The following is a 230,686-nucleotide window of genomic DNA, read 5'->3' as shown; positions in this document are numbered from 1 at the left end:
ACCACCCAGGGTCTGATCAGCCACCCAGCTATCCTGGGTGTAACTCATCTTCATGGTGGTATCGGGCGTAGTCAGGTAGTACGGCAACTTGATAAAGCCGGTATACAAAGAGCCGACGCCAGCAGGCAACGCACCGCCAGTCAGAACGTTGAGGTCAATGGCGGTTGCTGCGGACATGCCATTATCGCGAGCCTTTGGAGTACTCAACAGGCCAGCGCCTTCCAGTTCCGCCGAATTGGCAACGGCACTGCCGGCATCAATGCCCAGGCCAACCTGAGCCTGAACCAGGGCTGCACGGGGTGCCGCCATGGCAAGCAAAGGCGCCTGGGGATCCGTGGTCGTAAAGGTGTAGGAAATGGCGATGCTATCCTTTGCCTGCTCGGCACTGAGAGCGCCACCGGAAAGCGTTTGCAGAACACCAGAAGCGATGGTTTCCCAGCCGGCAATGGCATTACGCACCGGCTGCAGAGCAGGGGTTACGGCTGGTGTCGTTTCCCCAAGCGTGTCGTAGCTGCTGGACGGGGTGATAGGATCACCGGCACTGTCCAGCACGCCATTGGTGACAAATACCAGATACTTGGTCTTGGCCTGCAGGGGTTCCTGAGGAATCACGCGCAACACATTGTTGGTGCCGCCATCCAGGGACACCACCTCAGCACTGGCAGCAGGCCAGTTAGCGGGGGCCTGAACACCGACGATATTGGCGGGATCCAGCGCATCATTGCCGCCAGTATCCAGCGGGATCAGAAACACATTCGGCGAAGCACATTGCGCCATTGCCTGAGCAAGAGTCGTGCAAATGCTGGCCGGATCAATGCTGCCACCGGCAAAGCCGATGTCAAAATAAGCGTTGGTAGAAAAGCCGTCCAGGCTATTAATTGCCGCCTCTACCGGATTGGTAGGAGCGCCCACGTCAGCCGTACCGTCGCTACTGGCCGCTGCAGCAAAGAGGATATCCGTATTCAACGGCAGATCGGAGGTCAAAGGATCGAAACGGGGGTATGTTCCGATTTGAAGTGCGCCCTCACTCTGATCGGGAACGGTATCACTGCCGCCACCACAGGCCGCCAGTGCCAGGGCCACTGCCGCAGGCAGTACTTTCTTGTAGATATGCATGGGTTCTCCCAAACCATTTGTTATCTTTTTTATTTCTGACTGTGCCGCAATCTCCCATAACCCAGCCAGAAAGACATCGTCCGCGTGCACCGAGTCTGCGTCGGCTAAGCTACACAACGGAGTTGTCACCTAGGAAGAATACAGTATGTTACGAAGAGCACCAACGGTCTTTGGCGGGAAAAGATGAGCGTTAGTCCGACAGGCGGTATCCGGGCGACGACCAGCCAGTCACCACCCGTGAGGAAGGGACAGCAGGGCTATTGCAGCCGATCAGGGGCTCGCAAGGTCACCGGCTGCTCTTCCGCTGCCTCATCCCCGCTCTTGCACTGCTGCTCCATGTAGCCTGTGCGCTCCTCCTCCGGCAGGTTGCGGGCCTCCCAGGCGATAACCGCCTGCAGACAGGTTTCGCGCTGCTCACGGGTCAACGGCCGACCATCCGCCCATTTGCCGGTTTCAATAGCGCGCCGCATATTGTCGCAGACCTCCGGGGTCATGGCGGCGATCAGGTCGTCAAAGCTCTGGTAGGTCATATCGGTAACTCATTTTAAAACGGCAGCATGCCAAACGTCTGGCGCACATCCTGGGTGGTCGTCGCGGCTGTAGGAGCTTGCTCGCAGGCGAAAACGGTTCGGCTGCAAGCAGCAGCCTCCTACAGACACACCATCAACTGCTGTCACCGGGGCGAGTACTCCAACCCAGCTTGGAACGACAGGCCTGGTAGAAATCATGACCAGGCGGATGGATCAGGTGCAACCGGTGAGGTTTCTTGCGAATGGCGATTACATCATCCACCTGCAGGCGAATCCCGGCGGTGCCATCGCAGCTGACCAGCGGGCGGACCTTTTCGGTAGTGATATGAATCTTGATCTCGCTGTCACCGGCCACCACCAGCGGACGGCTGGTAAGGGTATGGGGATTGAGCGGCACCATTACCATGGCATCCAGTTTCGGGTGCATGATGGGGCCGCCACCTGACAGCGCATAGGCGGTGGAGCCGGTGGGGGTAGAGATGATCAGGCCGTCAGACCGCTGGCCATAGACGAAGTGGCCATCAATCATCAGCTCAAAATCGATCATATGTACGCTGTCACCGGACAGCAGCACCACGTCATTCAGGGCACATCCCTCACCTACCACGGTCTTGCCGCGACGAACTTCCAGATCTAGGAGGAAGCGCTTTTCGGTGGTGTACTCCCCGTCCAACACCTGCCCTACCCGGCTTTCGATTTCTGACGGCAGGATGTCAGTGAGAAAGCCCAGATGACCACGGTTGACGCCCAGCACCGGCACATCAAAACGGGACAAGGTACGGGCTGCGCCCAGCAGGCTGCCATCACCACCGACTACAATGACCAGGTCGCAGGCTTCGCCCATCTGCGCAGCAGAGGCTGCCTGTAAGCCCATTTCCGGGAGGCTGCCGGAAATGTTCTTGTCGAGAATAACGGTACAGTCCCGCCCGTTGAGAAAGTGGATCAACTGGCGCAGGGAATACAACGCCTGCTCACTTTCAGAGCGGGCGATCAGGCCAATATTGCGGAATTTGTTGCTAAAGCTCTCTTGCGCCACACTAATCCTGGGCAGCCGCAGCTGCATCCGGTGGAGGGCTTGCCCGCCATCCGGTGAGCAATTACCCCTGTGTCAGGTACTCGCTCAGGTTAGCAGCATTGGCATTCAGGCCGCCATCCAGAACGATTACGTCCAAGCCGGCGTTTTTTAACAGAAAAGCCGCCGTGGCGCTACGTCGACCTGTATCACAATAGGCAATGTAGGTCTTGCTCGGGTCCAGCAGGCGGGATTTCAGACGCAACACGTTCAGCGGCATATTGGTAGCACCCACCAGGTGCTCCTGGTCGAATTCATCGCTGGTGCGCACATCCAGCCACCAGGCGCCCTTTTCTGCCGCGTCCAGTACATCCTCAGCGGGCATGGTGTTGATGATCGGCTCGCGCAGCAGGGCATCAAAGTCCTGGCGCTCCAGCTTCATCAACACCCCATCGGTAGCCATGGACACAGTGGCATTACGGGGCTTGCCGGAAAGCAGCGCCTCTTCGCCGAACCACTGCCCTTCTTCCAGCATGGCGACGGGGGTCGGTGCACTATCCCCCATGCTGATGGCCACCTCACAGACACCCTCTTTGAGGATATAACAGCAATCTGCTGCCTCCCCCTGACGAATGATCACTTCCCCCTGCTTGTGACGATGGGCTTTCAGGCGACGGAAGATTTCCAGAATATTGGTGGGCGGGACCCGGTGAAACAACTTGGATTTGAGCAACCGAATCATCCACTCACGATCATTCTGGTAAGCGGAATTGGCGTTGATGTCGAGGATCACGTAACCCGCTGACTGATCCCAGGAAAGAATGGTATCCAGCCGAAAACTGTCAAACCGGACCACACTGACCTCGGTCAGCGCCCTCGCCGTACTCCGGCGCGGCTGGGCATGCTCCAGCGGATGCCAGGATGCGGTATCTCCGGCACTGACAGTACGGGTTTTGCCAGCTTCATCGGTAAGCTCTACCTTACCGCTGAGCAGATAGATGGTGGTGTTGTCCTTGTCACCAAGCGAAAAAAGGGCATCTCCTGACGAATAACGGCACACCTCCTGCTGATCCAGGAGCCAGTCCAGCTGGTCTCCAGACAGCGCATTCACTGGCACAAAGGTCTGCAAAAGGCTTTTATCAATGGATTCCTGTGCCATAACTGCCGCTCCCGGTGTTCTTATTGTGACAACAACATCATACTTTCAGCGTAGACAATGCAAAAAACCTACCATTTTTCAGGAAAATGGCACTGACTCACATTCCGGCTTCAGCGAAAACGCAAAACGTTATCGATGGCGGAGTCGTTGCGACAGTTCGGGCAACGGTTGGCATTGCAATCCGATACCCCTGGCTTGAACTGGTTAGGCACTTCCACCCGGATCACACGTTTGCCACAGGCCTGCTGCTCAGAGCCTATTGGCACCTGGCATACAGGGTTTTCGTAATGCGCCAGCCAGGCCCGGTAATGGTCTTCAGTCACCAGACACTTACGCGCCGCGAATGCCACCGGGTTTTCCATATAGTTGCCAATCTGGTCAGCGGAAATTGAGATATGCCCCGCGCCGGGATGAAAGGCGATAAAGCTGAGACCCAGATTTTCCAGTTTCTCAAGCACCTTCTGTGCACCGGTGTTGGCCTCTTTAACCCGATTGCGCTTGAGCTCACCCAGCTCTTCCTTGAGCTGACTGATCAAATCATCGCGGGTCAGCACGTCCATTTCCTTGGCATGAATCTGCTCGGATAGCTTCGCCCGCTCCTCCTCGATACGCTGCTCCAGGGCCAGCTTGTACTGTTCGGTCAGCACCTCCAGTTCGCTGCCCTGGGTCTTACTTTGATGGCTCTGCTCTTCCAGACTCTGAGACAGTGACAGGACCTGGGCCTTGAGAGAATCGTTCTGCTCACGAAGGGCCACATTCTGGGATTTAAGCGATTTAAACTGCCCCAGCACCTTTTCCAGTTGGGCATTGAGGATTTCTTCTTTCTGCTGAGCAGCGTAACGGAGTTTGCCCACCTCTTCGGACTGGGAGTTCTCAAGCGTCTGTACCCGCAAACGCAGCTCCTTGATGATACGAGCAAGCCGAACCCTCTCCTCATCAGCCTCTTTCTTGTTCTGACTGTCTTCAGGGGCAATGGTGGGAGCCTTGGCTTCTGCACCGATGACTGGCGGCGCGGCGGCCGGGCTGGAATCCAGCTCGTCATCAATCTCCAGGCCCAATTTAGGACCACGCTCACGAATGGTGTCGCGAATGGCGATAAAGTCGTTGGCTCCGGGCTTCATACCCGGATCCCACATCTGATCCTGGTGCCAGGCCACCGGACACTGGCTGCGGCAGGCCAGGCGGATCGGCCCGGCCCCCATATCCGGCCCCTGCCCCGCATGCTCCGCAAGATGGCGCAGCGGTACATTCCAGGTGGTGTCGGCCATGCCGTCTTCGTCAAAATCGATGGTAAAAAGGACTAGCGAGCGAACCCGCAACTGGCCATTGACCAGACAGTAGGCGCCACGGACTTCCTTGTCGGCAAATTCAGGGACACCCACCATGCCATCCAGGATCGCCTCAAAATCCGCGTACAGCATGCTTTTGGTAATGCCCCGATGATCAAAAAACAGAATCGCTTCGGACGTCACGGAGGATAGAGGCATGTGTCCTTCCTTCCCTTGAGAATTATTGTAGTTGACCACTGACTCGCCACAACATCACTCTCTGCAAAATCCAGAAAACACAGTAGCGACGGCGAAGTCAGGGTGCTGCCAATTATAGTCAGCCCCTAATAAAAGAGTGTGACCTGAATGGCAGTAAAAAAAAAGCATACGAGAATGCGCCCATCACTATGCCGCAAAGCACCTGACGAAGACCAATAACGGCATCACGTTGCCGGAATAATATGTATTAAAGAGGGGGGATCAACCGCGAAGGCTTAACGAATAGGGATGGGGCAGGCAAACCGAAGAGGGGGTGATACGGAGAGGAATCAGAGCTCCTCTCCGTCGTCCACCCAGCTGTCTTCTTCCTGCCACTCTTCCAGGCATTCCAGCAGCTGTTTCTCTTCCAGTCGCTCTTCCAGATAGTCTTCCATTTGCTTGTCCTCCTTGTCTTTTCAGTGTTTTGGACCTGAAATTAGACAAGGTTTAGGTGACAAGTTCATGAAATAGAACGCTTCACGCCCGATGCTAGACGCCAAATGCAATAAAACTGAGCAAGGCACAACGAGACACAATACATCAGGCGCCCAACAAAGGATGACGGGGAAACAGAAACAAAAAAGGCCCCCATCAATGGGAGCCTTTAATGCTGAATAGTGGCGGAGCGGACGGGACTCGAACCCGCGACCCCCGGCGTGACAGGCCGGTATTCTAACCAACTGAACTACCGCTCCACTTTTCCTTTCGGAACTCTTCACTCTTAAAACTTGGTGGGTGGTGACGGGATCGAACCGCCGACCCTCTGCTTGTAAGGCAGATGCTCTCCCAGCTGAGCTAACCACCCGCATCGCGTTGCGAAGTGGGCGCCATTTTAGGGATTGCGCCCGGGGTGTCAACGGCTTTTTTTCAGAAAAAGGTCCGTTTGCCTAGAAAATGGGCGGAACGGCTAAATCTTGGGCAGAACAGAGGGGATCGGGAGCAAGTTACAAGTTTCAAGGAGCAAAGCGCGAGCATGAATAAGAGCCAATCCCAGGGCTTACGAGCCGCGCCGTAAGGGCACGGGGACGCGAGCACGGCCCCTCAAAACGGAAAAGCCCAACCCGCGCCTTGCAACTTTGAACTTGCAACTCTATTCCGCCTCCAGCGCCTCAATATGCGCCTTGGCCTCCTCCAGGGTAAATTTCCCCGGCACCGGCTGTCCGTTCGGTTTGGCAATCAGATAATGGTGCACATCCAGCGCCCAGGTCTGCCGGTTCAGCTCACCTTCCTCGATGATGGAGTAGCCACTCTGACCCCAGCTGATGGCATTGCCGATCATGCCTCACCCACCACACGACGCACGATAATGTCAGCCAGATCATCCAGCGTCAGGGAACCAGCCCGGTCGAACCAGTTGGGCGCCCAACCCGTCATGCCGGTAAGCAGACGGCGGATAATGAAAGGGTCATCCCGAAAAACCCCTTGCTCATGCAGGGCATTGAGTGCATCCAGCCAGAGTTGCTCATAAATGGCGCGCAACTCCAGCGCCTTGCGCTGTTTGTCTTCACTCAGGCACCGCCACTCTGTCACCAGCACGGTCATGGCCTCGGCGGTATCGCCAACAATGGATTGCAACTCCGCCCGCACCAAGGCCCGCAACTGCCCTTGCGGCGAGCTTTCTGCCGCCACGGCCCGACGCAGGCGATCCGTATTGAACTGGATCACCTCTTCCATCACCGCGTAGAGAATATCTTCCTTGCTCTTGAAATGATGGAAGATAGAGCCGCTCTGGATACCCACGGAAGCAGCGATATCCCGCACCGTGGTGCGATCAAAGCCCTTATCCCGAAACAGGTGGGCAGCCGCGCTGAGCAAACGCCCGCGGGGAGAATCATCGATTCCATTAATTGCCAGTGACTCAGCCATTGGTATCCTCTTTTTTGTATCCCCGCATTATCCCGATTCCGGGCTGCAAGCTGCAAGCCAGGGAGTGCGCAGCCTTCCATTAGCCTGTACAGGCTTTTTGCCTGCAGCTTGAAACTGACTCTTGCCAAACCAAGCGCTTGCTTGGTAGCTTACGAGACCACGCTTATACACGCAAATGGAGCCACCATGACCGAGCCCGTTCGCATCGGCTGTGCCGCCGGATTTTGGGGCGACACCAACAGCGCCGCTTTCCAGTTGGTCAAGCAGGCCGAGATCGATTATCTGGTGTTCGACTATCTGGCCGAGGTCACCCTGTCGATCATGGCCGGGGCCCGCATGAAGGACCCCAGCGCCGGTTACGCCCACGACTTCGTCAATAATGTCATGGCACCGCTGGCCAAGGACATCAAAGCAAAGAACATCAAGGTGGTCAGTAATGCCGGTGGGGTAAACCCCCGCGCCTGTCGCGAGGCCCTGGAAAAGGTGTTCGAGGCCGCCGGGATCGAAATGAAAATCGCTCTGGTAGAAGGCGACGACCTGAACCCGCGCCGCAACGACTTTGCCGATGTGACGGAAATGGATACCGGCGCTCCCCTGCCCCCCATGACAGTCACCATGAATGCCTACCTGGGCGCCCTGCCCATCAAGGCGGCCCTGGATGCTGGCGCCGATATCGTGCTCACCGGCCGCATCGCAGATTCCGCCGTAGTACTGGGCCCTCTCATGCATGAATTCGGCTGGGCTGAAGACGACTACGACAAACTGGCTCAGGGCTCCCTCGCCGGCCATGTAATCGAGTGCGGCGCCCAGTGCACCGGCGGCAACTTCACCGACTGGCGTGATGTGCCTGACTTCCACAACATGGGCTTCCCCATTGCCGAATGCTTTGACGACGGCCACTTCATCATTACCAAGCCGGACAACACCGGCGGCCTGGTGACCACCGCCACCGTTGGCGAACAGATCGTCTATGAAATCGGCGATCCCCGTGCCTACATGCTGCCCGATGTAGTCTGCGACTTTACCCGGGTTCAGCTGGAACAGGTGGGCGACAACCGGGTCAGTGTCAGCGGAGCCAAAGGCCTGCCGCCCACCGACAGCTATAAAGTCTCCGCCACCTACCCGGACGGCAACCGTATCACCGCCTCCTTCCTGATGGGCGGCATCGACGCCCCGCAGAAAGGCCAGGTGGTAGCCGACGCCATCCTGAAAAAGGTGGACGGCCTGTTCAAGCAACTGGGCATGGCCCCCATGCGCGAGACCAGCGTGGAAATCCTCGGCAGCGAAGCCACCTATGGGGCCCAGGCCCGCCGCAGCGACACCCGCGAAGTGGTGGTCAAGATCGGCGCGCTGCACGATGACAAGAAAGCCCTGGGTTTGTTTGCCAGAGAAATAGCCCAGGCCGCCACCGGCATGGCTCCGGGACTGTCCGGCCTGGTAGGCGGACGCCCCAAGCCGTTCCCGCGCATTCGACTGTTCTCCACCCTGGTCAGCAAGAACACGATTCCAGTGACTGTGGACCTGGACGGCAACACCATACCGGTGAACATTCCTGCCGGAAGCGCCTTTAACCCCGACGCTCTGCCAGATGACAGCCGTGGCGATACCGCTACCGGCGAAGTCGCCGTGCCACTGATCAAGCTGGCCTGGGCTCGCAGCGGCGACAAGGGCAACCATGCCAATATCGGCGTCATCGCCCGCCAGCCGGAATACCTGCCCTACATCAATACAGCCCTCACGGAAGACGCCGTGGCCCTGTATATGCAGCACGTACTCGACCCGGACACCGGCAGCGTCAGCCGATGGTCAATGCCGGGCATGAATGCCTACAACTTCCTGCTGAAAAATGCCCTGGGCGGTGGCGGCATCGCCTCTCTTCGCATAGATCCGCAGGGTAAGGCGTTTGCGCAGCAGTTGCTGGATATGCCCATCCTCGTCAGCCAGGCCATCGCTGACGAAGTTGGTGCATGATTTTGATTTTAGCGTCGGACGTCGGACGTCCGACGCTTTAAACCAATTAGATAAGGGAATCCCATGTCATACCGTTCCGTTTTCAAGCCCGAGCTGTTTGCCGGCCAGAACATCATCGTCACCGGCGGCGGTTCCGGCATCGGTCGCTGCACCGCCCATGAACTGGCTTCCCTGGGTGCCCGTGTGGTGCTGGTTGGTCGCAAGCAGGAAAAACTGGATGCCGTGGCGGCGGAAATCGAGGAAGACGGCGGCCAGGCCATCGGCTTCGCCTGCGACATCCGTGACGAAGAAGTGGTCAAGGCCACCGTTGCCGAGATCTACAAGGCCGTCGAGGTGGTTCACGGCCTGGTCAATAACGCCGGCGGCCAATTCCCCTCGCCACTGGCGCTGATCAGCCAGAAAGGCTGGGAAACCGTGGTGCGCACCAACCTCACCGGCGGCTTTCTGATGGCCCGGGAAGTGTTCACCCAGGGCATGAACCGTAATGGCGGCGCCATCGTCAACATTGTCGCCGACATGTGGGGCGGCATGCCCGGCATGGGTCACTCCGGCGCCGCCCGGGCCGGCATGGTCAACTTCACCCAGACCGCCGCCTACGAATGGGGCAGCTGCGGGGTTCGCGTCAACGCCGTGGCACCGGGCTGGATCATGTCCAGCGGCATGGACACCTATCCGGAAGGCTTCAAGCAGACCCTGAAAACCCTGCGTGCCGCCGTACCGCTCAAGCGCATGGGCAACGAATCCGAAGTATCCGGGGCCATCTGCTTCCTGCTCAGCGATGCCGCCGCCTTTATCAGTGGCGACACCCTGCGCATCGACGGCGCTGCCAGCCAGGGCAACGTGGCGATCTTCCCACTGCCCGACCACGACAAGAGCGAGCCGTTTGACGGCTTCCACCGTGCCACCACCCCCGATGTCTTCAAGGACCTGTAATGTCAGTCATTGAATCCGCACTGGACCCGAACAGCGAGGAATACCGGCAGAACCGCGAGGCCCTGCTGGCGGCAGTGGAAGAATTCCGCGCCATTGAGCAAGCCGTGGTGGATACCGCCGAAGGCAAACGCGCCAAGTTCGAGAAACGCGGCCAGCTGCTGCCCCACGAGCGTATTTCCCGGCTGCTGGACACCGGCTCGCCGTTCCTGAGCCTGATGAACCTGGCCGGCTACAAGATGCACGACGACAAGGACGGCACCGAAGCCGGCGGCAGCACCATTGCCGGCATCGGCTATGTGTCCGGTGTCCGTTGCCTGGTGACCGCCTCCAATTCCGCCATCAAGGGCGGCACCATCTCCCCCTCCGGCCTGCACAAGACCCTGCGCCTGCAACGCATCGCCATGGAGAACAAGCTGCCCGTGGTCAGCCTGGTGGAGTCCGGCGGCGCCAACTTGAACTATGCGGCAGAAGTGTTCGTGGACGGCGCCCGCACCTTTGCCAATCAGGCACGCCTGTCCGCCGCCGGCATCCCGCAGATCACCGTGGTGCATGGCAACGCCACCGCCGGTGGCGCCTATCAGCCGGGCCTGTCCGACTATGTGGTGGTCGTGCGTGAGCGCGCCAAGATGTTCCTGGCCGGCCCACCGCTGCTGAAGGCCGCCACCGGCGAAATCGCCACCGATGAAGAACTGGGTGGCGCGGAAATGCACAGCGGCACCGCTGGCACCGCCGAATACCTGGCAGAAAACGACGCCGACGGCATCCGTCAGGCCCGGGACCTGGTCAAGCTGCTGGGCTGGCGCCGGGCCGCACCGGATAGCGACGACTTTGAGCCCCCCCGCTATGACGCCGAAGAACTGCTCGGCGTGGTGCCCGCCGACGCCAAGAAACCCTACGATGTGCGCGAGATCATCGCCCGCATCGCCGACGGCTCCGACTTCCTGGATTTCAAGAACGACTGGGACAGCGCCACCGTGTGCGGCTGGAGCACCATCGAAGGCAAGCCCGTGGGCATCATCGGCAACAATGGTCCGATCACCCCCCGTGGCGCCGCCAAAGCCGCCCAGTTCATCCAGCTCTGCGACCAGACACGCCGCCCTCTACTGTTCCTTCACAACACCACCGGCTTCATGGTGGGGACCGATGCGGAACAGAACGGTGTCATCAAGCACGGCTCGAAAATGCTGCAGGCCGTGGCCAACGCTCGAGTGCCGAAGATTTCCATCGTGGTCGGTGGCTCCTACGGTGCCGGCAACTATGCCATGTGCGGCCGCGGCCTGGACCCGCGCTTCATCTTTGCCTGGCCCAACTCCAAGGTCGCCGTAATGGGTGGCCAGCAGGCCGGCATGGTGCTGCGCATCGTGGCCGAGGCCAAGCAGCGCGCCAACGGCATTGAGCCTGACGAGAAGGTACTCGACATGCTTCAGCAGACCACCGCCCAGAAACTCGACAGCCAGTCCACCGCCCTCTACGGCACGGCCCGGCTGTGGGACGACGGCATCATTGACCCCCGCGACACACGCCGTGTGGTGGCCTATGCACTGGACATTTGCGCCGATGCCCAACACCGCGAGCTGCACCCGAATGCGTTTGGGGTGGCAAGGCTTTAACGCAGTTACAAGTTGCAAGAGACAAGTTTCAAGGCGCGAGAAATGCCTTGCCAAACATCAATGCCATGCCCGCGTCCTTGCGCGGAGTCAAAACAGTAAGGGGCCGCACCACGCTGCTCCGCGTTGCAACTTTCAACTTGAAACTTGCGACTCAACAAACAATCGAACAAGACAGGGAGCTCCCATGCTTTTCACTCAAGAACACGAAGAACTGCGCCGCACAGTCCGCAACTTTGTCGAGAAAGAACTGAACCCCCACGTCAAAGAATGGGAAGAAGCCGGTCGCTTCCCCATCCATGAGGTGTTCAAGAAGATGGGCGATCTGGGCCTGCTCGGGGTCACCAAGCCGGCAGAGTTCGGCGGCATGGGTCTGGACTATTCCTACGGCATGGTCATGGCCGAGGAAATGGGCCGCACCCACTGCGGCGGCGTCCCCCTCTCCACCGGGGTACAGACCGATATGGCCACCCCGGCCCTGGCCCGTTTCGGCTCCGACGAGCTGCGCCAGAATTACTTGGCCCCGGCCATTGCCGGTGACATGGTGGCCTCCATCGCCGTGTCCGAGCCCCATGCCGGTTCCGATGTGGCTGCCATCAAGACCACCGCCACCAAGGACGGCGACGACTACGTGATCAACGGCACCAAGATGTGGATCACCAACTCACCCAGCGCCGACTGGTTCTGCCTGCTTGCCCAGACGTCCGAGGGCAAACCGCACATGAACAAGTCACTGATCATCGTGCCCAAGGATGCCGGCGGCATCACCGTGGACAAGCCCCTGCACAAGCTGGGCATGCGCTCCTCGGAAACCGCCCAGGTGTTCTTCGACAACGTACGTGTTCCCCAGCGCAACCTGATCGGCCAGGAAGGCATGGGCTTCATGATGCAGATGATCCAGTTCCAGGAGGAACGTCTGTTCGCCGCCGCCAACAGCCTGATGGGCATGCAGCATGTGATCGACGAGACCATTGCCTATGCCAAGGACCGCCAAGTATTCGGCATGCCGTTGATCGACAACCAGACCGTGCACTTCCGCCTGGCCGAACTGCAGACCGAAGTGGAATCCCTGCGCGCCCTCACCTACCGGGCCTGCGAGATGTACATCAACGGCAAGGATGTGCTGCAACTGGCCTCCATGGCCAAGCTGAAAGTGGGCCGCCTCAGCCGGGAAGTGGCTGACAGCTGCCTGCAGTACTGGGGCGGCAACGGTTTCATGTGGGACAACCCGGCTGGTCAGCTTTACCGGGATGGTCGCCTCGGCTCCATCGGTGGTGGCGCCGACGAAATCATGCTGGGCATTATCTGCAAGACCATGGACATCCTGCCGGGCAAGAAACGATAAGAGTTGCAAGAAACAAGTTTCAAGTTGCAAAGCGCGGACAAGGCTAAAGAAAACTGCATCGTCTTGCCCGCGCACAACCATTGCGGCGCGGCTAAAGCCTAGATCGTGTGGCACGCGCATCTTATTCGCGTTGCAACTTTCAACTTGAAACTTGCGACTGGTCATTCAAGCGAGAAAAGTCATGACGCTACCACAAACCGAAACGATAACGCTGAACCAGGACGGCCCGGTTCTGCACATCACCCTGAACCGCCCCGACAGCCGTAACGCCATGAGCCTGACCATGGTCAACGAGCTGATGGCCGTGTTCGAAGCGGTGAAGGATGATGCCGATGTCCGCGCCATCGTACTGCGCGGTGCCGGTGGTCACTTCTGTGCCGGCGGCGACATCAAGGATATGGCCGGTGCCCGCCAGCAGGCCGCCAGCGGCGACAGTGACGCCTTCCAGAAACTCAATCGCCGTTTCGGGGAAATGATCACCGCCGCCAACCACCAGCCCCAGGTGCTGATTACCGTGCTGGAGGGTGCTGTCTTGGGGGGCGGCTTTGGTCTGGCCTGCATTTCCGATGTGGCGCTTGCCCACACCGGCGCCACTTTCGGCCTGCCGGAAACCGGCCTGGGCGTGATTCCCGCCCAGATCGCCCCCTTTGTGGTGGAGCGCATCGGCCTGACCCAGGCCCGGCGGCTGGCCCTCACCGGCGTCCGCTTCCAGGGCGAAGAAGCCCGGCGGCTGGGTATCGTCCATGAAGTGGCCGCCGATGCGGACAGCCTGGACGCCCTGCTGGAAGACACCCTGAAAGCGGTTCGCAAATGCGCGCCCCATGCCAACCGGGTGACCAAACAACTGGTGCTGAACGTGGGCCATGAACCCATGGAGGCCCTGCTGGACCAGGCGGCAAAGGATTTCGCCGCCGCCGTGAACAGCGAAGAAGGCCAGGAAGGCACCATGGCGTTCGTACAAAAACGCCCGGCGAAATGGAATCAATAAAAGAGTTGCAAGAGGCAAGTTTCAAGTTGCAAAGCGCGCCCAAGATTAGAGAAAGACAACATCGTCTTAGCCGCGCACAACCATTGCGGCGCGGCTCAAGACCAGATCGTGTGGCAGCGCACCTTATTCGCGTTGCAACTTTCAACTTGAAACTTGCAACTCAACCAAGGAACCACAATGAGCTTTGAAAAAATCCTGATTGCCAACCGTGGCGAGATTGCTTGCCGGGTCATCGCCACCGCCCAGTCCCTGGGCTACCGGACCGTGGCGGTCTACTCCGAACCGGATGCCGGTGCCCGTCACGTGCAACTGGCTGACGAAGCCGTCTGTGTAGGCCCGGCACTGGCCAGCGCCTCCTACCTGAACGTGGATGCCCTGCTGGATGCCTGTCGCAAGACTGGCGCCGACGCAGTGCACCCGGGCTATGGCTTCCTGTCGGAAAATGCCGGGTTTTCCAAGGCCTGCAAGGATGCCGGCATCACCTTTATCGGCCCCGATGAAGATGCCATTCACCTGATGGGCTCCAAGCGCCTGTCCAAGATCGCCATGATCGAAGCCGGCGTGCCCTGCATTCCCGGCTACGAAGGCGAAGACCAGAGCGACGCCACTCTGCTTAAGGAAGCAGAACGCATCGGCCTGCCGCTGATGATCAAGGCGAGTGCCGGTGGTGGCGGCCGCGGCATGCGCGTGGTCACCGATGCCAGCGAGATTCCCGCCCAGCTGAAAAGCGCCCGCCAGGAAGCCAAAAGTGCCTTCGGCAGCGACGAGCTGATCCTGGAGCGCGCCGTGATGCAGCCACGCCATGTGGAAATCCAGGTGTTCGGCGACCGCCACGGCAATGTGATCCACCTGGGTGAACGCGACTGTTCGGTACAGCGCCGCCACCAGAAGGTAGTGGAAGAAGCCCCCTCCCCGGCCGTGAACGAGGCCCTGCGCCAACAGATGGGCGAAGCGGCGGTCAATGCGGCCAAGGCCTGCAACTATGTTGGGGCTGGCACGGTGGAATTCCTGCTGGCGCCGGAGGGGGATTTCTTCTTCCTGGAAATGAACACCCGCCTGCAGGTGGAGCATCCGGTTACCGAACTGGTCACCGGCCTGGACCTGGTGGCCTGGCAGATCAAGGTCGCCCGGGGTGAACCCCTGCCACTGAGCCAGGAGCAAGTCACGCTCACCGGCCATGCCATGGAAGTGCGCCTGTACGCGGAAGATCCGGCCCAGAACTACATGCCGCAGACCGGCCCGGTACTGTGCTGGCAGCCGGCCAGCGGCGATGGCGTACGCATCGACCACGGACTGGTGGAGGGCTATGAGGTAGGCAGTCACTATGACCCCATGCTGGCCAAGATCATTGCCGTGGGCGACAGCCGCGAAGACGCCCGGCGGCGCCTGATCCGCGCTGTGGAAGACACCGTGCTGATGGGGGTCCGTGACAACCGGGCCTTCCTGGCCGCCATCCTGCGCCATCCGGTATTTGCCGGGGGCGAAGCCACCACGGCCTTTATCGGTCAGGACTTTGCCGACGACGCCAGCATGGCCGGCGAGACCCCGCCCAGCCAGCTGTGGGCTCTGGCCGCCCTGCTCCGCTGTGAGGTGGAAACACCAACAGCCGAGCTGCGCGGCTGGCACTCCAGCACCTTGGGAGCCCAACCAGTCCAGCTCCGCTGTGGCGAACACGAGCAGACCGTGTATATCCGCTATCAGGATAACCATGCCGAACTGCTCGTCGGCGAGGATAACCACCGTATCGCACCTCTCGGCCCAGGCCTGGCCAGTATCGACGGCATTCGCCAAAGCTACCGGATGTACCAGGATGGCAAGCAAAGTTGGCTCCAATGCCAAGGCCACAGCGTCTGTTTCGAGGATGCTACCCACAGTGCAGCAGGCAGCAGCGACCAGGCCGGCTCCGGCCAGATCCGCGCGCCCATGGACGGGGCTGTGATCGAAGTCTGCGCGAAAGCCGGAGACCCGGTAAAACGGGGCCAGGTGCTGGTGATCATGGAAGCCATGAAGATGGAACACAGCCTCAAGGCCGACTGCGATGGCACCGTGGAATCCGCGGATCTCGCCGTCGGCAGCCAGGTGAAACGCCAACAGCTGCTGGTCAGCATCAAGGCTGAGGACTCAAAGTCATAATCCATCAATGACATTTTTCAAACGGAGAGGGACACTCCACTGTGATTCAATACTTTGCATCGGGCAGATAGGGCCAAAACGGACCGCCGCAATCTGTCCAGGCACTGCCACCGGGCAGGGCTCTTGCCCTGCCCTGGTGCTACGGTTAAGGTAAGCGCCCGCTTGCCAATACTGGGTTCCCGGCTGAACAGCCTTCGGATAACCGCTTACACGCCATGATCAATATTACTGGCCTGTATCGACTGATCCTGTGGTGTTCTGTGCCTGGACCTTCCAAGAACACAGACTAATGGAGATCCTATGAGCAACGCCGACATCATCACGTTGCCCAAGCTTCTGTCCAAGGTTCCCGAGGTGGTCAGCAATCTGCCAGGCCTGATCAAGGGCTCGCGGATGGCCAAGATCACTGACACGACCAAGCCTCTGGGCCTGGGTGTGGCCCTCGAGCGAGCCACCGGCATGAACCCCAACGGTGCCGCACTGATCTACGAGGACACCGAGCTTACCTACAAGCAGTTCAATGCCTGGGCCAACCGGCTGGCAGATTATCTGGCCTCCATCGGCCTGAAGAAAGGCGACACTATCGCCGTCAACATTGAGAACCGTCCGGAACTGCTCGTCACTGTCGCTGCCTGCGCCAAAATGGGCGTCTGTGCTGCGCTGATCAATACCTCCCAACGAGGCAAGGTACTGGTCCATTCTTTCAATCTGGTGAAACCCAAGGCAGCCATTATTGGCGAGGAATTGGTAGAAGCCGTGGAAGAGATCCGTGGCGACCTGGATCTGAAAGACAACTTCTTCTTCTTCGCCGACCAGGACACCCTGGAAAACCCGGGTGACGCCCCCGCCAGCTACAAGAATCTGGCCAGCGAAATCAAGGACTGTTCCAGCGAAAACCCGGCCTCCAGCAAGCAGACCTTCCTGCGCGATCCGCTGTTCTATATCTACACCTCCGGCACCACCGGCCTGCCCAAGGCCGTTGTGTTCAACCACGGGCGCTGGGAAAAGGCCTACGGTGGCTTCGGCTATTCTGCGGTGCGTCTGAACAAGGACGACCGCCTTTACACCACCCTGCCTTTCTACCACGCAACTGGCATGGTCATCTGCTGGGCGTCAGTGCTGGCCCCCGCCGGCACCCTGGTACTGGCACGCAAGTTCTCCGCCAGCGGTTTCTGGGAAGATATCCGCCGTCACGGCTGTACCGCGTTCGGTTATGTAGGCGAACTGTGTCGCTACCTGCACGAGCAACCGGAAAAGCCCAACGACCAGGACAACAAGGTCCACACTATTGTTGGCAACGGCCTGCGCCCGAGCATCTGGAAAGAGTTCAAAGACCGTTTCGGTATTGACCGCGTGGTCGAGCTGTATGCCTCCTCAGAGGGCAATGTGGCCTTCACCAATGTGTTCAACTTCGACAACACCGTGGGTTTCTCTCCGGTCAGTTATGCCATCGTCAAATACGACAAGGAACGGGACGAGCCGGTACGCGACAGTAACGGCAATATGATCAAGGTGGGTAAAGGCGAATCCGGCCTGATGCTCGGCGAGATCACCGACAAGACCCCGTTCGACGGCTACACCGATCCGGAAAAGACCGAGAAGTCCATCTTCCGTGACGTCTTCAAAAAGGGCGATGCCTGGTTCAACACCGGCGACATGATGCGTGATATCGGCTTCCGCCACGCGCAATTCGTGGATCGTCTGGGTGACACCTTCCGCTGGAAAGGCGAAAACGTCTCCACCACCGAAGTGGAACAGATTCTGGATGGCTATGACGGCATTCAGGAGTCCGTGGTCTATGGAGTGGAAATCCCCAATACCAATGGCCGGGCTGGCATGGCACAGGTTCGTCTGACCTGCCACCACAGTGAGTTCGACTTCCAGGGGCTGTGTGCCTATCTGAAGCGCGAGCTGCCCCATTACGCCATTCCCGTGTTCCTGCGTATCAACGAGCAGGCCATGGAAACCACAGGCACCTTCAAGCACCAGAAAAACAAGCTGAAAGAGCAGAAGTATGATCTGAGCCAGCAGGACAATGCGGTCTACGTATTGCTCCCCAAGGCCGACTGCTATCAGCAGCTGGACAAGGCAACCCAGGAAAGCATCGACAACGGCGAGCACCGTTTCTGATTATTCCAGGCTTGTCCTGACAAGAAGGGTGCCCTCGGGCACCCTTTTTTTTGCTTCATCGCCGAGTAGCGGGAACGGAAGCGACCCGCTCCAGGGCAAGGAACCAGCCGACTTGCCCGGGATCCCCCTGCCTGCTGCCCTTGATGTCCTTACCATCGCCACTGATTGCGCAGGGTGCACTGAGCCTGCACCGATCGGGCGCCTGATGGTGCAGCAGTTCGACTTAGGCTCAGCGGCCTCCTGCATCCAGGAAGTCGCAGGTGCTAGCGGCCATTTGGAAACTCATCCAGGCCTTGAGGAAGCGGAATCACGTGCAAGCACATTATTCTCTTCGCTACGCTGCCCGGGCAGAGTAATTTGCCTGTGGTAGACATCTCGCAGCACGAGCACCTCCCCATAACCAGCCGCGTTGAACAGCTCCCTCTGTAAACGCACAGCAGCTACTATCCTTCCACACCCCAACAACTATCCCCATGCTCTGTGGACAACTCTGTGCAGGACCTCAGGAAAACACGCTGCATCCCTTTATTGTCAGGCCTTCCGGCTGTTTGCATGTTTTTCCACCAGGACAGGGATTGACACTTTCAGCAACTCGTAACGGGGCATTGCACAACTGTCGGAGGTTACTCACAAAACCTGTGGATAGAATTGTGGAAAAGCTGAGAAGAACCGTCTGCAGGCCCCGGCAAAAGGCTTTCCCCTCTCAATGGTGGATAATTACACAGATAGCAAATCTTATTATTATCAGCAGTTTAGCGATGCTTTTTTGGCCACCACAAGTGACAGCTGGATGACAACTCATTGCGGCAACCCTGGAACAGCCTTGTGTAAAAACGCCATCTGCTTGTCAGAAACAGGCCGTTCAGGCAATCGATCCTTACCACACATCGACTTAGCCACATCCACAATATTCTTTTCCACAGAAGCTGTGGATAAACCTGTGCATAGCCGGTACACAACCGCTCTATCTCACCGGTTTTTCACGGCTATTGACGACATGCCTATTTTTTGAACAATCAATAAAGTTATTTAATTTCAATTGGTTACGCTGTTTTTTATGGACTATTAATGGATTTGTCATATTTTATTGCAGAAAAAGCCCATTGACAGAAGCCTGTGAACAAAACTGGGGCACAGGGACGTTACCAAGGGTGACAGAGTGGCACATTCGTTCCGAGTAATCAGGCTCGCACAACACCGGCATCCTGGCGGCGCAAACCTCATTCCCACAATACCGACAGCCACAGCTCTCACGCAGACCCTGTACGGGTCCCGAATAACGCGCTTCGCCATCGCCCGTGCGCTTATTGCGGACATAAAAAAAACGGGTACCAAGGGGGTACCCGTTAAAAGACACCACTAAGGGGTTAGCGGTGTGCGCTACAACACTGTTTGGACGCCTCAGCTCTTCTTGCGGCTGCGGCGTTTTGAAGCCCCGGATTCAGAGGAGGCATCTACATCTTCCTCCGCCTTGCTCAGTGCGCTGGTCAGCTCCTGAACACGTTGCTCCAGCTCTTCGACTTCCCGCTTATTGGGGAGTCCCAGACGGGACAACGCCTTGTTCAGGCGATCATCAAAGGCTTTTTCCATCTTTTCCATGGTTTCGCCGGTATGGTGGCGAACCCGTTCCTTGATCTCTTCCACCCGGGACTCGGTCTTGTCCTTGGTGTGGCGCTCCACTTCACGGCCGGCTTCAACCAGGGCATCAAAAAAACCACTGCCCTCTTCCTCGGCTCTTGCGAACGCGCCCAGTCCGGCAAGCCAGATCTGGTGGGTGTACTTGCGAATATCTCTAGAAGCACCACTCAGGGCCTTCAACGGGCTAGCATTCCGCCCTTCTTTCTCATTCTCGTTATCGGACATGATCCAAACTCCCGAAGGCAATTCCACGCGCGAGTGCAGCGAAAAGCAGCATGCAGCAACCTCAGCACTTGGGGTGAATTATAGGGGGGTAGTAAAGCAGGTTCGCACAGCTTTGTCTGACAATTATTCAATCAAAGATTATGTGATCAATTTCTCATCAGAGCGGGCAATTATTCACCCAGGTCGTCATCATCCGGTCGCCGATTGCCGATCAGCCCCATGCCTCGAGCCAGATCCCGGGCGCTGTTGCGAATCACTTCCCGGGAGCGACCAGTAAGCAAATCCACAATACGCTTTCTCAGGCGTTCTTCCAGCTGGTTGGCGCCCTCTTCAAGACGACGATCCACTTTGCGTTCAATCTTCGGCCCCAGGTAAAAGTGGCCAATGAGCCCCTGCAGGATCAGGGTCAGTAGAGAGGACGCTCCAGCCGCCGCAAACAGCAGCCACCCCAGGGTGGCAATATCTATCTGCAGCGTTTCCATCAGGCCGCTCCGAACATGAACAGTAGCTGTCCGACCCCGGCCATAGCACCGAGGAAGCCGCCCACCACGATCAGAATCCACTCATCTTCCTGGAAAGCTGGCCGCAGGAGGTCCTGAAACTCTTCCGAGCTGAGGGCCTGCATACGTTCAGCCATGAGCTTCTCGACAATCAGGCCCCGTTCCTTATTAAAACCCTGGTCTTCAAACGGCTCTACGGCCAGATCCACCGCTTTATCTTCCACTGCCTTCTTGAGGTCCGCATAACCTTCCGGCCCCACCGTCAGCTGGGCAGCGGTACGCACCACACCACCATTGAGCAGCGGCTTGAGATGGCGCTTTATCAGTGCCTTGGTGCGATCTCCACGGGGGCCATTGACCACCTGGTACATGATATTGCGCAGGGTGATCACTTCATCCGTAGCCAGACGGGCAAAGGATTCGGCCACATCCTTCTGTCGCTTAAGGAACAGACCCTGAATGCGGAAAGGGCCGATTTTTACCGGATTGAGCGGTCGAAAAATCAGGTTCAGCGCCAGCCAGTTAGTGGCGATACCGACGATAAACCCAAAGAACGGCAACACCCAGTTTTCCGGTACAAAAATGAACACTGGCACCTGAATCAGGCCGAACAGGAAACCGAAGTAGAAACCGGAATTGGTAATGAAACGAAATTCAGGATCACCCACTTCCTGGAACATCTGCACCATGAGCGCTTTGTCTTCACTCATCTGGGTGATGACCATGTGCTTCATGTCCACCAGGCTGTCCAGATTGCGGCTGATGTCATCAACCACATTGTCCATGACCGCTGGAATTGCCCGGCGTGCGCGGGCGTAGACACGCTTTCGCACCAACAGGGGCAGATTCTCCCAGAGCACAGCATTGCGCTCGGTCATCACCTCATCGGTGTACTCTTCAATACGTAGCTGGATGGTGCGGGTGAGGTGGGCGGATATCTTTTCCGGCTCCATCTCGCGAAAGAACTCGTCCAGACTGCCCAGTTTTGAAAGGGCCTTGTCGACCACTATACCTGCCATCTTTTCGACCTTGGAAGGGATGATCCCCTGCCAGCCGAAAACAGGCCGAATACCAATGAATTCCAGCGGATAGAACGTCATTTTGACGGCCATCCAGTTGGTGATCCACCCCACGGCACCGGCGATGAAAGGTATACTGACGTACTTCCAGAAGTGCTTTGTCTGACAATTATTCAATCAAAGATTATGTGATCAATTTCTCATCAGAGCGGGCAATTATTCACCCAGGTCGTCATCATCCGGTCGCCGATTGCCGATCAGCCCCATGCCTCGAGCCAGATCCCGGGCGCTGTTGCGAATCACTTCCCGGGAGCGACCAGTAAGCAAATCCACAATACGCTTTCTCAGGCGTTCTTCCAGCTGGTTGGCGCCCTCTTCAAGACGACGATCCACTTTGCGTTCAATCTTCGGCCCCAGGTAAAAGTGGCCAATGAGCCCCTGCAGGATCAGGGTCAGTAGAGAGGACGCTCCAGCCGCCGCAAACAGCAGCCACCCCAGGGTGGCAATATCTATCTGCAGCGTTTCCATCAGGCCGCTCCGAACATGAACAGTAGCTGTCCGACCCCGGCCATAGCACCGAGGAAGCCGCCCACCACGATCAGAATCCACTCATCTTCCTGGAAAGCTGGCCGCAGGAGGTCCTGAAACTCTTCCGAGCTGAGGGCCTGCATACGTTCAGCCATGAGCTTCTCGACAATCAGGCCCCGTTCCTTATTAAAACCCTGGTCTTCAAACGGCTCTACGGCCAGATCCACCGCTTTATCTTCCACTGCCTTCTTGAGGTCCGCATAACCTTCCGGCCCCACCGTCAGCTGGGCAGCGGTACGCACCACACCACCATTGAGCAGCGGCTTGAGATGGCGCTTTATCAGTGCCTTGGTGCGATCTCCACGGGGGCCATTGACCACCTGGTACATGATATTGCGCAGGGTGATCACTTCATCCGTAGCCAGACGGGCAAAGGATTCGGCCACATCCTTCTGTCGCTTAAGGAACAGACCCTGAATGCGGAAAGGGCCGATTTTTACCGGATTGAGCGGTCGAAAAATCAGGTTCAGCGCCAGCCAGTTAGTGGCGATACCGACGATAAACCCAAAGAACGGCAACACCCAGTTTTCCGGTACAAAAATGAACACTGGCACCTGAATCAGGCCGAACAGGAAACCGAAGTAGAAACCGGAATTGGTAATGAAACGAAATTCAGGATCACCCACTTCCTGGAACATCTGCACCATGAGCGCTTTGTCTTCACTCATCTGGGTGATGACCATGTGCTTCATGTCCACCAGGCTGTCCAGATTGCGGCTGATGTCATCAACCACATTGTCCATGACCGCTGGAATTGCCCGGCGTGCGCGGGCGTAGACACGCTTTCGCACCAACAGGGGCAGATTCTCCCAGAGCACAGCATTGCGCTCGGTCATCACCTCATCGGTGTACTCTTCAATACGTAGCTGGATGGTGCGGGTGAGGTGGGCGGATATCTTTTCCGGCTCCATCTCGCGAAAGAACTCGTCCAGACTGCCCAGTTTTGAAAGGGCCTTGTCGACCACTATACCTGCCATCTTTTCGACCTTGGAAGGGATGATCCCCTGCCAGCCGAAAACAGGCCGAATACCAATGAATTCCAGCGGATAGAACGTCATTTTGACGGCCATCCAGTTGGTGATCCACCCCACGGCACCGGCGATGAAAGGTATACTGACGTACTTCCAGAAGTCCGGGTACGAAAGCAATGATTCCAGCATTGAAAAACAACTCCCCTCCAAGGGCTTATGCACTGTAACGCGACAGTGCCAAGACAAACATATCCCGCTTTCGCCAATCCCGGTCTAAAAAGCCAATGTCGTTTGAAGGCAGCAACCTATCATGGGAGGTGCCCTTTATTATAAAAGTCCCTAGTATAGGTAGCTGGCACTCTAAATATAAGCAAGATAACGTAATTTTTGGCAACAAATCGGGACCGGAAACGACAACACGGCCCCATTTCAGGACAGGATTTTCCGTCATTTATGCCTCAGACCGGTAGTTTTCCCCAGCTGATTGTGCTCGGTGGTTTGGAGAGCGCACTCAATCAGGCGCTCACAGGCAACCAGCCCGGCCGCGACAGGTTAGCCGCCCTGCACGGCACTGTCGTGCGGATTCGTGCTGAGCGCCCGCTCTGGGTTCTCTATGTGCTGATCTATGAAGATGGCGTGGAGCTGCTGACCGACTACGAAGGCAACGTGGATATCCGTGTCCGGGGCCCTCTGGGAGCCATGGTGCACTGGCTGTTTGCCAGCGAGCCACTGACTGACCACGAGTCACTGCGTGTCACCGGCAGCGAACGGCAAATCGCCCAGCTCACCGAGCTGGTAGAGAATTTCAGCCTGTGGCCGCTGGTTCGCAACTGGCTCGACGACCATGTCCGGCTCAAGGAGCTGCTCGACCTGCTGCGCCGTGAAGACCCGGTGTGGCTGGAGAAGCTGGCCACCTTGCCTCAGCAGGTCGGAGAACTGGCAGAACAGGTGGCTCGTCAGCAATTGATTCAGGAAGACATCCTTGAGGAGCTGCGTCACCTGCGCGGAGAATTGCGACGAGCCCGCAAACTGGACCAGTTCTTCACCCTCACCGGTACCCTGCTTATTCTGCTGTCGCTATTGAAAGCCTCCACCCTGTGGGAAACCACCTGGCAAGCATTGCAGCAGGATGTGCTTTCCCTTGCCATGCTCAGCCTCGGTATTGCCTTCCTGCTTGCGCGACTGCTGCCAACCAGGGACAGGCTGTAGCGCCGAGCGCCCCTCTCTGCAGGAGCGGCGCTCGAGCCGCGAACCGAGCGTAGCGAGGGTATAGAGATCAATCTATCCGCCATCTTTCTGAACCCGTCGAGCTCAGTTATTCCTGATCGTCCCGCGGTCGAGTTCCGAGGAAGGCTCCACCCTTTTCCTATCCCACAAGTGTAGCTTGTAGCTTATTTATTCTTTCTGGGTGCGCCAAAAATCTGCCCCAGACGCTCACCGACCAGCTCCGCGCTGGAACGGGCCAGGCTGCGGCTGGCACCTTCAAGCACTTCCCGGGTATCCAGATTGCGGACACCGTCCACAAGACCGCGGCGCACTCCTTCTTCCACCCGTGACGAAAGCACCTGAGCCGCCTTTTCTACCTGCTCATCCAGCTCTTTTTGCATACTGTCACGCAACCGGGGCTGGAAGTAGAAGTGCCCCCACAGCGCCACCACAGCCAGAGTCATGGCCGAGCTCAGCACGGCCGTTGCAATTACCCAGATCATGGACATGTTTTCACTTCCTCGTTACTTGTCCGCTCTAATTGGCTGATAAACAAACATTTTCGGTAACAGAGCCAGACATTGTTGTTAAATAAAGTATGCGCCCGATGCCCACCCCGTGGGAAATCATTACAGTGAAATACACGGGAAAGGATGCCCACAGTTAAGAGCTGATTCACGCTCCCAAGAAAGGAACTTCATCTTAATGTGTGGCTCCGAGGTACCCAATGACTGCCGTGACAACCATCAGCCGTGCAAGCAGCCATAGCCAGCAAATGATTGACCAGGCGATGTCTCTCTGCCGGCGACATCAGCAGCCTCTCAGCGTCCTCGCAGTCCAGTTCCAGGAGCTACAATCCATTAAAGCCGATATCGGCGCCCAACGAATTGAACGCCTTCTTGCCAACGTGCTGCATCAATTGCATGCCATCAAGCGTTGTGAAGACGGGCTCTTGAGCTACCAGTCAGGGCAGTCTTTGTTCATGATCTTGCCTGTCACCCCCGTGGACGGCGCCCTGGCAATGGCGCAACGGCTGCAACAGTGGCTCAGCAGCCAGGAATTCGAGCTCGATGAGTTCTGCATTTCCATGCCAGCACGCATTGGCGTGCACTGTGTCAGCGCGCGGGAAGAAGAAGGTGTGGTGCAGTTGCTGAACCGCGCCTTCAATACTCTGAAAGACACTAAAGACACCGCTGCAATATCATTGACCGAACCGGCGCGCAAACAACTGGACGCCCTGCAATGCAGCCCCAGGACACACGACCGGCTGTCCCGGGAACTGCTCGAGCTGGCCAATGGCACAAATCAGGCCTCGCTCATGGAGGAGTATTGTCCCCTGCCCTGTCAGTGCTGGATGAGCAACTGCGGCTAAAGCTGGTAGATCAGTTGCTGGAAGTCTCAACTCAGGCTCGGGCGATGTGAGCATTACGGCACGCTGCGATTACCCCCGTATCAGTAATGTCTCAGAAAACCCTCTACCCCGCTGTGGTGAAATCTGATTTCCAGCAGAACACCCCGCCCGAAGTCAGGGCTTGCGGGCAATAAGTACTGCCCGCCGCGGAGCAGGGTAGCCTTCCCGGGTCAGCGTCGGGTCATCCGCGTCCAGAAAATCCGGTAACGACTGGAACCGCATCCAGTCAGTGGCCCGCTGCTCCTCCACCGTTGTATTGCTTTCATCCACACAGCGAATATCCACAAATCCGCAGCGCTGCAGCCAGCGTTCGAGCATGGCCACGGAGGGCAGAAAGAACACATTGCGCATGGCCGCATAGCGGTCTTCAGGCATCAGCATGGTCTGGGCGTCGCCTTCCACCACCAGGGTTTCCAGCACCAGCTCTCCCCCTTCGCTCAGCACCGCTTTCAGTTCCAGCAGGTGATCCAGCGGGGAGCGGCGGTGGTAGAGCACGCCCATGGAGAACACCGTATCGAAATTCTCTGTCTGTGCCGGCAGCTCTTCCATGCGCAGCGGTAGAAACCAGACCGGGGTGGCGGGCGCAAAGCGGCGCACGGCCAGGTACTGCACCAGAAACAGGATGGTCGGATCAATACCCACCACCTGCTCAGCACCGGCAGCCGCCATACGCCAGCAGTGGTAGCCACTGCCACAGCCCACATCCAGCACCCTACGCCCGGTCAAGGGAGACAAATGCGGCGCGACGCGCTGCCATTTCCAGTCGGAATGCCACTCGGTATCAATGTGCACACCGAAGAAATCGAAGGGCCCCTTTCGCCAGGGAATCAGGCCCTCCAGGGCCGCTTTCACGTCTAGCCGGTCGACGTCACCGGGCTTGCCGATGCGCAGGGTGTCCGACGCAAAATCACAGTCTGCCGGCCCTTCGGGTAATGCGGTAAGCGCCGCCAGCCAGCGAGGCAAATCACCATGGGGCTTGTCCAGCAGCCGCTCACGGCACAGCGCCATCAACGCATCCCGCTCGGGCTGGGCATAGAGTTCCCGCAACGCGGTTTCGCACTGCTGCAGATAGTCTTTCAACATCAGCGTACCGCCAGCAAAGAGATGAAATTGAAGCAGCGGAACCAGACATGAATTTCCCGATAACCGGCCTGGCGCAGGCGTGCCTCATGATCGGCCAGGGTTTCCGGTATCAGCACGTTCTCCAGTGCAGTTCGCTTCTGGCTGATCTCCAGATCCGAATAGCCGTTGTTGCGCTTGAAGGCATGATGCAGCTCGGTCTGCAGGGTATTCTCCCCATCGTCCGCAAAGCGGATTTTTTCCGACAGCACCAGAATGCCGCCGGGCACGGTGGCGTCAGCAAGGCGCTGAATCAGGGCATCGCGTTTGTCCGGGGCAATAAACTGCAAAGTGAAATTGAGCACCGCCATGGAGCACACCTCAAAGTCCATGCTCGCCACATCCCCTTCCAGCAGAGTGACACGCTCGCTTTGTCCAGTTTCCTCAATGAGGGTATGGGCTTGGCGGATCATGGCCGCGGAATTGTCCACGGCAATCAGCCGGTTGCCCTGGCCGGCGGTCAAAGCCGCCATGGCCGTGGTTGCGGCGCCCAGTGAACAGCCCAGATCATAGAGGCAGGTATCCGGCTGGGCGTAACGAGCCGCCAGCACCCCGATCATGTCAATAATGGTGGGATAGCCCGGCACTGAACGGCGAATCATGTCCGGGAAGACACGCACTACGGTGTCATCGAACGAGAAACGGGTCACCTGCTGGTGGGCAGTGGCGTAAATGCGGTCCTGCTGATCAGACATAGGGGTTCCGGTATCACAATGCGGGGCGAATTATAGCGGGTGATACCGGCGGGTAGAAATGGGGACGACGGCTGACGGCCGGCAGCGAGAGCCAGCCGTCCATTGTTTTGCTTACTTAAGGCTGACGCGCAGGTTGGGGTTGAAGTCTTCGTCTGCCAGATCGCTCAAATACCCCTGCACAAAATCCTGAACGTCGCTATCACCCTGCTCGCCAAGGCGCCTGAGTGCTTCTTTCAGTGGCAAGGTCTGCCCATGGAGAGCCACCCGGGAGGCGGTCAGATTCAGGCCCAGGTCAATCACGGCGTACTCCAGATTCTCTGCCTGGCGAGTCAGCACCATCTTTTCCAGCACGCTACTACCATCCTGACAGGATAATGAGAGCACTTGCTCACCGGAGGTCAGCGCCAGCTCATCGCTTTCAATCAGATCATCGACCAGTGCACCGAAAGCGCTCTCCTGGCTCGCCGCCAGGCACAACCGCTCGCTCATACCGGTACTGATTTGTGCATGAACCGGCAGCACCATGGCAGCAAACAGGACAAAAGACAGATAACGCATGAAGGATCCCTCTATCCCAAAACCCGAGAACACAATTGTCGGAGTCGAATTATACGAATTAAACATTATACAATCTAACAATAATCATACATAAAGATGGCGAAAAAATGACGAAATGCAATATTTCTCCTTCATACGGCAGTCATCAATCCTTCCTAGACTCCTAACCTCAAACAGGCATAACTATTGCTTAGGCTTTCAAGCAAGATCACTAGCGCGACTGGAGATATCTATATGACCGCTTTTCGCAAGCATGGCCCCGTCAGTGCCCTGACCGGCGGCGCCTTATGTCTGATTCTCTGTGGATTGGCTCTTGCCCTGCATGATGTGCAGTGGCAACTGATAAGCATGGCCAGCTTTCACTTCGGCGTGGCTCTGACGGCCATCGGCCTGTGCGTTCATGGTTGGCAACACCACAGGGCATGGCGCCTGGAGTTGCTGGTGCTTGTCATACTGGGGTTACTACTGGCGCTGGCACCCTTGATGCCTCTCCCCTTCCAGGATTTTCTCGAGTACCTTATGCCCTGATCTTCAGGTACTGAGAAATGGCATCACGCATAGCGGTGAGCGAAAGCGGCTTGATAAGTTGCCCGTTCATGCCTGAACGTGTTACCCGCCCTCCCAGCTCAGAAACCGCGTGGGCACTCAACGCCAGGATCTGGCAAGGGGGCCATTGTTCACGCTCCTCACTATCACGCATTCGCCCGGCACTGGTAAATCCATCCATCACGGGCATATCCAGATCCATCAGCACCAGGTCATAGCCACCCGCCGCCTCCCGGAACATCTCCAGCGCACGGGCACCATCCTCGGCAATATCAATCCGGCTGATGCCAAGTCGCTCCAGATACCCCTTGGTGACCATCTGATTGACCGGGTTGTCTTCGACTACCAGCACACGCAATGCTGCAACAGCCTCCTCCCCTTCAACCTGGGAGATGATGGGAATACTGCTGGGCGCCTGCCTGCCCAGCAACTGTTTAAGTTCGTTCACAGTGAGTACCGAGCGACGCAACAATTGCACCTGCTGGGGCAACCAGTCAGGGGCCTCACTGCGCATCCCGGTCAGTAACAGAATCTGCAGCGGCACCTGACTGATCCGCACCAATTGCACGGTTTCCTCTAGCAACTCCCGGTCTGGCATACCATTGATCAACAGCACACTGGCTCCTTCCAGCGAGCCCAGTGAGGCCAACTGCGAGCTATTGCTGACCCGGTGCACCGCTTTGAACCGCGGATCGGCTTGCATCCAGTCAGCCAGATTCCCTTGCACATCCCACAGCCAAGCCGGTGGCGCCTCCTGCTCCACAGTGGGGACTTCTTCACTGTCCGCCGACATCTGAATACTGAAACTGAACCGGGCGCCCTTGCCAGGAGCACTTTCCACATGGATATCTCCCCATCAGCGCCACCAGCTCCCGGCTGATGGACAGCCCCAGGCCCGTGCCACCGAAACGTTTAGCCGTATCCGCCGAGGCCTGGGCAAAATGCTGAACTTGGTGACCATCTGATTGACCGGGTTGTCTTCGACTACCAGCACACGCAATGCTGCAACAGCCTCCTCCCCTTCAACCTGGGAGATGATGGGAATACTGCTGGGCGCCTGCCTGCCCAGCAACTGTTTAAGTTCGTTCACAGTGAGTACCGAGCGACGCAACAATTGCACCTGCTGGGGCAACCAGTCAGGGGCCTCACTGCGCATCCCGGTCAGTAACAGAATCTGCAGCGGCACCTGACTGATCCGCACCAATTGCACGGTTTCCTCTAGCAACTCCCGGTCTGGCATACCATTGATCAACAGCACACTGGCTCCTTCCAGCGAGCCCAGTGAGGCCAACTGCGAGCTATTGCTGACCCGGTGCACCGCTTTGAACCGCGGATCGGCTTGCATCCAGTCAGCCAGATTCCCTTGCACATCCCACAGCCAAGCCGGTGGCGCCTCCTGCTCCACAGTGGGGACTTCTTCACTGTCCGCCGACATCTGAATACTGAAACTGAACCGGGCGCCCTTGCCAGGAGCACTTTCCACATGGATATCTCCCCCCATCAGCGCCACCAGCTCCCGGCTGATGGACAGCCCCAGGCCCGTGCCACCGAAACGTTTAGCCGTATCCGCCGAGGCCTGGGCAAAATGCTGAAACAATCTCGCCTGCTCTTCCTGACTCAAACCGATACCGGTGTCGGTCACGGCAAAGCTGAAGAGGGGCAGTTCATTGCTGACCTGACGGTAGGAAAGAGACAGCACCACCCTGCCATTGCGGGTGAATTTGACCGCATTGCCCAACAGATTGATCAACACCTGACGCAGCCGGGTTGGATCACCCACCAACCGTGAAGGGGTATTGCTGTCCATGTCGAGCAGCACCAGAGTGCCGTTATCACTGGCAGGCAAGTTGAACATCTGTGCGCATTCAGCCATCAGCAGAGGCAGGTCAAATACCTCCTCCACCAGCTGCAATTTACCGGCCTCAATCTTGGCGAAATCCAGTACATCGTTGATTAGCGCGGTCAGTGTGCGCCCGGCACTGTCGATCAGGCTGATATATTCCTGCTGCCGTGGGCTGGGATCGGTTTCACGTAACAGCTCCGCCAAACCGATCACGCCATTGAGAGGTGTGCGGATTTCATGGCTCATTCGAGCCAGGAACTGGCCTTTGGCCAGGCTTTCAGCCCGGGCGCTGATGGCGCGGGAATTAGAGCGATAGACCAGCAGTGCCAACCCCAGCACCAGGGCATACAGCAACAGTACCGCCAACATCAGAAAAATGGTGCCTCGCAGCTTTTCCTGGCGAGTATGGTCCACTAGCTGAACCGACAGCTCTACCAGGCTTTCTGACAATCCTTCCAGGGATTGCATGGCATTGCGACTGCGATCATAGGCCTGCTCCCAGCTTACCTGGATCCGGGGCGCCAGAATCAGCTCCTGCTCGGACCACAGCAGAAACCGCTGCAGTTCGTTCTTGACCAATCGCCATTGCTGTTGCAACTCAATGGCACCGGTTCTTGCAGACAGCGCCTTGATCTCGCTGTCGATAATTGAAAGTTGCTGCTGAAGCCGCTGCCAGGCATTTTCAAGCCGGCGAGCATCATTGTCCCCCAGGTAGCCCCCGCGCTGGCTGACATAAAGCGCCAGAGCACGGATCAAGCCAATGTCGTTCTGCGCCTGCCGAAACGACCCCAGGGTCAAGGACAGCACTTCATTGGGTTCCAGGCCCTCCCCCACTGACATATCCGAAGCAATCAGCACCGAGGAAAGGGCATTGGCCAGACGTTGGGCGATGCGATTGACGTTATCGTAAGGACCCGCCACATCTTCCAGGGGAATCCCGGTTTTCACCGTCAGTCCAGACCAGGTTTCACTCAGCAGCCCCGCCTGATCATTAAGGCCGGGAATATCCCGCTCGCGCACCCTTTCCAGAAAGGCCTGCAACCGACTGTCGGCCCGCGCCTCACTGAGTCCAAAGCGGGACACGATCTCCGGATGCTGGGTATGGATCATCACTGGTGCCAGGTCACGCATGTCATCCAGGGGCGAGAATGCAACAAGGCCACTTTCGAAGAGCCTGAGATCACCCTGCATGGTCTTGTAACCTGCCAGCAGGTCCAGGCGGTGCTGAATAATCAGGAAAGATGCAATGACAAAGGGAACAGTAATAATGGCAAACAGCAGTGCCATAGCAACGCCGGTGCGCATACCGTTATGTGATGGTTTTTCCATCCGCCTTTCCCTATAAAGGGTATTCTCACGGGGTATCTTGTATTGTGCCACCAGAAAGTCGCCGTCACATCAGGGAAACCCGGAACACCTTGCCTCATGAAACCGACAATGAATGTAAAAGTTTGCTATCTCTTGCCGCTGATCGCCTTGTTGGGCCTGATTTCCTGCAGCACGCAGCCCAGTAACGACACGCCCCCTGCTGCCCAGAAGCTGCGCAAGATAAACACAGGGATCAGCAGCGAACAAAGCCGACCGGTAGCCCCAAGCGCGCAGGCAATAGATCTGTCCAGCTTCCAGGTTCCCCAGCAACTGGCCGGGCTGAATCTGGAGGGAGAAATCAGCTCCGAACGGGGTCGCACCCTGCACTATCGGAGCGACGATAAAAAAGAACAGCTATCACTGACAGTCACCGGTCTGCCCGCTGGCTGGGATAACATGCCCGCAGAGCGTGCCGTTGCCAGTTATTACGGCGAGCTACGACAAAGGCGGGTAAACCAGGCTCTGCAAGACAGCGCAAACGCCCTAACCATTGTCAGCGAAACCCTGCTGGATCTGGAGGGCCACCCCTCCGCCCAGGCACAAATGCGCTGGGTGGAGAAGGGACGCCCAATCCAGAACCAGTCCCTGCTGGTCACGCTGATTGATGGCGTCTATATCCGTATCAAGAATGCCAGCTACCAGCAAAACACCCTCTGGCTGTTACAGCACAGCAAGCGGGCGCTGGCCGAGTTCAAGGCGGCACAGAAAGACAGCGACAAGCCTCAAGCTACAAGCTACAACGCGGATAAACGCCAGGCAGAACAATTACTCTCTGCCCGCGATTCTGGACTGGATGAGGTCCTGTCTTTTTTGAATACGACAAGCCACGCCGAAACTCTGGACGCGACGCCAGTGTTGCAACACAGACAAACCAGGATTCGCGTTGTAGCTTGTAACTTGTAGCTTGCGGTCTGCAACCATGACAAACCCAACCTTCTCACCCATCCAGCCAGCCACCGTTGACTGGCATGAGAGCACCCCGGTAGCAGTGGACTTTGACGACCCCTATTTCTCCCGTCAGGACGGCATGGCGGAAAGTGATTACGTCTTTGTGCAGGGCAACCGGTTGCCGGAGCGCTTTCGCGCACTGCCCGCCGGTGGTAATTTCGTTATCGGTGAAACAGGCTTTGGTACTGGCCTGAATTGCCTGCTGGCCGCCCAGCAGTTTCTGGAACACGCCCCAAACCTTGCCCGTCTGCACCTGGTCTCAGTGGAAAAGCATCTATTGCGAAAGGCAGATCTGGCCAAGGCCCTGGCCCATTTGTCAGCGAAACCCTGCTGGATCTGGAGGGCCACCCCTCCGCCCAGGCACAAATGCGCTGGGTGGAGAAGGGACGCCCAATCCAGAACCAGTCCCTGCTGGTCACGCTGATTGATGGCGTCTATATCCGTATCAAGAATGCCAGCTACCAGCAAAACACCCTCTGGCTGTTACAGCACAGCAAGCGGGCGCTGGCCGAGTTCAAGGCGGCACAGAAAGACAGCGACAAGCCTCAAGCTACAAGCTACAACGCGGATAAACGCCAGGCAGAACAATTACTCTCTGCCCGCGATTCTGGACTGGATGAGGTCCTGTCTTTTTTGAATACGACAAGCCACGCCGAAACTCTGGACGCGACGCCAGTGTTGCAACACAGACAAACCAGGATTCGCGTTGTAGCTTGTAACTTGTAGCTTGCGGTCTGCAACCATGACAAACCCAACCTTCTCACCCATCCAGCCAGCCACCGTTGACTGGCATGAGAGCACCCCGGTAGCAGTGGACTTTGACGACCCCTATTTCTCCCGTCAGGACGGCATGGCGGAAAGTGATTACGTCTTTGTGCAGGGCAACCGGTTGCCGGAGCGCTTTCGCGCACTGCCCGCCGGTGGTAATTTCGTTATCGGTGAAACAGGCTTTGGTACTGGCCTGAATTGCCTGCTGGCCGCCCAGCAGTTTCTGGAACACGCCCCAAACCTTGCCCGTCTGCACCTGGTCTCCGTGGAAAAGCATCTATTGCGAAAGGCAGATCTGGCCAAGGCCCTGGCCTACTGGCCTGCCCTGAGCTCTCTGGCGGAAAGGCTACTGGCAGAGTACCCGGCTCCGGCTCCCGGCTTCCACCGCCTCCAGCTGCACCCCCGTGTACAGCTGACTCTGCTCCAGGGCGACGCCCTATCCCTGTGGCCCCAGTTCCACCACCCGGTGGATGCCTGGTTTCTGGACGGCTTTGCCCCAGCCCGCAACCCGGACATGTGGCACCCGGATCTGTTCGCCCAGCTGGCCAGACTGAGTCGGCCCGGCACCACCCTGGCCACCTTTACCGCCGCCGGCTTTGTCCGCCGCGGGCTCGCGGAGGCCGGCTTTGCCATGCACAAACGCGACGGCTTCGGTCACAAGCGGCACATGCTGGTTGGCCAGATCGACGGCGGGGAAATCCGGCCCGCCATGGCTGCGGGACATATCCTGGTGGTTGGTGCCGGGCTGGCCGGCGCCACCACGGCCAGGGCCCTGGCCGAGCGGGGCTGCCGGGTGACCGTGGTGGATCCAGACGGCACCGCCAGCCATGCATCCGGCAACCTGGCCGGGGTGGTCTACAGCACTCCCAGTGCCCACCTCACTCCCCAGAACCGTTTCTATCAGCAAAGCTACGGGCATGCCTTGCGCTGGCTGCGTCGCTTCAAGTTTCCCGCACAGCCTCAAGACGGCAATCTCAACGGCGTGATCCAGCACTACGTGGACGAGCGCCAGCAAGACAAACTGGAGCAGGCCATGGCAACCGGCGCCTGGCCACCGGAACTGCTCCAGCCCTACGGCGACAACGCGGTGCAACTGCTTGGCGGCGGCTACCTGCGCCCGGCCCGCTGGTGCCAGCTTCTGCTGGACCACCCAGCCATCAGCCAATTGCCCGCCCGGGTAACATCCATTGAAGAAGGCGCTCCGGCCCAGGTGACCCTGCAGGACGGCGAAATGCTCAGCGCCGACGCGGTTGTCCTGTGTACCGCCGGCCAGAGCCAGTCCCTGCCCGGTCTCGGCTGGTTGCCGCTCAAACACATCCGCGGTCAGGTGAGCTATTGTCAGGCCACGGAAGCCTCCCGGCGCTGGCAGCAGGCACAATGTCACGGCGGTTACCTGACCCCGGCCCTGGACGGCCTGCACTGCGTCGGGGCCACCTTCAAGCTCCATGAAGATCACCGCCACGCCACCGACAGCGACGATGCGGAAAATCTGGCTCAGTTGAAGCACTATCTCCCCAACTTCTGGCAGGAGCTGGGTGGTGAGGATATTCAGATCGTCGACCGGCGGGTGGCATTCCGGTGCCAGAGCATCGACTTCCTGCCCCTGTGCGGCCCGCTGCCCGTCGCCACCGACATTCCTCACCGTCCGGCACAAGGGCTCTATCTGAATGTAGCCCACGGCAGCCGCGGCATTACCGGTACCCCCTTGTGTGCGGAGCTGATCGCCGACATGATCTGTGGCCAGCCTATGCCAACGGACCAGGAAATGATTGACGCCCTGGCCCCGGCCCGGTTTATTGTCCGCAAACGCAAAAAACAACCTGAGTGGATGCCATGACATTAGTCAGCTTGCCGATTACCGCCCTCTACGCCGCCCTCAGCGGCTTCCTGATCATCGCCCTGGCCGCCAACGTGGTGCGTCTTCGTCTGGCCAAGAAAGTCTCTCTGGGTGATGGTGGCCACAAGGACGTAAGTCGGGCCATCCGGGCTCACGGTAACACTATCGAATACATCCCCCTGGCACTGATCCTCATGGCCCTGCTGGAAATCAACGGCGGCGGCAGTACCGCCCTGCACATTTACGGCATCCTGCTGGTAGGCGGCCGTGCCCTCTACAGCTACGGCATGCTGATCCCCCGCAGCAGCGCCAACCTGGCTCGCCAGCTGGGCGTGGTGACCTCCTGGCTGGTGATACTGGGTGCCAGTATTCAGCTGCTGGTGATGTAAACACCCTTAAATGTAGGAGCGTCGCTAGCGGCGCGATCACCAAGCCAGGATCAAAAGCATTTTCACCACAGAGGGCACAGAGATCACCGAGAAAACCTGTTTTACCTCTGTGTGCTCTGTGCCCTCTGTGGTAAATGCCTTTTCCTTCGACGTTTGGTGATCGCGCCGCCAGCGACGCTCCTACGGATCGATCTCATTACCACAATGGAGCCTTATGCCCATCATCGTCCCCTGGAAGGACCTGCCCCCGGAAACCCTCACCAACCTGATCGAGGAATTCGTTACCCGTGACGGCACCGATTACGGCAATCAGGAAATCCCCACCGCCACCAAGGTGGAGCAGGTCCGCAATCAGCTGAAGAGAGAGGACGCGTTTGTGGTATTCGATGAGGTGACGGAGAGCGTGTCGGTGATGGGGAAGGAACAGGCGGAAGAGGCAATGAATAGTTAATAATGAATAATTAATAACGTCGCGAGACGGGTTTTCAGGTTTTGAAACGCAGAGGCCGCGTACAGAGTTTGGGCGCGGCCTCATTGCATTATGACTACGGCAATCACTGCTCGCGCAGCTATTAATTATTCATTATTAACTATTAATTACCTACGAAATCGCCCCCTCCCGCGCCCACTCACACCGCACTCTCAACGGCGCTTCGGAAGGTTCGTGGCACACTTCCGCGCTGTCCCAGACAAAGGTATGAAAGCCGGACAGCTCGGTTTCCAGGTGCACCACCGCATTTACCCAGTACATGTTCTTGAGCAGGGATTCGAACTTGGCAATCCAGTGTTCCCACTCGTACTCCACCGCCCGATAGGACATGCCGAAATGGATCACCTGGGTCTGGAAGGTACCGCCCATCAGGTCATCGCCAGGTACCGAGAACATTTCCCGGCACAAAAAGGGCCATTCATCGGCCTGGGGAAGCTGGCGGACGGCCCGGCGGTTATGGAAACAGTGGGTCTTGCGCTCCTGCAAAGTGCCGAACGGCAGATGTTTGATACACCCATAAACGATGGACTCGTTATCCAAGCTGCCCCCTTACTGCATCGGTAATCTGACCCGCACTTTAGCAAAGCCATCCGGTTTTGTGAGTGCTAAATCGTTGAAATCGGTCAAATTGCTTTACTGAACGCGAATCAGCAAAGGGGAAACACCGCCCATCGCATAAGTAACGAGATGCAGATCACATTTTACTGAACACATGGCAGTATCGCTTTCAATTAGGGCCTGAGGCGCAATTGGGGATGTCCAGGCTTGCTTAGCTCACTTGCTTACCAGCTTAAAGGAACGACAACCATGAATATGAAATCCTTTGTACCGGCTATCTTCTCCAGCACTCTCCTTGCCTCTGGCCTGGCCATGGCTGCCACCGATGGCAGCATGGGCGCCGGCGCTGGCGCGTCTTCCACCGGCAGCGCTGTCATCACTTTGAATGTGCCGGACCTGATCAAGATCAGCGACATGAATGACATGACTATCAACCAGGGTAATGGGTTTACCACCAGCGACAATGTCTGCGTGTACCGTAACCTGGCTGGCGGCTATGGCGTTGTGGCGCAGAGCAGCAATGACGCCAACGGTGCCGGTACTGCTGGTGATTTCACTCTCAGCGACGGTGGCACCAGTGTGGTCAATTATTCCGTGACCTGGGACGGGACTCCGCTTACCGAAGACACCGCCGTAACCAGTCTGACCAGCAGCAACACCACCGAAGCCAACTGCCAGACCTCTGGCCCCAATGTAGCCCTGGGCGTCAGCGCTACCGAAAACCAGGTGGGCGAAGCCACCTCCGCTACCGATCACACCGACACCCTTACCGTGATCATCACCGCGGAATAAGCATCATACAGATGGGCCGGACAATCCCGGCCCATCTGCTATAGTGCTCACTTTCCCGATAACGAGAGTCCTATGTGGTTGCGTATTATCGCAAGCAGCTTGCTGGTTTGGTTAACGGCAAATGCTCAGGCCCACATCCGCACCGATCCAAATGCCTTTACCACCACCCATACCTGGAACGGGGGCGATCTGAATCACAGCTTTGCGCTGTGCGTCAGCTCCGTGCAGGAACCCAGCCCGCAGGGTAATACCCCGATTAATTACGCCGTCGAAGCCCAGGGCCCATTTGAGCTGGTGTCCGGCGCAGACAGCATCCCGGTCACGCTGGCCTGGGGCGACCTGGTCAATGGCCAGGAAATCACCTTGCAACCGAATCTCTCCACCGCTGAAGTTTTCACTGGTGCAGTACGCCAATGCCCAGGCGGTAATAACGCCAGCCTGAAAGTGCATGCCAACGGCACAGATATCCAGTCGGTCCCGCCTGGCGTCTACAGCAGTCAATTCAATTTCACTGCCGCCAATTCCGGCAGGGGCAAGTCGCCCGCCAACTTCACCGTCAGCGTGGAAATCACCATTCCCAACTCCATTCAGGTAACCCAGATTGATGACATTGCCCTGGGCACCTTTGATGGCAGCAACAACATCTCACGCTCCGACACGCTGTGCGTCTATCAGGCCAACGGTGGCCAGTACGCCGTCACCCTCACCGGCAGCGGCACCGGCGGCGCCTTTGAGCTGATTTCTGCTGGCAGTAGTGTCCCCTACTCGGTGAGCTGGAACGACGGCAACGGCCCCCAGAGCGCCACCGCTGGCATCCCGCTGGCCGGCATGGGCAACAGCCGCAGCGGCGACCCACAATGCAACGGTGGCGCCAGCAACAACGCCACCGTCAGCGTGGACGTACTCGCCAACGACATGAGCGCCGCCACCGCCTCCGGTGTCCACAGCGGGGTGCTGACGATCATGGTTGAAATGCAGTGAACAGTTAACAGTGAATAGTGAACAGCTTCGCGGGACCGGCTTGTTGGTTCTGAAAGCAAAGAGGCCGCGCCCAAACTCTGGACGCGGCCTCTTTGCTTTCAACACACAACCAATTTTCACGCGCAGCTGTTCACTGTTAACTATTCACTGTTAACTGAACAAACCACCGCCCCCAACCTCGCCACCCCATACCGGATCTCCACTAAGCCAGGCTGCAGGTTGCAGCGACCGTTGGCGGTTTCCACATAGAGGCTGTCCATGCTGGATTCGGGGAGTTCCAGCTGGAAGTAGCCGTCTTCGTCGGTGAATACCAGGTTATCGAAACCCGGGCCCTGGATGCGGGCACGGGAGAGGATATTCCCATCCGCATCCTGCAGACGACCAATAGCCACCATCACTCTTTGCAGCTCCCAGGCCAGCATCGCCACATTGCCCGGGTACAGCACCACGTCCCGGGGTGTGCTGTCCAGATTCACAAAGTCAGTGCCGCGATCTCGCAAAGCGATCTTGTGTACCTGGTAGGCAGGCAGCGTCAGTGTCGCCGAGCTGCCGCCTTTCACCACCATCTCCGGGTTACCGTTGACCAGCACATCGAATAGCGCGCCCTCAGCACCGTTGAGCTTCAGCAACACCGCCGAATCATTCAGTTGCTCACCACCCAACGCGGCGCCATCACCTATCACCAGACTGGTGTCATAACGCACACTGGTCAGGGTATCGCGGCCACCCCGGTCGGAATCATTGAAGGCCACATCGGCACGGCCACGCCCGTGGCGGGAGCCGTATTCACTGTTGAGCAGAACGGATTGGCGACCCGGATCAAAGTTCACCCCCGCCCCCAGCGTCAGGTCCGCATCAAAACGATCCCGGTCATTCCAGGCGCTGGCCCAGGCGGCGTTAACCCCGTCCTCGGTACCCGGAGCATCGTCCTGAACCCAGCCAAGGTTGGCCTGATGCTGCCAGTCCGGGCGGGTCATCAACCAATTGGCGCCGAGCAGTATCTGGTTGTCGCCGTTATTGCGCGTCAGGCTGGCAGACAGGTTGATCACCTGACCGCCTCCCACCCGGAACGTATGCAGGTAGGCCGCCGAGCTGATGGTTTGTTCGCTGGCACGGCCAAGTCGCTGACGGCGATGGGAGAATACCAACTGCCCACGCCCCGCTGGCACCCATAACTCAGCACTGTCACGTCGCACGGAGCGGGGCAACAATCGATATTCCCGCGCATCAAAATCAACGTCAAAAACGGTCGGATCGTCGGTCCAGACCCGTTGGCTGTCGAACTGGAAACGCCAGTCCCGGTAGCGGGCATTACCGCGCAACGTAAAACCGCCACCGCCTTCGCTTTCTACAAAAGTGCTGGCAAACAGCTGTGAATAACGGGAAAACCAGTCGCCACTCACTTCCAGCAGGGCCTGCTCGCCGGTAGCCGCCATGGCCACCCCTCCACCCCAGGTATCCGCAAAGCGCTGACGCAAGCCGGTCATCAACAGGGCGGTCTGCCTGTCTTCCGGCAGAACCTGGTCGCGGGCAAAGGCGGTGGCCTGCCCGACCTGGGCAAACCACAGTTTTTCGCCCTGCGGCGCCAGCCGGCGGCTTTTCACAAAAAACTGCTCTTCCACCCGGGTATTGCCGTTGGCATCGGTGATACGCAGTTCCAGTGTGTAGGCCCCGGTAGGCAGGCGGGCAGTATCCAGACGGCGACGCCCGGATTCCAGAAACTGGCTACCGTAAAGGCGGCCATCCTTGTACACCTCAATGCGGCTGCGAGACGACAGGAACACTTCCACCGAGGTGGCAAAGGCGGAGTCGAGATCCTGGCGACGCACCAACGAGCGGGACACACCGACCCCGGCGATCGGCTGCCGGTCAATCACCGTCAGCATGTCGCTGTTAGGCTGAAACAGGCCAACAGTGAGTTGGTGATCCGGGTAGTTACGTTGCCAGCCCAGTTCATCAATGGATAGGGACTGCTCATCGGTACTGACCCAGTTGGCAAAGCCATACTGGGCGCCTCGGCCTACCAGGCTGCGACCGAACAAACTGGTATTGTTCTCCCCTTCAGCGCTACCTGCATGGCTGAAACTGAGATTCTGCACCCCACCCCACCGGCTTTCCGTGGGTTCAGGCAGATAACGTGGCGCCAGCGCTTCCGGCGCTTCCAGATACTTGGGGTGGATAAACAGGTCCGCCCGAAAGCGCTGTTCGTCAAAAATCACGCCGGCAACTTTCGGCTCGATAAGGCCACATTCCTGCTGATGTTCACTGACACAGACCTTGTCGCCGTGAGGGTCCAACGGCGTGGACAGCACCGCCAGCAACCAGGGCTCCGGTTTTACCTGGGGCATAGCGCCGATCAGCGCATCCGGTTCCAGAAAGGTAATTTCTTCGGGAGAGTAGCGAGCAGGGGTAGACAGCACCAGACGATCGCCGAAGTACACATCCACCAGGGTTTCCTGGGGCTCCATCAATGCTTCGAACCCCGGTGGCACGGCGTAATCCTGAGCCATGAGCTGCCCGGCCGGCAAAGAAGCCAGCAGGACAATCAACCCGGCCTGCCAGCGCGATCCCATGGCGGCCGTTCCGATCAGGGGTAACGCTGCTGCCGGGTCTCACCGGCAGTGGTGAGATTGAAACGCACCGGCGCATCCATGGGTAATGCCAGGGTAACGCTGTTACCCGGGTAAAGGCGGCGCCCCTGTACCGGCTCACAGGGTCGGGTAGATGGGCTTGGCGGGCACTGCTCCCCCTCATGCAACAGCACATTCACATTGCCCTTGTTGCTCAGTGTCAGGGACTTGCCGTCGCGCTGCCCTTCCAGTGACACTCCGGTTTGCGAAGGCGCCACAAACACCAGCAACTGGTAGCCCACCAGTACCCGCACGCCAGTGCTATCCATCTGCTCCGGCGGGGCCACCGGTCTCAGATCTACCCGGTAGACCTTCTCCATATCACCATGGCCTTCCAGGTTCACCAGTCGCACCCGGCGACTCCCCCCCGGTGGCACCATCAGGCGCCGCGGCGTGGCAATCAGGGGGGCCGATTCCGGATCCTTCACCGGCAATCGCTGCTCACTGTCGGTACCCGGATCACTCACGGTGAGAATGCCCACATCCACAAACAGGGGCTCTTCTCCTGGGTTACCGATGACCACATCCTGACGCGGTGATTTATCCGCGGGAAAATGAACAATGGCCTTGTCCACCTGCATGGCATACGCCGCCATGACCCCGCTTGCCCATAGCAGCAGACCGAATACAAAACGCAAAGTGTGTTCCCCTTGATGTCTCAGGTCCCCAAAGACCTGCTTTTGTGCTTCTTGTCACATTTTTACAGCGAACCACATTCAAACCGACCGGATTCCGATAAGACCGGACAAACGGCAGTTTAGCGGTAAAGGCAGCTGCAAGCCTCAAGCTTCAAGCGGCAACGCGAGCCCGACTTTCTGCTAAACGAATCACCACAGAGTTGCGGCGGAGGGTTTTGATTTAGCTTCTAGCTTCTAGCTTCTAGCTCACAGCTCGTAGCTAGAAGCTGCTCTTCTACCGCCCGCAGCTGTTCATCTGCTGCTGATAACGGTTAGCCATATCGGCAGTGCGGCGGGCGGCACCTTTCATCCACTTGTTATTTTTCCAGGTGCCGCGGGCATAACCGCCGTGGCCGGCATAATAGTTGAGATACAGGTTGTAGGTATCGTTCCGGGCGACGCCATTTTTCTTGTGGCTCTGGTAGTGGTACCAGCCCACAAACCGCACTGCATCCTTGAAATCATCACGGTCAGCGCCGTGGCGACCAGTATCATCCTGGTACCACTGCCAGGTGGAATCCAGCGCCTGGGGGTAACCGTAGGCGGAAGAAGGCCGCTTCCAGGGAATAAAGCCCAGCAGCTTGGTGCGGGGCGGTTTGGCCCGGGCATTGAAGCCGGATTCCTTGTAGATCGTGGCCATCAGTACCGGTACCGGCACGCCGTATTCCTTTTCCGTGTTCTTGGCGTACTTGTACCAGTTGTTGAACCAGCCCCCCCGCTGATCAAACACCGCACAGACATTGTCTGTCTGGGTCGGTGTGCCGGCGCAACCGCCCAGAAGCAGTGCCGCCAATAGCAGGGTAAGACCGATTCTCATAATGCTCCCGGATCAATGCCGTGTTGTTCGAATACGGACAGTAGCGCGGCCTCATCGCAGACCTCAACCCCCAGGGACTCGGCCTTGGCCAGCTTGGAACCCGCTGCAGCGCCGGCCACTACCATAGATGTATTCTTCGACACCGACCCGGACACTTTGGCTCCCAACTGCTGCAGGCCATGCTTTGCCTGGTCACGGGTAAACTGTTCCAGGGTGCCGGTGAGCACCCAGGTCTGCCCTTCCAGCGGGCGGCTTTCCGCCTGGGCCGGTGCGCGGGCGGCAAGCTCGGCCACCATGGCTTCAGCTTCCTGCAAACGGGCCTGCCAGCCGTTTTCCGCCAGCGCCTTGCTCAACTGCGTCATCACTCCGGAACGCACGCCCTTGGGCTCCGCGCCGACCCCTTCTGCAGCACCGGCGCTCAGCTCGGCAACCGTGCGATAATGGCTGCCCAGGGTTTCCAGTGACTTGTCACCGATACCCTCAAGGTTCATGCCCAGCCGCTTGGCGGATTTCAGCAGATGCGCCAGGGTCAGGCTGTGCACAAAGGCTGCTGAGGGTTCACCACTGGACTGCGGATTCACCCCGGCAGCCAGCAGCCCATCAATCACCGCCTCGTTATCGGCTTCGGCAAAGAAGGCGCCAATGGCCTTGGCCACTTCCATGCCCACATCCGGTACCGCCAGCAGCAATAACAGCGGCGCCCGGCGAATCGTGTCCAGATCGCCAAAACAATCCGCCAGGTTTTTGGCCGTTTCCTCACCAATCTGCAAGATCCCCAGGGAAAACAGGAAACGCCCCAGGGCGACAGTCTTGGAGTTTTCCAGCGCGGCGATCAGGTTATCGGCGGATTTCTCGCCCATGCGCTCAAGGCCAGCCACCTGCTCCGCCTTGAGCCGGTAAAGATCCGCCACGGTGGCAATCAGCTCCTGGTCCACCAGAGCATCCACCAACTTGTCGCCCAGGCCATCGATATCCATGGCCCGGCGCGAGGCAAAGTGCTTGATGGCCTCACGCTGCTGGGCGCCACAGATCAGGCCGCCGGTGCAGCGGGCCACCACCTGGTCATCGCCACGCAGAATCTCGCTGCCGCACACAGGGCAGTTCGACGGTAGGGAAATATCCTTCGCATCCGCCGGACGCCGTTCCGGCAACGCTCTGACCACCTTGGGAATCACATCCCCGGCCCGGTACACCACCACGGTATCGCCGATGCGGATATCCAGCCGCTGGATTTCATCAATATTGTGCAGCGTGGCATTGCTCACGGTAACACCGCCCACCTGCACCGGTTCCAACCGCGCCACCGGCGTCAGGGCACCAGTGCGCCCCACCTGCCAGTCCACGCCGTTGAGCACGGTGAGTTCTTCCTGGGCAGGGAACTTGTGAGCGATGGCCCAGCGTGGCGCCCGGCTGACAAAGCCCAGATCCCGTTGCCAATCAAAGCGATTGACCTTGTAGACCACGCCGTCGATGTCGTAATCGAGCCGGTCACGCTTTTCCAGAATGCCACGGTAGAAATCCAGCAGTGCATCCACCCCGGCACACAGCCGCACCTCCGGATTGACCCGCAGGCCCCAGCCGCGCAGGGCATCGAGCATGTCAGCGTGGGTGGCCGGTTCGGGCACTCCTTCCAGTTGCGCCATGGAATAGGCATAGAACTCCAGCGGCCGGCTGGCGGTGATGCGCGAATCCAGCTGGCGCAGACTGCCGGCGGCGGCGTTGCGTGGATTGGCAAATATCTTCTGCCCGGCTTCAGGCCGCCGGTGCAGCGGGCCACCACCTGGTCATCGCCACGCAGAATCTCGCTGCCGCACACAGGGCAGTTCGACGGTAGGGAAATATCCTTCGCATCCGCCGGACGCCGTTCCGGCAACGCTCTGACCACCTTGGGAATCACATCCCCGGCCCGGTACACCACCACGGTATCGCCGATGCGGATATCCAGCCGCTGGATTTCATCAATATTGTGCAGCGTGGCATTGCTCACGGTAACACCGCCCACCTGCACCGGTTCCAACCGCGCCACCGGCGTCAGGGCACCAGTGCGCCCCACCTGCCAGTCCACGCCGTTGAGCACGGTGAGTTCTTCCTGGGCAGGGAACTTGTGAGCGATGGCCCAGCGTGGCGCCCGGCTGACAAAGCCCAGATCCCGTTGCCAATCAAAGCGATTGACCTTGTAGACCACGCCGTCGATGTCGTAATCGAGCCGGTCACGCTTTTCCAGAATGCCACGGTAGAAATCCAGCAGTGCATCCACCCCGGCACACAGCCGCACCTCCGGATTGACCCGCAGGCCCCAGCCGCGCAGGGCATCGAGCATGTCAGCGTGGGTGGCCGGTTCGGGCACTCCTTCCAGTTGCGCCATGGAATAGGCATAGAACTCCAGCGGCCGGCTGGCGGTGATGCGCGAATCCAGCTGGCGCAGACTGCCGGCGGCGGCGTTGCGTGGATTGGCAAATATCTTCTGCCCGGCTTCTTCCTGACGAGCATTGAGCGCAGCAAAGCCAGCATGGGGCATCACCACTTCGCCACGTACTTCCAGCCGTGCCGGCACCTTGTCGCCGCGCAGCTTGAGAGGCACTGAACGGATGGTGCGAGCATTGGTGGTGATGTTCTCGCCGGTCTGGCCATCACCGCGGGTTGCCGCCCGCACCAGCTCCCCGTTCAGGTACAACAGGGAAATCGCCAGCCCGTCCAGTTTGGGTTCGGCCACATAATCCACGGTATCGGACACATCCAGGCGCTCGCGCACCCGATTGTCAAAGGCGCGCAGCTCATCATCGTCGAAGGCATTATCCAGGCTGAGCATGGGCACTTCGTGCTGCACCTGATCAAACGCGTCCAGCGGCACATCCCCCACCCGCTGGGTGGGCGAATCCGCTGACACCAGCGACGGGTGCTCCGCCTCCAGCGCCTGCAATTCACGATAAATACGATCGTACTCCGCATCCGGTACCGCCGGATCATCAAGCACGTAATAGCGATAGGACCAGTCGTTGAGCTGGTCGCGCAGGTGTTGGGCTTTCTGGAAGATGTCTTGGGAAGGCTGGCTCACGGGACGGTGTATTCCTGTTTCTTATCTTTTTGGAGGCTGCTTGCAGGCGCGAACCGGCGCTGTATCGGTGTTGTCTTCTTTAACCGCTTCGCGCCTCGAGCGGCGCTCCTACGGTGCCATATTAAACGTAGGGTGCACTGAGCCTAAGCGAACTGCACCGTTAGGCCTATGCATGGTGCAGTTCGCTTAGGCTCAGTGCACCCTAGGCTCCAGCCCGCAACGATGCGGCTTTCCTCGCAGCTAGCAGCTCGAAGCTAGTAGCTGCTTTTTACGCACTAGGCACCCGCTGGCGACGCTCGAATTCCTGCACTCGCTGGCGCAAATGTTCCATGGTCTGCGGGGTCAGCACGCTGTGCTGTTCGTCTTTCAGGTCACCGTCAAGCTCGCTGGCCAGGCGGCGGCAGATGGAGAGCATCTTGTCCAGCGCGCCCAGGGCGTCAGTGGGCCCCGGCAGTTTCAGGAAGAAGGTCACACCGGCAAAGGTCTTTTCTTCCATGGTGTCCAGGTCGAAGGTGCCCGGCTCCACCGCATTGGCCATGGAAAACTGCAACTCGTCACGGCCGTCCAGATTCACGTGGCGATGGAAGATGTTCATCTGTCCATAGCGCAGGCCGGATTCCAGCAGCAGCCGCAGCAGGTCGTTACCGGCAAAGGGCGCGCCACGGTGAGCGATCAGGTGTACCACGATCACTTCCATTACCGGCTGGGGCTCGCGATGGCGTTCCAGCTTTCTTTCCGGCTGACGCTCAACCGGTTTCTTCTCCACTGGCCGCTGTTCCACCACCGGCTTCGGCGGCTCGCGGGGCGGTTCCGGTTGGGGCTCCGGCTCCCGGTATTGCGGGGCCGGGGTCTCATCCACTGGCTCCGGCTGCCGATCGCCTTCAAACAGGCTCTGCTGTTCGGCAGTGGCAGGCTCGTTAACAACCTCGTCCGGCTCCATCATGGTGGGCGGCGCTTCTGATTGCTGCTGCGAGTCCATTTCCATGGCCCGGCGCACCACGCGGGCGGTGCCGATCAGCTCCGGGTTGTAATCGCTTTTCTCGGCGTCTTCTTCCTGGGCATCCCGGTAACGCGGGTCGATACGCATACGCAGCCGCCCCTGCCGTTCCCTGATCATACGACGGACACCGTCCGCCAGGATCAGCAGAATCAGAATAACCAGAATGCCAATCAGTGTTTCCAGATTCAGGCCCATTGCCTCATCTTCCTTGCTTGCGCTGAAGTGCCACCATTACGGACAGCACCGGATTGCCTTACATAGCCGCCATTTCGGCAGCTTCTTCCACATCGACCGACACCAGACGGGATACACCAGGCTCATGCATGGTGACCCCCATCAGGGTAGCAGCCATCTCCATCGCAATCTTGTTATGAGTAATGTAGATGAATTGTACTTTTGCGGACATTTCCGACACCAGGTTACAGAAACGCCCCACGTTCGCATCGTCCAGCGGCGCGTCCACCTCATCGAGCAGACAGAACGGCGCCGGGTTGAGCTGGAAGATACTGAATACCAGGGACAGAGCAGTCAAAGCCTTCTCACCCCCTGACAACAGGTGAATGGTGCTGTTCCGCTTGCCCGGAGGCCGCGCCATGATGGTGACGCCGGTATCCAGCAGGTCGTCGCCGGTGAGCTCCAGGTAGGCGTGACCGCCGCCGAACACCTTGGGAAACAATTCCTGCAGGCCACGGTTGATACGGTCGAAGTATTCCTTGAAGCGCGCCCGGGTTTCCCGGTCGATCTTGCGAATGGCGTTTTCCAGGGTGTTGAGCGCGTCTTCCAGGTCCGCGTTCTGGCTGTCCAGGTAGTTCTTGCGCTCGGACTGCTGCTGGTATTCGTCGATGGCCGCCAGGTTGATCTGGCCCAGCCGTGAAATGCGCTGGCCGATCATGTCCATTTCCCGGGCCCACTCCTGCTCGTTGGCTTCCTCGGGCAGGTTTTCCAGCACCGTATCCAGATCAAAGTTGTGCTCGCCCAGCTGCTCGGCCACGGTCTGGCGGCGGGTGGTCAGGTCCTGCCACTGCATCCGCTTCTGGTCCATGGTGCTGCGAATTTCCTGGGCCTGGCGTTCAAACTGACCGCGCTGGCCTTCCAGGTTGCGCATCTCGTGGTCCACCGCTTCCAGTTCCCGGCGGGCCTCGGTGAGCTTGTGTTCCGCTTCCAGGCGCACTTCCAGTTTTTCTTCCAGCTGCATCTGCAGCTCGGTGCCCGGCTCGTCGCCCTCGTTGGTCTGCTCTTCCAGCAGCGCCTTGCGCTCGGCCAGGGCCTGCACCTGGGATTCCAGACGGCTCAGGTTCTGGCGCAGGGAATCCGCCTGGGTGCGGGCGCCCTGCACTTCCATGGCCAGATGGTGGGACTGGTCGCGGTCGTGGCGGGCCTTCTGGCGCGCCTCGTCCAGGCGCAGGCGCAGCTCGTCGCGACGGGACAGCAATGCCTCGCGCTGGCCGCTGTCAGCCTCCATGGCGTCCAGCGCCTCCGCCAGCACCGCCCGGGCCTCTTTCATCTGCTCCTGTTCCTGGGCGTGCTGCTCGTTCGCTTCTTCCAGCTCGCGGCCCAGGCGCTCACGGCGCATGGTGATCTGTTCCAGGCGCACCTGACGGGCACTAACCTGGGCATTGATCTCACCCAGCTCCCGGTTGATACGGCTGGCCTGACGCTGCACCTCTTCGCGCTCTTCTTCCAACTCACCAATCTGCTCGCGGGTGCTTTCCAGTTGTTCTTTCAGGTCGTCCACGGTGGCCTGCAGGGTCTCAATCTCACCCTCCAGCTGATCCAGCTCGCGGCGACGTTCGAGCACACCGGCTTCCTGATCTTCCTCTTTGGCCACCTTCAGCCAGTCCGGGCCCAGCCAGATGCCATCGCGAGTCACCACGGATTCGTAAGCGTCCAGTTGACCACGCAGGGCCAGGGCCGCATTCAGGTCATCGGCCACGTAAACACCGGCCAGCAGGCCTTCCGGCACCTGCCCCTGCACATGGTCACGAAGCAGTTTGCCCTTGCTGCCTGAGCCCTTCAACGAAGCCGGGCTGAACAGGGCCAGGCGACCGTGGGACAGATCACCCAGCCAGTCGCTGACCTGATCGAATCCGCTGATGGCCACCGCCTGAATGCTGTCGCCCAGCACCGCCTCCAGGGCCTTTTCCCAGCCCTCGTCCACCTGCACCTGATCGGCCAGGCGCGGCTCAGCGTCGAGTTCGTGGCGGTTCAGCCAGTCGCTCACCGCGCCGTCGTCGCCCATGGCGGCCTTCTGCAGGGCCTCCAGCGAGGTGCGGCGGCCCTTCAGGGTCTGCAGCTTCTCGCGGGCTTCGTCCAACTGACGGCCACGGTCGCCGTTTTCCCGGCGCATGCGGTTGATGTCTTCCTGCAAGGATTCGCTGCGCAGTTCGTTTTCTTCTGACTGGCCGCGATATTGCTCTACCTGCTCTTCCAGCTGGCGCATTTCCTGGGCCAACGGGCCGGAATCCAGAGATTCCTGTTCTTTCCTGAGGCGCTCGATGCGCTCTTTCAGGCGGTCCTGGGATTTCTCCAGGTGCTGAATACGGGATTGTTCCACCTCGGCCTGGCGGCGGGATTCCCCGGACTTGCCGTTGAACTCTTCCCATTCCTGCTGCCAGTTCTGCATGGTCTCTTCAGCCAGCGCCAGGGCCTCGGCGGAGGCTTCCTGCTGTTCGCTGATCAGCGCCAGCTCCGGCTCGCGCTCGGCCAGGATGGCATCCAGTTCCGCCACCTTCTCGCTGTCCACCCTCAGGTGCTCATCGGATTCCTGCCAGCTGGCCTTGATCTGGTCCAGCTCTTCATAGAGCTGCTGCTTGCGTTCACGCTGGTGCTGAATGCTTTGTTCCAGCCGGGCCACTTCCGCGCCCAAGGCGTAGAAGTGCTGCTGCACCTGGTTGAAGTGTTCCTGCACCTCGTGGTGCTTCTCGCGCAGGCGCTCCACTTCCGCATCCACATGGCGCTGCTCGGCCACCTTGGCTTCCATGGACACATCCAGCTCGCCGATCACAAAGTCGAGCTGCTTGACCTGACTATCCAGGCCTTTCGGGCGCCCTGCACTTCCATGGCCAGATGGTGGGACTGGTCGCGGTCGTGGCGGGCCTTCTGGCGCGCCTCGTCCAGGCGCAGGCGCAGCTCGTCGCGACGGGACAGCAATGCCTCGCGCTGGCCGCTGTCAGCCTCCATGGCGTCCAGCGCCTCCGCCAGCACCGCCCGGGCCTCTTTCCTCTGCTCCTGTTCCTGGGCGTGCTGCTCGTTCGCTTCTTCCAGCTCGCGGCCCAGGCGCTCACGGCGCATGGTGATCTGTTCCAGGCGCACCTGACGGGCACTAACCTGGGCATTGATCTCACCCAGCTCCCGGTTGATACGGCTGGCCTGACGCTGCACCTCTTCGCGCTCTTCTTCCAACTCACCAATCTGCTCGCGGGTGCTTTCCAGTTGTTCTTTCAGGTCGTCCACGGTGGCCTGCAGGGTCTCAATCTCACCCTCCAGCTGATCCAGCTCGCGGCGACGTTCGAGCACACCGGCTTCCTGATCTTCCTCTTTGGCCACCTTCAGCCAGTCCGGGCCCAGCCAGATGCCATCGCGAGTCACCACGGATTCGTAAGCGTCCAGTTGACCACGCAGGGCCAGGGCCGCATTCAGGTCATCGGCCACGTAAACACCGGCCAGCAGGCCTTCCGGCACCTGCCCCTGCACAGGGTCACGAAGCAGTTTGCCCTTGCTGCCTGAGCCCTTCAACGAAGCCGGGCTGAACAGGGCCAGGCGACCGTGGGACAGATCACCCAGCCAGTCGCTGACCTGATCGAATCCGCTGATGGCCACCGCCTGAATGCTGTCGCCCAGCACCGCCTCCAGGGCCTTTTCCCAGCCCTCGTCCACCTGCACCTGATCGGCCAGGCGCGGCTCAGCGTCGAGTTCGTGGCGGTTCAGCCAGTCGCTCACCGCGCCGTCGTCGCCCATGGCGGCCTTCTGCAGGGCCTCCAGCGAGGTGCGGCGGCCCTTCAGGGTCTGCAGCTTCTCGCGGGCTTCGTCCAACTGACGGCCACGGTCGCCGTTTTCCCGGCGCATGCGGTTGATGTCTTCCTGCAAGGATTCGCTGCGCAGTTCGTTTTCTTCTGACTGGCCGCGATATTGCTCTACCTGCTCTTCCAGCTGGCGCATTTCCTGGGCCAACGGGCCGGAATCCAGAGAGTCCTGTTCTTTCCTGAGGCGCTCGATGCGCTCTTTCAGGCGGTCCTGGGATTTCTCCAGGTGCTGAATACGGGATTGTTCCACCTCGGCCTGGCGGCGGGATTCCCCGGACTTGCCGTTGAACTCTTCCCATTCCTGCTGCCAGTTCTGCATGGTCTCTTCAGCCAGCGCCAGGGCCTCGGCGGAGGCTTCCTGCTGTTCGCTGATCAGCGCCAGCTCCGGCTCGCGCTCGGCCAGGATGGCATCCAGTTCCGCCACCTTCTCGCTGTCCACCCTCAGGTGCTCATCGGATTCCTGCCAGCTGGCCTTGATCTGGTCCAGCTCTTCATAGAGCTGCTGCTTGCGTTCACGCTGGTGCTGAATGCTTTGTTCCAGCCGGGCCACTTCCGCGCCCAAGGCGTAGAAGTGCTGCTGCACCTGGTTGAAGTGTTCCTGCACCTCGTGGTGCTTCTCGCGCAGGCGCTCCACTTCCGCATCCACATGGCGCTGCTCGGCCACCTTGGCTTCCATGGACACATCCAGCTCGCCGATCACAAAGTCGAGCTGCTTGACCTGACTATCCAGGCCTTTCCAGCGTAGAGCCTTCAGTTGAGCACCCTTGAGGCGCTCCTCTTCCTTATACTGCTTGTACTTTTCCGCCGCGCTGGCCTGGCGGCTCAAGCGCTCCAGCTGGCGCTCCAGCTCGTCACGGATATCCGTGAGCCGTTCCAGGTTTTCCCGGGTCCGGCGGATGCGGTTCTCGGTCTCGCGGCGGCGGGCCTTGTACTTGGAGATCCCCGCCGCTTCCTCGATGTAAACGCGAAGCTCTTCCGGCTTGGCCTCGATCAGCCGGGAAATCATCCCCTGCTCGATAATGGCGTAGCTGCGCGGGCCCAGACCGGTGCCCAGGAAAATATCGGAAATGTCCTTGCGGCGGCACTTGGTGCCGTTGAGGAAATAGTTGGACTGGCCGTCGCGGGTCACCTGCCGCTTCACCGAGATTTCGTTGAACTTGCCGTACTCGCCGGTAACGGTGGCATCGGAGTTATCGAAAATCAGCTCGATGGAGGCCTGGGCCACGGGCTTGCGGGCATTGGAGCCATTGAAGATCACGTCCGCCATGGACTCGCCACGCAGATGCTTGGCAGAGGACTCCCCCATCACCCAGCGGACCGCATCAATGATATTGGACTTCCCACACCCGTTGGGCCCCACCACAGCGGTGAGATTCTCCGGAAAATTGGTGGTGGTAGGGTCCACAAAGGATTTGAACCCGGCCAGTTTTATGGATTTCAGTCGCATAGTGTCTGCTTAACTCGGGCCAACAGGCCAAAAATTGGGCGAAAACAAGGATTTTCGCCGCCCCTGAAGCGATTACGGCGCACCGTGGGCATTAAAAGGGGTAAGTCTAGCGACAACCCGGACTGAATTCATCAGCCGCAACGTCCTGTTTACAATAAGGCCAAAAATGCCGGGCTCCTCCGTGCGCATGGTTACATGGCGCTCGTGCCGTCGGCGGACGGTTCGCCATGCAAGCATGGGCTCCTGCAAAGCCGGGGGGCGAATTGAAAACAACTGCAAAAGCCGGGCCCGGTTCACACGCTCTGCCCACCCCTTCCCTCCACCGCCCCCGTTGGAGCCTTGCTCGCAAGGCGAAGAGCTCCCGGCCAAGGCATTCGCCTTGCAATCAAGGCTCCAACAGTGGCCCAGTGGCTCGGAAACGGCGGCTACCGGACCCTGATAGCCCTTCGCCTTGCGAGCAAGGCTCCAACGGTCACGGGAGGATGGGACTTGCCGGCAGGGGCTTTCCCTTTTCGCTCTCTGCTTGTAGCTTGTAGCTGCTTTCTCACAGCCAAGGATTTGCCGTGTCTCAAGTTGCCGATGCCATCAGCTATCTCAAACGCAGTGTCACCCTGGCGAAAAGCCGGGAGCTACGTGTGTATGTGGTAGTTCCACTGATATTCAACATCGTTGTCTTTGGTGGCCTCTACTGGGCCAGCGGCAGCTGGATCGCCGGCTGGATCGCTTCAGCCACGGCGGACTGGGCGCTGACCGGCTCACTGAGCTTCCTCAACGAGGCCCTACACTTCCTCATCGACGCGGCCATTATTCTGGTCTGGATCCTGCTGCTGGCCCTGTTCGCCAGCGTCTTTTCCATCGGCGTGCAGCTGATTGCAGCGCCGTTCATGGGCTTTCTGGCGGAGCAGGTGGATATCCAGACCACCGGTTATCCCATGCCCGACGAATCCATTCCGGCCATGATCGTGCGCACTTTCAAACGGGAAATACGCAAGACCTGGTACTGGCTGTGGCGGGCGCTGCTGATCCTGTTTGTGGTGATGGTGGTCTACTTCATCCCGGTGGTGAACGTGTTCGCCTCGGTGATCTGGTTCCTGTGGTCCGGCTGGCTGTTGGCCATGCAGTACATCGATTTCGGCGCGGATAACCGCCAGGTGCCCTTCGAAGTAATGCTGGAACGCCTGAAAACCAAGCGCTGGCTGGTGCTCACCTTCGGTGCCGTGGTCATGGGCCTGACCATGCTGCCACTGGTAAACCTGTTCATCATGCCGGTGGCGGTGATTGCGGGGACGTTGATCTGGGTAGAAGAGCTGGCACCACAAGGCAACAACGGAGCCGCGTAGGAGCACCGCTTGAGGTGCGAACCTTGCGTAGCAAGGAAATCGGCCACAGGGCGATCAGGAATATCCCTAATCGCCATCCCCTCTAGAAAGACCGCCCCCCCCCCCTTTTTCCCTCGCCTAGGCTCGGATTCGCGCCTCAAGCGGCGCTCCTACAGCGACCTTGTAGAAACGTTATCGCATGAATCCAAGCTCGCGAAGCTGATGAATCCTGTCCCGTGTCGCCGCCGCGTCTTCGAATTCCAGGTTCTTGGCGTGTTCCATCATCTTGTTTTCCAGGGCCTTGATCTCACGGGCCACTTCCGCCGGGGACATGGCTTCGTATTTCGAGGCTGACTCGGCCACCTTCTTGCTCTTGTCGCCCTTGTATTTGCGGTCGAAACGGCTGCCGCCGCTGTCGTCCATGATGTCGCGGACCTTCTTGTTGAGCTTCTGCGGCGTGATGCCGTGCTCCTTGTTGAAGGCCTCCTGCTTCTCGCGACGACGGTTGGTCTCGTCGATGGCCCGCTCCATGGAACCGGTCATCTTGTCCGCATAGAGAATGGCGCGACCATCCACGTTCCGCGCCGCCCGGCCGATGGTCTGGATCAACGAGCGGTCCGAGCGCAGGAAGCCCTCCTTGTCCGCATCCAGGATCGCCACCAGCGCCACTTCTGGCATATCCAGGCCCTCACGCAGCAGGTTGATCCCCACCAGCACGTCGAATTTGCCCAGCCGCAGGTCGCGGATAATCTCCACCCGCTCCACGGTGTCGATGTCCGAGTGCAGATAGCGCACCTTGATGCCGTGCTCGTTCAGGTACTCGGTGAGATCTTCCGCCATGCGCTTGGTGAGCGTGGTGACCAGCACCCGCTGCTCCTTGGCGATGGCTTCCTTGGCCTCACCCAACAGGTCGTCCACCTGGGTAATCGCCGGGCGGATCTCGATCTGCGGGTCCACCAGCCCGGTGGGACGCACCACCTGCTCCACCACCTGGCCGGCGTATTTTTCCTCGTAAGGGCCGGGCGTCGCGGAGACAAACACCATCTGGGGGGCCAGCCGCTCCCATTCCTCGAACTTGAGGGGCCGGTTATCCATGGCCGACGGTAGCCGGAAACCGAAGCTCACCAGGGTTTCCTTGCGCGAGCGATCACCCTTGTACATGGCCCCCAGCTGAGGAATGGTCACGTGGGACTCATCGGCAATCAGCAGGGCATTCTCTGGCAGGTAATCAAACAGGGTCGGCGGCGCCTCGCCGGGGGCGCGGCCGGAGAACAGCCGCGAATAGTTTTCCACCCCGTTGCAGTAGCCCAGCTCCTGCAGCATCTCGATGTCGAACCGGGTGCGTTGCTCCAGCCGCTGAGCTTCTACCAGCTTGTTCTGTTCCTTGAGCTCGGCCAGACGCTCCGTTAGCTCTTCCTTGATCATCTCAATGGCCTTGAGCACGGTCTCCCGGGGAGTCACATAATGGCTCTTGGGGTAGATGGTGATCCGCCCCACCCGGTTGATTACCTCACCGGTCAGCGGATCGAAGATGCTGATGGTTTCCACCTCGTCATCGAACAATTCGATGCGAACCGCCTCTTTTTCCTCTTCCGCCGGAAAAATATCGATCACATCCCCGCGCACCCGGTAGGTGGCGCGGCGGAAATCCATCTCGTTGCGGGTGTACTGTAGCTCCGCCAGCCGGCGCAGCAGCTCGCGCTGGTCGATGCGATCCCCGCGCACCAGGTGCAGCACCATGGCGTGGTAGCTGGCCGGGTCACCCAGGCCGTAAATGGCCGACACGGTGGCCACGATGATGGTGTCCGGCCGCTCCAGAATGGCCTTGGTGGCAGACAACCGCATCTGCTCGATCTGCTCATTCACCGACGCATCTTTCTCGATAAAGGTGTCCGAGCTCGGCACATAAGCTTCCGGCTGGTAGTAGTCGTAGTAGGAAACGAAGTACTCCACCGCGTTTTCCGGGAAGAACTCCTTGAACTCCCCGTACAACTGGGCCGCCAGCGTCTTGTTCGGCGCCATGATGATGGTGGGCCGCCCGGTCTGCTGGATCACGTTGGCCATGGTGAAGGTCTTGCCGGACCCGGTTACCCCCAGCAACGTCTGATGACCCAGGCCGTCGTTGATCCCCTCGATCAACTGGGCGATGGCCTTCGGCTGGTCACCGGCGGGTTGGTAATCGGAATGGAGCTTGAACAGGCTGTCGGACATGAATACTTCCAGGTGGCAGCCCTCCCGCGCGGGGAAAGTCGCAAAGGGCATACGTTCAGAGTCAAGGTAGTGTACTACTGTCATTCCAGACAGGCATCCCCGCAATTCGAAGCCTCGTCTCGTTGGAGCCTTGCTGGCAAGGCGAAGGGTCGAATCCGGATTAGTGCCCGCTGAAATCTTCGCCTTGCGAGCAAGGCTCCAACGGCGGTGATCGTTAACCGAGCGCCTGAAGGCTCCAACGGCGGTGATCGTTAACCGCCAGAGCAGCGGTTCTCCTCGCGCCCGCAAGGAAACACGGGACATTTCAGCCCTGGTCCGCTAAAATGCACGCCCCTTTCTGCGCTTACAAGCCACAGGCGTTCTGCGCCAAAAGCGCAGCCAATACGACTCTTTAGACGAATGAGGAGTGCATGTCCGATATCAGCCTTTCCGACCGCGTACAACGCATCAAGCCGTCTCCTACCCTGGCCATTACCGCTAAAGCCGGTGAACTCCGTGCACAGGGAAAAGACATTATTGGGCTGGGTGCCGGTGAGCCGGATTTCGATACCCCGGATCATATCAAACACGCCGCCATTGAAGCGATCAACGCCGGCAAGACCAAATATACCCCGGTAGACGGCACTCCCGGCCTGAAAAAGGCCATCATCGACAAGTTCAAGCGCGACAACAGCCTGGACTACGAGCCAAACCAGATCCTGGTGTCCAGCGGCGGCAAGCAGTCCTTCTTCAACATGGCCCTGGCCCTGCTGAACGACGGCGACGAAGCCATCATTCCCGCCCCCTACTGGGTGAGCTACCCGGATATGGTGCTGGTTGCCGGTGGTGTTCCCAAGGTTATCGAAACCGACGTAAACAGCCGCTTCAAGATCACCCCGGAACAGCTGGAAGCGGCCATCACGCCGAAAACCCGCCTGTTCGTGATCAACAGCCCGTCCAACCCCTCCGGCATGGCCTACTCCATCGAAGAGCTGGCGGCCCTGGGTGAAGTGCTGAAGAAGCACCCGGACATCATCGTCGCCACCGATGACATGTACGAGCACATTCTGTGGACCGGCAAACCCTTCGTGAACATCGTCAACGCGTGTCCGGAACTGTACGACCGCACCGTGGTAATGAACGGCGTCTCCAAGGCCTACTCCATGACCGGCTGGCGCATCGGCTATGCCGGCGGCCCGCAGAAGCTGATCGCGGCCATGAAAAAGGTGCAGTCCCAGTCCACCTCCAACCCGGCTTCCATCAGCCAGGCAGCGGCAGAAGCCGCACTGGCCGGCGATCAGGGCTGCGTGGACGAGATGGTCAAAGCGTTCAAGGAGCGCCATGACTACCTGACTGCCGCGCTGGATGCCCTGCCCGGCGTGAAATGCGCCCAGGGTGACGGCACCTTCTATGCCTTCCCGGACTTCTCCGACGCCATCGCTAACCTGGATGGCGTGGAATCCGACACCGACCTGGCGGCCCTGCTGCTGGAAACCGCCGAAGTGGCGCTGGTCCCCGGTTCCGCCTTCGGCGCCCCGGGCTGCATGCGCCTGTCCTTCGCCGTCGGCATGGACACGCTGAAAGAAGCCATGCGCCGTATCGAGCAAGCATTGGCTAAATAAGCAACAAACACACTCCCGGGGTGTTGACGACCCCGGGAGGCGTCACTAATATACGCGCCTCAAGACATTCCGCCTTAGCTCAGTTGGTAGAGCAAATGACTGTTAATCATTGGGTCGCTGGTTCGAGCCCAGCAGGCGGAGCCAAACAAGGAAAGGGCTTATCCATCGGGTAAGCCCTTTTTCTTTGCCCAATGATTGGTCGCCCTGCGGTCGACGGTTAATCATTGGTGAATTCAGCGAATTCACCTAGTTCGAGCCCAGCAGGCGGAGCCAAACAAGGAAAGGGCTTATCCATCGGGTAAGCCCTTTTTCTTTGCCCCAATGATTGGTCACTAAGAAGCTGGCACCGTGACAACTCTTAAGAAATACCTTCAAGCAAATAACACTGCGCCCTCTGACAGACCCTCCCCATACCCATACAATTAGCACTCCCCCTCCACTCCTCGACCCGGATTTCCCTCTGCCACGTGAAAGTGAGAAAATCCGCCGCCAGTGTGCACTACGGGTCTGACATGGATAACAATAAGCCACGTATCGGTTTCATCATCACCAAAGCAGAAACTGGCGGCGCCCAGCGCTGGACCCTGGACCAGATTCGTCTTCTGCAAGACGACATCCACCCTTTCCTGATTGCCGGCGAGGATAAGTGGCTGACTCAAACCCTGCGTGCGCTCTCCCCCCTGATTCTTCCCGAGTTGCTCAAGCGGATTCCCAGCCCTGCCGGGTTAATGCGATTACGCCGCTATATTCGGAATAACGGCATTTCCACCTTGGTGGCCAGCTCCGCAAATGCCGGGGTCTATGCCAGACTGATGAAGCTATTCACACCCGGTTTGCGTGTCATCTATGTCTCCCACGGCTGGTCCTCTATCTACAATGGCGGCAAGCTGTCCGGGGTCTACACCCTCGCGGAACGGCTACTCTCAACCCTGACCGACCTGGTAATCAACGTCTCACGAGCTGACGCCAGCAAATGCAGCGACAAGCTGAACATATCGCCGGACAAAACCGTCACACTGACCAACCGGACCCCGAAGCCGGCAGAACAGTCTGCAAACCTGGCGGCAAAACCGGTAAAATTACTCTTTCTGGGCAGACTGGCGCACCCTAAACGTCCGGATCTACTGATAGACGTCGTCTCAGGCTTCTCACAGGATGAACTAACTCTCACGATTGTCGGTTCCGGACCTGCACAACAGGAGTTACAGGCAAACGCGCCGAACAATGTATTTTTCGCCGGGGAAATCCAGGCGTTTGATCAGTTCCACCGTTATCATGCCCTTTGCCTTATCTCTGACAGTGAAGGGCTACCCATGTCCGCCCTTGAGGCCAAGGCACATGGGCTGCCGCTGTTGCTGAGCGATGTGGGTGGTTGCCACGAATTGATCGACAACGGAAACGGGGTGCTGTGTGACAACACAGCCGACTCCATCCATCACAGCCTTCATCAGCTGATAACAAACATGGACGCCATGCAGGCCTCCGCCAGGGCCTGTGCACCAAATGCCTGGCTGGAGCCTGCAAAAATGGACTATTTACACGCCTATCTGGGCATAAAATCAGGCGCTTGAGACCTATGAATTCTCACTACATACCAATAGATCCAGCGCGGCACACTCGCCTTCACGAAAGGCTGCTGCTCAATCCCGTGATCGGCCATCTTGCTGGACTGATCATCACCCTGGTGGGTGCCCAACTCATTGCCCATGGCTCTGTCTTGATCCCGCAGGATCCAAACCAGCAGCTATCCCTGATCACTCTGACAACCATCTACATCATCAATGCACTTTTGTTAAAAAAGATCGTCCGTTTTCCGGGTGGGCGCAATTTCTCCTACAGTGCCAGCATCACCCTGGCCCTGATTGCCTCTGCAATGATGATCATCCTCGCATTTCGTCTGGGTTACTCCCGCAGCACCCTGTTCACGGGTTTTGCAATGCTGATTGGCGTTCAATTTGCCAACTTCATCATTAACCGACGATATCGGAAGCTGAAATTCGCACTACTGCCCGGCGTGGAAATAACCAATAAAGACGGCGCAGAAAATATCTGCTTCAGAGAACTCACATCAGCCGAGCTATCCGATACTCGCTACGATGCTCTGGTTGTGAACACTGACAATGAAATAGAAGACGGCTGGCTCCGCTATGTGGCCCACCATAGCGCCTCAGGCACGACAATCATAAGCAGCAAGGCACTCAACGAAGCCATAAACGGCAAAGTCGACCTGAACATGCTCAGCATCCACGACATGGATTCCCTGCAGCCAAGCGCTGTTTATGTCATTGCCAAAAGGCTAATCGACATTCTTTCTGTAATTCTGCTGAGCCCTATCGTGCTGCCAGTCTCTCTGATACTGGCCCTTATTATTCGCTTCGAATCCAAGGGCCCTGTTCTCTTTGTTCAGGAACGAGTAGGCCAGAAAAACACGCCCTTCCGTATGTACAAATTCCGCTCCATGGTTCCCGAAGACGACGACACCCCACGCTTTGCGGATATGGACAAACACAGGATCACTCGCTTTGGCAGTTTTATCCGAAAATTCCGTCTGGACGAACTGCCACAGTTTCTGAATGTACTGAAAGGTGATATGAGCCTAATCGGCCCGCGGCCTGAACAGGCAGGCTTCGTGCAAAAATTTGAGCAGGAAGTGCCTTTTTACAGTTACCGGCACATTGTAAGGCCGGGCATCACAGGCTGGGCACAGGTAAGTCAGGGCTATGCTGTCTGTACAGAATCAACTCGGGAAAAGGTCGAACACGACTTTTTTTATATCAAGAACCTTTCCCTGTGGATGGATATCCTGATTGTACAGAAGACTATCAAGACCATCGTGACCGGCTTTGGCGCCAAGTAAAATGGCATCTCCCCATCCAGTCAGACACCTGTTGAGCAAAGACAGTTTTTTCAGGTATTTCGATCAGGGCCTCATTGCCCTGATCATACTGGCTATCAATCTGATCCCCCCACAAATCAGCAGCAGTGAAACTGCCGCACATATTCTCTATCAGGCCTCCTGGATATTACTGGGAAGCAGCATCGCTGCAGCGCTTTTTGGCGTTCCCATTATGGCAATTGCCAATTCAGACAGCGCCAATGTGATAAAAAAATGCACCTCAATGCATATAACTATCCTGGCAGCGCTCACTCCACTGATAGCAGTGGCATATTACATTGACAGTGCCACAGGTAGCTTTCTTGTTTTCGCGTGCATCTGGGCAACCATTGAACTGATACGCAAGTCAGCCCTATCAATGAACCGTATAGTGTCTTCACTTGCCATTTCACTGGGGGGAGTGATTGCCATTGCATCCGCCATGGCAGGTTTATACTTGACACAGAGCATTACCGTTTTCTGGTTAATCGCGACAGCCCTCAATTTACCACTGTGCCTGTATTACCTGATCAGCAACTTGACCCCTAAAGCCGCCAGTGAACAACCGGCATCAACATCTGTCATTCTGAAAACCGGCCTGCAAAGTAGCCTATCCTTCATTCTGGTCTGGCTATCAACGCAAGGGCTCTTCATCCTTCTGTACCAATTTACTGATAACAGTGCTTTCATTGAGCAGAAAACACTTTTCAGCCTGCTGGGAGTATTCACACTACTGATGACCGTGCAGGAAAACCGCTTTCAACCTCTGTATCGGAACATCATTTCCAAAACAGATATCGTTTCCCTGCGCAAGACTGAAAGAAACATTCATTTTGAGAACACCCTGATTGCAGTCATTGCCTTATTTACCGTGCTGGCCTGGTATTTCGCAACCGACACCGGCGGCTACATCGCCATAATCTTGCTTTATTTTTACCGGTTACTTTTCTCCGCAGCCAAGAAATTCGTTTACTTCCTGCGAGCACAAAACCTTCATCGCCAAATTCTGCTGTCCAACCTTGCTGCATTCATCGCAGCACTGATAGCATCAGCGGCCATACTTAAAACATCCCCGTACGCCATTTCTTATGCACTGGCAGTATATAGCGTGGTCTTCTACCTTGTTACCCGGTCTTTTTATTCGTTTGGAGTTAAACGATGGAATTAGCAGGCATTTTCAATACCGCCATTGGATCATCCAATATTGGCGATCAAATCATTATGGATGCCTCACTGCACCAAGTGACAGACCTGTTAAAGAATACCCAGCTGATACATTTCTCCAGCCATGACCCCTTGCTCTATCATTCACTAAAACTCCAACGAGAAGTAAAGGCCAACATTCTCTGTGGCACAAACTGCCTTTCCTCGCATATGTTTCTCAGACCTGCATGGGCCGTGAATGCATTCACCGTCTTTTTCATAAAGCCAGTAATTCCTATTGGCGTTGGCTGGGGAGCATACCAGGGGGACCCCGACGTCTATACGAAATGGCTTCTAAAGAAAGGGCTCACCAAGACCGGAGTTATTTCTGTCCGTGATGAATACACAAAATCCAAACTGGCTACCTGTGGCATCAACAACACACTAAACACCGGCTGCCCGACCATGTGGAATCTCAGCGAAGAACACTGCGACAGCATTCCCGAACAAAAATCAGCCAAAGTGATATACACACTAACGGACTATGCAAGAGACATAGAAGCCGATGCCTACTCTATCGATACACTGCTGAAAAATTACGAGCAAGTCTACATATGGATTCAGGGTTCAAGAGACCTCCAGTATCTCCAACAACTACTCAATGAAAAAACTCACCTGAAGAACAGCAATATCAAACTGATCCCGCCGTCACTCAAACAGTACGATGCCTTCCTTGAAAGCAATCAAGTCGATTACGTTGGAACTCGGTTGCATGGTGGCATCAGAGCACTTCAGCACAGTAAACGCACATTGATTATCGGAGTAGACAACCGAGCCAAAGAGAAAGAGAAAGATTTTGGCTTGCCCGTTATATACCGAGAAAACATTCAGGGCCTGGAAGAGCAGATAAACCGACACGGGAAAACCCAAATACGGCTACCGGTTGACCAGATCAATGAATTCAAAGCTTCACTCAAAGACACATTCAGTGCCGGCCGCCCCCCCCTTGAATACACTGCCGTTTAATTATGAGTAAAACCATTATTCATATAACAACCAGCCTTCATAATGGAGGAGCAGAAGCCGCCCTGTTTCGTCTTGTCTGCAATGATGACAGCGATGATAGACATATCGTAATCAGCATGCGCGAGGAGGGAGTATATTCCAGCAAGTTGTCCGATAAAGGCATTAAAGTTCATCATCTTGATATGGGCAGCGGAAAGATCACCATTAAAGGGCTCTTTCTGCTTGCCAGGCTGCTACGTCAATACCGCCCCACGGTCATTCAAACATGGATGTACCATGCCAGCTTTGTAGGCGGCATAATCGCAAGACTGTGCGGCGCACGAAAAATATTCTGGGGGATTCACCACGCCACCTTCGACCCGGAAAGAAACAAGAAATCAACTCTCTTTGTGATTCGACTTTGCCGCTACGTCTCACGGATCATTCCATACAGAATTATTTATTGTTCTCAAAAGTCCTCTGAGCTGCATAATGAATCGGGCTTTTGCCACGCCAAAACGCTCATCATTCCCAACGGGTACGAGCTGGACAAGTTCAAACCCCTTACCAAGCACTCTCCGGCTGAAAATACAATCACCCTCGGAATGGTTGCCCGTTTTGACCCACTCAAGGACCACGATAATCTGCTGCGGGCACTGGCCAGCCTCAAAAACCAAAAGATCGATTTTGTTTGCCGGCTGATAGGTCAAGGGATGGATGCGGAGAATACGGAAATGCTTTCCCTCATCAATCGTTACGATCTAGCTGGGAATATTGAAATGCTGGGGGAACAGGAAGACATTCCCTTCATCATGAATCAACTCGATATACATATTCTCTCGAGTTCAGCCGAAGCATTCCCTAACGTCATAGCCGAAGCAATGGCATGTGGCACACCCTGCGTAGCGACTGACGTGGGCGATACGGCAACCATTATCGGGGCGCATGGCTGGGTTGTGACCGCCAGGGATTCCGGGGCGCTCGCAGCTGCCACCCTGGAGGCAATACGAATGAAACGAGAAGCCCCTCAGCAATGGTCAGAGCGGCAGGACCACTGCAGGGCTCATATCGTTAAACATTTCACTATTGAAAGGATGATCAGCAACTACAAGGGTGCCTGGGGAAGCTGATCGGCTAACCAGTAAGAATCAGTCACCATATCCATTCGGATTCTTGTCCTGCCAGCGCCAGTGATCCTCGCACATGGCGTCGATACCCCGTGATGCCCTCCAGCCAAGTACATTGCTGGCATGGGCCGGGTCCGCATAACAGGTCGCCACATCACCGGGGCGACGTTCCACAACCTGATAAGGAACGTCACGGCCGGAAGCCCTGGAAAAAGCCTCGATCATCTCAAGTACGCTATACCCACGTCCCGTTCCCAGGTTGGTCGTAATTAAGCCCCCGGCTTTCTCCAACGCCTGCAGTGCCGCCAGATGCCCCTCGGCAAGATCCATCACGTGGATGTAATCACGCACCCCGGTGCCGTCGTGGGTAGGGTAATCTCCACCAAACACGTTCAATTTCTCGCGCTTGCCAATAGCAACCTGGGCCACAAAAGGCATGAGATTATTGGGAATGCCATTGGGATCTTCACCGATATCACCGCTTTCATGGGCACCTACAGGGTTAAAGTAGCGCAGCAAGGCGATATTCCACTGATCATTGCTTTTATAGAGATCCCGCAACATATCTTCGATATGTAGCTTGGTTGCCCCATAAGGGTTGGTTGCACTCAGCGGGAAATCTTCACGAATGGGGACCGTCGCCGGGTCGCCATAGACCGTTGCCGAGGAGCTGAACACCATAGTCCGCACCTCTGCACGCTCCATGGCCTCAAGCAATGTCAGTGTGCCGGTCACATTGCAATCATAGTAGCGCAGGGGCTCATCAACCGACTCCCCCACCGCTTTCAGGCCCGCAAAATGGATCACCGCCCGCACATCATGCTCGGCAAACAGAGCGTCCAGACAGGTGGCATCCCGTATATCACCCTGGACAAAGGTCACTGTCTTGCCAGTCAGTCGCTCCACACGGACCAGGCTTTCGCGGCTACTGTTGCTCAAGTTATCCAGCACAACCACCGGATAGCCCGCTTCCAGCAGCAACAACACGGTATGGGAACCGATATAGCCTGCACCGCCCGTCACGAGAATACTTTTCACAGCCGAACCTCTCTTTTTACTCTGAATGACCAGGCGAACACGACCAGCCAGGGGCATTATCTCTGATTAGCAGCGTTTCTGCATATGGCACATCGCAGGTGCAACAGCGGACCTCAAGGGGTTAGCTGGCGGCAAACTCCCTCACGCTCCCGGTGTCAGCAAATCCACAGCCAGGCCGCGCCGCTGGTATAGCGATGCCATTTTTTCAGCCAACGCTCGCTTGGCCGACTCATCGCCGTGCACGATCCGGATCACACCGGGCCAGCGCCCCATGCCACTGACGAAATCCAGCAGGTCCTGTTGATCTGCGTGGGCGGAGTAACCGCTAATGGTGTCCACCCCTGCCCGAATGGCAACGTCCTCACCTTCCAGGCGCACCCGACCGCCCCGCCCGACCCTCTGAATCTCGCGCCCCGGCGTTCCCGCGGCCTGATACCCCACAAACAGCACATTGTGGCGCTGGTCGCCCAGCATCGCCCTCAGGTAATTGACGATCCGTCCACCGGCGCACATGCCGCTGGCAGCAATCACCACTGCCGGCCGGGCACTCTCCGCCAGATGGTGCACCATGCGCATATGAGCCTCATGACCATCTACCGTCAGCAGCTGATCAAACGCCAGCGGACGGCGCCCGTCCGCCAGCCGCTCACGGGCTTCATCTTCCCAGTAAGGCGACAGCTCTCGATAGACCCGAGTGAAACGGCTGGCAAGGGGCGAATCCAGCACAATGGGCAGTTCATCCCAATCCAGGAAGGGATGCATGGCGCGCTGCCGGTTCTCGTGGATGATCTCCTCGAGCTCGTAAAGCAGCTCCTGGGTGCGCCCGATACTGAACGCCGGGATCAGCAAAGTCCCCTTGTCAGCCAAGGCCCTTACCAGCATTACCTCCAGCCGCTGGCGCCGGGCTGCCCTGCCCTCATGCCGACGGTCCCCGTAGGTGCTCTCAATCACCAGTACATCCGCTCCCTCGGGGGATGTGGGTGGCGGCAGGATCGGCGCATGGGAGGCCCCCAGATCACCGGAGAACACCGTGACATGATCGCCACAGTAACGGCAGGCCACGTAAGCGGAGCCAAGAATATGGCCCGCACGCTGCAGGCAGATCTCCACCTCACTGCCATCCGCACACTCAATGGCGTGCCAATGGTCGTAGGGAAGCGGCACCAGCCGCTGCTCCAGCACTGCCAGGAAACGCTCCACCTGATCCGGCTGACGGCTGATACCCAGCCGAAACGCATCTTCAAGCACAATGGGCAGCAGTTTTGCAGAAGGCAGGCTGCAATAAATCGGCCCCTGAAACCCGGCGGCCAACAGCCATGGCACCCGGCCCACATGGTCGATATGCACATGAGTCAGTACCAGCGCCTGGAGCCGGTAGATATCGAAATCGATGGCCAGCTCCCCGGCACTGGCGCCGCCGGGGCCGGTATCCCGCCCCTGAAAGAGGCCGCAATCAATCAGCACCGACGCGCTGTCGCTCACCACCCACTCATGGGCGGAGCCGGTGACACCGCTGACAGCACCGTGGTGCCGCACAAAAGGAAAGGCCCCAGAGGGGCCTTTATCTTGACGATCCATGTCAATGTCCTTGTCTACAGAGCTGCTTATTGCAACCCGCGGGAGAGTATCCCGCCGTTAAAGCTATGCTTGAGGCATTGGGAGGTGGTTCGCCATGCAAGCATAGCTCCTACAGTTACAAACCGGGCCGTCGAGGCTTAGACGATCGCCGCGATCAGCTGCTTCACGCAGGCTTCGATATCGTTCTCCGCGGTGTTGATCACCACTTCCGGCTTCGCCGGCGCCTCGTAGGGGCTGTCGATACCGGTGAATTCCTTGATGATGCCCTGGCGCGCCTTCTGATACAGGCCCTTGGGATCACGCTTTTCGCACTCTTCCAGCGGCGCGTCCACGAACACCTCGACAAATTCACCGTCTTCGAACAACTCACGGGCGGCATCGCGGTCTGCGCGGAACGGGCTGATAAAGGCAGTTACAACGATCAGGCCCGCATCCACCATCAGCTTGGCCACTTCGGAAACACGACGGATGTTCTCGGTACGGTCTTCATCGCTCATGCCCAGATTCTTGTTCAGGCCATGACGCACGTTATCGCCATCCAGCAGATAGGTATGCTTACCCTGCTCAGTCAGCGCCACTTCCAGCGCATTCGCCAGCGTAGACTTGCCGGAACCGGACAGACCGGTCAGCCAAATACACTTGGGCTTCTGATCCTTCACCTTGGCACGGTCAGCCTTGGTCACATTGGACTCATGCCACACGACGTGGGCTTTGGATTCGTTTTCACGTTCCTGGTAAGGGGACTTCTCAACCATGGGAGCTCCTAAAAAATAACAGTCAAAAACATCAATCAGCCACTTTTCCCACTTCAAGGGAAAACGGATTCTCGAATTTCTCAAGGTACATCCGACCCACAAACTCCGAGCCGGGATAATTCAGATGACCCGCATCACGATATAACGGCAAGCCGTTCATTTCCGAATAACAATAATCTGCATCACACATCACGCTGGCCGGATCGATGATAATAATTTCCGGGAAGCGCAGCTTCAAATCAGCCAGTAGTGCAGACCAGCGCTGATAGTCTTCCAGATAGTCATCCCGAGTCATCCTGCAATCCTGATCCAGGGAAAAACGCAGGTTATTCAATGCACAGGAGGAAATGTCATCGGGAAAATAAGGCGTCCCTTTGATAATCACCGGAATACTGCCTTGCTCCAGAATACGATCGAGCGTCTTCGCCATTGATACAGCAAAAACCTGATTGGATTCTTCCAGGTCAGCCACAAGGGGCTGCCCCTGCGGAGCAAACATACCCTTATTCATATAACGACTGAAACTGCCTCCCAGGATCACATACTTGAACCCTTCAGGCAGAAGCGTATTTTCGAGGTAAGAGTTGCGTTCCGAAAATGCGTCATAACGCACCCAATCACCATCCTGCTGATAATAGAAATCCACATCCAGCATCAACGGGGTCCGGCTCTGTGTAATCTCGTAGCCCCGCACATTTGCCTCAGAAAGCAAAACATCCACAAAACCAGAGAAGTGATTAGCATGGGAGTCACCAACCAGCAAGGCATCAACGGCTCCCTTGTCCACACCGATTCCACATTTATCCCGCCCCAGGGGGCTTGCGACCGGCCCCTCAATACACCCTTCTCTCACCTGGTGGGCGGGCGTAGAAACCGCCTCCACCATAACAGCGAGTCGTGAGTCTACCAGGCCAGGAAAACCCCGGAAGTGAATAGTAACGATCGCGATAGCAATCATGAAAACGGCTGGCAATACAAAAAGATACCCCACAACCTTTTTCCATGATGCCGATCTCAATACCACAAAAGGCTTTTCGACATAAAGATAGGTCAAGGCTGCCAATAGGAAAGTGCCCAGGAACACAGCCACACTCACCGGCAAAGTAAGCGGCACCAGTTGCAGATTAAGAAACGCGATCAGCGGCCAATGCCATAGGTAGGCGGGGTAAGATACTTTCCCCAAAAAAACAGACACCGGATTAGACAGCAACAACCTACTGACAGGCTCCCTTGTCCCTGAAAACAAAATGACAAGCAGGGTACCAACACAGGGAAACAGCGCATTCAAACCGGGAAACACGGTTTCATCACCAAAAGCGACCGCCCCGTACCCGATTAGTAGAAGCCCAAACAGCACCAGTGCACTTGCAACCACACCATTGATCCTGCTCAACCAACTCACAGGCAAAAGAACCAGAACCGCGCCCAACAAAAGCTCAAACGCACGAGTCGGCATAAGATAATAGGTGGCGGCTTTGTAATGCAGAGCCCCCCAATGTGAAACCATCAACGCCGCCAGCGTAATCGCAATCACAACCAGCAGAAGGCGACGGGGAAACCCGGCCACAGCTAACAGCAATAGCGTCGGCCAGACCAGATAGAACTGCTCTTCGACCGCCAGAGACCACAAATGCAGCAGTGGCGTGGTGTCTGCCCCTGACCCGAAATAGCCACCAACGGCATCCCACATGTAGAAATTGGCGGCAAAAAGGGTTGAATAAATCACGCTACGCGAATAATCGACCAGCTCCGCCGGCAACATGTATATGCCGGCAAGCACACTGGTTGCCAACAAGACCAGAAAATAGGCTGGTGCCAGCCGAATTACCCGGCGTTGGTAGAAGCTGCCAAAGGAAAACGTCCCTTGGCGAACCTCTTTGGCGACGATACCTGTGATCAAATAACCAGAGATTACAAAGAACACATCCACGCCGACAAAGCCGCCGGAGAAAGCGCCAATATCCAGATGAGCAAGCAGCACAAGCGCCACTGCCACAAAACGCAGCCCATCAATTTCTGCCCTGTACTTCAGCGCCATTCCAGCTCTTCTAGGTCAATGCGGTTGCAACTTTTGGAGAGAATAATCAGAACCCCCAAACCATCGGAATCACCGTCAACGTAATCACTGCCACCACCACACTCATCGGAAACCCGATTTTCAGGTAATCGCGGAAGGTATAACCCCCCGGGCCCATTACCATCAGGTTGGTCTGGTAGCCCAGAGGTGTCATGAAGCTGGCTGAGGCGGCGAACATGACGGCGACGATGAAGGGCATGGGGCTGACGCCCAGTTGTTCCGCTACACCCAGAGCGATGGGGAAGACCAGCACTGCAGCGGCGTTATTGGTGATCATCTCGGTGAACATGGCGGTCAGCAGGTAGACAATCACCAGCGCCAGCCAGGGGGATAGTCCGCTGTCCGGAATCACCTGCTCCACAATCCAGGCGGCAGCGCCGCTGCTTTCCATGGCACGGCCCAGCGCAAAAGAGGCGCCGATCACTACCAATACCGGCAGATTCACACTCACATTCATGCGCGAGCGGTTTACCGTGACACAGCGGGTTACCAGCAGCAGACCTGCGGCCAGCATGGCGGCCTCCAGGGTCGACGCCAGCCCCAGTACATTGGCCATTACCATGGCCACCAGCACCCCGACAGCAACCGGTGCACGGCGGAAATCCGGGGGCGTGGAATCTTTCAGTGGGCTGACCAGCATGAAATCCCGGCGGTAGCGATACTGCTCCACAAACTGCTCGCTGGTTTCCAACAGCAGGGTATCACCCACCTTCAACACCAGCTCTCCGACCTTGCCGGGCAACCGCTGACCACTACGGCTGATACTGAGAATGGCAGCCTGATAACGGGTACGGAAGCCGGTTTCCTTTACGGTCTTGCCGATACCCGGGAACTCCGGGCTCAACACCACTTCCACCAGATGCCGCTGGTGATTATTCAGCGCCAGCTTGTGCGCTCCGCCATGAGCGGCCTGCAGACCATTGATACGCTGCAGCTCCCTGGCACATTCAGGCACACCGACAAAGGCCAGCAGGTCCCCTTCCTGCAGAGTCATCTCCGGCCCCACCGCCGGGAACAGGCGCTCACCTCGCTGGATCTCAGTGAGATAGCCATAAGTCAGATTACGCAACCCGGCATCCTGAATGGAGCGCCCTGCCAACGGACTGCCCTTCGCTACCAGCATCTCCACATGGTATTCGCGGCCATGTTCCCACTGCTCCACCATGCCCTCACGCTCAGGTAGCAGAAAACGGCCCGCCAGCAACAGGAACGCAGCCCCTCCCAGCAATACCGGGATGCCCACCCAGGCCACATCAAAGATTCCGAAGGCCTCCATGCCCCTTTCCTGCACCAGACCATCCACCACCAGGTTGGTACTGGTGCCGATCAGGGTACAGGTGCCACCGAGAATGGCCGCATAACTCAGCGGCAACAGCAGCTTCGACGCAGACAGACGCAGGCGCTGGGCCCACTCCTGCACTGCCGGAATCATCATCGCCACCACAGTGGTGTTGTTCAGGAAGGCACTCAGCAAGGACGCCGGCGCCACCAGCCGCAACTGGCTGGCAAACACGGATTTCGGCTGGCCGAGTAGACGGTGCGCCACCCAGTAAATGGCCCCGGTATCCCGCAAGGCCGCCGCCACCACATAAAGAGCCGCAATGGTCATCAACCCCGGGTTGGCAAAGCCGGACAGCGCCTCACCGGGAGACACCACCCCGGTGACCAACACCATCACCAGCGCAGCCATCATGGTGATATCCGCCGGCACCCGATTACTGGCCAGCGCGCCCAGCACCGAGACCACAATCAGCAGTGTTATCAGGATATCCATATTCACGGGGCGAATTCCCTCAGAAGGCCAACGGGCCATGGGTTGCGCAGAAAAAGGGCATTTTACAGGGAAAAGGATATATAAGAAGGGGAATTCAATTCGAAATAGCTATAAGCAAAGAGCCGCAGAGGCAGCAAAACCAACCCGTTGGAGCCTTGCTCGCAAGGCGAAAGGCGATCAGCTTCAAACCTTCGCCCTTTAAGTATGGCTCCAACGGTCTTGATGGACTCAGTCCGCCAGAGCCCGATTATCCGACACCAGCCTGGGCAGTTCCCGGGTCTGCATGCTTTCCAGCGAACGACTACCATTGGTGCCCGGTTGATACCCGGCCACATAGCTGCACAACAAGGATTTCAGCGCCACTTTATCGCCCTTCTCCAGGGCCTTGCGGAACGACTCCAGGGCAAACAGGATTTCATCCCAGCTCAGCCGCTCTTCGGTGGCCCGCATGATCATTTCATGCTCGGTGCCCACACTACACTCACCGATCAGCAGCTCCTCATAAAGCTTTTCGCCCGGGCGTAGGCCGGTATAGGTGATTTCGATATCACCATTGGGGTTCTCTTCATCCCTTACCGAGAGCCCCATCAGATGCACCATGGTGCTCGCCAGATCCAAAATCCGAACGGGTTCGCCCATGTCCAGCACAAAGACTTCCCCGCCCTTGGCCATGGCCCCCGCCTGAATCACCAGCTGGGAGGCTTCGGGGATGGTCATGAAATAACGGATCACATCCGGGTGGGTCACCGTCAGCGGCCCACCGCGCTGAATCTGCTCCCGGAACAGCGGCACCACCGAGCCGGAAGAGCCCAGCACATTCCCAAAGCGCACCATGGAAAACACCGTCCCGGAGCCACGGTCTGCCATGGCCTGCAGCACCATTTCGGCAAAACGCTTGGTCGCCCCCATCACATTGGTGGGGCGCACTGCCTTGTCGGTGGACACCAGAATAAAGTGCTTCACACCGGCCGCTTCTGCGCCCTGGGCTGCCTCCAGCGTACCCAGAATATTATTCCGGACACCCGCTGAGGGGTTGGCTTCCACAATCGGCACATGCTTGTAGGCGGCAGCGTGATAAACCGTATCCACGCGATATTCCCGGCACACCCGCTCGACATGCCCCCGGTTCACCACCGAGCCCAGCATGGGAAACAGCTCCACCTGAAGCCCCTTGGCGTCAATATAGGCCGCCATCTCTTTCTCTATGGCGTACAGGCTCAACTCGCTCTGCTCAAACAGAATCAGGCAGGAAGGCTTCAGCTTCAGAATCTGGCGACACAACTCGCTGCCGATAGAACCGCCGGCACCGGTAACCAACACATGCTTGCCGCTGATACAGCGATGCAGCAACTCCTGTTTGGGCGGCACCGAATCCCGGCCCAGCAAGTCCTCAATGGACACATCCTTGATTTCTTCGATACGCGCCTTGCCGCTGGCGATATCACTGAACGCCGGCACCGTCTGCACCTTCACATTCAGGGTTTCCAGCCAACGCACAATGGCCATTCGCTGGGAGCGGCTCAACGACGGCACCGCCAACAATACCGAAGTCACCTTGCCGCGACGGCAGGCTTTCTCCAGCGCCTTGCGATCCACCACTGGCACCCCGGCCAGCAAGGTGCCCTGCTTGTTATAGGCATCATCCACCACCATAGCGGCGAACATTTCTGCACTGGACTGCAGGCCAGCCACCAGTTGGGCACCGGCACCACCGGCACCAAACACAGCCACAGGCTGGCGATTCAAGGCTCCACCCAGCACATATACCAGGAAACGCCGCATCACGAAACGACTGCCACCCAGGTACAACAGCGCAAGCATGCCCCAGATCAGAAACACCGAGCGGGGTACCGCAGCATCCGGAATCATGTAAGACGCCGCAGCCAGCACCACCACAGAGGAAAATACCCCCGTCATCATGGACCAGGCCACTTCCGCGCCCAGGTAACGCACGATGGACTTGTAGAACCCTGCCATATACAGGGCCGGGATCAACACCAACGGCGCAGCCAGGAAAATCCAGAGGTCATGAATCGGCGGAGTAAACGAATTGAAACGCAACGAAAACGCCAACCAGACCAGCAGCGGCGCGGCCAATACATCTGCAGTAAGCATCACTGCACGCTTTGACCGGCGAGAGAGGGAGATCAGTCTGTAAACCGAGGGGTACAGTATTGTAGAAGGCATCGGGTCCATCCATGTGACCAAGCTGGCCAGCGTCAGCGCAAAAGTCTAACCGATCAAATGTGACAGAACGCACATCCCAGAATCGGGCCAGCATTATAAGCGCTTTTTAGCATTATCCAATGGTCATTCGTCTTATGAATACAATTCACAACAAGTATTCGACACTTACTATAGTCACTTCAAGCCAACCGGGTCTGCAGGGACGCCAGCAACTCCGCCGTATTTTGCGATTGATTACAAAGCAGCCAGCCCAACCTCCAACCGCCATGTCAGCAAAAACCTACAAATGCTCCCGCCTTTCACCGACAGCCAACACATGCCAAAGCCACTACCCTAAGGCCTTCCACCTGTAGGAGCTTGCTTGCAAGCGAACCCCCACGATTGACCTTGCAAGCAAGTTCGGCTGCAAGCAGCCCCCTACCGCGATGCAATATACAAGGAACGGGACTCGGGACACCAAAATACAGCGCCCACCAAACCACCAACACATCAAACAACACACACCAAGGACCACCATGCCTCTCTACCGAGCCAGCTTCCGCCACACCTTCAGCAGCGGCGACACCGTAGAGCTCACCTCCAAACCCTACCCCGCCAACAGCTGGGAGCATGCGCGCCAACTGGCAGACGCCTTCGGCTACGAAGACGTCCGCATAGCCGTAGCCGATTACCCCCAACACGGCATACGCAAGGAATACCCCCTGCTAACAGTAGTGGAATGATCCCCTACAACCCCATAACTGTAGGAGCTTGCCTGCAAGCGAACCCGACAACCTTCCACAAAAACCCGCCACCGTGATTCACCCCCCACCCGGCACAGAACTGCGGCGCCCCTTGAGCAGACACCAACACCCCACAATCAGCCCCAGATACCCCGATAAGCCCCGCACATCCCGCAACATGGACTGACTTAGCCCAAACCCGACAAACCCCACGACAATCAACACACCACACAACGCCAAGGCCCTGGCTTGCTCATCGCCACCCCTGCGCCAATGTCGCCAGAACAACCACAACGGCACCCCATACAAGGCCATCAGCGACAACAGCCCCGGCACTCCCCGCCGGGCAAAGGTATCCACCAGATCACTATGCAACTGGTCATAACGGCTAATCCCTGAATGAAAGCGACCTTCCTCTACCCACGCATCACGCTGCGCCTCCAGCCGCCCTTCCCCCCAACCCAGCCCTGGCCGGAGCGTGATCAGCTGCCACCCCGCACGCCACATTTCCAGACGCACACCCAGAGATGACCCGGCATCGCCACCGGCATATTCCTGCAAATTCGCCACCCCCTGGCTAAGCCGCCCTTTCACTGGCACGCCAGGCATCAGCGACATTGCCAACAGCACCGCCACAAGAACAGCCACCAGCCCCACCATGCTTCCCCTACCCCCCCAGCGGGGGCGGGTTGCGTGAAACGCGAGCAGCAATATCAGCGCCAACACCGGGAAGACCACCCAGCCACCCCGGGTGCCGGAAAGCACCGATGCCAATAACCCGCCCACTGCCGCCAAAACAAACGCCAACCGCAACCACCAGCGAGCAGAAGGCAAGCACACCAATCCAGCCAACGACAACGCGCCCAGCAACAAGGCAAGATTCCCGAAGGGAATCGCGTTTATCCCGTTACCCACACGCCAACGCCCCAACCACCAATGCTCATAGGCCGCAATGCCACCTACCAGAAGGGCCCCGAACGCCACGCCCCACCACCAGAAACCAGGCCGTGGAGGCACCTGCCGCCAGGCCACCATCACCAACGCAGCCAGCACAGGCCACAACGGTAACCACAGCCCTTGATTACCCTCGCCCACCGGCCAGACGCCAGTGCGCCAAACATCACCGAGCCACACTGCGGCAAACACAAGCAACGCCAACAGAAAGGCACCATCCTCCCGATCCAGCCGCCACCGGCTATCGCGATTAACTATCCAGAAAAACACACAAAGCAAAGCCAGCCCCGAAGCCACCAACGGCAAGATGGCATAGGCGCCGTGGAACACCACCAACAGGGAAAGAAAAGAAAAAAGAAGGAAACTTGCCGAGAACCGGCACCACCGAATCACACCATCACCTCGCCCGGAGGCATCAACGCATCAGATCAGCAAAACCAACATACAGGACCAATCCCCTGTAGGAGCTATGCTTGCATGGCGAACAGCCCGCCACTCGCCATGCAAGCACGGGCCACGACGCCCCCTTCGGTCCGCACTTAACTGCGTACGTTACTGGGCCACGACCCACAAAAATCAAACAGCCTGCGCCATAACACCTCGAAGCACAGCACATGTCTTCTCAATCTCAGCCTCAGTCAATGTCGGATGAACCAGGAACATCAACGAAGACTCACCTAGTGCCTTCGCCACCGGCAACCGCTCTTTCGGCCCAAGCCCAAGATCAGTAAACGCCTTCTCCAGATACACCTCAGAGCAGGAACCAGAAAAACAAGGCACGCCTTCCGCCACAACAGCATTCATGATGCGATCCCGGTCCCAACCGTCAGCAAGCTTGGCCTCATCCACAAACACATAACACTTGTAGCCAGCATGGCCAATCTCAGCCGGCACAACGGGCACACGCAACCCCGGCAATGCTGCCGCCGTTTCCCAAATCGCCTGGCAATGTGCCTGGCGAGCAGCAGTCCATTCCGCCATACGTTGTAACTGAATGCGCCCAATGGCCGACTGCATTTCCGTTAGGCGCCAGTTAGTGCCCACCGACTCATGCAACCAGCGAAAACCGGGCGGATGATCACGCTCATACACCGCATCCCAGCTCTTGCCGTGATCCTTGAAGCTCCACATGCGCGACCACAGCTCACGATCATTACAGGTGACCATGCCACCCTCACCGCCGGTGCTCATGATCTTGTCCTGACAAAACGACCAGCAGCCCACATGGCCCAAACCACCCACTGGCTTACCTTTATAAGTCGCACCATGAGCCTGGGCACAATCTTCAATCACAAACAGCCCATGCTGTTCGGCCAGCGCCATCATGCCATCCATGTCACAAGGCCAACCAGCCAGATGCACACACACAATTGCCTTGGTGTTCGGGGTAATCACCGCAGCAACGGTGTCAGGAGTAATGTTCTGGGTATCCGCATCCACATCAGCAAACACCGGCGTAGCACCGGCATTAATCACTGACGTGGCAGACGCCAGGAAGGTACGCGGTGTCACCACCACTTCATCACCGGCACCAATACCCAGCCCCTGCAAGGCCAGATCCAGCGCCAGGGTGCCGTTGGCCACCGCAATGGCATACTCGGTACCGGCAAAGGTGGCAAATTCGCGTTCGAATTCACGCCCTTCCTGGCCAGTCCAGTAATTCACCTTGTTGGAAAGTAATACGCGAGAAACCGCATCGGCTTCTTCCGGGGTAAAGGAAGGCCAAGGGGAAAAGGGGCCGTTTAACATATGAGATGAATATTCCGTTCAGTATTTTGAAAATCCACTGGCAGGCCATAAGCAATAGCCATTGCCGTTACTAAAACCACACGCCAGTCGATTCCAGATGACAATTATCGTTGGCGGTACTTTTCTACCAACGCATCCTGCAACTCAACGCCAGACGTCTGACCGCGCGCAATACGAAGCATTTCTACTTTCGTAGCCGGTGAGACACAGGCACCAGCCATCGCCCAAGAGCCCACAGCTTGATCTACCTTGAAGGCAGTAACTTGATCACTTGATCTTTTCCGCACGGGATGGCTCCTGAATGATTCTCGAATCCAGTGTAGGCCGGGTGAGCTTAAACAGCACGAGCAGGCGTACCCACCACCGTCAAACCATCACCTATATCAGATACCACCGTGGCACCCGCCCCCACCGTCACCGACCGGCCAATGCTGATGCACTGCTTTACCTGACAGCCAATACCCAGCCAGCTTGATTCACCCACCCGGACTTCGCCACCCAGTGCGGCACCAGGGCATACATGGCTGTATTCACCAATAACGCAATCATGGTCCACGCAGGCACCGGTATTGATAATCGCCCCGCGCTCAATGCGAGCATCCACATTCACCACAGCGCCAGCGACTACCAGCACACCCTCGCCAATTCGGGCAAACTGACTAATCACCGCAGAAGGATCACACAGGCTCACCAGGGGCAGGTCATGGCTCAACAACCACTCACACCAGGTTCGACGATGCACCGCATTGCCAATAGCCACAAAATAGCCATCACAATGAACATCAACGGCAGAAGCAGGTTCACCAACCACAGACCAGTGGCTGATGTCATAAGCGCCACTGGAAGCAAGGCCATCAAAAAAAATCACCTCTTCCCAGCCGCAACGCAGCGCGGTCTCCGCCGCCACCTTACCGTGGCCACCCGCACCAATAATGCCAAGTCGCCTAGTCACGGGAAGGACTCCCGGTAAACCGTGTCATCGTCGCTTCCCCGTCCTGGCTAATGCCATCGCGCTTCACCACCTTCCACACAGTGAGAAACAGAATCTTGATATCCAGCCACAGGGTACGGTTTTCCACATACCACACATCCAGCTCGAATTTTTCTTCCCAGCTCAAGGCATTACGGCCATTGATCTGCGCCCAGCCGGTGATGCCAGGACGCACCTCATGGCGGCGCGACTGGCGCTCAGAATACAAAGGCAGATATTCCATCAGCAAGGGGCGTGGGCCAACCAAACTCATGTCACCCTTGAGCACATTCCAGAGTTCAGGAAGTTCATCAAGGCTGGTGGAACGCAGGAACTGGCCAAAGGGGGTCAGGCGCTCACTATCTGGCAGCAACTCACCATCGGCACCACGTTCATCAGTCATGGTGCGAAATTTGACCATCTGGAAAGGCTTACCCGCCTTACCCGGTCGCACCTGGCGAAAGCAAACCGGAGAGCCATGCTTGCGACGCACGAACCAGGCCAGTATCAAAATCACAGGTGCCAGTAGAAGCAGCCCCGCACCCGCCCCCACAATATCCACCAACCGCTTCACTGGCGCGGTTACGGGCAAGGTGGAAGAGTTTGCTAGTACCTCGACAAAGCGGCTACCAAGGACATCACGGTCAAATTCACGATGCGCCAACTGACTTGCCGCCTTACCCATGCGTTTCAGCTCATCCCGGTTATCCGCCGCCGCCTCAAGCGCATCGGCAAACTGTTCAGCGGAATCCGCGTCCACAGCATAGCCACAGCCGGATTCCTTGATCATCCCGGCCAGCCAACCGGGGTAATTATTCAGCACCGGCAAACCGGCTGAAATGTAGTCAAAAAACTTGTTTGGCGATGTACCAAAATAAAAGGCAGGCACATTCGCCAGGGATTGAATGCCCAAATCTGCTGCCTTCATCAAACCAGCCAAACGTTGCTTGTTAACCGGATCGTGAAAAATCACATTATCCAGCTCTTGCTCAGCTGCACGCTCCATGAGCTGCGGTTTGAGTTTTCCATCACCCACCAGTGCAATCTTGATATCATCACGGCCACGCTCTTTGAGAAGTTGCGCAGCATCCAGCACCGCGTCCAGCCCATTGGCCATACCATGGGTACCGGTGAACACCGCCAGCAGATCAGTAGCAGTGACCCCTTCCGGCCTCCAGACGTCCACATCCTGTTCGAAGATAGAGAAGTCACAGCCATTGGGCACCATGGCAATCTGATCACTGGGCACACCACAGCGCTGAATACCTTGGACAATACCCGGAGACAATCCAATCACCCGGTGCGCAGAGCGGTAGCTAACCCACTCAAGAACACCCATCGCCCAGAGCACTACAGGGTTGGTAATCACCCCCATTTCACGAGGCAATTCAGGCCAGAGATCACGCACCTCGAAAACGAAGGGCTTACCCCGCAGCCAGCGAGCAAATATTCCAGGAATACCCGCCGTTAAGGGTGTCGTCGTGGCAAACAGCACATCGTAGCGGTGTGTCAGTGCCACCCCTACACTACGAAGGGCAAATAGCAGGAACAGCAGGGCTCGCTTGATAAAGCCATCCGCGTTGGAATAGGCAAGATCGAACTCAATCACTCCGATACCGTCAACCCGCCCCTCGCGCCGCCCACGACGAAAATCGCCGTTCAAGCCCGTATTGCCTCCTCCATAAGAGCCACACACCATCGTGACCTCATGCCCTTGGGCAACCAATCGCCGCGCCATCTCATAGGAACGAATCCCTGTAGATCCCTTAGGGGTAGAAAAATGCTGGTGAAAATACAAAACCCGCATATCAGTATCTCAATTCCGTTGTCAGCCTGCCGGCCTGTTCCATTTCAATTTCCAGAACCGGTAGAGGGGTCTTTTGGGAGTAGTAACGGGACTCCCAACCCTCAACAAGTTCACAGCGCTTGAGCGGCTGATCTGCTTCAACATGAATACGTACGCCGCAGCCTACAAGCCAGTCATCCTTCCAGTGCCATTCACCCGGAGCCAGGCGCCAACGCAAAACCGCAGACTTTTCAAAGCCCTTTATGTCATCAGTAACTCTAAGTGCACTGCCCGACAAGGCCAGTCCCCGCTGGTGATACGCACCTTTCCAGTCCCGATAGCCTGCCGCCATTGTCTGAAAGCCGTCTTTCTCACCCAGAGCCGACACCCCTCGCCCCTTAGGCCAGGCGCCAAATAGAAAACGGCTTAGCCGTGGCATGGCATCCCGACCATCAAACTGAACTGTATTGTGTGCCTGAGAGCCGGGAAAGTAGCTCTGCCAGGGCTCATCACAGTTATAACTGTAAGAGCCTGCATCCCTTAGCACATTCAGGCCATCCAGCCAGAAGTCCACATGCAGCAAATCAGACTGGCCTGGGCGAAAGCGAAACCGGGGGTAGCGGAAAAGCAGCATGGCCTGGTTTTCATGCGACACAGCTTCACGCAACACCGCAAAACCGCCCAGGTCATACCGACATGAACGCCGGTAATCGACGCTTGTAGCAGGTAACGGCACTCGCAGCAGTTGCAGTGGCTCGTCCCAGGGCCCGGAATCCTGATACGCCCGCTTGCCAGCAAACAGCACCGAAGCCAACTGAACAGAGGGGCGAACATCCCGGTAATCCGTCTCTGCCAGAGGCAACAGCCTCGCCCCATCATTGGCTCCCAGATTCGGAGTGTCACCACCATCAGGCGACACCATATTACCCAGCCAGGCGGTAGCCGCCTGCAAGCGCCTCACCAGTTCAGCTGAAAAATCAGGCAGCGCCAGTTCCTTGCGCCAAAGCTCGGCCATTGAGTAACTATCCAGCATCACACGATGATAATTCAGGGAGTACTGGCTGAAGCAGCCATCCGTTTCGATCAATCGTCTCGCACGGTTTTCCAACCACTTGCGCCCAAGATTCATCCAGTGTCGGGCTTCGCCATCCCCGCTGCTATTAGCGCACATCAGCCAGCTGCCACCGATAAACAGCGCAGCGGCCTCTGAGGTGCCATGATTGTTATCCTGCGCGATAGCGTACTGAATCGTTGGCGCAATACGCTGCAAGTGCACTCGAACAAGTTCCAGCAGCCCTTCTTGGGGCTCAGTCACCTGTCCCAGTAAATGGGCCGCCATGGCGAGATGCATCACGCGAATCGAGGCTTCCTGACCGCACTTCCAGTTAGCCCCCATATAGGGAGGGTTCTTTTCAGACCAGTCCGCCAGCCATGCATTCAACTGGCTGAGCGCCTGGCCATCCCCCGCCAACGACTGTTTGGCAAAGCCCAATACCCAATCGAAACGTGAAGCCTCCCAAATCCCCTTGATATCCCCCAGCCCATCGATAAAGTCCGGCATCTGCCACCAGGGCAGGCACGGCACTTCTTGCTCGGTAATGACACTTTTGTGCCACAGGGGAATACCGGATTCAGATGGAAAGTTTGTATCAAGACCAAATGGCTTTGTCGTAAACAACAATTTGCTTGCCGAAGAGTCTACCGCGCCAGCCACAAAAAATGGCCCCGCTGGGGACTGCGCAACCAAAGTCCGGACCGGATTCACACCAAACCTGACACCCAGCCGATAGTACAGGGCACGGCCAATATTGACCGGCCCCAAACGCCAAGCGGTGATCAGTTTTAAAAGCACAGGGTTCATTGATTGCGCAGCTGCTCAACCGCATCCAGCGTGGCCGCAGCCACCTCAAACAGCTCACCGGCCGGAATGGGCGCAGGCCCACCCGCTTCAATGGCAGACAGGAACGCCGCAGCGCAGGCGGATTGCCCCTTGTCCTGACGCCACAGATTCATTTTCTTGAACCCGGCCCAACCGTACCCGCGCAGCTTGCGGAAATTATCCAACTGGAGCACTTTGCCGCCCGCAAACACTTCTACCCGCTCCTTGGGGAAGCTGGCAGCGCCATTGGCAAGATAGTGAATGGTGCCAAAGGAACCATCTGCGAACCCGAGTGTGATAGCCGCCTTGTCTTCAGTAATCGCCACGCCAGGCGCATCTCCCATACGACGCGCCTGCACTGAAACAATCTCTGAGCCTGCCAGATAACGCATCAGATCAATAAAGTGGCAAGCCTCACCAATAATACGACCGCCCCCAACTTCGGCATCCTGAGTCCAGTGGTCCGCAGGAATGGCCCCGGCATTCATCGTCATGATGAAGGACTTGGGCTCTGAAATAGGCGATAACAGCGACTTCATCTTCTGAACCTGGGGAGAAAAGCGCCGGTTAAACCCGACCATGAGCATGGCAGGCTTCGCACCCTCATCACGATAAGCCTGCTCAACCTTATCCAGGTCATCACGAGTCACTGCCAGAGGCTTTTCGACAAATACATGCTTGCCTGCTTCCAGCGCCGACACCACAAACCCCGCATGGGAATTGTGCCGTGTCACAATAGCAACGGTATTAATCTCAGGGTTCTCCAGCATGGCCTGCGTGTCTGTAGTGGCCTCGATAAAACCGGCCTTCTCGCCATGGATCACACCATTCACGCCACCAGAGGTAGAAATGGTATGCAACTGGGCACCGGCGGCCTTGAAGGCAGGAATCAACATCCGCGATGCATAATTACCCGCACCGATAAACCCGATCACCGGCCTGGCCGGGTCAATCTTCACATCCGCCGCAAGCGACACTGAGCGAATGTGGCGGCTCTCCGGAGCGCTGCTGTAATTGAGGATAATGCCAAGCGCAGATTTGTCAGCGGTAAGCTGGTCATAAGCCTTGGGCGCATCTTCAAACTCGAAGCGGTGGGTAATCAGCGGCTTAACATCCAGCTGACCTGAGGCCATCATGTCCAGTACGGCCTCGAAATTACGCTGCTCGGTCCAGCGCACAAAACCTAACGGGTAGTCATTTCCCTGCTCTTCATAGGAAGGATCATAACGGCCTGGCCCATAGGAGCAGGACACCTGGAAGGACAATTCCTTCTCGTAAAAATCCGCCCGGTTCAATTCAAGGCCCGTCACCCCTACCAGGATAATACGCCCACGCTTGCGGCTCATCCGCGCAGCCTGAATCACCGGATCACTAACCTTGGTAGACGCAGTGATAATCACTCCATCCACACCATTGCCACGGCTGAATGCCATACCTGCTTCTACAGGGTCCTGCCCTTTGGCAGGGTTACAGATCTCAGCACCAAACTGTTTGGCCTGCGCCAGCTTGCTATCGTCAAAATCAATCGCCAGCACCCGGCAACCCTGGGCGCGAAGTAGCTGCACCGTAAGCAGGCCAATAAGACCAACCCCGGTCACCACAAACGACTCCCCAAGTGTGGGGTTTGCCAATCGAATACCCTGAAGGCCAATGCTCGCCACCACAGCAAACGATGCCTCTTCATTGCTCACAGAGTCCGGAATGCGGGCACAGAGGTTTTTGCTGACACGAACAACATCCGCATGCGGGCCATTGGAAACCACCCTGTCACCGGTCTTGAAGCCTTCGACACCCTTACCGATCTCGGCAACTGTTCCGACATTGCAGTAACCCAGCGGCAACGGCTGAGCCAGTTTGGATTTCACCGCATCAACCGTGGTCATCAGTCCATCCGTCTGGACCTTCTCGATAACCATTTTTACTTTTTCAGGCTGCTGTCTGGCTTTATCAAGGTAAGAAGCACGGCCGAAGTCCACGAGCATTCGCTCGGTACCAGCTGAGATAAGCGTGCACACAGTTGAAATAAGCATTGATTGGGTGGATACAATAGGGACTGGTGAAACGGCGAGCACAGTTCCACCCTTAGCAATATTTTGGAGAACTTGCTTCATGTTCTTTCCTTAATAATTCGTGCCGGCACACCCGCAACAACAACACCTGGTGGAACGCATTTGGCTACTACACTTCCAGCAGCAACAACTGAGCCTCTGCCTATTTCAACCCCGGGCAGAATTATGCAGTTTGCACCTACCCAAACATCCTCCGCTATTATTACCGGCTTCTTCTCGTGCCCAGATGAAAATATTTTATTTGGCATTGGTGGAATCTTATGATTGCTGGACAATATCTGTGTACCATAACCAATCAAAGTTCTGTCTCCAATAGAAACACCACCGTCAGTAGTTATAAGAACCCCCCTTGCAAGATCAACATCATCGCCAAGTGACAATTTACGGCCTGTAAAGATCCAGACCCCCGGATAATAAACCACGCGCCGCCCAACATTTGACCGCCACACAACTCGCAGATAACTAGACTTAATAAAATTAAGAACTCGGAACCTTGGAAGCAAAAACAACAAATATGAAAAAGTCTCAGCCAACACCACAAAAAAATATCTCATGGTTTCCCTCTATTCTCGTGACAACCAATAATATTCATATATTGAGAGTATTTACTTCCATCAACCCCAAGTTCTATCAACATCCTTAATCCTTCTTCAACCAAGCCACCAACAGATGATTCATCAGTAAAAACACCATGTATCTCTTGAGCTGCAGCATTAGGATTTTCAGGGTTTATATATGACGCCGCCTTTCGGCACGAAGCTAAAGCCCAGTCTGAATCCGTTACAAAAAGGGGCTTTTCAAAGAACCATGACTCAACCCAGTTATTACTAAAACTTTCAAGCAGAGACACGTTAATCATCGCATCACACTGACTAATTAAATCAGATATTTCCCCTTGATAGACAGGCCCAACATTGATCAGTCTTTCAGATACTTCGAACTTTGAAAACTCAGAATTAACAACACGAAGATAGTCAGAATCATGCGGCAAAGTGATAATCAATTTGTAGTCATCAAGAAGACTTAATTTGGAAAAAACTTTTGCAAGCAGATGAATCCTTTTATTTGGGTGCGGCCCAGAAAGATATAGAATCCGTTTCCCTGCCACACCTTCAAAGAAATTAGTTCCATTTGAATCAGAGGCAAGAAGATTACTGGGCTGCATTTTTACAACATGAACCATCCTTCCCCTAAAAACCCCCCCCAGGGCCTTGTCCTTCAAGAATTCTGTTTCCACTATGATCTCGTCAGATCGCCGACAAAAAGTGAGCCTAAAAAAATCCTGGATTTTTTTGACTAGGCGCTCCTTAAAAGGCAAAAAACCCCAAAAATCTACATCAAATTGGATAATATTCGAATAGGCAAAACCAGATACAGTTCTTGCCCCATAACTAAAAAATGGAGGAGGACCAAAAATTGTAAATATCAGTGAAGAACCTAAAAAAAACCGAAAATAAGCGCCATGAAAGAAGTGGAAAAGCAAAAAGCCAAGAATGCCCGGCCAGACAGCAAAAACCGCCAAACTGTTTTCTTCACAGTATCGATGAACATGACCTCCTCGAACGCAGACAACAACACTGCGAACATCATCATTAATCAGGGAAGACAAAAAGGAAAGTGCATTCTGAAGACCTCCTCCACTTTTAACAGAAAACATATTAACAACAAGCATCATCTTCCCCTATAAACAAAACTGTAAATACCGTAAAAAAACAAAAAGCCACAAACCATGAAGAATGGAGTAGAAATGCCTCTAGGCAAAAAAAATGAAATGGCAACAAGAAAGCATGCGATATACGCCCTGCCAGTCTTAGACAAGGCAGAACGAGAGTAGAACCTTGACCCAACAGCAAGGCCAAAACCAATCAAAATCGAAAAAGAAACGGCCCCCCAAAAACCAAAATCAGAGTACGAAACTCCATAATATCCAAAAGACGATGAATGAGTTTCAGACAGCGACCCATCATATGCACGGGGTAACCAATAACCAATCTGAGGTGGCTTCTCTCTCCAAAGCGAAGATGGAACCCAAAAAACACTAACAGCAAATAACGACGCCCCATATTTAAAGCTGTTATTTTCAAAATACGTAACCATTTTTTGAGATGAAACCAATATCCCTTCAGTTTTCAAAACCCCAAATGCATACTTATCATTATCATAATAAGAAACACCGAGGCTTTCTTCCCTATATGCAACCACATAGTTAGAGACCAGGATCCCAAAAATCAAAAAAATCACAATTTTGACAATTGATTTAGGAGCAGGATTTCGTAACCCCAAAAAACTATGCAAAAAAAACGGGGCTAACGAAAGAAGAATAGGGTACCGGTTACCTTGAAAGAAAAGTATTAGAGCAACACAGATGACAGCGAGATAACCACCCAACCTTTCTCGATGAGACACGTCAACTTTATTAATCAAAATAGACACATAAAATGGAATAGCAATTGCTAAAACAATTTGAAGACCACGACCTACAGAACCAACGTCCGAGTTCAATGCTACAAATTGCCTTCCATATTTAAATGTAGCTAAAGCCAACCCCCCGCCCACTATCATAAACACCGACAAGAGCAACAAAATGAACAAATAATAGAGCCGTATATTTCTCACGTAATAGGAAGACACGATATCCAGCTTCTGATCCGAAGACGAAAAACAATAAAAACCAATAGATACGGCCCAATACGAATATACAGTCAGTTCAACTGCCTGCTTATAATCCTCCAATCCTGAGGTCGAATCCCAAAAGATAACGTAATCAACAAAGAGGAAAAGAAAGCAGCCGAGCGAAAACGAATAGTAAAGAATCCCAGCTCTTTTGCTTAGCACCGCAAAGATAAAGGTAAGCAAAAAAACGCACACAACAAGTATCGGCAAATCTGAAACCGACATAAAATTAAATGCCAGCATCAACAACACAGAAATAATGAAATAAGCGAACTTAAACTTTATAGCTAGATTTTTTCTTAGATAGGAAGTACTTAACATGGGAGCTTGGCCAGTAAGGTTCAAAGTGACGACGATTGATCACAGAAAGATTCTCACCATCATTCCCTAAATAGTAATGATGATTATCCGAACTAAGAACATTCCCGTAACAACTCAAAGCAAGATCAATGGCTTTTTGTGATATATGTTTATACCCGCCGTAAGTCCAAGCAAAGTCATCACATTTCTTCTCAGATATAGATTCAACAGCTCTTTTGCAATGAACAATCTGATCCACCAAAAAATCATCATCATTGCTTAACAACAGAGCATGATCCATTGTATGCGCACCAATCACATGCCCCTGATCTGCCAACTTTCTGACTTGAGCGACTTCCATCGGCAGTTTTCCAGGCAAAAGAACCGCTCTTTCGGAAAATTCTTTTCTATAAGATTCACTACCTAGACAGAAGTTTGGGTTAATAAAAAAGCAACCTTTAATACCAAATTCATTAAGTACAGGAGCTATATATTCAGAGCAGTCATCGAACCCATCATCAAAAGTAAACGCCACTTTTGGAACATTGCAATTTACATCACCGCTCTTAATTAAAGAAACTGCTGCCTGGTAATCCAAAAACTCACAACATCCACTTAAACTTTCAAGCTGCCGACGAAAAACATTTTCTTTCAACCCTTCGCCCCGTCTATTGAGAAGGTGGCCAGCCAACAAGTGGACACCTGCAGAAGGCGTAGCAACTCCCCCTAGAGACGACAGAAGAGCATACCTGATCCCCTTTCTAAAATGTATCATAATCAACATACCTAATTCTTAAAGTGTTAAAATGGTCTGAAAAATTATTATCAAACCCCAAATAGCCGAAGTTTAAACTTTCAGAAACCTTGAATTTTGACTTAATAAAGTCAAACTCGTGACACCAACTAGACAGGTATGTTATCAGAGCGGGCCTCCCCGTTAAAAACGCCACCCAAAACACTTTATCAAAAAGCATTTTATATCCGGATTCTTCTTCCGCATTCATAAATCCAATATATATCTTTAGGCGATCCAGCTTTATAAGAATGGAGGCCCCGTTTGACTCATAAATATAGTACTTTTTTTTCTCAAAAGTCCTGTCTGGAAAAATCGCGAAGCAGTCTCCTTTAATTGCATTCGCTCTTCCAAATGTATCTTCAGCGATATCCCTGAACCCAGCAGCCTCGAGAACCGCGAGATCAATCATGCCGAATAAATCACCACCAAGCCCAAAGGGTAAACAAGGAACAACTCTAATTGCTTTTTTCATTTTAAATGGGAAGTTCCAGTTAAGCTTTCTTTTGAATCCAGGGTAAGAGCTTTCATTTGGGAACCCATAAACAAAATCAACACCTAACTCTCTCACTTTATCATATGTTTTAAGTGCCAACTTCGTGAACAAACCTTTTCCCTGAAAGTCCGGGTGAGTCATGGTATCTCCAGACTGTGCCGAAAAGAAAAATTTACCGTCAACTCTCAGATCACATAAAAAAACACCATAATATGCAGCGGCCTCCCCTCTTTCATTTTTTGCCAGATAGCCAACCGCCTTTAGATCCCCCTGAGAGTCGACATACATTGATTCAAATTCATCTTTATTTTTAGTCCATCCGTAAATTTCAAAGTGAAGCCTTCGAACCAGTTCCAAATCAGACAACGCCAGTGGAACAATATTCATCAGCCATCCTCCTAATTGCCAAAATCTGAAAAATCAAAAGAAGCAAAGACGACACTATAATTGCTGCATATAATCCTGTAACACCCAATCCATACCAAAGAAAAAAAACTGAGAACATGAAATATAAGCAGGCATAAAATGCTTGGAGTTTAATATTAACAGACGGATCATAGTTGGCGTTTATGTACTGCATCAATATTGTGTTGTTTCCAGCCAGCAGCGCGCAAACGAACGGCATTGCCACCACCTTCTCATCTAAACAAAGCAATGATATATCGGAACACGAAAACATCTGACCCAAAAACCAATACCCAAAAACGGAAGCGGCAACCACGATTATTGAAAACAGAACGTACGCACCCACTCGGCTCAAACCCTTTCCAGCAAAACTCTTAAGCATCACAGGCTGCAAACTTGCTACGCAAAAAATTGTTGCCACATATAACTGAAATGAAAGATTAAATGAGCCTACATCGTTCACACCAGAATAAAGAGCCAGCATCGTTAAACATAAAAAATGCACCGGCGCCCCCATCAAAGACAACGTTGCATACTTTGCGCTCACATTTGAAACCCAACGAAAACCAACCGCCTTACCCCCTTCATTACTTAATACACTTAAAAGAGATAGCCAAGCAGGGGCCTGAACCAAATAAAAAACAACCAAAAAGACAAACGCATTTTCATGATTAAGCTTGAGCAACCCGAAAGCAAGGACAATAAGGAGCAGAACAAAAAGCAATACAGCTGCGCTCGATGACAGCAGCGCAAACTTATATCGCCCCAAATACAACGAGACAAACTGTCCAGAATAAGACAGCATAGCTAAAACTGAAGAAAGACTAACAATTAATATTAAATTGACTGGATACCCAGCCCAAAATGTAATCAGAACAGATAATGTAAACGCCAGCCCTCCCCAAAAAATAACAAGCGGCGCAACCAGTTTTTTACTTTTATTTTCAGAGCCTAACTTCCCCCACGTCTGTCCTATAGCATAACTAATAAAGGTTGCGAGGGTAACAATCATGCTAAACCCGTAGCTAAACAATCCAAAACCTTCCTCTGACATATGTTTAGCAAATACAACAACCATCAGCATAGAGGAAAGTTTTATTCCGGCGGAGGAGAGTATTGATGAAAATGCTTGAACGCTCATATCAGCTCTTAAATGAAACTACTTTACACCCTCTGATCGACAAACTTTCTATTTTTTCTTTGTACCCCTTATGCATCACCAAAAAAACATGCATTAGCCTACATTCTTGGTCTTCTTGTGCAACATACGCATCAAGACCGTGGTGAGCCAACTCTTCGAGCTTTACATTTTCATCGTGGACATAAACCTTACTCAAAGAACTGCTAAGCTTTTTAGCAATCCCCAAAGCCGGACTTTCCCTGCAGTCATCTATATTTTCTTTAAAGGTAATACCATAGATTACTATACCCATATCATCGCAACATTCCTGAGAAAAAATCTCATACTCTTCTTTTATTTTTTTCAGCACCCAATCTGGCTTTGCGTCATTGACTTCACGAGCACTATTAATCAGTTTTGCCTGCTCTGGCGTCTCACTAACAATAAACCACGGATCCACAGCAATGCAGTGGCCACCCACACCTGGACCAGGCTGCAAAATATTCACCCTTGGGTGCCTATTAGCCAATGAAATCAGCTCCCAGACATTGATATCGACCTTATCGCAAATCATGGAAAGCTCATTGGCAAAAGCGATATTCACATCCCGAAAGGCATTTTCCGTCAGCTTTGCCATTTCTGCAGTGCGTGCAGTGGTCAACAAGCACTCCCCGCGAACAAAGGTTTTATACAGTTCACAGGCCGCTTCAGAGCATTTATTCGTCATGCCACCAATAATGCGGTCATTTTCGATCAGCTCATGCATGACATGGCCGGGTAGGACCCGCTCCGGACAATGCGCGATACGAATATCGGAATCTTCGCCAGCCTGTTGCGGGAAGCTGAGGTCTGTTCTGGCCTGGGCTAACCACCCTGCCATTTTTTCCGTGGCACCGACGGGTGAGGTAGATTCGAGGATGACCAGATCGCCTTTTTTCAGCACTGGCGCGATGGAATCTGCTGCCGCCTGGATATAGCTCAAATCCGGGGTTGGGATTGCGCCCGCCTCTTCACCCTTCTTGAAGGGTGTGGGCACAGCAACCAAAAAAGCATCAGCCGGCTCTGGGCGGGTTGTAGCCCGCAGGTTGCCCTCTTTAACGGCAGCATGAACAGCGATATCCAGCTCGGGCTCTACAATGTGGATTTCACCACGATTGATGGTATCTACCGCATGCTGGTTAATATCCACGCCAATGACATTTTTGCGCCGGCCAGCGAATGCTGCCGCTGTTGGCAAACCAATGTATCCCAATCCCACAACACAAATCGTTTCAAACTGCATTTTGTCTATCCTGTTTATTCGTACCTGGCTTTCAGCCTGGTTAGCTCGCGAGAATGTCTGCTATTCGCTGTGATGCCTTGCCATCGCCATAGGGGTTGTGCGCCCGGCTCATGGCTTCCCAGGCATCGGCGTTGTCCATGAGGGTGCTGACGGCATCGACAATGGCATTCGTTTCCGTACCCACCAGTTTGACGGTACCCGCTGACACCGCCTCAGGCCTTTCGGTTGTGTCTCGCATGACCAGCACCGGCTTGCCCAGAGACGGGGCTTCCTCCTGAATGCCCCCGGAATCCGTGAGGATGATGTGGGCGCGGCTCATGAGTGACACAAATGGCAGGTAGTCCTGTGGGGGAATTAGGTGCACATTACTCAGGCCTGTGAGGATGCGGTTTACCGGCTCCTGCACATTAGGGTTCAGGTGAACGGGGTACACCACTTCCACATCTGGGTAACGCTTGGCCAGTTCGGCAATGGCATGACAAATTCTCTCGAAGCCACCACCAAAGCTTTCTCGGCGGTGACCTGTTACCAGCACCATTTTGCGTGATAAGCCATAGGGTAACGCCGTTTCGAGACGGGATTTTAATTCCGTATCGGCCTCAATCTGGTCGCGCACCATCAACAGGGCATCGATAACCGTATTCCCGGTAATGTGAACCGCGCTATCGCTGATACTCTCCTTGAGGAGAGAGTTACGTGAGGTGTCCGTAGGCGCAAAATGATAGGCCGCCAGTACGCCAGTAAGTTTTCGGTTGGCTTCTTCAGGCCAGGGGGAATACAGATTGCCCGTCCGCAAGCCTGCCTCAACATGCCCTACCGGAATCTGTTCATAAAATGCCGCCAGTGAGGCCGCAAACGTCGTTGCCGTATCCCCATGAACAAGAACGACATCCGGCTTTTCCTGGCGCAGCACCTCTCGCAAGCCCAGCATGATCCGTGAAGTAATGTCATACAGGTCTTGCCCGGGTGCCATGATGTTCAAATCATGGTCCGGCTTGATGTCAAAAAGCGCCAGCACTTGATCCAGCATTTCCCGATGCTGGGCTGTTACGCAGACTTTCCCTTCCAGTGCCGGATGTGCCTCAATCGCTTTTACCACCGGTGCCATCTTGATGGCTTCCGGGCGAGTGCCAAAGATACTTAAAACCTTTTTATTCATGTTTCCTTACCGGTTGTCAGGTTTTTCGGGGCAGGGTTTCAAGAGCCCCTTCGTCTCTCAAGCGAGGCTCCTACGGTGGGTCGCTGGCTTCCACCGTCTTGGCAACACCCAGTTAATCGCTGCTACTTCCATATTCATAAGCGTAGTAGCCGTATTCGTTGGAGGCGCGGCGTTCCATGCAGTTGAGGATGGCACCCTTGATTTCCACCTTGTTCTGGGCGAATCGCGTGAGGGTGATATCCACTTCTTTCACGCTATTGACGCCGTAGCGAGTGACGATAAGGCTGCTGCCGGCCAGCTGGCCGACGATGGCGGCATCTGTGACAGCCAGGATGGGCGGCGTATCCACCAATACCAGATCGTATTCGCTACTCAATGTATCCATTAATTGTTTCAGGCGATCGTGCATCAGCAGCTCGGAGGGATTAGGCGGCACCTGCCCTCGGGAGATAAACGTCAAGTTAGCCGTGGAGGTTTCCTGAGTGATGTCTTTTAACTGCGCCTGGCCGGACAGGTAGCTGGATAGCCCGGTTTCATTGGCACCACCAAAATAGCGGTGCATGTGGCCTTTGCGCAGATCGGCATCAATCACAACCACTCGCTGGCCCGCCTGTGCCAATACGGCAGCCAAGTTGGCAGAGATAAAGCTCTTGCCCACACCGGGGCTGGGGCCGGAGATCATCAGTACTTTATTGGTAGATTCCAGCATGGCGAAGTGCAGGCTGGTGCGAAGGCTACGCAGGGCTTCCACGGCCAGGTCTTCCGGGGAGGTGGCTGCCAGCAGCGGCACCGTTTTGGATACCTGCTTGCGCTTGCGACCAAGGTTGGCCAGGCGATCCGTTTTGCTCTGGACTTGGGATACGGGAACAGCGGCGTACACGGAAACGCCCTGCTCTTCCAGCTGCTCGGGGCTTTCGATGCCTTTATTGAAAGCGGCTTTGAGCAACACGAACCCAACGGATGCCATTGCTCCCAGCATGGCAGCCAGGATAGCGATGAGTGGTTTTTTCGGTTTCACCGCCGCCGGCTGCACCATGGCTTGATCGATAATGCGCACGCTGCCTACGGTGCCGGCCTTCATGATGCGTAGTTCCTGCACTTTGTTGAGCAGGCCCACATAGATTTCCTGATTGACTTCCACATCGCGCATGAGGCGCAGGACTTCTTGCTGGGTTTCTGGCAGGGCTTTGATCTGTTTGTTGAGCTCTTCTTTTTCCTGCATCAAGGAGCCGCGCTGCTGGATCAAGGTGCGGTACGCGGGGTGCTCCTGGGTGAAGCGGGCGGATACTTCGCTTTCTTTTATTTTTAGTTCGTTGATCTTGGCCTCGATGGCCACCAGGCGCTCCAGTACGGACTGGGTTTCCAGGGAGAGGTCTACCGATTCGCTTTTCAGGCGGTAGGCGTTCAGCTTTTCTTCCGCACTGGTGAGCTTTTCCTTGATTTCCGGCAGTTGCTCATCGAGAAAATCCAGGCTGTTTTGTGCTTCGGCGGACATGCGCTTGATGTTCTGCAGCAAGTAATTTTCGCTGATGCTGTCGAGAACGGTACGGATGCGGATTTTGTGGGGGCCGGTTATGGCCATGGCGATAATTCCCGTGGCTTTGCCCTGCTCGCTTACTGACAAGCGGCCACGTAGTTGATTCACCGCATCGGCTCTGGACTGTTTCACCAGAGAAAGCGGCTCGCCCCCGTATTCCCACTCACCCAGCTCCAGCTGGATACGCCCATCTTCACTTTTGATTGGTTCACCAACAGGCGCGCTGCCGACTTTCTGGTCTTCCAGATACAGGGTTGGCTGGCCATTTTCTTCCAGTAAGGTGAAGGCTTCGCCTTTGAGAGTATCCGGTACCCGGAAGTTTTTTATGGTGACAAAGGTTTCACTGTCGCGGTAACCGGCAAACAGGGGCTTGGCAACAAATTCCGGTGCCGGATCCGGTGCGCCCAGGCCTCCGATCAATGGCAGACGATCCGGCTGGATGAGGATATCCATCTGCAATTGGTCGATTACATCGCCAAGCACCATGCGCGAGCGAATGATCTGGATTTCGGCATCGGCGGAGGATTCTTCGGTGAACAGCTCGTTGAGCTCGGAAAAGCCGGGCACGCCGCCCTGTTTGTCTTCCACTTGCAGCAAGGCATCGGCTTTATAGATGGGGGTTGCCAGCACCCCATAGGCTACCCCCAGGAACAGGGCAATCAGGGTTGTGCCGATAATCAGCCAGCGGTGATCCAGCAGCAAGCCGGAGAGCTTCTGGAGATCGATTTCGTCGGCCATGCTGGAGGATTGTGGCTGGCGATTTGAGGTGCTTGTGTTTTCTGTCATGTGTTTTGTTGCCCTGTTCACCGTGGTGTCATCTCGCCTTGGCGAGGGTTGGGCGGAAATGTGGATGGTATTTCTGCCCAAAGGGTGTTTCTTTTTGCTGTGAGAGCCTGGTCGCAGGTATTAAGGTCGGCTGACCCTGCCAGGCCGTTTTCGCCATGCAAGCATGGGCTCCCACAGTGTTTCTTTACAGTTTTGCGGCCCAGGCCTTGGTGGCTTCCCGCATCATCGGGTAGATCCGCTCGAAGGCGTCCCGGCCTCTTTTGTAGGGGTCGGGGATGTCGTGGCCGCCGTTCCAGTGGCTGAGCAGGAAGGTTTTGCCACTGGCTTCCGGGAAGGCCCGGCTGAGCCGTTCTTTCTGCCGGCTTTCCATGACCAGAATCAGGTCGCTGTCGCGGCAAAGTTCGCTATCCAGTTTGCGGGCGGTATGGGGTCCGCACTCCAGGCCATTTTCTTCTGCTACCGCCTGGGCGGTGGGTTCCATCTCATTGCCGACCAGGCCCACCAGGCCGGCCGACGATACGGTTTTGCCTGGCTTCAATTCATGCAACATGGCCGCCACCGTGGGACTACGGCAGATATTGCCGTCGCAGACGATGAGCACTCGTTCAAACATCAGTCGCTCAGCACCTCAGCCCGGTCTGCCGCCAGCACCCCGAAGTAAACCGTTTGTACGGTTGGCAGAATATTGCGAATCACACGGTTCCAGCGAGCGAGCGGCGCCGCTGTCACATAGACGATATCGCGGCTTTGCAGCTTGAAGCTGTCTGCCAGAATCAGGGCTGTCGCATCCTTGGCGTTCAGTTGATAGAGATCGACCAGGTGATCGCTGCCTTCCGGGGCACGGCGCAGTACAAAGATGCCCGAGGCATCTGCGGTATCCTGCAGGTACCCCCCGGAGGTGGATAACGCTTCTGCCAGGCTCAGGCCATTGCGGGTCATGGGTACCGGGCGAGCATCCTTCACTTCACCCATGACAAAGACCTTGTTGTCGTCGTTGCGGCCCACATGGACCACATCGCCAGGCCGCAGCAGTACGTTGTGGGAAGGGTTGCCTTCCTGGTAGAGGGCACGCAGTGACAAGCTGTATTCCTGGCCATCCCGGGTGAGGGACACATCGGTCCAGTCGGAGAACTCGGTGAGACCACCGGAGGCGTTCACTGCATCCAGCAGGCGCAGGGGCACATTGGTGACCGGGTAAGCGCCGGGCTGCTTCACTTCGCCGGAGACATAGACTTTCTGGCTACGGAAGGCGGCGATGGTCACATCCACCTGCGGATCTTCGATGTATTCGGCGATACGCTCGGCGATCAGGTCACGAATTTCCGTGACTCGCAGGCCCACCACTTTGATCTTGCCCACGTAGGGATAAAAGATGGTGCCATCGTTATGCACCCAGTTGCCGGATTCCGAGGGGCTGCGCATGGAGCCGGCGGGAATGGTGAGCTCCGGGTGGTCCCAGACGGTGATCTGCAGCACGTCGCCCAGGCCGACCACGTAGTCGTAGTCTTCCGGCTCTTCGAGGAGGGTGTCAGCGGGCTGGCTTGGCTGTTCCTCTGGGGTCTGGAGTATCCGGGTGTTGATGTTATGCACTTTCACCACGTCCGGCAGGGATTCGGCCTCTTCATTGCCTTCATCCTCTTCCAGGAACCAGCCTGGCGTGGTGGAGATGTGGGAACCGGGTACGATTGTGCAGCCGGACAGTGTCGCCAACAGAATGGCGATCAGCAGCTTGCTTCGGTGTGTTGTCATTGTTGCCTGCATGCTTCTCTCTTACCCGTTTCTTTTACCAACTGATGGGCCGGGTCCACTGGAGACCGGCGGTAAAGCGCTCACGTTCTTCGAAGACCGTTTCCACCGGTTCATCGGTGGCGGACAGCAGCCAGTCCAGGCGCCCCCCCAGCATAGGCATGGGGTGCTGAATGCGCAGCTCGGCGAGGGAAATATCCTGCTCCTCGACAGACTGCAAGATGGCGGCACCGTCTTCGGTGATGACTGCACGTATTGTGCCGTCCTGATTCAGGGTGGCGCGGGACAGATTCAGCCCAACGGTGACACCGTTACGGAAATATTGCTGTAGGCCGAGTGTGACGGCCCGGGCATCCCCTTCCCAAGTAGTGGCCATATTACGGCCATAATGGCGAAAACCGGAACGATAGGTGCCGTGTTCATAGGCCACATTGTGGCGGCGCTCACTGAGCCAGCTGCCGGCCACAGTTTCCGTGGCTTCCAGGAAAAAGCGCTGGGACCCCTGCCCGAGGCCGGTGACCATATCCAGGCCGGCCAGGGAGGAGAATTTGGAGGGCAGGCCGCCGGCTTCGTCTTCGCCCATGAACTGGCCATAGAGGCCAACGGGCACATCACCCGGGGTCAGGGAAAGACGAAAATCGAGACCGGCAATCTGGTTGCTGGGGTCCTGGCCCTCTTTGAGGCCGGAGGTCTGGCCATTATCACGGCCGATAACGGCGTTCCAGAAGGCATCCAGATCCTGCGGGCGCCCTTCCCCGCCCCACTGGGCCAGGCGGGTCAGGCCGATTTGCAGGGAGTCCAGCGGATTGAATACGAAGCGAGCGCCGAGCAGGCGCGCTTTCGGTACGGCGCGGTCTTTTTCCAGCTGGCCGCCGATAACCTGGAGATCCCATGGGCCGATCCAGCTTAACCAGGGGCTTTCCGGTGCCAGCGGCATGTGCCGGGAAATCCACAGCCCGGGTACCGGGCGGGCGTTGTTGGACAGGGCCAGGGAGCTCTGCCAGCCCGGGCCCCACCAGCGGTCGATGGCGCCGACGCCAACTTGCCAATTGCCGACGATGCCGGCCAGGTAGGTGTCGTCGAAGCGCAGGTGGGTATCGTCACGCTCGCCATCCACGTAGCCCACCGCCAGGTTGGCGGCCCAGTGCTCACCCATGCTGTAGAGGGCTATCTGGCTGGTGGCTTCGTCTTCTACCTGGGAAGAAAAACTGGTGTAAAGCGGCTCCTGAGTCGCGCCACCCAATGTGAGCTGGGCGCCGGTAGTGGCCTGGCGAGTGGCTTCAAGGGCTTTTTGCAGATAGGCGGAGTGCTGGTTTTTGCAGGCACTGGCCTGATCAGGGGATTGTTGTGCCAGGGCAAGGCGGTAGCCTTTCATCAGGGCTGCCCAGCTGATGGGCCAGCTGAGGGTGACACCCTTCAGGCAGCCCTGGCTTTGCAGGGCTTCAATGTGGTGGCGCGCCGTGAGATCGCCGGCCGGCACCCAGGGAGTGGCCGCCTGGGAAGATGCGCTGAGGCCGATGCACAGGGCTCCGAGCCACCGAATTAGGGAGTGAGATAACCGCACTAGGACGTCCTATCCTTCTTGTGGTGCATAACAAGAGGCGCATTATGCGTGCTTAATCTTGTCAGCTATATGACAAGGGGCCGCATTTTACAGTTTGTTTACGGGAATGCGAACGGTTTACGACGACGCTTGAAAAGAATTCAGGCGGATGACTGAGGCGGGCCTGTGAATACTAGCTTAGGGGGTTTTCAGGGGGTAAGCGGCTTGTCTGACAAAGCGGGGGAAGCAGTGCCTACACTGGGGCTTGCCTGGGACTCTTGGGGTTTCAAGCATCGCGAAGGGGGTGCCGGTGAGGCTCTGCCAGCGTCTTCGCGATGCAAGCATCGCTTCCCACAAAAAGCGCCATATTGGTCACCGTCTGGACTGACGAGGGATGCTCTTGTGGGAAGGGAGCGCAGCGGAGTAACGCCCGCAGGGAGGACCGAGGGGTGGGCGCAGCGAATAACCGATGTTCACGTCGCGAAGGGGTGTGCCAGCGTCTTCGCGATGCAAGCATCGCTTCCCACAAAGGATCGCGCGAAGGGACGTTTAAAGCTTGCTTAGGGCTTCCCGGATCGGGGTTGGGCCGGCGATGACGTCGAACTCCCGGTTGCCCAGCTCGGCTCGAGCGGTCTCAGAAAGCACTTTCGCCACATCTTCGCGGGATATATCGCCAAAATCCTTCAGCTTCTCTGCAATTTCCACTTTCTCCAGGGGCGGTTCTTCAGTGAGCCGGCCCGGGCGGACGATGGTGTAGTTGAGCCCGCTGGCTCGTAGATGATCGTCAGCTTTGCCCTTGGCGGCAAAGTAATGGCGCAGTTTTTCCGGGCCGGATGCCGGGTCGTCGGCGCGCATGGAGCTGACCATGATAAAGCGCCCTACTCCTTGCTCTTTGGCTTGGTCGATCAGACTGATGGCTCCGTTCTGGTCCACGTCGATGGTTTTCTCGGGGCCGGTGTGGGGGCCGGAGCCGGCGGTGAAGATGACCGCATCCTGGCCTTCCAGGGCCTGGCGGCAATCCCCTTCCAGATCCCCTTCCACGACCTCATGGGCACCCAGTGTCTCCAGGTCGGCTTTCTGGCTCAGATCACGAACCATGGCGCGTACCTGAATATTGTCGGCCACCAGGTGGGGAATCAGGCGACGACCGATTTTGCCGTTGGCGCCGGCGATCAGGACTTTCATGGGGGCTCCTTCCTTGTCATGACTGGTAGTTCAGTGATGGTGGGTTGGCGGTGGATTTCAAGGGGGTGGGGATAACGGAGCCGTTGGAACAACCGGATCCCAGCAACGCATGAAAAGCAGCCCGAAGGGCAAGCGGTGCGCTCCGTTGCCCGCCAATTCGCTTTGCGAGCAAAGTTATTCGCTACGCTCACCCTCCGGGCCGCCTTTCAGGCGTTACTGCGCTTCGCTTGTTCCAACGAGTGAGGGGCTTCAGGACTGGCGTTGGAGCCTTGCTTGCAAGGCGAAGGGGGCAAATCACCTCGGCAGGCTATTCATCCCACTGCTGGGGCACCTCCTGCAGCTCATCCAGGTTGTAACCCCGGTTGCGAGCGATGTTCTTGAGTTTGCTGTAGGTGGCGTCGCTGATATGTGGCTGGCGGGCCATGATCCAGAGGTAATCGCGTTTTTCACGGCCGATGATGGTGGTCTGGTAATCCTCGTCCACATACAGCACCCGAAAATCCGCCTTGAAGGGCCAGATAAAACGCATGCCCCAGATGGCCGGGTCCACGTCGCTGACGAAACCGGTGGGGGTCATCCGCTTGAACTCCCCATCGAAACCGCCTTTGCGGAAGGTGAAAGTGGTGGCGATCTTGTTGGGCCCGATGCGTTTGTAGTTCTCCATGGCATTGTAGGCGCCCTTTTCCGGCAAGGTGGGGATGTTGGCGATCACATACCAGTCGCCCATGAAACGATCCAGGTTCAGATTGTCTGCGATCTGGATGGGGTCTTGCGGGTGGGTTTGGCAGGCTTGCAGCATGATCAGACTCACAATGATGAGGATGCGGCGCATTGGGATTCTCCTTTACGCGTAGATTGCCGCAAGGTGGGACAAGGCGAGGTGAATGCGCTTTAGATGGAGCGGGTTTATGAGGCACCGGATAGTCGGGACCCTGAAGGGGATGCTGTAGGAGCTATGCTTGCATGGCGAACCGAGCCGGGGTTGTTCGCCATGCAAGCATAGCTCCTACAACTACAGCGCCTTAAGAGCATTGACGGGGGGCCTGTGATCACATCCCCTGGCCGCAATGTGTTTTGCCGCACCTGCAACGCTCAAGCTTACGCACTACCCCGCCTTCTTCCGGCGCTTGGGGGCTTTGGCAGATTCCACAGTTACCGGGATACCATTGAGCTGGGCCATGGCGGTGACGGCTTCCACGCGGTTGCTGCCGATGATGTCGTTGACGCTCTGGCCAGCCACGCGCCGGGCAACAGCGAGCAATACACCTTCGCGATCATGGCCCCAGCCGTGGGGCACGCTGATCACGCCGGGCATGATGTCGTCGCAAAGCCAGGCCGGCAGGGTAATGGTGCCGGCGGGAGTGCTCACCACCACGTCGTCACCCTCTGCCAAGGCCAGCCGTTTGGCATCATCCGGGTGGATCATGGCGTTGCAACGCCCCTTTCCTTTCACCAGCCGCTGGCTGTTGTGCATCCAGGAGTTGTTGCTGCGGATGTGGCGACGGCCAATCATCAGCATCTGCTCGGGCGCCACCGGTTTGGGCGCCGGCAGCCCTTGCAGAGCCCGGAAATAGAGAGCCGGCACCAGGTTGATGCGCTGATCCCGGGTGAACAGGCGCTCGGGGAGCATGGGTTCCAGTGGCCCAAGGTCCATGCCATGGGGTTCCGCCAGCAGCTTTTTCAGGGTCAGCCCCTTACGTTCACCTCTGAGCACCTTCCAGGCCACTTTGGGTAGCGAGTGCAATCCATCGCGGCGCAGGTCATCCAGCACCTTGCCGCCAGTGCCGTAGGGCCCCAGGCGCAGGCCCAGATCCACCAACCCACGGTCACCCAGTTTGCGAACGAAACGGTCGGTGGCAGTAATTTGCAAGCGGGTTTTTCGGTCCCGGGCGCGCAGACGATTGAGCCGTGTGGTGAGGCCGTTGAGGATCTCCCAGTCATGCAGGGTGCCTTCAGGCTTGGGCACCAGCGGCGGGGTGAATTTCACCACGTTGCGCACGGCCACCGCCTGGAAGATGGGGTCGAACTGGGCGTGCTCCAGTTGCCCGGTGGGCGGCAGGATAATGTCCGCGTGGCGGGTGGTTTCGTTGATGTAGAAGTCGATGCTGACCATGAAATCCAGGTTGTTCAGGGCCTGATCCAGTTTCTGGCCATCCGGGCAGGACAACACCGGGTTGCCGGCATGTGAGACAAAGGCTTTCACCTGGCCCTTGCCCGGGGTGAGAATTTCGTCGGCCAGGGTAGTCACCGGGAATTCGCCGCCGAATTCCGGATAGCCGTGCACCCGGCTGCGGTAGCGGTCGAAGCTTCCGGTGTCGCCGCTCAGAGCACCGAGGGCCACGATATCGAAGGCGGGCTTGGTGAACATGACGCCGCCTTCCCGGTCCAGGTTACCGGTAAGGATGTTGATCACATACACCAGCCAGGCGCTGAGGGTGCTATGGGCGCTGGTGGTGACACCCACGCGGGAGTAGATGGCAGCGCGCGGGGCTGCGGCGATGTCGCGGGCCAGCTTGCGAATGGCATCGGCGGGCAGGCCCACGGTGTCTGCCACTTTCTCCGGTTTCCAGTTGGCGACCAGGCGGGCCATGTCCTTTTTGCCATCGAGGATGTCGTCCAGCCGGCCCGGCGCCACCAGCAGCTCTTCGAACAATACCTGGGCGATGGCCAGCAACAGGTAAACGTCGGTGCCGGGGCGCACGAAGTGATGTTCGTCGGCCATCTTGGCGGTTTCGGTGCGGCGCGGGTCGATGACCACTACCCTGCCCCCGCGTTTCTGCAGGGCCTTCAGGCGCCCTTTCACGTCCGGCACGGTCATGATGGAGCCGTTGGAGGCCAGCGGGTTGCCACCGATGATCAGGAAGTAGTCGGTGCGGTCCACATCGGGGATGGGAAACAGGGCCTGGTGGCCGAACAGCTGCCAAGCGGCCAGCATATGGGGAAGTTGGTCGGCGGAAGTGGCGCTGTAGCGCTGGCGACTGCGCAGGGCTTTCACGAACGGCAGCAAAGTAAAGAGCGCGCCGTGGTTATGGGCGGTGGGGTTGCCGAAATAGAGGGCCACCGAATCCTTGCCGTGGGCGTCCTGAATGTTGTGCAGGCGCCGGGCGGTTTCGTCCAGGGCTTCGTCCCAGCTGATCGGCACCCAGCCGTCGGCAGTGCGCTTCACCGGGTGGCGCAGGCGGTCTGGGTCGTTGTGCAGGTCCTGCAAGGCCACGGCCTTGGGGCAGATATGGCCTTTGCTGAACGGGTCGTCCTTGTCGCCACGGATGGCCAGAATCTCGTCACCGCGATGCTCGATCTCGATACCGCACATGGCTTCGCAGAGATTGCAGGTATGATAATGCGTCTGTTTCATCCGTGACCTCGTCCTGGCGCTATGGCTTGATGTGTTCTTGATAGCAGAGGAGCAAGGAGGATGCCATGACTTAATCGGAAACGATGCGCCACCCCACCGCGAAACCGTTGGAGCCTTGCTCGCAAGGCGAAAGGCTCCGCTGCCCACCCCGGGCGTGAATTCGCTTTGCAAGCAAAGCTCCAACGGCGGCTTCGTGATTCGCTCGGAATGGGGGGGCCGGATCGTTGGAGCCTTGCTCGCAAGGCGAAGGGCCCCGTTACCCACCCCGGGCGTGAATTCGCTTTGCAAGCAAAGCTCCAACGGCGGATTCGTGATTCGCTCGGCATGGGGAGGTCCGGATCGTTGGAGCCTTGCTCGCAAGGCGAAGGGCCCCGTTACCCGCCACGGGCGTGAATTCGCTTTGCAAGCAAAGCTCCAACGGCGGATTCGTGATTCGCTCGGAATGGGGGGGCCGGATCGTTGGAGCCTTGCTCGCAAGGCGAAGGGCCCCGTTACCCGCCCCGGGCGTGAATTCGCTTTGCAAGCAAAGCTCCAACGGCGGATTCGTGATTCGCTCGGCATGGGGAGGTCCGGATCGTTGGAGCCTTGCTCGCAAGGCGAAGGGCTCCATTACCCGCCCCGGGCGTGAATTCGCTTTGCAAGCAAAGCTCCAACGGCGGCTTCGTGATTCGCTCGGCATGGGGAAGTCCGGATCGTTGGAGCCTTGCTCGCAAGGCGAAGGGCTCCATTACCCGCCCCGGGCGTGAATTCGCTTTGCAAGCAAAGCTCCAACGGCGGCTTCGTGATTCGCTCGGGACGGGGAAGTCCGGATCGTTGGAGCCTTGCTCGCAAGGCGAAGGGCTCCATTAACTGACATAGCCAGTGTCTTCACTCACCGCGACAATTTATAGCCAGGCCGCATCCCAATAAGGGTACTCCCCTACACGCTCAACCAATCCCGCTCGGAGCGGGTTGGCGATGACATAGCGAGCGATAGGCAAGAGATCCTCATCCGAACGTAAGGCGCGGTCATGAAACCCCTTTTGCCAGAGATTAACTTCCACTAGACGAGAACATTTACCCTTGAACATCCTGACCGTCTGCTCAAGTGAATATTTGCCATTGAGGCAAAACAGCCAGTGGCAGTGATCCGGCATCACCACAAAACACCAAGTGTGGCTGGCTCCCATACGGTCAAGACTCTGGATTGTCCGGCAAGCCTCTCGGGCCGGGAGATGATTGGCAAAGTGGGGATATCTATGGCGGGTCGTACATGTCACCAGATAGACCTGGCCGGTAATAGATACGCGCCCTCCTCTCAATCGCTGTGTTTGATATCGATATGTCATACCGAAATCATCGCCGTAGATGAAAGCGTAAACGACAGCAGAATGGACCAAACGCTGTAGGTCAGTTGAGATAATCGACGTAATCCACGGCTGAGGTTCGCCTTGCGAGCAAGGCTCCAACGGCTTCGCTGGCCTGCCAGAGTAGTTCACGCGGCGGGTAGGTAGTGCTGGAGTTGCGAGGGGTAACAGGTCAAAACAAAAAAAGCCGCCCATTTGCGTGGGCGGCAATGCTTCAAGATTGAGGGGGGAGAAATTACTTCGCGTACGGCAGGGATGAGTGATGCAGGTTGATCAACAGCTCATCATCCACATGCGTATAACCGAAGCTGTACTCGACCTTGACTTCTTCACCTTCGACGGTGGTGAAGTAATAATTGCCCATAGCGATTGCCTGGCTTCCATTAATGATCACTTCTTCGTTTTCAAAGCGAACATTGGTCCATGGTTTGATGGCAAAACCTTTATCTTCCTCGATGGAACCGCCAACGAAGTAGCTCAACGCTTCGTCAAAATCGCCTCGAAACTGGTCATCAGAGGCCAGAGTCGGCTTGAATGCAACTGGACCGTGGTCGTATGCATAGAGATCATCAATCAAGTCTTTTGCTACTTGGGAGTAATCTCCGCCGCTGGTCTTAGCTTCACCGATTTCAACAATACCTGTGCCCCATTTTTTCTGGGCCTCGATAATATCTGACTCGGTGATTGCCGAGGCGAAGACGGAAGTAGATGCAAGAGACAAAGCCGAGATAGCGAACAGAGACTGAATTTTCATGGTTTAACTCCTGTTGAATTTCAGGAGTAACTGTAATATTCCGGCTATGAATGGGTACTTTAGCCAACATTAACAGAAGATTAACATTGGTCAGAATTCGAGATCCGGTACCCAACGCCACGGACGGTTTCGATGAAAGAACCATCATCATTTAATTTGACTCGTATTCGCCGAATGTAGACATCAACAATATTTGTCATAGGATCTTCACTGTTTGACCAAACCCGCGACAATATCTTCTCTCTCGAAAGAACCTTTCCCTGGTTAGTCAAAAAGTATCTTAGAAGATCAAACTCCATTTGTGTCATCTTGACCACAATGTTGTTTTTCCACACCAGACGCTGGTCGACATCCATGACAACATCCCCCGACTTCAGCAAGTCTTCAGCATGCTGGGAAAACCGTCGGGAGAGCGCCTCTATCCGCGCAAGAAGCTCCTCAAAATCAAAGGGTTTGCCCAGGTAATCATCCGCTCCGGACCTTAACCCCAGAATTCTGTCTTCAGTATCATCCAGGGCTGTGAGCATCAAGACCTTGGTTTCCGGCTTTTTTTCCTTGATTTTAGTCAGAACATACATGCCATCTTTCTTGGGGAGCATACGGTCAAGGATAACCAGATCGTAGTCGCCAGAAAGGCATGTTTGCAGGGCTTTTTCCCCATCCGTAGCCACATCGCAAAAATATCCCTCGGCCTTGAGCCCCCGGAATAAAAAAGAAGCCAGCCTTTCTTCATCTTCTACGATAAGAATCTTCATACGTTCTCTTCACAAGGCAACTCAATCTCAATGAAGGTTCCTTTCCCCAAATCACTCTCAAGATTAATTTTCCCTTCATGGGCATCAATGATCGACTTTGCGACAGCCAGACCCAGGCCCACCCCCTTACTTCGGGATGAAGATCTTCCGCCTCGGTAAAAACGCTCAAAGACGAAAGGAATATCCCTGGGATCGATGCCAACGCCATCATCGGTAACACGAACAACCGCCTTGCTCTGTTGCTTCAAAACGGAAACCTTAACTGATGAGCCCCCACCCGAGTAAGAAAGGGCATTCTCTACCAGTATGATAAAAAGCTGCTTTATCCTGTCTGGGTCAATGACCGCGAAGACCGGCACCGGATAACTTGCCTCAAGAGAGACATCATTCTTGTCAGCCAGGGATCGCATATCACGGATAACTTCATCTGCCAAAGCCGTGAGATCAACATTGCGCTTGTCAATACGCATGGTGCCCGAGTCTGTACGTGCCACAAACAATAAATCATCAACCAGGTGTGACAGAGATATGGCCTGTTCATGGATACAGGTGAGTGCATCCTGATAATCCCTCAAATCCCTGTCTGCATGACGTAATGCCACTTGCGCTTCGCCCCTGATAATGGTCAGCGGCGTCCTGAGTTCATGGCTGATATCCGCAAGAAAGCTCCGTCTCACTGAGTCACTCTTGGCCAGTTCTGCGTTCACCGCCATCAACTCGGTCGTTCTTTGTGAGACTTTATACTCCAGTTCCAGACGAGCCTGATCCTCTGACAAATGCTGGATCTGTAATTTCTCGGTCATGACATTAAATAAAACCGCTATCTGGTCAAATTCTTTGTCGAAACCGCGAGGAACCCTGTATGAGAAATCTCCCTTGCCAATGGCATCTGCAGCATCACTGATTGCAGAAAGCGGTCGGGTAACGGAGTTCACCAGAACCCAGACACCCACCCCCATCAAAAAAACCGCGAGGAACCCCAGGCCAATCGAAACCCAGAATATGGTTACATTCATTGCATCAATACGGGCGTTGAATGCTTTGACCACGTTGGTTTGTCGAACGACTGCAGCATTAATGGAGTCCCTGAACTCAACATCGATCTTCTCTTCGAGAATAAACTTCATCTCATTTTCAATTTCACTCAGCGGTAACTTGGAGATACCTTCAAGTGAATAGATGATCGAATCGATGATTCTCTCAAGGTCATCTGTATCTTCTATGGTGCCCTGAGTATATTTTTCTCCAGCTGTTTCTCTTTGCTGGCGCTCCAGAACCTTGATTTTTCCCAAGGATTCGGAAACCAGCGCCCTTTTGTTTCTCACTTTTGCCTGATTTGCCTGGTCCCCAAAGAGAATCTCGTCGGTAAGCTGTTTGAAAAGACGATACGAGGTACTGGAGAGTTTGAGGTGCTCAGAAAGCAGAGAGTTCGCTATATTGATCTGCTGGATCTGCTTCGCGGTCACAAAGGATGACCAAACGATGGTAATCACCGCCAGCACGACGAGAATAATACTCAGAAAGGAAAAGGCAACTATTTTTCTTTTGTACACATCACTTCCCGAATATCACTCTCGCCAACCCGAGCGTGGCCTTATGCTGGAGGCGAATAACCCCGCAGCTCCATGTCTTTATGTCAGCAACGAAAGACGAGCTATGCCTGAAGACGATATTCCTTACCGCCAGGAAATAACAGCCCGGACAGCTGGCTGAACCTGAAAATAACCCGTTTAAAAAAAATCGAGCCCCTTAAGGGGCTCGACCTTAGAAAATACCCTGGATTAGGGCAAGACTACGTCAATAAACTTGTTAAGACATGCTTTAGAATGCCATCTGAGCTCGCAGAGCCACCTGGTTGGACTCATCGCCAGTAAGGGTATTGTCACCCATCACGTAGTTGAGCATGAACCGCATGGCCGGATTGAGGTAGTAATTCACACCTACACTGGTGGTTTTTGCTTCTAGGTCTTTCACATCCTTGTTTTCGATGTAGTCATAACGCGCGGTCAACTGGACAATGTTGTTCCCTTTGGCGGTAGTGAACACACCTTTACTGGACTTATAAGGCTTCATCTGACCAGTTAGAGTGTATGCGCCCTGGATGTAATAGGTCTGAACCTCTTCATCGCCACCGGTGGCATTACCAAAGTCTGCAATCGCATATTCTGCTTGTGCGAACACAGGGCCCGCTGAAATTGCTGCTTCAAGCCCTACAGTGTTCACTCTTTCGCCTTCCGTCGTCAGAGCGATTGTCTGGCTGGGACCTCGGCGACCTACATAGTCCGCCTCGGCTTCGAAAGCCGTAGTCATGCTGTTGGCATTTTCCACGGAGTAGGAAGCACCCATGTGCACTACCATGTTGTCTTGCATGATCGGTGCAAATGTCGCCCGGGCAGAACCGCCTAGACCCTCGTTACGGTTATCGCCAGCTGACTTGGTATTGAAACCCGCTACACCAAGGGTGTACTGGTCATCAGAGATCAAATAGCCAACACCTTGCTGGAACTGACGGCCGTTGTAGATACCCGTGGCGGAAGCGTAAGGACGCTCCATCATCAGGATATCGTTGGAGCTGGTGATTTCTTCCATGCTTCTGTAAGGCTTGAACTGACCAATAGTCAGTTTACCGGGACCGACTTTGGTGTAGATGTTCATGTCACGGAAACCGGTACCAGTGGTACCACTTTGACCGGCAAAGTCGTTTTCAAACACATAGCCCCAGTCGTAGAGCTTACCCTTCAGGGTGATACGCGCACGACGAAACTCAGAAGTGCTGGTCGAATCAGTGAGGTCATTGTCGAAAAAATACGCATCAAAATGAATACGCCCCCCCACAGACCCTTCAAAGTTTCCGTCAGCGGATACAATTTTCAGACCACCGCGCGTTTGCGCGTCGTCTGCAATCACTAATGCCGGGCTTGCAACAGCAGCTCCGACCAAAACTGCTAACATCTGCTTCTTCATTTGATTTTCCCTCAATCAGGCAATTCAGGCGTTTTAAACAGTACTGCTTATCCCTGCGCAAACAGGCTTTGTTACTGCTTGGTGACGTAGTATGGGGAGTTAGAGTGACGGAAAAGTTGCTCAAATGTGAAGTTTTTGTTTCAGAGGGAACTTTTGGGCAGAGAACACAGCAACGCGCTTTCTATCAAGCCGTTGTAACAGTAGGAGTTCCCTTCCAGGGGACGAACCGCGCGTTGCGCGGAAATCGTCGCAGGACGACGAGGAGTACCACGACTCGACAGGTTTATCAGCAGGCGATAGGCAAACGCTGCTACTTCTTTTCCTCGCCAAGGCTCGGATTCGCACCCCAAGCGGTGCTCCTACAGCGGCTCCGTAGACATCCTTTTTGCCTGCTGCCAGGCAGCTTCCAGGGCGTCGTCGTCGAGGGTGTCGAGCGGTTCTGGCTGGTCCTGCTCCATTTGCCGGAAGCGGCGTTCGAATTTGGCGGTGGCCTTGCGCAGGGCCTGTTCCGGGTCCAGCCTCAGGTGGCGGGACAGGTTCACCAGGGTGAACAGCACATCGCCGAATTCATCCTCAATGTCAGCTCGGTCGCCACTGGCCAGGGCCTCATCCAGTTCTGCCAGTTCATGGTCCACCTGGCGGCGTACCGGCGCCGTCTCCGGCCAGTCGAAGCCGACTTTGGCAGCTTTCTTCTGTACCTTGGCGGCCCGTTGCAGGGCTGGCAGGCCCGCGGGGACGCCATCCAGGGCGCTGTCGTGCTCCCTGCCCTTGGCGGCGCGTTCCTGTTGCTTGATGGCCTCCCAATTGACCTTCACGGCCTGCTCGTCGGCGGCATCCGACTCACCGAACACATGGGGATGGCGGCGCACCATCTTGTCGCACAGCACCTGAACCACGTTGTTGAAGTCGAACAGTCCCCGCTCCCGAGCGATCTGGGAATGGAACACCACCTGCAACAACAGATCCCCCAGCTCTTCCTTCAGCTCCGGGTAATCCCGCTGGGCAATGGCCTCCGCCACCTCGAAGGCTTCCTCGATGGTATAGGGGGCAATGGAGTCGAAATCCTGCTTCACATCCCAGGGGCAGCCGGTTTGCGGGTCGCGCAGTTGGGCCATGATGGAGAGGAGGGTTTCGGTGTTAGACATGCTTTCCTCTGTTGGTAGCGGCCGTGCTTGTGAAATTGCAGCGTAGAGTAGTTAACAGTGAATAGTGAACAGTTAACAGCGCGCGGGCTGTCGTTATTGTGTTTTCAAGCGATGAGGCCGCGCTCAAATACTGGGCGCGGCCTCGGCATTGCAAAACAGGAAATCCTGTCCCGCGAACTATTAACTATTCATTGTTAACTATTCACTATTTTTTATACCGCCGCACCTCAAGCACCCCCTTGAGCTGGTCCATCTTGGCCAGCACTTTGCCCAGGTTGCCGAGGGTGGCGATTTCCAGGGTTAGGAGCATGGTGGCGGTGTTGTCGTCCTGGTGGGACTGGGTGTGGACGGCGGTGACGTTGACCTTTTCGTTGGCCAGTACGGCGATCACGTCCTTGAGCAGGCCCTGGCGATCCCAGGCACGCAGGAAGACATCCACCGGGTAGGTGATGCGGTCCGCTTCGCCCCAGGTAACTTCGATGACCCGGTTGGGGTCGTCGCCCTGCATGGCCAGCAACTTTTCACAGTCGGCCCGGTGCACGGTGACGCCGCGGCCGTGGGTGATGAAGCCCATGACCGGGTCGCCGGGGACCGGCTGGCAGCAGCCGGCCATGTGGGTGAGCAGGTTGCCCACGCCCTGGATGGTCACATCGCCGGTTTTCGAGGCCTTGGGCTTGGACAGCACCAGGTCCAGCTCCCGCTGGCTGTCATCCGGTTGCAGGGACTGCACCTGGTTGACCACATGCCCGGGGCGCAGGTCGCCGGCGCCCAGAGCCGCCAGCACGTCATCGCCGGTTTTCAGGTTCAGGTGCGGGGCCAGGGTATCCAGGTCTACCTTGTCCAGGGCCAGGCGGGACATCTCCTTTTCGAGCATGGCCTTGCCCTGGGTGATGTGCACATCGCGATCCTGGCGTTTGAACCACTGGTGGATGCGCGCCCGCGCCGAGGAGGTGGCCACATAACCCAGTGACGGCGTCAACCAGTCGCGGCTGGGGCCGCCCTCCTTGGCAGTGAGGATGGTGACCTGCTCGCCGGTGTTGAGGGTGTAGTTCAGCGGCACGATGTGGCCATTGATCTTGGCCCCCCGGCAGCGGTGTCCCACTTCGGTATGGATATGGTAGGCAAAGTCCACCGGGGTGGCGCCGGCCTCCAGGTCCACCACGTGGCCATCCGGGGTGAACACATAGACCCGGTCGCTGACCAGGCCATGGCGCAGCTCGTCCACCATGGTGTCCGGGCTGTCCTCGCCCAGCTCCTCATGCCATTCGAGTACCTGGCGTAGCCAGGCAATCCGCTGTTCGTAGTCGCTGACACCGCTCTTGCCCTTCTTGGCGCCTTCCTTGTAACGCCAGTGGGCACAGACGCCCAACTCCGCCTCTTCGTGCATGGTGAAGGTACGGATCTGGACTTCCAGCATCTTGCGTTCCGGGCCCACCACCGCCGTGTGCAGGCTCTGGTAGCCGTTGGCCTTGGGGCTGGCGATATAGTCGTCGAATTCCTTGGGCACGTGTTGCCACAGGGAATGGACGATGCCCAGGGTGGCGTAGCAGTCGCGCAGCTCCGGCACCAGTACCCGCACGGCGCGCACGTCATAGACTTCGCCGAATTCCAGATGCTTTTTCTGCATCTTCCGCCAGATGCTGTAGATATGCTTGGCCCGGCCGTGGACTTCGGCGCCGTGGATGCCGTTTTTCTCCAGGTAGCCACGCAGTTGCTCCAGCACATTGTCGATGTACTGTTCCCGGTCCAGGCGTTTTTCATCCAGCAGCTTGGCGATCTTCTTGTAGGCGCCGGGTTGCAGATAGCGGAAGGACAGGTCCTCCAGCTCCCACTTGAGCTGCCCGACCCCGAGTCGATGGGCCAGGGGCGCATAGATATCGAAGATTTCCTGGGCCACCTTGCGCTGACGCTCGGGCTCGGATTCCTTCACGGCGCGGATGATCACGGTCCGCTCGGCCAGCTTCACCAGGGCCACGCGCACGTCGTCGACCATGGCCACCAGCATTTTGCGCATGTTGTCGAGCTGGCCGTCCTGCTGGCCGAGCACCGCCTTGCGGGTAGGGTTCAGGTTGGTACTGATGGCGGCCATGCGCAGCACGCCTTCGATCAGGCGGGCCACATCCGGGCCGAATTCTTTCTCCACTTCCGGCAGGGAGATCTGCCCTTCGCGCACGGAGCGGTAGAGAATGGCTGCGGGCAACACATCGGTATCGGCGCCCAGGTCCACCAGCACTTCGGCCATTTCCAGGCCGATATCCAGGCAGCCCTTGCCATAGGGCCAGTGGCGACCGGCCGCTTCCCCGGCCATCTGGCACTGTTCCGCCCGCTCACAGGCCTGCTCCAGTGCCTCGCCGTTGCGTACCGGGGCCCGGGTGTCCAGGTTTGCCAGCCAGTCACGCCAGTGACCGGTGCTGCCTTCTGTGGGACGGCGTACCGTTACCATGTGCTTTCCTTCTGGTTTAGGTGGCGAGCCAAGGCTGAAGCCACCCTCGTTGGCGCCTGAAGAGTCTGGCGTCAACGGCTCACATCATTTCTTTTCGAACACCGCGATGGATTCCACGTGGGTGGTGTGGGGGAACATGTCCATCACCCCCGCCGCTTTAAGACGGTATCCCAGGGCGGTGAGTTCCCCGGCATCGCGGGCCAGGGTGGCCGGGTTGCAGGACACATAGACGATCCGCTTTGCACCAAACCGGGGCATCAATTTCACCATCTCCAGCGCGCCGGTGCGCGGTGGGTCAATCAGGATACGATCATATTTGCGATTGGCCCAGCTCTGCCCGGCCACATCCTGACTCAGATCCCAGGCGTGGAATTCCAGGTTTTCCAGGCCATTGCGGCGGGCATTCTCGTAGCCGCGCTCCACCATGGCCTTGCTGACTTCCACCCCCACCACCTTGCCGGCCCGCTTTGCGGCCGGAATGGTGAAATTGCCCAGACCACAAAACAGGTCGAGCACGGTGTCATCGGGGGAGATGTCCAGCAAATCCAGTGCCAAGGGCACCATCTTGCGGTTGATCTCCGCATTCACCTGGGTGAAGTCCGTGGGGTGAAAGGCCAGCTCCACATCGGCGGAGGGGTGGCGGTAATAGAGCCGCTCCTCGTTCTCCGCCCCGGTGAGGGCCGGCCAGATGCGGTGCACGGTGCTTTCGTTGCCCGGTTGCAGGTACAGGTGCCAGCCCAGCGGCTGACAGAAATCCAGGAAGGCCTGCTGGTCTTCATCGGGCAGCGGGTCCAGATGGCGGATGATCAGCGCCACATCCTCATCGCCGGCGGCCAGTTCGATCTGCGGGATGCGGCTGCGACTCTTGAGGCCGTGCATCAGGGTACGCAGATCGGAGAGGCGATGGCCCACGGACGGAATCAGCACTTCGCACTGCTGCAGCTGGGCGATGAAGCTGTTGCGCTTTTCCCGGAAGCCCACCAGGGTTTCGTCCTTGGCTTCCACATATTTCACGCCCATGCGGGCCTTGCTGCGATAGCCGGTGACCGGGCCGCTGAGTGGCGGCAGCCATTCCTTCGGCGCCAGACCCCCAAAGTGCTGGAGCTGCTCACGCAGTACCGCTTCCTTGCGGGCGATCTGCACGTCCGGGTTCATGTGTTGCAGGCTGCAGCCCCCGCACAGGGTGCTGTGCTGGCAAGGGGGCTCCACCCGATCCGGGGAGGCGCGCACGATCTCCACCGCCTTGCCCTCGTCGAACTTACGGCGCATGTAGGTGAACTTGAACATCACCTCTTCGCCGGGCAGAGCGTTGTCGATAAAGGTGGTCTTGCCATCACGACGGGCAATGCCGCGGCCGTCGTGGCTGAGCGATTCAATGCTGGCGGGCTCCGGGGTTTCCGGTAACTGCTTGCGTTTTCGGGCCATGAGATCTCAATCGGTAAAGCGGTAATCAAAACGGTAGGAGCTATGTTTGCATGGCGAAGGCTCCTGATCGGGCGTTCGCCATGCAAACATAGCTCCTACAACGGAGGGCTAATCAGCCTTTTTGCCAGGCTTCCAGGAAGCCGAGGAAGTGCGGATGGCCTTCGGCTTTCAGGTAGTCCTGCAGCAGGGTCAATTCCTGTTCGTAGCCGGTGGGGTCCAGCTCGCCGCGCATCAGCTGGAAGCGCAGGTAGACCAGCCAGGTGTTGAGCACATCGGTCTCGCAGTAATCACGAATACCCTTGAGGTTGCCTTCCTGGAAGGCGTCGAACACCTTGCCGCCGCTCATGCCCATCTTGCCGGGGAAGCCCAGCAAGGTGGCGATCTGGTCCAGCGGGGCGTTGGCCCGGGCGTTGAACAGGGCCAGCTGGTCCATCAGGTCCAGGTGGCGCTGGTGGTAACGGCTCAGATAATTGTTCCATTTGAAGCTGGAGTCTTCGTTACCGGTTTCCCAGTAACGGCGGGCCTGCACACCATGCTTGAGGGCACGGTAATGCAGCACCGGCAGATCGAAGCCACCACCGTTCCAGCTCACCAGATTCGGGGTAAAGCGGTCGATACCGTCGTAGAAGCGCTCGATCAGCTCTTTCTCACTACTGTCCTCGTCCCCCAGGGACCAGACCTTGACGCCCTGGGTGGAGCGCAGCACCACAGAGATGGCAACGATACGATGCAGGTGCAGGCGCAGGAATTCGGTGCCGTTTTCCTGGCGGCGCAGATTCAACAGGGCACTGGCGGTGTCCTTGTCACTGAGGCCATCCAGATCGTAAATGCGGCGTCCGCCGTCCAGATCGGGGATGGTTTCGATGTCGAATACCAGTACGTTCATTCAGCTCTCCGCTGTTCATGCTTCCCGATTGAGGGAAGCTCTGTGGGAAGCGATGCTCGCATCGGGAAAGATGTGCGGCAGAGGCCTTCTTCACGATGCAAGCATCGTTTCCCACAAAAAATTCATGCCTCGGGCAGCTTCAGGCTCCCTGAAACACCCCGGTGGACAGGTAACGGTCGCCACGGTCGCAGATGATGGCCACGATCACGGCGTTTTCCAATTCTTCGCTCAGACGCAGGGCGCCGGCTACGGCACCGCCGGAGGAGACACCACAGCTGATACCCTCTTCCCGGGCCAGCCGGCGCATGGTGTGCTCGGCCAGGGCCTGATCCATGTCGATGACCCGGTCCACCCGGGAATCATCGTAGATGGACGGCAAGTACTCCTTCGGCCAGCGACGGATGCCGGGAATGGAAGAGCCTTCGGTGGGTTGCAGACCGATGATCTGGATATCCGGGTTCTGCTCCTTCAGGAACATGCTGCAACCCATGATGGTGCCGGTAGTACCCATGGAACTGACAAAATGGGTAACGCCACCGTGGGTATCGCGCCAGATTTCCGGGCCGGTGCTTTCGTAATGGGCCATGGGATTGTCCGGGTTGGCGAACTGGTCCAGCACCCTGCCCTCACCCCGGGCCTGCATGGCCTGGGCCAGATCGCGGGCGCCTTCCATGCCTTCTTCCTTGCTGACGGAAATCAGCTCAGCGCCATAGGCGGCCATGGCATCGCGGCGTTCCTGGCTCTGGTTGGCGGGCATGATCAACTTCATGCGGTAGCCGCGCATGGCAGCGGCCATGGCCAGGGCGATGCCGGTGTTACCGCTGGTAGCTTCAATCAGCGTATCACCGGGTTTGATCTCGCCTCGTGCCTCGGCCTTCATGATCATGTTCAGGGCCGGGCGATCTTTCACCGAGCCTGCCGGATTGTTGCCTTCCAGCTTCACCAGAATGGTATTGGTGGTGTCGCCCGGCATCCGCTGCAGGCGAACCAGGGGCGTATTGCCCACGGTCTGTTCGATGGTTTTATGGTTCATGGCGCGCATTGTACCCGAAAGCGGGTCGCGGGCGAGATGCCGTTGATGCCCTTCCCACGGTAGTAGGAACTCCCCGCTGTCCGCGGGGAGAGTCGCTTTGCGCGCCGGACACGAAAGCAAAATGGCCGGGTTCGTGGCAGTGACCGGCATCTCGGGCATAATGGGCGAAAACAACAGCAAGAACGGGGATTCATGGTCAACCAAAGCCTTCGCTCACGCCTGATGTTCATGGCCATTCTGCCCGCCCTGATGGCGGCACTGGTGGTGGGCGGCTATTCGCTGGTGAATCGGCTGGTGGATGTGCGCGATACCAATGCCCAACGCCAGCAACTGGTGACCGACAGCTTTGCCGCCCGCCTGGAAAGCACCGCCGCCACCGATACCGCTCGCCAGCAACGGCTGCTGCGACAGTTGCTGGAAGCCCAGGATGTACGTGCCGCCACCCTGGATTTCATCGGTGAGCGCCCTACCCTGCACGCCGGGCCAAGGCTACGCCCGGCGACCGGCATTAATCAGAAAGATGGGCGGCAGCGGCTGGTTACCGATACCAGCTGGCAACTGACCCGGGATATCAACCCCGGGGAGCCGGCCAGACTGACCGTGGAATTTACCCGTCAGGGGGAATACGTCTCCACCCTGGAGGGGCTGATTACCCTGATTCTGGTGATGGTGGGTCTGATGCTGCTGGCCATGGTGCCGGCACTGCGTTTTTCCCGACAGCTGACCAGTCCTATCGGAGAAATGGTGGATGCCGTGCGGCGAATTCGCGATGGCGACCTGAGCATGGCCATTCACACCCAGGCAAAAGGGGAGCTGGCAGAGCTGGAAACTGCCCTGCGTCAGATGGTGTCGGCTCTGGCGGATGCCCAGACCGAATTGCAGCAGAACGTGGATCAGGCCACCCAGGACCTGCGTGAAACCCTGGAAACCATCGAGATCCAGAATATCGAACTGGATATGGCCCGCAAGGAGGCGCTCAAGGCCAGCCAGATCAAGTCGGAATTCCTGGCCAACATGAGCCATGAGATCCGCACTCCGCTCAATGGCATCATCGGCTTCACCAAGCTGCTGGAGAAGTCCTCCATGAGTCCCCGCCAGCAGGATTATCTGGGCACCATTCACAAGAGTGCCGATTCGCTGCTGGCGATCATCAATGACATCCTGGATTTCTCCAAGATCGAGGCGGGCAAGCTGTCCCTGGAGCACACCCCGCTGAACCTGCACGACTTGATCGAGGACGTGCAGACCCTGCTCGCCCCCATGGCCCAGGAGCGGGGCCTGGAGCAGGCTGCCATCATCTACTCCGATGTACCGGTGAACCTGCTCGGCGACCCGCTGCGTATTCGCCAGGTGCTCACCAACCTGCTCAGTAATGCTATCAAATTCACCGAGCAGGGCTCGGTGGTGGTACGTGCCATGCTGGAGGAAGACCGGGGTGCGGAGGCCATCATCAAGCTGACGGTGACTGACACCGGCAACGGCCTGAGCCCGGAAGCCCAGAAGAACCTGTTCAGCGCCTTTACCCAGGCAGACCAGAGCGCCCGTCGCCAGGAAGGCGGCACCGGCCTGGGGCTGGCGATCAGCAAACGCCTGGTGGAAGGCATGGGCGGCGAGATCGGTATCGACAGCAGTGAAGGCCAGGGCTCCACTTTCTGGTTCACCCTGCGTGCAGAGCGGGACCCGAAACAGCGCCCGTCCCCCCATCTCGAGCACTTCCGGGGCCGCACTGTCACCTTGGTGGAGACCGATGAATATGGCCGGCTGGGGCTGTATCACATGCTCAGCCACTGGCAGATGCGCATCAACGAATACCACAATATGGATGACCTGATGGCCGCCCTGGACCGGGGGGAGCTGGTCAACAGTGATTTCCTCATCGTGGGCCTGCCTGCCCACCCGGACAAGGAGGCCATGCAGCCGGTGCTGGATAACCTGGCGGCCCTGGGCCAACCCATGCTCGCCCTGAGCAACAACCCGGAGAGCGTATGCCGCTGGCTGGAACACTACCCCCACTGCCAGGTGCAAGGTAAACCGGCCACCCGCCAGCGCCTGTTCAATGCGCTGCTGGCACTCAGCGGCGAACTGGATAGCAGTGCACTCGATGCGGACGCAGAGCAACGGCTGGCCTACCCGGTATCAGTAATGGTGGTGGACGATCATCCCGGCAACCTGAAACTGGCCCGGGTATTTCTGGAAGAGCTAGGCGCCATTGTCACCGCCTGCGACAGTGGGCAACAGGCCTTGGAGGCTTTCGGGGATCAGGAATTCGATCTGGTATTCATGGATATCCAGATGCCAGGTATGGATGGCAAGACCACCACTGCAAGAATGCGTGAGCTGGAATCCCCGGGCTGCCATACACCCATCGTTGCTCTGACCGCCCACGCCCTGGAAAGCGAACGCCGGGATCTGCTCGACAGTGGCCTGGATGATTACCTGAGCAAGCCGATTACCGAAGGGCAGCTTCGCCATACCCTGGAACAATGGGTAATGGAAAAGCCACCGCAGAAGCCTCCCGAATTTGGCGAAGAGAGCGCGCCGGCCAACGACAAAGTCTTCGACCCGGACCTGGCCCGTCGCCGCGCCGGTGGCCGACAACCGCTGGCGGATGAAATGCTTAAAATGCTGTTGGAAAGCCTGACGGAGGACCGCCCCGCCATCTCTTCTGCCTACGACAGTGCGGATCAGGACACCCTGCTGGAACGTGTCCACAAACTTCACGGCGCCACTCGCTACTGCGGGACCCCACGCCTGGAAAACGCCGCCAAAACCCTGGAAGAAGCGCTGAAAACCGGCACCAACCGGGAAGCTCTGGCGCCAATGGTCTCGGCGTTGTGTGATGAGATCTGTGCGCTGGAACAGCTGTGGCAGGATCAGGGGGAGGAAGCTTCCAGCTTCTAGCTGCGGCGCGGGCTCGGCCGTGCAGGCTCGAAGTGCGTTGCCCTCGTTTTCAGGAGCGTCGCTCGCAGCGCGGTTCGCCATGGTGCAGATCCCCCATGGAGGCAAGCATGGTTATTCGCTTCGCTCACCCTTCGGGCCGCACGGAACTACGTGCGTTACTCCGCTGCGCTCCGTTCCTACAGCGGCTTCGTAGAAATGACGAAGTCCCGGGAACTTTCCAGGCCTCCCCTTTCCAATCGAGCGTAGCTCGTAGCTCGTAGCTCGTAGCTCGTAGCTCGTAGCTCGTAGCTCGTAGCTCGTAGCTCGTAGCTCGTAGCTCGTAGCTCGTAGCTCGTAGCTCGTAGCTCGTAGCTCGTAGCTCGTAGCTCGTAGCTCGTAGCTCGTAGCTCGTAGCTCGTAGCTAGCCGCCAGCTACCGCCACCCCATCGATCAGCTCCCGCATGCTGCGTACCGCTTCATCCAGGCCGGAAATCACCGCACGGGCGATGATGCTGTGGCCGATGTTCAGTTCGTTGATACCAGGGATGGCGGCGATGGGCAGGGTGTTGTGGTAATGCAGACCATGACCCGCGTTGACCACCAACCCCTGCTCCAGCGCATAGGCAACGCCATCGCGGATTTTCGCCAGTTCCTGTTGTTCGCTGGCTGGGTCCGCTGCATCGGCGTAGTGACCGGTATGAATCTCGATGGTGGGCGCACCGCATTCCCGGGCGGCACGGATCTGGGCCGGGTCCGCATCAATAAACAGGGACACATCGATACCCGCCTGCGCCAAACGCTGACAACACTGGGCGATCCACGCCTGGTTACCGACCACGTCCAGCCCGCCTTCGGTGGTCAGTTCCTCGCGCTTTTCCGGCACCAGGCAGCAATGGGCTGGCTGGATGCGGCAGGCGATAGCGACCATTTCCTCGGTAGCGGCCATTTCCAGGTTCATGCGGGTCTGCAGGGTCTGCGCCAGTAATTCCACATCGCGGTCGTTGATGTGGCGACGGTCCTCACGCAAATGCACGGTAATACCATCCGCCCCCGCCTGCTCCGCCACCAGCGCCGCCTGAACCGGCTCGGGATAACGGGTGCCACGAGCCTGGCGCAGGGTGGCAATGTGGTCGATGTTAACGCCGAGCAATACTCTGGACATAATACTCACCTTAAACGGATTCTTTGCGGGGCGGTTTATTCTAGCTTCTAGCTTCTAGCTTCTAGCTTCTAGCTTCTAGCTTCTAGCTTCTAGCTTTCAGGATGGTGCCACGCATGAATCGGAACACAATGTTTGTTTCTCTAGTAGCTAGCAGCTCGAAGCTAGACACTGCTTTTCACTTCTCCCGAAACAGCTCGCGGCTTTTCAGGGGTTTGTCGCCCAGATGCGGGGCCAGTAGAGCCCGGCACAGGTGCAGGGCGGTTTTGCGGGTTGCCGGTTGCCAGTCGCCGTTGACGATGGCCAGCAAGTCGTTACCGTGATAACCCTCACCGGCGGGCAACAGGCCCTGCTGCGGGTCCAGCAGGTAGTAGCCGTCAGGGCGTAATGCCTCGCCGTGAATATCGTACCCCAGGGCAATGCCGTAGCCCATTTCCTCCAGCAAGCCCAACTCGAACTGGCGCAGAGCCACATCCAGCCACTGCCCTTCCATGAGGGCATTGAGGGTCTGTTCGTAGAGTGGCCAGAGCTCCGGATGGGGATCGTCCCGATGCAGTAACCGGGTGAGCAATTCGTTAAGGTAAAAACCGCAATACAGGGCTTTACCCTGCAAAGGCGGGCCGCGGGGCTCACAGCCGCGAAAGCTGTAAAGCTCGCCGGCGCTTTTCAGTTCGATCCACAGAGGGGTGAACGGGGCCAGCAACGGCTCCTTGCGACCACCCCGCACCACCGCCCCCACACGGCCCAGCGTGGGCAGAAACAGCTCCACGATCAGGCTGGTGTTACGGAAAGGCCGGCGGTGTAGCAGCCAGGCGGGTTGCAAGGTGGGGTTCACGGGGACAGCTCCTAGCTCCTAGCTTCTAGCTTCTAGCTTCTAGCTTCTAGCTTTCAGAATGGTGCCTCGCCTAAAGCCGAACAAAGTGTTTTTTTAGGGAGCCTCTGAATAACTCCTTGCGTACTCAGCGTGGCCTGAAGGGTGCAGCTGTTGTGTTTTGTCGCGACGGGCAGGGTGGTTCCCTTTCCTAGCGACAAAGCGCAGCAGATGGGCCCTTCAGGCCGCGCCCTCCGGGTCTTCCAGGCTGGCCCGCACTCGTTGTTGCGCTTTTTCGATGGATGGACATACACCTTCAAAAGCGCGCCTAGATTGCGAGCCAGCCTGAAAGACTGAGCATGCAAGGAGTTATTCAGAGGCTCCCTAGCAGCTCGTCGCTAGAGGCTCGCCGCTTAATTCCGTTCGTCATAGCCAAGCGAACGCAGCGCCCGGGCATCGTCAGACCAGCCGGCCTTGATCTTCACCCACAGATTGAGCATCACCTTGCGCTCGATGAGACGTTCGATATCTTCCCGAGCCTGGGTGCCAATCTGCTTGATGCGGTCGCCACCGTCACCGATGAGGATCTTTTTCTGGCCACGGCGTTCCACCAGGATGGCGGCGGAGATTTCGGTGATGCGGGGGCCGTCTTCCCACATTTCCACTTCCACGCTGACTTGGTGGGGAAGCTCCTGGCCTAATTGACGAACCACCTTCTCGCGGATGATTTCTGCTGCCATGAAGCGCAGGCTGCGGTCGGTGAGCTGATCTTCGTCGTACCAGAATTCCCCTTCCGGCAAGCGTTCTACCAGAGCCTTTTCCAGCTCTTCCAGATTCTGTTCCTTGAGTGCAGATACCGGTACTACCGCATCGAAAGGATAACGCTCGCTGAGCGCTTCGATGTGCGGCAGTAACTGGGCCTTGTCTTCCAGGCTGTCCACCTTGTTGATGATCAGCAACACCGGCATTTCCGGGTGCTGTGGCAACAGTGACAGCACATGCTCATCGGCCGGGGTCCACTTGAGGCCATCCACCATCATGCAGACCACGTCCACACCACTGAGGGTCGATACCGCCGCCTCATTCATGGCCCGATTGAGCGCCCGCTCCTGACCGGTATGAATGCCGGGAGTATCGGCAAAGATGATCTGATAGTTGTCACGGGTATGAATGCCGTGAATACGGTGCCGGGTGGTTTGCGGTTTCCGGGAGGTAATGCTGACCTTTTGCCCGATCAAGTGATTCATCAATGTGGATTTGCCCACATTGGGACGGCCAACGATGGAGACCATGCCACACCGGGTCGGTTTTTCGTCAGTCATACTGCTGCTCCAGCCAGCTCAGAACAGTGGCCGCGACCTGTTGTTCGGCCTTGCGGCGACTGGCTCCCTGGGCCTTGAAGGTTTGTTGCATCTGCTCCAGCTCACAGGTCACTTCGAAGGTCTGCTTGGGGGCAAGGCCTTCCACCTGGGTGACCTGATAGGTGGGCAATTCGAATTTGCGGGCCTGCAGCCATTCCTGCAGACGGGTTTTGGCGTCTTTCTGGGCACTTTGCGGGGTGATGATCTGCAGCCGTTCATCGAACCAGTTCAGCACCACCTCCCGGCATGGCGACTCGCCGCCATCCAGCAGGATGGCACCGATAATGGCTTCCAGGGAATCGGCCAGAATGGAATCGCGACGGAACCCGCCGCTTTTCAGTTCCCCGCCGCCCAGCACCAGGTAATCCCCCAGCCCCAGCTCTCGGGCCACCAGGGCCAGGGTCTGGCCGCGCACCAAGGACGCCCGCATGCGGGTGAGCTGCCCTTCTGCTGCATCGGGAAAGCGCTCGAAAAGGGCCACGGAAATAATCTGCCCGAGCTGGGCATCCCCGAGAAATTCCAGGCGCTCGTAGTTGCGATGGCGACTGACACTGCGATGAGTCAGTGCCAGCGCCAACAGGTCAATATCATTGAAGCGATAGCCCAGGCGGGCCATCAATCGGTCAAGATCGTTATTCACTGGCGAACGTCTTTGCTGAACTCGTCCTTAAAGGTCATCACGATGCTGACGTTGTAGAACATGGGTTCACGGACCTCGTAATCCGTACTGACTGTAAGAACCCCGCCTTCCTTGGTGACTCCAAGATCGTATGCGCTGATCACGTTGACCTGATTGATGGTGAAACGTTTGTTCAATGCCTCACGCACCTCACGGGGCGACATCAATGCGGTCTTGCTGTCCTGCAGCAGCGACTTGATCGACGAAGAGACAGTGTTGTATTCCATGTAGGCTGGCACCATGCGCAGTGCAGCCGTGCCTAGCACAACCGCAACCAGCAGCATCACCGCCCAACCGATCAGAGAGATCCCACGTTGCTGTGAGGGCCTTGTCATCATTGTTAGTTTGCCTCCACCTTGTCTATGGCGCCATTACGAGAAAAACTGGGTATTGAGAAGATCGGCTTCCAGTGCATCCAGATAAGGAACGCCTCTCCCACTACCAGCTCTTCCGGACTATACCCCAGAATCGACTGTCGTTACTGTTATCCCGGTTGTCGCCCATCACAAAGTAGGCACCTTCCGGCACTTGCCATTCACCCTGAGTGCGGCTCTGCGGGACCTTACGGCCGGTGAAGGGGTTGATCTTGCCTTCCTGCCAGATCAGGTGACGGCTGTCACCGAGTTGCTCCACATACTCGCGCCGCCAGGCTCCGGAGCCTTCCCACTCCCGGGCCAGCTCACGCTTGATCTCCTCGCCATTCACGGTGACCACGTTGTCTTTTACCTGCACGGTGTCACCGGGGAGGCCAACCACCCGCTTGATGAAGTTCTGGCTGCGGTTCTCCGGAAACTTGAAAACCATGACATCGCCCCTTTGGGGCTCACCGGTCTCAACGATCTTGGTGTTGGTTACCGGCAGACGCAGGCCATAGGCGAATTTGTTCACCAGAATGAAGTCGTTTACCTGCAGGGTCGGCAGCATGGAACCGGACGGGATGGTAAACGGCTCAATGATGAAGGAGCGGATCACCAGTACCACAAAGAAGACGGAAATCAGGGAGTTGGAGGTTTCCACCGCCCCTTCCACACGCCCGCCCTTCTGTTTGAGCTTGAAGACCTTGTCGATCAACCACACCGCCACGGTGACCGCCAGGGCCAGGGTCAGCCAGAAGCCGATATCAATATCCATCTCTAATCATCCACCTTCAGTACCGCAAGGAACGCTTCCTGGGGGATTTCCACATTGCCCACCTGTTTCATGCGTTTCTTGCCTTCTTTCTGTTTCTGCAGCAGCTTTTTCTTGCGCGATACGTCGCCGCCGTAGCACTTGGCGGTCACGTTCTTGCGCAACGCCTTGACGGTCTGACGGGCAATGATCTTGCTGCCAATAGCAGCCTGAATGGCCACATCGAACATCTGCCGCGGCACCAGTTCCTTCATCTTCTCGCACAGGGCCCGGCCCCGGTAGGCGGACTGGTCCAGGTGACAGATCATGGCCAGGGCATCCACCTTGTCGCCATTGATCAGTACATCCACCCGCACCAACTTGGTGGCTTCGAAGCGCTCGAAGGCATAATCCATGGAGGCAAAACCCCGGCTCACGGATTTGATCCGGTCGAAGAAATCCAGCACCACTTCGGCCATGGGGATGTCGTAGGTCAGAGCCACCTGCTTGCCCAGGTACTGCATATTGATCTGCGAGCCACGGCGCTCCACGCACAGGGTGATCACATTACCCACAAACTCCTGGGGCACCAGGATATTGACGCGGGCGATGGGCTCGCGGAATTCCTCGATCTTGTTGCCTTCCGGCAGCTTTGAGGGGTTGTCCACGTAGAGCACGCTTTCATCGGACAGGACAATTTCATAGACCACCGTGGGCGCGGTGGTGATCAGATCCAGGTCGTATTCACGCTCCAGGCGCTCCTGGATGATCTCCATGTGCAGCATGCCCAGGAAACCCACCCGGAAGCCGAAGCCCAGGGCGTCGGAGGTTTCCGGCTCGTAGAACAACGAGGCATCGTTGAGGGTCAGCTTGGCCAGGGCATCACGGAAGTCTTCGTAATCATCGGCACTGACCGGGAACATGCCCGCATACACCTGCGGCTTCACTTTCTTGAAGCCCGGCAGTGCCGGCACATCCGGCGTTTTGGCCAGGGTCAGGGTATCGCCCACCGGCGCACCATGAATGTCCTTGATGCTGCCGCTCACCCAGCCCACTTCCCCGGCTTCCAGGTGTTTTGTCTCGGTACGTTTCGGGGTGAAGATGCCCAGCTGATCCACCACATGGGTCTGGCCAGTGGATTTCACCAGAATCTTGTCGCCCTTCTTCAGGCGGCCATGCTTCATTCGCACCAGGGAAATCACGCCCAGGTAGTTGTCGAACCAGGAGTCGATGATCAGCGCCTGCATATCCCCTTCCCGCTCCCCTTCCGGGGCGGGAATACGCTCCACCAGCTGCTCCAGCAGGTCATCCACGCCAACCCCGGTCTTGGCGGACACCCGGCAGGCATCGTGGGCATCCAGACCGATGATCTCTTCGATTTCGTTGATCACCATCTCCGGCTCGGCCTGGGGCAAGTCGATCTTGTTGAGCACCGGCAGCACTTCCAGATCCTGCTCAATGGCCGTGTAGCAGTTGGCCACGGACTGGGCTTCCACGCCCTGGGCCGCATCCACCACCAGTAGGGCCCCTTCACAGGCGGACAGGGAGCGCGACACCTCGTAGGAGAAATCCACGTGCCCCGGGGTATCAATGAAATTCAGCTGGTAGGTTTCCCCATCCCGGGCCTTGTAGTAGAGCGTCACGCTCTGGGCCTTGATGGTAATGCCCCGCTCTCTTTCCAGCTCCATGGAGTCCAGCACCTGCTCCTTCAGCTCGCGCTGGGTCAGGCCACCGCAGACCTGGATAAAGCGGTCCGCCAGGGTGGATTTGCCATGGTCGATGTGGGCGATGATGGAGAAGTTGCGAATATTCTTGATATCAGTCATAGGGCCTGTTGCACAAAAGGGTGTTGCCGGGAAAACGGCACGCAGTGGGGCGCGATTCTAGCCTGAACGCGAGGGGGTTGCACGGGAGTTGGCCATCCTGTGTCCGACAGGGCATGAGGACGGCTTGCATGAGAACCGGATAAAGGTCCAATTCGCCATGCAAGCCGGAAAGCTGTGAACCCTCAGGGCAGCTTGATGGGCAGGAAACGGGGGTTGCCATCCCGATTGATCAGGGCGGCCACGGTCCCGCTCTCAGGCAGGCCCGCCACCACCTCACTGAAGGATTCCGGGTCATTCACCGGTTTATTGTTCAGCGTCACCAGGATATCCCCGCTGGCAATGCCTGCCTTCGCGGCCGGTCCATCACCCACCTCGGTGACGATCACCCCGGCTTTCAGATCCAGGCGACTCAGCTCGGCGGCACTGGCGGCACGCACTTTGAGCCCCAGGGCATTGGCGCCATCCGGTGCGGCCTGGCCAGCAGAGCCACGCAGGGCCATCTCCGGGTCATCCGGCAGCAGGCCAATGGTCACGTCCAGTTCCTTTTCCTCACCATCACGAATCACCACCATGGAGACATCCGTTTCCGGTGTCACCCGACCGACCCAGCGAGGCAGTTCGGAGGAACGATAGATGGCTTCGCCGTTAAACGAGACAATGATGTCACCAGCCTGAACACCGGCCGCCTCTGCAGGAGAACCTTCCAGCACCTGGGAGACCAGCGCCCCTTTCGGCTGATCCAGCCCAAAGGATTCCGCCAGGTCCCGATCCACTTCCTGGATCAGCACACCCAGCCAGCCACGGCTGACCTTGCCGTGTTCCTTAATCTGGCTCACCACATCCATGGCCATATCAATGGGAATGGCAAAACTCACCCCCATGTAGCCACCGGAGCGGCTGAATATCTGGGAATTGATGCCCACCACTTCCCCGCTCAGGTTGAACAGCGGGCCACCGCTGTTGCCCGGGTTGATGGCCACATCGGTCTGGATAAAGGGCACATAGCTGTCATTGGGCAGGCTGCGGCCCTTGGCGCTGACAATACCGGCAGTCACGCTGCTGTCGAAGCCGAAAGGCGCACCGATGGCCAGCACCCACTCACCGACCTTCAGATCCTCGGAGGAGCCGATGTTGGCCACCGGCAGGTCTTCGCCATCCAGCTTCAGCAGGGCCAGATCACTCTGCTCGTCGGCACCGACCAGCTCGGCCTTCAGCTCGCGGCGGTCCTGCAGACGCACGATGATTTCGTCCGCCTCAGCCACCACGTGGTTGTTGGTCAGTACATAGCCGTCGGCGGAAATGATGAAACCGGACCCCAGTGAACGGGCTTCTCGTTCCTGCGGCATGGAGGGCACGCCGTCTTCACCACCAAACTGTTCAAAAAAGCGACGAAAGAATTCCGGGAGCTGACCCAGCTGGTCACGGACGGACTCTTCGCTCTGACGGGTAATGGTGCTGATATTCACTACTGCCGGGCCCTCTTTCTCCACCAGGCGGGTGAAATCCGGCAGCCCGGTCACCAGCGGTTCGGCCCGCTCCCGGGAGGTTTTGCCATCCGGCTCGGCACAGGCCACCAGCAGGCCGGTGAAAATCACCAGACACAGTGTCGCCACTCGCTGAAATCCGCTCATTGGGCTCTCCTTTTATTTTGCAGGCTGAACTACCACCGCTTGGCAACCGTCGTCCCCGGATGCCACCAGATACGGCTGATAGGCCCGATTATGACTGGCACTTCGGCTCAGTACACGGTTGATCACAAAACCCAGCACCAGGCCGCCCATTCCAAACAGGGCTGACGCATCAAACGCCGTTACCGGCAGCAAGGTTCCCAGCACCGATCCAGCGACCAGCAATGCCAGGGGCAAGCCATAGACCCACAAGGCGCCACGCATGAGGGCGCCTTCCGGCAGTGCCAGTTGCACGGTATCACCAACCTGATGAATCTCACGGGAAGAAACAGGAACACGCAGGTGGGCACGCTGCCCGCTCTGCTGTTGATTGACGAGATGATGGCCGCAACCGGCCTTGGCCTTGCAGGCACCACAGGTGGAAGCTCGCACCGTCTCCACCCAGATAGCGCCAGCTTCCACCGCCACTACTGTGCCCTGCTCAAGCAGCATTACGGCTGACTTTCCCGGACGCTGATGCCATCGATCACCCGCAGCGCGGTACTCTGCGGCACTTCGCCGACCAGAGTCACCAGATAGACGCCACTGGGGGCGGCGAGGCGACGGCTTACCGCCACCGTGGGGCCAACCCGGCTGACGCCCTCTTCCACGCTGTTCTCACCGATGGCTTCCACGAATACTGTAAAGGCCGCCAGTCCATCACTGAAACCACGGGCAGCTACCGGCACGCGATCGGTTGCCGCCTGCCGCCAGTCCTGTTCCATGGCGCGGAAACCGGCTGGCAGCCACTCCGGAGTAACCGCCAGCTTCAGGGAGGGGTGAGACTCGGCCACCGGCGCCAACGCTTTTTCGTGACGGGCTTCCGGCACCGCAAAATGATCCAGACTCAGCGGCGGAGACAAGGTGAGAGTGACAAACTCCACTCGCTCCAACGCCACACCACTGCCATCCACCACTTCGGATTTCAGCAGCAAGCGAGATTCCTGATCCAGCCACAGGCGATACCCGTAGCGGTGGGTATCCAGCGGCGCCACTCGCATGCGTGTGGCATTGCGCCCGGCTACCCGGCCATCGCCGTCAACAAGGATGTTGTACTGTTCCGGCAGGTCACTGGCCAATCGATCGCCCAGGGCCAGAGGACCGACCTGTTTGCTACTGAGACGAGTAAGACTGCGGTCTGGATGAAGGCAAAGTACCTCGTCACCACGACGGATAACTTCCACCAGACGACCATCCAGATGAGTCAGACGCTGGTATTGTCGACCCTCGATCACCGCATGGCTGACTTCCATGGTGCTGACTTCAGCACCGAACTGGTAGAGAAAGCGGCCGGTATAATTCAGGGAACGATTGGCCTCGGCCATGGCCTGAAGCTGGTCGTGCGCTGGCGAATCATCCGCCAGCGCCACCAGGGGCGTGCAAAGAGACAGGGAAAGGGCGAGTGCGCGCAGCATCATCCGTTAGCGGGCTCCACTGCGGGCGTCCATGCTGACCAGGCGAGCAAAAGGCATCATCCCCTGACCACTGTTACGGGCAGCAAACTCACTGTGCCGCAGCAACATGTCGTTGCCACGGGGCTGAACCTGGGCGGCCGGTGTCGCCACCGCATTGCCACCATTGAAGGAGCGGGACACCAGGGAGGCCTCCGCAAACGGGCGGCTCATGCGAGAATCCTGGGCCGCTACCATCGCTGGCGCGGCACCGGAAGACTGGGTCCCCTCCCAGCTCTGCCAACCCACTACCGTCGCGGCTGCCACGGAAGCGGCCACTGCCAGTCGGCTCACACTGCCCAACCAGGCCGGACGACGCGACGACGCCTGTTCGGCCGCCAGGGCCGCAGACAGACTGGCGTTGAAACCCGCCGGTACGCTCATGGATGGCTGGTTGTGCATCACATCCCGGGCCAGCTGCCAACGGGACAACGCATCCAGGTCGGCATTGTCGATATCACGCATTACCCGACGGGTTTCCAGCTCGCTGGTTTCCCCGTCAAGGAAGGCGGACAGTGTTTCCAGGTCCCTGCTCATACACTCACCCTTTGTCGCCACGCTGGGAGCCCAGAAGTGGGCGTACAGCGTTATCAATTGCTTCCCTGGCCCGGAAAATGCGGGAACGAACAGTTCCCACCGGGCATTCCATTACCGCCGCGATGTCCTCATAGCTGAGGCCCTCGAATTCCCGCAGGGTAACGGCAGTTTTCAGTTCGTGGGGCAGTTCATCAATGGATCGATGAATCACTGCTTCCAATTCCTGTGACAACACGAGGGACTCCGGGGTTCCAATCTCGTGCAGCATTTCTGCCCCGGCATACTGTTCGGCCTCGGCCGCATCCAGGTCAGAGCCCGGCGGCCGCCGACCGGCGGCCACCAGATGATTCTTGGCGGTATTCACGGCAATACGATAAAGCCAGGTGTAAAAAGCACTGTCACCCCGGAAACGGGGCAAGGCACGCCAGGCTTTGAGAAAGGCTTCCTGGGCCACGTCCTGCACTTCATCCGAGTCACGCACATAACGGCTTATCAGGGCGAAAATACGCTGCTGATATTTGCGCACCAGCACTTCAAAGGCACGCTGATCGCCGGTTTTGGCTTTCTTGACCAACTCTTCGTCTGACACCGATCCCCCGGATCTTTCGCGAAACGCGGATACATGGCAATGGTTGAATTTTCAACCAATTAAAGCAGGCCATTGTAGCAGGTGTGAGGGTCGCGGCTATACTATAGGGCCGCTTTGCCACCCTTTTCACATTGCTTGAACATTTGTTCTGGCGCTAACAACCCGTGCGGGGCCTACCCACACGGGTCCAAGGATTGTTCATGGCCACCTTCCGACACGATGTACTCATCATTGGTTCCGGAGCAGCGGGATTAACGACTGCCCTGCGCCTGCCCGATGATTGCCGGATCGCCCTGTTATCCAAAGGCGAGCTGACCAGCGCCAGCACCTACTACGCTCAGGGCGGTGTCGCCGCAGTGCTGGATCAGGAGGATTCCCTTGAAAGCCATGTGGCCGATACACACGTGGCCGGGGGCGGCCTGTGCCATGATGATGCGGTGCGTTACACCGTCGAAAACGGCCCCGATGCCATCCGTTGGCTGATCGATCTGGGGGTAGATTTCACCCGCCTTGCCGGCAACAACGAGGGCTCACTCCCCTATCACCTGACCCGCGAAGGCGGCCACAGCCATCGGCGCATCATTCACGCCGCCGACGCCACCGGCAAGGCCATCTCCGGCACCCTGATCGGCCAGGTACGCAACCGTCCCAACGTCACCCGCTTTGAATACCGGGTGGCGGTAGACCTGATTCTGCAGGAGCACAACGGCGAAAAACGCTGCTGCGGCGCCTATGTGCACAATATCGAGACCGGCGAAACCGATGTAATCCTGGCCCGCGCCGTGGTGCTGGCCACCGGCGGCGCCTCCAAGGTGTACCTGTACACCTCCAACCCGGACGTAGCCACCGGCGACGGCATCGCCATGGCCTGGCGGGCCGGCTGCCGTGTGGCCAACATGGAGTTCATGCAGTTCCACCCGACGTGCCTGTACCACCCCAAGGCCAAGAGCTTTCTGGTCACCGAGGCGATTCGCGGCGAAGGCGGCCACCTGCTGCTGCCCAACGGCGAGCGCTTCATGCACCGCTTTGACGAACGCGGCGAACTGGCCCCCCGGGATGTGGTGGCCCGGGCCATCGACCATGAGATGAAACGTCTTGGCGCCGACTGCCTGTATCTGGACATCAGCCACAAGCCGGCGGATTTCATCATCGAGCACTTCCCCACCGTCTACGCCAAGTGCCTGCAACTGGGCCTGGATATCACCCGCGACCCCATGCCGGTGGTGCCCGCCGCCCACTACACCTGCGGCGGCGTGATGATCAACGAAAATGGCCAGACCGACGTGCCCGGCCTCTACGCCATCGGCGAAACCAGCTTCACCGGCCTGCACGGCGCCAACCGTATGGCCAGCAACTCCCTGCTGGAGTGCCTGGTCTACGGCAAAGCCTCCGCCGAACACATCGGCGCCACCCTGGCCGAAGTACCCCAACCCCGCGAGCACAAGGAATGGGACGAATCCCAGGTCACTGACTCCGACGAAGACGTGGTGATCAGCCACAACTGGGACGAGCTACGCCGTTTCATGTGGGATTACGTGGGCATCGTGCGCACAGAAAAACGCCTGGAGCGGGCCCTGCACCGTGCTGAGCTGCTGAAGAACGAAATTGCCGAGTATTACAGCAACTATCACATCAGCAACGACCTGCTGGAGTTGCGCAACCTGGTGGTCATCGCCGAGCTCATCATCCGCTCCGCCATGCAACGCAAGGAAAGCCGCGGGCTGCATTTCATGCGCGATTATCCGGGCACCAATGATGAGGTGGTGGATACGGTGCTCACACCAGACACAATGAATAATTAATAGTTAATAATTAATAACGTCGCGAACTGGCCCTTTCTGTTCTGAAGCCAAGAGGCCGCGCCCAGGGCTGGGCGCGGCCTCTATGCGTTGAGACCTACATACGTTGCTCGCGCAACTATTAATTATTCATTATTAACTATTAACTGCTTTTCCTGTTGGTCCACAGCCACTGATAAAACGGCTGCAATTGTTCCCGAGGGGCCTGGTCGTCGAACAGGTGCAGCCAGCCTTTGGGGGTCTGGATGGCCATCCAGGGGCCGGCGCGCAGTACCCGGCGAGGTTGTTGCAGTTCCTGCCAGTGACGGCCGATGAGGGTGAGACGTTGTTCGTGGAGTTCCATCTGGGACAGCTGCGCCGGCTGCCAGCCTCGCAGCAGCAAAGGCAGCGCTGCCAACAGCAACACCAGCGCCCACCATGGCGCCTGCGCCAGCAGGATTGCCGGCACCACCGCGATCCCCCCCAGCCAACGCAGCCTGGCGGGATAGCGGGAAGGTTTCAGCTCAACCTTTTTTCGCGGAGACCAGGGCAAGGACATGGCGTACATACTCGCGCAGCGCCGGGTCTTGCGGCTCACTGCGATAGGTAAACCACTCGAACATGTCGGCATCTTCGCACGCAAGCAGCTTGGCGAACCAGGCCTGATGTTCCGCCGAGTCGTTATCGAAGTGATCATCCAGGTAGCCGTACAGCACCACTTCCACTTCCGAAGCGCCACGGCGGCATTGCCAGCGGTACTTACGTTTCAGGTCTTCATCACTCATTACTGCATTATCCTGATCGAAAACTCCGGGCCGCGGCACAAGTATGGAAACGCGACTTTCAGACCGTGGCCGCATTATCTATCATGCCTCATGATTTCTCGACTCTTTGTGTCATTCCGTTCTGCAGGAGCCCCATGAGCTGGTCCGATTTTATCGCCACCCAAACCCTGGCCGACAGTACCGAGGCGCCCTACCTGAGCCATTGCGACCATCTCGCCGTGATTCGTGTCCACGGCGAGGAAGCCAGCCATTATCTGCAGGGCCAGGTGTCCTGCGATCTGCGCGAGGTGGACCAGCAGGGCCACCGCACCGGCATGCACCTGACCCTGAAAGGGCGCGGCCTGGTCAGTGTACGCATCGTCCGTGACGGCGACGACTACCTGCTGCTCTGCCCTGCCGACCTGAGCGAGGCGGTGATCAAGGCGCTGATGAAATATCGCCTGCGTGCCAAGGTCGAATTCAGCGTGGATCAGAACCTTGTAGTGCTGGGCCTGGCCGGCAATCTGCTCGCTCAGGCGCCGGATCACGGCAATAGTGCCGAGACCGATCAGGGTCTGTGGTTGCGCTACCCCTTCACTGATCATGCCCTGCTGATCGTGCAGCAGGACAACGCCGAGCAGATCTGGCAGGCCCTGGCCACCGATCGGGCCACCACCGGAGCCAACGGCTGGCTACTCGCCGACATCGACGCTGGCGAAGGCATGGTCTACCCGGGCGCGGAAGACCTGTTCCTGCCCCAGGTGCTCAACTACGACGTCACCGCCGGGGTGAACTTCAAGAAAGGCTGCTACACCGGCCAGGAAGTGGTTGCCCGTATGCACTTCAAGGGCAAACTCAAGCAGCGCATGCAGCGCATCAATTACAACGCCGATGTGGACCTTGCACCCGGAGAAACCCTGCGCGACAGCAACGGTAAAGCCGCCGGCGAAGTGGTCAGCGCCGCCCGCACCCCACAGGGCCGTGCCGCTCTGGTGGTACTGCGCCGTGATACCGATGGCGTGCTGTTCCGGGAAGAACAGGCGCTGGACAGTCAGCTGGGGGCGTTGCCTTATTCCTTGCCGTGGAAAGAGTAAAAGACAGTGAACAGTGAATAGTTAACAATGAACAGCGAAGCGAATCGGGGTTGTTGTCGTTTTCAAACGCAAGAGGCCGCGCCCAAACATTGGGCGCGGCCTCTTCTGCGTTGCAGAACAGTAAACGCTGTCTCGCGCACTGTTCACTATTCACTGTTAACTGTTCATTGCCTCTAACGGGTGCTTCGGCGCCGGACACTCGAAGAACCCATCGATGTACTCCCTCGGTACATCATTGACGCTGCGGTGGCGGAAGCCGGGTTTGCCGTCCTTGTCGATCAACAGGGCGCGCACGCCTTCGCGGAAGTCGCCGTGCAGGGAGCACTGTACCGCCAGGCACCATTCCATACGGAAGATGTCAGCCAGGGAGGAATAGGTGGAGCGGGCCAGCTGCTGCCACACCAGGTGGGCGGTTTGCGGGCAGCCCCGTTCCAGGTTACCCAGCGCCTTGTCCAGCCAGCCATCACGATCCTTGGCGGTGAGCAACTGCTCAACCACCACCGGCAGGCTCTCGCCATCGCAGAGGCGATTGATCTGCGGCAGATGATCGATCAGCGGATGAGGCAACGCGCTCATGTCCGCAGCCTGCTGTTTGAACAGCCGATACAGTACCGCCCGGTTGTCGGTGACGTCATCAGCGAAGTCCTGCTCCGCCAGGGCCGCCAGCAGGTTATCCGCATCGCCATCCACCATACGGTCGGCCATGCCGATTTCCACCGCTTCACGGCCATTGATGTGCACTCCGGTGAGCCCCAGGAACAACCCGGCCTTGCCCGGCAAGCGGTTGAGGAACCAGCTCCCGCCCACATCCGGGAACAGGCCGATGGTAATTTCCGGCATAGCCATGCGTGAACGCGGGGTCACCAGACGGAAATCCGCGCCCTGCAGCAGCCCCATGCCACCGCCCATAACGATGCCATCACCGAATACCACCACCGGAATCCGGCTGGTGTGAATGCGGTAGTCCAGGGCGTATTCCTCGGCGAAATACTGCTCCGTGAACGGATTTCTGCCCTGCCCGGCATGCTTCACCATGGACTTGTGCATCTGCACGATGTCGCCGCCTGCGCAGAAGGCCTTGCCTCCAGCACCGTCCAGCCAAATCGCCACCACATCATCACGCTGCTCCCACTCATCCATCTGCTTGCTCAGGGTCTGGATCATTTCCAGGCTCAGGGCATTGAGGGCTTTGGGGGCGTTCAGGGTGGCGCGGGCGATCACACGGCCGCAGCGGGTCTCGATTTCGGAAAACAGCACGCAGTCAGACACAACAACTCCATAAAGCAGTGAATAGTTAATAGTGAACAGTTAACAGCGCGCGAGCTAGCGTCGATGATATTCATAGCCAAGTGGCAGCGCCAAAATTCTGGGCGCGGCCCCTTGCGTTGAGAAACAAAAGAACCTCTCGCGAGCTATTCACTGTTAACTGTTCACTATTAACTGATTTTCCAGTCGATGGCCGTCTTGCCCTGTTGCAGCAGGTACTGGTTGGCGCGAGAGAAGTGGCCGCAGCCGAGGAAGCCCCGGTGGGCAGACAGGGGCGACGGGTGCGGAGCGGTGAGGACGCAGTGTTTGTTGCGGTCGATCAGCTTTCCCTTCTTCTGGGCATGACTGCCCCAGAGCAGGAAAACCAGCCCCTCACGCTCGCGATTCAGGTGCTCGATAGCCTGGTCGGTGAATTGCTCCCAACCCTGCTTCTGGTGAGACGCGGCCTGGCCGGCTTCCACGGTGAGCACCGCGTTGAGCAGCAACACGCCCTGCTCCGCCCAGTGGGTCAGGTTGCCGTGGGACGGTATCTCAATACCCAGATCCCGGTGGATTTCCTTGTAGATATTGACCAGCGACGGCGGTGTCTTGACGCCACGCTGCACGGAAAAACACAGGCCGTGAGCCTGATCCGGGCCGTGATAAGGGTCCTGGCCCAGGATCACCACCTTCACCTTGTCGAAAGGCGTCAGATTGAAGGCGTTGAAGATGTCCGGGCCGGGCGGGAACACGGTTTTCCCGGCCCGCTTCTCGCCCGCCAGGAAAGCCCGCAGCCGGGCCATGTAGTCCTGCTCGAACTCCCTGGCCAGGTGCTGTTTCCAGCCCGGCTCCAACTGTACATTCTGGGTGTTGCTATCAGCCATTGGGAAGCAGCTTTTCCAGAAGGTTGCACATACGCGCTTCCACGAATTCCTGGGAAATCTTTTCCGGATGCACCAACAGGCGCTGTTCGATAGACATGATAGCCATCAGAATCAGCTCGGCATCCAGGCGCGGATTATCGCTGCCGAACAGTTCCGTGGCGATCATCAGACTTTCCAGCTGCTGGTGCAGGTACAGATCCGCCAATTCACGCAGACGACTGTCCAGAATGGCTTCCTGCAGAAACGCCTGCTCCGCTACCAGGTGACCACGCCGGTTGGTCAGTTCATCGACAATAAAGGCCGCCGTCATCTGGCCCATCAGGTCAATAAGGCGCTGGCGTTCTTCCGGATTCGTCAGGCTCTCGCGGGAAAATTGCGACAACAGGGCAAAAGCCCGTTCCTTGAATGGCTCGATCACATCCTTGAGCGCCCGTTCAGCGAACAGGGTGAAGGTATCGGCAATCAGATCGGAGATATCTTTGAAGTAGTAGGTGGTTGCCGACAGGGGGACATCTGCCTCACGGGCCACCGCCCGGTGTCGCACTGCACGGATACCCTCTTTGACAATGATATTCAGCGCGGCCTCGAGGATCGCCTGACGACGCTGTTCACTGCCGGCACGTCGCGCTTTTCTTCCTTGGTATTGAATTGCACTACTCATGGACACAGTCAGCCTTGGTTGATTCAGCCCGGTACTCCCCCCTCAGGGGATGTGTTGTGTCGCTCTCCCACCTTCCCTACTACCCGCAAGCCGGGGCACAAACTGTGCCCCAATCAGCCTTAGCGTCCCTGCGGACGCATGTGCGGGAACAAAATCACGTCCCGAATGGACGGTGAATCCGTAAACAACATTACCAGCCGGTCGATGCCAATACCCTCACCGGCTGTCGGTGGCAGGCCGTGCTCCAACGCGGTCACATAATCCTCGTCGTAGAACATGGCTTCATCATCACCGGCATCCTTTTCCGCTACCTGCTGACGGAAACGCTCGGCCTGGTCTTCCGCGTCGTTCAGCTCCGAGAAGCCGTTGGCGATTTCGCGGCCACCCACAAAGAACTCGAAACGCTCGGTCACAAACGGATTGTCATCCATGCGACGGGCCAGCGGCGACACCTCCGTGGGGTACTCGGTGATAAAGGTCGGGTCCTTCAGACGGTGCTCTACCGTCTTCTCGAAGATCTCGATCTGCACCTTGCCCAAGCCGTAGCTTTCCTTCAGCGGAATACCCAAATCCTCGGCGATAGCGCGCGCCCCGTCCAGGTCCGCCAGCTTCTCCGGGTCGATATCCGGATTAAAATGCAAAATAGAATCGAAAACCGTTATCCGGGTAAAGGGTTTACCAAAATCGTACACATCCCCCTGATAACTCACCTCGGTGGTACCCAGCACATCCTGGGCCAGCTTGCGCAGCATTTCCTCGGTCAGGTTCATCAGGTCGTGGTAATCACCGAACGCCTGGTAGAACTCCAGCATGGTGAATTCCGGGTTATGCCGGGTGGAAAGCCCTCGTTGCGGAAGTTGCGGTTAATCTCGAACACCTTCTCGAAACCGCCCACCACCAGGCGCTTCAGGTACAGTTCCGGCGCGATGCGCAGGTACATGTCCATGTCCAGGCTGTTGTGATGGGTGATGAAGGGCCGCGCGGTGGCGCCACCGGGGATCACCTGCAGCATGGGGGTTTCCGCTTCTACAAAGCCTTTTTCCACCAGGAAGTTGCGGATACCGGCCACCATCTTCGAGCGAATCTGGAAGGCCTTGCGGGTCTCTTCGTTAACGATCAGATCCACATAACGCTGGCGGTAGCGAGCTTCGGTGTCAGTCAGCCCCTTATGCTTTTCCGGCAACGGACGCAGCGCCTTGGTGAGCAGCAGGTACTCATCCATCATCACGTACAAATCGCCCTTGCCGGATTTGCACAGGGTGCCTTTCACACCAACGATGTCGCCCAGATCCCAGTGCTTGGTGTCTTTCTGTACGTCCTTGGAGGCATAAATCTGGATGCGCCCGGACATGTCCTGCAGCACCTTGAAAGCCTTGCGATCGAGCATCATGCGGCCGGCAACAGCGACCTGAATGTTCTTCTCAGCCAACTCTTCCTTGCTGAACTCGCCATACTGCGCCTGCAGATCGGCGGCCAGGAAATCGCGACGGAAGTGATTGGGGAAGGCGTTGCCCGCCTCGCGCAAGTCAGCCAGCTTGGCACGGCGCTCGGCGATCAGGCGGTTCTCGGATTCCTGCTGCTCGGTTGAGGTGTTCTGTTCGTCAGCCATGTACTTACCTTACATAGAGTCGGACGTCTGACGCCGGACGTCTGACGCGGTAAAACAATTCCTGGAGCCGGACGCCCAATACAGAGCGTCTGACGCTTTAGAGGTTAGCGCCCGACGTCAGACCTCCGACGTCAGACTGCCTCAATTACAATCCTGCTTTCAGGGACGCTTCGATAAACTGATCCAGGGAGCCGTCCAGCACCTGCTGGGTATTGTGGCTTTCCACACCAGTACGCAGATCCTTGATACGACCGTCATCCAACACGTACGAGCGGATCTGGCTACCCCAACCGATATCCGATTTGTTGCTTTCCTGGACCTGTTTTTCCGCGTTGCGGCGCTGCATTTCCACTTCGTAGACCTTGGCCTGCATCATCTTCAGGGCCTGGTCCTTGTTCTGGTGCTGGCTTCGCCCGCTCTGGCACTGGGTCACCAAGGTGTGTTTCTCGCCACCCTCGTCGGTGTATTCATAGGTCAGTCGCACTGCGGAATCGGTCCGGTTAACGTGCTGACCACCGGCACCGGAGGCGCGGTAGGTGTCTACCCGCATGCTGCCCACATCAATATTCACGTCGATATCGTCATCCACTTCCGGGGACACGAACACCGAGCTGAAAGAGGTATGGCGGCGGCCGCCGGAATCGAACGGGCTCTTGCGCACCAGCCGGTGCACACCGGTTTCAGTACGCAGCCAGCCGTAGGCGTACTCGCCTTCAAAGCGGATCGTGGCAGACTTGATACCGGCCACATCACCGGCGGAGGCTTCCACCAGCTCAGTCTTGAAGCCGTGGGCCTCGCCCCAACGCAGGTACATGCGCAGCAGCATCTCGCCCCAGTCCTGGGCCTCAGTACCACCGGAGCCGGCCTGAATATCCAGATAGGCGTTACAGGCATCCATCTGCCCGGAGAACATACGGCGGAATTCCAGATCCGCCACCATCTTCTCCAGTCGCTCCAGCTCGCTTTCCACTTCCGGCAGGCTGTCTTCGTCACCCTCTTCCACCACCAGCTCCAGCAGGCCGGAAGTGTCTTCCACCCCCTGAGAGGCATCGTTGATGGTGTTGACTACCAGCTCAAGCTGGGCGCGTTCCTTGCCCAGGCCCCGGGCGTAATCCGGGTCGCTCCAGACATCCGGGCTTTCGAGTTCTCGCTCGACTTCGGTCAGACGTTCGCTCTTCTGATCGTAGTCAAAGATACCCCCTAAGCGCTTCGACACGCTCAGACAGGTCGGAAAGGTGGGTTCGCAGCGGATTGACTTCCATTACGTCTCTCTAGAATTTGTGCTTGGCAGAATTGATATCCGGAAAACAGCGCAGTCTAACGGTTTGCACGTTGGCTGACGAGGGGCGGGCTACCCCCACACCGCAGGAACGTCCCGGACGACGCGATTCCACCCCCAGGGTTGTCGCGCCGCCAGCGATGTTCCTGCAGCAAGCCTGATCAGTCTCTCAGCTCGTAGACGTGGTAGGCATCCGGTTTCATCTGGTTGATGGTGGTACCGATATAGCGAGCATTATTGGGAATGCCGGACCCGGTGTTGAATACCTTAAAGGTACGCACTTCTTTCGGGGTGTCGATCACGGTATCCGCGTCCACTTCCACCCACATGAAAATAATGGCTTCCTGGGGAATATAATCCACCCGTAAAACCTTGCCTTCTTCGGGCAGGCGCAACTCCTGCACTTCGTTGACCACCTTCAGGCGGTGCTTGTGTATGGTCTTCATCTTCGTCCCCTCCGTTAAGGACACAACACGGCGGTGGGCGATAGCCACCCCGCGCAGTCAATGCCGGCACGGCCTTTTGGGCCGTACCCCAATAAAAATGGCGCCCGATGGTGAGCGCGAAGCGCAATGCTAGCAAAAACCGGCACCGCCGACAGCATTGTCGACAATTTTACGGGGAGGCAGGGTGTGCCAGATCAATCCCCACCCGTTGGAGCCTTGCTCGCAAGGCGAAAAGCGAGTCCAGGCGAGCCTCCGCCCCCTTCGCCTTGCGAGCAAGACTCCAACGATGACTCGGGTAGTTTGGGTAGCCCGGATAGCTCCGGGCGGTTGGCAGCGTTACAGCGGAATCAGGTGCTCGAACAGCAGCTGCGGGTTGCGCTGGCCGCGGAATTCGTTGACTTCCAGGCGGTAGACGCCACGCACCCGGGTGATGCGGTTGGGCAGGGCCTCCACCGGTACATTGAAGTGGATGGCATCGATGATGCCGCTGACGCCGGGCAGGCCGAGAGTCAGTTTCAGGTGGCGCTCACCGACAATGCGGTGTTTCAGCACCTCGAATTCACCATCAAAACACGGCGCCGGGAAGCCCTGCCCCAGGGGGAAGCGATGGCTGAGCAGTTCCGCATTGCTCAGGGACAGCTCGTGGTCATCCAGCTCACCGTCGGTCTCCACCACCTTTTCCAGCGACTTGGGCGACAGCAGCTCACTGACCGCCTTCTCGAAAGCCACCTTGAACTGGTCCAGCTTGTCCAGCTCCAGGGACAGGCCCGCCGCCATGGCGTGGCCGCCGAATTTGCTCAGCAGCCCCGGGTTGGCGGTGGCCACCGCGTCCAGGGCATCACGCAGGTGCAGGCCGGGAATGGAACGGCCGGAGCCTTTCAACGTGCCCTGCTGCTGGGCCGGTGCGAAGGCGATCACCGGGCGGTGAATAATTTCCTTTACCCGCGAGGCAAGAATGCCCACCACCCCTTCGTGCCACTCCTTGCCATACAGGCACAGCCCCGCCGGCAGGTTTTCCGGGTTCAGTCTCGACACCTCGACATGGCCGCATCGCGCATGCCGTGTTCAATGGAGCGGCGCTCGCGGTTGATGGTGTCCAGCTCCTGGGCCATGTCCAGGGCTTCGGCATCGGTCTCCGCCAGCAGACAGGCGATACCGTGGGTCATATCCGACAACCGCCCCGCCGCATTCAGCCGCGGGCCCACGGCAAAGCCCATGTCCGCCGCCAGGGCCCGGTTCGGGTCGCGACCGGCCACCTGCAACAGGGCACGAATGCCCGGGCAACCCTTGCCGGCACGGATACGGCGCAAGCCCTGCTCCACCAGCACCCGGTTGGCATCATCCAGGGACACCACATCCGCCACCGTGCCCAGCGCCACCAGGTCCAGTAGATCGGTTATCGGCTGCGTGGGTTGGAAGCCCTGCTCGCGCAGGGCCCGCTGCAGGTCCATCAATAGATAGAAGGCCACGCCCACCCCGGCCAGGTTGGCGGCGGGGAAATCCTCGCAGCCCGGCAGACGCGGGTTCACCAGGGCATCGGCCTCCGGCAGGGTGGCGCCGGGCAGGTGGTGATCGGTGATCAGCACTTTGATGCCCCGGGCCCGAGCGGCGGCCACGCCATCTACACTGGCGATGCCGTTGTCCACGGTAATGATCAGGTCCGGCTGGTACTGCTGCTGGGCCAGCTCGACGATGGCCGGCGACAGGCCATAACCGTATTCGAAGCGGTCCGGCACCAGGAAATCCGGGCGCGGGAAGCCCAATATCTCCAGCCCGCGCACCATCAGGGTGGTGGCGGTGGCGCCATCGGCGTCGTAGTCGCCGACAATACAGATGCGCCAGTGATCGGATCGCCCTTGTAACAGCAGCGCCACGGCCCCACTCAACCCGGTGAAGGAAGACGGATGGGGCAAGCGCTTGAGCGCCAACTCCAGCTGCGCCGGGTCATCCACCCCCCGCCCGGCCAGAATCCGCGCCAGCAACGGCGGCACATCCGGCCAATCCGGCGTGTGCAGCGGGCGGCGGGTGATTTTGGGCAGGCTGAGTTTGTCTACGGGCATGGATGACCAATGGATAATGGAGAATGGATAATTGAGAACGAAAGGCAGCCCTCTCCCATACGGGGAGCATGACGCTAGATGCCAGCTCCATTCTCATCCCGCCGTAGGAGCGGCGCTTGAGCCGCGAACCTGCTTGCGATGGCTCTGCCAGAATGGTTCGCGGCTCAAGCGCCGCTCCTACAGAAAACAGACCGGCAAGTCTGCCACGCCGCACCCGGAACAGCACTATCACAAGGAGCAAGTGATGCTTTTTTCACCAACCGCAGCAGCCCCGGAGGGCCGACGACCAATTAGTCACAAATTGGGGCTAAAAAAGTCATTCACCTTCCCTATACTTGCGGGCCTACAAGTTTCGTTGTTTATGTAAGCAAACACTCACATGAATGCTTATATGAAGGACGCGCCTCCCCCCATTTTCGGGGGCCGGGCAATACCAAAGCGGCCTAGTTAGCCGCGTACTTTGGGACTGGAGAGCAGAAGCTATGATCTATCAAGGCAACGCCGTAAGCGTACAACTGCTTGACGACGGCATCGCCGAACTGAAGTTTGACCTTCAGGGCGAGTCCGTTAACAAGTTCAATAAGGAAACCGTGGAAGACCTCGGCAAGGCCGTCGATGCCATTAAAGGCAACAGCGACATCAAGGGCCTGGTCGTGACCTCCGGCAAGTCGGTTTTCATCGTTGGCGCCGATATCACCGAATTCACTGACATGTTCAAACTGCCGGAAGACGAAATTGCCGGCTGGTGTCTGAAATCCAACCAGGTCTTCAACGCCTTTGAAGATCTGGACATCCCCAAAGTGGTTGCCGTTAACGGCATCGCCCTGGGTGGCGGCCTGGAAATGTGCCTGGCCGCAGACTTCCGCGTACTGAGCGAAAAAGCCCAGGTGGGACTGCCGGAAGTGAAGCTGGGCCTGTTCCCGGGCTTCGGCGGCACCGTGCGTCTGCCCCGTGTGATCGGCGTGGACAACGCCGTTGAGTGGATCGCCGCCGGCGGCCAGCACAAGGCTGACAAGGCCCTGAAAGTGGGCGTTGCCGATGCCGTGGTTGCCCACGACAAGGTCAACGACGCCGCCATCGACCTGGTCAAGCAGTGCCTGGCCGGCAAGATCGACTTCCGCGCCAAGCGTCAGGAAAAGCTCGAGCCCCTGAAGCTGCCGCCCATGGAAAACATGATGGCCTTCCAGACCTGCATGGCCATGGTCCAGGGTCAGGCTGGCAAGAACTACCCCGCTCCCGTGGCGGCCGTCAAAGCCATGCAGGCCCACGCCGGCATGAACCGCGACCAGGCCCTGGAAGTGGAAGCCAAAGGCTTCGCCAAAGTCGCCAAGACCCCGCAAGCCACCGCCATGGTCGGCCTGTTCCTGGCAGACCAGCAAGTGAAGAAGGTCAACGGCAAAACCGCCAAGGCCTCCAAAGGCTTTGACCAGGCCGCCGTACTGGGCGCCGGCATCATGGGTGGCGGTATCGCCTTCCAGTCTGCCCTGAAAGGCACCCCCATCATCATGAAGGACATCGCCGACAAGGCGCTGGACCTGGGCATGAACGAAGCCTCCAAGCTGCTCGCCAAGCGCGTCAGCAAAGGCAAACTGGATGCGGCCGGCATGGGCAAAGTGCTGTCCAACATCCGCCCCACCCTGAACTACGGCGACTTCGGCAACGTTGGCGTGATCGTGGAAGCGGTGGTCGAGAACCAGAAGATCAAGCAGTCCGTTCTGGCCGAAACCGAAGAGAAAGTGGAAGACGGCACCATCCTGGCGTCCAACACCTCCACCATCTCCATCACCAAGCTGGCCGAAGCCCTGAAGAAGCCGGAAAACTTCGCCGGCATGCACTTCTTCAACCCGGTACACATGATGCCGCTGGTGGAAGTGATCCGTGGTGAGAAGACCTCCGACGAAACCGTTGGCACCCTGGTGGCCTACGCCCAGAAAATGGGCAAGACCCCCATCGTCGTTAACGACTGCCCCGGCTTCCTGGTTAACCGCGTACTGTTCCCCTACTTCGGCGGCTTCGGCATGCTGATGCGCGACGGTGCCGATTTCCAGGCCGTGGATAAAGTGATGCAGAAGTTCGGCTGGCCCATGGGCCCGGCCTACCTGATGGACGTGGTCGGCATCGATACCGGTGTTCACGCTGCCCAGGTAATGGCAGACGGCTTCCCCGAGCGTATGCAGTACGATTTCAAGGACGTCTCCACCGTGATGTTCGAAAACGAGCGTTATGGCCAGAAGAACGGCGTTGGTTTCTACAAGTACGAGCAGGACAAGAAAGGCAAGACTCAGAAAGTGGTCGACGAAAAGACCTACGAACTGATCAAGCCCCACGTCGCCGACACCAAGGAATTCGATGCGGAAGAAATCATCGCCCGCATGATGATTCCCATGTGCACCGAAACCGTTCGCTGCCTGGAAGACAACATCGTAGGTTCCGCTGCCGAGGCCGACATGGCCATGATCTACGGCATCGGCTTCCCTCCCTTCCGTGGTGGCCCGCTGCGCTACATCGACAGCCTCGGCGTGAAAGAATTCGTCGCGCTGTGTGACAAGTACGCGCACCTGGGTGGCATCTACGAAGCACCGCAGATGCTCAAAGACATGGCCGCCAAGGGCGAGTCTTTCTTCGCCTAAGCCACGGACACAGGAGATTTAGAAATGAGCTTGAATCCTAATGACGTAGTAATCGTCGATGCGGTCCGTACTCCCATGGGCAAGAGCCGTAATGGCCAGTTCCGTCACGTGCGTGCCGAAAAACTGTCTTCCCTGCTGGTGGAAGCGCTCATGGAGCGTAACCCCAACTGGGACATCCAGCAGACCGAAGACGTGATCTGGGGCTGTGTGAACCAGACCAAAGAACAGGGCATGAACATCGCCCGTAACATCGCCATGCTGGCGGGTCTGCCGCGCACCAGCGCAGCCCAGACCGTGAACCGTCTGTGTGGCTCTTCCATGCAGGCGTTGCACTCTGCGGCCCAGGCTATCCAGACCGGCAACGGTGACGTGTTCGTCATCGGTGGTGTGGAGCACATGGGTCACGTGGCCATGGATCACGGTGTGGACATCAACCCGGAGATCTCCAAGGTCACCGCCAAGGCCTCCAACATGATGGGCCTGACTGCCGAAATGCTGGGCAAGATGCACGGCATCAGCCGTGAACAGCAGGACGAGTTCGGTGTCCGCTCCCACCGCCTGGCCTGGGAAGCCACCCAGGAAGGTCGCTGGAAGAACGAGATCGTTCCCATCGAAGGTCACGACCAGGAAGGCAACAAGGTTCTGTGCGAGATCGACGAAGTGATCCGTCCCGGTGCCAGCATCGAAGACATGCAGAAACTGCGTCCGGTATTCGATCCGGCCAACGGTACCGTTACTGCCGGTACTTCCTCTGCCCTGTCAGACGGTGCCTCCGCCATGCTGGTCATGAGCGCTGCCAAGGCCGAAGAAATGGGCCTCAAGCCCCGCGCCAAGATCGTCTCCATGGCCGTTGCCGGCTGCGACGCCGCCATCATGGGTTACGGTCCCGTACCGGCCACCCAGAAGGCCCTGGCACGTGCCGGCCTGACCATCGACGACATCGACTACGTGGAGCTGAACGAAGCGTTCGCCGCCCAGTCCCTGCCCGTCATGAAAGACCTGAAGCTGCTGGACGTGGCCGACCAGAAAGTGAACCTGAACGGCGGCGCCATCGCCCTGGGTCACCCGCTGGGCTGCTCCGGTGCGCGTATCACCGGCACCCTGCTGAATGTGCTGGAATGGAAAGGCGGCAAACTCGGCCTGGCCACCATGTGTATCGGCCTGGGTCAGGGCATCGCGACTGTGATCGAGCGTGTATAACGCCTGACAACCGGAGCCTGACGCCGGATTTGTTCCGACGCTCAGGCCCGGAACCAATTTCCGGCCCTGCCTCACAAGGGCGGGATTGGAAACAAAAAACCCCGGCTACCCTCCGGGGTTTTTCTTTGTCTACTAAAATGAGAGAGCATCTATCCATCACAGAAACTACTCGCCCAGCAACGCTCTTGAAAAATTGATCCATTTACTCGAGCAGAATGTCTGCATCATCCATATCCTAATCTTCTTGTAAGTTATATCTCACAACAGTTGTAATCTTTTGGCTCATTAAATCCGTTCGTGAGCGTGTTAATTTCCACCCTCCCCCCTCTTCCTTGAAAGGCCCTGCACGACTCTGGTAAAGGTGTCTCCTATGCCCTGAGGGAAGGGACTCATGCATGTGCATGACGCCACCGCCAAACCGAAGAAGTGTGGTGGCGGAAAGGCCCGGCCTCTCAAGCCGACAATCCCCCAACCCTTGGCCCTGACAATTTGACTTAAAAGAAGGAAAACAGCGCAAAGGAGTGCACCATGTCAGTAGCAGCCACCCTGCGGATAAAACCCGCCGATGACGAGAGCGTACGAGGTGCCAGCGCCCTGCAGGTACGGGTTATCTATCCACTACCAGCAGAGGAAGGAGAAACACCAGCATTCGCCTCATCAGTCATTCACCTGGATGATTCCGGCCATGGCAAGGCCACCCTTGACCCTGTGGATCATACGAAAAACGCGGAAGCTATTATCGAGAACCTGCAAGGTCAGGAACTTCATCGAATTGAAGATATAGGGCTTGCCAATGCCCACGACCGCATGCCGGTTATCGTCGAAGTGGATGCGGCTCTCCTCAAGAAGATCAGCAAGAAAAGTCCTACTCCCCAGCAGCCTTATCTGCACCGTTCCGGTTATTTTGACAGCCTGGCGGATGAAACCATCGATTTCCGGAAATGGACCCTGAGTGTCGATGTCATCAACGATGACAACAAGAAGGCAGCGTTACTCAAACTTCTTGGTAAGCCTGAAGGCAGCCCCTTGACCAATGGCGCTGCGATTGTCCCCAAAGATGCGGAAACGCTGGATAGCCTTGGCGCGCTGGATCTGAGTGGCGCAGAGCTGAAGTTCGACGGCGGTTTTTCTGTTCAACGCCCCATTAACGACGACATCATGTGCTGGGCCTGGGTACTGAAGGGCCCCAAGCTGATCATCGGCTTGCGCATTGACCCACCCTATGAACAACAACGGGACGACCTGCGCATTTTTCTGCCGTTTGAGGACGCCGATACCGAACCAACAGATGAAGAGTGCAAAGACTGCTCCCCCAGGGACACCCCCCTGGACGTGGAAGAGCAGAACCTGATCAACAACCCGGAGCGGTTCGGTGACGACCCAGGCTCCTACTGCCGGCCATTCAGTAACCCGGCAAGGATCCTGGGTGAAAGGCGATTTCACACCATTTTCCGGGTTGAGCAGCCCGAAATTGAATCCACCAGTTCGGTGCAGCCCGACTACAATATTCTGATGCAGAAAAGCACTGCCATGCTGGATCTGGATACGATTGACAGCCATGACAGCAGCGAGAATGAAGAAACCCGGATTCGAAGCACATCGGCGAATTCCATTAGCGGCCAGAATCTTACAGTGTTTAATAGCCTCGCCAATGGCGCCCGCTTCATCAACGATGCTATCAGGAAAAAGCTTCCCCCGATTTCAGCCATCGACTATCTGCCGCTTCCCAGGATTCCCTGGAGGAATCGCCGAGAACCGGTTGGACCAGGCAACCCCATTGACTGGGATGGCAACCCGTCACAGTACCAATCTCTCTCGGTTGCCGGGGGGCATATATTCGAGTGGCGGGTTCAGTGGCGCTCGAACGGCTACTCACTAGGTAACGTGGCTCATACGTTAACACTTGCGCCGCGACAAACGCGCCGTATCGTCAAACTGGACTGGCAGAGGCGTGAAACAAGCGCCCGCACTGAAAGAACCACCTTCGCCGAAGAAGTCTCTCAGGCAACGGACAGGGAAAGAGACTACAGCAATGCGGTGCGCTCCAACCTGAACGAGTGGAGCCAGGGCGGCAGCTCATCCAAGACCACCAGTGCCGCCGGTGGGCTGGGCTTTGCCATGAAAGGCTTTGTCATCGGTGGCGGTGCCGCCCATGGCAGCGCGTCTTCCAATGCCTGGCAGGAAGGAGAAAGATCGATTTCTGCCACCGAAGAGCAACATCTGCGTGATGCCATACGACAATATGGCGACTCCCTTCGACAATTTGAAAGCACCGTCGTCAATGAGGTTGACCAGTCAGAGCAAGTAGAAGGGGTCTCTGAAGTTGTAAGAAATCCCAACTACTGCCACTCCCTCACTGTTATCTACCATGAGATCCTGCGGCATATCCGTGTGGATACCGTGCTTGCCGGGGTACGAGAATGCCTGTTCGTTCCTTTCTCTGTCAGGCCGTTCACCCTCCCCAGGCTGGCACGCTGGAAAAACACTCTGGAGAAATCACTCGCCATTCCAGAGCTGCGCTGGGCTCTGAAGTATCTTGATGACCTTCTGGATAACTGGGAAAACTCCCCATTGCCAGAAGGTGAACGCAGAGAGCAACCGCTGGAGTATCTGTCTGGCTCCCTCTATATCAAACTCGGCATTGAAAGACCCAAGGACGAATATGGTGCTGATGAGCTTGATGAGGACATGCGCGATGAAGGCGTGACCGGGGAAAGGATCACCTACCGGCTATGGGATCAGTGGGCTCCCCTGCTGCCATTTTCCGTAGGCAAGGTGGTATCCATGTTCAGGGAATTTACTCCCTCTCAGCGGGATGCATATTTCCAGAAGTCCATTGCCCCGGCCATGGCTCGGCGCTGGGTCGACACCCTGAAACTGACAGACAAGAACGGCACGGAACTTGAGGGCGCCGACTTTACCCTTGCCGGCGACTACGATTTCAACGACGTGGTCAGGGTGGATTTTCAAGTGCCCGTCCGGGAGATCGACAAATCCGGAGACGCCCCCGCCCAACAGGAAGGCCTGACAAGAAAGGATATCGAGCAGCTGTCCGTAAAAGCCGTAACCGGGCTTCCGGTGGGCTCATTTGCCAATGTCACCCACGGGACAATCGACTTCAGAACCATTCACTATGGGCGCAAGGTTCGCAGCCCCCGCTACCAACGGGACCTTATCAGCGCGCCCATGGTAACACCTGATGGCCTGGTCACCGTGGTCAACCCAGAGAAAGCCGTTCTCGACTTTCCTTCCAGCCCCTGGGAAAAGGCAAACATGCGGGACGAAGCCAAAATGGCGCTCAATCGCATTGTCGATCACATCAACGAGAACCTGCATCACTATCACAAATTGATCTGGTGGAGGATGGACCGGGATGAGCTGTTCATGATGCTGGACGGCTTTGCCCTGTCAGACAGTGATCGTCGCTCCATCGCCTCGGTGGTTGAACGCGATCCCATTGCGATTGCCGGCAACTCGCTGGTCTTCCGAGTCTCTTCCGGCGCCTTCCTGGGCATCAATGGCTATGAGTCACTCACACAGGCCATGGATCGTTACACCAACAAGGTGGGGCCAAGCATGCCTATGCGGGTCAGCCTTCCCACGGGAGGCCTCTATGCGCAGGCCATTATGGACGATTGCAATGCCTGTGAAGAACACGAAGGCTCAACGGACTGGGTACTCAACGACGAGGATCCGGCTCTGGCCGACTTCCCCAGCGGCTGGATGGATTCACGCCGGTCAGAACCGCAGGGCACCACACCCAGCAACATGCCCGATTCCATCATCAATTTGCAAAACGCCCCGGCAGCCCCCACTCCCCAAGGCTTCTCAGATATGCTCAATGTACTGGGTAGCAGCAGCGCCTTCGACGATAAATCCGGGCTGGCCGGCACCCAGAAAAATGCTCTCTCTGCACTGAATGCAGCCGGCCAACTGGCCAGCAAATTCGGCGGCTATGCACTGACGTCGCATCTGGCGGAGCTGGAAGCCGACAAAAACGCCGGCAAGAACTTCGACAAAAAGCGGGCAGCCATTGAGCGGGCCATGAAAGCCCGCGTGCTGTCCCAGGAAGCCGGCGAAAAAGCCATGGAAGATGCCGCCAGGGAGATCAACCAGAAGAGTGATCGTGGCGTATCCGATAAAGGCATGGAGCTGCTGGAGAAACACGCCAAAGGGCGCGATTTCAGCATCAAGCAGGAAACCCCCTGGGAAACCCTCGAAGCCTCTGTTCGCGAGGAAGCGGAAGCCGACGGCTATACCGGGTCCCTGAAAGGGAAAAAACTCTATGCGCAACTGTACCAGGTGGACGGGGACGGCAACCTGCACCCTGTGGCCAGTGATGCGGTCCCGGCAGATTACTGTGCGAAATATGAGCCGGACAATGAAGGCACCCTGATCGTCGGTGCCAGGGAAATAGAAATCCCCGGCCTCACGATGAAAAACTGGACAGCCTCAGGTGTCGAGAAATTCACCCACAGTTCAGTCACCTGCAGAGATCATGCTGACGTTACACAGGCCATCGTCCATGAAACCCTGACCGATGACTGGTCCGAGGATCGCCAACGCAACTTCAACAATAACAGAGGCCTTTCCACCCACCTGGCCATTCTTCCGGATGGCACGGTTTACCAGCATATGGACCTGGTCCAGCGAGCAGTTCATGCAGGACCGCTCAATGCGCATTCCATAGGCATTGATATGGTCAAACGCCACCAGGCAGAGGGTGACGACGGGCTGGATGTTATCTGGGCCGACGGTAACGCCAACTACAACCTGCCAACCCCGGCCCAGTGCAAGGCGGCCTATACCCTGCTCCACTGGCTATTCAACAATTACAACACCCATGGCCTGGCCATCCCCGATGACTGGGCAGGCATTCGCGACAGCCACTATTTCTTCTATTATCTGAAAGAATACAAAAACGGCACTACCACCGATGAACCCGGCATTTATGCCCATGGCCACATCGGCGGTGACGGCAATCATGTGGACGGCCACTTCACCACCCTGTACCTCTGGCTTCGCCTGAAGGCAAACGGCGGTAGCGGCATGAGCCATGAGGACGCTTGGGCAGAAGCCCAGACAATCAGCACCTCAGCGAACTACAACAACGACCTGAGCCAGCCCGCATCCGATCTGTCAGGGAGTGAGTAACATCACCTCGAAGGCGCCAGCGGCGCCTTCTTGGCCTTTTACTCATCGGAGAAGCAAGAACAGACAGAGAACCTGAACAGCGGCGATATCGCCCTGGGTCAGGGTATCGCGACTGTGATTGATCGGGTGTAATACACGCCTGGCGCCGGACGCGCTCCGGTGCTCAGGCCCGGATGCCCATTTCCGGCCCTGCCTCACAAGGGCGGGATTGGAAACAAAAAACCCCGGCTACCCGCCGGGGTTTTTCTTTGTTAGTGTCCTGCTTGGTAGTCAACCGCCCTTCCATGAAAACACAAAAAACATAATTTCAGATGCCCATTAGCTATCACTACGAAGACAGACACTTAACCGTTTACGGCAGCAGTAACGACATCCGCCAACACATCGCCACGCTTTCCATCATTACCCTGGCTTCATTTTTTACTGGATGGGCACTTCTTCGGGCCCCATTTACAGATGATAACAGGATGTTTTTTATAGCATTTTACTACGTTATTTGCTTTCTGATCGTACTGTTTCGTTCACCACAGCACATTATTATTTATACCAAGCCGGACAACGAAAACCTGAACATTCGCGGTAACTTCAAAGAAGGGGTTGAGCACCAGGAAGGTCCTGCCGAAGATTTTTCTTTTCATATTGACGATCAGCACCTTACATTCGAATTTAAGGGCCAGAAACCACTGACACTAGACAAAGGCAAGTTCAGTCAAAATGGTCAAGACCTCATTATTTCCGCTATTGAGAAAGCCCCTACATTAAGTCCTGAAGACTTCAGCCGGTGGTTATCTAGGCAAGGCCTTAATTTCAGAACAGTCAAGAAATCCCTTAACCCGCCAGACTATTTAGCCACCATGGACGATTACGCCGTCTATTACCGGTTTTCCGAAACCTCCTCTTATCTGCTCTGGCAAAGGATTTATTTTGCTGTTTGTGGTTTATCAATAGCCATTACGAGCTTGGTAACCGCAATGCAACAAGGCTGAGCGCGACCGCCCACAACACAGAAACAGGAGGCCAGATCGAACTAATTTCCGGGTATCCTGTTGTGCTCCGGCCAACCAGAAGGCGCTGGACCGCGATGGTCTGACCATCGACTACGAGGTGCTGAACGAAGCGTTCGCCGCCCAGTCCCTGCCCGTCATGAAAGACCTGAAGCTGCTGGACTTGGCTGACCAGAAAGCGAACCTAAACGGCGGTGCCATCGCTCTGGGTCACCCACTGGGCTACTCCGGTGCGCGTATTGCAACGTTATGGCTGTTCTGATGTTCGGTGTTCGTGGTTGCTGTTCACTCGTCATGCCGCGTAATGTGGTCAAACCGCATGGAGTCAGTGGCTCCGACTCGAGGGAATGCTCCTTCGACCAACAGCGAGGTCGCTCATTAATGGATTCTTACAGCTCTCCGCTGGAATCATTGAATGCTCTCAGGAATACCGCAGGAAACGTACGCACTGTGGGGTTCGAGCTAGAGTTCTCTGGTATTGCATTCCGCGATACCGCCCGCGTGGTGTGCGATACGCTCAACGGAAAGGTGACAGACGAAACCGCCGCGGAAGTGTGTGTGCAAACCGATCACGGTGATTTCAATATCGAGCTCGACTGGGATTTGCTCAAGACCATGGCGGCCAAGGCGGGCAACGCCGCGGAGGAGCTGCTGCATCCGCTGTCGAAGGCGGCTGGACTGCTGGTACCGGTCGAAGTGGTGTGCCCGCCACTGCCCGTCACATCACTGCATATTCTTGATGACTTGGTGAAGGCCCTGCGCAAGGCCGGCGCAAACGGAACCGAAGAATCATTGATTGCGGCCTATGGCGTGCACATCAATACGGAAATTCCGGCACTGGATGCGCCCACCATTCACCGTTACTTGCGCGCGTTCATGTTGCTCCAGTGGTGGCAGGTCGAGGCCAACGATGTCAATCTGGCACGACGAATCAGCCCTTACATCGACTTGTTCGAGGAGTCATATATCAAGGTCTTGCTGACGCGAAAGGCGCCGGATATCAATACCCTGATCGACGATTATCTTGAGCATAACCCCAGCCGCAACCGCGCGCTGGACATGCTTCCCCTGTTTTCCGAAATCGATGCCGACCGTGTTCGTGCCACCGTCGATGACGCGAGGATCAAATCACGGCCGACCTTTCATTACCGACTCCCCAACTGCCAGATTGACGACCCGCAATGGAGCCTCGCATCCTCCTGGATACACTGGTGTCGGGTTGAACAACTCGCCAACGACGACGCCTCACTCCAGGAACTGGGCGAGGCATTCCTGGCGGCGGACAGGCCGCTGATTGGTGTGGATCGTGGCGCTTGGGTGAAAAGGATATCCCGATGGCTGGACGACCACACATAGGCGTTACCGGCAACCACCGTCGCTGGGCGCCGGCCTGGTGGTGTACGGCGCTGGCATTACGCCTGTGCGGTGCGGTTCCCCAGCGCATTTCCGTTCATCATCCGTGGCAGGGCGCGCCACCGGATGCACTGGTGATCGGTGGCGGTAACGATATCAGCCCGGAGCATTACGGCGGTGAAGTCGATGCCAGGGTCAAGCTCGATCCAGAACGAGACACACTGGAAATCGAATGGATTCGGCACGCGCTTAAACACGATATCCCCATGATTGGCATATGCCGTGGGGCGCAACTGATCAACACCGTCCTCGGCGGCACCCTGCACAATGACATCCGCCATATTCGCCGTCTGACCTACAATCGCCCCGGCCTGCTGCCGACCAAACAGGTCTGGCTCGAACCCGATTCCAGACTCGCCCACATCACCGGCAAAACCAAGCTCCGCGTCAACAGCCTGCACCATCAGGCCGTAAAGCGCCCGGCCGACCCCCTACGCCGCACCGGCTGGGATCTGGACAAGATCATTCAGGCCATTGAGCCCACCGACAATATCCCCGTCCTCGGCGTCCAGTGGCACCCTGAATACATGATCTACCTGCGGTCACAATTCCGGATCTTCCACTGGCTGGTGGACAATGCACGGGATCGATTACCCCAGCCTTGATAATAAAATACCGGGGGAACAACGGGCCGGGCTTGCACTCTCGCTCGTAGCGGATTGATGCACGGGGCAAGGCCTGACCGCATTGGCCGCTCCCCAAGACAGACATCGCTCAGGAGCGAGCAGGAAACACCACCACATCATCGCCCCCCTGCCATACAGGCAGCTTGACCATGGTTTGGAGAAAGAGAGGGTACTCCAACCAGTGCTGTAACCACCGCTGCAGATTCGGGTAAGGCAGCTGGCTAAACACATCGCGATCAACATGGGCGAATTGGCGGACGAACGGCATAATGCCAATATCCGCGATGCTCGGTGCCTCCCCAAGCAGGTAAGCATTTCTGTTCAGCAACGCCTCCAGGACCTGAAGAAAGCCCTCTCCTCGTTGCCGATACTCCGTCTGAGTCATATCAACATGGCGGTCGGCGTATTTATAGCGGTCCAGCCAATACTTGAACTCATTATCGTTTTGCTCAATCAGCGCATTCGCCTGAGGCAAAATCGTTGCGTCTAGCAGGCCTTGTGGATCCTGCTGCTCCAGCGCCCACACGATGATGTCCCGGCTTTCTTCAATGACAGTACCATCGACAAGCTGCAACACAGGCACGGTGCCTTTAGGGCTAATCGCCAGCATTTGCGCAGGCTTGTTTTTCAGGGTCACTTCCCGAAGCTCAACCTGCAAACCCGCAAACAAAATTCCCAGGCGGGCCCGCATGGCATAGGGACAGCGACGAAAGGAATACAGACAATCAAATGAGGCTGACATAGCGATACTTCAAACTGAACCAGGGGTGTATTTCCACGGCGGAGAACCGATAGTTCTGCTCACCACCAAAAGGGTTGTCGATGGACGCAGCCTAGAAGGTGCGCATAGGGAAAGGATACTATTGAACCGGCACCCCGTCCCGGGAGCCTCGATTGATCACAATGTTTTGGGTTTCCCTCTTCGCGTATGTCTCTGCTGTCGCTGCATAAAAAACGCATGAGCAAGTCCCTGCCCCCGGGCCCCCAAGCGGAATAATAACGCCCAACTCACACTCTGAGGGTATCGCTGGCGCTGATATGCGTTAGCATGGCAACCTCTTCACCCCAACAAACCACCCGGGCATCATTGATCCCGTATCATTTAGGTTATTGCTTTCCAGAGAGCCTCTATGCAATTTCATGAATCAAACCGCTATCCCTACCCCGCTGACGCTGTGGTGCAAGTCTTCGGCGACAAAGACTATTTCATCAAGAAATATAGCGGGGCCGGCGCCAGCAATATTCAGCTACTCGAAGAACAACATAACGACGGCAAAACCCGCATTGCCATAAGCCGTCACGTGGATATTGATGTCGATATCCCCGCTTTCGCGCGCAAGTTTGTGCCCGACACCATTACGGTTGTGCAAATCGATAGCTGGGACCAAACCACCCTGCGCGGCAACCTGGATATCCAATTCAAAGGCATGCCCGCCGTAGTGAAATGCGACATGACGCTGACCGACGAGGACGACGGATGCGTGTTGAACCTCAACTTCACGGTGGACATCAACGTCCCATTAATTGGCGACAAGCTCGCCAATGTGGTGGGAGCCGATTTGAAAAAGAAGTTCGAACGCGACTCACACCATGCACAGGCAGTGATGGCAGAATTTGTGCCACGTTATCTTTGAAGTGAGCCCCGCCTGAAATGCTGATTTTATGACAGCCAAGCATCAGCCAGCATCCCCTCAGGCCCGAAGGAGGTCTCCCCATTGCTGGCTGCCCTGTTCTTAGCTCACTCCCGGGCGCTGGACGTCTTGCAAGTGGAAATGCCGAACGGCAGATAGGCCGGACACCAGCGGGTGGCGCCGGTGAACAGCGGGATAAGGCCGACGGCACCCCACCAGCTCTGATACACCATGCCCAGGGCAATGATGGCCACACCCGCCACTAACCGCAAAGTACGGTCTGCGTTACCCACGTTGGTTTTCATGACAGCCTCCTTGTTTGAATGCGTATTTTTCGAGTCTGTCCTTATTCCTGCTCGCGGATATTGATCCAGGTCAGGAAACTTCGCCTACCCATCTGCCGATTGACGGGTGTCCTGTTGTTTGTGTTCCGGGCGATTAAAGCACCATCGACGTAGCCAGAAACAGCATCAGGCCCATGCCGATGATATCCGTAAAGGTGGTTAAAAAAATGCTGCTGGCCGTCGCTGGGTCAGCACCAAAGCGTTTGAGCACCAGTGGGACTGTCACCCCGAATATGCCGCTGCCTACGCAGGCACCGATCATGGCGATGAAAATGACAATGCCAAGCATGGTGGGGCTGGCTGCATCGGTGGCCAGCGCATAGGCAAACATGGCAAGGCCCGCGATAACACCCACGGCGGCGCCGTTGAGTGCCCCCAGGAGGATTTCCTTGCGTAATAACTTGCTGACCGGGTAGCCCTTCATCTGCCCCAGCGTAATGCCGCGTAATGTGATGGCCAGCGCCTGACAGCCGGTGTTCCCGCTTTGCCCTGCCAGTACCGGCAGGAATGCAGCCAGGGCAACGATCTGGGTGATGGTGCTCTCGAACATGCCAACCACAAAAGCGGCAGCGAAAGCGGTAACCAGATTCACCTGCAGCCACGGATGGCGCATACGGAAGGCCGCCAACACCGGCGTGTTTATCTGTTCCTCTTTGGCCACACCATACTGGGAACCTGCCTGGGCGCTCAGCTCAGTGGCAATGCGCTCGTAGAGTTTCCAGCCACGCACCTCACCCACTACGCGCTGCTGTTCGTCGACCACCGGGTACATGCGATAGTGGCGGTACAGCACCTCGCTGACGGCATCTTTCACCAGCGTGTCCTGCTCGAAAGCGAAGGGCTCGCGGACCATGATGTCTGAAAGCACCTCGGAGGGCTTCGACAGAATTAGATCACGCATGCCAACCACACCAACCAGCCGATCGTCCTGGGTCGCAAAAATATAGCTGATCTCGGTGACATCCGCGCTTTTGACCATAAACGCCAACGCCTCGGCGACCGTCGTGCTCTCTGGCAGGGTGGCCGTCACCGGTGTCATCAGTTCACCGATGGTGGCCTCCATGCCAGAGAGCACAGCAAGACTGGCCGCGTTATCCGGCGCGGCAACCTCCCCCAGGTGAGAGGCAATCGTCGCGGCCTGACCGGCAGGCAGTCTTGAAAGAATAAACTGGATATCGTCGGCGGGTAGCCTCACCAACTCCTCAGCGGCATCCAGGGCTGTAAGCTCGCGGATACGCTCGACTTTCTCGGTCAACTCCATACTCTGCGTCATGGTGTTCTCCGGCATTGGTGAGACTTTGAGTATAGCAAGGAGGGGACCGTTAAAGCCTCTGAAACAATGAGGTCAGGTTTTGAAACTAGATTCAAAGACTGTGCACGATGAAAGACCTGACCCTAAATCCCCTGTGACCCCAATCCCCTGTACAGCACTCACGCCTCTTCACGCACTTCCCAATGCTCCATTTCCTCAAGCGCGTTCATGTGCTCGTAAAGCGCCACGCCCCCATCGGTTAGCACCAGTCGATCGCGCGTATTCCAATACGCAACCTGGCGCACCACCATCACCGTTTCAACATCATTGAGCAAACTCACCCGGCCGAGGCCTGCCGCCCGCAAGACCTGCTGGACCTCATCATCCTCACCAATTTTCTCAATCTGATCACGGGGAAGCCCTGCAGCATCCTCCAGCAACGCCTCGGTACGACCTCGCAGCATCGTTATCCCCCGCGCCAATACAATGATCAGCGCCTGGATTTTCATCGCCACTTCTGAAATCGCATCATCCCCGTCCACCTCATTGAGGAAAAACGCATCCCCAAGAATCTTCAGCTCGTAACCGATCGAGGAATACAGCTCCCGGTACCGGGTCAGATTGTCCGTCAGCATCAGCTCTGTATAGAGCCGGTTCTCCGTGCGAAGGCCATCTCGCAGGACATGCTTGTTGATCATCCTGCCGTTGATCAGCTCTTGATAAATCTTGCGGCTCAGCTGCTTGTCCATGCCGTCTCCTTTTACTGCGCGTTGCCAGATAGGGGTTTCTTGGAAGCTTCCTTGCGAGGCACCAGCCGCCAAGGGCGGTACCGCAACCGCTTGCCACCGTAATCAATCGTGTCGACTCGAGTATAGGAGACCACCTCCATCCGCCCCTTAGCTTTCAGCAGATCCACCGAATCAATCAGCATATCCAGCCGGTAATCATCGAGCCGATCGATCAGGTGTCGATGGAGGCCCAGGAACACATCGTCCCGCGCATGACTCAACTCGAAATCCTTCATGGCATGCGCCAAGCGACTAATCCGGAGTCGGCTCTCACGGGCGCCCCGGTCTTCTGCCGGCGCAGATACCTCTGTAAACCGCCCATCCGGTCGCAGGGCCTCAACCTCGGCATGCACGCGGATCGCTTCGGAAAACTCCGCCAGCCCCTCTTCGTTCGGCCAGTTCAAATTGGCCGATTGCGCTCGCACAAAGGACTTCAGGCCTCCAAGCACTCGACCAGAGGACCACACAGGGTGCGTCAGGGGCACCCGAAAATCACGCTGGCTGCCCGTGTGCTTTTCTTGGGCCGCCGCCAGCAACCGGTTGAACATCTTCTCCGCGCAGTCATAGCGTTGGCGCTCCTGACGGGCAAAGCGGATATAGATCTCCATGGATGTCGCAATTTCATGGGCCTCCTGGGCATAGCCCAGGATATGGAAATGGATCCGCTGCAGGGCACTGACATGCTCGTCCTTACCATGCTGATCAAACCGCTCGATGATGTCGCGCACCCGTCCCATCGGGCCTTCCCGGGTCTGCTCCGCCAGATCGCCACCGACCAAAATCTTCGACCGGGCCCAGCCGCCGTGCTCGTTCAGAAACTGCAGGGTTGGGGTCACATGCCTCTCATGAATCTGCAGAATGCTGTCCAAAGCTCGACGCACCTGCTCGGCCTGGGCAAAGCTGGCAGTGTCGGCCGAATCCACCACGTTCGAAAGCGTGTCCGCCTTCCCCCTCAGCGCAGTGATATTGTCCCCCTGTAGTGGTCTAATGAATCCGGACACCAACGTAGGTGGTAAAGTTACCACCTTAATCGAGGTGTCAGATGACCAGAAAACGACGTTCCTTTACTCCTGAGTTCAAGCAGGAAGCCGCCAGCTTGGTGTTGGATCAAGGCTACACTGTTCCCCAAGCCAGCACATCGCTTGGTGTAGTTGAGAGCGCGCTGCGGCGCTGGGTCAAGCAGCTTGAGGCTGAACGCCAAGGTGTTACCCCCAAAGGCAAGGCTCTTACCCCGGAACAGCGCCGGATACAGGAGCTTGAGGCTCGGTGTGAGCGCCTGGAACGGGAGAAGAACATTCTAAAAAAGGCTACTGCTCTCTTGATGTCGGACGACTGGAATCGTACGCGCTGATTGACCAATTAAGTGAGCAAGAGCCTGTGGAATTGGTCTGTTCAGCGTTTAATGTGCATCGTTCCTGTTACTACGAACACCGTAAGCGGTGCCGTCGTATTGATGCGGAGAGGGTAGCCTTGAAAGCCAAAGTGAACTGCTTATTCAATCAGAGTCGCAGCTCGGCGGGAAGCCGTACGATACAAGGGCTCCTCAATGAGCAGGGGGAGGAAATTGGCCGTTTCAAGGTACGCAGTCTTATGCGTGAACTCGGGCTGGTCTGCAAGCAGCCCGGGCCTCATGCTTACAAGCAGGCGACAGTAGAGCGGCCCGATATACCGAACCATCTGGATCGAGAGTTTACGGTGGCAGCCCCGAATCAGGTGTGGTGTGGAGATATCACCTATATCTGGACGGGGAAAGGCTGGAGTTACCTGGCTGTCGTGCTGGATCTCTACGCCCGGCGAGTTGTGGGCTGGGCCATCTCCAGCCACCCGGATGCAGATCTGGTGGTGAAGGCCCTGGATCATGCCTGGGAGCAACGAGGTCAGCCTGAGAAAGTCATGTTCCACTCGGATCAGGGCAGCCAATATGCCAGTCGCATGTTCCGGCAGCGGTTGTGGCGCTATCGGATGCAGCAAAGCATGAGCCGGCGGGGCAACTGCTGGGATAATGCGCCAATGGAAAGGCTGTTCCGTAGCCTGAAGTCAGAATGGGTGCCGACAATGGGCTACCGCAACTTGCCTGAAGCAAAGAAAGATATCGGTGACTATCTGATGGGTTACTACAATCACCACAGGCCACACAGCTACAACGGCGGAATCGCCCCTGCGGTGGCAGAAGAAAAACCTAAATCACTGTCCGGGATTAGTTGACCACTACACCCAGCGAAGAGGCGACATGCTGAAAGGTATCGTAGACCGTCTGCACCATCTCGGAATACGCCGGATCACCCGGTATCCAGGCCAGCTTGTAGTCGCTTACCAGGTTGTAGCACTCGTCCAGCTGGATCACCAACTGGTTCAGATCGGCCTGGGACAATTCCCGGAGACGCTTGCGATCAAGGTGGCGCAGCATCGACAGCACAAAGCCCTTCAGGCGGAAGCGCCCAAGCTTCTGATCAAGGTAGTTCAGCAAGCCATTGCGATCGAGATTCTCCAGGCTAAGCGTCTCAATCAGCCGGCGCCCTTCCACGGGCGACAGCCGGCCGACCTCTTCTGACAGCACCCGGTCATAGGCACTGATGGTGAATTCCATGGCATGCCCTGTACCCGACTCGCTCGCCAGATCCATCAACCGGAAGAACGTCTGCTTGTTAGCCAGAATGGCGATCAGGGTCTGCTCTGTGTTGACGGGATTGACCATGCTCATGCCACGGCAGTCCCGTCCAAATCGTCATCAGACGGAAGGTCCAGCAAGGAAAGATTGGAGGGGTGATAGACTGCGCGGCATTTGCGCAGCGCCTTGCCCTCAGTCAGCTGGTACTCGTACAGGTAGTGCCATGTCCCGATAATCCCGGCAATCACACCGGTATTTGACGGGGTGGCCGCAATCAGCACCAGGTTATTCTCTTCCACCACACGACGCAGTTCCGCCAGATTCCTTTCATCGAGGTTGGAGACCTCATCAAAGATCACCGGTACCGTCATGGTGATGTCTTCCGGCACCATCTGACGCAGCAGGATAGCCAGCAGCACCACGTTCACCATGCCCGTGGTACCGGTGGATTGCCCGGCCTTCTCCTTCTCGCCATTCAATTCAAAGACAAATTTCACATCCGTGACGATCTGCTCGATGTCCAGGCGAGAGCCATTGCCGGTGTCCTTGAGGTAGTGATCGCAGAAATTGCTTAACCGCTCGTAGAAGGCATCCGGCCGCATCTGCCCGGCAGACTTGCTGTATCGATCCAGATCACGGCGCAAGCTTTCAAACGCCTCGTGCGTCTTGATCTCAATGCTGACACCGGAGAGGTTGGAGATATGGATGCCGGCCAGGGTGTTGTTGATCCGTTGTTCAAAACGACGAATGGACTGCGCCATATCCTCGATTTTCGAGATATCCACACCCGTGTTTTGGTTGTGGTTTTCGATCTGGGACCGCAATCCGTTCTCTTTCGAGACCACGTTCTCGAACTCCGCCCGGAGCCGCTCAAAGGCATCGCGGATGTCCTGAATCGGGATGTCGCTGCGAAGCATGTCGAACCCTTCGACACTGCACGCGCCTGTGGCCAGCAGGGTGCGCAGCTTTTCCAGCATGCTCTCACGGAGCCTATGCAGCCCGTCTTTCTGATCCTCAAGGTCAGTGATCAGCTCCGCCAACGCAACTGTCTCCTCCGGTTCCTTTGCTGGCCCGAGGGCCGCCAGCACATCCTTTGGCGCACTCGCCTTAATACGGGAAACCGCTTTTTTCTGGTGCGTCAGATCACTATTCTCACGCTGCACTGCTTCGTAATCCCGCTTGGCGTCTTGCGCTTTCAACTGCAGGGGCGCTTTCTCATTGGAGATCTTCACATGGAGCTCCTCCGCTTGGTGGAGAGCCTCCTGCGCGGCCGCAAGCGCTTCATTCTCAGTGACCAGATCCGCCCGGTTTGACTCCAGCGCACCCAGGGCGTGAATGGCCTCCTCGAGCTCCTTAACGTCCTCCTCTGCCGCCGCCACCTTTTCCTTCGAGACGGTGCCGTCCTTGTGAGTGGCGGCGATATCCGCATTGAGATCGCGCATTTCACGATCAAGATGGCGCTTGCGCTCAGTAAGGGATTTCTTGTCATCCTCCAGCTTCACCCGGAGGTCCGCCGCCGAATACTTCTGTGCAGCAACCCCTGGGATGGCCTGCCCTTTAAGGGCCAGAGCCCCCTTCTCGACGGAGAACAACGCAGCGAACTCATCCACCTGATCCTGCTCTACACTCAAGAACGCGCCCGGGACCTTGGCTGTTGCAGAGTTCAGACTGAAGAGCACCATGGCCGAGTGCTTGTTAAGGGAGTCAAGAATGGCGCCGTCACTGTCATTCAATGCGCGGGCCACAGTGTGAAGTTCCTCCTCCACCCCCTTCTGGTCTGAGATGAGCTGCTGCAGGCGTGCCTGCATGGCGTTCACGCTGCTCAAGGCCTTGAGGCGCCGCTCAGATTCACCCAACCATTCACGCGCATGGGCGATGTAGGCCCCCGGGTCATCCCCCTGGACCACCAGTCGCTCTTGGGCGATAAATGCCTCCGCCACGTCGATTCGCTGCTTCAGCCTCTCTAGCCTCTCGCGAGCGTTCTTCAGCTCAACCTTCTTTGTCGTGACTTGATCTGACGCAGCGCGGTCTTTCTCCTGACAGGTGCGGAGCGCCTCCGAGGCGATCTGATGACGCTCCGCAGCCTCAGCCACCCGAGTCTCCGCGGTGGCCATTTTCTCTTCCAGTAGCGTCTCCGCCAGCACCAAATCCCGGGCCAGCGGCGCAATGCCGGCTTCGTACTCCCGGAACTGTTTGGCAAAGGCCGCCCAAGCATCCTGGTTGTTCTTGAGGGCCTGGACCTGCTTCAGCGCCTGCTGGAGCGACAGTTTCTCATCGTTGATCGCGCGCAGATCCACACTGACCGCGGTGCTTCCAGTGGCCAGGTCACTATCAATCACATTGGCAAACGCCAGCGGCAGACTTTCCTTGTTTCCACCCCGAATATCGAACGACAGCTGCAGTAGCGCCTTGATGGCCTTCATAACCGCATCCCGTGGCGGCTGCACGAGGGGGACGATGCAGTACCGGGTGGAGTCCCGGGTCGGCGTGTAGCGAGTGAACATCGCCTCCATGATGGTGCGCTGGTCCGCCAGCGGGCGGCCACCGATATCCTTGAGCTTCTTGATCACCTCCGCCAGCGCCAGCCCTTCCGGGGGAGAGCCCATGCCATCGTTCTTACCGGAGTTCACATCCCAGAAGATATGCTCGATCGCTTCATAGGGCATCGGTACCGCAATGCGGCTATACCCCAGTTTCTCATTCGGGGTCTGATACAGAACGATGCAGAATTCCCCGCCCGGGTTGCTCGCCTCCAGGACCAGGAAGGACGTAGAGGACGGGAAATAGTAATCGAAGCTCTGTTGACCAGAGTACACCTCACCATTGGAGGCGAAGCCGAACTTGCTCTCGCAGCGCTTCATGTTCACTTCGGGCAGCAGGAACAGCTTCAGCGCACTCAGGCCAGAGGTTTTGCCCTGATTGTTGGGGCTAAAGATCGCCGACGAGGTCCCCAGTGGCAGATTGATGTAGGCAGCGCTGCCAGAGTTGACCATGACAAGCCGCAAGATCTGATAGCGGTCGCCGTCCAGTGGCAAGGAATTGGCCTGCATTACAGCCCCTCCAAATAGGTTTCTTGTTCCAGTTTTTTGCCCAGATTGTACATAGCCTGAATCACGTTCTGTAATTCCGGATGTTTAAGGATCAATCCCCTCAGACTCACCCGTTGTTTTTCACTCAAGCGCCATCGGCTCCGCTCCAAGCGCTCTTGAATATCAGTGGGGACTAGGAAGCGAACAGGGAATCCCGCCGGCAGCAGCGGGTTGTCACGAATCGACTGGTAGGTCCGAATACCCCCCTCGTCAACATCGAACAAGCACGACACCTGATCAAACTGGCCGTAATACCCGCCATGACACGCCTTAGCCGCCTGATTACCAGAACCAAAAGCCACCAGGGTGCTGGCGGAATCGACCAGCCAACCGCAGTGCGTTCGCAAAAACGCCAATGTCGACTCAATGGCAAGGAAGTTCTCCATGTTCTCCACCAGCAGAAGGTGTGTCTTGCCCGGGGGCGGCACAGGCCAGGTCAGCCCGTCGCGACACACAGCCACCTGCGGCTCGTGCCAACCCGGCGCATCGATTACCAACAACGAGCCAGTAACCCCCTGCAGATGAGAGTCACCGGCCATCGCGGCACTGACACGGTCGTGGTGATCGGCCGAGGGCGGATACATGGTCTGCAGGTACGCTAGGCGCTCACGGTTGATCACCTCAACAACGCCCACATCCTCAGACTCATCAGCGGGCCGGAAGATTTGGCGAACATCCATCACCGTCATCCCTTCCAGGCCAAGCGCTTTGCTAAGCCCACTCCAGGAACAAGGATCCCCGGCCGCGATCGCCTCCAGAAGATCACCTGCCTTCTTTCTTTTGCTCATTGAAGTACTCGTTTTTGCCGGTGGGGGCTCAAGAAAGGCCGTTTCGAGCACTGGGGTCAGGTCTTGCCCCGTGCATCAACCTGAATCTTTGCCGCACCCCGGCACTGCGGGAACCCACTACACCCCCAGAATTCCTGCCCCGCCAGTTTTCCCGACTTTGCCTTTCGCAACACCATCTCGCTGCCACACCGGTGACAGGCCGGCGCTTCAGGTTGCTTTGATTCTGTCGGCACTGGCGCTGTCACTGCAGCCATCGCCTCTTGCGTCTGAACCGGTTTCTCATTGCCTTGGGCTTGGCTCGTCTCTGCCAAATCTCTGGCGGACTGATCGTCAGCAATCCTGACTTCAGGGCACTCTTGTTGCTGGGGCGGAAAAAGAATGGCGTTGATGTCACGGCGAAGATCAGCGACCACATAGCCTCTGGCCGCCCGTATCCGCAGCAGTGGCAGGCCCGCCGATTGGCAGGCGACATCCAGAAAGGTATCTCGCGCCTGGCGTTTGGCAGAGTCATGGCTGGCATCATCCAGCTCAATCGCCAATTTCACCGCGCAGGATTGTGGCTCGCAGAGAATGAAATCCAGATGTTTGGCGGAAATTCTGTTGAAGGCGCGCTGCCAGTTTGAGCGGGTGAGCCCCTCTTGCGGGGTAATGACATCCGCCACCCGTACCTTGGAAAAGATCATCGCCTTGCCAGCCACCGCCTGCGAGAGGACACCATAGAAAGAGCGTTCGGCTTTACTGAGCAGATAGGGCTTGCGGCGGTAGGTGAACTGAGTTGACCCAGTGGGCGATTTCAGCAGCGCCAGGACTGCCAGCGACACCACGATAACAACGAGGAAGAACGTCGTAGTCGTACTCATGGCCAGCTGTCCTCAGCCCCTTCACGGGCCGGACAATACTGGACGGATAGTAAATGCAAACTGACTGGCATCCCTTCCCCTGATCCCAACTCACGGCCTCACCGTCCTGGCGGGCCTGTTGTTATTGGTAGCGCGTTATTTGTGATCCAGTTCGAATTTACACAACTCTGCCGGGGAAATAAACGAATCCGCTTCAGGTGAGGTGCTGCCGTGGATAGGCGGTTCCAGGCGGGGATCAGCCGGGGCAGAACGACTCTCATATCGTCAATAACTCGCGAGTTGGCATGGTTCCCGCAGTAATACGGTGACTGGCTGGCGCTTATTCCCGGCCTGACCGTTTTCTGTGACTTGACGGAACAAGAGGTGAAACCATGGATTCTGCGATTCTGAAAGACCTGATGTGCACCCGTTTTGCGAGCATCCACCCGGATATGCCGGTGGTGGAGGCGTCCAGCAAGCTGATCCAGCTGGAGATGCTGGGTAGCCCGGTGATGGATGATGCCGGCACTCTGGTGGGCTGGATCAGTGAGCGTGAATGCCTGCAGGCGGCGCTGCAGGTGGTGTACCACAACCAGCGCGTGGCGACGGTAAAAGACCTGATGCAGCCTGAGGTACTGACGGTATCGCTGGACGATGACGTGCTGGGACTGGCCCAGCAGATGCTGGCCGCCAAGCCCAAGATCTACCCGGTGGTGGATGCTGCCAACAAGGTACTTGGCGTGATCAGTCGCCGTCATATCCTGCACATGCTGGATCAGAAGCTGGCAGAGTTGAGCAAGAAGGCGGGGTGATCTGCTGTTTTTGCTCTTTTTTAGGGCGCTATGATGGCGCTGTTTTGCACCAGACAGGTGCAGAGCCTCGTGGACGGCTACCTTGGGCGGTTTTGGTGACTGGCAGGATTGGCCCGTTCGTCACCGCCGTATTCGCCATGCAAGCATAGCTCCCACAAAAAGATAGGCACTACTTATCTCGCCAGTAAAGCTGCGCCAGCAAATCCTGGCGCTCGTGGAGCACGGCAATAATCAATGGCCGCTCTGTACCTTGCAGCGTGTAGAAGATGAAGTGGTGTTGGCAGCGAAACCGGTAGACATCGGGCAAGGAGCCCAGCGCGAGTGTGGGAACCACCTTCCCGCTCACCAGTCGTTCCAGGCAAGCATTGAGAGCCTGGCGATAACGTTCAACCTGCGCCTTTCCCCAAGTGCGGAGCGTGTAGCGAATAATATTGCGGATGTCGTCGGCGGCCTCTTCCGTGAGGTCGTAATCCATTTAGCGGGCTTCCTCTTCCTTGAGTACCTGATTGACCAGCTCATCCACGTTGCTGCTGACGCGGGACCCGGCACGGCCAGACTGTAGCCGGGTCTTCAAAAAGGTTTCCAATGCTGCCAGGGACTGTTCCTGTTCACTGGCATTGCCGAGCACTCGCTCCAGCACATAGGCCTTGAGCGACTTGCCTTCCAGGGTCGCGGAGACCTTCAGCAACTGATGCTGCTCCGGTGTCAGTTCGATGGATAGGCGCATACAGGCTCCATGGGGCTATCGGGTATATACCCATAGGAGACAACATTTTGCACATTTGTGCAAAAGTTGTTTTGCGCCGAAGGCGGCAGAGCCCCTTTGGGATTAGCCAACTGGTAGGTATTCGCCATGCAAGCATGGCTCCAACGAAAAGCGGTGTAGCCGGCGGGCTACAGCTTTTTCACCCGCCGGTTCTTGCCCTTGATCTTGCCGCTCATTAATCGCTGTAGTGCCAGGTCGGCGCTGTCGCGTTCGATAGCCACGTAGGCCTGGTAGTCGGTGACGGTGATCTTGCCGACCTGGTTGCCGGGGATGCCGGCGTCACCGGTGAGGGCGCCGAGGATGTCGCCGGGGCGCAGTTTGTCCTTGCGGCCGGCGCCGATGCATAGCGTCACCGTGGGCGGCAGCATGGGGTCGCCGGCGCGGGGCTTGAGGCTGGAGACCGGGTGCCAGTTGAGTGTTTCGCCCTGCAGTTCTTCGATGGCCATGGCCCGACGGCTTTCGCGGGGGGTCACCAGGTTGATGGCCAGGCCCTTCTCCCCTGCCCGGCCGGTGCGGCCGACCCGGTGAATGTGGGTCTGCGGGTCGTGGGACAGTTCCGCGTTGATCACCATGTCCAGGCTGTCGATATCCAGCCCCCGTGCGGCCACGTCCGTGGCTACCAGTACTGACAGACTGCGGTTGGCGAACAGGGTTAGCACTTCGTCGCGTTCGCGCTGTTCCAGGTCGCTGTTCAGTGCCCGGGCGGCGAGCCCCTGCCGGCACAGCTTGCTGACCACATCCTGGCACTGCTGCTTGGTGACACAGAACACCACGCAGCTGGTAGGCCGGAAGCAGGCGATGGCGTCGGCCACGGCTTCGTAGCGTTGCAGTGGCTCCACTTCGTAGAAGCGCTGCTCGATGCGGGTGTTGTCGTGCATGGCCGCCACTTCCACATGCTCGGGGTCGCGCATGAAGGTTTCCGCCAGCTGCTTGATGCCGGCGGGATAGGTGGCGGAGAACAGCAGGGTCTGGCGACGGGACGGGGTCTGGCGAATCACCTCGGCAATATCGTCGAAGAAGCCCATGTCGAGCATGCGATCCGCTTCGTCCAGCACCAGGGTGTTGAGCCCGTCCAGACTGAGGGTGCCTTTGCTCAGGTGCTTGAGTATCCGCCCCGGTGTGCCCACCACTACCTGGGCACCATGCTCCAGGGAGCCGATCTGCGGACCGATGGGTTGCCCGCCACAGAGGGTCAGCACCTTGATGTTGCCGGCGCCCCGGGCCAGACGACGAATCTCTGCGGCCACCTGATCGGCCAGTTCCCGCGTGGGGCACAGCACCAGAGCCTGGCAACCGTAATAGCGCAGGTTCAGCGGGTGCAACAGGCCGATGCCGAAGGCGGCGGTCTTGCCGCTGCCGGTGCTGGCCTGGGCGATCACATCCCGGCCTTTCAGCAGGGGCGGCAGGCTGGCCGCCTGCACCGGCGTCATGGCGGTGTAGCCCAGGGTATCCAGGTTGGCGAGCATGTCGCCGCTGAGTGGCAGGGAGGAAAACAGGGAATCAGTCACGTAAGGGCCCGAGTGGCAGGAAATCAGGCGTGCAGTGTACCAACTGTTGGGCCGGGCGCGATGGATTTCAGATTTCTGTCTCAGAGGCCGGAATTCGAGGCTGTCGCCACAGAGCATGACAACGCGCTGGACAAGCACCGCTTCCCCCCCTTAGTCTTGTAAACACATGTTCACATACAGGTGTGCACTTGTCACGCTGTACCCGATTGTGTGTCTACATGGGTATTGCGTAGGGATTCGGTAAAAGGGGTTGGTCACCACGCCCCGCACAAGCGGATACTGAAATCCGAACCGGAAATCAGACAGCTACAACAACAGTGACAACAACGGATTGAGATGGCAGGAGTAACTCGCCCAGCCGTCGCCCTCGAATAATGACAACGAAAGAGGAAGCGTTATGCGTCAACCCGCCCAGCCTGAGCCAGGTGATTCACGGTCCATCTGGTCTCGCCTGAGTACCATCACCGATTATTTTGCCTGGCCCTTGCGCACCTCCCATTACCTGGAGCTGGTGAACCCGCTCTGGACCACCCACAAGCTGCAAGCCCGGGTGGTGAAAGTGTGGGATGAAACCAAGGATGCCCGCACCCTGACCCTGCGCCCCGGTTTGAACTGGCGCGGCCACCGGGCGGGCCAGCATGTGCGGGTGGGTATCCCTGCCAACGGCAAGCATTACACCCGCACCTACACCATTTCCTCGCCGCCGGAGCGGGAGGACGATTGCTTCACGATCACCGTGAAGGCCATCGACAAGGGCACCATTTCCCACCACATCGTGCGCAATATCAAGGTGGGCGATTACCTGCCCATCGGCCTGCCGCAGGGGGATTTCTACCTGCCGGACGCGCAACCGATCCAGCCACTGTTCATTACCGCGGGCAGCGGTATTACTCCCGCGTTCAGCATGATCAACAGCCTGATTGCCCAGGGGCGTCTGCCGGATACCTGCCATATCCACTATGCACCCCACGAGTTTGATGTAGTGCTGGGCAAGGAACTGAAGGCGATGGATCGCTTCAACGATCGCTATCACCTGCACCTGATGTATAGCCGTGAGGGCGACGACCCGAGCCGTAACCGCTTTTCCCGGGCCCAGCTGGATGCGCTCTGCCCGGACTGGAAAGAACGGGACGTGTACGCCTGCGGCCCCCCTTCCCTGCTGGAAGCCATCGAGCAATGCATGGAGGAAGCGGGTTGTAGCCGCCAGCTGCATGTGGAGCGATTCCGCGCGCCCTTTACCGAAGTGCCCGCCGATGCGGTGGGTGGCCGGGTGCGCTTTGCCCAAAGCGATGTGGAAACCGACGGCGACAGCGAAACCCCACTGCTGAAAGTGGCCGAGGAAGCCGGCATGAACCCGCCCCACGGCTGCCGCATGGGCATCTGCCACACCTGCAACACCACCCTGGTATCCGGCTGCGTGCGAGACCTGCGCACCGGCGAGGTACTGAATGAGGCAGGCAGCATTGTGCAGACCTGCATCTGCGCCGCCGCCGGCGATTGCGAACTGGATTTGTGAGGGAAATAAGAATGAAAACCCATCAATACCCGGTCGACCTGACCGATGAACAGATCGAAGAATTCGGCCGCGAGCTGGAAGCCATTCGCAACGAGGTGTTTGACTCCCGCGGCGACCGTGACCGCGCCTATATCCTCAAGGTGATCAAGACCCAGCGCACCATGGCGGTGAGCTCCCGTTTTGTGATTTACCTGTCGCTGTTTTTCATTCCTGCCTGGGGGCACGCGCTGGCAAGCTGGCCGGTGGCACTCACCATCATGGGCCTGGGCGTGTTCGCGCTCGGCATCGCCAAGATTCTGGAAAACATGGAAATCGCCCATAACGTGCTGCACGCCCAGTGGGACTGGATGAAGGACCCGGAGATCCAGTCCAACACCTGGGAATGGGACACCATGAGCCCGTCGGACCGCTGGATGCATTCCCACAATGTGGTGCACCACACCTGGACCAATGTACTGGAGAAGGATCTGGATGTGGGCTACGGCATCATGCGGGTAACGCCCATGCAGAAATGGAAGCCGGCGTTTTTGCTGCAGCCGATTTATTTTATTCTGCTGATGTTGTTGTTCGAGGAAGGTGTGGCCATTCATGAGCAGGCCATCGATGACCACCTGAAAGGCAAGAACAAGCTGAAGGATTTCACGCCCCTGTTAAAGCGTATCGGCTACAAGGTATGGCGACAGGTGGCCAAGGATTACATCGCCTGGCCGCTGGCGGCCGCGCTGGTGGCGATCCCGATTTCCTTCTATGTGCCCTTCTCGCCCCTGCTGGTGTTCGGCATGGTGGCCGGCGCCAATGCGGTGGCCAACCTGATCCGTAACATCTGGGCATTCACCATTATCTTCTGCGGGCACTTCCCTGCCGGCGCCCACAACTTCACCCTTGAGCAGGTGGAAGGGGAAACCCGTGGTCGCTGGTATCTGCGCCAGATGCTGGGCTCTTGCAACATTGAAGGCGGCAAGCTGTTCCATATCCTGTCCGGCAACCTGTCGCACCAGATCGAGCATCACCTGTTTCCGGACATGTGCAGCAACCGCTACAAGGAAGTGGCGCCACGGGTACGGGCGTTGGCGGATCGCTATGGCATTCCGTACAACAGCGCCTCCCTGTTCCGCCAGTTCGGCACCACCTGGCTGAACAACCTGCGCCTGGCCTTCCCCGGCGGCGGCGAACCCTACGAACCCCGCCGCGAACAAGCCAGCCAGTCCTGACGTAGACCGTAGGGTGGATTAGCCGAAGGCGTAATCCACCATCCCCTCCAACGCTTCAAAAGGTGGATTACGCCTTCGGCTAATCCACCCTACGTTTTGGCTTTGTGGGAGATGATGCATGCATCACGAGAAGTTCAGTTGAATCCAGCCCTTCGTTTTGCAAGCAAAGCTCCAACGGCCACGAGGGGTTGTTGGAGCCTTGCTCGCAAGGCGAAGGTTGTTTCCGCAAGCCGCTGCGTTTAGCGCCGCCTGACCAGCCCGTCTTCCAGCACCTGGTCGAAGTGATCCTTCAGGGTGTCCGCCGCCGGTCGATAATTCACGCCCAGCGCCTTGCTGCGGCTATTGTCGAAGCGCAGGGGGTAGCCCACGTTACGGCTGATGAACTTGCGGGTGACCGGGCCCATGAACGGGCCGACAGCCCATACCACCGGCTTGGGCACCTTCATCATCGGGAACGGGTACTGCTTGCCGAATTGCTTGCGCAGCATGGCGGCGATGTCGAGCATGGACACTGACTGGTTGACCAGGATGTAGCGCCCTTCCGCTTCCGGTTTGAACGCCCCCAGCAGATGGGCCTGGGCCACCTCGCGCACGTCCACCATGCCGTATTCCAGGTCCGGCACGCCGGTTTTCAGTTTGCCACGACCCATGTCCAGCAGGGTGCCAATGCTGGCAGAGTTGCTGGCGTTGGTCAGGGACGGACCGTAGACCATGCCCGGGTTGATGGTCACCAGATCCCAGCGGCTTTCTGCACTGCCAACCTGGCCATCGTGGATCTTCCAGGCTTCGCGCTCGGCGGCCACCTTGGAATACTGATAGGGGTTGTGATTGACGCTGCTGGTGGTGTTCCAGTCCGCTTCGGTGAAGGCGCTTTTGCCTTTCATGTCGGTGGCGTCACCGTACACCGAGGCCACGCTGCTGGTGAGCACCACGCGCTTTAGGGTGTCGCAGCGATTAGCGGCATTGAGCACATTGCGGGTGCCTTCCACGGCCGGACGCACCAGGGCCTCGTTGGCATCGGTGAAGCCATCCAGCACGAACGGCGAGGCGGTGTGCATGAGGATGTCGCAGCCCTGCATGGGGTCGTCGAAGCTCTCGGCATCCAGCAGGTCTGCCTTGAACAGTTTCAGGGTACCCGGGGCAGCGTCAGCGATGCGCTTTAGGTGATCCACGCTTTTCGCCTTGTTGGGATCACGCACCGTGGCGTGCACGGTATGGCCCGCTTCCAGCAGGTATTTGACGATCCAGCCGGCAATGTAGCCGGAGGCGCCGGTGACCATCACGGTATGGGTGTTACTGGGCATGCTTGGCTCCCGCCGTTAAAAAGAAGGCCAACGCTACCATGATGGCAACACAAGACTAGAGCTGTTCGTGCCATTCCCTGGCTCTGCGGCCAACTGCAATCACAACGAAAACAGGCGCCAATGGCGCCTGTTTCATTCAGCTCTGCCAGCGTGCCCGATTGAGCCACATCCAGGCGGCGAGCCCCAGCCCCCAGGCACCATTGACGATCAGGCCTCCGACCACCTTGGTGGCGTTCACGTCCAGGCCTTTCAGGGGAAACACCAGCAGCATGGCCACCAGTGTCGGGCCGATGGCGCCGATAATCAGCGCGCCGAGCCAGTGTCGAATACCCTGCCAACGACGGATCAACCACCAGACAGGAACACCCCAGACCCCGCCCCAGAAAGCCAGCGACAGCACCTGGGGAATACCCAGAGGCGGTACCGGGGTCATGTTCCAGGGCGCTGCGGGAATCATCCCTGCCAACCAGAACAGCGCAAGGACGCCCTGATGAAACAATAGCGTGGCGATAAAACCACCGGTAAAGGCTTGCAGCCATTGCTGTGGTGAGTTGGCCATGGTCACTCCGACGTTAAGAGGTGTTGGCAAAGTACGTTAATGATTACCCAGGCAACTCTACACCATCACCCTCCACGTGGCGTCAACACGACTACCGGTACCAGAGCGATCATCCCTCGTCCGGAATCTCCGGCGTCACCAGTTGCGCCAGCATTTCCAGGGATTCCTGCCAGCCTTGGTAGCAAAACTCCACCGGTATCACCTCTGGCACCCCTTCCTGGGTAATGTTTAACTCGGTGCCGCAAAGCACCTCTTTCAAGGTAATGGTGACCTGCATTTCACCGGGCAGATTGGGGTCATCGAACTGATCGGTGTGGCGGATCAGCTCGTTGGGCTTGAGCTCCAGGTAGCGCACGCTGAAGGAGTGGCTTTTGCCAGTGGTGAAGTTGGTAAACGACATTCGGTAACCGCCCCCTTCGCGGGCGTCCATTTCATGGATCTTGCCGGTAAAGCCATGGGGCGGCAGCCATTTGACCATGGCATCGGCATCCAGAAAGGCGCGGTAGACGCGCTCGGGGGTGGCGCGCAGGACACGGTGCAAGCGGACGGTATTACCGGACATGGTGATTCTCCTTGTTGGCGATGATGCCTCCGTTCATGGAGGGTTCGTCCCTTTATCGAATGCAGCAGCCATTATTCGACAGGGTAAGGGGGCCTTGTCCGAAAACCCATCGCAACATCAACTAAACTGATGCTAATCCACAAATATATCCTGTTTTTTATCAGTAATACCGATCATATAGTCACTTCATCAACGGGCAGGCACTGAGGCCTGTCCAAAGGAGGACGCCATGATCGAGCTTCGCGCACGCAATGAACTGGGCCATGCCCGGCACGGCTGGCTGGACACCCGACACCACTTTTCCTTCGCCAATTACCATGACCCGTCAAGGGTGCACTGGGGCGATCTGCGGGTCTGGAACGATGACACCATCGCGCCACACACTGGCTTCCCGGCGCACTCTCACCGGGAGATGGAAATCATCACCTATGTGCGTAAGGGCGCCATTACCCACCAGGACAGCCTGGGTAACAGTGGCCGCACCGAAGCCGGTGATGTGCAGGTGATGTCCGCCGGTACCGGGATCACCCACAGCGAGCACAACCGGGAGGACACGGAGACGCAGATCTTCCAGATCTGGATCATTCCGAATGCCACCGGTCTGCCACCCACCTGGGGCAGCAAGCCATTCCCGAAGGCCTCCCGCGAGGGGCACTTCGAGATACTCGCCAGTGGCTACCCGGATGACGGCGATGCCCTGCCAATCCAGGCGGATGCCCGAGTCGTGGCGGCCAGCCTGAGCGAGGGCCAGACAGTGACCTACCCGGTGGAGGGGGGTCGCAAGATCTATCTGGTGCCCGCCAAGGGACGGGTCAGGGTGAATGAAGTGCTGGCCGATACCGGCGATGGCCTTGCCATCAGTGACGAAGCGCGTCTGTCTGTGGTGGCAGAAGCGGACAGCGAGATCGTACTGGTGGAAACCGCCTAGGAAAGCCGGGATCAATGAGTAGGGTGGATTAGCCGAAGGCGTAATCCACCTTCCTTACCATCACCCAAACCTGCCAAACGACATGCTGGATTACGCCTTCGGCTAATCCTCCCTACCTGCAAAGAAAAAGGCCCGGAAATACTCCGGGCCTTTTTCGTTCCTGTAGGAGCTTGCCTGCATTATTGGCCGGTCTTTTTCTGCAAAGCGGTTTCCAGCGCGGCAATCTTTTCATGCATGGTGCGCATCAGGTCGAGCATTTCCTGGCGCTCGTCGTGGGCGATCTGGTTGTTGGCGTCCCGCTCGGCACGCTGCTCGCTTTCGTGCACTTCCTGGGTGGCGCTGACGATGATGGCAATGAACAGGTTCAGCACCATGAAACTGGAGATCAGGATAAAGGGCACAAAGAAGATCCACGCCAGGGGGTAGACCTCCATCACCGGTCGGGCAATGCCCATGGACCAGCTTTCCAGGGTCATGATCTGGAACAGGCTGTAGATGCTCGCGCCCAGGGTGCCGAACCATTGCGGGAATGCCTCCCCAAACAGCTCGGTGCCCATCACCGCAAAGATATAGAACATCATCAGCAACAAGGCCGCTGTCCAGCCGATGCCCGGCAATGCTTGCATCAGGGATTCCACCAGCATGCGTAGCCGCTTTACCGATGACAGCAGACGCAGCACCCGCAGGATGCGCAGGCTCCGCAGGATCGCCAGGGGCCCGGACGCTGGCGCCAGGGAAATGGCGACGATCAGAAAGTCGAAGACATTCCAGCCGGAACGGAAAAAACGTGGCCCGAATGCTACCAGCTTGAGCACGATTTCCAGCACGAACGCCGCCAGCACCATCTGGTTGAGCAAGTTTAACCACTGCCCTGCCCGCTCCTGGGCCAGCGCGGAGGTTTCCACGCCCAGAATAATCGCATTGAGAAGGATCAAAGCAGTAATGGTGTGTCCGAAAAGCGGGGTATTCAGCAGAGCAGCCAGGCGTTGCCGCCAGCCGCCGGGGGATACGGACGTTGAAGTGGCCTGCATGGAGAGTCACCAAATAATCCAAGAGGCGCGATTATACCTGATACGGGAGGGGGGATTGATAGGGGCCGTTGGCGCCAGACTCGCGTGGCGAAAGGTCGGGATGGGTATCCAGACCTCTCGCGTTGCGAGCAAAGCGCCAACGGGAAAGCGCGTGATCAGTCTTCCAGGGTCACCACAGGCTCCCAGACACCGTCGATCACTTTGGAGAGAATCATGTCGTTACCGGCACGGTGGTTGGTGGCGCTCATCTTGATATCCACCCCGGTGACCGGGTCGCTGAAATCCAGGGATTCCATGGCTGCCAGGAAGGAATCGGTGGTCAGATCCGGCCCGGCCTTGCGCAGTGCTTCGATGGTCACCATGGCACCGACACGGCCCAGCACCGCACCGCCGCTGGGAATGGAGCCATACTGCTCCTTGTACTCATCCGCCCATTGTTTCGCTTCCGGTACATCCTTCATGCGGCTGACAATATCCTGCCAGGGGGAAACGCCATAGAGCCCTTCGGTAACACCACCGGGGGCCGCCGCTACCGCAGAATGGAAGCCTGCCTGGGAAACCACGAATTTCACGTCATCCCAGCCCATTTCCTTGGCGGTGGCCACCACGGAAATGATCGGCCGCACCGGCAAGGCCACGGCCACCAGCTGGCAGCCGGCATCCTTCAGGCGCGCCAGGGTACCGGTGAAATCACTCTCGTCCGGACGGTGGGAGGTGCTTTCCGCCAGGGTCAGGGTGTCTTTACCCGCAGCGGCATCGTTGATGGCCTGATTCACTTCCTCGCCGAAATCCGAGGGAATGTACATCACACAAATCTTCTCGATGCTGTACTCATCCGCCATCCAGTTGACGCCTTTCAGCACCCCTTCATAGTAGCTGGGGCCGAAGACGAAGCGGTGGGAAAACTCGCCCTCTTCTTCCATCTGCCGTGACAGGGCCAGGGGAAGAATGCTGGGCACATTGTTGCGATCCATCACCGGGAAGGCGGCCAGGTTATGGGGCGTACCCAGGCTCATCACCATGGCGAACACTTCATCGCGGCTGATCAGCTTGTTGGTGGCCTGGGTGGCCTTGGGCACCTGGTAGGCGTGGTCCTCGACGATATAGCGAATTTCACGGCCGTGAATACCGCCCTCGGCATTCACCTCGGCAAACATATCGTTGGCCACCTGCACCGCCGGTGAGGAAAATGCCGCAAACACGCCGGACAGATCGTGCATGCCACCCAGTTTGATTTCGGTATCACTGACACCACGCACCGACTCGGCGGCGGCATTCCCTTCTTCCTTGTTATCACTGCACCCGATCAGGGTGGCTGCGGCGAGAGCCGCCAGACAAAGCTTCTTCATGATGCACTCTCCTCTCGAGTTCATACCTGAAACCGTGACTTCAGCGTGGATGCATGGCGTAAGAATTTGTTGTCACAGGAAGTTTTACGAAGAAGCGTCGTATCAGGGAATACGATCGACTGAGTAAAATTTTCTGTGGCGGCAAAGACTTGCGTCAGGCGCCGCGATGAAGCCACGGATTCAGGTAATTGTAATCAGTACATGGAATCAATCAGGTGCTTGTGTTTTTTCTCCACGAAGGAACGCTTCAGCTTCATGGTGGCAGTCAGCTCCTCATCCTCGGCGGTGAGCAGCACATCGATCAGGCGGAAATACTTGATCTGTTCCACCTGGGCGAACTGTTTGTTCACATCAGTAATGATGCTGTCGATCAGGTCCACCACCTCTTTGGCACGACACAGGGAGGCGAAGTTGGAAAATGGTACCTGACGGTCCTGGGCATATTTCTCCACATTTTCCTGATCGATCATGATCAGGCAGGTGAGATATTTGCGCTGATCGCCAATCACCACCGCATCGGAAATATACGGAGAAAATTTCATGCGGCTTTCGATTTCTGCCGGAGTGATATTCTTGCCGCCGGCAGTGATGATGATGTCTTTCAAGCGGCCGGTAATGGTGAGCATGCCGTCTTCCAGGCGCCCCACATCACCGGTGTGCAGCCAGCCGTCGCGGATATCTTCGGCAGTCTTTTCCGGCTTGCGCCAGTAACCGGCAAACACATGATCGCCACGTACCAGCACTTCCCCGTTATCGGCAATACGCACCTCGGTAGCGGGTAGCGGCTCGCCCACGGAACCGACCTGGGACCGGTCCTTGCTGTTGAGTGACACCACACCGGTGGTTTCAGTCATGCCGTAGCCTTCATACAGCGGCACACCCAGGGCCTGGAACCAGCGGATCAGGTCCGGCGAGATGGGCGCGGCACCGGTGGTGCCCCGGCGCAGGCGCGCCATACCGATCAGGTCACGTACATTGCGCAATACCAGCAGATTCCAGAACTGGTAATGCAGCCAGGAAAGCGGCGAGCGTTTGCGCTCACAGTGCCAGCTATCCCCGGCGGCAAGAGCCCGGTCGAAACACCAGCGACCAAAACCGGTGGCTTCGTCTCGCAGGGTCATCATGGAGCTGTAAATCTTTTCCCAGAGGCGCGGCACCGCGGCAAAGGTATGGGGCGACACTTCGCGCAGGTTCTCGAATACGGTTTCCGGGCTTTCCGCAAAGTTCACGGTACAGCCCTTGTAGATGGGCACTTCCACCGACACCAGCCGCTCCAGGATATGACACAGGGGCAGGAAGCAGAGCTGGTCATCGTCTTCATGGGCTTCCAGTACCTGCTCACCAGCCGCCAGCTGGAACAGCACATTGCGGTGGCTGATCATGGCGCCCTTGGGGGCGCCGGTGGTGCCGGAGGTGTAAATCAGCATGCGGATGTCGTCGGGCTGACTTTGCGCAATGCTGGCGCTGAACTGGGCTTCTGCGTCGGGGATCTTTTCACCCAGGGCGTAGAGCTCATCGAGGAACATGACCATGGGATCCGCAAAATCCCGTAGCCCCTTGCGATCAAACACGATGACTTTTTTCAGGGTGGGTACCTGATCGCGCACGGTCAGGTACTTGTCCAGCTGCTCGTCGTTCTCCACGAACAGGAAGGCGGAACCACTGTCGTTGACAAGGTAGGCCAACTGCTCGGCACTGTCGGTGGTATAGACGCCATTGCTGATGCCACCGGCCCCGGCAATACCCAGATCGCAGTAGAGCCATTCCTTGTTGTCTTCACTGAGAATGGAAACCGGCTGCCCTCGCTCCAGGCCGAGAGATAACAGCGCCACGCCGATGGCGCGGGCCTTTTCGTAATAATCCTGCCAGCTATAGCTCTGCCAGATGCCCAGGTCTTTTTCGCGGTGCGCAATTTTCGCTCCCCGCTCCAGACATTGCTGACGCCACAGTTTGACCACGGTATCGCAACCGTGGAGAAGGGTCGGTGCGTTGTTGGTTGTTGTCATCATCAGCGCCAGGTCTTCTTTCGTTTCCAGCGTTTTTCCGGTCGGTCATCCCCCGCCGACTGGCCCAGATAGAACTCGCGAATGTCGTCGCTGGCGAGCAGCTCCTCGGCGCTGCCATCCATGACGATGCGACCGGTTTCCAGCACATAGCCATGGTCCGCCGTGTTCAACGCCACCTGGGCATTCTGCTCCACCAGCAGCAGGGTCACGCCCTGCTCCTTGTTCAGCCGGCGAACGATGGCAAAGATTTCCTGCACCAGCAGCGGCGACAGCCCCAGGGACGGCTCATCCAGCAACATCAGTGACGGCCGTGACATGAGCCCGCGACCGATGGCCAGCATCTGTTGCTGACCGCCGGACAAGGTGCCGGCGGGCTGGTTACGGCGCTCCAGCAGGATCGGGAAATAGTCATACACCATTTCCATATCCTGGCGGATACCCGCCTTGTCGCGGCGAATATAGGCACCCATGGCCAGGTTTTCTTCCACGGTCAGAAACGGAAACACTTCCCGGCCTTCCGGCACGTGGGCGATGCCCTGACGCACCAGCGCATCTGGTTCGCGCCCCTGAACCGCTTCACCGGCCAGGGTAATACTGCCCTTGCGCGGTGCCAGCGCCCCGGAGATGGTTTTCATCAGGGTAGTCTTGCCGGCGCCGTTGGCGCCGAGGATGGCAACCACCTTGCCTTCAAAGACATCGATAGACACCCCGCGCAGGGCCATCACCGGGCCATAGAAGGCTTCCAGGTTTTTCACCTGCAGCAACGGCTGGGCATCGTTCATGGTGTTTTTCTGCACTGCACTCATGAGGTTGCCTCCGTGCCCAGATAGGCTTCGATTACCTTGGGGTCCGCCTGCACGTCGGCGGCGGTGCCCATGGCCAGCGGCCGGCCTTCCGACACCGCCAGCACCCGGTTGGATACCCGCGATACCAGGCTCATGTCGTGCTCCACCATCAGTACTGTCAGGCCCAGGTCTTTCTGCATATCCTCGATCCACCAGGCCATGTTCTGGGTTTCTTCCACGCTCAACCCGGAAGCGGGCTCATCCAGCAGAATCAGTTTCGGCTGGCTGGACAGGGCCCGGGCGATTTCCACCACCTTGCGCACCCCGTAGGGCAAACCGGCGATCAACTTGTCCCGGTAAGCAGCCAGATCCAGGAAGTCGATCACCTCTTCCACCAGCAGGCGATGCTCCCGTTCGCTGCGCCGCACCTTGGGCAGGAACAACAGCTCTTCGAACCAACGGGTGTTGCGGCGGCAATGGCGACCGATCAACAGGTTCTGCAGTACCGAAGAGTGATCGAACAGCTCGATATTCTGGAAGGTGCGGGCGATCCCCAGCCCCGCCACCTTATGCGCCGGCAGGGAGGTAATGTCCTGCCCGTCAAAGATGATCTGCCCGCCGCTCGGTTCATAGAGACGGCTGATCAGATTGAAGATGGTGGACTTGCCTGCCCCGTTGGGGCCAACCAGGGTGAACACTTCGCCGGGCTCCACGGTGAAACTGACACCGTCCACCGCTTTCACCCCGCCGAAGGAAATGGAGAGATCTTTTACCTGTAACAGACTCATCGTTGGCGCTCCGTCTTCAGGTAGGTACGGGTACGGCGGAACATGCCCTTGCGATACAGCGGGAACAGCTGCAGCCAGGTGCGCACCTTGAACCAGACGCCGTAGAGGCCACGCGGTTCGTAAATCACCATGAGCAGAATCAGCAAGGCGAACAGGGCCGTATCCAGGCCCGGGTAGGCCGCAATCTGGATGCCGGCGGTGTTATCCAGGTAATCACTGGCGATGGCGATCAATTGTGGTAGCAACACCACCACAATGGCGCCGAAGAAGGCCCCGTGCACCGAGCCCAGTCCGCCGATCACAATCTGCAACAGCAAGGTGATGGAGATCAGCACCAGGAAGCTTTCATAGTTCACCGCCTGGGCAAGGTGGGCGTAGAGCGCGCCGGCCAGGCCGGTGATGGCACAGGACAGGCTGAAGGACAGGGTCTTGGCGCGGGCCACATTGACCCCCAGGGCCCGGGCGGACACTTCACTGTCGCGCACCGCCAGAAAGGAACGACCGGACGCACTGCGCAGCAGGTTCAGATACCCCAGGGTGACCAGCACCAGCACTGCCAGGCACAGATAGTAGAAGGCTTCCGGAGTGGCATAACGGTCGATCTCCATACCGAACATGGCGATCGGCGGGGCAAACACCCCGGCCACCCCACCGGTGATTGGCTCGGCCATAATCGCCACATCCTCGATAATGATGCTCAGCGCGAGAGTGGCGATGGCCAGATAAATGCCGCTCATGCGCAGAATCGGCCGGGAAATGATGGCGCCGATCACTCCGGCAGTGACCGCGCTGGCCAGCAAGGCAGGCAGGAAATGCCAGCCGCGCAACATCAACGCCAGGTTGGTAAAGGCCCCAATGGCCATGAAGGCCGCATGCCCCAGGCTGACCTGGCCGGTATGGCCACTGATCAGCATCAGGCCCAGCCCCGCCAGGGACCACACCAGCACGGCTGTGAGCTCACCCAGATAGTAGGTGCCCAGTAGCCAGGGCGCCGCCAGCAATAGCGCCATGAGGATGGCGTACTGAGCCATGTGCCAGCGCCCTTCAAACAGATTGATATCGTCGTCGTAACGGCTTTTGAATCGGTTGCTCATGGCCTACACCTTCTTCTGGCTGATCTGCGCAAACAGGCCACCGGGGCGCAGGATCAGCACCAGCAACATCAACACATAGGGGGCAATCTGGCCGACGCCGGAAGGCAGATAGCGACCGGCAAAGGGTTCCACGATGCCCACCAGCAGGCCGCCCAGCAGAGCGCCCGGCAAGGAGCCCAGCCCACCGATGACCGCCGCCGCAAAGGCCTTGATACCGAACAGCAGCCCCACGGAAGGCTCCACCGCCCCCTTGGCGGCAAACATGACCCCGGCAATCGCCGCCACCACCCCGGACAGGGCCCAGACGATGGCATTGATCCGCTTCACGGGGATGCCCATGTAGTAAGCCGCCATCTGGTTCTGGCTGCTGGCCTGCATGGCCACGCCAAGACGGGTACGGGCAAAAAAGAAGTAGAGAATAGAGGTAAGCGCCACAGTGGTAACGATGATCACCGCATCCACTACAGGGATCATCAGTTCCCCCAGTGTCCAGACCCGGCCGATAAAGGGCGTTTCCAGGGAAGTGGGATCATGGCCCCAGATCACCCCGGCCACGAAGCGGATCAGAAACCCCAGGGCGATGGTAAGAATCACCATGGCGAATTGCGGCTGGCCGAAGATGGCGCGCAGTACGAAACGATCAAGGAGATAGCCGAACAGGCCGAGGATCAAGGCGGCCAGGGTAATGCCTACCAGAAAAGGCAGATCCGCGTAGCTGGTGTTGATGAAGGTAACGCCGAGAAAGGCCCCCAGCATCATCATGTCACCCTGGGCGAAGTTGACTGCTTCAGATGCCTTGTAGATCAGTACAAAACCCAGCGCCAACAGCCCGTAAATGCAGCCATTGGCTATCCCGCCGACCAGCAGCTGGAGTATATCCATGGTCCCTCTCTCCCGGGGGGTTATTATTCTGTTGCTTTTTTATTCAAGTGTTCCCGAGCCTAGCGGAAGTAGAACATTCTCACCAGTATGTAAAATGTAACAGAACCTGAAGACGCCATGACAATGAGTGAGTCACCCGCATTTCGTCCTGTGACGCCCCCTTATTACTGACGGTGTTATCAGATTCAGCCGGCGCATTCTCGTTCGTCCAGCAGTGTCTGCAATGTGGCGGCATCGATCTTCAGGTTGAAATGTGCCGGGCCGGACTCACCCAGCCACAGGTAGCGGAGCACCACCTGATACTCGGGCTGTGGAGATGCCTGATGATGCGCCGCCAGCCTGTTCGCCAGATTGACAAGGCGCTTGCGAGCCAGGCCATCCTTGCTGACCGGTTGCTCCGTCTGGCGGTCGGCTTGCGTAAACAGCCATTGGTACCAGGTACACCACTCCTTTCTTTCTTCAATATCCGGCTTGCCTGCAAGCCATTGCGGGACGTCAACGGCAAATCCTGTGTTCACCATGGCCAGTAATAAAAGAAAAATCCACGGTTTCATTGTTTTATTCCACCCGTCAACTCTCTTCCTGTTGATGCCTTGCTGTGCTGTTTGTTTCAGCGGCCGATTGCCACTGAAACAACGGTAGCCCTGCAGCATCTTTACAGACAGAGCAGACGCCAGGGACCACGATGACAGGTAAACCGTATTGTGGACGCGACCGTCCTGTGGGAAAGAAAAAAATCAGACACACAGCATTGAACTGACAGTCCGGCAACGGATCAAGGTAGCCGCAGCCTTGCCCTGATAATGGCAACCGCCGACTTATTCCCCGTTCCTGTGACTGGCGGTCATCCCCGGTGCCCAGCAGCGATAGCGATGAAAAAGCACGGCACCGACTTGTAACTCTCCATCGCGGTGAAATCCCAAGCGCTTCATGCCTTTTGCCCGAACCCGGCCCGGCGGCAACAGGGCTGTAACCGATGCCAGGTGCATATCGTCAAAGGCAATGCGGAGCATCTTGCAACACACCGCGCGGCCGATTCCCCAGTACTCTACTGCCAACACCAGGCCAAGATCCGCCTCTCCCTGTTCGCACTGAAAGCCACCCCACCCTGCAAAGCGGCCCTCCACGTGGATCGACCAGGGACCATAGCCATGCTCCTGCCACAGGCGTTCCTTCTCTGCCACCCACTGCCTGCACACGGCTTCATCGAAAACTTCACCGGCCAACGGTAGATGACGTAGCACCCGCGGGTCGTTATGCAGGGCAATCAGCTCGGCGTGCGGAACATCTCCCAGGCGCCCGAGCGTCAGAAACGATGAGGCATCCCGGCTTTCAACGCAGGTTTGCCGCCTCAATGCCTGCTCTCCTGATCCAACAAGATACCAACAATCTCGGCAAGAGCATGCTGTTGCGCATCGCTGAGCGGCTCGCCCATTCGGGCCTGGATTTCTGCGCCATAAACCTGCCACATCTTTCTCAACAGTGTCTCACCAGTATCCGTCAGGCAGACCTGTTTAGCCCGGCCATCACTGTCACAACCTTTGCGTGTCACTGCGCCCTGGTTTTCCATGCGATCAATCAGGCGGGACAGGTTGTGTTTGGGCAACAGCACCTCCCGGGCAATGTCGGATTGACGCAACCCTGCCGGCCCAGCCCGGCTGACTTCCAGCAAGACGTCGTACCAATTCAGCGGCGGGAGCCCGGCTTGCTTCAATGCATTTTCCACGTCTGCCAGCAAACCGGCGGAGGCTTTCAGCAATCGGGCCCAAGCCAACACCGTATGTTTTTCGGGTTTGTTTTTCATAGGGGAAGATTACCGTCAGGTAGTTGCAATTGCAACAAATCATCGATACATTAGTTGCAAATGCAACCAAAAGGAGAAAGGCATATGGCTATCTCAACCATCCCCCGTGAAACCCTCAAACAACGGCTGGACCAGGGCCTGCCCACAACATTGGTGGAAGCTCTCCCACAGCGTTACTTCGATGACGGCCACTTGCCGGGGGCGATCAACATTCCCCATGACAAGGTCCGCGAAGCCGCAGCCAGCAAGCTCCCGGACAAGGACGCCTTTATCGTTGTTTATTGCGCCAATACGCCCTGCGCCAATTCCAGCCAGGCAGCCGTCGCCCTGCATCAGCTTGGCTATACGCAGGTTCATGAGTATGTAGAAGGCAAGGAAGACTGGCGGGAAGCTGGCTACCCACTGGAAACAAGCTGACAGATCTCTGAAACATTCCCTGCCTTGCTGCATCCATAAAGAACCAGGTGCCACCCATGCGCCACAGAGCACGCATGGGTGGCCCGTAATGGCTGTGACCCGGCAGCTTGAAGCAGGGAGTAAATGGCATGGACACTCTGGACGACATTCTCAACACGCTGAACCTGAAAGGCGCCTTGTATTTCCGTACCGATTTCTCTGCCCCCTGGAGTGTATCGGTGCCGGATCTACCTGGCGCCGCCCGCTTTCACCTTGTCATTCAGGGGCAATGCCATGTGACGCTGGAATGTGGCCGGTCGCTTTGTCTGAACAGCGGGGACATGATCATGATTCCCCGTGGCAAGCGCCATATTCTTGCCGACAGCGCAACTCATTCCGCCCCCCCTCTGGAGGATGTCCTTACCCATGCCAATTACGACGGCAAAGGCGTACTGACTCTTGGCCATGGGGACCCAACCGCATCAACACAAATGGTTTGCGGGCACTTCACCTTTCGGCGCGGAGCGGACCACCCCCTCTTAAGGGCCATGCCGGATTCCATCCTGGTGACTTCCGCCCTGCGAGCTACGCAACCCTGGCTTGATGAGACGCTTCGTCTGATTACCCGTCGGGTCTTTACCGACAGTACCGGCTCCACCGCTGCGATCACTCGCCTTTCCGAGGTGGTTTTCGTGGAAGTATTACGACTGGGAATTGCCGAAACACCGGCAATGTCAAAAATGCTGGAAGGGTTTCGGGATCGTTACATCGGCAAGGCACTGCAACTCATGCATGCAGAAAGCACCGCACACTGGACGGTGGACTCGCTGGCAAGGGAAATCGGCATGTCACGCAGTCGTTTCGCAGACCGCTTCCGCCATTATCTTTCCATGAGCCCCATGGCCTATCTGTCGGAATGGCGACTGCAAAGAGCCTTGCCTCTGCTCGACAACTCACAACACAGCGTACAGCAAGTCGCTATCCAATCCGGCTATCAGTCGCCCGCCGCCTTTACTCGCGCCTTTACCGGAAAATTCGGCATCGCCCCCAGCGAATATCGTCGTCAAGCTGGTTGATCCAACTTCTTTTTTTGCAGATAAAAACACCACTCACTTTGCCTATCGTCTCGATCTATTTGCCGCTACACCCGAATAACAGCGGCTTTATTGTCCCGGACTCCCTCGCGCACTACTTTCAAAAAGACTTCAACAAAAAAGTAAAAGCGAGGACAACACCATGCAACGTATACCCCCTGTTGATATTGCACATCCACCGGAACAGGCAGCACCACTGCTTGCTGCGGTAAAAACCAAAATGGGGATGGTTCCCAACCTGATGGCGACGCTGGCAAACGCGCCGGCTGCTCTTCAGGCCTACCTGGATCTTTCAGGAGATCTTCAGCAAGGAACGATTTCGGCTCGGCTGTCTGAACAGATCGCCCTGGCCGTGGCAAACCGTAACGGCTGCCAGTACTGCGCCAGCGCGCACGCCATGTTGGGCAAGCAAGCCGGCCTCACTGAAAACGAAATTCACAATGGCCTTGGCGGCGAAGCCAGTGATCCGCAGGAAAATGCGGCATTACGATTCGCGCTGGCCGTTGTCGAGCGACGCGGGCAAATCAGCGACCGCGATCTGGATGCCGTCCGTAATGCAGGTTTCGATGACAGTGAGATTGTGGAAATCGTCGCCCATGTGGTGCTGAACACTTTCACCAACTACCTGAACAACGTGGCAAACACGGATATCGACTTCCCTGTCGTGTCCCTGAAAACCGCGTAACGCTCACGAAAAGGAGACTTACCATGAATCTGAAAACCGTTTTCTCACCGTTGATCCTGGTCGCTCTGTTCGCCCTGCCTCTGCAACCGGCAATGGCTGCGGACGAATACAACACGGCCTCAGGCCTGACCGCCGCTGGCGCGCCTCTGGGTCTGCACGGCATCGACCCGGTGGCTTTCGTAAAACTCGGGAATCGCCAGCCAGGTATCGCCCAGTACACGGAGGTCCATGACAACGTGGCCTATTACTTCCAGACAAAGGAGAACCTGAAAGCCTTCAAGAAAAACCCGCAAGCCTACCTGCCCCAGAACGGCGGCTACTGCACTTTCGGGGTTTCCGTGGGTAAAAAGTTTGATGGCGACCCCCGCTACGCGGATGTAATCGACGGAAAACTCTATGTCTTTCTGAACGAGGAGATCTTCAACGCCTACCAGCAGGACAAGGCCGGCACCATCGCCAAGGCCAGCAAGCAATGGCCGAAGATTCGCAGCAAGGCAGCGGAATCGCTGTAAAGGTTATCCGGGCGCCCGCGTGGCGCCCTTTACCGATTACACCTTTAGCACGTCAGCAAAGAGGACAAAGATTATGGAAGGCGTCTATTTCTATCTCACCCTGAGTGGCCTGCTCACGATTTTTCTGTGGGTCCCCTACATTCTCGCCCGTTTGTTTACCTGGGGATTACCTGCGTTCCTTCATAGCTACCCCAACAACCCTCCAGAACTACCGGCCTGGGCACAACGCTCACAGCGAGTCCATCTGAATATGGTGGAAACCCTGCCGGCGTTACTGGCGGTTATCATCCCGGCATTGGCTCTGATGCCCTCAACCATGGCCTATACGATGGCATTCTGGGTGCAGATATTCTTTTATGCCCGGCTAACCCATGCCGTTGTGTTCACGCTTGCGATTCCCTATCTGAGGACACCCACCTATCTTGTTTCGTGGTTCGCGATCGTGATGATTGCCGTGCATACTTTGCGCATCATGTCACTGCCAGCTTGACGTCATTCTCTTGTGGGGAAAAACCGGGTTCCGACATAAGTGGCCAGTTCGGTTATGCTTGGCATCAAACAATCCGACGAAAGCCCGCTATGCCAATCCACCCAGACATCAATGCCATCGCCCGGGTCCTCAGCCGGGCGTTTTATCGTGATCCGCTTTTTTCCTATTTCTTCCCGGATGACCAACGCCGTCTGGCGCTGTCACTCCATACCTTCCACTTTCTGACTCGCCACGCCCATCATCGGGGAGAAATCTGCACCACGCCGGGGACGATAGACGGCGCAGCCGTGTGGCTGCCGTCCCGGGCGCTGCATCGCAGTGTGCTGGATATGGTGCGCTTTGGTGCCCTGCCCATGTTGCGGCAGGGTCCGGCGGCGGTGAAACGGCAGCTGGATGCCGGAGACGCCATGCAGAAGGTGCATGACGAGCTGATGCAAAAGCCCCATGCCTACCTGTTATTGCTGGGGATTGATCCGCAGCAGCAGGGCCGGGGCCTGGCCACACGGCTGTTGGAGCCGACGCTGGAACGGTTGGACCGGGAAGGATTGCCAGCCTATCTGGACACCCATAACCCGAACAATGTCTCGCTGTACCGGCGTTTCGGGTTTGAGGTGGTACATGAAGCGCCGATGCCGGGGACGGAGGTACAGCACTGGGCGATGGTGCGAGGAAACCGCTAGCGAAGCGTTGTTGGAGCTGTGCTGGCAAAGCGAAGAGCGATCATCAGGCTCTTCGCAATGCGAGCATGGCTCCAACGGAGGAAAACGCTGGAAACGCTGGAATCAGCCCACACCCTGACTTTTCAGGTAATCGTCATAGCTGCCGTGGAAATCGACGATACCGGTGGGGGTGATTTCGATAATCCGGGTGGCCAGGGAAGACACGAATTCCCGGTCGTGGCTGACGAACAACAAGGTCCCCGGGTAGTTTTCCAGCGCCAGGTTCAGTGACTCGATGGATTCCATGTCCATATGGTTGGTGGGCTCATCCAGCAGCAGGATGTTGGGTCGCTGCAGCATGATCTTGCCGAACAGCATGCGCCCCTGCTCTCCCCCGGAGATCACCTTCACGGATTTGCCGATGTCTTTCTGGGAAAACAGCAACCGGCCCAGGGTGCCACGAATCACCTGCTCGTCGTCCTTCTCCTGCCCCCACTGGTTCATCCAGGCGAACAGGTCCATATCATCGGCGAAGTCGTGGGCGTGATCCTGGGCGTAGTAACCCAGCTCACTGTTTTCGGACCATTTCACTTCCCCGGCGGTGGGCTCCAGATCCCCCACCAGACAGCGCAGCAGAGTGGATTTGCCGATGCCGTTGGGACCGATGATGGCGATGCGCTCGCCCACTTCCACACGCAGGTCCAGACCGGAGAACAGTTCCTGGTCGAAGGACTTGGCCAACCCTTTCACTTCCAGGGCATTACGGAATAGTTTCTTGTCCTGCTCGAAAATGATGTAGGGGTTCTGGCGGCTGGAGGGTTTCACTTCATCCAGCTTGATCTTGTCGATCTGCTTGGCGCGGCTGGTGGCCTGCTTGGATTTGGAGGCGTTGGCGCTGAAGCGGCTGACAAAGGTTTTCAGCTCGGCGATCTGCTGTTTCTTCTTGGCGTTGTCCGCATGCAGGCGCTCACGGGCCTGGGTAGCCGCAGTCATGTATTCATCATAGTTGCCCGGGTAGAGGCGCACCTCGCCATAATCCAGATCCGCCATGTGGGTGCAGACACTGTTCAGGAAGTGGCGATCGTGGGAAATGATGATCATGGTGCACTGGCGCTGGTTGAGCACATCTTCCAGCCAGCGGATGGTGTTGATGTCCAGGTTGTTGGTGGGCTCGTCCAGCAACATGATTTCCGGGTCGGCGAACAGGGCCTGGGCCAGCAGCACACGCAGTTTCCAGCCCGGAGCGATTTCGCTCATGGGGCCGAAGTGCTGCTCCACCGGAATATCCAGCCCCAGCAACAATTCCCCGGCGCGGGATTCGGCAGTGTAGCCGTCCAGCTCGGCAAATTCCGCTTCCAGCTCGCCGGCGCGGATGCCGTCTTCCTCACTCATTTCCGCCTTGGCATAGATGCCGTCGCGCTCTTCCTTGATCTTCCACAACTCTTCGTTGCCCATGATCACGGTGTCCACCACCGAGTATTTCTCGTAGGCGAACTGATCCTGGCGCAGCTTGCCGATGCGCTCGTCCGGGTCCTTGGACACATTGCCGGCGGACGGCTCCAGGTCACCGCCGAGGATCTTCATCAGCGTGGATTTGCCGCAGCCGTTAGCGCCGATCAGGCCGTAGCGGTTGCCATTGCCGAATTTCACGGACACGTTTTCGAACAGCGGCTTGGCACCGAACTGCATGGTGAGGTTGGCGGTTGTGAGCAATTTTTTGTACCGGTTGGAAAAGCGAAAAGCGCAGCTGACAGGCGTCAGCGGCGGCGGAGTGCGCGAAGCGCGCGCATTGTCGCACAGGGTGGGCCTTCGGGACAGGGGGCATTACGCGGCTGAAATGCCGTTGGAGCTTTGCTCGCAAAGCGAAGGCTAGCAAACACCGGTGGGCGTTGCCTCTTCGCTTTGCGAGCAAAGCTCCAACGATTGGAACGGTGGAACGATGAAGCGGTGCGTAATGCCGTTCGGCAGCCACCACCCCGGACGTCGGATCCTATGATGGTGGATTACGGCCTTCGGCCTAATCCACCCTACCCTTGCGGCGCCGGATGGTGCAGTTCGCCTTAGGCTCAGTGCAACTTACGGGGAAGATCAGGGCAGAGGAACGGTGCTAGTAGCCAGTGAATAGCTCGGCGGATTCGCCTTCCAGTACATAGCCGGCAGTGCCGTATTCGGTGTCCTGGCTGGACACCTTGAGGTTACCCTCCAGCCACAGGGCCTCGAACACCAGGTCCAGGGGCACACCCTGCCCTTTCATCTTCACCAGGATGATCTGGTTGCGCGGCGGCGGGGGTGTATGGATGCAGGCGCCGAAGTACGGCACCAGCAGGAATTCACGCACGTATTCCTCGTCGCCGTCCAGTGGCACGCCATAGCCGGGCAGACGCACGACGGTGTTATCCAGCTCAGCCTTCAAGGGCGCTTCGCGCCAGGCCTTGTCGATAGCATCCATCATCTGCTCGCCACGGGCGTCGCCATCGTCCACGTCTTCCGGCGGTTTATCGCCATAGATCTTGCTGAACAGTTGCTCGTACACCGCATTGGCGTCGTAGTCGGCGGGGACCAGGTCGTCCCATTCCAGTTCGCGGGCCGCCCAGGTAGGCAGGCTGACCAGCAGGCAGAGAAGGATGATCAGGGTACGCATGTCAGTTCCTCGGGGTCAGGCCATCGGCCAGGCTGTTGCGGAAGGCCTTTTCCGCCGGAATCAGGCCGGCCAGGGAACCGGCCAGCAGTATCGCCGCCAGGGTAGGCAATTCCCGCAGGGACAGGAAACTGTCCGGCAGGCGCAGGGACCATTCCGCCAGGGCCAGCGGCGCCAGCGCCCACTGTGCCACAAACAGCAGCGTCAGCCCCAGCAGGCTGCCGATCACCGTCAGGCACAGGCTCTCACCGACAATCACCCCATAGACGGCAAGCCGCCCAGCACCGGCGGCGCGCAGCACCGCCAGTTCGTGGCGGCGCCCTTCCAGAGCCGCAAGGATAGTGGACACCAGCACCAGCAGGGCCACCAGCAACACGGCCATGGAGGTGGCCCGCAGGGCGTTTTCCCCCACCGCCGTCATCCGCCACAGCCGCTGCAGTTGGACACCGGGAATAATGGCGCTGAGTGGCTCTGCCTTATAACGGGACAGTTCCCGCTGCAGGCTGAGCACGGCGGTGCGGCGCTCCAGGCCGAGCATCACCGCATTCACGGAACCCGGGGTGTCCGACTGCTGCCCGGGTCGGGGCGGCAACCCGGAACGAAATTGGCCACCGCTGTGGATGGCGGCCATGCCGGCCAGGGAGATATGCACGCTCTGATCCACCGGGGTGCCGGTAGGCGCCAGTATGCCCACCACGGTAAAGGGATGATTGTCGTGCTCGATAATGGCCGGGCCACTGGCACCATGGGCCAGCACCATATCGTCACCGAGCCGATAACCGAGACGCTGCGCCACCGCGCTGCCCAGCACCACCTGATCCGCCCCGGCAAACCATTCTCCGCGGGCCAGGGACAGGGCCTGATCGCGCCCGTAACGGTAGTGAGCCAGATAACTGTTGTTGGTGGCCACCACCGGAAAACCACGATGGGAATCGCCCAAGGCGATGGGAATCCACCATTTCACATCCGGATGTTCAGCCAGATGCTCTACGGTTTGCCAGCGAATACCGGCGGTGGGGTCACTGAGCCGGAACACGCTGTACAGCAGGATATTCATGGGGCCGCCACGGGCGCTGACGATCAAATCGATGCCGGACACGGTGCTGGCGAAGTTGGCACGCACCTGATGACGCAGACGCTCGATGCCCACGATCATCACCAGGCTCAGGGCGATGGCCACCACGATCAGGGACGCGGAGGTTTTACGGGTACGCAGGGAGGCGAGAATGATCCTAGGCAGCATGATGCTCTCCCCCGTTCAGCGCGGAAAACGCCACGCTGCGATGAAAAGTCCGCCACCTGGCTGTCGTGGCTGACCATCAGCAAGGCGCTGCCGGCCTGTTCGCATTGCTCGCAGAGCAACGCCAGCAGGGTATCGCGGCTATCGGCATCCAGGGCGGAGGTAGGCTCATCGGCGATGATCAGATCCGGCTTGCCGAACAGGGCGCGGGCGGCGGCCACCCGCTGCTGCTGCCCGAACGACAACTGCCAGGCCGGCAGGGCCGAGGGGGCCGCATCCAGCCCTAGGCGGGTGAGCAGCTCTTGGGCGGCGATCCTGCGCTGCTTGTTGCTGCTGGCCCCTTCGCGCTCGCAGCGTCGCCGGGAAAAGCCGGCACTCAGGCAGACGTTATCCACCGCATTCAGATACGGCAGCAGATTGAAGGCCTGGAAGATGACACCGATATGGTCCGCCCGAAAAGCGTCCCGGCGTCGTTGCGACAGGGAGGAAAACGGTTTGCCGGACACCCGGATATTACCGTCGCGGGCCGGGCGAATCCCGGTTACCAGCGACAACAGGGTACTTTTGCCGCAGCCGCTGGGGCCATGGAGCAGCACCCGCTCACCGGCCTGCAGGGCAAAGTGGTCGATATGAATAAAGGGCCGGGCTTGTCCCGGGTGCTGATAACGCAGGTTATCCAGTTCAAGAACCACGGTTACTCCAGGGGAATACGGGTGTCGCCGGGCGCCAGGCGCAGTGCGCCCTGCCCGTCCGGCAATAACAGGATCACCTCGGTGGTCAGGCCGGAAAAGGTAGCCAGAAACGGCAGCGTGACATCGGTGAGCTTGTCCGGGGACTGACACTGGAAGGTCCATTCCGCTTCCACGTCCGCATGATGGCTATGATCATGGTCGTGCTGAGGGCTATCCGGAAACAGCGCTGCTACTCCGGTGCGGGTTTCATGGCTGAGAGTGCAGTCGGCAGGGCCGGACGGCTGCGGTTCGCTTACCTGTTTCAGACGATCCTCGTAACGGACCCGGGCGGCGGCATCCACTGGCGGCTGTTCGGTGCCGAGAATATCCATCAGCGGCGCGCGGAAACTGACGGTGAGGCTTTGCCCTTCCACCACCACCGCCGCCTCGGCCAGGCCGTGTTGATGCACCTGACGGCAAGCCGCCCAGCACCGGCGGCGCGCAGCACCGCCAGTTCGTGGCGGCGCCCTTCCAGAGCCGCAAGGATAGTGGACACCAGCACCAGCAGGGCCACCAGCAACACGGCCATGGAGGTGGCCCGCAGGGCGTTTTCCCCCACCGCCGTCATCCGCCACAGCCGCTGCAGTTGGACACCGGGAATAATGGCGCTGAGTGGCTCTGCCTTATAACGGGACAGTTCCCGCTGCAGGCTGAGCACGGCGGTGCGGCGCTCCAGGCCGAGCATCACCGCATTCACGGAACCCGGGGTGTCCGACTGCTGCCCGGGTCGGGGCGGCAACCCGGAACGAAATTGGCCACCGCTGTGGATGGCGGCCATGCCGGCCAGGGAGATATGCACGCTCTGATCCACCGGGGTGCCGGTAGGCGCCAGTATGCCCACCACGGTAAAGGGATGATTGTCGTGCTCGATAATGGCCGGGCCACTGGCACCATGGGCCAGCACCATATCGTCACCGAGCCGATAACCGAGACGCTGCGCCACCGCGCTGCCCAGCACCACCTGATCCGCCCCGGCAAACCATTCTCCGCGGGCCAGGGACAGGGCCTGATCGCGCCCGTAACGGTAGTGAGCCAGATAACTGTTGTTGGTGGCCACCACCGGAAAACCACGATGGGAATCGCCCAAGGCGATGGGAATCCACCATTTCACATCCGGATGTTCAGCCAGATGCTCTACGGTTTGCCAGCGAATACCGGCGGTGGGGTCACTGAGCCGGAACACGCTGTACAGCAGGATATTCATGGGGCCGCCACGGGCGCTGACGATCAAATCGATGCCGGACACGGTGCTGGCGAAGTTGGCACGCACCTGATGACGCAGACGCTCGATGCCCACGATCGGTCCGCCACCTGGCTGTCGTGGCTGACCATCAGCAAGGCGCTGCCGGCCTGTTCGCATTGCTCGCAGAGCAACGCCAGCAGGGTATCGCGGCTATCGGCATCCAGGGCGGAGGTAGGCTCATCGGCGATGATCAGATCCGGCTTGCCGAACAGGGCGCGGGCGGCGGCCACCCGCTGCTGCTGCCCGAACGACAACTGCCAGGCCGGCAGGGCCGAGGGGGCCGCATCCAGCCCTAGGCGGGTGAGCAGCTCTTGGGCGGCGATCCTGCGCTGCTTGTTGCTGCTGGCCCCTTCGCGCTCGCAGCGTCGCCGGGAAAAGCCGGCACTCAGGCAGACGTTATCCACCGCATTCAGATACGGCAGCAGATTGAAGGCCTGGAAGATGACACCGATATGGTCCGCCCGAAAAGCGTCCCGGCGTCGTTGCGACAGGGAGGAAAACGGTTTGCCGGACACCCGGATATTACCGTCGCGGGCCGGGCGAATCCCGGTTACCAGCGACAACAGGGTACTTTTGCCGCAGCCGCTGGGGCCATGGAGCAGCACCCGCTCACCGGCCTGCAGGGCAAAGTGGTCGATATGAATAAAGGGCCGGGCTTGTCCCGGGTGCTGATAACGCAGGTTATCCAGTTCAAGAACCACGGTTACTCCAGGGGAATACGGGTGTCGCCGGGCGCCAGGCGCAGTGCGCCCTGCCCGTCCGGCAATAACAGGATCACCTCGGTGGTCAGGCCGGAAAAGGTAGCCAGAAACGGCAGCGTGACATCGGTGAGCTTGTCCGGGGACTGACACTGGAAGGTCCATTCCGCTTCCACGTCCGCATGATGGCTATGATCATGGTCGTGCTGAGGGCTATCCGGAAACAGCGCTGCTACTCCGGTGCGGGTTTCATGGCTGAGAGTGCAGTCGGCAGGGCCGGACGGCTGCGGTTCGCTTACCTGTTTCAGACGATCCTCGTAACGGACCCGGGCGGCGGCATCCACTGGCGGCTGTTCGGTGCCGAGAATATCCATCAGCGGCGCGCGGAAACTGACGGTGAGGCTTTGCCCTTCCACCACCACCGCCGCCTCGGCCAGGCCGTGTTGATGCACCTCGGCGGCGACAGCCGGATTGCCCGCCAACAGCAATAACCCGGCCAGGCTCTCAAGCAGTACGAATTTCTTCATGGTGACTCTCACATTCCTTGCAGGCCCGGATGTTAGCCACATGGGTGGCAACCAGACAGATTCCGACCAGGCTGGTGAGCAGCGGTTCCCACAGGGTGTCGTGCAGTGCCGCTTCGAAGATAGTCAGCAGGCACAGTACGGCCAGCGCCACCAGGCCAGGCAACAACACCCGACGCCGACGATGCCGGCGATAGCCAACCACCATGGCGAGCACACTGACCGGCACAATGAGCGCCAGCAGTGCCTGATGGAACAGCTCATCCACACCACCAACCACCGACAGCAAGCCAATGGCAAACAGCCCGGCGACGCTGGCCACACAATGAATCATACACAAACCGGACAGGGCGATGGCCGCCTGGTCCAGACGTAAACGTGACATGGTTGTCTCCCGGTTTTCAAAAAAGCAGCAAGCTTCAAGCTGCAAGCTACAACGCGGGAAAGCCCGGCAGATAACGATAAGCACCGAGCCCGCGTTTGATTGTGATACTCGCGATAGCAAGCATCGCTTCCCACATCGCCCTGAAACGACCCAGAGCCTGTTATTTCCCTGTGGGAAGCGATGCTCGTATCGCGAAATCAACCTTGAAGCGCGGCAATCAAAAGTCTCGTATGTCCCCGGACTTTCCCGCGTTGCAACTTTGAACTTGAAACTGGTTTTGATCGCGCCGCCAGCGCCGCTCCTACGGCAGAGATTGCAAACCATCGTGCGTTCGCTATCGCCATAGGGGTTTTATAAACGCGTGTTACCTGTATTTAACCCACGTTGCAGTTCGCACAACGGCCATGCACTTCCAGCAAGGGGTTCTGCTGAGTCACGAATCCCAGGCTGTTGAGGCTGTGCTGCAACTCACTGATGGCCGCCCCGGCCATGGGGGTTTCCTGCACGGCACCGCAATCGTCACAGAGCAGGAACACCGTGCCCTGATGACCGTGATGGCAGGTGATGTGATCGCAGGCCAGATACTGGTTGGTGGAGCTGAGCCGGTGGGCGAGCCCCTGTTGCACCAGAAACTCCAGCGCCCGGTAGATGGTGGGCGGCTGGGCGTTGCTCTGGTACTGGGCCTTGAACTGATCCAGTAGCTGGTAGGCACTTTGTGGACCGGACTGGGCCAGCAGCAACGCCATCACCTGACGACGCTGAGGAGTCATGCGCACGCCCTGCTCGCGGCAATGCTGTTCGGCGCTGGCGAGAATCTGGTCAGTGCGGTTCATGACAGTCCTATATATCCAGTGTGACCAGCAGGCGTTGCTGACCGGGAGACACGGGCGGGGACCGGTGGACCACGCCCGTGCCCGGATTATCCCGCCAGGTGTCGCCTTTGAACAGGGCTACCTGGCCGGCCTCCAGTTGTTGCACGCTATCAGCCGCATAGCGGCCCTTCTGCTCAACACCCGGCACCAGCAGACCGGCAGGCACCGACGGGGCCGGCAGCCACTGGCTACCCGGGCCGCCATAGGTACACAGCAGGCGCACGGGAATACGATCCACATGGAAGCGCGGGCACATGGGCTTTTCCAGGGCCGTCACCCGCAGCCCCACACCAGTGGCACCGAACAGACAAGCCATCATGTCCGCCAGCAACGCCAGGTCCTCACGCAGTGGCGCGAAATCATCCCCTGGCAGGGAACGCATCATGGAGGCTGGCAGATCGGCCACATCCAGCCAGCTTTTTACCGCCAGTTTCTCCCTGCAGGCCAGTTGCACGACCTGCTGATCCAGCGGGCTATGGCGATCCCACACCGCCACCTGCACCGGGTCCAACATCACATCGGCGAGCACCCCGGCGTCATCGCGCATCACCAGGCCCGGTGCGGCATAGGCCTTGGGCAATGTCTTTGCACCCATCATCCGGCCATCTCCCATTGTGGGAACGGGTCGTCAAGTTGCTGCCATAATTCCTTGCCGGCGAGCATCTCCTCTTCCGTGAGCAGACAGGCATCCAGCGCATTGCGGGTGGCTTCCGGTTGCAGGTTGTGGCCGATGAAGACCAGTTCCTGGCGCATGTCGCCGAAGGGTTCCTGCCACTTTTCCATGATCATGGCGCGGTATTCCGGGTCCGTGGGCCAGTGCTGGTCCGGTACGGTTTTCCAGAATAGGCCGGCGGGACCATGGTGGGCAATCTCCCCGGCCTGGCTCCAGTTACCGGCAAATTGCGGGCGACTGGCCAACCAGAAGAACCCCTTGGAGCGCAGCAGCGTGCCGTAGGGCCAGGGCTGTTGCAGAAAGTCCCAGAACCGCTGCGGATGGAAGGGGCGGCGGGCTTCATAGCTGAAACTGCTGATGCCGTATTCCTCGCTTTCCGGCAAGTGTTCGCCACGCATTTCCTTGAGCCAGCCCGGCGCCTGCTGGGCTTTTTCAAAGTCGAACAGGCCGGTATCCAGCACTGCGTCCAGGGGAACCATGCCGTGCTTGATGGGGATAATGCGTGCTTCCGGATTGAGCAGCCGCAAGGTGGCGGTGAGCGTGTCCAGCTCGGCATCGCTGACCAGGTCGGTTTTACTGATCAGCAACACATCGCAGAATTCCACCTGCTCCACCAGCAGGTCCACCACGTTGCGCTGATCCTCCTCACCCAGGCTTTCGCCCTCTTCCTGCAGGGTGCGGGCACTGCGGTAGTCGCGCAGGAAATTCACCGCATCCACCACGGTGACCATGGTATCCAGCCGCGCTACCGTGGACAGGCTGTCGCCGTTTTCGTCTTCGAAGGTGAACGTTTCCGCCACCGGTAGTGGCTCGGAAATGCCGGTGGACTCGATCACCAGATAATCAAAGCGCCTTTCACGGGACAGCCGGGTCACTTCCAGCAACAGGTCTTCGCGGAGCGTGCAGCAGATGCAGCCGTTGCTCATTTCCACCAGCTTTTCTTCGGCGCGGTTCAGTGACACCTCATTGCTGACCAGCGCCGCATCGATATTGATCTCGCTCATGTCGTTGACGATCACTGCCACCCGCAGGCCGGCACGGTTGTTGAGAATATGATTGAGGACGGTGGTTTTCCCCGCGCCAAGAAAACCCGACAACACGGTAACGGGTAGCTGGCGCGCGGGAGCAGCTTGCTGGGTAGTCATGAAATCATCCAGTTCGTGAATGGGCATAATGTCTTTCGTTGGCTTCCAGCCGGGTTTAACAGGCTGCTGGGCGGCATTCATGTAATCCGCCTCGGGCATGGCCAGCAGGGCCTTGTCACTGAGCACGTCCGACATGATGGCCTCCTGTTAAGTTATGTTATAACATAACAATAGATGGACACAATCACAGCAACGGAAATCACGCCCATGGCATTCCCGATTCCTGCCAGCTATGGCGAATGGCGGCATTGCATTACTGAGGCTTGCGGACTGGTTCTGACAGAAACCTTCATACACCAGCGCCTGGCGGCGCTGGAAAATCCCGATGACTACATGACCCGGAAATTTATCGCTCTGTACGGAGAGACCCACAGGCGACAGACCCGGGCCTGGTTCGCCCGGGCTCTGGACGAGCTTGCTGAATCCCCTACTCGGAACCGGCGTTGAAAGGCTCCACCTGGTAGCCCGCATCCTTGAACATCACCCGCAGGCTGTCCGGACCACCCAGATGCAGGGCCCCGACCAGCACCAGGTTCGGTGTGCCTTTGGTCATGGCCTGCTGGATTTTTGGATACCACTGGCGATTACGCTCGATAATCAGGTTCCGGTAGATACCTGGGTATTCGGTCTCCATTTCATCGGCACCCAGCAAGGTGTAGAGGGCATCCATATCGCCTTTTCGCCAGGCGCTGATTGCCTCTTCCATCATGCCATCCATGTGCTCGATGCCTTCCAGGGAGGACTCGATCAGGGCGTCGCTGTCCTCTTCATTAAGCTGCGCCATGAAGGACAGCAGGGTATCGCTGGATTCCAGAAAACCCAGTGTCTTGCCCTGCTGGTTGGCCCGGGTGAAATAAAATTCGTCCACCCCCCGGCCAAAGCCCTGGCGGCCCAACTCATGGACGGTCATGGCCATGGAGACCATGGCCGGCTTGAAGCCCTGATAGGTGACCAGCGGAAAATTGGCCTGGGCGGAGTAATCCTGCAATTGCCGCCAGACCGGAGCCGACAGATCATCTTTCAGGGTGCGCCCGGACGGCTGCATCATCATCTGCGTCAGTCGCCGGGAAAACGCCGGCGTGGCCGACTCGGACAAATTGGATTCCAGATACACCTGCCCCGCCTGCTCAAAGGCCTGCTGCATGGCGGCCGGTGGCGGCAGATCCGTCGGACGCAGGAAATGCACGGTGGCCCCCAGCCGGATACGTTTGCCATCCTTGCTGACTTCCCAGACCGGATCCGCCTGAAGCCAGGGCGCCAGAGACAGCACAACCACCAGCACCGCAAACCGTCGAATCATCGATAACCCCATCACAACCCCCATTGTTTTCTTCCAGTGTGGTCAGCTTGCGGTGAAAAAGAAAGATTGATGCGACCCAGGATGCCGGGGTTATTCTCCAACGGTTCGAATACGAGGATGCTTTGCAAGAAACCCGGGCTGGCGAACCGGAAAGTCACGTTATTGCAGCAAAGGCAACAACCCGCCAAGCGCCCCGGCGGCGATCAGATTCAGTACGATACCGGCACGAATCATGGTCCTCTGTGGGACATGTCCGCTGCCGTAGACCATGGCATTGGGCGGTGTGGCCACGGGTAGCATGAAGGCGCAACTGGCGGCAAACGCTACCAGCAGGGCAACAGTGACCGGGTCGGCGCCCACCGAAGAGGCCACCGGCATCAGCAGCGGCACCAGCAGGGCGGCACTGGCGGTATTGCTGGCCAGCTCGGTGAGAAAGATCACGAAGGATGCGATAACCAGATACACCAGCCAGGGCTGACCACCAGGTAGCACCTGACTGATACCGTCTGCCAGCCAGGCACTGGTACCGGAACTCTGCAGCAGCATGGACAGCGTGATCCCGCCTCCAAACAACAGCAATACGCCCCAGTTCGCATGCGCTTCAATATGCTGCCAGCTCACGCAACGGCTAATCCCCAGCAGGACAATGGCCATGCAGGCCACCCAGCTATCAAAGGATGTTTCAATGCCCAACCTGTCCCCCAGCGGTGCACCGAAAACCCACAACCCCACCGTCAGCAGAAAAATTGCCAGCGTCATTATCGCGCCGGGGGTGGTCGGGAAAGGCAGGATGGTTTTCACATCCACTCTTGGCAGATTGGCTTCCGGGCGGGTGGTGTAAAACAGCACCAGCAGGGCCAGCGGAAACAGCAACAGAAACGCCGGGATACCCACAGCCAGCCAGTCGTTGAATGACCAACCCAGCGCCGCTGCCGCAATGGCATTGGGGGGACTGCCCACCAGGGTGGCCATGCCGCCGATATTGGCGGACCAGGCCAGGGCCAGCAGCAGAAATATCCGGTAACGGGGATGACTGTCGGCCAGGGGGGCAGACAAACCCAGGGCGATGGGTAACAGCATGGCAGTGGTAGCCGTATTGCTGATCCACATGGACAGCAGTGCTGTGGTCACCGCCAGCAATAACGCCGCTGGCAACGCCCTGCCCCCGGCAAGGGTGAGCAATCGTTGCGCCAGCCAACGATCAATACCGTGCTCACCCAGCGCCGCCGCCAGGGCAAAGCCTCCCAGAAACAGTGCCACGACGGGATGGGCAAAGCCGGCCAGCGCGCGATCCAGGTCCGCCAATCCCAGACCCACGCCAAGCACCGGCACCAGCAGCGCGGTAAACGTGAGCGGAATGGCTTCACTGAGCCACAGCAGGCCGATCAGCACAAACAGGGCCAACCCGGCTCCGATTTTGGGGTCAGCAGGCAGATGGTATGCCATTACAGCGGCCACAACGGCCATGGCAATCAGCAGGAATCGCATGGTTGTTATTCTGTTGCCGGTTCAGCCCGAGCTTACGTACTGCCTGCGGTAATAACCAGTGTCCACACTGGAACAACCTCTCCCTGACCTCACAGTACCGGCATGCTAGGGTTAGGCCCCATGGATACGATTAAACAACTCGAAACGGCCATGGGTCAGGTTGTCGGTTTTCTCTGGGGGCCACCGCTGGTAGTCCTGCTGGTGGGCGGCGGTCTGTTCTTCCTGCTTTATTCCCGCCTGCTACCCTACCGCTACCTGCCGCAAAGCGTGCGCCTGCTGTGGCGTAAACCGGACCACGATGATCCCGGGCAACTTTCCCATTTCCAGGCACTGAGCACCGCCCTGTCCGGCACTCTGGGCATGGGCAATGTGTCCGGGGTGGCCATTGCCATCGCCATGGGCGGACCCGGCGCGATTTTCTGGATGTGGATCAGCGCCCTTGTCGGTATCGCCACCAAGTTCTATACCTGCACCCTGGCGGTAATGTTCCGCGGCCAGGACAGCGAGGGCCAGTGGCAAGGTGGCCCCATGTATGTGGTGCGCGAAGGGCTGGGGAAAAAGTGGCTGCCGCTGGCCTATTTCTTTGCCGTGGCAGGGCTGCTGGGCACTATGCCGATCTTCCAGATCAACCAACTGGTACAGGTGCTGCGCGACACCCTGGCGATTCCCGCCGGCCTGGCCAGCGATGATGCCCACTTCACGTTTGACCTGATGGTTGGCCTGGGGCTCGCGCTGGTGGTGATGGTGGTGGCGCTGGGCAAACTGCCCCGGCTGGGCCGGGTTACCGGCATGCTGGTACCGACCATGGTGGCGGGCTATCTGCTGCTTACCGCTGTGGTGCTGATCAGCCATGCAGGCGAAATCCCCGCCGCTTTTGTAATGATTTTCGAGGACGCTTTCAGCGGCAATGCCGTGGCCGGCGGCGTGGTAGGCACCGTGATTATTACCGGCATCCGCCGGGCCGCGTTTTCCAACGAAGCCGGCATCGGTACCGAAGCCATGGCCCATGGCGCCGCCCAGACCAAGGAGCCTATCCGTGAAGGTATGGTGGCCATGCTGGGGCCGGTAATCGATACGCTGATCGTGTGCACCTGCACCGCCCTGGTGATTCTGATCAGCGGCGTCTGGCAAAGCGGTGAAAGCAACGGTGTTACCCTCACCGCCAACGCCTTCAGCGACCTCTTTCCCCACGGTGGCGGGATCATTCTGGCGGTGCTGGTCTCTCTGCTGAGCCTGAGTACTGTCTTTACTTTCTGGTACTACGGCAGCAAATGCCTGGGCTTTCTGATCGGCGCAAAATACCAGCACCATTACATCTGGTGGTATCTGGTACTGGTGGTACTGGGCGCGGTGGCATCGCTGAAACTGGTGGTTAGCCTGATCGACTCCATGTACGCGCTGATGGCGATCCCGACCATGACCTCTGCCCTGCTGCTGGCACCGAAGGTGAATCAGGCAGCGCGACGTTACCTCAAGTCGTCGCAAGCACCTCAGTAAGCTGGTCGAAACCGGTCGTTTCTGCCTGATACTTGCCGGTTTTTTGAGGATCGTAGAAACAGCTGATCATTTCAGCCCGACGGGCGGCCTGCAGGTCATAGATGAAGTCTCCCACGTAGACCACGTTGCCAGGAGGCAGGCCCCAGGCGTTGGCGATATGCAGCAGACCATCCGGCGCCGGCTTTGGCGGGCAATCCTCTCGCGCCAGCAACATGTCCACCCGGATGCCCAGACGGGACAGGGTCAGGTCCGCCACTTCCCGGGCATTACGGGTAAGAATGGCGGTGGGCAGGTTACGGCGTTCGCAATACTGAAGGCAGTCGCGGGCACCAGGCATCCATTCCGCCCGCTCGGCGCCGCGACGTTCATGTTCCAGAACAATCTGCTCCGCAGCCTGGCGCGCCTGTTCAGGCAGTGACGCAATATATTCCAGCACACCCACCCCATCCGGGCAGGCCAGTTCGCGGCGGATGGCGGTAAAGTCCAGACGCGAATCCACCAGGGTGCCATCCAGATCGAAGATCAGTCCCTGTATCGATGACAGGGCCGCAGAGTCAGGTATTTTCATCAACGTAGTGTACCCCGCTCAAGCGTGAAGCCGGCAACAAGGGCCGCTATCCACCACACAAAATCTGGGTGATACTGGCATTCTACACCACCGGCGCCCTGTTTCTTGGCTGGCGTCCCATCGAACTGATCGGCGCGGAAGTGGGCTACTATGATTTCGGTGAACAGGAAGCGGACAACGGCACCAAAATCGAAGGTGGCGCTGTCACCCTGGCGGGGCTGCTGAGTTTCGAACTGGGTCCGGTGGGCCTGTACGGCAAGGCCGGGGTAGCGGATACGGACTTCGATATCCGCAATGCCGCCGGAGACGATGACGACTCATCCACGGATGCCTTCGGCGGGGTCGGTGCCACCGTGGACCTGCTCGACAAGCTGTACTTTTATGGTGAGTTCGTGCATTTCGATAACGATGCGGGCGTAGACATGGTCGGCGCAGGTTTGCGTTACCACTTCTAGGGGCCTATAAAAATTCCCAACCGTCCTGACGCTCTGTGGGAAGCGATACTTGCATCGCTTCCCACATGAGAAATGACGTTTTTCAGAGGTTCGCTTGCAAGCAAGTCCCTGCGGGTAACCGGTCAGGGTGTCTGGGCATGCATCCGGTCCAGGGCCTGCACCCGGGCCAACTCGTTCTCTTCAAACAGCTGTTGCTGCAGCCGGGCCAGAGCCACCTGTTGATCCGTGTGTGACAGGCCACTGTTGATCAGCTGCTCGCGTTGCTGACGATACGCCCCGTAGCGCTGATCCCATTCTTGCCGTTGCTGCTCCAACGCCTCGAAGCGCTCCGCGGCCTGGGCCCCGAAAGTCTGTTCCCGTAATGCCCTGATCTCCGCCTCACTGGCACCCTGCTCTCGCAGTGCCTGGGTACGCTGTTCCAGTTTTACTGGCGCGCGGGTGTCATGAAGCATCTGCTGCATGCCCTGGGGCAAACTCTGCTCAAGGTTGGCCAGCTGTTGCTCGCGCTCGGCAGGCGACAGGTCGTCATCCTCAAGTAATGCCTGCCGTTCGATCATGTAACGGTCGTAGGTCAGTATTTTCATCAACGTAGTGTACCCTTGCCTCAAGCGTGAAGCCGGCAACAAGGGCCGCTATCCACCACACAAAATCTGGGTATGGTGGCCATGCTGGGGCCGGTAATCGATACGCTGATCGTGTGCACCTGCACCGCCCTGGTGATTCTGATCAGCGGCGTCTGGCAAAGCGGTGAAAGCAACGGTGTTACCCTCACCGCCAACGCCTTCAGCGACCTCTTTCCCCACGGTGGCGGGATCATTCTGGCGGTGCTGGTCTCTCTGCTGAGCCTGAGTACTGTCTTTACTTTCTGGTACTACGGCAGCAAATGCCTGGGCTTTCTGATCGGCGCAAAATACCAGCACCATTACATCTGGTGGTATCTGGTACTGGTGGTACTGGGCGCGGTGGCATCGCTGAAACTGGTGGTTAGCCTGATCGACTCCATGTACGCGCTGATGGCGATCCCGACCATGACCTCTGCCCTGCTGCTGGCACCGAAGGTGAATCAGGCAGCGCGACGTTACCTCAAGTCGTCGCAAGCACCTCAGTAAGCTGGTCGAAACCGGTAAGGTGCCAGTCCGTTTCTGCCTGATACTTGCCGGTTTTTTGAGGATCGTAGAAACAGCTGATCATTTCAGCCCGACGGGCGGCCTGCAGGTCATAGATGAAGTCTCCCACGTAGACCACGTTGCCAGGAGGCAGGCCCCAGGCGTTGGCGATATGCAGCAGACCATCCGGCGCCGGCTTTGGCGGGCAATCCTCTCGCGCCAGCAACATGTCCACCCGGATGCCCAGACGGGACAGGGTCAGGTCCGCCACTTCCCGGGCATTACGGGTAAGAATGGCGGTGGGCAGGTTACGGCGTTCGCAATACTGAAGGCAGTCGCGGGCACCAGGCATCCATTCCGCCCGCTCGGCGCCGCGACGTTCATGTTCCAGAACAATCTGCTCCGCAGCCTGGCGCGCCTGTTCAGGCAGTGACGCAATATATTCCAGCACACCCACCCCATCCGGGCAGGCCAGTTCGCGGCGGATGGCGGTAAAGTCCAGACGCGAATCCACCAGGGTGCCATCCAGATCGAAGATCAGTCCCTGTATCGATGACAGGGCCGCAGAGTCAGGTATTTTCATCAACGTAGTGTACCCCGCTCAAGCGTGAAGCCGGCAACAAGGGCCGCTATCCACCACACAAAATCTGGGTGATACTGGCATTCTGATTCATTAGGGAGTGATGTTTATGAAACGCTTTGGACAAGCACTCACCGGCCTGACCTTGTTGTCACTGGTGCCGCTCGCCAGTGCCGGCGGGATATATATCGGTGGCGGTCTTTACAACGCCTCCGTGGATGAAAAGATCGACAACGTGGATTTTGACGACGACGACACCACCGGCGCCCTGTTTCTTGGCTGGCGTCCCATCGAACTGATCGGCGCGGAAGTGGGCTACTATGATTTCGGTGAACAGGAAGCGGACAACGGCACCAAAATCGAAGGTGGCGCTGTCACCCTGGCGGGGCTGCTGAGTTTCGAACTGGGTCCGGTGGGCCTGTACGGCAAGGCCGGGGTAGCGGATACGGACTTCGATATCCGCAATGCCGCCGGAGACGATGACGACTCATCCACGGATGCCTTCGGCGGGGTCGGTGCCACCGTGGACCTGCTCGACAAGCTGTACTTTTATGGTGAGTTCGTGCATTTCGATAACGATGCGGGCGTAGACATGGTCGGCGCAGGTTTGCGTTACCACTTCTAGGGGCCTATAAAAATTCCCAACCGTCCTGACGCTCTGTGGGAAGCGATACTTGCATCGCTTCCCACATGAGAAATGACGTTTTTCAGAGGTTCGCTTGCAAGCAAGTCCCTGCGGGTAACCGGTCAGGGTGTCTGGGCATGCATCCGGTCCAGGGCCTGCACCCGGGCCAACTCGTTCTCTTCAAACAGCTGTTGCTGCAGCCGGGCCAGAGCCACCTGTTGATCCGTGTGTGACAGGCCACTGTTGATCAGCTGCTCGCGTTGCTGACGATACGCCCCGTAGCGCTGATCCCATTCTTGCCGTTGCTGCTCCAACGCCTCGAAGCGCTCCGCGGCCTGGGCCCCGAAAGTCTGTTCCCGTAATGCCCTGATCTCCGCCTCACTGGCACCCTGCTCTCGCAGTGCCTGGGTACGCTGTTCCAGTTTTACTGGCGCGCGGGTGTCATGAAGCATCTGCTGCATGCCCTGGGGCAAACTCTGCTCAAGGTTGGCCAGCTGTTGCTCGCGCTCGGCAGGCGACAGGTCGTCATCCTCAAGTAATGCCTGCCGTTCGATCATGTAACGGTCGTAGGTCATGTCCAGCCCGTAGAAGGCATCAGCCACTTCCGGCCCCAGATAGGCCTGCTGCATATCATGGCGCTGGCTAATGGCCGCACGCATGGCCGTGACGCTGCCATCGTGTTCCGGCAATTGCTCCATGGCGTTGCGCAGGGCCATGTATTGCTCGTAAAGCGCCCAGGCCTGTCGCGCAGCCTGCGGAGGCAATTGGTCTGACAGATACCCCGCCAGACGGGCCTGAATATCCTCCAGGGATTCTTCACCCAGCGCCGTCAGAAAATAATCAAACACCTGGCGAATAGCCGGATTGATCAGCAGATCACCAGTGGCAGAGACCTGCAGGCCTCCGTCCACACTAGTGCCGCTCAAGGAGGTCGGCATCGGACCCAATTCGCTGGCCCGCTGGCGATAATGATCGTAGCCAGCGGTGTCAGCCAGTCCTGGACGTGCAGGCTCAGACACCCTGGTGCCGGCGGTGTCCGTTGCCGTATCTGCCGAGCTGTCCTGCTCAGATGCTCCCGGCAAGCCCCAGATCAGTAATGCCGCCATTAATACAAGCAGCACTAAACCCACAAGATAGCGTTTTTCCATGGTTATCCCCTTTTTGTTGTTCTTTGGGTTATTCAGAGGCTCCCTAACTTTCCTCCAGGCCCAGCAGACGACTGAAGAAGGGTGACGCCATCATCTCTTGCCAATCGTGTCGGTTACCCAGCATGGCGATACACAAACGCCCCATGACCTCAATATAACGGGGCATCTCAGTGTGTTCGGCCTGCATGCAAAACTGATAACCGAGATGCTCGATGCCCTGTACCAGAGACGTCAGCGCCAGATCATCCGGGGGTGTCCGACCGTGTTTGACCATGCTGGCATGCAGAATGGCAACGATGCGCTGGTTATGTTCATCGCGATACCGCGAAACCGGTGATGAGCGATCATGCAATTCACGAAATCGTGCCTCCATGAGCAATCCCTGCGAGCGGCCCCAGTTCAGATAACCGCTCAGTGCCATGGGCAGATAGTCATAGAATTCTTTTTGTGGCTGTTCGAAGACTTTTACGAAAAGCCGCTCCACGTCCTCGTTGCAGTGGCGAACAATCTCGTCGATCACATCCACGGCGGAGGAAAAATATTTATAGAAGGTGGGCCGCGACACCTGTGCCTGCTTGAGAATCAGCGCCACTGTAGTGCCATAGGTGCCATACTCCCCGTATACCTCCCGGGCCGCATCAATAATGCGTTCACGGGTGTCCCCGGTTTTTCCGGCAGGCCTTCCCCGCCGTTTCTTTTGCCCTGAACCAGGCTGCATACTTATCACCCTTAACACCGGTGTTACCTTACTACAACTTGTCGCACTGACCAGACATCAGCCCCACAAGCCCATAATGTATTAGAAACAGTACTTTTTTCGTAATGCCGTGCACAGTTAACAGCGTGCTTTTGCCCGCTTATAACAAATAAATATTAACATTACTGTTAATTAATCGCCGCGGTTCCTTTAAGGTGAACCCACTCCTGACCAGGGAGCGCTCGGCGAAGACCCGGCAGTAGCGCCGATAACAATAAACAACAAGGTGATGCCAATGACTCTATCCCGCAGAGCGCCCCTACGCGCGCTCAGTCTAACTCTTTGTATGCTGTTGTCAGCTATCAGCCTTCCCGCCCATGCGGGCTGGTTTGACTGGCTGTTCAAGGACACCTACACCGAAACCCGTTATCCCATCGTGTTGAGCCACGGCCTGTTCGGCTTTGACGACATTGCCGGCTACAACTACTGGTACCGGATTCCCGAGGAACTGCGCCGTAGCGGTGCCGAGGTATATGTCACCCAAGTGGCCGCCGCCAACAGCACGGAGGTGCGCGGCGAGCAGCTGGCCCGTCAGGTGGAAGCCATTATTGCAGCCACCGGTGCGGAAAAAGTGAACCTGATCGGCCACAGCCATGGCGGACCGACCGTTCGCTATGTAGCGTCGGTGTATCCGGACTATGTGGCATCAGCCACCGCCGTGGCCGGCCCCCACACCGGCGCCCGTATGGCCGATGTATTACTCGGGGTACAGGAAGCCCTGCCACTGGCCGGGGATGTCCTCGGCAGCATCGTCAATGCGGCAACCGGATTCCTGGACCTGATTTCCGGTGGCGGCTACGAGCAGGATTCGCTGGCAGCCCTTTATTCCCTGTCCACTCAGGGCAGCACCGAATTCAACAGCCATCACCCGGAAGGGTTGCCGGAAGACGCCTGTGGCCACGCGCCAGAAGTGGCAGATAACGGCGTGCGCTACTACTCCTGGTCCGGCGCCAAGCCACTGACCAATGCGCTGGATATCAGCGATGCCGGCATGGGCCTGCTCGCCCTGCTCTACCTGGGCGAAAAGAACGATGGCTTGGTGTCCAGCTGCTCCAGTCATCTGGGGCTGGTGATCCGCGATGACTATCGAATGAACCATCTGGATGAAGTTAACCAGATCGCAGGCCTGGTCAGCCCTTTCGAAACCAATCCTGCGGCGGTATTCCGCCAGCATGCCAACCGGCTTAAAAACCGGGGACTCTGAATTGGCAAAACAAGAAGAAAAAGTAATGGGAGAGCAGTTTCTTTGAGGGCGCCGCACGGCGCCCTTTTCTTTGGTCCTTCGCAAACGCCAGCGCAATCCAGGGCGCAGGGCTCAGTACACCCTACGCAATCTGTCCGACCTCGGCGCTATTTCCCGGGCAAGCGTCACACTGTCATGCGATCGACACTGGCTTTGCCAATTGTCAGCAACGATACTGGTCGGCTGCATTTTTTGCGCGGCCAGCTTGACCTCAAGTGAAGTTGAGATATTAGGGTTCGTTAATTCCCGCTGCCGTGTCGAAGAACATGCGCCGGGAACGACTACGTAATATTCCCTGTTGCGAGGAAGACACCATGCCCACCCCCCAAGCCGCCACCCGTCGCGAGTGGCTGGGACTGACGGTGCTGATGCTACCCACCGTATTACTGGCACTGGATATGACCGTGCTGCATCTGGCGGCCCCCCATCTCAGCGCCGACCTGAAACCCACCAGCGCCGAGCTGCTGTGGATCCTGGATATCTATGGCTTCATGATCGCCGGCTTTCTGGTAACCATGGGCACACTGGGTGATCGCATTGGTCGTCGTCGGCTGCTGCTGACCGGCGCCACCGCTTTTGGCGTTGCGTCAGCCATGGCGGCCTTTGCCACCAGTGCGGAAATGCTGATTGCCACCCGCGCGCTACTCGGCATTGCCGGGGCCACCCTGATGCCTTCTACTCTGTCGCTGCTGCGAAACATGTTTCAGCTGGAGCAGGAACGCACCGTGGCAATTACCGTGTGGATGACCGGTTTCATCGTCGGTAGCGCCATTGGCCCGCTGGTAGGGGGTGCGCTGCTGGAGTTCTTCTGGTGGGGCTCGGTGTTCCTGCTGGGAGTACCGGTGATGCTGTTGCTGCTGGTGTGCGGACCGCTGCTATTGCCTGAGTTTCGTGATGAGGAAGCCGGCGCCCAGGACTGGACCAGCGCTCTGCTGTCGGTGGCCATGGTACTGGCGGTGATCTACGGTCTGAAAGACATGGCACGTAACGGGGTATCACTGATACCGCTGCTGTCCATTGCGCTGGGCCTCGCGATCGGCGTGCTTTTTGTCCGTCGTCAGCGGCGGCTGGCCGAGCCCATGTTTGATCTGTCGCTGTTTGCCATCCGCACCTTCAGCACCTCGGTGGCGGCCATGATGCTCACCATCCTGGCCTTGTCAGGCGCCTGGCTGATGGTATTCCAGTACCTGCAGGGAGTCCTCGACCTGTCGCCACTGGAGGCCGGATTGGTGATGCTGCCGCCTGCCCTGGTACAAACCGCAGCTTCGTTACTGATCCCCCGACTGACCCGTTATCTGCCCCACTGGCAACTGGTCAGCGCCGGGCTGGTGATGGCAACTTTCGGTTTGCTGATTCTGTTGCTGGTGCACAGTCCCGCCCAGATTCCCTTGTTGATCGTGGGAATGACCGTGATGGGCGTGGGTGTGATGCCGATGATGATCCTGGGCACCGACATGGTGGTCAGCGCCGCACCGGCACGCAAAGCCGGTGCGGCGTCGGCCACCTCGGAAACCGCCACGGAACTGGGTATGGCGCTGGGTATCGCCGTGATCGGCAGTATTGGCGCTGCCGTGTACCGGCAACATATGCTGGAACAGCTCCCTGCGGGATTGCCTGAGGAGCTGTCACTGGCTGCCGGGGATACCCTGGGCGGGGCCATCGGTGCCGCCGCGCAGTTGGGCCCGGAACTGGGCGCGCCGGTGATGGCCGCCGCCCGGGAGGGCTTCAGCCTGGCACTGCATACCAACTCTGCCATTGGTGCAGGGATTCTGGCGATGACCGCCGTATTGGTAGCCGTGATGCTGCACAACCGCACTCCGGACGATGCCGTAAACGCCGAGCCGGCACCGCCTACTTCACCCGATCAACAATAACCCGGGTGTCACCGGCCTCGCTCGGGCCTGCACCGAAGGCCGCCACCAGGGTGGGGCCTTCGTGCAAGCGCACCTGATGGCGAATTCTGTGGCGCCCGTCACCACTGCTGCCGTAGGCGATATCGAGAGAAAAGCTGTCCTTGCCCAGGCGGTCAATTGCCACGGCATAGCCATCTCCGCTGGCTTGCCAATGGTGACAACTGCCACTCTGGTAAAGACGAATCACCCAGTCGCGGCCGCCCTCGTCATTGCCGTGCTCCACCACCCGGATACCACTGTCCGGTACCCCATGTCGCTCCATCACCAGAAAGTGGAAGGCACTGGCAATCGCTACCAAACACACTACAGCGCTTAACAATAGACGCCATTTTCCCGTCATTGCCGACCCCTATCAGCTAGCTAAAACCCATTGTTCCAATTCCGTTACCTACTGTCACAGTGGAATTGTAATTTTCGGCCAACAGGCGTTAAGTGGATGACAGGATCATTGGAGAAAAGGTGGTATAACAATGAAAATGCACATCATGCCTATTCGCCGGAATCTCAAGTTTCATGTTCCGGATGAGAAGGTACTCAACTGGCACAGTTGGGGCCCCACGGTCACCCAGTTCTTCAACACGCTTTCGCTGTTTTTCCCGGAAGGCGAGCGTTTCTTCATCAATAGCGTGCGCAAGTATCGTGACCGCATTGACGACCCGGAACTGCAGGAAGCAGTGCGAGCCTTTATTGGCCAGGAGGCCATGCACGGGCGCGAGCATGAGGACTACAACCAGAAGATGGTGGAAGCCGGGCTGCCGGTGGATACCCAGGAAGCCATTGTTTCCAAACTGCTGGATGTGATTTCCAAATACACTCCCAATGCTCTGCAACTCTCCGCCACCGTGGCACTGGAACACCTGACCGCCATTCTCGCCGATATCCTGCTGCGTGAGCCGGACCTGATCGACGATTCGGATGAGTCCTACCAGCGTCTGTGGCACTGGCACGCCCTGGAAGAAACCGAGCACAAGGCGGTCGCCTTTGATGTGTACCAGACCGTATTTGGTACCGGCATCAAGGCGTGGGCCCTGCGCAGTGTGGGCCTGGTCCTGGCCACCACCATTTTCTTCTCGCTGTTCTATCCCTTCTACCTGATCAACACCTGGAAGGTGGGCCAGTTGTTCAATCTGAAAGGCTGGTGGCTCTCGTTCAAGTTCCAGTGGCTGAAACCGGGCGGCCTGCGCCGGGTGGTGATTCCCTGGCTGGACTGGTTCAAGCCGGGCTTCCACCCCTGGGACCACGACAACCGGGAATTTCTGGCAGAAATGGATAGCCTGATCGGCGATGCGGACGGTTACCAGAAAAACGAAGCCGCCTGAGCGTGCCGGGTAAGGCTTTCCCTGGTATGGTTTTCACCACAGAGGGCACAGAGTCCACAGAGAAAAATCGTTAAACCTCTGTGCCCCCTCACATCGCAGGCTGGGTAGGGAGAACTAGCCGCAGGCGTAATCCACCACCCGCCCGACCTGTCACGCATAATCAACGCGATGAGGGTGGTGTCTCGGGCCACGAAAAAAGCCCCGCAAGCAGGACCTTCACCACAGAGATTCAGCGTTCACAGAGCCTGTTTTTCCTCTGTGTACTCTGTGACCTCTGTGGTAGATCCATTGCCTTTACGGCCTCTACTTTTTCACCTCCACCCACTGGCCTTTGCTGCGGGCCTGACGGCGACCGTCGTACATGGCTTCCACGGTCCAGGCCGGCAGGTAGAAACGGCCGGCGAAAGAGGCGTTCAGGTCCACGCTCAGGGTCAGGGCATTGTTGCTGCCGGGCTTCAGGTCGAAGTAATGCATCACCCGGTCGTCGCGCAGATCCTGATAAGTCACCTTCTCGTTATTGCTCGCACTGCCATCCAGACGGCTGCTGGTCAGCTGCCAGCCGGACGGCAGAATCTGGGTCAGGGCCACATCTTCGAGCAAGCGGGAGCCGGTGTTGGTCACCGTCACCTGCGCCGTGAAATCCTGCCCCTGCGTCAGGCTGACCGGATTGATCGGCCTGTCATTAACCAGGAACCGTACGGCCAGACTCAAGCCTTCGCTCACCGGCGCCTCGTTGCCCGGTAGCGGAGTACCGGTCTGGCTGAGGGTAACGAACAGCTTGCGAACCTCGCTCCCCGACTTTGCCATAATCAGGGCTTTCTATCAGCCACTTTCCGGGAATGCCATGAGCCAGCTGACTTTTTGCCGAAGCCGAATATGAACACAAGAAGCGCAAGACCCGGCGGGAAGTGTTCCTTGAGAAGTTGGATCAGTTGCTACCCTGGAAGGCGCTGGAGTCGCCTCCGGTAGCACTGGCCGGCCGCCGTATCCGCTCTCCAGCATGCTGCGCATTCATGTCATGCAGATCATCTACAACCTGCCGGCGATGGAAGATGCCTTGTATGAGATCGAGTCTATGCGCCGTTTCGCAGGGATTCGGCTCTCTCGGGTTCCCTGATGAGACAACGGCTTCCGGCACCTGCTGGAGCAGCATCTTGGCAGAAGCTGTTCAAGAAGATCCAGTTGGCACGACATGGCCTGATGGTTCGGGAAGGCAGCATCGTTGATGCGACGATTATCGAGCGCCCAGCTCGACGAAGAACAATAAGGCTCGATCCGGAGATGCCCAGACCAAGAAAGGCAATCCACTGGCATGAAGTGCCATATTGGCGTCGATGACACGGTGGGTCTGATTCATAGCCTTGCCACTACCGCCGCGAATGAGCATGACCTGACGGCATCAGACCAGCTTTTGCATGGCAAAGAGAAACGTGTCTGGGGAGACGAGGGTTATTGCGGTATCGAGAAACGCGAAGAGCACAAGAACCGTATAGTGGATTGGTTTATCGCTGAGCGTCCTGGTAAGCGCTCCACGATGTCGAAGGTTGCGCTGGAATGCGAAACCATCAAAGCCAGCGTACGTCCAGAACATCCCTTCCGATTCAAAGGCATGTTCGGTTACAGCAAGGTTCGCTACCGGGGTCTGGCGAAAAATACCAACCGGCTCTATCTCTGGCGGGGCTGCACAACCTGTTGAGGGTGAAACGGGTGCTGCTGCCCTAGGCCGCCGCCAAAGTGCGGCAATCAGGCGAAAAAATGAACACTCAAGAGTGAATTGTGGCCTGAATTTGATGGCAGAAGCCTGTTGATCATCGTAAAGGCGAAAAAGCGAGTTATTCAGACCTCCTTGCGGTCGCTATCGTTGCGCACGCTCAGCGACTGCTTGTCGTCCCCTTCCCTGCCACCAGCATTGAGCGGCTGGCGGGTTAGCGGCGAGGTGGCAGCGATATCCTGCCAGCCCTGTTTGCCTTCCTGCCAGGCGAAGCGATAACCGTGATCGCCCCCCTGACTCCCCGCATAGCGGGCCATGGCCATCAGTGACCAGGCAGTGGTCTGGGTGCTGTACCAGCTCTGGCCGGACAGCTGGTCGGCTATATCCCGGGCCAGGGACCAGGCCTCCTGCTCCCGGTTCTGTGCCTGGGCCACGGTCAGGCGGATGGCCTGATCGCGCAGGGTGGAACCATAGGTATAGCTGGCGCCGTCATACTCCAGATTCTCCACCTCCAGGGCGGTCAGCTCCGCCGCCACATCGCTGAGCCCCATCTGCTGATAGGCCGCCGCCAGCAACCAGCGACCGCTGTGGTAACTGGCGCTGCGGGGATAATCCTGCTTCGCCATCTGCAGGCGCTCACGCAGGCGGTTCATGGCACCCACCTGGGGCTTACCAGCCAGAGCCAGGGTGTACTGGCGATAGGCCTCGGCGCTCCATTCCCAGGGACGATTCCCCAGGGTCTGACTACGACGGGTTTGGTAGTCGACCCAGTCATCCATCATGCCGGCGGGCACCGCATACCCCAGCCTTCTGGCTTCCAGCAGGAAGTGCCCGGCATAGGTAGACCCCCAGTCATTGGCCTGGGCCTGGCCGGGCCAATAGCCAAAGCCGCCGTTGGCCAGCTGGAAGCGCTTGAGCCGTTCAATGCCGGCGGTAATGTTCGTTTGGATCTCCTGTTGCTGCTGCGCATCCAGTTGCACCAGCTGTTTCAAGTACAACTGCGGCAGCACCGACGACGTGGTTTGCTCAACACAGCCGTGGGGATAGCGCAGCAGATAATTCAACCGTCGCTCCAGCCCCATGGCCGGCAAGGCACTCACTGCCAATGTCGCGCTGTTGGTACCGGTCATGCCATGGGGCTGATAATCCAGCGCCCAGGTTTCCCCTTTCTCCAGCACCTTGAAGGTATCGCGGGTGGTGGGCGGATTGGCTGCCCGTACCGGCAGGTGCACGGTTTCGCTGGCGCGATGCTTGCCCCCTGTGGCCGTCACCGTGACCGAGCCGGTGCCTACCCGATCGTTGGCGCGCAGGCGCAGCATGGCGATCTGGTCCGACGGTCCGGTAAAGGTCATCGCCGCCTCACCGGTTTCCACGCTGAACAGGTCATCATCTGCCTGCACGGACAGCGTGACCTGCTTCACCGCGTCGTCGGTGACGAACACCGTTACCGGCAAATCCACGGTTTCTCCCGGGCCCATGACCCTCGGCAGGGTACTGAGTAGCGCCAGTGGCTGGGTCACGGTGATGTCCTGATCCGCCTTGCCGTAGGCGCCATTGTCACCGGCCACCACCATGGCCCTGACCTGCCCCATATAGGGCGGCAGGCTGATCTCGTGAGTGCCGCTATCACCCGCATCCAGGGTGAAGGGGCCAAGGAATTTCACCACCGGCGGGAAACGCCGCCGCTGTTTTTCGCGGCCATCATCGGCGCCATCGGAGCCGCCCAGGGCCAACAGCAGCGGTCCAGCTCGGCGCCGTAGGCACCGACCACCATGTCGAACAGATCCCAGGTGAGCACACCCAGAGCTTCGCGACGATAGAAGGCGCCGTGGGGGTCCGGGGTGCGGTAGTTGGTGAGGCCAAGCAGGCCCTCGTCCACCAGCGCCAGGGTATAGGTCATGGGCTTGCCCTGCTTTTCGCTGACCTCCACGGTGAAGCTTTCTTCCGGTTTCACTTTTTGCGGCGCGCTTATCTGCGGCTGCAATCGGGTGGCCGGGTCTTCCACCAGTAACGGCACGATACCGTACAGACGGATGGGCCGGTCGTTGTCGCGCTGGTGCGGTTGCAGCAAAGCCACATGCACATACACGTTGGGCGCCATCTCGGCAGTCACCGGAATCTCCAAAGTCTGAGCCTGGCCACTGGCCGGCAGCCAGTAGTGATCCAGCACCCGGGAACCGTTTTCCAGGCTCACCAACAGGTGGCCTTCGCTGACCGCAGGCAGTTCTACCCTGGCTGTGTCGCCCACCTGGTAACCTTCCTTGTCCGCAGAGAGGGACAAACGGGTGGCCGCATCCTGACTGCCACTGGCCTGGTCGCTGCTCCAGCCCAGATACACGGTCTGCGAGGTGCAGTGATCACTTTGTCGATCGCAGACGCGAATCAGGTGACGACCCCAGTCATAGTTGTTGCCATCCAGCGTCCATTGGCCCCGGCCTTGTGCATCCGTGGTCAGCTGTGCCTGGGTAACCACCTTGGTATTGGGGTCGCTGATGAAATTGCTCAGGTCGTCGCCGGAGCGGTCCCACCACCAGCGCCAGTCGATTTCGTAGATAGTGATATCCAGCGGCCGGCCGTCCACCGGCTTGCCCTGGCTGTTCACGCTGATCAGGTCGATCGGGTGCTTGCCATCACGGGACAACGCACCGCCCCAACCACTGCCCTGCGGCACCTGCATGCCAACCCAGTGTTTGAAGGGGTAGACCGGCACACTGCGAACCTGGGTACTGTAATCACCGCTGTTTTCGAACACCCGGGTGGTCAGGGTAGCGCGCAGCATGCCCGGGGTCTGTTCCACCGGGATGGTGAGCGGGAAGCGGGCCTTGCCCTGCCCGTCCACATTGGCTTCGAAGGCGGTAAAGGGCTCGCTACTGAGGGCGCGGGTGCTGTCATCGAAATGATAGGCATTGAGACCATCGAAGCGAGTCGTGGTCGCCGTCACTCGCACTTTCACATCCGCTTTCAGGTTGGCGGCGGTGGCGCCGTTGAGCCATTGAGTAAACAGGCCCACCTGCGCCGCTTCGTTGGCGGGTAGCTGCTCGGGCAATTCCAGGTCGATCTTCAGCCGGTTGGGCTTGATCGCTTCCACCCGCACCGGGGTATCGAAATAGCGCTGCCCCAGCCGGGCCACGGCGCGCCAGTTACCGGTGGGGGCGTCTTCGCGGGTGCTCAGGGTAAAGGCATAAAAGTCCCCCACCGGCTGATCCAGGCTGTAGCTTTTCACCTTGTTTCCACGGGGATCGAACCAGTCCAGAGTGAGCGGGTGGTCGTCGGGCAGCACGTCGTTTTTATCTTCGAGAATAAAGGTCAGGTGGATGTCATCGCCCGGGCGCCACACATCCCGTTCCCCGTAGAAAAACCCTTTCAGACCATCGCGCACGGTCTGGCCGCTGGTGTTGAACTGGTTGGTGGGCAAGGCCCGGTTGCGGGCCACTTTCAGGAAACCGGTGTCGCGATCTTTTACCGCCTGCAGATAGAAAGGCGTGCCATCCAGCTTGAGGCTGGCCATGCCCTCCTCATCGGTGAGCCCCATACCTACCTGTTGCTGCTGGTAATTATAGGCCTTCACCACCACCTCGGCGGCGGGCTCATTGTTGTCCAGGGTGGTGGCCACCACGTGCAGGGTATCGTCCTGGCCGCGCTTGGCGATCAGGCCCAGGTTGGACGCCAGGAAGGCACGGGTGCTGGAGGCCAGGTCGTTATAGCGGTAGTAACTGTCTGAGCAGGGGTTGTCCTGTTCGTACCAGCTCAGGTAGCCGGCATCACGGTAATAATCCGCCAACCGGTCCGGTTGGTCCTGTTCCTGCCCCGGGCCTTCGTAGTTATCCGGCAGGGTTGTCTCACGGGTCAGGGCATTGTCCGGACAGGTATAAGTGATGTCGTCGCCATCAATGGTCAGGGTGAGATGGACCAGACCATTGGGATGTTTGGCCATCAGCTCGGTCAGGTCCAGATGATAGCGCTGCCAACCGTCGCCGTTGACGGGAAGCTCAAGGGTTTTCTGCCACAAATAGCGGCCAGTGCGGGTATCCATGTCACCCTCATCCAGCTCACTGCCCTGCAGATAATTGCCAATATTGTCGTCAAACACCCGGAAGGCCTGCACCTTCACTGAGCGAATACCGACGGCCTCAAAAGGGACGCTGAGCTGCTTGCCATCCGGCAGGATGGTGCCCTTGCCGACAAAGCGCACACCGGGCTTGGTCATCATCAGGGTGACGGTTTTTTCCAGCTTTTCCGCCAGCCGGCCATGACTGGCGGAGCGCAGGCCGGCGTCGATCACCAGCGCCACATTCTCTTCCTTGTCATCCTGGGGGTAGACCCGCAGGCGACTGCCGTCCACCTCCAGGCGTGGCGCCTTGCCATTCAGGGTGACCAGGCCGTTGAGGTTCTGGGAGCCTTGCAGGGCCTCGGAAAAATTCACTTCCACATGGGGTTTCGGGTAGTTCACTGCCCGCACATTGGTGACTTCGAAGGCCGCTACCGCAGGGACGTTGTAATGGCGCTCACCCTGATTTTCCACGCCCAGCGAGCTGCCATTCCAGCCCAGGGTCACCTGACTGGCCTGGTCGCCCCGGCGGATACCGGATACGGTAAAACCATGGCGCAAGCCGGCCTTGTCGTGCTCCCAGCTTACCGGGAGGCTTTGATTGTCCTGGCTGGCGCGCAGGCTTTTTTCCACCCTATCTTCGTCTGCCAGATCCCGGGTTTCCAGGCTGCCGGTGAGCACCATCTGCTCGCCATCATCCGCTGGCAGCAGGGATTGCACGGTCAGGCTCAGTTGCTGGCGCATGACCTGCAGGGGGAATTCTGCCGGGGGTAGCGTTTCATCCACACCGTTCAGACTCTGGGCATAGAGCATCAGGGTCAGGTTTTCACCGGCGGGCAGTGGTTCCGAGGGGTGGATTTCCAGCCGGTCTTCGGCAGTAAAGCGAATGTCCGCCGGTATTTCCGGCACCAGCCGGGCGACACCGGAGACCGGCTGGTCAAGCTTGTCTGCCGCAATGACCGGGTGATTGAAACGCACCACCAACGGGGCCCGGGCACTGATCACCCCGGAGGGGGAAGACGCCAGGTGAGCCTGCCAGCGACTATCCAGCTGTGCCGGCGCGGGCTGAGTGGTTTGCGTGTCGGCTTTATCCTGTTTGGGTGGTGAGTCGGTGGCCCCCTTCTCTCCGGTATCACAGGCGCCCAGTGATAATGCCAAGAACAGCATCACTAACCGGAAAAACGGCAATCCCCTCGTTGACATAATGCGCTTCCAATGCAAATTAATGATCAGGCCAAACATAGCACAACCGTTCCGCAATGCGTGGGCAGATCCACCGCAGTGTCAACGGTTTGGCAAAACTCAAACAGCACACCAATCGGAGTGCCGTCGTGATGCAGAAAAAAGCCGGCTGGGTACTGGCATCCCTGGCCATCGCTTCACTGCTTGTCATCGGGTGGCTGGCCCCGCAGGACCCGGATGAAGCGCGATGGGAGGATTACCTTAGCCGGATTGCCCGACTGAGCCGACAGGAGCTTCCCGCACGGGGCCCACTTCCCCTGCTGACCTATCCCGGTGCCAGAGAGTTACGGCTGCCACTGCCGGAACACCGCGTGGACCTGCTCGATTATCTGGAACTGCGCCACTGTGGACTGATGGAACTGATCAGCCAGCGCAACAGCGCTCTGGGCAAGCTGCAGGCGGATTCCTTACGGCTCAATCATGAGCTGGCGTTTATTCAACAGGCGCGCGCCTGCCTGCAAGAAGACGCACTGGAGGACCCGGAGCTGGTAAAGATCATGTCGAAGGTGGTGGCCGAAAAGAAAGCCGCGTTGCCGGCCCTGTACTGGAATGTGCTTGCCAGCAGCGAGGAAATACGGCGCTTTTTCAGTCAGTCTCCGTCCGCCAATGTCGGCGACATCAGCGCTGCCTTGCAGAGCCTGCAGCAACTGAGTCACACCCTGGTCGCCCACAAACAGAGCGGCGCGGTGACACCGCTGAAGCTGGAGCCGCTGCTGGAAACCCTGGCCCATAATCAATCCGGCGGCTACCTGCTTCGGCGCATGGCGCTTTCATTGCGTGAGCTGGAGCGTGGTAACCAACTACTGGAGGGCATTGATCCGCAACGCCTTTGTCCGCGCAACCAGGCCAGCACCCGGGCCCATCGCCTGCGCAATGTGCTGGACAAGGTGTGGGGGCCAAAGGTGCAGCAGGCCCTGGCGCAAAGCCGTCGCCAGCGTCAGTCTCTGGCTGACAGCCTCGAACAGATGAACGGTCTTCTGGATTCGCCCCCCGCCTCTTTCACCCACTGGCGGCACCATTACTTCGGTCAGGACGGAGTGGAAAGCCGCATGGAGCGTGCCCTGGAGCGCCATGTTAGCCTGTGGCAGGAGCTCCTGGGCGCCTGCGGACTGATGCCGGGGAAGCCATAACTGGCGGGCTTATATGCACTTTCGTGCAAAAATTGACCTGGCGGGCTAAACAGAAAGTCTACAAAGCGAATGTTTCGGCGAACAACTGTCCACATAATGCCAGGCGGTGCTGGAACTGGTTGGTGGGCAAGGCTCCGGTTGCGGGCCACTTTCAGGAAACCGGTGTCGCGATCTTTTTACCGCCTGCAGATAGAAAGGCGTGCCATCCAGCTTGAGCTGGCCATGCCCCCTCCTCATCGGTGAGCCCCATACCTACCTGTTGCTGCTGGTAATTATAGGCCTTCACCACCACCCTCGGCGGCGGGCCATTGTTGTCCAGGTGGTGGCCACCACGCAGGTATCGTCCTGGCTGCGCTTGGCGTGATCAGCCCAGGCTGGGACGCCAGGAAGGCACGGGTGCTGGAGGCCAGGTCGTTATAGCGGTAGTAACTGTCTGAGCAGGGGTTGTCCTGTTCGTACCAGCTCAGGTAGCCGGCATCATTACTGTATTAATCCGCCAACCGGTCCGGTTGGTCCCTGTTCCCGCCCCGGCCTTCGTAGTTATCCGGCAGGGTTGTCTCACGGGTCAGGGCATTGTCCGGGCAGGTATAGCAAGTGATGTCGTCGCCATCAATGGTCAGGTGAGATGGACCGGTGACCACGGGATGTTTGGCCATCAGCTCGGTCAGGTCCAGATGATAGCGCTGCCACCGTCGCCGCGACGGAAGCTACGGTTTTCTGCCACAAATAGCGGCCAGGCGCGGGTATCCATGTCACCTCATCCAGCTCACTGCCCTGCAGATAATTGCCAATATTGTCGTCAAATACCCGGAAGGCCTGCACCTTCACTGAGCGAATACCGACGGCCTCCAAAAGGACGCTGAGCTGCTTGCCATCCGGCAGGATGGTGCCCCTTGCCGACAAAGCGCACACCGGGCTTGGTCATCATCAGGGTGACGGCGTTTTTCCAGCTTTTCCGCCAGCTTCGGCCATGACTGGCGGAGCGCAGGCCGGCGTCGATCAGCGCCACATTCTCTTCCTTGTCATCCTGGGGGTAGACCTGGCAGGCGACTTGCCGTCCACCTCCAGGCGTGGCGCCTTGCCATTCAGTGACCAGGCCGTTGAGGTTCTGGGAGCCTTTGCAGGGCCTCGGAAAAATTCACTTCCCACATGGGGTTTCGGGTAGTTCACTGCCCGCACATTGGTGACTTTGAAGGCCGCTACCGCAGACGTTGTAATGGCGTCACCCCGATTTTCCACGCCCAGCGAGCTGCCATTCCAGCCCAGGGTCACCTGACTGGCCTGGCTGCCCCGGCGGATACCGGATACGGTGTAAAACCATGGCGCAAGCCGGCCTTCTGTCGCTCCCAGCTACCGGGAGGCTTTGATTGTCCTCGGCTGGCGCGCAGGCCTTTTTCCACCCTATTTCTTCGTCTGCCAGACTTCCGGTTTCCAGGCTGCCGGTGAGCACCATCTGCTCGCCATCATCCGCTGGCAGCAGGGGATTGCAATGGTCAGGGCTCAGTTGCTGGCGCATGACCTGCAGGGGGAATTCTGCCGGGGGCAGCGCTCATCCACACCGTGTTCAGACTCTGGGCAAGTACAGAGCATCAGGGTCAGGTTTTCACCGGCGGGCAGTGGTTCCGAGGTGGGTGGATTTCCAGCCGGTCTTCGGCAGTAAAGCGAATGTCCGCCGGTATTTTCGGCACCAGCCGGGCGACACCGAGACCGGCTGGTCGTTTGTCTGCCGCAATGACCGGGTGATTGAAACGCACCACCAACGGGGCCCGGGCACTGATCACCCCGGAGGGGGAAGACGCCAGGTGAGCCTGCCAGCGACTATCCAGCTGTGCCGGCGCGGGCTGAGTGGTTTGCGTGTCGGCTTTATCCTGTTTGGGTGGTGAGTCGGTGGCCCCCTTCTCTCCGGTATCACAGGCGCCCAGTGATAATGCCAAGAACAGCATCACTAACCGGAAAAACGGCAATCCCCTCGTTGACATAATGCGCTTCCAATGCAATTAATGATCAGCCAACATAGCACCTGGCCACTGGCCGGCAGCCAGTAGTGATCCAGCACCCGGGAACCATTTTCCAGGCTCACCAGCAGGCGGCCTTCGCTGACCGCAGGCAGTTCTACCCGGGCGGTCTCTCCCACCTGGTAACCTTCCTTGTCCGCAGAGAGGGACAAACGGGTAGCCGCATCCTGACTGCCACTGGCCTGGTCGCTGCTCCAGCCCAGATACACGGTCTGCGAGGTGCAGTGATCACTTTGTCGATCGCAGACGCGAATCAGGTGACGACCCCAGTCATAGTTGTTGCCATCCAGCGTCCATTGGCCCCGGCCTTGTGCATCCGTGGTCAGCTGTGCCTGGGTAACCACCTTGGTATTGGGGTCGCTGATGAAATTGCTCAGGTCGTCGCCGGAGCGGTCCCACCACCAGCGCCAGTCGATTTCGTAGATAGTGATATCCAGCGGCCGGCCGTCCACCGGCTTGCCCTGGCTGTTCACGCTGATCAGGTCGATCGGGTGCTTGCCATCACGGGACAACGCACCGCCCCAACCACTGCCCTGCGGCACCTGCATGCCAACCCAGTGTTTGAAGGGGTAGACCGGCACACTGCGAACCTGGGTACTGTAATCACCGCTGTTTTCGAACACCCGGGTGGTCAGGGTAGCGCGCAGCATGCCCGGGGTCTGTTCCACCGGGATGGTGAGCGGGAAGCGGGCCTTGCCCTGCCCGTCCACATTGGCTTCGAAGGCGGTAAAGGGCTCGCTACTGAGGGCGCGGGTGCTGTCATCGAAATGATAGGCATTGAGACCATCGAAGCGAGTCGTGGTCGCCGTCACTCGCACTTTCACATCCGCTTTCAGGTTGGCGGCGGTGGCGCCGTTGAGCCATTGAGTAAACAGGCCCACCTGCGCCGCTTCGTTGGCGGGTAGCTGCTCGGGCAATTCCAGGTCGATCTTCAGCCGGTTGGGCTTGATCGCTTCCACCCGCACCGGGGTATCGAAATAGCGCTGCCCCAGCCGGGCCACGGCGCGCCAGTTACCGGTGGGGGCGTCTTCGCGGGTGCTCAGGGTAAAGGCATAAAAGTCCCCCACCGGCTGATCCAGGCTGTAGCTTTTCACCTTGTTTCCACGGGGATCGAACCAGTCCAGAGTGAGCGGGTGGTCGTCGGGCAGCACGTCGTTTTTATCTTCGAGAATAAAGGTCAGGTGGATGTCATCGCCCGGGCGCCACACATCCCGTTCCCCGTAGAAAAACCCTTTCAGACCATCGCGCACGGTCTGGCCGCTGGTGTTGAACTGGTTGGTGGGCAAGGCCCGGTTGCGGGCCACTTTCAGGAAACCGGTGTCGCGATCTTTTACCGCCTGCAGATAGAAAGGCGTGCCATCCAGCTTGAGGCTGGCCATGCCCTCCTCATCGGTGAGCCCCATACCTACCTGTTGCTGCTGGTAATTATAGGCCTTCACCACCACCTCGGCGGCGGGCTCATTGTTGTCCAGGGTGGTGGCCACCACGTGCAGGGTATCGTCCTGGCCGCGCTTGGCGATCAGGCCCAGGTTGGACGCCAGGAAGGCACGGGTGCTGGAGGCCAGGTCGTTATAGCGGTAGTAACTGTCTGAGCAGGGGTTGTCCTGTTCGTACCAGCTCAGGTAGCCGGCATCACGGTAATAATCCGCCAACCGGTCCGGTTGGTCCTGTTCCTGCCCCGGGCCTTCGTAGTTATCCGGCAGGGTTGTCTCACGGGTCAGGGCATTGTCCGGGCAGGTATAAGTGATGTCGTCGCCATCAATGGTCAGGGTGAGATGGACCAGACCATTGGGATGTTTGGCCATCAGCTCGGTCAGGTCCAGATGATAGCGCTGCCAACCGTCGCCGTTGACGGGAAGCTCAAGGGTTTTCTGCCACAAATAGCGGCCAGTGCGGGTATCCATGTCACCCTCATCCAGCTCACTGCCCTGCAGATAATTGCCAATATTGTCGTCAAACACCCGGAAGGCCTGCACCTTCACTGAGCGAATACCGACGGCCTCAAAAGGGACGCTGAGCTGCTTGCCATCCGGCAGGATGGTGCCCTTGCCGACAAAGCGCACACCGGGCTTGGTCATCATCAGGGTGACGGTTTTTTCCAGCTTTTCCGCCAGCCGGCCATGACTGGCGGAGCGCAGGCCGGCGTCGATCACCAGCGCCACATTCTCTTCCTTGTCATCCTGGGGGTAGACCCGCAGGCGACTGCCGTCCACCTCCAGGCGTGGCGCCTTGCCATTCAGGGTGACCAGGCCGTTGAGGTTCTGGGAGCCTTGCAGGGCCTCGGAAAAATTCACTTCCACATGGGGTTTCGGGTAGTTCACTGCCCGCACATTGGTGACTTCGAAGGCCGCTACCGCAGGGACGTTGTAATGGCGCTCACCCTGATTTTCCACGCCCAGCGAGCTGCCATTCCAGCCCAGGGTCACCTGACTGGCCTGGTCGCCCCGGCGGATACCGGATACGGTAAAACCATGGCGCAAGCCGGCCTTGTCGTGCTCCCAGCTTACCGGGAGGCTTTGATTGTCCTGGCTGGCGCGCAGGCTTTTTTCCACCCTATCTTCGTCTGCCAGATCCCGGGTTTCCAGGCTGCCGGTGAGCACCATCTGCTCGCCATCATCCGCTGGCAGCAGGGATTGCACGGTCAGGCTCAGTTGCTGGCGCATGACCTGCAGGGGGAATTCTGCCGGGGGTAGCGTTTCATCCACACCGTTCAGACTCTGGGCATAGAGCATCAGGGTCAGGTTTTCACCGGCGGGCAGTGGTTCCGAGGGGTGGATTTCCAGCCGGTCTTCGGCAGTAAAGCGAATGTCCGCCGGTATTTCCGGCACCAGCCGGGCGACACCGGAGACCGGCTGGTCAAGCTTGTCTGCCGCAATGACCGGGTGATTGAAACGCACCACCAACGGGGCCCGGGCACTGATCACCCCGGAGGGGGAAGACGCCAGGTGAGCCTGCCAGCGACTATCCAGCTGTGCCGGCGCGGGCTGAGTGGTTTGCGTGTCGGCTTTATCCTGTTTGGGTGGTGAGTCGGTGGCCCCCTTCTCTCCGGTATCACAGGCGCCCAGTGATAATGCCAAGAACAGCATCACTAACCGGAAAAACGGCAATCCCCTCGTTGACATAATGCGCTTCCAATGCAAATTAATGATCAGGCCAAACATAGCACAACCGTTCCGCAATGCGTGGGCAGATCCACCGCAGTGTCAACGGTTTGGCAAAACTCAAACAGCACACCAATCGGAGTGCCGTCGTGATGCAGAAAAAAGCCGGCTGGGTACTGGCATCCCTGGCCATCGCTTCACTGCTTGTCATCGGGTGGCTGGCCCCGCAGGACCCGGATGAAGCGCGATGGGAGGATTACCTTAGCCGGATTGCCCGACTGAGCCGACAGGAGCTTCCCGCACGGGGCCCACTTCCCCTGCTGACCTATCCCGGTGCCAGAGAGTTACGGCTGCCACTGCCGGAACACCGCGTGGACCTGCTCGATTATCTGGAACTGCGCCACTGTGGACTGATGGAACTGATCAGCCAGCGCAACAGCGCTCTGGGCAAGCTGCAGGCGGATTCCTTACGGCTCAATCATGAGCTGGCGTTTATTCAACAGGCGCGCGCCTGCCTGCAAGAAGACGCACTGGAGGACCCGGAGCTGGTAAAGATCATGTCGAAGGTGGTGGCCGAAAAGAAAGCCGCGTTGCCGGCCCTGTACTGGAATGTGCTTGCCAGCAGCGAGGAAATACGGCGCTTTTTCAGTCAGTCTCCGTCCGCCAATGTCGGCGACATCAGCGCTGCCTTGCAGAGCCTGCAGCAACTGAGTCACACCCTGGTCGCCCACAAACAGAGCGGCGCGGTGACACCGCTGAAGCTGGAGCCGCTGCTGGAAACCCTGGCCCATAATCAATCCGGCGGCTACCTGCTTCGGCGCATGGCGCTTTCATTGCGTGAGCTGGAGCGTGGTAACCAACTACTGGAGGGCATTGATCCGCAACGCCTTTGTCCGCGCAACCAGGCCAGCACCCGGGCCCATCGCCTGCGCAATGTGCTGGACAAGGTGTGGGGGCCAAAGGTGCAGCAGGCCCTGGCGCAAAGCCGTCGCCAGCGTCAGTCTCTGGCTGACAGCCTCGAACAGATGAACGGTCTTCTGGATTCGCCCCCCGCCTCTTTCACCCACTGGCGGCACCATTACTTCGGTCAGGACGGAGTGGAAAGCCGCATGGAGCGTGCCCTGGAGCGCCATGTTAGCCTGTGGCAGGAGCTCCTGGGCGCCTGCGGACTGATGCCGGGGAAGCCATAACTGGCGGGCTTATATGCACTTTCGTGCAAAAATTGACCTGGCGGGCTAAACAGAAAGTCTACAAAGCGAATGTTTCGGCGAACAACTGTCCACATAATGCCAGGCGTCGATGAGGTCCCATCCATCGACTCCGGAGTTTCTACTCCGTGATAGCTCTCCCGAGCCAAACTATTCACGGCGCCTTATGGCGCCGTTTTTTTTAGCTTCTAGCTTCTAGCTTCTAGCTTCTAGCTTCTAGCTTCTAGCTTCTAGCTTCTAGCTTCTAGCTTCTAGCTTCTAGCTTCTAGCTTCTAGCTTCTAGCTTCTAGCTTCTAGCTTCTAGCTTCTAGCTTCTAGCTTCTAGCTTCTAGCTTTGATCGTCCTGCGGACGATGCCGTGCTTCGCACGGTTCGCGGCTCAAGCGCCGCTCCTACAGCGGCTTCGTAAGAAATGACGAGGCCCTGGGAACTTTCCAGACCTTCCCTATCCAACCAGCGTAGCTCGTAGCTCGTAGCTCGTAGCTCGTAGCTCGTAGCTCGTAGCTCGTAGCTCGTAGCTCGTAGCTCGTAGCTCGTAGCTCGTAGCTCGTAGCTCGTAGCTCGTAGCTCGTAGCTCGTAGCTCGTAGCTCGTAGCTCGTAGCTCGTAGCTCGTAGCTCGTAGCTCGTAGCTCGTAGCTCGTAGCTCAATGCTCGTAGCTCAATGCAGCATAAATGTGCTGTACTCCAGCTCCCCCATCTTCCGGTTCACCAGCCACAACCCCAACATCACGCACACTGCCAGCGACAGCAGGAAACCGAAGCCGAATAACTGCGGGCCCAGGTACAGGCTGATGCCGGTAAAGATCACGTTGAGCACGAAAAACAGGCCGGTGAGCAGTACCAGCATGCGGCGCTGGTCCAGATAGCAGAACACGTTGATGATGGCCAGGAACACCACCTGTAGCGCCGTGGCTACCAGCTGTACTTTCAGCAACGGCAGGTAGAGATCGGTGATCCCCAGGGCCGCGAAAATCTGGGCGCCGGCCACCATGATCACCAGCGCCGAGATGGCCTGGATCTTGAGGATCTGGAAGATCCCCTGACGGATCACGAACACCATCTGGTTGCGCATGTCCTCGATATAGGACAGCGAGCCCCCTTCGCGCACCGCATCGTAGAAATTGCTGTAATACTCAACGAAATCGGTTTCCATGCGCACCAGAAACACGGCCATGCCGGGAATCAGCGACAGGTAGGACAGGAACACCGGGATGTCATAGATCAGCGAGGCACGCAACGGACCGATCACATCGCTGCCGGTGCCGCTGTAGAACCAGAACATGGCCTTGTCCGCCCATACTCCGGCGTTATAGAACAGCCCGACAAGCATCAGGCTGGGGTACAGATAACGAGGACCGAACATCTCGAAGGACACCATGCTGCGCGCCGGATAACCGCGAACGATCAATACCAGCATGCCGGCCAGCAATGTCACCTGCCCCAGCAGAAACCCTAGCAGCAGCCCCTCCAGGTCGAGAAAGCGCAGCAACAAGGCTCCCACCACGGTAATCCCGTAACCCAGGGCATAAAGCAGCAAGATGGCCTTGTATTGCTTCATGCCGGACAGAAACACGGTAGCGATCCAGATATTGCACAACACCACGAAGCTGGCCGCCATCAGTACCCGGAACAGAATGCTCTGTTCCGGGAACAGGAACAGAGCCACCAACAGCGACAGCACGCCGGAAATCACCGTGACCAACAGGGTGACACCACCATAGTTGGGCAGAATCAGATCCTCGCGCTGCTCAAAGGCACGATCCGCACAAAAGCGGGTGAACGCCAATTGCACAGTGCCGGTCAGTACCAGGCTGATGGCAATCAGATAGGTCACCGTGACCTGGAACTGGGACACGGCAATATCCGGCACCACCGCCCCCAGGCTGAAAATACCAATGATCAGGATGCCGATAATCGACAGCACCCAGGGCCCGGAGCTGATTACGCCAGCATAGGCATAGGCACGGATCAGGCCCAGCAAGGTATCCTTGCGCAGCAGTTTTCGCAGCTCAAAACCGATACCTGCCATCAGATATCCCCTTCCAGCAGGCCCTGATAAAGCTCACGGTAGGAACCGAACATCTGCTGCTGGGTGTACAGGGTTTCCACCCGGCGGATACCGGCTTGCTGCGCGTCGTGCCAGGCCTGCGAATCACTGAGCAACGTCGCCACCGCCTTACCCAACGCTTCCGGGTCAGCAATGCCAACCACCGAACCGGCCTTGCCGAACGCCCGATCTTCTTCATCCAGCCCTTCGATCAATTGACGGCAGGAGCCCACATCCGTGGACACCGCCGGCACACCCGCGGCAAAGCCTTCCAGCAACACCAGAGGCAAGGCTTCGCTGATGGAGCTGAGTACAATCACACCCACTTTCGGCAGCAACTCGTCGATTTTCTGAAACCCAAGAAACTCCACGTTTTTTTCCAGGCCCAGGCTGGTTACCAGCGAGCGGCACTCCGCGGCATATTCCTTGTCTTCATCCTCCGGACCGGCAATCCAGCCTTTCGCGTCCGGAATCTCGTTGACCAGGGTACGCATGGCACGCAGGAAGGTTTTCACGTCCTTGATGGGTACCACCCGGCCGATCAGGCAGGCGGTCTGGGGGATTTCGGTGCCCCTGGCGGCACGGACTTTTTCCATACGCGGCAGGTCGATGCCGTTGGGAATATTAAGCGTACGTTCGGCGGGGGCGCCGTCTTCCACCTGCCGTTGCCGGTTACGTTCGTACAGGGCCACGATGCGGTTCGATGACTGGTAACACTCACGGCCCAGCTCGGTGAAGAAGTTCACCCACTTCTCGCGGAAGTACGCCATTTCCGCATTGTTCTTTTCCACCAGGCCGCGGTTATCACTGATCCATTCACTCTGGAACAGATCGATCTTGCGTTCCTTGGTATAGATGCCATGTTCGGAAAGCAGCAACGGCTTGCCGGTGCGACGTTTCAGCATGGCCCCCAGAAAACCGGCATAACCGGTGGATATGGTGTGATACATACGCGCCGGGATCAGGTTGCTGGCAATATCATGCAGCACCCACAAGGGCGCATGCATGATGCGCACGGTCCAGAAATAATCCACAAAGGAAGGATCACGGCTGTACTGGCGATAGGCATCAGAGATGAAATCCCAGCTTGCCCTGCTGTGCAAAAAGGACTCTTCGGAATAACAACAGCCCTCGCCCAGGCCATCGAGCGTCTTGCCGAGCAATTCTTCCCGTTCAGGGGAATGCTGCCCGGAACGCATCAGCTCATGAAAACGGCGCAGCCGATGGTATGCCTCCACGTCACCCTTTTGCGGTTTCTTCTGTGCCCCACGCTGGAAGTCATGCAGATAATGGACTTCCAGATGCACCACGTTGTCCGGCAGGGTGTACTTCATTTCCCCATAGTCTTCCGGGCGGCTACCGACAAAACAGCAGGCAAAGGTGTATTCGGGAAAACCACGGATAATCTGGTTTACCCAGCTCGACACCCCGCCGCTGACATAGGGAAACGTCCCTTCCAGCAGCAGGCAGATGTCCGCCTTATCCGCTCTGGGCAGCGCCATAGCCCCTCCAGTACTCCACGGATTTATTCAGGGCAGTAAACTGGCTGCCCTCGGGAATTTGTTCCATCAGCAAACGCACCATGGGCAATTGTCGACGTTGCAAAGCAATTTCTGCCAGCCAGGGGTTCACCTGGGCCGGTGATAATCCCAGCCGGCGGGCAAAGACCAGGGACTCCTGAGCCTCACCCAGGTTTTCCTGACTCATCTTGATACGCCCGCGCAACAACCATAGCCCGGCATCTTCGGGAGATTCCATCAGCCCCATATCGGCGTAGAAACTGGCTCGCTCGAGGGTCAAGGTCATGATGTCGCCACGCACCAGGTCCTGATAACTCAGCTCCCAGTACAACTCCGCCAGACGTCGGGCAAGCCGATAGCGGCGCGACTCCCTAGCCCGCTCCAGTAACTGCAGCGCTCGATCAATATCACGGGTGATGGCTTTTTCCTTCTGGTCGAGAATACCGTAGGCAAGCAGCCGCAGATCCTCATAGGAATCCCCCAGCGAATCGCGCAACAGTCGCCCGGTAATACGACCGGGCATATCCTTGAGCACCAGCATTCCCTGAATCCGCAAGGCGTTGGGCGCGGTCTCACTGGTAAGCAAACTTTTCAGATCAATCTGCCGGAAACCGGCGCTATGTTGATTGTTGACCGGTGTAAAATAGGGCTTTGCCACCTGGGAAAAAGGCAGCGGCATGAACAGTGCCGGCAACATCACACCCAAGGCAATGCCACCAATGATAGTCAGCAGCCCGATCGCCGGGATAAAAAAGGCAAAGGAAAAAATCAGTGCCAGCGAAAAGACTTTCGGCTCCCGAAAACGGGTCGGAAGAAAGCTCCACGCCACAGCGGACAACAAGGCCGACGCCAAGCCATGGGCAACCAGGTAAAGCAGAAAATAGGACAGCGAGCTGTTCTGACTGAGCAACAGCAGCAGTGAGCCCAGCTCGGCACTGATCGCATAGATAAGCAGCTTCCAGCTAGACACCGGCCACCTCCAGCAACTCGCGGAGCTGATCGCCAGGGTCACGCTCACCCAGTAACCGATGGTAGTACTTCACCCCGGCCTGGCGGAGGCTGAAGAAGGCATAGTCCTCCTGTAGCCATTTTTCCGTGCGCAGTACAAAACCTTCCAGACTGGAATCACCAGTCATCGGCATCATAATCATCAGCACGTTGTCATGGACCCACCAGGCCAGATCCAGACTACGCAGGCCCCGTGCCAGCGCTTCCAGAATCTGTGCAGCTTGTTCGCTGTCATCGGCCACAAACAGGGTCAGGGCGGTGTCAACCCGCGCTTCACCGCGCAACCGGGAAAGCGCCGTCATTTCACTGGCAAAGCGGGTCGGCAGGTTCGGCCAGGTATCCAGCAGGCTGTCCACCTCTTCTCCGTAGTGCGCCACATCCGCATAGAAGTTCAGCAGCACAGACAGCAACTGCAGGTTTTCATAATTCATGGACAGGAACGGCAAGCGTTCCACCACCAGCACACCGATCATTTCCCCGGCACTGTTGGTCACCGGTGCGGCCACCAGATAGCGGCCCACATAGGCATCATCCTGAGTGTTCTGCTGAACATGGGCGAGCATGCCGATGTCCAGGGCGTGGTTGAGCAGGGCATCGTGCTGATCCAGAGGCTTGTTCTCCCCCAACAGGGCGGCGGCCTGGTCGTTGACCTTGCCGTCCAGAACTGGATACAGGGCAGCGCGCTGTAATTGACAATACTCCGCCAGCAAATTGATCAGATCATCCGCCGCCGGCAGGACTTTGCTGTCGCTTTCATCCAGGGTCAGATCGCGCAGACGGAACAATGCATCGCGCACGGTGTAGGGCCTGACCAGCAGATTCTCTTCCAGGCGGTCATGGGAAAGGCGTAACAGCACATGGCGTTGGGTCAGGTTCTGCAAACGTTCCAGGGCATAACTGGCGGCGCTTTCCGCCCGCTGGAGGCGCACCCGCCACAGGTCAGCGAATTCACCGCAGACCAGGCTGAGAATAAACCCACCCAGCATGGTGCCTTCGGGGAAATCCCAGTCCGCATAAAAGTCCATATTGCGAAGCACAAACCAGCTGGCCAGCAGGCACAACATGCCAAATACACCGGCAAGACTACCGTAACGCAGGGACACCAGAATAGGCACGAACAGGCCCCAGCGGAAGTTGGCACCCAACGCCA

Annotated in this window: 199 protein-coding genes, 3 tRNA genes and 4 pseudogenes (2 of these 206 only partly in view); 60 read left to right on the top strand and 146 right to left on the bottom strand. The window is 57.9% G+C overall.

The features are described from left to right. The 9 genes from KZ772_RS01265 to KZ772_RS01225 form a co-directional block, all read right to left on the bottom strand. Positions 1-1,116 carry the 5' end (the start) of a hypothetical protein gene (locus KZ772_RS01265; RefSeq protein WP_290538089.1) on the bottom strand. 1,323 nt of this gene lie to the left of the window's left edge, so 1,116 of the gene's 2,439 nt are visible here — the first part of the coding sequence; its start codon is at positions 1,114-1,116; the stop codon falls past the left edge of the window. 257 nt (positions 1,117-1,373) lie between these two features. After that, on the bottom strand, positions 1,374-1,646 hold the full coding sequence (locus KZ772_RS01260; protein WP_290538088.1) for a DUF1315 family protein: 273 nt from the start codon (positions 1,644-1,646) through the stop codon (positions 1,374-1,376). Positions 1,647-1,779: 133 nt separating this feature from the next. Then, positions 1,780-2,709 carry an NAD(+) kinase gene (locus KZ772_RS01255; RefSeq protein WP_290525531.1) on the bottom strand — a complete coding sequence of 310 codons (930 nt, stop codon included), beginning with the start codon at positions 2,707-2,709 and terminating at the stop codon, positions 1,780-1,782. Between the two features lie 34 nt (positions 2,710-2,743). Beyond that, the gene (locus tag KZ772_RS01250) at positions 2,744-3,817 is read right to left on the bottom strand and encodes a cyclic nucleotide-binding domain-containing protein (RefSeq protein ID WP_290509569.1); all 1,074 of its coding nucleotides are present in this window, start codon (positions 3,815-3,817) and stop codon (positions 2,744-2,746) included. Between the two features lie 110 nt (positions 3,818-3,927). After that, positions 3,928-5,304, bottom strand: a complete 1,377-nt coding sequence (locus KZ772_RS01245; RefSeq protein WP_290509568.1) for a hypothetical protein — start codon at positions 5,302-5,304, stop codon at positions 3,928-3,930. Positions 5,305-5,961: 657 nt separating this feature from the next. Continuing rightward, a tRNA-Asp gene (locus KZ772_RS01240) sits at positions 5,962-6,038 on the bottom strand. A gap of 34 nt (positions 6,039-6,072) precedes the next feature. Then, positions 6,073-6,148 (bottom strand) — tRNA-Val (locus KZ772_RS01235). Positions 6,149-6,433: 285 nt separating this feature from the next. Beyond that, positions 6,434-6,622, bottom strand: a complete 189-nt coding sequence (locus KZ772_RS01230) for a hypothetical protein (RefSeq protein WP_290508962.1) — start codon at positions 6,620-6,622, stop codon at positions 6,434-6,436. Then, positions 6,619-7,209 carry a TetR/AcrR family transcriptional regulator gene (locus KZ772_RS01225; protein ID WP_290508961.1) on the bottom strand — a complete coding sequence of 197 codons (591 nt, stop codon included), beginning with the start codon at positions 7,207-7,209 and terminating at the stop codon, positions 6,619-6,621. The genes KZ772_RS01230 and KZ772_RS01225 overlap by 4 nt, the downstream gene beginning before the upstream one ends. A 186-nt stretch (positions 7,210-7,395) precedes the next feature. On the opposite strand from KZ772_RS01225, the gene KZ772_RS01220 reads away from it, so the two are divergent. From KZ772_RS01220 to KZ772_RS01190, 7 genes are all read left to right on the top strand, one after another. Next, positions 7,396-9,180, top strand: a complete 1,785-nt coding sequence (locus tag KZ772_RS01220) for an acyclic terpene utilization AtuA family protein (RefSeq protein ID WP_290538087.1) — start codon at positions 7,396-7,398, stop codon at positions 9,178-9,180. A gap of 63 nt (positions 9,181-9,243) precedes the next feature. Beyond that, positions 9,244-10,113 carry an SDR family oxidoreductase gene (locus tag KZ772_RS01215; protein WP_290538086.1) on the top strand — a complete coding sequence of 290 codons (870 nt, stop codon included), beginning with the start codon at positions 9,244-9,246 and terminating at the stop codon, positions 10,111-10,113. Further along, positions 10,113-11,723: an acyl-CoA carboxylase subunit beta gene (locus KZ772_RS01210; protein ID WP_290538085.1), complete on the top strand. Its 1,611-nt coding sequence runs from the start codon at positions 10,113-10,115 to the stop codon at positions 11,721-11,723. Before KZ772_RS01215 ends, KZ772_RS01210 begins: the two co-directional genes overlap by 1 nt. Before the next feature lie 184 nt (positions 11,724-11,907). Further along, positions 11,908-13,065 carry an acyl-CoA dehydrogenase family protein gene (locus tag KZ772_RS01205; RefSeq protein WP_290508820.1) on the top strand — a complete coding sequence of 386 codons (1,158 nt, stop codon included), beginning with the start codon at positions 11,908-11,910 and terminating at the stop codon, positions 13,063-13,065. Between the two features lie 181 nt (positions 13,066-13,246). Continuing rightward, positions 13,247-14,053, top strand: coding sequence for an enoyl-CoA hydratase-related protein (locus KZ772_RS01200; protein ID WP_290538084.1), 807 nt, complete (start codon positions 13,247-13,249; stop codon positions 14,051-14,053). A gap of 177 nt (positions 14,054-14,230) precedes the next feature. Continuing rightward, entirely contained in the window at positions 14,231-16,186 is a 1,956-nt protein-coding gene (locus tag KZ772_RS01195; protein WP_290538083.1) for an acetyl/propionyl/methylcrotonyl-CoA carboxylase subunit alpha, read from the top strand. Between the two features lie 300 nt (positions 16,187-16,486). Continuing rightward, complete coding sequence (locus tag KZ772_RS01190; RefSeq protein WP_290538082.1) at positions 16,487-18,316, top strand: long-chain-acyl-CoA synthetase; 1,830 nt, start codon at positions 16,487-16,489, stop codon at positions 18,314-18,316. 1,401 nt (positions 18,317-19,717) lie between these two features. Here the strand turns inward: KZ772_RS01190 and KZ772_RS01185 are convergent. The 5 genes from KZ772_RS01185 to KZ772_RS01165 form a co-directional block, all read right to left on the bottom strand. Continuing rightward, complete coding sequence (locus KZ772_RS01185) at positions 19,718-20,179, bottom strand: phasin family protein (protein WP_290509064.1); 462 nt, start codon at positions 20,177-20,179, stop codon at positions 19,718-19,720. Between the two features lie 170 nt (positions 20,180-20,349). Beyond that, a complete protein-coding gene (locus KZ772_RS01180) occupies positions 20,350-20,661 on the bottom strand; it encodes a hypothetical protein (RefSeq protein WP_290509063.1) in 312 nt (103 codons plus the stop codon). Beyond that, a complete protein-coding gene (locus tag KZ772_RS01175) occupies positions 20,661-21,791 on the bottom strand; it encodes a hypothetical protein (RefSeq protein WP_290538081.1) in 1,131 nt (376 codons plus the stop codon). Before KZ772_RS01175 ends, KZ772_RS01180 begins: the two co-directional genes overlap by 1 nt. 123 nt (positions 21,792-21,914) lie before the next feature. Continuing rightward, positions 21,915-22,226 (bottom strand): hypothetical protein, encoded by a 312-nt coding sequence (locus KZ772_RS01170; RefSeq protein ID WP_290509063.1) that lies wholly within the window; start codon positions 22,224-22,226, stop codon positions 21,915-21,917. Next, on the bottom strand, positions 22,226-23,446 hold the full coding sequence (locus KZ772_RS01165; protein ID WP_290538080.1) for a hypothetical protein: 1,221 nt from the start codon (positions 23,444-23,446) through the stop codon (positions 22,226-22,228). Before KZ772_RS01165 ends, KZ772_RS01170 begins: the two co-directional genes overlap by 1 nt. Before the next feature lie 264 nt (positions 23,447-23,710). Between KZ772_RS01165 and KZ772_RS01160 the strand changes: the two genes are divergently transcribed. Beyond that, complete coding sequence (locus KZ772_RS01160; RefSeq protein WP_290508942.1) at positions 23,711-24,466, top strand: hypothetical protein; 756 nt, start codon at positions 23,711-23,713, stop codon at positions 24,464-24,466. A 182-nt stretch (positions 24,467-24,648) separates the two neighbouring features. On the opposite strand, the gene KZ772_RS01155 is transcribed toward KZ772_RS01160, so the two are convergent. Continuing rightward, a complete protein-coding gene (locus KZ772_RS01155) occupies positions 24,649-24,972 on the bottom strand; it encodes a hypothetical protein (protein WP_290508943.1) in 324 nt (107 codons plus the stop codon). A gap of 218 nt (positions 24,973-25,190) precedes the next feature. On the opposite strand from KZ772_RS01155, the gene KZ772_RS01150 reads away from it, so the two are divergent. Continuing rightward, complete coding sequence (locus KZ772_RS01150) at positions 25,191-25,835, top strand: diguanylate cyclase (protein WP_290538079.1); 645 nt, start codon at positions 25,191-25,193, stop codon at positions 25,833-25,835. 153 nt (positions 25,836-25,988) lie between these two features. On the opposite strand, the gene cmoB is transcribed toward KZ772_RS01150, so the two are convergent. The 3 genes from cmoB to KZ772_RS01135 form a co-directional block, all read right to left on the bottom strand. After that, positions 25,989-26,957, bottom strand: coding sequence for a tRNA 5-methoxyuridine(34)/uridine 5-oxyacetic acid(34) synthase CmoB (gene cmoB / locus KZ772_RS01145; protein WP_290538078.1), 969 nt, complete (start codon positions 26,955-26,957; stop codon positions 25,989-25,991). Continuing rightward, positions 26,957-27,688 (bottom strand): carboxy-S-adenosyl-L-methionine synthase CmoA, encoded by a 732-nt coding sequence (gene cmoA / locus KZ772_RS01140; protein WP_290508946.1) that lies wholly within the window; start codon positions 27,686-27,688, stop codon positions 26,957-26,959. Before cmoA ends, cmoB begins: the two co-directional genes overlap by 1 nt. A gap of 111 nt (positions 27,689-27,799) precedes the next feature. Continuing rightward, the gene (locus KZ772_RS01135) at positions 27,800-28,246 is read right to left on the bottom strand and encodes a hypothetical protein (RefSeq protein ID WP_290538077.1); all 447 of its coding nucleotides are present in this window, start codon (positions 28,244-28,246) and stop codon (positions 27,800-27,802) included. Between the two features lie 234 nt (positions 28,247-28,480). Here KZ772_RS01135 and KZ772_RS01130 point away from each other — a divergent pair, with 234 nt between their 5' ends. After that, positions 28,481-28,774 (top strand): hypothetical protein, encoded by a 294-nt coding sequence (locus KZ772_RS01130; RefSeq protein WP_290508948.1) that lies wholly within the window; start codon positions 28,481-28,483, stop codon positions 28,772-28,774. On the opposite strand, the gene KZ772_RS01125 is transcribed toward KZ772_RS01130, so the two are convergent. Both KZ772_RS01125 and KZ772_RS01120 read right to left on the bottom strand, forming a co-directional pair. Then, on the bottom strand, positions 28,764-29,633 hold the full coding sequence (locus KZ772_RS01125; RefSeq protein WP_290538076.1) for a response regulator: 870 nt from the start codon (positions 29,631-29,633) through the stop codon (positions 28,764-28,766). The genes KZ772_RS01130 and KZ772_RS01125 overlap by 11 nt on opposite strands. A gap of 15 nt (positions 29,634-29,648) precedes the next feature. Next, positions 29,649-31,964, bottom strand: a complete 2,316-nt coding sequence (locus KZ772_RS01120) for an ATP-binding protein (protein WP_290538075.1) — start codon at positions 31,962-31,964, stop codon at positions 29,649-29,651. A 108-nt stretch (positions 31,965-32,072) separates the two neighbouring features. Here KZ772_RS01120 and KZ772_RS01115 point away from each other — a divergent pair, with 108 nt between their 5' ends. The 6 genes from KZ772_RS01115 to KZ772_RS01090 all read left to right on the top strand — a co-directional run bounded on the left by KZ772_RS01115 (position 32,073) and on the right by KZ772_RS01090 (position 36,396). Further along, entirely contained in the window at positions 32,073-32,906 is an 834-nt protein-coding gene (locus tag KZ772_RS01115; protein WP_290538074.1) for a hypothetical protein, read from the top strand. Positions 32,907-32,922: 16 nt separating this feature from the next. After that, positions 32,923-33,375 carry a hypothetical protein gene (locus tag KZ772_RS01110; RefSeq protein WP_290538073.1) on the top strand — a complete coding sequence of 151 codons (453 nt, stop codon included), beginning with the start codon at positions 32,923-32,925 and terminating at the stop codon, positions 33,373-33,375. Next, positions 33,327-33,677 (top strand): hypothetical protein, encoded by a 351-nt coding sequence (locus KZ772_RS01105; RefSeq protein ID WP_290538072.1) that lies wholly within the window; start codon positions 33,327-33,329, stop codon positions 33,675-33,677. Before KZ772_RS01110 ends, KZ772_RS01105 begins: the two co-directional genes overlap by 49 nt. A gap of 16 nt (positions 33,678-33,693) precedes the next feature. Beyond that, positions 33,694-35,556 (top strand): bifunctional tRNA (5-methylaminomethyl-2-thiouridine)(34)-methyltransferase MnmD/FAD-dependent 5-carboxymethylaminomethyl-2-thiouridine(34) oxidoreductase MnmC, encoded by a 1,863-nt coding sequence (mnmC, locus tag KZ772_RS01100; protein WP_290538071.1) that lies wholly within the window; start codon positions 33,694-33,696, stop codon positions 35,554-35,556. Further along, the gene (locus KZ772_RS01095; RefSeq protein ID WP_290538070.1) at positions 35,553-35,945 is read left to right on the top strand and encodes an MAPEG family protein; all 393 of its coding nucleotides are present in this window, start codon (positions 35,553-35,555) and stop codon (positions 35,943-35,945) included. The genes mnmC and KZ772_RS01095 overlap by 4 nt, the downstream gene beginning before the upstream one ends. A gap of 214 nt (positions 35,946-36,159) precedes the next feature. Continuing rightward, positions 36,160-36,396 carry a YheU family protein gene (locus tag KZ772_RS01090; protein WP_365870630.1) on the top strand — a complete coding sequence of 79 codons (237 nt, stop codon included), beginning with the start codon at positions 36,160-36,162 and terminating at the stop codon, positions 36,394-36,396. Positions 36,397-36,546: 150 nt separating this feature from the next. Here the strand turns inward: KZ772_RS01090 and KZ772_RS01085 are convergent, their stop codons facing one another. Beyond that, the gene (locus KZ772_RS01085; RefSeq protein WP_290538069.1) at positions 36,547-36,975 is read right to left on the bottom strand and encodes a hypothetical protein; all 429 of its coding nucleotides are present in this window, start codon (positions 36,973-36,975) and stop codon (positions 36,547-36,549) included. A 267-nt stretch (positions 36,976-37,242) separates the two neighbouring features. Here KZ772_RS01085 and KZ772_RS01080 point away from each other — a divergent pair, with 267 nt between their 5' ends. Further along, a complete protein-coding gene (locus KZ772_RS01080) occupies positions 37,243-37,785 on the top strand; it encodes a hypothetical protein (protein WP_290511209.1) in 543 nt (180 codons plus the stop codon). Between the two features lie 72 nt (positions 37,786-37,857). Beyond that, positions 37,858-38,766 (top strand): hypothetical protein, encoded by a 909-nt coding sequence (locus KZ772_RS01075; RefSeq protein WP_290538068.1) that lies wholly within the window; start codon positions 37,858-37,860, stop codon positions 38,764-38,766. Positions 38,767-38,906: 140 nt separating this feature from the next. Here KZ772_RS01075 and KZ772_RS01070 read toward each other — a convergent pair whose 3' ends face one another. The 8 genes and pseudogenes from KZ772_RS01070 to smc (KZ772_RS01035) all read right to left on the bottom strand — a co-directional run bounded on the left by KZ772_RS01070 (position 38,907) and on the right by smc (KZ772_RS01035) (position 52,414). Next, positions 38,907-41,339 (bottom strand): TcfC E-set like domain-containing protein, encoded by a 2,433-nt coding sequence (locus KZ772_RS01070; protein ID WP_290538067.1) that lies wholly within the window; start codon positions 41,337-41,339, stop codon positions 38,907-38,909. Between the two features lie 14 nt (positions 41,340-41,353). Beyond that, entirely contained in the window at positions 41,354-42,034 is a 681-nt protein-coding gene (locus tag KZ772_RS01065; RefSeq protein WP_290511212.1) for a fimbria/pilus periplasmic chaperone, read from the bottom strand. A 274-nt stretch (positions 42,035-42,308) separates the two neighbouring features. Then, positions 42,309-42,890 carry a transglycosylase SLT domain-containing protein gene (locus tag KZ772_RS01060; protein ID WP_290538066.1) on the bottom strand — a complete coding sequence of 194 codons (582 nt, stop codon included), beginning with the start codon at positions 42,888-42,890 and terminating at the stop codon, positions 42,309-42,311. After that, complete coding sequence (ligA, locus tag KZ772_RS01055; protein WP_290539505.1) at positions 42,887-44,593, bottom strand: NAD-dependent DNA ligase LigA; 1,707 nt, start codon at positions 44,591-44,593, stop codon at positions 42,887-42,889. The genes KZ772_RS01060 and ligA (KZ772_RS01055) overlap by 4 nt, the downstream gene beginning before the upstream one ends. 50 nt (positions 44,594-44,643) lie before the next feature. Continuing rightward, positions 44,644-45,945, bottom strand: a pseudogene (ligA, locus tag KZ772_RS01050) (NAD-dependent DNA ligase LigA); the annotation flags it as partial. Between the two features lie 268 nt (positions 45,946-46,213). After that, positions 46,214-47,140: a cell division protein ZipA gene (gene zipA / locus KZ772_RS01045; protein WP_290538065.1), complete on the bottom strand. Its 927-nt coding sequence runs from the start codon at positions 47,138-47,140 to the stop codon at positions 46,214-46,216. A 58-nt stretch (positions 47,141-47,198) separates the two neighbouring features. Then, on the bottom strand, positions 47,199-49,949 hold the full coding sequence (gene smc, locus KZ772_RS01040; protein ID WP_290538064.1) for a chromosome segregation protein SMC: 2,751 nt from the start codon (positions 49,947-49,949) through the stop codon (positions 47,199-47,201). Next, positions 49,946-52,414: a chromosome segregation protein SMC gene (smc, locus tag KZ772_RS01035; RefSeq protein ID WP_290538063.1), complete on the bottom strand. Its 2,469-nt coding sequence runs from the start codon at positions 52,412-52,414 to the stop codon at positions 49,946-49,948. The genes smc (KZ772_RS01040) and smc (KZ772_RS01035) overlap by 4 nt, the downstream gene beginning before the upstream one ends. Before the next feature lie 563 nt (positions 52,415-52,977). Between smc (KZ772_RS01035) and cysZ the strand changes: the two genes are divergently transcribed. Then, on the top strand, positions 52,978-53,754 hold the full coding sequence (gene cysZ / locus KZ772_RS01030; RefSeq protein WP_290538062.1) for a sulfate transporter CysZ: 777 nt from the start codon (positions 52,978-52,980) through the stop codon (positions 53,752-53,754). Between the two features lie 171 nt (positions 53,755-53,925). Here cysZ and uvrB read toward each other — a convergent pair whose 3' ends face one another. Further along, positions 53,926-55,944, bottom strand: a complete 2,019-nt coding sequence (gene uvrB / locus KZ772_RS01025; RefSeq protein ID WP_290538061.1) for an excinuclease ABC subunit UvrB — start codon at positions 55,942-55,944, stop codon at positions 53,926-53,928. 410 nt (positions 55,945-56,354) lie between these two features. Between uvrB and KZ772_RS01020 the strand changes: the two genes are divergently transcribed. The 7 genes from KZ772_RS01020 (at position 56,355) to KZ772_RS00990 (ending at position 63,698) form a co-directional block, all read left to right on the top strand. Then, a complete protein-coding gene (locus tag KZ772_RS01020) occupies positions 56,355-57,545 on the top strand; it encodes a pyridoxal phosphate-dependent aminotransferase (RefSeq protein WP_290538060.1) in 1,191 nt (396 codons plus the stop codon). A 68-nt stretch (positions 57,546-57,613) separates the two neighbouring features. Further along, positions 57,614-57,689 (top strand) — tRNA-Asn (locus KZ772_RS01015). 368 nt (positions 57,690-58,057) lie between these two features. Beyond that, the gene (locus KZ772_RS01010) at positions 58,058-59,116 is read left to right on the top strand and encodes a glycosyltransferase (RefSeq protein ID WP_290538059.1); all 1,059 of its coding nucleotides are present in this window, start codon (positions 58,058-58,060) and stop codon (positions 59,114-59,116) included. A 5-nt stretch (positions 59,117-59,121) separates the two neighbouring features. Further along, complete coding sequence (locus KZ772_RS01005) at positions 59,122-60,402, top strand: sugar transferase (RefSeq protein ID WP_290538058.1); 1,281 nt, start codon at positions 59,122-59,124, stop codon at positions 60,400-60,402. A gap of 31 nt (positions 60,403-60,433) precedes the next feature. Next, on the top strand, positions 60,434-61,588 hold the full coding sequence (locus KZ772_RS01000) for a hypothetical protein (protein WP_290538057.1): 1,155 nt from the start codon (positions 60,434-60,436) through the stop codon (positions 61,586-61,588). Further along, positions 61,579-62,589 carry a polysaccharide pyruvyl transferase family protein gene (locus tag KZ772_RS00995; protein ID WP_290538056.1) on the top strand — a complete coding sequence of 337 codons (1,011 nt, stop codon included), beginning with the start codon at positions 61,579-61,581 and terminating at the stop codon, positions 62,587-62,589. Before KZ772_RS01000 ends, KZ772_RS00995 begins: the two co-directional genes overlap by 10 nt. A gap of 2 nt (positions 62,590-62,591) precedes the next feature. Then, on the top strand, positions 62,592-63,698 hold the full coding sequence (locus tag KZ772_RS00990) for a glycosyltransferase (RefSeq protein WP_290538055.1): 1,107 nt from the start codon (positions 62,592-62,594) through the stop codon (positions 63,696-63,698). Positions 63,699-63,716: 18 nt separating this feature from the next. On the opposite strand, the gene galE is transcribed toward KZ772_RS00990, so the two are convergent. From galE to KZ772_RS00960, 6 genes are all read right to left on the bottom strand, one after another. Next, on the bottom strand, positions 63,717-64,733 hold the full coding sequence (galE, locus tag KZ772_RS00985; protein ID WP_290538054.1) for a UDP-glucose 4-epimerase GalE: 1,017 nt from the start codon (positions 64,731-64,733) through the stop codon (positions 63,717-63,719). Positions 64,734-64,874: 141 nt separating this feature from the next. After that, positions 64,875-66,311 (bottom strand): MBL fold metallo-hydrolase, encoded by a 1,437-nt coding sequence (locus KZ772_RS00980; RefSeq protein ID WP_290538053.1) that lies wholly within the window; start codon positions 66,309-66,311, stop codon positions 64,875-64,877. A 137-nt stretch (positions 66,312-66,448) separates the two neighbouring features. Further along, positions 66,449-67,066, bottom strand: a complete 618-nt coding sequence (gene cysC, locus KZ772_RS00975) for an adenylyl-sulfate kinase (RefSeq protein WP_290538052.1) — start codon at positions 67,064-67,066, stop codon at positions 66,449-66,451. Between the two features lie 31 nt (positions 67,067-67,097). Next, entirely contained in the window at positions 67,098-69,104 is a 2,007-nt protein-coding gene (locus KZ772_RS00970; RefSeq protein WP_290538051.1) for an acyltransferase family protein, read from the bottom strand. Positions 69,105-69,150: 46 nt separating this feature from the next. Beyond that, positions 69,151-70,923, bottom strand: coding sequence for an SLC13 family permease (locus KZ772_RS00965; protein ID WP_290538050.1), 1,773 nt, complete (start codon positions 70,921-70,923; stop codon positions 69,151-69,153). Positions 70,924-71,145: 222 nt separating this feature from the next. Beyond that, positions 71,146-73,032, bottom strand: coding sequence for a nucleoside-diphosphate sugar epimerase/dehydratase (locus KZ772_RS00960; RefSeq protein WP_290538049.1), 1,887 nt, complete (start codon positions 73,030-73,032; stop codon positions 71,146-71,148). A 587-nt stretch (positions 73,033-73,619) separates the two neighbouring features. Between KZ772_RS00960 and KZ772_RS00955 the strand changes: the two genes are divergently transcribed. Then, on the top strand, positions 73,620-73,826 hold the full coding sequence (locus tag KZ772_RS00955) for a hypothetical protein (RefSeq protein ID WP_290538048.1): 207 nt from the start codon (positions 73,620-73,622) through the stop codon (positions 73,824-73,826). Between the two features lie 78 nt (positions 73,827-73,904). Here KZ772_RS00955 and KZ772_RS00950 read toward each other — a convergent pair whose 3' ends face one another. From KZ772_RS00950 to cysM, 31 genes are all read right to left on the bottom strand, one after another. Beyond that, on the bottom strand, positions 73,905-75,173 hold the full coding sequence (locus KZ772_RS00950; protein ID WP_290538047.1) for an O-antigen ligase family protein: 1,269 nt from the start codon (positions 75,171-75,173) through the stop codon (positions 73,905-73,907). A 183-nt stretch (positions 75,174-75,356) separates the two neighbouring features. Continuing rightward, a complete protein-coding gene (locus KZ772_RS00945) occupies positions 75,357-76,529 on the bottom strand; it encodes a DegT/DnrJ/EryC1/StrS aminotransferase family protein (protein WP_290538046.1) in 1,173 nt (390 codons plus the stop codon). Between the two features lie 334 nt (positions 76,530-76,863). Next, complete coding sequence (locus KZ772_RS00940; protein WP_290538045.1) at positions 76,864-77,481, bottom strand: NeuD/PglB/VioB family sugar acetyltransferase; 618 nt, start codon at positions 77,479-77,481, stop codon at positions 76,864-76,866. Then, complete coding sequence (locus tag KZ772_RS00935; RefSeq protein WP_290538044.1) at positions 77,474-79,306, bottom strand: sugar transferase; 1,833 nt, start codon at positions 79,304-79,306, stop codon at positions 77,474-77,476. The genes KZ772_RS00940 and KZ772_RS00935 overlap by 8 nt, the downstream gene beginning before the upstream one ends. Position 79,307: 1 nt before the next feature. After that, positions 79,308-81,146 carry an alginate lyase family protein gene (locus tag KZ772_RS00930; RefSeq protein ID WP_290538043.1) on the bottom strand — a complete coding sequence of 613 codons (1,839 nt, stop codon included), beginning with the start codon at positions 81,144-81,146 and terminating at the stop codon, positions 79,308-79,310. Further along, positions 81,143-83,275 carry a bi-domain-containing oxidoreductase gene (locus KZ772_RS00925; RefSeq protein ID WP_290538042.1) on the bottom strand — a complete coding sequence of 711 codons (2,133 nt, stop codon included), beginning with the start codon at positions 83,273-83,275 and terminating at the stop codon, positions 81,143-81,145. Before KZ772_RS00925 ends, KZ772_RS00930 begins: the two co-directional genes overlap by 4 nt. Then, on the bottom strand, positions 83,272-83,787 hold the full coding sequence (locus KZ772_RS00920) for an acyltransferase (protein ID WP_290538041.1): 516 nt from the start codon (positions 83,785-83,787) through the stop codon (positions 83,272-83,274). Before KZ772_RS00920 ends, KZ772_RS00925 begins: the two co-directional genes overlap by 4 nt. Continuing rightward, positions 83,784-84,908, bottom strand: coding sequence for a glycosyltransferase (locus tag KZ772_RS00915; RefSeq protein WP_290538040.1), 1,125 nt, complete (start codon positions 84,906-84,908; stop codon positions 83,784-83,786). Before KZ772_RS00915 ends, KZ772_RS00920 begins: the two co-directional genes overlap by 4 nt. After that, positions 84,905-86,149, bottom strand: coding sequence for a hypothetical protein (locus tag KZ772_RS00910; RefSeq protein ID WP_290538039.1), 1,245 nt, complete (start codon positions 86,147-86,149; stop codon positions 84,905-84,907). Before KZ772_RS00910 ends, KZ772_RS00915 begins: the two co-directional genes overlap by 4 nt. Positions 86,150-86,180: 31 nt before the next feature. After that, positions 86,181-86,861 (bottom strand): polysaccharide deacetylase family protein, encoded by a 681-nt coding sequence (locus KZ772_RS00905; protein WP_290538038.1) that lies wholly within the window; start codon positions 86,859-86,861, stop codon positions 86,181-86,183. Between the two features lie 106 nt (positions 86,862-86,967). Beyond that, on the bottom strand, positions 86,968-87,882 hold the full coding sequence (locus KZ772_RS00900) for a GNAT family N-acetyltransferase (RefSeq protein ID WP_290538037.1): 915 nt from the start codon (positions 87,880-87,882) through the stop codon (positions 86,968-86,970). Further along, positions 87,854-89,041 carry a hypothetical protein gene (locus tag KZ772_RS00895; RefSeq protein ID WP_290538036.1) on the bottom strand — a complete coding sequence of 396 codons (1,188 nt, stop codon included), beginning with the start codon at positions 89,039-89,041 and terminating at the stop codon, positions 87,854-87,856. Before KZ772_RS00895 ends, KZ772_RS00900 begins: the two co-directional genes overlap by 29 nt. A 1-nt stretch (position 89,042) precedes the next feature. Further along, a complete protein-coding gene (gene wecC, locus KZ772_RS00890) occupies positions 89,043-90,302 on the bottom strand; it encodes a UDP-N-acetyl-D-mannosamine dehydrogenase (protein WP_290538035.1) in 1,260 nt (419 codons plus the stop codon). A 40-nt stretch (positions 90,303-90,342) separates the two neighbouring features. Then, the gene (wecB, locus tag KZ772_RS00885; RefSeq protein ID WP_290538034.1) at positions 90,343-91,461 is read right to left on the bottom strand and encodes a UDP-N-acetylglucosamine 2-epimerase (non-hydrolyzing); all 1,119 of its coding nucleotides are present in this window, start codon (positions 91,459-91,461) and stop codon (positions 90,343-90,345) included. 112 nt (positions 91,462-91,573) lie between these two features. After that, complete coding sequence (locus tag KZ772_RS00880; protein WP_290538033.1) at positions 91,574-93,784, bottom strand: polysaccharide biosynthesis tyrosine autokinase; 2,211 nt, start codon at positions 93,782-93,784, stop codon at positions 91,574-91,576. Positions 93,785-93,968: 184 nt separating this feature from the next. Further along, positions 93,969-94,397, bottom strand: a complete 429-nt coding sequence (locus tag KZ772_RS00875) for a low molecular weight protein-tyrosine-phosphatase (protein ID WP_290538032.1) — start codon at positions 94,395-94,397, stop codon at positions 93,969-93,971. Then, positions 94,397-95,533: a polysaccharide export protein gene (locus KZ772_RS00870; protein ID WP_290538031.1), complete on the bottom strand. Its 1,137-nt coding sequence runs from the start codon at positions 95,531-95,533 to the stop codon at positions 94,397-94,399. The genes KZ772_RS00875 and KZ772_RS00870 overlap by 1 nt, the downstream gene beginning before the upstream one ends. A gap of 34 nt (positions 95,534-95,567) precedes the next feature. Further along, a complete protein-coding gene (locus KZ772_RS00865) occupies positions 95,568-97,094 on the bottom strand; it encodes a capsule assembly Wzi family protein (protein ID WP_290538030.1) in 1,527 nt (508 codons plus the stop codon). A gap of 528 nt (positions 97,095-97,622) precedes the next feature. Then, the gene (locus KZ772_RS00860; protein WP_290538029.1) at positions 97,623-98,258 is read right to left on the bottom strand and encodes an SDR family oxidoreductase; all 636 of its coding nucleotides are present in this window, start codon (positions 98,256-98,258) and stop codon (positions 97,623-97,625) included. 307 nt (positions 98,259-98,565) lie between these two features. Beyond that, a complete protein-coding gene (locus KZ772_RS00855) occupies positions 98,566-99,090 on the bottom strand; it encodes a lipocalin family protein (protein WP_062816419.1) in 525 nt (174 codons plus the stop codon). A 273-nt stretch (positions 99,091-99,363) separates the two neighbouring features. After that, positions 99,364-101,613, bottom strand: a complete 2,250-nt coding sequence (locus tag KZ772_RS00850; RefSeq protein ID WP_290538028.1) for a molybdopterin-dependent oxidoreductase — start codon at positions 101,611-101,613, stop codon at positions 99,364-99,366. An 884-nt stretch (positions 101,614-102,497) separates the two neighbouring features. Further along, positions 102,498-102,941 (bottom strand): transposase, encoded by a 444-nt coding sequence (locus KZ772_RS00845; protein WP_035246906.1) that lies wholly within the window; start codon positions 102,939-102,941, stop codon positions 102,498-102,500. 253 nt (positions 102,942-103,194) lie between these two features. Then, on the bottom strand, positions 103,195-103,713 hold the full coding sequence (locus KZ772_RS00840; RefSeq protein ID WP_290538027.1) for a phosphoribosyl-AMP cyclohydrolase: 519 nt from the start codon (positions 103,711-103,713) through the stop codon (positions 103,195-103,197). Between the two features lie 80 nt (positions 103,714-103,793). Further along, entirely contained in the window at positions 103,794-104,468 is a 675-nt protein-coding gene (locus tag KZ772_RS00835; RefSeq protein ID WP_290538026.1) for a response regulator transcription factor, read from the bottom strand. Next, the gene (locus KZ772_RS00830; RefSeq protein WP_290538025.1) at positions 104,465-106,021 is read right to left on the bottom strand and encodes a HAMP domain-containing sensor histidine kinase; all 1,557 of its coding nucleotides are present in this window, start codon (positions 106,019-106,021) and stop codon (positions 104,465-104,467) included. Before KZ772_RS00830 ends, KZ772_RS00835 begins: the two co-directional genes overlap by 4 nt. A gap of 268 nt (positions 106,022-106,289) precedes the next feature. Next, on the bottom strand, positions 106,290-107,432 hold the full coding sequence (locus KZ772_RS00825; RefSeq protein ID WP_290538024.1) for a porin: 1,143 nt from the start codon (positions 107,430-107,432) through the stop codon (positions 106,290-106,292). A 359-nt stretch (positions 107,433-107,791) separates the two neighbouring features. Continuing rightward, positions 107,792-108,577, bottom strand: coding sequence for a nucleoside triphosphate pyrophosphohydrolase (gene mazG, locus KZ772_RS00820; protein ID WP_290538023.1), 786 nt, complete (start codon positions 108,575-108,577; stop codon positions 107,792-107,794). 205 nt (positions 108,578-108,782) lie between these two features. Further along, on the bottom strand, positions 108,783-111,020 hold the full coding sequence (gene relA / locus KZ772_RS00815) for a GTP diphosphokinase (RefSeq protein WP_290538022.1): 2,238 nt from the start codon (positions 111,018-111,020) through the stop codon (positions 108,783-108,785). Between the two features lie 84 nt (positions 111,021-111,104). Further along, a complete protein-coding gene (rlmD, locus tag KZ772_RS00810) occupies positions 111,105-112,445 on the bottom strand; it encodes a 23S rRNA (uracil(1939)-C(5))-methyltransferase RlmD (RefSeq protein ID WP_062816409.1) in 1,341 nt (446 codons plus the stop codon). Positions 112,446-112,557: 112 nt separating this feature from the next. Next, a complete protein-coding gene (locus KZ772_RS00805) occupies positions 112,558-113,331 on the bottom strand; it encodes a 3'-5' exonuclease (RefSeq protein WP_290538021.1) in 774 nt (257 codons plus the stop codon). A gap of 139 nt (positions 113,332-113,470) precedes the next feature. After that, the gene (cysM, locus tag KZ772_RS00800) at positions 113,471-114,364 is read right to left on the bottom strand and encodes a cysteine synthase CysM (protein WP_290538020.1); all 894 of its coding nucleotides are present in this window, start codon (positions 114,362-114,364) and stop codon (positions 113,471-113,473) included. Between the two features lie 192 nt (positions 114,365-114,556). Here cysM and KZ772_RS00795 point away from each other — a divergent pair, with 192 nt between their 5' ends. Beyond that, positions 114,557-117,265: an ATP-binding protein gene (locus KZ772_RS00795; protein WP_290538019.1), complete on the top strand. Its 2,709-nt coding sequence runs from the start codon at positions 114,557-114,559 to the stop codon at positions 117,263-117,265. A gap of 400 nt (positions 117,266-117,665) precedes the next feature. Here the strand turns inward: KZ772_RS00795 and pdxJ are convergent, their stop codons facing one another. From pdxJ to rpoE, 12 genes are all read right to left on the bottom strand, one after another. Then, on the bottom strand, positions 117,666-118,406 hold the full coding sequence (gene pdxJ / locus KZ772_RS00790; RefSeq protein WP_290538018.1) for a pyridoxine 5'-phosphate synthase: 741 nt from the start codon (positions 118,404-118,406) through the stop codon (positions 117,666-117,668). Positions 118,407-118,581: 175 nt separating this feature from the next. Next, entirely contained in the window at positions 118,582-119,238 is a 657-nt protein-coding gene (gene recO / locus KZ772_RS00785) for a DNA repair protein RecO (RefSeq protein ID WP_290538017.1), read from the bottom strand. A gap of 389 nt (positions 119,239-119,627) precedes the next feature. Continuing rightward, positions 119,628-120,536: a GTPase Era gene (gene era / locus KZ772_RS00780; RefSeq protein WP_290510178.1), complete on the bottom strand. Its 909-nt coding sequence runs from the start codon at positions 120,534-120,536 to the stop codon at positions 119,628-119,630. After that, the gene (rnc, locus tag KZ772_RS00775; RefSeq protein WP_290538016.1) at positions 120,529-121,215 is read right to left on the bottom strand and encodes a ribonuclease III; all 687 of its coding nucleotides are present in this window, start codon (positions 121,213-121,215) and stop codon (positions 120,529-120,531) included. Before rnc ends, era begins: the two co-directional genes overlap by 8 nt. Continuing rightward, positions 121,212-121,592 carry a DUF4845 domain-containing protein gene (locus KZ772_RS00770; protein WP_290538015.1) on the bottom strand — a complete coding sequence of 127 codons (381 nt, stop codon included), beginning with the start codon at positions 121,590-121,592 and terminating at the stop codon, positions 121,212-121,214. Before KZ772_RS00770 ends, rnc begins: the two co-directional genes overlap by 4 nt. A 100-nt stretch (positions 121,593-121,692) precedes the next feature. After that, positions 121,693-122,385 (bottom strand): signal peptidase I, encoded by a 693-nt coding sequence (gene lepB / locus KZ772_RS00765; protein ID WP_365870612.1) that lies wholly within the window; start codon positions 122,383-122,385, stop codon positions 121,693-121,695. 2 nt (positions 122,386-122,387) lie between these two features. Then, positions 122,388-124,187, bottom strand: a complete 1,800-nt coding sequence (gene lepA / locus KZ772_RS00760) for a translation elongation factor 4 (protein ID WP_290538014.1) — start codon at positions 124,185-124,187, stop codon at positions 122,388-122,390. Between the two features lie 182 nt (positions 124,188-124,369). Further along, positions 124,370-125,818: a DegQ family serine endoprotease gene (locus KZ772_RS00755; RefSeq protein WP_290538013.1), complete on the bottom strand. Its 1,449-nt coding sequence runs from the start codon at positions 125,816-125,818 to the stop codon at positions 124,370-124,372. A gap of 12 nt (positions 125,819-125,830) precedes the next feature. Beyond that, a complete protein-coding gene (locus KZ772_RS00750) occupies positions 125,831-126,307 on the bottom strand; it encodes a SoxR reducing system RseC family protein (protein WP_290510174.1) in 477 nt (158 codons plus the stop codon). Beyond that, complete coding sequence (locus KZ772_RS00745; RefSeq protein WP_290538012.1) at positions 126,307-127,272, bottom strand: MucB/RseB C-terminal domain-containing protein; 966 nt, start codon at positions 127,270-127,272, stop codon at positions 126,307-126,309. The genes KZ772_RS00750 and KZ772_RS00745 overlap by 1 nt, the downstream gene beginning before the upstream one ends. Positions 127,273-127,275: 3 nt before the next feature. Continuing rightward, positions 127,276-127,842 (bottom strand): sigma-E factor negative regulatory protein, encoded by a 567-nt coding sequence (locus KZ772_RS00740; RefSeq protein ID WP_290538011.1) that lies wholly within the window; start codon positions 127,840-127,842, stop codon positions 127,276-127,278. 4 nt (positions 127,843-127,846) lie between these two features. Continuing rightward, positions 127,847-128,431, bottom strand: coding sequence for an RNA polymerase sigma factor RpoE (rpoE, locus tag KZ772_RS00735; RefSeq protein WP_290538010.1), 585 nt, complete (start codon positions 128,429-128,431; stop codon positions 127,847-127,849). Positions 128,432-128,631: 200 nt separating this feature from the next. Here rpoE and nadB point away from each other — a divergent pair, with 200 nt between their 5' ends. Then, positions 128,632-130,233, top strand: a complete 1,602-nt coding sequence (gene nadB, locus KZ772_RS00730) for an L-aspartate oxidase (RefSeq protein WP_290538009.1) — start codon at positions 128,632-128,634, stop codon at positions 130,231-130,233. Positions 130,234-130,372: 139 nt separating this feature from the next. Here nadB and KZ772_RS00725 read toward each other — a convergent pair whose 3' ends face one another. Both KZ772_RS00725 and KZ772_RS00720 read right to left on the bottom strand, forming a co-directional pair. Then, a complete protein-coding gene (locus KZ772_RS00725; protein WP_290538008.1) occupies positions 130,373-130,678 on the bottom strand; it encodes a hypothetical protein in 306 nt (101 codons plus the stop codon). A gap of 55 nt (positions 130,679-130,733) precedes the next feature. After that, a complete protein-coding gene (locus KZ772_RS00720; protein ID WP_290538007.1) occupies positions 130,734-130,994 on the bottom strand; it encodes a succinate dehydrogenase assembly factor 2 in 261 nt (86 codons plus the stop codon). 134 nt (positions 130,995-131,128) lie between these two features. Between KZ772_RS00720 and KZ772_RS00715 the strand changes: the two genes are divergently transcribed. Beyond that, positions 131,129-132,067: a folate-binding protein gene (locus tag KZ772_RS00715; protein ID WP_290538006.1), complete on the top strand. Its 939-nt coding sequence runs from the start codon at positions 131,129-131,131 to the stop codon at positions 132,065-132,067. Positions 132,068-132,223: 156 nt separating this feature from the next. Here KZ772_RS00715 and KZ772_RS00710 read toward each other — a convergent pair whose 3' ends face one another. The 8 genes and pseudogenes from KZ772_RS00710 to KZ772_RS18550 form a co-directional block, all read right to left on the bottom strand. After that, a complete protein-coding gene (locus tag KZ772_RS00710; RefSeq protein ID WP_290538005.1) occupies positions 132,224-133,336 on the bottom strand; it encodes an enoyl-CoA hydratase/isomerase family protein in 1,113 nt (370 codons plus the stop codon). Positions 133,337-133,503: 167 nt separating this feature from the next. After that, the gene (gene ung, locus KZ772_RS00705; RefSeq protein ID WP_290538004.1) at positions 133,504-134,196 is read right to left on the bottom strand and encodes a uracil-DNA glycosylase; all 693 of its coding nucleotides are present in this window, start codon (positions 134,194-134,196) and stop codon (positions 133,504-133,506) included. Then, a complete protein-coding gene (locus KZ772_RS00700) occupies positions 134,189-134,857 on the bottom strand; it encodes a TetR family transcriptional regulator (RefSeq protein ID WP_290538003.1) in 669 nt (222 codons plus the stop codon). The genes ung and KZ772_RS00700 overlap by 8 nt, the downstream gene beginning before the upstream one ends. 119 nt (positions 134,858-134,976) lie before the next feature. Beyond that, positions 134,977-136,466 (bottom strand): annotated as a pseudogene (lysS, locus tag KZ772_RS00695) (lysine--tRNA ligase). Between the two features lie 145 nt (positions 136,467-136,611). Further along, a protein-coding gene (gene prfB / locus KZ772_RS00690; protein WP_290538002.1) for a peptide chain release factor 2 occupies positions 136,612-137,728 on the bottom strand; the annotation gives its coding sequence in 2 pieces (ribosomal slippage) (positions 136,612-137,655 and positions 137,657-137,728; 1,116 coding nt in all). 178 nt (positions 137,729-137,906) lie between these two features. Then, entirely contained in the window at positions 137,907-138,191 is a 285-nt protein-coding gene (locus KZ772_RS00685; RefSeq protein ID WP_062816388.1) for a hypothetical protein, read from the bottom strand. Positions 138,192-138,527: 336 nt separating this feature from the next. Continuing rightward, positions 138,528-139,226 carry a DHHA1 domain-containing protein gene (locus KZ772_RS18555; protein ID WP_365870606.1) on the bottom strand — a complete coding sequence of 233 codons (699 nt, stop codon included), beginning with the start codon at positions 139,224-139,226 and terminating at the stop codon, positions 138,528-138,530. Then, positions 139,214-140,251 carry a DHH family phosphoesterase gene (locus KZ772_RS18550; RefSeq protein ID WP_365870604.1) on the bottom strand — a complete coding sequence of 346 codons (1,038 nt, stop codon included), beginning with the start codon at positions 140,249-140,251 and terminating at the stop codon, positions 139,214-139,216. Before KZ772_RS18550 ends, KZ772_RS18555 begins: the two co-directional genes overlap by 13 nt. A 482-nt stretch (positions 140,252-140,733) precedes the next feature. Between KZ772_RS18550 and fadB the strand changes: the two genes are divergently transcribed. The 7 genes and pseudogenes from fadB to KZ772_RS00645 all read left to right on the top strand — a co-directional run bounded on the left by fadB (position 140,734) and on the right by KZ772_RS00645 (position 152,257). Then, positions 140,734-142,881 carry a fatty acid oxidation complex subunit alpha FadB gene (fadB, locus tag KZ772_RS00675; RefSeq protein ID WP_290538001.1) on the top strand — a complete coding sequence of 716 codons (2,148 nt, stop codon included), beginning with the start codon at positions 140,734-140,736 and terminating at the stop codon, positions 142,879-142,881. Between the two features lie 24 nt (positions 142,882-142,905). Beyond that, complete coding sequence (gene fadA / locus KZ772_RS00670) at positions 142,906-144,081, top strand: acetyl-CoA C-acyltransferase FadA (protein WP_290538000.1); 1,176 nt, start codon at positions 142,906-142,908, stop codon at positions 144,079-144,081. Between the two features lie 528 nt (positions 144,082-144,609). Beyond that, a complete protein-coding gene (locus KZ772_RS00665; RefSeq protein WP_290537999.1) occupies positions 144,610-149,235 on the top strand; it encodes a peptidoglycan recognition family protein in 4,626 nt (1,541 codons plus the stop codon). Positions 149,236-149,546: 311 nt separating this feature from the next. Then, positions 149,547-150,221 carry a hypothetical protein gene (locus KZ772_RS00660; RefSeq protein ID WP_290537998.1) on the top strand — a complete coding sequence of 225 codons (675 nt, stop codon included), beginning with the start codon at positions 149,547-149,549 and terminating at the stop codon, positions 150,219-150,221. A 44-nt stretch (positions 150,222-150,265) separates the two neighbouring features. After that, positions 150,266-150,483, top strand: a pseudogene (gene fadA, locus KZ772_RS00655) (acetyl-CoA C-acyltransferase); the annotation flags it as partial. A 206-nt stretch (positions 150,484-150,689) separates the two neighbouring features. Then, on the top strand, positions 150,690-151,595 hold the full coding sequence (locus KZ772_RS00650; protein WP_290537997.1) for an amidoligase family protein: 906 nt from the start codon (positions 150,690-150,692) through the stop codon (positions 151,593-151,595). Further along, entirely contained in the window at positions 151,574-152,257 is a 684-nt protein-coding gene (locus tag KZ772_RS00645) for a type 1 glutamine amidotransferase (protein WP_290537996.1), read from the top strand. The genes KZ772_RS00650 and KZ772_RS00645 overlap by 22 nt, the downstream gene beginning before the upstream one ends. Before the next feature lie 109 nt (positions 152,258-152,366). Here the strand turns inward: KZ772_RS00645 and KZ772_RS00640 are convergent, their stop codons facing one another. Continuing rightward, positions 152,367-153,020 carry a glutathione S-transferase gene (locus tag KZ772_RS00640; RefSeq protein ID WP_290537995.1) on the bottom strand — a complete coding sequence of 218 codons (654 nt, stop codon included), beginning with the start codon at positions 153,018-153,020 and terminating at the stop codon, positions 152,367-152,369. Between the two features lie 388 nt (positions 153,021-153,408). On the opposite strand from KZ772_RS00640, the gene KZ772_RS00635 reads away from it, so the two are divergent. Beyond that, positions 153,409-153,912 (top strand): DUF2505 domain-containing protein, encoded by a 504-nt coding sequence (locus tag KZ772_RS00635; protein WP_290537994.1) that lies wholly within the window; start codon positions 153,409-153,411, stop codon positions 153,910-153,912. Between the two features lie 104 nt (positions 153,913-154,016). On the opposite strand, the gene KZ772_RS00630 is transcribed toward KZ772_RS00635, so the two are convergent. The 4 genes from KZ772_RS00630 to KZ772_RS00615 all read right to left on the bottom strand — a co-directional run bounded on the left by KZ772_RS00630 (position 154,017) and on the right by KZ772_RS00615 (position 157,219). After that, the gene (locus KZ772_RS00630; RefSeq protein ID WP_290537993.1) at positions 154,017-154,214 is read right to left on the bottom strand and encodes a DUF2892 domain-containing protein; all 198 of its coding nucleotides are present in this window, start codon (positions 154,212-154,214) and stop codon (positions 154,017-154,019) included. 133 nt (positions 154,215-154,347) lie between these two features. Continuing rightward, a complete protein-coding gene (locus KZ772_RS00625) occupies positions 154,348-155,526 on the bottom strand; it encodes a magnesium transporter (protein WP_290537992.1) in 1,179 nt (392 codons plus the stop codon). A gap of 158 nt (positions 155,527-155,684) precedes the next feature. Further along, positions 155,685-156,254, bottom strand: a complete 570-nt coding sequence (locus tag KZ772_RS00620; RefSeq protein WP_290537991.1) for a hypothetical protein — start codon at positions 156,252-156,254, stop codon at positions 155,685-155,687. 11 nt (positions 156,255-156,265) lie between these two features. Continuing rightward, entirely contained in the window at positions 156,266-157,219 is a 954-nt protein-coding gene (locus KZ772_RS00615; RefSeq protein WP_290537990.1) for a hypothetical protein, read from the bottom strand. A 116-nt stretch (positions 157,220-157,335) separates the two neighbouring features. On the opposite strand from KZ772_RS00615, the gene KZ772_RS00610 reads away from it, so the two are divergent. Next, positions 157,336-158,498, top strand: a protein-coding gene (locus KZ772_RS00610) for an IS3 family transposase (RefSeq protein WP_290537989.1) whose coding sequence is annotated in 2 segments (ribosomal slippage) — positions 157,336-157,591 and positions 157,591-158,498 — 1,164 coding nt in all. Because the reading frame shifts where the segments join, the coding sequence is not laid out codon by codon here. Here the strand turns inward: KZ772_RS00610 and KZ772_RS00605 are convergent. The 4 genes from KZ772_RS00605 to KZ772_RS00590 are packed head-to-tail and all read right to left on the bottom strand — an operon-like array spanning position 158,491 to position 163,638. Continuing rightward, the gene (locus KZ772_RS00605) at positions 158,491-158,994 is read right to left on the bottom strand and encodes a hypothetical protein (protein ID WP_290537988.1); all 504 of its coding nucleotides are present in this window, start codon (positions 158,992-158,994) and stop codon (positions 158,491-158,493) included. The genes KZ772_RS00610 and KZ772_RS00605 overlap by 8 nt on opposite strands. Then, on the bottom strand, positions 158,991-161,951 hold the full coding sequence (locus tag KZ772_RS00600; protein WP_290537987.1) for a hypothetical protein: 2,961 nt from the start codon (positions 161,949-161,951) through the stop codon (positions 158,991-158,993). Before KZ772_RS00600 ends, KZ772_RS00605 begins: the two co-directional genes overlap by 4 nt. Continuing rightward, complete coding sequence (locus tag KZ772_RS00595) at positions 161,951-162,778, bottom strand: hypothetical protein (protein ID WP_290537986.1); 828 nt, start codon at positions 162,776-162,778, stop codon at positions 161,951-161,953. Before KZ772_RS00595 ends, KZ772_RS00600 begins: the two co-directional genes overlap by 1 nt. A gap of 56 nt (positions 162,779-162,834) precedes the next feature. Further along, entirely contained in the window at positions 162,835-163,638 is an 804-nt protein-coding gene (locus tag KZ772_RS00590) for a DUF2726 domain-containing protein (protein WP_290537985.1), read from the bottom strand. Between the two features lie 371 nt (positions 163,639-164,009). On the opposite strand from KZ772_RS00590, the gene KZ772_RS00585 reads away from it, so the two are divergent. Further along, a complete protein-coding gene (locus tag KZ772_RS00585) occupies positions 164,010-164,429 on the top strand; it encodes a CBS domain-containing protein (protein WP_290537984.1) in 420 nt (139 codons plus the stop codon). 169 nt (positions 164,430-164,598) lie between these two features. Here the strand turns inward: KZ772_RS00585 and KZ772_RS00580 are convergent, their stop codons facing one another. The 3 genes from KZ772_RS00580 to dbpA form a co-directional block, all read right to left on the bottom strand. After that, the gene (locus KZ772_RS00580) at positions 164,599-164,904 is read right to left on the bottom strand and encodes a type II toxin-antitoxin system RelE/ParE family toxin (RefSeq protein WP_290537983.1); all 306 of its coding nucleotides are present in this window, start codon (positions 164,902-164,904) and stop codon (positions 164,599-164,601) included. After that, the gene (locus KZ772_RS00575) at positions 164,905-165,156 is read right to left on the bottom strand and encodes a DUF1778 domain-containing protein (protein WP_290537982.1); all 252 of its coding nucleotides are present in this window, start codon (positions 165,154-165,156) and stop codon (positions 164,905-164,907) included. Positions 165,157-165,323: 167 nt separating this feature from the next. Continuing rightward, the gene (gene dbpA, locus KZ772_RS00570; RefSeq protein ID WP_290537981.1) at positions 165,324-166,703 is read right to left on the bottom strand and encodes an ATP-dependent RNA helicase DbpA; all 1,380 of its coding nucleotides are present in this window, start codon (positions 166,701-166,703) and stop codon (positions 165,324-165,326) included. Between the two features lie 397 nt (positions 166,704-167,100). On the opposite strand from dbpA, the gene KZ772_RS00565 reads away from it, so the two are divergent. Beyond that, positions 167,101-168,219: a ferredoxin reductase gene (locus tag KZ772_RS00565; protein ID WP_290537980.1), complete on the top strand. Its 1,119-nt coding sequence runs from the start codon at positions 167,101-167,103 to the stop codon at positions 168,217-168,219. A gap of 11 nt (positions 168,220-168,230) precedes the next feature. Further along, complete coding sequence (locus tag KZ772_RS00560; RefSeq protein WP_290537979.1) at positions 168,231-169,430, top strand: acyl-CoA desaturase; 1,200 nt, start codon at positions 168,231-168,233, stop codon at positions 169,428-169,430. A 239-nt stretch (positions 169,431-169,669) separates the two neighbouring features. Here the strand turns inward: KZ772_RS00560 and KZ772_RS00555 are convergent, their stop codons facing one another. From KZ772_RS00555 to KZ772_RS00545, 3 genes are all read right to left on the bottom strand, one after another. Next, on the bottom strand, positions 169,670-170,734 hold the full coding sequence (locus tag KZ772_RS00555; RefSeq protein WP_290537978.1) for an NAD-dependent epimerase/dehydratase family protein: 1,065 nt from the start codon (positions 170,732-170,734) through the stop codon (positions 169,670-169,672). 136 nt (positions 170,735-170,870) lie between these two features. Next, on the bottom strand, positions 170,871-171,293 hold the full coding sequence (locus tag KZ772_RS00550) for a hypothetical protein (RefSeq protein ID WP_290537977.1): 423 nt from the start codon (positions 171,291-171,293) through the stop codon (positions 170,871-170,873). 109 nt (positions 171,294-171,402) lie between these two features. Then, the gene (locus tag KZ772_RS00545) at positions 171,403-171,855 is read right to left on the bottom strand and encodes an SRPBCC family protein (protein WP_290537976.1); all 453 of its coding nucleotides are present in this window, start codon (positions 171,853-171,855) and stop codon (positions 171,403-171,405) included. A 229-nt stretch (positions 171,856-172,084) separates the two neighbouring features. Here KZ772_RS00545 and KZ772_RS00540 point away from each other — a divergent pair, with 229 nt between their 5' ends. After that, positions 172,085-172,783 carry a pirin family protein gene (locus tag KZ772_RS00540; RefSeq protein ID WP_290537975.1) on the top strand — a complete coding sequence of 233 codons (699 nt, stop codon included), beginning with the start codon at positions 172,085-172,087 and terminating at the stop codon, positions 172,781-172,783. Positions 172,784-172,962: 179 nt separating this feature from the next. On the opposite strand, the gene KZ772_RS00535 is transcribed toward KZ772_RS00540, so the two are convergent. The 10 genes from KZ772_RS00535 to KZ772_RS00490 form a co-directional block, all read right to left on the bottom strand. Beyond that, positions 172,963-173,814 (bottom strand): ion transporter, encoded by an 852-nt coding sequence (locus KZ772_RS00535; RefSeq protein WP_290537974.1) that lies wholly within the window; start codon positions 173,812-173,814, stop codon positions 172,963-172,965. A gap of 155 nt (positions 173,815-173,969) precedes the next feature. Continuing rightward, complete coding sequence (locus KZ772_RS00530) at positions 173,970-175,163, bottom strand: ABC transporter substrate-binding protein (protein ID WP_290537973.1); 1,194 nt, start codon at positions 175,161-175,163, stop codon at positions 173,970-173,972. A gap of 194 nt (positions 175,164-175,357) precedes the next feature. Then, a complete protein-coding gene (locus KZ772_RS00525) occupies positions 175,358-177,172 on the bottom strand; it encodes a long-chain fatty acid--CoA ligase (RefSeq protein WP_290537972.1) in 1,815 nt (604 codons plus the stop codon). Further along, a complete protein-coding gene (locus KZ772_RS00520) occupies positions 177,172-177,975 on the bottom strand; it encodes an ABC transporter ATP-binding protein (protein ID WP_290537971.1) in 804 nt (267 codons plus the stop codon). Before KZ772_RS00520 ends, KZ772_RS00525 begins: the two co-directional genes overlap by 1 nt. Next, the gene (locus KZ772_RS00515) at positions 177,972-178,742 is read right to left on the bottom strand and encodes an ABC transporter ATP-binding protein (protein ID WP_290537970.1); all 771 of its coding nucleotides are present in this window, start codon (positions 178,740-178,742) and stop codon (positions 177,972-177,974) included. Before KZ772_RS00515 ends, KZ772_RS00520 begins: the two co-directional genes overlap by 4 nt. Continuing rightward, entirely contained in the window at positions 178,739-179,836 is a 1,098-nt protein-coding gene (locus KZ772_RS00510; protein ID WP_290537969.1) for a branched-chain amino acid ABC transporter permease, read from the bottom strand. The genes KZ772_RS00515 and KZ772_RS00510 overlap by 4 nt, the downstream gene beginning before the upstream one ends. A 3-nt stretch (positions 179,837-179,839) precedes the next feature. Then, the gene (locus tag KZ772_RS00505) at positions 179,840-180,718 is read right to left on the bottom strand and encodes a branched-chain amino acid ABC transporter permease (protein WP_290537968.1); all 879 of its coding nucleotides are present in this window, start codon (positions 180,716-180,718) and stop codon (positions 179,840-179,842) included. Between the two features lie 185 nt (positions 180,719-180,903). Next, positions 180,904-181,272: a hypothetical protein gene (locus KZ772_RS00500; protein ID WP_290537967.1), complete on the bottom strand. Its 369-nt coding sequence runs from the start codon at positions 181,270-181,272 to the stop codon at positions 180,904-180,906. Positions 181,273-181,536: 264 nt separating this feature from the next. After that, positions 181,537-182,073 carry a GNAT family N-acetyltransferase gene (locus tag KZ772_RS00495; RefSeq protein WP_290537966.1) on the bottom strand — a complete coding sequence of 179 codons (537 nt, stop codon included), beginning with the start codon at positions 182,071-182,073 and terminating at the stop codon, positions 181,537-181,539. Then, a complete protein-coding gene (locus tag KZ772_RS00490) occupies positions 182,070-182,522 on the bottom strand; it encodes a helix-turn-helix domain-containing protein (RefSeq protein WP_290537965.1) in 453 nt (150 codons plus the stop codon). The genes KZ772_RS00495 and KZ772_RS00490 overlap by 4 nt, the downstream gene beginning before the upstream one ends. Before the next feature lie 84 nt (positions 182,523-182,606). Here KZ772_RS00490 and KZ772_RS00485 point away from each other — a divergent pair, with 84 nt between their 5' ends. The 6 genes from KZ772_RS00485 to KZ772_RS00460 all read left to right on the top strand — a co-directional run bounded on the left by KZ772_RS00485 (position 182,607) and on the right by KZ772_RS00460 (position 186,379). Beyond that, complete coding sequence (locus KZ772_RS00485; protein ID WP_290537964.1) at positions 182,607-182,939, top strand: rhodanese-like domain-containing protein; 333 nt, start codon at positions 182,607-182,609, stop codon at positions 182,937-182,939. Positions 182,940-183,067: 128 nt separating this feature from the next. Further along, positions 183,068-183,994, top strand: a complete 927-nt coding sequence (locus KZ772_RS00480) for an AraC family transcriptional regulator (RefSeq protein WP_290537963.1) — start codon at positions 183,068-183,070, stop codon at positions 183,992-183,994. Positions 183,995-184,154: 160 nt separating this feature from the next. Continuing rightward, positions 184,155-184,697 (top strand): carboxymuconolactone decarboxylase family protein, encoded by a 543-nt coding sequence (locus KZ772_RS00475; RefSeq protein WP_290537962.1) that lies wholly within the window; start codon positions 184,155-184,157, stop codon positions 184,695-184,697. Between the two features lie 23 nt (positions 184,698-184,720). Continuing rightward, on the top strand, positions 184,721-185,209 hold the full coding sequence (locus KZ772_RS00470; RefSeq protein ID WP_290537961.1) for a YHS domain-containing (seleno)protein: 489 nt from the start codon (positions 184,721-184,723) through the stop codon (positions 185,207-185,209). Between the two features lie 73 nt (positions 185,210-185,282). Beyond that, positions 185,283-185,699, top strand: coding sequence for an MAPEG family protein (locus KZ772_RS00465; protein WP_290537960.1), 417 nt, complete (start codon positions 185,283-185,285; stop codon positions 185,697-185,699). Positions 185,700-185,788: 89 nt separating this feature from the next. Beyond that, on the top strand, positions 185,789-186,379 hold the full coding sequence (locus KZ772_RS00460; RefSeq protein WP_290537959.1) for an N-acetyltransferase: 591 nt from the start codon (positions 185,789-185,791) through the stop codon (positions 186,377-186,379). 102 nt (positions 186,380-186,481) lie between these two features. Here the strand turns inward: KZ772_RS00460 and KZ772_RS00455 are convergent, their stop codons facing one another. From KZ772_RS00455 to zigA, 12 genes are all read right to left on the bottom strand, one after another. Continuing rightward, positions 186,482-188,071 (bottom strand): ABC-F family ATPase, encoded by a 1,590-nt coding sequence (locus KZ772_RS00455; RefSeq protein WP_290537958.1) that lies wholly within the window; start codon positions 188,069-188,071, stop codon positions 186,482-186,484. A 394-nt stretch (positions 188,072-188,465) separates the two neighbouring features. Beyond that, a complete protein-coding gene (locus tag KZ772_RS00450) occupies positions 188,466-188,999 on the bottom strand; it encodes a DUF3299 domain-containing protein (RefSeq protein WP_290537957.1) in 534 nt (177 codons plus the stop codon). Between the two features lies 1 nt (position 189,000). Next, complete coding sequence (locus KZ772_RS00445) at positions 189,001-190,239, bottom strand: ABC transporter permease (RefSeq protein ID WP_290537956.1); 1,239 nt, start codon at positions 190,237-190,239, stop codon at positions 189,001-189,003. Continuing rightward, a complete protein-coding gene (locus KZ772_RS00440) occupies positions 190,182-190,928 on the bottom strand; it encodes an ABC transporter ATP-binding protein (protein WP_290537955.1) in 747 nt (248 codons plus the stop codon). Before KZ772_RS00440 ends, KZ772_RS00445 begins: the two co-directional genes overlap by 58 nt. A 2-nt stretch (positions 190,929-190,930) precedes the next feature. After that, entirely contained in the window at positions 190,931-191,377 is a 447-nt protein-coding gene (locus KZ772_RS00435; RefSeq protein WP_290537954.1) for a DUF2796 domain-containing protein, read from the bottom strand. After that, a complete protein-coding gene (locus tag KZ772_RS00430) occupies positions 191,299-192,264 on the bottom strand; it encodes an ABC transporter permease (protein WP_290537953.1) in 966 nt (321 codons plus the stop codon). Before KZ772_RS00430 ends, KZ772_RS00435 begins: the two co-directional genes overlap by 79 nt. Continuing rightward, complete coding sequence (locus KZ772_RS00425) at positions 192,195-192,911, bottom strand: ABC transporter ATP-binding protein (protein WP_290537952.1); 717 nt, start codon at positions 192,909-192,911, stop codon at positions 192,195-192,197. The genes KZ772_RS00430 and KZ772_RS00425 overlap by 70 nt, the downstream gene beginning before the upstream one ends. A 2-nt stretch (positions 192,912-192,913) precedes the next feature. After that, entirely contained in the window at positions 192,914-193,435 is a 522-nt protein-coding gene (locus tag KZ772_RS00420) for a DUF2796 domain-containing protein (protein ID WP_290537951.1), read from the bottom strand. Further along, positions 193,413-193,817, bottom strand: coding sequence for a MerC domain-containing protein (locus KZ772_RS00415; protein WP_290537950.1), 405 nt, complete (start codon positions 193,815-193,817; stop codon positions 193,413-193,415). The genes KZ772_RS00420 and KZ772_RS00415 overlap by 23 nt, the downstream gene beginning before the upstream one ends. A 374-nt stretch (positions 193,818-194,191) precedes the next feature. After that, entirely contained in the window at positions 194,192-194,650 is a 459-nt protein-coding gene (locus tag KZ772_RS00410) for a transcriptional repressor (protein ID WP_290537949.1), read from the bottom strand. A gap of 7 nt (positions 194,651-194,657) precedes the next feature. Further along, positions 194,658-195,287: a DUF1826 domain-containing protein gene (locus KZ772_RS00405; protein WP_290537948.1), complete on the bottom strand. Its 630-nt coding sequence runs from the start codon at positions 195,285-195,287 to the stop codon at positions 194,658-194,660. Further along, on the bottom strand, positions 195,284-196,507 hold the full coding sequence (gene zigA, locus KZ772_RS00400; RefSeq protein ID WP_290539504.1) for a zinc metallochaperone GTPase ZigA: 1,224 nt from the start codon (positions 196,505-196,507) through the stop codon (positions 195,284-195,286). Before zigA ends, KZ772_RS00405 begins: the two co-directional genes overlap by 4 nt. A gap of 207 nt (positions 196,508-196,714) precedes the next feature. On the opposite strand from zigA, the gene KZ772_RS00395 reads away from it, so the two are divergent. Further along, positions 196,715-196,954: a hypothetical protein gene (locus KZ772_RS00395; protein WP_290537947.1), complete on the top strand. Its 240-nt coding sequence runs from the start codon at positions 196,715-196,717 to the stop codon at positions 196,952-196,954. Here KZ772_RS00395 and KZ772_RS00390 read toward each other — a convergent pair. Together KZ772_RS00390 and KZ772_RS00385 are read right to left on the bottom strand one after the other, a co-directional pair. Then, entirely contained in the window at positions 196,935-197,807 is an 873-nt protein-coding gene (locus KZ772_RS00390) for a TraB/GumN family protein (protein ID WP_290537946.1), read from the bottom strand. The two genes, KZ772_RS00395 and KZ772_RS00390, sit on opposite strands and share 20 nt — an antisense overlap. 159 nt (positions 197,808-197,966) lie before the next feature. Further along, on the bottom strand, positions 197,967-199,295 hold the full coding sequence (locus KZ772_RS00385; protein WP_290537945.1) for an SLC13 family permease: 1,329 nt from the start codon (positions 199,293-199,295) through the stop codon (positions 197,967-197,969). 120 nt (positions 199,296-199,415) lie between these two features. On the opposite strand from KZ772_RS00385, the gene KZ772_RS00380 reads away from it, so the two are divergent. Continuing rightward, positions 199,416-200,792, top strand: a complete 1,377-nt coding sequence (locus KZ772_RS00380; protein WP_290537944.1) for an alanine/glycine:cation symporter family protein — start codon at positions 199,416-199,418, stop codon at positions 200,790-200,792. Here KZ772_RS00380 and KZ772_RS00375 read toward each other — a convergent pair. Next, positions 200,767-201,360 carry an HAD family hydrolase gene (locus KZ772_RS00375; RefSeq protein WP_290537943.1) on the bottom strand — a complete coding sequence of 198 codons (594 nt, stop codon included), beginning with the start codon at positions 201,358-201,360 and terminating at the stop codon, positions 200,767-200,769. The genes KZ772_RS00380 and KZ772_RS00375 overlap by 26 nt on opposite strands. Positions 201,361-201,428: 68 nt before the next feature. On the opposite strand from KZ772_RS00375, the gene KZ772_RS00370 reads away from it, so the two are divergent. Further along, complete coding sequence (locus KZ772_RS00370) at positions 201,429-201,815, top strand: outer membrane beta-barrel protein (RefSeq protein WP_290537942.1); 387 nt, start codon at positions 201,429-201,431, stop codon at positions 201,813-201,815. 122 nt (positions 201,816-201,937) lie between these two features. Here the strand turns inward: KZ772_RS00370 and KZ772_RS00365 are convergent, their stop codons facing one another. Then, entirely contained in the window at positions 201,938-202,399 is a 462-nt protein-coding gene (locus KZ772_RS00365) for a lipase secretion chaperone (protein WP_290537941.1), read from the bottom strand. 81 nt (positions 202,400-202,480) lie between these two features. On the opposite strand from KZ772_RS00365, the gene KZ772_RS00360 reads away from it, so the two are divergent. After that, positions 202,481-202,924, top strand: a complete 444-nt coding sequence (locus KZ772_RS00360) for an alanine:cation symporter family protein (RefSeq protein WP_290537940.1) — start codon at positions 202,481-202,483, stop codon at positions 202,922-202,924. Here the strand turns inward: KZ772_RS00360 and KZ772_RS00355 are convergent. After that, positions 202,899-203,504 (bottom strand): HAD family hydrolase, encoded by a 606-nt coding sequence (locus KZ772_RS00355; protein ID WP_290537939.1) that lies wholly within the window; start codon positions 203,502-203,504, stop codon positions 202,899-202,901. The two genes, KZ772_RS00360 and KZ772_RS00355, sit on opposite strands and share 26 nt — an antisense overlap. 106 nt (positions 203,505-203,610) lie before the next feature. On the opposite strand from KZ772_RS00355, the gene KZ772_RS00350 reads away from it, so the two are divergent. Continuing rightward, the gene (locus KZ772_RS00350) at positions 203,611-204,126 is read left to right on the top strand and encodes an outer membrane beta-barrel protein (protein ID WP_290537938.1); all 516 of its coding nucleotides are present in this window, start codon (positions 203,611-203,613) and stop codon (positions 204,124-204,126) included. 122 nt (positions 204,127-204,248) lie between these two features. On the opposite strand, the gene KZ772_RS00345 is transcribed toward KZ772_RS00350, so the two are convergent. Together KZ772_RS00345 and KZ772_RS00340 are read right to left on the bottom strand one after the other, a co-directional pair. Beyond that, positions 204,249-205,274 (bottom strand): lipase secretion chaperone, encoded by a 1,026-nt coding sequence (locus KZ772_RS00345; RefSeq protein WP_290537937.1) that lies wholly within the window; start codon positions 205,272-205,274, stop codon positions 204,249-204,251. Positions 205,275-205,317: 43 nt separating this feature from the next. After that, positions 205,318-205,992: a TetR/AcrR family transcriptional regulator gene (locus KZ772_RS00340; RefSeq protein ID WP_290537936.1), complete on the bottom strand. Its 675-nt coding sequence runs from the start codon at positions 205,990-205,992 to the stop codon at positions 205,318-205,320. Positions 205,993-206,317: 325 nt separating this feature from the next. Between KZ772_RS00340 and KZ772_RS00335 the strand changes: the two genes are divergently transcribed. Together KZ772_RS00335 and KZ772_RS00330 are read left to right on the top strand one after the other, a co-directional pair. Beyond that, on the top strand, positions 206,318-207,235 hold the full coding sequence (locus tag KZ772_RS00335; protein ID WP_290539503.1) for a triacylglycerol lipase: 918 nt from the start codon (positions 206,318-206,320) through the stop codon (positions 207,233-207,235). A 353-nt stretch (positions 207,236-207,588) separates the two neighbouring features. Continuing rightward, positions 207,589-209,148, top strand: a complete 1,560-nt coding sequence (locus KZ772_RS00330; RefSeq protein ID WP_290537935.1) for an MFS transporter — start codon at positions 207,589-207,591, stop codon at positions 209,146-209,148. Here the strand turns inward: KZ772_RS00330 and KZ772_RS00325 are convergent. Continuing rightward, positions 209,126-209,527: a hypothetical protein gene (locus tag KZ772_RS00325; protein WP_290537934.1), complete on the bottom strand. Its 402-nt coding sequence runs from the start codon at positions 209,525-209,527 to the stop codon at positions 209,126-209,128. The genes KZ772_RS00330 and KZ772_RS00325 overlap by 23 nt on opposite strands. Before the next feature lie 130 nt (positions 209,528-209,657). Between KZ772_RS00325 and KZ772_RS00320 the strand changes: the two genes are divergently transcribed. Next, positions 209,658-210,506, top strand: a complete 849-nt coding sequence (locus KZ772_RS00320; protein WP_063509994.1) for a metal-dependent hydrolase — start codon at positions 209,658-209,660, stop codon at positions 210,504-210,506. Between the two features lie 303 nt (positions 210,507-210,809). On the opposite strand, the gene KZ772_RS00315 is transcribed toward KZ772_RS00320, so the two are convergent. Further along, positions 210,810-211,313 carry an NEW3 domain-containing protein gene (locus tag KZ772_RS00315; protein WP_290537933.1) on the bottom strand — a complete coding sequence of 168 codons (504 nt, stop codon included), beginning with the start codon at positions 211,311-211,313 and terminating at the stop codon, positions 210,810-210,812. A 101-nt stretch (positions 211,314-211,414) separates the two neighbouring features. On the opposite strand from KZ772_RS00315, the pseudogene KZ772_RS00310 reads away from it, so the two are divergent. Beyond that, positions 211,415-212,228 (top strand): annotated as a pseudogene (locus KZ772_RS00310) (IS5 family transposase). 114 nt (positions 212,229-212,342) lie between these two features. Here KZ772_RS00310 and KZ772_RS00305 read toward each other — a convergent pair. After that, positions 212,343-213,950 carry an alpha-2-macroglobulin family protein gene (locus KZ772_RS00305; protein ID WP_290537932.1) on the bottom strand — a complete coding sequence of 536 codons (1,608 nt, stop codon included), beginning with the start codon at positions 213,948-213,950 and terminating at the stop codon, positions 212,343-212,345. Beyond that, the gene (locus KZ772_RS00300) at positions 213,878-217,468 is read right to left on the bottom strand and encodes an MG2 domain-containing protein (RefSeq protein ID WP_290537931.1); all 3,591 of its coding nucleotides are present in this window, start codon (positions 217,466-217,468) and stop codon (positions 213,878-213,880) included. The genes KZ772_RS00305 and KZ772_RS00300 overlap by 73 nt, the downstream gene beginning before the upstream one ends. 131 nt (positions 217,469-217,599) lie before the next feature. On the opposite strand from KZ772_RS00300, the gene KZ772_RS00295 reads away from it, so the two are divergent. After that, entirely contained in the window at positions 217,600-218,637 is a 1,038-nt protein-coding gene (locus KZ772_RS00295; RefSeq protein ID WP_290539502.1) for a DUF3080 family protein, read from the top strand. A 488-nt stretch (positions 218,638-219,125) separates the two neighbouring features. Here KZ772_RS00295 and KZ772_RS00290 read toward each other — a convergent pair whose 3' ends face one another. The 5 genes from KZ772_RS00290 to KZ772_RS00270 all read right to left on the bottom strand — a co-directional run bounded on the left by KZ772_RS00290 (position 219,126) and on the right by KZ772_RS00270 (position 223,774). Then, on the bottom strand, positions 219,126-219,293 hold the full coding sequence (locus KZ772_RS00290; RefSeq protein WP_290537930.1) for a hypothetical protein: 168 nt from the start codon (positions 219,291-219,293) through the stop codon (positions 219,126-219,128). A gap of 143 nt (positions 219,294-219,436) precedes the next feature. Beyond that, on the bottom strand, positions 219,437-219,646 hold the full coding sequence (locus KZ772_RS00285) for a hypothetical protein (protein WP_290537929.1): 210 nt from the start codon (positions 219,644-219,646) through the stop codon (positions 219,437-219,439). Further along, on the bottom strand, positions 219,637-219,909 hold the full coding sequence (locus KZ772_RS00280) for a hypothetical protein (RefSeq protein WP_290537928.1): 273 nt from the start codon (positions 219,907-219,909) through the stop codon (positions 219,637-219,639). The genes KZ772_RS00285 and KZ772_RS00280 overlap by 10 nt, the downstream gene beginning before the upstream one ends. 323 nt (positions 219,910-220,232) lie before the next feature. After that, a complete protein-coding gene (locus KZ772_RS00275) occupies positions 220,233-220,616 on the bottom strand; it encodes a hypothetical protein (protein ID WP_290537927.1) in 384 nt (127 codons plus the stop codon). Next, entirely contained in the window at positions 220,583-223,774 is a 3,192-nt protein-coding gene (locus KZ772_RS00270; RefSeq protein WP_290537926.1) for an MG2 domain-containing protein, read from the bottom strand. Before KZ772_RS00270 ends, KZ772_RS00275 begins: the two co-directional genes overlap by 34 nt. 131 nt (positions 223,775-223,905) lie before the next feature. Here KZ772_RS00270 and KZ772_RS00265 point away from each other — a divergent pair, with 131 nt between their 5' ends. Continuing rightward, positions 223,906-224,943 carry a DUF3080 family protein gene (locus KZ772_RS00265; protein ID WP_290539502.1) on the top strand — a complete coding sequence of 346 codons (1,038 nt, stop codon included), beginning with the start codon at positions 223,906-223,908 and terminating at the stop codon, positions 224,941-224,943. 676 nt (positions 224,944-225,619) lie between these two features. On the opposite strand, the gene pelG is transcribed toward KZ772_RS00265, so the two are convergent. The 4 genes in view from pelG to KZ772_RS00245 are tightly spaced (each overlapping or abutting the next) and all read right to left on the bottom strand, a layout consistent with a single transcriptional unit that may run on beyond the window. After that, positions 225,620-226,990 (bottom strand): exopolysaccharide Pel transporter PelG, encoded by a 1,371-nt coding sequence (gene pelG / locus KZ772_RS00260; protein WP_290537925.1) that lies wholly within the window; start codon positions 226,988-226,990, stop codon positions 225,620-225,622. Further along, complete coding sequence (gene pelF / locus KZ772_RS00255; protein WP_290511082.1) at positions 226,990-228,510, bottom strand: GT4 family glycosyltransferase PelF; 1,521 nt, start codon at positions 228,508-228,510, stop codon at positions 226,990-226,992. Before pelF ends, pelG begins: the two co-directional genes overlap by 1 nt. After that, positions 228,488-229,498 carry a hypothetical protein gene (locus KZ772_RS00250; protein ID WP_290537924.1) on the bottom strand — a complete coding sequence of 337 codons (1,011 nt, stop codon included), beginning with the start codon at positions 229,496-229,498 and terminating at the stop codon, positions 228,488-228,490. Before KZ772_RS00250 ends, pelF begins: the two co-directional genes overlap by 23 nt. Further along, on the bottom strand, positions 229,491-230,686 hold the 3' portion of the coding sequence (locus KZ772_RS00245) for a PelD GGDEF domain-containing protein (protein WP_290509380.1). It continues 139 nt past the right edge of the window; the window shows 1,196 of its 1,335 coding nt (coding positions 140-1,335); the start codon falls outside the window, past its right edge; the stop codon is at positions 229,491-229,493. The genes KZ772_RS00250 and KZ772_RS00245 overlap by 8 nt, the downstream gene beginning before the upstream one ends.

This window comes from Alcanivorax sp. (assembly GCF_019431375.1).
GTDB lineage: Bacteria > Pseudomonadota > Gammaproteobacteria > Pseudomonadales > Alcanivoracaceae > Alcanivorax > Alcanivorax jadensis_A.
Note: the sequence above shows the minus strand (reverse complement) of the source record. Positions and strands in the feature narration are given on the sequence as shown.

Excerpts from the sequence above, each read along its gene's own strand:
- KZ772_RS01260 (WP_290538088.1), bottom strand. The coding sequence starts at position 1,646 with ATGACCTACCAGAGCTTTGACGACCTGATCGCCGCCATGACCCCGGAG.
- KZ772_RS01255 (WP_290525531.1), bottom strand. The coding sequence starts at position 2,709 with ATGCAGCTGCGGCTGCCCAGGATTAGTGTGGCGCAAGAGAGCTTTAGC.
- KZ772_RS01250 (WP_290509569.1), bottom strand. The coding sequence starts at position 3,817 with ATGGCACAGGAATCCATTGATAAAAGCCTTTTGCAGACCTTTGTGCCA.
- KZ772_RS01245 (WP_290509568.1), bottom strand. The coding sequence starts at position 5,304 with ATGCCTCTATCCTCCGTGACGTCCGAAGCGATTCTGTTTTTTGATCAT.
- KZ772_RS01230 (WP_290508962.1), bottom strand. The coding sequence starts at position 6,622 with ATGATCGGCAATGCCATCAGCTGGGGTCAGAGTGGCTACTCCATCATC.
- KZ772_RS01225 (WP_290508961.1), bottom strand. The coding sequence starts at position 7,209 with ATGGCTGAGTCACTGGCAATTAATGGAATCGATGATTCTCCCCGCGGG.
- KZ772_RS01220 (WP_290538087.1), top strand. The coding sequence starts at position 7,396 with ATGACCGAGCCCGTTCGCATCGGCTGTGCCGCCGGATTTTGGGGCGAC.
- KZ772_RS01215 (WP_290538086.1), top strand. The coding sequence starts at position 9,244 with ATGTCATACCGTTCCGTTTTCAAGCCCGAGCTGTTTGCCGGCCAGAAC.
- KZ772_RS01210 (WP_290538085.1), top strand. The coding sequence starts at position 10,113 with ATGTCAGTCATTGAATCCGCACTGGACCCGAACAGCGAGGAATACCGG.
- KZ772_RS01205 (WP_290508820.1), top strand. The coding sequence starts at position 11,908 with ATGCTTTTCACTCAAGAACACGAAGAACTGCGCCGCACAGTCCGCAAC.
- KZ772_RS01200 (WP_290538084.1), top strand. The coding sequence starts at position 13,247 with ATGACGCTACCACAAACCGAAACGATAACGCTGAACCAGGACGGCCCG.
- KZ772_RS01195 (WP_290538083.1), top strand. The coding sequence starts at position 14,231 with ATGAGCTTTGAAAAAATCCTGATTGCCAACCGTGGCGAGATTGCTTGC.
- KZ772_RS01190 (WP_290538082.1), top strand. The coding sequence starts at position 16,487 with ATGAGCAACGCCGACATCATCACGTTGCCCAAGCTTCTGTCCAAGGTT.
- KZ772_RS01185 (WP_290509064.1), bottom strand. The coding sequence starts at position 20,179 with ATGTCCGATAACGAGAATGAGAAAGAAGGGCGGAATGCTAGCCCGTTG.
- KZ772_RS01180 (WP_290509063.1), bottom strand. The coding sequence starts at position 20,661 with ATGGAAACGCTGCAGATAGATATTGCCACCCTGGGGTGGCTGCTGTTT.
- KZ772_RS01175 (WP_290538081.1), bottom strand. The coding sequence starts at position 21,791 with ATGGCCGTCAAAATGACGTTCTATCCGCTGGAATTCATTGGTATTCGG.
- KZ772_RS01170 (WP_290509063.1), bottom strand. The coding sequence starts at position 22,226 with ATGGAAACGCTGCAGATAGATATTGCCACCCTGGGGTGGCTGCTGTTT.
- KZ772_RS01165 (WP_290538080.1), bottom strand. The coding sequence starts at position 23,446 with ATGCTGGAATCATTGCTTTCGTACCCGGACTTCTGGAAGTACGTCAGT.
- KZ772_RS01160 (WP_290508942.1), top strand. The coding sequence starts at position 23,711 with ATGCCTCAGACCGGTAGTTTTCCCCAGCTGATTGTGCTCGGTGGTTTG.
- KZ772_RS01155 (WP_290508943.1), bottom strand. The coding sequence starts at position 24,972 with ATGTCCATGATCTGGGTAATTGCAACGGCCGTGCTGAGCTCGGCCATG.
- KZ772_RS01150 (WP_290538079.1), top strand. The coding sequence starts at position 25,191 with ATGACTGCCGTGACAACCATCAGCCGTGCAAGCAGCCATAGCCAGCAA.
- cmoB (WP_290538078.1), bottom strand. The coding sequence starts at position 26,957 with ATGTTGAAAGACTATCTGCAGCAGTGCGAAACCGCGTTGCGGGAACTC.
- cmoA (WP_290508946.1), bottom strand. The coding sequence starts at position 27,688 with ATGTCTGATCAGCAGGACCGCATTTACGCCACTGCCCACCAGCAGGTG.
- KZ772_RS01135 (WP_290538077.1), bottom strand. The coding sequence starts at position 28,246 with ATGCGTTATCTGTCTTTTGTCCTGTTTGCTGCCATGGTGCTGCCGGTT.
- KZ772_RS01130 (WP_290508948.1), top strand. The coding sequence starts at position 28,481 with ATGACCGCTTTTCGCAAGCATGGCCCCGTCAGTGCCCTGACCGGCGGC.
- KZ772_RS01120 (WP_290538075.1), bottom strand. The coding sequence starts at position 31,964 with ATGGAAAAACCATCACATAACGGTATGCGCACCGGCGTTGCTATGGCA.
- KZ772_RS01115 (WP_290538074.1), top strand. The coding sequence starts at position 32,073 with ATGAATGTAAAAGTTTGCTATCTCTTGCCGCTGATCGCCTTGTTGGGC.
- KZ772_RS01110 (WP_290538073.1), top strand. The coding sequence starts at position 32,923 with ATGACAAACCCAACCTTCTCACCCATCCAGCCAGCCACCGTTGACTGG.
- mnmC (WP_290538071.1), top strand. The coding sequence starts at position 33,694 with ATGACAAACCCAACCTTCTCACCCATCCAGCCAGCCACCGTTGACTGG.
- KZ772_RS01095 (WP_290538070.1), top strand. The coding sequence starts at position 35,553 with ATGACATTAGTCAGCTTGCCGATTACCGCCCTCTACGCCGCCCTCAGC.
- KZ772_RS01090 (WP_365870630.1), top strand. The coding sequence starts at position 36,160 with ATGCCCATCATCGTCCCCTGGAAGGACCTGCCCCCGGAAACCCTCACC.
- KZ772_RS01080 (WP_290511209.1), top strand. The coding sequence starts at position 37,243 with ATGAATATGAAATCCTTTGTACCGGCTATCTTCTCCAGCACTCTCCTT.
- KZ772_RS01075 (WP_290538068.1), top strand. The coding sequence starts at position 37,858 with ATGTGGTTGCGTATTATCGCAAGCAGCTTGCTGGTTTGGTTAACGGCA.
- KZ772_RS01070 (WP_290538067.1), bottom strand. The coding sequence starts at position 41,339 with ATGGGATCGCGCTGGCAGGCCGGGTTGATTGTCCTGCTGGCTTCTTTG.
- KZ772_RS01060 (WP_290538066.1), bottom strand. The coding sequence starts at position 42,890 with ATGAGAATCGGTCTTACCCTGCTATTGGCGGCACTGCTTCTGGGCGGT.
- zipA (WP_290538065.1), bottom strand. The coding sequence starts at position 47,140 with ATGGGCCTGAATCTGGAAACACTGATTGGCATTCTGGTTATTCTGATT.
- smc (WP_290538063.1), bottom strand. The coding sequence starts at position 52,414 with ATGCGACTGAAATCCATAAAACTGGCCGGGTTCAAATCCTTTGTGGAC.
- uvrB (WP_290538061.1), bottom strand. The coding sequence starts at position 55,944 with ATGTCCGACAGCCTGTTCAAGCTCCATTCCGATTACCAACCCGCCGGT.
- KZ772_RS01020 (WP_290538060.1), top strand. The coding sequence starts at position 56,355 with ATGTCCGATATCAGCCTTTCCGACCGCGTACAACGCATCAAGCCGTCT.
- KZ772_RS01010 (WP_290538059.1), top strand. The coding sequence starts at position 58,058 with ATGGATAACAATAAGCCACGTATCGGTTTCATCATCACCAAAGCAGAA.
- KZ772_RS01005 (WP_290538058.1), top strand. The coding sequence starts at position 59,122 with ATGAATTCTCACTACATACCAATAGATCCAGCGCGGCACACTCGCCTT.
- KZ772_RS00995 (WP_290538056.1), top strand. The coding sequence starts at position 61,579 with ATGGAATTAGCAGGCATTTTCAATACCGCCATTGGATCATCCAATATT.
- KZ772_RS00990 (WP_290538055.1), top strand. The coding sequence starts at position 62,592 with ATGAGTAAAACCATTATTCATATAACAACCAGCCTTCATAATGGAGGA.
- KZ772_RS00980 (WP_290538053.1), bottom strand. The coding sequence starts at position 66,311 with ATGGATCGTCAAGATAAAGGCCCCTCTGGGGCCTTTCCTTTTGTGCGG.
- cysC (WP_290538052.1), bottom strand. The coding sequence starts at position 67,066 with ATGGTTGAGAAGTCCCCTTACCAGGAACGTGAAAACGAATCCAAAGCC.
- KZ772_RS00970 (WP_290538051.1), bottom strand. The coding sequence starts at position 69,104 with ATGGCGCTGAAGTACAGGGCAGAAATTGATGGGCTGCGTTTTGTGGCA.
- KZ772_RS00960 (WP_290538049.1), bottom strand. The coding sequence starts at position 73,032 with ATGCTTACTGCAGATGTATTGGCCGCGCCGCTGCTGGTCTGGTTGGCG.
- KZ772_RS00955 (WP_290538048.1), top strand. The coding sequence starts at position 73,620 with ATGCCTCTCTACCGAGCCAGCTTCCGCCACACCTTCAGCAGCGGCGAC.
- KZ772_RS00945 (WP_290538046.1), bottom strand. The coding sequence starts at position 76,529 with ATGTTAAACGGCCCCTTTTCCCCTTGGCCTTCCTTTACCCCGGAAGAA.
- KZ772_RS00935 (WP_290538044.1), bottom strand. The coding sequence starts at position 79,306 with ATGCGGGTTTTGTATTTTCACCAGCATTTTTCTACCCCTAAGGGATCT.
- KZ772_RS00930 (WP_290538043.1), bottom strand. The coding sequence starts at position 81,146 with ATGAACCCTGTGCTTTTAAAACTGATCACCGCTTGGCGTTTGGGGCCG.
- KZ772_RS00925 (WP_290538042.1), bottom strand. The coding sequence starts at position 83,275 with ATGAAGCAAGTTCTCCAAAATATTGCTAAGGGTGGAACTGTGCTCGCC.
- KZ772_RS00920 (WP_290538041.1), bottom strand. The coding sequence starts at position 83,787 with ATGAGATATTTTTTTGTGGTGTTGGCTGAGACTTTTTCATATTTGTTG.
- KZ772_RS00915 (WP_290538040.1), bottom strand. The coding sequence starts at position 84,908 with ATGATGCTTGTTGTTAATATGTTTTCTGTTAAAAGTGGAGGAGGTCTT.
- KZ772_RS00910 (WP_290538039.1), bottom strand. The coding sequence starts at position 86,149 with ATGCTGGCATTTAATTTTATGTCGGTTTCAGATTTGCCGATACTTGTT.
- KZ772_RS00900 (WP_290538037.1), bottom strand. The coding sequence starts at position 87,882 with ATGAATATTGTTCCACTGGCGTTGTCTGATTTGGAACTGGTTCGAAGG.
- KZ772_RS00895 (WP_290538036.1), bottom strand. The coding sequence starts at position 89,041 with ATGAGCGTTCAAGCATTTTCATCAATACTCTCCTCCGCCGGAATAAAA.
- wecC (WP_290538035.1), bottom strand. The coding sequence starts at position 90,302 with ATGCAGTTTGAAACGATTTGTGTTGTGGGATTGGGATACATTGGTTTG.
- wecB (WP_290538034.1), bottom strand. The coding sequence starts at position 91,461 with ATGAATAAAAAGGTTTTAAGTATCTTTGGCACTCGCCCGGAAGCCATC.
- KZ772_RS00880 (WP_290538033.1), bottom strand. The coding sequence starts at position 93,784 with ATGACAGAAAACACAAGCACCTCAAATCGCCAGCCACAATCCTCCAGC.
- KZ772_RS00875 (WP_290538032.1), bottom strand. The coding sequence starts at position 94,397 with ATGTTTGAACGAGTGCTCATCGTCTGCGACGGCAATATCTGCCGTAGT.
- KZ772_RS00870 (WP_290538031.1), bottom strand. The coding sequence starts at position 95,533 with ATGACAACACACCGAAGCAAGCTGCTGATCGCCATTCTGTTGGCGACA.
- KZ772_RS00860 (WP_290538029.1), bottom strand. The coding sequence starts at position 98,258 with ATGAAAGTCCTGATCGCCGGCGCCAACGGCAAAATCGGTCGTCGCCTG.
- KZ772_RS00855 (WP_062816419.1), bottom strand. The coding sequence starts at position 99,090 with ATGCGCCGCATCCTCATCATTGTGAGTCTGATCATGCTGCAAGCCTGC.
- KZ772_RS00850 (WP_290538028.1), bottom strand. The coding sequence starts at position 101,613 with ATGAAACAGACGCATTATCATACCTGCAATCTCTGCGAAGCCATGTGC.
- KZ772_RS00845 (WP_035246906.1), bottom strand. The coding sequence starts at position 102,941 with ATGACATATCGATATCAAACACAGCGATTGAGAGGAGGGCGCGTATCT.
- KZ772_RS00840 (WP_290538027.1), bottom strand. The coding sequence starts at position 103,713 with ATGAAAATTCAGTCTCTGTTCGCTATCTCGGCTTTGTCTCTTGCATCT.
- KZ772_RS00835 (WP_290538026.1), bottom strand. The coding sequence starts at position 104,468 with ATGAAGATTCTTATCGTAGAAGATGAAGAAAGGCTGGCTTCTTTTTTA.
- KZ772_RS00825 (WP_290538024.1), bottom strand. The coding sequence starts at position 107,432 with ATGAAGAAGCAGATGTTAGCAGTTTTGGTCGGAGCTGCTGTTGCAAGC.
- mazG (WP_290538023.1), bottom strand. The coding sequence starts at position 108,577 with ATGTCTAACACCGAAACCCTCCTCTCCATCATGGCCCAACTGCGCGAC.
- relA (WP_290538022.1), bottom strand. The coding sequence starts at position 111,020 with ATGGTAACGGTACGCCGTCCCACAGAAGGCAGCACCGGTCACTGGCGT.
- rlmD (WP_062816409.1), bottom strand. The coding sequence starts at position 112,445 with ATGGCCCGAAAACGCAAGCAGTTACCGGAAACCCCGGAGCCCGCCAGC.
- KZ772_RS00805 (WP_290538021.1), bottom strand. The coding sequence starts at position 113,331 with ATGAACGTACTGGTATTCGACATCGAAACCATCCCCGATCTGGACGGC.
- cysM (WP_290538020.1), bottom strand. The coding sequence starts at position 114,364 with ATGAACCATAAAACCATCGAACAGACCGTGGGCAATACGCCCCTGGTT.
- KZ772_RS00795 (WP_290538019.1), top strand. The coding sequence starts at position 114,557 with ATGGTCAACCAAAGCCTTCGCTCACGCCTGATGTTCATGGCCATTCTG.
- pdxJ (WP_290538018.1), bottom strand. The coding sequence starts at position 118,406 with ATGTCCAGAGTATTGCTCGGCGTTAACATCGACCACATTGCCACCCTG.
- era (WP_290510178.1), bottom strand. The coding sequence starts at position 120,536 with ATGACTGACGAAAAACCGACCCGGTGTGGCATGGTCTCCATCGTTGGC.
- KZ772_RS00770 (WP_290538015.1), bottom strand. The coding sequence starts at position 121,592 with ATGATGACAAGGCCCTCACAGCAACGTGGGATCTCTCTGATCGGTTGG.
- lepB (WP_365870612.1), bottom strand. The coding sequence starts at position 122,385 with ATGGATATTGATATCGGCTTCTGGCTGACCCTGGCCCTGGCGGTCACC.
- lepA (WP_290538014.1), bottom strand. The coding sequence starts at position 124,187 with ATGACTGATATCAAGAATATTCGCAACTTCTCCATCATCGCCCACATC.
- KZ772_RS00755 (WP_290538013.1), bottom strand. The coding sequence starts at position 125,818 with ATGAGCGGATTTCAGCGAGTGGCGACACTGTGTCTGGTGATTTTCACC.
- KZ772_RS00750 (WP_290510174.1), bottom strand. The coding sequence starts at position 126,307 with ATGCTGCTTGAGCAGGGCACAGTAGTGGCGGTGGAAGCTGGCGCTATC.
- KZ772_RS00745 (WP_290538012.1), bottom strand. The coding sequence starts at position 127,272 with ATGATGCTGCGCGCACTCGCCCTTTCCCTGTCTCTTTGCACGCCCCTG.
- KZ772_RS00740 (WP_290538011.1), bottom strand. The coding sequence starts at position 127,842 with ATGAGCAGGGACCTGGAAACACTGTCCGCCTTCCTTGACGGGGAAACC.
- nadB (WP_290538009.1), top strand. The coding sequence starts at position 128,632 with ATGGCCACCTTCCGACACGATGTACTCATCATTGGTTCCGGAGCAGCG.
- KZ772_RS00720 (WP_290538007.1), bottom strand. The coding sequence starts at position 130,994 with ATGAGTGATGAAGACCTGAAACGTAAGTACCGCTGGCAATGCCGCCGT.
- KZ772_RS00715 (WP_290538006.1), top strand. The coding sequence starts at position 131,129 with ATGAGCTGGTCCGATTTTATCGCCACCCAAACCCTGGCCGACAGTACC.
- ung (WP_290538004.1), bottom strand. The coding sequence starts at position 134,196 with ATGGCTGATAGCAACACCCAGAATGTACAGTTGGAGCCGGGCTGGAAA.
- KZ772_RS00700 (WP_290538003.1), bottom strand. The coding sequence starts at position 134,857 with ATGAGTAGTGCAATTCAATACCAAGGAAGAAAAGCGCGACGTGCCGGC.
- KZ772_RS00685 (WP_062816388.1), bottom strand. The coding sequence starts at position 138,191 with ATGAAGACCATACACAAGCACCGCCTGAAGGTGGTCAACGAAGTGCAG.
- KZ772_RS18550 (WP_365870604.1), bottom strand. The coding sequence starts at position 140,251 with ATGCCCGTAGACAAACTCAGCCTGCCCAAAATCACCCGCCGCCCGCTG.
- fadB (WP_290538001.1), top strand. The coding sequence starts at position 140,734 with ATGATCTATCAAGGCAACGCCGTAAGCGTACAACTGCTTGACGACGGC.
- fadA (WP_290538000.1), top strand. The coding sequence starts at position 142,906 with ATGAGCTTGAATCCTAATGACGTAGTAATCGTCGATGCGGTCCGTACT.
- KZ772_RS00665 (WP_290537999.1), top strand. The coding sequence starts at position 144,610 with ATGTCAGTAGCAGCCACCCTGCGGATAAAACCCGCCGATGACGAGAGC.
- KZ772_RS00660 (WP_290537998.1), top strand. The coding sequence starts at position 149,547 with ATGCCCATTAGCTATCACTACGAAGACAGACACTTAACCGTTTACGGC.
- KZ772_RS00645 (WP_290537996.1), top strand. The coding sequence starts at position 151,574 with ATGGCTGGACGACCACACATAGGCGTTACCGGCAACCACCGTCGCTGG.
- KZ772_RS00640 (WP_290537995.1), bottom strand. The coding sequence starts at position 153,020 with ATGTCAGCCTCATTTGATTGTCTGTATTCCTTTCGTCGCTGTCCCTAT.
- KZ772_RS00635 (WP_290537994.1), top strand. The coding sequence starts at position 153,409 with ATGCAATTTCATGAATCAAACCGCTATCCCTACCCCGCTGACGCTGTG.
- KZ772_RS00630 (WP_290537993.1), bottom strand. The coding sequence starts at position 154,214 with ATGAAAACCAACGTGGGTAACGCAGACCGTACTTTGCGGTTAGTGGCG.
- KZ772_RS00625 (WP_290537992.1), bottom strand. The coding sequence starts at position 155,526 with ATGACGCAGAGTATGGAGTTGACCGAGAAAGTCGAGCGTATCCGCGAG.
- KZ772_RS00620 (WP_290537991.1), bottom strand. The coding sequence starts at position 156,254 with ATGGACAAGCAGCTGAGCCGCAAGATTTATCAAGAGCTGATCAACGGC.
- KZ772_RS00605 (WP_290537988.1), bottom strand. The coding sequence starts at position 158,994 with ATGAGCATGGTCAATCCCGTCAACACAGAGCAGACCCTGATCGCCATT.
- KZ772_RS00600 (WP_290537987.1), bottom strand. The coding sequence starts at position 161,951 with ATGCAGGCCAATTCCTTGCCACTGGACGGCGACCGCTATCAGATCTTG.
- KZ772_RS00595 (WP_290537986.1), bottom strand. The coding sequence starts at position 162,778 with ATGAGCAAAAGAAAGAAGGCAGGTGATCTTCTGGAGGCGATCGCGGCC.
- KZ772_RS00590 (WP_290537985.1), bottom strand. The coding sequence starts at position 163,638 with ATGAGTACGACTACGACGTTCTTCCTCGTTGTTATCGTGGTGTCGCTG.
- KZ772_RS00585 (WP_290537984.1), top strand. The coding sequence starts at position 164,010 with ATGGATTCTGCGATTCTGAAAGACCTGATGTGCACCCGTTTTGCGAGC.
- KZ772_RS00580 (WP_290537983.1), bottom strand. The coding sequence starts at position 164,904 with ATGGATTACGACCTCACGGAAGAGGCCGCCGACGACATCCGCAATATT.
- KZ772_RS00575 (WP_290537982.1), bottom strand. The coding sequence starts at position 165,156 with ATGCGCCTATCCATCGAACTGACACCGGAGCAGCATCAGTTGCTGAAG.
- KZ772_RS00565 (WP_290537980.1), top strand. The coding sequence starts at position 167,101 with ATGCGTCAACCCGCCCAGCCTGAGCCAGGTGATTCACGGTCCATCTGG.
- KZ772_RS00560 (WP_290537979.1), top strand. The coding sequence starts at position 168,231 with ATGAAAACCCATCAATACCCGGTCGACCTGACCGATGAACAGATCGAA.
- KZ772_RS00555 (WP_290537978.1), bottom strand. The coding sequence starts at position 170,734 with ATGCCCAGTAACACCCATACCGTGATGGTCACCGGCGCCTCCGGCTAC.
- KZ772_RS00550 (WP_290537977.1), bottom strand. The coding sequence starts at position 171,293 with ATGGCCAACTCACCACAGCAATGGCTGCAAGCCTTTACCGGTGGTTTT.
- KZ772_RS00545 (WP_290537976.1), bottom strand. The coding sequence starts at position 171,855 with ATGTCCGGTAATACCGTCCGCTTGCACCGTGTCCTGCGCGCCACCCCC.
- KZ772_RS00540 (WP_290537975.1), top strand. The coding sequence starts at position 172,085 with ATGATCGAGCTTCGCGCACGCAATGAACTGGGCCATGCCCGGCACGGC.
- KZ772_RS00535 (WP_290537974.1), bottom strand. The coding sequence starts at position 173,814 with ATGCAGGCCACTTCAACGTCCGTATCCCCCGGCGGCTGGCGGCAACGC.
- KZ772_RS00530 (WP_290537973.1), bottom strand. The coding sequence starts at position 175,163 with ATGAAGAAGCTTTGTCTGGCGGCTCTCGCCGCAGCCACCCTGATCGGG.
- KZ772_RS00525 (WP_290537972.1), bottom strand. The coding sequence starts at position 177,172 with ATGATGACAACAACCAACAACGCACCGACCCTTCTCCACGGTTGCGAT.
- KZ772_RS00520 (WP_290537971.1), bottom strand. The coding sequence starts at position 177,975 with ATGAGTGCAGTGCAGAAAAACACCATGAACGATGCCCAGCCGTTGCTG.
- KZ772_RS00515 (WP_290537970.1), bottom strand. The coding sequence starts at position 178,742 with ATGAGTCTGTTACAGGTAAAAGATCTCTCCATTTCCTTCGGCGGGGTG.
- KZ772_RS00510 (WP_290537969.1), bottom strand. The coding sequence starts at position 179,836 with ATGAGCAACCGATTCAAAAGCCGTTACGACGACGATATCAATCTGTTT.
- KZ772_RS00505 (WP_290537968.1), bottom strand. The coding sequence starts at position 180,718 with ATGGATATACTCCAGCTGCTGGTCGGCGGGATAGCCAATGGCTGCATT.
- KZ772_RS00500 (WP_290537967.1), bottom strand. The coding sequence starts at position 181,272 with ATGAAACCGTGGATTTTTCTTTTATTACTGGCCATGGTGAACACAGGA.
- KZ772_RS00490 (WP_290537965.1), bottom strand. The coding sequence starts at position 182,522 with ATGAAAAACAAACCCGAAAAACATACGGTGTTGGCTTGGGCCCGATTG.
- KZ772_RS00485 (WP_290537964.1), top strand. The coding sequence starts at position 182,607 with ATGGCTATCTCAACCATCCCCCGTGAAACCCTCAAACAACGGCTGGAC.
- KZ772_RS00480 (WP_290537963.1), top strand. The coding sequence starts at position 183,068 with ATGGACACTCTGGACGACATTCTCAACACGCTGAACCTGAAAGGCGCC.
- KZ772_RS00475 (WP_290537962.1), top strand. The coding sequence starts at position 184,155 with ATGCAACGTATACCCCCTGTTGATATTGCACATCCACCGGAACAGGCA.
- KZ772_RS00470 (WP_290537961.1), top strand. The coding sequence starts at position 184,721 with ATGAATCTGAAAACCGTTTTCTCACCGTTGATCCTGGTCGCTCTGTTC.
- KZ772_RS00465 (WP_290537960.1), top strand. The coding sequence starts at position 185,283 with ATGGAAGGCGTCTATTTCTATCTCACCCTGAGTGGCCTGCTCACGATT.
- KZ772_RS00460 (WP_290537959.1), top strand. The coding sequence starts at position 185,789 with ATGCCAATCCACCCAGACATCAATGCCATCGCCCGGGTCCTCAGCCGG.
- KZ772_RS00450 (WP_290537957.1), bottom strand. The coding sequence starts at position 188,999 with ATGCGTACCCTGATCATCCTTCTCTGCCTGCTGGTCAGCCTGCCTACC.
- KZ772_RS00445 (WP_290537956.1), bottom strand. The coding sequence starts at position 190,239 with ATGCTGCCTAGGATCATTCTCGCCTCCCTGCGTACCCGTAAAACCTCC.
- KZ772_RS00420 (WP_290537951.1), bottom strand. The coding sequence starts at position 193,435 with ATGAAGAAATTCGTACTGCTTGAGAGCCTGGCCGGGTTATTGCTGTTG.
- KZ772_RS00415 (WP_290537950.1), bottom strand. The coding sequence starts at position 193,817 with ATGTCACGTTTACGTCTGGACCAGGCGGCCATCGCCCTGTCCGGTTTG.
- KZ772_RS00410 (WP_290537949.1), bottom strand. The coding sequence starts at position 194,650 with ATGAACCGCACTGACCAGATTCTCGCCAGCGCCGAACAGCATTGCCGC.
- KZ772_RS00405 (WP_290537948.1), bottom strand. The coding sequence starts at position 195,287 with ATGATGGGTGCAAAGACATTGCCCAAGGCCTATGCCGCACCGGGCCTG.
- zigA (WP_290539504.1), bottom strand. The coding sequence starts at position 196,507 with ATGACTACCCAGCAAGCTGCTCCCGCGCGCCAGCTACCCGTTACCGTG.
- KZ772_RS00395 (WP_290537947.1), top strand. The coding sequence starts at position 196,715 with ATGGCATTCCCGATTCCTGCCAGCTATGGCGAATGGCGGCATTGCATT.
- KZ772_RS00390 (WP_290537946.1), bottom strand. The coding sequence starts at position 197,807 with ATGATTCGACGGTTTGCGGTGCTGGTGGTTGTGCTGTCTCTGGCGCCC.
- KZ772_RS00385 (WP_290537945.1), bottom strand. The coding sequence starts at position 199,295 with ATGCGATTCCTGCTGATTGCCATGGCCGTTGTGGCCGCTGTAATGGCA.
- KZ772_RS00380 (WP_290537944.1), top strand. The coding sequence starts at position 199,416 with ATGGATACGATTAAACAACTCGAAACGGCCATGGGTCAGGTTGTCGGT.
- KZ772_RS00375 (WP_290537943.1), bottom strand. The coding sequence starts at position 201,360 with ATGAAAATACCTGACTCTGCGGCCCTGTCATCGATACAGGGACTGATC.
- KZ772_RS00365 (WP_290537941.1), bottom strand. The coding sequence starts at position 202,399 with ATGAAAATACTGACCTACGACCGTTACATGATCGAACGGCAGGCATTA.
- KZ772_RS00360 (WP_290537940.1), top strand. The coding sequence starts at position 202,481 with ATGCTGGGGCCGGTAATCGATACGCTGATCGTGTGCACCTGCACCGCC.
- KZ772_RS00355 (WP_290537939.1), bottom strand. The coding sequence starts at position 203,504 with ATGAAAATACCTGACTCTGCGGCCCTGTCATCGATACAGGGACTGATC.
- KZ772_RS00350 (WP_290537938.1), top strand. The coding sequence starts at position 203,611 with ATGAAACGCTTTGGACAAGCACTCACCGGCCTGACCTTGTTGTCACTG.
- KZ772_RS00345 (WP_290537937.1), bottom strand. The coding sequence starts at position 205,274 with ATGGAAAAACGCTATCTTGTGGGTTTAGTGCTGCTTGTATTAATGGCG.
- KZ772_RS00340 (WP_290537936.1), bottom strand. The coding sequence starts at position 205,992 with ATGCAGCCTGGTTCAGGGCAAAAGAAACGGCGGGGAAGGCCTGCCGGA.
- KZ772_RS00335 (WP_290539503.1), top strand. The coding sequence starts at position 206,318 with ATGCTGTTGTCAGCTATCAGCCTTCCCGCCCATGCGGGCTGGTTTGAC.
- KZ772_RS00330 (WP_290537935.1), top strand. The coding sequence starts at position 207,589 with ATGCCCACCCCCCAAGCCGCCACCCGTCGCGAGTGGCTGGGACTGACG.
- KZ772_RS00325 (WP_290537934.1), bottom strand. The coding sequence starts at position 209,527 with ATGACGGGAAAATGGCGTCTATTGTTAAGCGCTGTAGTGTGTTTGGTA.
- KZ772_RS00320 (WP_063509994.1), top strand. The coding sequence starts at position 209,658 with ATGAAAATGCACATCATGCCTATTCGCCGGAATCTCAAGTTTCATGTT.
- KZ772_RS00315 (WP_290537933.1), bottom strand. The coding sequence starts at position 211,313 with ATGGCAAAGTCGGGGAGCGAGGTTCGCAAGCTGTTCGTTACCCTCAGC.
- KZ772_RS00300 (WP_290537931.1), bottom strand. The coding sequence starts at position 217,468 with ATGTCAACGAGGGGATTGCCGTTTTTCCGGTTAGTGATGCTGTTCTTG.
- KZ772_RS00295 (WP_290539502.1), top strand. The coding sequence starts at position 217,600 with ATGCAGAAAAAAGCCGGCTGGGTACTGGCATCCCTGGCCATCGCTTCA.
- KZ772_RS00290 (WP_290537930.1), bottom strand. The coding sequence starts at position 219,293 with ATGGCCAAACATCCCGTGGTCACCGGTCCATCTCACCTGACCATTGAT.
- KZ772_RS00275 (WP_290537927.1), bottom strand. The coding sequence starts at position 220,616 with ATGTCAACGAGGGGATTGCCGTTTTTCCGGTTAGTGATGCTGTTCTTG.
- KZ772_RS00270 (WP_290537926.1), bottom strand. The coding sequence starts at position 223,774 with ATGTCAACGAGGGGATTGCCGTTTTTCCGGTTAGTGATGCTGTTCTTG.
- KZ772_RS00265 (WP_290539502.1), top strand. The coding sequence starts at position 223,906 with ATGCAGAAAAAAGCCGGCTGGGTACTGGCATCCCTGGCCATCGCTTCA.
- pelG (WP_290537925.1), bottom strand. The coding sequence starts at position 226,990 with ATGGCAGGTATCGGTTTTGAGCTGCGAAAACTGCTGCGCAAGGATACC.
- pelF (WP_290511082.1), bottom strand. The coding sequence starts at position 228,510 with ATGGCGCTGCCCAGAGCGGATAAGGCGGACATCTGCCTGCTGCTGGAA.